208 protein-coding genes and 3 pseudogenes (1 of these 211 only partly in view) are annotated in these 222,423 nt (G+C 74.1%); 95 read left to right on the plus strand and 116 right to left on the minus strand.

Features of this window, described 5'->3' with window-relative positions; genetic code table 11:
- Positions 1-231: 231 nt before the first annotated feature.
- Positions 232-393: a hydrophobic protein gene (locus ACGFXC_RS05105; protein ID WP_393709629.1), complete on the minus strand. Its 162-nt coding sequence runs from the start codon at positions 391-393 to the stop codon at positions 232-234.
- A 603-nt stretch (positions 394-996) separates the two neighbouring features.
- Positions 997-2,043 carry a hypothetical protein gene (locus ACGFXC_RS05110; protein WP_393709631.1) on the minus strand — a complete coding sequence of 349 codons (1,047 nt, stop codon included), beginning with the start codon at positions 2,041-2,043 and terminating at the stop codon, positions 997-999.
- A gap of 2,039 nt (positions 2,044-4,082) precedes the next feature.
- On the opposite strand from ACGFXC_RS05110, the gene ACGFXC_RS05115 reads away from it, so the two are divergent.
- Positions 4,083-4,301, plus strand: coding sequence for a hypothetical protein (locus ACGFXC_RS05115; protein WP_393710885.1), 219 nt, complete (start codon positions 4,083-4,085; stop codon positions 4,299-4,301).
- A gap of 180 nt (positions 4,302-4,481) precedes the next feature.
- On the opposite strand, the gene ACGFXC_RS05120 is transcribed toward ACGFXC_RS05115, so the two are convergent.
- From ACGFXC_RS05120 to ACGFXC_RS05135, 4 genes are all read right to left on the minus strand, one after another.
- Positions 4,482-4,796: a hypothetical protein gene (locus tag ACGFXC_RS05120; protein ID WP_393709633.1), complete on the minus strand. Its 315-nt coding sequence runs from the start codon at positions 4,794-4,796 to the stop codon at positions 4,482-4,484.
- A complete protein-coding gene (locus ACGFXC_RS05125; RefSeq protein WP_393709635.1) occupies positions 4,759-5,388 on the minus strand; it encodes a hypothetical protein in 630 nt (209 codons plus the stop codon). Before ACGFXC_RS05125 ends, ACGFXC_RS05120 begins: the two co-directional genes overlap by 38 nt.
- A 142-nt stretch (positions 5,389-5,530) precedes the next feature.
- On the minus strand, positions 5,531-5,875 hold the full coding sequence (locus ACGFXC_RS05130; RefSeq protein ID WP_393709637.1) for a beta/gamma crystallin domain-containing protein: 345 nt from the start codon (positions 5,873-5,875) through the stop codon (positions 5,531-5,533).
- Between the two features lie 1,251 nt (positions 5,876-7,126).
- The gene (locus ACGFXC_RS05135; protein ID WP_393709639.1) at positions 7,127-8,323 is read right to left on the minus strand and encodes a protein kinase; all 1,197 of its coding nucleotides are present in this window, start codon (positions 8,321-8,323) and stop codon (positions 7,127-7,129) included.
- A gap of 791 nt (positions 8,324-9,114) precedes the next feature.
- On the opposite strand from ACGFXC_RS05135, the gene ACGFXC_RS05140 reads away from it, so the two are divergent.
- The gene (locus tag ACGFXC_RS05140; RefSeq protein ID WP_393709641.1) at positions 9,115-9,621 is read left to right on the plus strand and encodes a hypothetical protein; all 507 of its coding nucleotides are present in this window, start codon (positions 9,115-9,117) and stop codon (positions 9,619-9,621) included.
- Positions 9,622-9,756: 135 nt separating this feature from the next.
- Here the strand turns inward: ACGFXC_RS05140 and ACGFXC_RS05145 are convergent, their stop codons facing one another.
- Complete coding sequence (locus ACGFXC_RS05145; RefSeq protein WP_393709643.1) at positions 9,757-10,149, minus strand: hypothetical protein; 393 nt, start codon at positions 10,147-10,149, stop codon at positions 9,757-9,759.
- A gap of 290 nt (positions 10,150-10,439) precedes the next feature.
- Between ACGFXC_RS05145 and ACGFXC_RS05150 the strand changes: the two genes are divergently transcribed.
- The gene (locus ACGFXC_RS05150) at positions 10,440-10,613 is read left to right on the plus strand and encodes a hypothetical protein (protein ID WP_393709645.1); all 174 of its coding nucleotides are present in this window, start codon (positions 10,440-10,442) and stop codon (positions 10,611-10,613) included.
- Between the two features lie 1,133 nt (positions 10,614-11,746).
- Here the strand turns inward: ACGFXC_RS05150 and ACGFXC_RS05155 are convergent.
- From ACGFXC_RS05155 to ACGFXC_RS05205, 11 genes are all read right to left on the minus strand, one after another.
- Positions 11,747-12,106 (minus strand): hypothetical protein, encoded by a 360-nt coding sequence (locus ACGFXC_RS05155; protein ID WP_393710887.1) that lies wholly within the window; start codon positions 12,104-12,106, stop codon positions 11,747-11,749.
- 65 nt (positions 12,107-12,171) lie between these two features.
- Complete coding sequence (locus tag ACGFXC_RS05160) at positions 12,172-12,810, minus strand: hypothetical protein (protein WP_393709646.1); 639 nt, start codon at positions 12,808-12,810, stop codon at positions 12,172-12,174.
- A gap of 469 nt (positions 12,811-13,279) precedes the next feature.
- Positions 13,280-15,103, minus strand: coding sequence for an SMI1/KNR4 family protein (locus ACGFXC_RS05165; protein WP_393709648.1), 1,824 nt, complete (start codon positions 15,101-15,103; stop codon positions 13,280-13,282).
- 49 nt (positions 15,104-15,152) lie between these two features.
- On the minus strand, positions 15,153-17,474 hold the full coding sequence (locus ACGFXC_RS05170) for an ATP-binding protein (RefSeq protein ID WP_393709650.1): 2,322 nt from the start codon (positions 17,472-17,474) through the stop codon (positions 15,153-15,155).
- 608 nt (positions 17,475-18,082) lie between these two features.
- Positions 18,083-18,631, minus strand: coding sequence for a D-glycero-alpha-D-manno-heptose-1,7-bisphosphate 7-phosphatase (locus ACGFXC_RS05175; protein ID WP_393709652.1), 549 nt, complete (start codon positions 18,629-18,631; stop codon positions 18,083-18,085).
- Between the two features lie 49 nt (positions 18,632-18,680).
- A complete protein-coding gene (locus ACGFXC_RS05180) occupies positions 18,681-19,661 on the minus strand; it encodes an NAD-dependent epimerase/dehydratase family protein (RefSeq protein ID WP_393709654.1) in 981 nt (326 codons plus the stop codon).
- Positions 19,658-21,703 (minus strand): PfkB family carbohydrate kinase, encoded by a 2,046-nt coding sequence (locus ACGFXC_RS05185; RefSeq protein WP_393709656.1) that lies wholly within the window; start codon positions 21,701-21,703, stop codon positions 19,658-19,660. The genes ACGFXC_RS05180 and ACGFXC_RS05185 overlap by 4 nt, the downstream gene beginning before the upstream one ends.
- Before the next feature lie 66 nt (positions 21,704-21,769).
- Positions 21,770-22,561, minus strand: coding sequence for an ABC transporter permease (locus ACGFXC_RS05190; RefSeq protein WP_393709658.1), 792 nt, complete (start codon positions 22,559-22,561; stop codon positions 21,770-21,772).
- Entirely contained in the window at positions 22,548-23,342 is a 795-nt protein-coding gene (locus ACGFXC_RS05195; RefSeq protein WP_393709660.1) for an ABC transporter permease, read from the minus strand. The genes ACGFXC_RS05190 and ACGFXC_RS05195 overlap by 14 nt, the downstream gene beginning before the upstream one ends.
- The gene (locus ACGFXC_RS05200) at positions 23,335-24,306 is read right to left on the minus strand and encodes an ABC transporter ATP-binding protein (protein ID WP_393709662.1); all 972 of its coding nucleotides are present in this window, start codon (positions 24,304-24,306) and stop codon (positions 23,335-23,337) included. Before ACGFXC_RS05200 ends, ACGFXC_RS05195 begins: the two co-directional genes overlap by 8 nt.
- Before the next feature lie 183 nt (positions 24,307-24,489).
- The gene (locus ACGFXC_RS05205; protein WP_393709664.1) at positions 24,490-25,923 is read right to left on the minus strand and encodes a phenylacetate--CoA ligase family protein; all 1,434 of its coding nucleotides are present in this window, start codon (positions 25,921-25,923) and stop codon (positions 24,490-24,492) included.
- A 620-nt stretch (positions 25,924-26,543) separates the two neighbouring features.
- On the opposite strand from ACGFXC_RS05205, the gene ACGFXC_RS05210 reads away from it, so the two are divergent.
- Complete coding sequence (locus ACGFXC_RS05210; protein WP_393709666.1) at positions 26,544-26,954, plus strand: hypothetical protein; 411 nt, start codon at positions 26,544-26,546, stop codon at positions 26,952-26,954.
- A 143-nt stretch (positions 26,955-27,097) separates the two neighbouring features.
- Here ACGFXC_RS05210 and lysA read toward each other — a convergent pair whose 3' ends face one another.
- A complete protein-coding gene (gene lysA, locus ACGFXC_RS05215; RefSeq protein ID WP_393709668.1) occupies positions 27,098-28,384 on the minus strand; it encodes a diaminopimelate decarboxylase in 1,287 nt (428 codons plus the stop codon).
- A 138-nt stretch (positions 28,385-28,522) separates the two neighbouring features.
- Here lysA and ACGFXC_RS05220 point away from each other — a divergent pair, with 138 nt between their 5' ends.
- A complete protein-coding gene (locus ACGFXC_RS05220; protein WP_393709670.1) occupies positions 28,523-30,166 on the plus strand; it encodes a helix-turn-helix domain-containing protein in 1,644 nt (547 codons plus the stop codon).
- On the opposite strand, the gene ACGFXC_RS05225 is transcribed toward ACGFXC_RS05220, so the two are convergent.
- Both ACGFXC_RS05225 and ACGFXC_RS05230 read right to left on the minus strand, forming a co-directional pair.
- Positions 30,130-31,761, minus strand: coding sequence for a serine hydrolase domain-containing protein (locus tag ACGFXC_RS05225; RefSeq protein ID WP_393709671.1), 1,632 nt, complete (start codon positions 31,759-31,761; stop codon positions 30,130-30,132). The genes ACGFXC_RS05220 and ACGFXC_RS05225 overlap by 37 nt on opposite strands.
- A gap of 14 nt (positions 31,762-31,775) precedes the next feature.
- Positions 31,776-33,269: an APC family permease gene (locus ACGFXC_RS05230; protein WP_393709673.1), complete on the minus strand. Its 1,494-nt coding sequence runs from the start codon at positions 33,267-33,269 to the stop codon at positions 31,776-31,778.
- A gap of 221 nt (positions 33,270-33,490) precedes the next feature.
- Between ACGFXC_RS05230 and ACGFXC_RS05235 the strand changes: the two genes are divergently transcribed.
- The gene (locus ACGFXC_RS05235) at positions 33,491-34,036 is read left to right on the plus strand and encodes a dihydrofolate reductase family protein (RefSeq protein WP_393709675.1); all 546 of its coding nucleotides are present in this window, start codon (positions 33,491-33,493) and stop codon (positions 34,034-34,036) included.
- 89 nt (positions 34,037-34,125) lie between these two features.
- Here the strand turns inward: ACGFXC_RS05235 and ACGFXC_RS05240 are convergent, their stop codons facing one another.
- Both ACGFXC_RS05240 and ACGFXC_RS05245 read right to left on the minus strand, forming a co-directional pair.
- A complete protein-coding gene (locus ACGFXC_RS05240; RefSeq protein WP_393709677.1) occupies positions 34,126-36,000 on the minus strand; it encodes an MFS transporter in 1,875 nt (624 codons plus the stop codon).
- A 229-nt stretch (positions 36,001-36,229) separates the two neighbouring features.
- Positions 36,230-36,865 carry a TetR/AcrR family transcriptional regulator gene (locus ACGFXC_RS05245; RefSeq protein WP_393709679.1) on the minus strand — a complete coding sequence of 212 codons (636 nt, stop codon included), beginning with the start codon at positions 36,863-36,865 and terminating at the stop codon, positions 36,230-36,232.
- A 129-nt stretch (positions 36,866-36,994) separates the two neighbouring features.
- On the opposite strand from ACGFXC_RS05245, the gene ACGFXC_RS05250 reads away from it, so the two are divergent.
- The 6 genes from ACGFXC_RS05250 (at position 36,995) to ACGFXC_RS05275 (ending at position 42,072) form a co-directional block, all read left to right on the plus strand.
- Positions 36,995-37,384 carry a hypothetical protein gene (locus tag ACGFXC_RS05250; protein WP_393709681.1) on the plus strand — a complete coding sequence of 130 codons (390 nt, stop codon included), beginning with the start codon at positions 36,995-36,997 and terminating at the stop codon, positions 37,382-37,384.
- 66 nt (positions 37,385-37,450) lie between these two features.
- Positions 37,451-38,263: a hypothetical protein gene (locus tag ACGFXC_RS05255; protein WP_393709682.1), complete on the plus strand. Its 813-nt coding sequence runs from the start codon at positions 37,451-37,453 to the stop codon at positions 38,261-38,263.
- Between the two features lie 480 nt (positions 38,264-38,743).
- Complete coding sequence (locus ACGFXC_RS05260) at positions 38,744-40,096, plus strand: AMP-binding protein (RefSeq protein WP_393709684.1); 1,353 nt, start codon at positions 38,744-38,746, stop codon at positions 40,094-40,096.
- 268 nt (positions 40,097-40,364) lie between these two features.
- Positions 40,365-40,796, plus strand: a complete 432-nt coding sequence (locus tag ACGFXC_RS05265; protein ID WP_393709686.1) for a flavodoxin — start codon at positions 40,365-40,367, stop codon at positions 40,794-40,796.
- Positions 40,797-40,920: 124 nt separating this feature from the next.
- Positions 40,921-41,631: a M24 family metallopeptidase gene (locus ACGFXC_RS05270; protein WP_393709688.1), complete on the plus strand. Its 711-nt coding sequence runs from the start codon at positions 40,921-40,923 to the stop codon at positions 41,629-41,631.
- A gap of 57 nt (positions 41,632-41,688) precedes the next feature.
- Positions 41,689-42,072, plus strand: coding sequence for a hypothetical protein (locus ACGFXC_RS05275; RefSeq protein WP_393709690.1), 384 nt, complete (start codon positions 41,689-41,691; stop codon positions 42,070-42,072).
- Here ACGFXC_RS05275 and ACGFXC_RS05280 read toward each other — a convergent pair.
- Positions 42,045-43,298 (minus strand): glycosyltransferase, encoded by a 1,254-nt coding sequence (locus tag ACGFXC_RS05280; protein ID WP_393709692.1) that lies wholly within the window; start codon positions 43,296-43,298, stop codon positions 42,045-42,047. The two genes, ACGFXC_RS05275 and ACGFXC_RS05280, sit on opposite strands and share 28 nt — an antisense overlap.
- Positions 43,299-43,418: 120 nt before the next feature.
- Positions 43,419-44,504, minus strand: a complete 1,086-nt coding sequence (gene trpS / locus ACGFXC_RS05285; protein WP_393709694.1) for a tryptophan--tRNA ligase — start codon at positions 44,502-44,504, stop codon at positions 43,419-43,421.
- Between the two features lie 314 nt (positions 44,505-44,818).
- Here trpS and ACGFXC_RS05290 point away from each other — a divergent pair, with 314 nt between their 5' ends.
- The 6 genes from ACGFXC_RS05290 (at position 44,819) to ACGFXC_RS05315 (ending at position 51,491) form a co-directional block, all read left to right on the plus strand.
- Positions 44,819-46,078, plus strand: a complete 1,260-nt coding sequence (locus tag ACGFXC_RS05290) for a TerD family protein (RefSeq protein WP_393709696.1) — start codon at positions 44,819-44,821, stop codon at positions 46,076-46,078.
- Positions 46,079-46,199: 121 nt separating this feature from the next.
- Positions 46,200-47,747 (plus strand): alpha/beta fold hydrolase, encoded by a 1,548-nt coding sequence (locus tag ACGFXC_RS05295; protein ID WP_393709698.1) that lies wholly within the window; start codon positions 46,200-46,202, stop codon positions 47,745-47,747.
- Between the two features lie 14 nt (positions 47,748-47,761).
- Positions 47,762-49,360 (plus strand): alpha/beta fold hydrolase, encoded by a 1,599-nt coding sequence (locus ACGFXC_RS05300; protein ID WP_393709700.1) that lies wholly within the window; start codon positions 47,762-47,764, stop codon positions 49,358-49,360.
- A 54-nt stretch (positions 49,361-49,414) separates the two neighbouring features.
- Positions 49,415-49,642: a hypothetical protein gene (locus tag ACGFXC_RS05305; RefSeq protein WP_393709701.1), complete on the plus strand. Its 228-nt coding sequence runs from the start codon at positions 49,415-49,417 to the stop codon at positions 49,640-49,642.
- Positions 49,643-49,953: 311 nt separating this feature from the next.
- Positions 49,954-50,229: an isoamylase early set domain-containing protein gene (locus ACGFXC_RS05310; RefSeq protein ID WP_393709703.1), complete on the plus strand. Its 276-nt coding sequence runs from the start codon at positions 49,954-49,956 to the stop codon at positions 50,227-50,229.
- A gap of 128 nt (positions 50,230-50,357) precedes the next feature.
- The gene (locus ACGFXC_RS05315; protein ID WP_393709705.1) at positions 50,358-51,491 is read left to right on the plus strand and encodes a glutamate--cysteine ligase; all 1,134 of its coding nucleotides are present in this window, start codon (positions 50,358-50,360) and stop codon (positions 51,489-51,491) included.
- A 48-nt stretch (positions 51,492-51,539) separates the two neighbouring features.
- On the opposite strand, the gene ACGFXC_RS05320 is transcribed toward ACGFXC_RS05315, so the two are convergent.
- Positions 51,540-53,159, minus strand: a complete 1,620-nt coding sequence (locus ACGFXC_RS05320) for a hypothetical protein (protein WP_393709707.1) — start codon at positions 53,157-53,159, stop codon at positions 51,540-51,542.
- 210 nt (positions 53,160-53,369) lie between these two features.
- On the opposite strand from ACGFXC_RS05320, the gene ACGFXC_RS05325 reads away from it, so the two are divergent.
- Positions 53,370-53,882 carry a cupin domain-containing protein gene (locus tag ACGFXC_RS05325; RefSeq protein WP_393709709.1) on the plus strand — a complete coding sequence of 171 codons (513 nt, stop codon included), beginning with the start codon at positions 53,370-53,372 and terminating at the stop codon, positions 53,880-53,882.
- Positions 53,883-53,919: 37 nt separating this feature from the next.
- Here ACGFXC_RS05325 and ACGFXC_RS05330 read toward each other — a convergent pair whose 3' ends face one another.
- A complete protein-coding gene (locus ACGFXC_RS05330; protein WP_393709710.1) occupies positions 53,920-54,519 on the minus strand; it encodes a SixA phosphatase family protein in 600 nt (199 codons plus the stop codon).
- A gap of 95 nt (positions 54,520-54,614) precedes the next feature.
- On the opposite strand from ACGFXC_RS05330, the gene ACGFXC_RS05335 reads away from it, so the two are divergent.
- The gene (locus ACGFXC_RS05335; RefSeq protein ID WP_393709712.1) at positions 54,615-55,001 is read left to right on the plus strand and encodes a VOC family protein; all 387 of its coding nucleotides are present in this window, start codon (positions 54,615-54,617) and stop codon (positions 54,999-55,001) included.
- Positions 55,002-55,132: 131 nt separating this feature from the next.
- Positions 55,133-55,807, plus strand: a complete 675-nt coding sequence (locus tag ACGFXC_RS05340; protein ID WP_393709714.1) for a YoaK family protein — start codon at positions 55,133-55,135, stop codon at positions 55,805-55,807.
- A gap of 25 nt (positions 55,808-55,832) precedes the next feature.
- On the opposite strand, the gene ACGFXC_RS05345 is transcribed toward ACGFXC_RS05340, so the two are convergent.
- The 4 genes from ACGFXC_RS05345 to proP all read right to left on the minus strand — a co-directional run bounded on the left by ACGFXC_RS05345 (position 55,833) and on the right by proP (position 59,802).
- Positions 55,833-56,549, minus strand: coding sequence for a DUF4230 domain-containing protein (locus tag ACGFXC_RS05345; protein ID WP_393709716.1), 717 nt, complete (start codon positions 56,547-56,549; stop codon positions 55,833-55,835).
- 17 nt (positions 56,550-56,566) lie between these two features.
- Positions 56,567-57,634: a mechanosensitive ion channel family protein gene (locus ACGFXC_RS05350; RefSeq protein WP_393709718.1), complete on the minus strand. Its 1,068-nt coding sequence runs from the start codon at positions 57,632-57,634 to the stop codon at positions 56,567-56,569.
- Between the two features lie 148 nt (positions 57,635-57,782).
- Complete coding sequence (locus ACGFXC_RS05355; protein WP_393709720.1) at positions 57,783-58,205, minus strand: hypothetical protein; 423 nt, start codon at positions 58,203-58,205, stop codon at positions 57,783-57,785.
- A gap of 46 nt (positions 58,206-58,251) precedes the next feature.
- Positions 58,252-59,802 (minus strand): glycine betaine/L-proline transporter ProP, encoded by a 1,551-nt coding sequence (proP, locus tag ACGFXC_RS05360; protein WP_393710889.1) that lies wholly within the window; start codon positions 59,800-59,802, stop codon positions 58,252-58,254.
- A 262-nt stretch (positions 59,803-60,064) separates the two neighbouring features.
- On the opposite strand from proP, the gene ACGFXC_RS05365 reads away from it, so the two are divergent.
- The 4 genes from ACGFXC_RS05365 to ACGFXC_RS05380 all read left to right on the plus strand — a co-directional run bounded on the left by ACGFXC_RS05365 (position 60,065) and on the right by ACGFXC_RS05380 (position 63,390).
- The gene (locus tag ACGFXC_RS05365; protein WP_393709722.1) at positions 60,065-60,619 is read left to right on the plus strand and encodes a hypothetical protein; all 555 of its coding nucleotides are present in this window, start codon (positions 60,065-60,067) and stop codon (positions 60,617-60,619) included.
- A 59-nt stretch (positions 60,620-60,678) separates the two neighbouring features.
- Positions 60,679-61,413 carry an ArsR/SmtB family transcription factor gene (locus ACGFXC_RS05370; RefSeq protein WP_393709724.1) on the plus strand — a complete coding sequence of 245 codons (735 nt, stop codon included), beginning with the start codon at positions 60,679-60,681 and terminating at the stop codon, positions 61,411-61,413.
- Positions 61,414-61,486: 73 nt separating this feature from the next.
- Positions 61,487-62,467, plus strand: coding sequence for a DMT family transporter (locus ACGFXC_RS05375; RefSeq protein ID WP_393709726.1), 981 nt, complete (start codon positions 61,487-61,489; stop codon positions 62,465-62,467).
- Positions 62,464-63,390 (plus strand): 2-dehydropantoate 2-reductase, encoded by a 927-nt coding sequence (locus ACGFXC_RS05380; protein WP_393709728.1) that lies wholly within the window; start codon positions 62,464-62,466, stop codon positions 63,388-63,390. The genes ACGFXC_RS05375 and ACGFXC_RS05380 overlap by 4 nt, the downstream gene beginning before the upstream one ends.
- A 43-nt stretch (positions 63,391-63,433) precedes the next feature.
- Here the strand turns inward: ACGFXC_RS05380 and ACGFXC_RS05385 are convergent, their stop codons facing one another.
- The gene (locus ACGFXC_RS05385) at positions 63,434-63,751 is read right to left on the minus strand and encodes a hypothetical protein (RefSeq protein ID WP_393709730.1); all 318 of its coding nucleotides are present in this window, start codon (positions 63,749-63,751) and stop codon (positions 63,434-63,436) included.
- Between the two features lie 145 nt (positions 63,752-63,896).
- Between ACGFXC_RS05385 and ACGFXC_RS05390 the strand changes: the two genes are divergently transcribed.
- Entirely contained in the window at positions 63,897-64,340 is a 444-nt protein-coding gene (locus tag ACGFXC_RS05390; RefSeq protein ID WP_393709732.1) for a VOC family protein, read from the plus strand.
- A gap of 68 nt (positions 64,341-64,408) precedes the next feature.
- Complete coding sequence (locus tag ACGFXC_RS05395; RefSeq protein ID WP_393709734.1) at positions 64,409-64,531, plus strand: hypothetical protein; 123 nt, start codon at positions 64,409-64,411, stop codon at positions 64,529-64,531.
- A gap of 27 nt (positions 64,532-64,558) precedes the next feature.
- Here the strand turns inward: ACGFXC_RS05395 and ACGFXC_RS05400 are convergent, their stop codons facing one another.
- On the minus strand, positions 64,559-65,446 hold the full coding sequence (locus ACGFXC_RS05400; protein ID WP_393709736.1) for a TIGR03619 family F420-dependent LLM class oxidoreductase: 888 nt from the start codon (positions 65,444-65,446) through the stop codon (positions 64,559-64,561).
- A gap of 202 nt (positions 65,447-65,648) precedes the next feature.
- On the opposite strand from ACGFXC_RS05400, the gene ACGFXC_RS05405 reads away from it, so the two are divergent.
- Positions 65,649-65,885 (plus strand): chaplin, encoded by a 237-nt coding sequence (locus ACGFXC_RS05405; protein WP_393709738.1) that lies wholly within the window; start codon positions 65,649-65,651, stop codon positions 65,883-65,885.
- A gap of 109 nt (positions 65,886-65,994) precedes the next feature.
- On the opposite strand, the gene ACGFXC_RS05410 is transcribed toward ACGFXC_RS05405, so the two are convergent.
- From ACGFXC_RS05410 to ACGFXC_RS05435, 6 genes are all read right to left on the minus strand, one after another.
- Positions 65,995-66,348: a UBP-type zinc finger domain-containing protein gene (locus tag ACGFXC_RS05410; RefSeq protein ID WP_393709740.1), complete on the minus strand. Its 354-nt coding sequence runs from the start codon at positions 66,346-66,348 to the stop codon at positions 65,995-65,997.
- Between the two features lie 39 nt (positions 66,349-66,387).
- On the minus strand, positions 66,388-67,851 hold the full coding sequence (locus ACGFXC_RS05415; protein ID WP_393709742.1) for an ATP-binding protein: 1,464 nt from the start codon (positions 67,849-67,851) through the stop codon (positions 66,388-66,390).
- On the minus strand, positions 67,848-69,524 hold the full coding sequence (locus ACGFXC_RS05420; RefSeq protein ID WP_393709744.1) for an FAD-dependent oxidoreductase: 1,677 nt from the start codon (positions 69,522-69,524) through the stop codon (positions 67,848-67,850). The genes ACGFXC_RS05415 and ACGFXC_RS05420 overlap by 4 nt, the downstream gene beginning before the upstream one ends.
- Positions 69,525-69,734: 210 nt before the next feature.
- Positions 69,735-69,938 carry an antitoxin gene (locus tag ACGFXC_RS05425; protein WP_393709746.1) on the minus strand — a complete coding sequence of 68 codons (204 nt, stop codon included), beginning with the start codon at positions 69,936-69,938 and terminating at the stop codon, positions 69,735-69,737.
- A complete protein-coding gene (locus ACGFXC_RS05430; protein WP_393710890.1) occupies positions 69,929-70,903 on the minus strand; it encodes a virginiamycin B lyase in 975 nt (324 codons plus the stop codon). The genes ACGFXC_RS05425 and ACGFXC_RS05430 overlap by 10 nt, the downstream gene beginning before the upstream one ends.
- A 31-nt stretch (positions 70,904-70,934) precedes the next feature.
- Positions 70,935-72,590 (minus strand): ABC-F family ATP-binding cassette domain-containing protein, encoded by a 1,656-nt coding sequence (locus ACGFXC_RS05435; protein ID WP_393709748.1) that lies wholly within the window; start codon positions 72,588-72,590, stop codon positions 70,935-70,937.
- 110 nt (positions 72,591-72,700) lie between these two features.
- Between ACGFXC_RS05435 and ACGFXC_RS05440 the strand changes: the two genes are divergently transcribed.
- The 3 genes from ACGFXC_RS05440 (at position 72,701) to ACGFXC_RS05450 (ending at position 75,590) form a co-directional block, all read left to right on the plus strand.
- Entirely contained in the window at positions 72,701-73,342 is a 642-nt protein-coding gene (locus tag ACGFXC_RS05440) for a TetR/AcrR family transcriptional regulator (protein WP_393709750.1), read from the plus strand.
- Between the two features lie 104 nt (positions 73,343-73,446).
- Positions 73,447-74,991 (plus strand): MFS transporter, encoded by a 1,545-nt coding sequence (locus ACGFXC_RS05445; RefSeq protein WP_393709752.1) that lies wholly within the window; start codon positions 73,447-73,449, stop codon positions 74,989-74,991.
- Positions 74,988-75,590, plus strand: a complete 603-nt coding sequence (locus ACGFXC_RS05450; RefSeq protein WP_393709754.1) for a TetR family transcriptional regulator — start codon at positions 74,988-74,990, stop codon at positions 75,588-75,590. Before ACGFXC_RS05445 ends, ACGFXC_RS05450 begins: the two co-directional genes overlap by 4 nt.
- Before the next feature lie 27 nt (positions 75,591-75,617).
- Here the strand turns inward: ACGFXC_RS05450 and ACGFXC_RS05455 are convergent, their stop codons facing one another.
- Positions 75,618-77,192: a purple acid phosphatase family protein gene (locus ACGFXC_RS05455; RefSeq protein ID WP_393709756.1), complete on the minus strand. Its 1,575-nt coding sequence runs from the start codon at positions 77,190-77,192 to the stop codon at positions 75,618-75,620.
- 322 nt (positions 77,193-77,514) lie between these two features.
- Here ACGFXC_RS05455 and ACGFXC_RS05460 point away from each other — a divergent pair, with 322 nt between their 5' ends.
- The 3 genes from ACGFXC_RS05460 (at position 77,515) to ACGFXC_RS05470 (ending at position 78,800) form a co-directional block, all read left to right on the plus strand.
- Positions 77,515-77,889 carry a hypothetical protein gene (locus ACGFXC_RS05460; RefSeq protein ID WP_393709757.1) on the plus strand — a complete coding sequence of 125 codons (375 nt, stop codon included), beginning with the start codon at positions 77,515-77,517 and terminating at the stop codon, positions 77,887-77,889.
- A 186-nt stretch (positions 77,890-78,075) separates the two neighbouring features.
- Complete coding sequence (locus ACGFXC_RS05465) at positions 78,076-78,441, plus strand: ArsR/SmtB family transcription factor (RefSeq protein ID WP_393710892.1); 366 nt, start codon at positions 78,076-78,078, stop codon at positions 78,439-78,441.
- Between the two features lie 146 nt (positions 78,442-78,587).
- Positions 78,588-78,800 carry a hypothetical protein gene (locus ACGFXC_RS05470; RefSeq protein WP_393709759.1) on the plus strand — a complete coding sequence of 71 codons (213 nt, stop codon included), beginning with the start codon at positions 78,588-78,590 and terminating at the stop codon, positions 78,798-78,800.
- Positions 78,801-78,833: 33 nt separating this feature from the next.
- Here ACGFXC_RS05470 and ACGFXC_RS05475 read toward each other — a convergent pair whose 3' ends face one another.
- The 5 genes from ACGFXC_RS05475 to ACGFXC_RS05495 all read right to left on the minus strand — a co-directional run bounded on the left by ACGFXC_RS05475 (position 78,834) and on the right by ACGFXC_RS05495 (position 82,357).
- Positions 78,834-79,367: a DoxX family protein gene (locus tag ACGFXC_RS05475; protein WP_393709760.1), complete on the minus strand. Its 534-nt coding sequence runs from the start codon at positions 79,365-79,367 to the stop codon at positions 78,834-78,836.
- A gap of 35 nt (positions 79,368-79,402) precedes the next feature.
- Positions 79,403-79,666 (minus strand): hypothetical protein, encoded by a 264-nt coding sequence (locus ACGFXC_RS05480; RefSeq protein ID WP_393709762.1) that lies wholly within the window; start codon positions 79,664-79,666, stop codon positions 79,403-79,405.
- Between the two features lie 75 nt (positions 79,667-79,741).
- A complete protein-coding gene (locus ACGFXC_RS05485) occupies positions 79,742-80,428 on the minus strand; it encodes a M15 family metallopeptidase (RefSeq protein ID WP_393709764.1) in 687 nt (228 codons plus the stop codon).
- A 55-nt stretch (positions 80,429-80,483) separates the two neighbouring features.
- The gene (locus ACGFXC_RS05490) at positions 80,484-81,707 is read right to left on the minus strand and encodes a cytochrome P450 (protein ID WP_393709766.1); all 1,224 of its coding nucleotides are present in this window, start codon (positions 81,705-81,707) and stop codon (positions 80,484-80,486) included.
- 203 nt (positions 81,708-81,910) lie between these two features.
- Positions 81,911-82,357, minus strand: coding sequence for an ATP-binding protein (locus tag ACGFXC_RS05495; RefSeq protein WP_393709768.1), 447 nt, complete (start codon positions 82,355-82,357; stop codon positions 81,911-81,913).
- A 209-nt stretch (positions 82,358-82,566) separates the two neighbouring features.
- Here ACGFXC_RS05495 and ACGFXC_RS05500 point away from each other — a divergent pair, with 209 nt between their 5' ends.
- Together ACGFXC_RS05500 and ACGFXC_RS05505 are read left to right on the plus strand one after the other, a co-directional pair.
- Entirely contained in the window at positions 82,567-83,526 is a 960-nt protein-coding gene (locus tag ACGFXC_RS05500; protein WP_393709770.1) for an alpha/beta hydrolase fold domain-containing protein, read from the plus strand.
- 170 nt (positions 83,527-83,696) lie between these two features.
- Positions 83,697-84,065, plus strand: coding sequence for a hypothetical protein (locus tag ACGFXC_RS05505; RefSeq protein ID WP_393709772.1), 369 nt, complete (start codon positions 83,697-83,699; stop codon positions 84,063-84,065).
- A gap of 67 nt (positions 84,066-84,132) precedes the next feature.
- Here the strand turns inward: ACGFXC_RS05505 and ACGFXC_RS05510 are convergent, their stop codons facing one another.
- Both ACGFXC_RS05510 and ACGFXC_RS05515 read right to left on the minus strand, forming a co-directional pair.
- Positions 84,133-85,140 (minus strand): LacI family DNA-binding transcriptional regulator, encoded by a 1,008-nt coding sequence (locus ACGFXC_RS05510; RefSeq protein ID WP_393709774.1) that lies wholly within the window; start codon positions 85,138-85,140, stop codon positions 84,133-84,135.
- A gap of 131 nt (positions 85,141-85,271) precedes the next feature.
- The gene (locus ACGFXC_RS05515; RefSeq protein ID WP_393709776.1) at positions 85,272-86,825 is read right to left on the minus strand and encodes a carboxylesterase/lipase family protein; all 1,554 of its coding nucleotides are present in this window, start codon (positions 86,823-86,825) and stop codon (positions 85,272-85,274) included.
- 546 nt (positions 86,826-87,371) lie between these two features.
- Between ACGFXC_RS05515 and ACGFXC_RS05520 the strand changes: the two genes are divergently transcribed.
- The 4 genes and pseudogenes from ACGFXC_RS05520 to ACGFXC_RS05535 all read left to right on the plus strand — a co-directional run bounded on the left by ACGFXC_RS05520 (position 87,372) and on the right by ACGFXC_RS05535 (position 91,251).
- Positions 87,372-88,652, plus strand: coding sequence for an MFS transporter (locus tag ACGFXC_RS05520; RefSeq protein WP_393709778.1), 1,281 nt, complete (start codon positions 87,372-87,374; stop codon positions 88,650-88,652).
- 156 nt (positions 88,653-88,808) lie between these two features.
- Positions 88,809-89,738, plus strand: a complete 930-nt coding sequence (gene surE, locus ACGFXC_RS05525) for a 5'/3'-nucleotidase SurE (RefSeq protein WP_393709780.1) — start codon at positions 88,809-88,811, stop codon at positions 89,736-89,738.
- Positions 89,739-89,938: 200 nt separating this feature from the next.
- The gene (locus ACGFXC_RS05530; protein WP_393709782.1) at positions 89,939-90,361 is read left to right on the plus strand and encodes a TetR/AcrR family transcriptional regulator C-terminal domain-containing protein; all 423 of its coding nucleotides are present in this window, start codon (positions 89,939-89,941) and stop codon (positions 90,359-90,361) included.
- Between the two features lie 64 nt (positions 90,362-90,425).
- Positions 90,426-91,251: pseudogene (locus tag ACGFXC_RS05535) on the plus strand (FAD-dependent oxidoreductase).
- A 26-nt stretch (positions 91,252-91,277) separates the two neighbouring features.
- On the opposite strand, the gene ACGFXC_RS05540 reads toward ACGFXC_RS05535, so the two are convergent.
- The 3 genes from ACGFXC_RS05540 to ACGFXC_RS05550 form a co-directional block, all read right to left on the minus strand.
- Positions 91,278-91,886 carry a hypothetical protein gene (locus ACGFXC_RS05540; RefSeq protein WP_393709784.1) on the minus strand — a complete coding sequence of 203 codons (609 nt, stop codon included), beginning with the start codon at positions 91,884-91,886 and terminating at the stop codon, positions 91,278-91,280.
- Positions 91,887-92,010: 124 nt separating this feature from the next.
- Positions 92,011-93,009, minus strand: coding sequence for a type I glyceraldehyde-3-phosphate dehydrogenase (gene gap / locus ACGFXC_RS05545; protein WP_393709786.1), 999 nt, complete (start codon positions 93,007-93,009; stop codon positions 92,011-92,013).
- A 135-nt stretch (positions 93,010-93,144) separates the two neighbouring features.
- Positions 93,145-94,101 carry a GlxA family transcriptional regulator gene (locus ACGFXC_RS05550; protein WP_393709788.1) on the minus strand — a complete coding sequence of 319 codons (957 nt, stop codon included), beginning with the start codon at positions 94,099-94,101 and terminating at the stop codon, positions 93,145-93,147.
- 253 nt (positions 94,102-94,354) lie between these two features.
- On the opposite strand from ACGFXC_RS05550, the gene ACGFXC_RS05555 reads away from it, so the two are divergent.
- Positions 94,355-94,837: a lamin tail domain-containing protein gene (locus tag ACGFXC_RS05555; RefSeq protein ID WP_393709790.1), complete on the plus strand. Its 483-nt coding sequence runs from the start codon at positions 94,355-94,357 to the stop codon at positions 94,835-94,837.
- Positions 94,838-95,240: 403 nt separating this feature from the next.
- On the opposite strand, the gene ACGFXC_RS05560 is transcribed toward ACGFXC_RS05555, so the two are convergent.
- Complete coding sequence (locus ACGFXC_RS05560) at positions 95,241-96,518, minus strand: SLC13 family permease (RefSeq protein WP_393710894.1); 1,278 nt, start codon at positions 96,516-96,518, stop codon at positions 95,241-95,243.
- Between the two features lie 262 nt (positions 96,519-96,780).
- Here ACGFXC_RS05560 and ACGFXC_RS05565 point away from each other — a divergent pair, with 262 nt between their 5' ends.
- Positions 96,781-97,320 (plus strand): EF-hand domain-containing protein, encoded by a 540-nt coding sequence (locus ACGFXC_RS05565; protein ID WP_393709792.1) that lies wholly within the window; start codon positions 96,781-96,783, stop codon positions 97,318-97,320.
- Positions 97,321-97,394: 74 nt separating this feature from the next.
- Here ACGFXC_RS05565 and ACGFXC_RS05570 read toward each other — a convergent pair whose 3' ends face one another.
- The 4 genes from ACGFXC_RS05570 to cseB form a co-directional block, all read right to left on the minus strand.
- On the minus strand, positions 97,395-99,947 hold the full coding sequence (locus ACGFXC_RS05570; RefSeq protein ID WP_393709794.1) for an FtsX-like permease family protein: 2,553 nt from the start codon (positions 99,945-99,947) through the stop codon (positions 97,395-97,397).
- Positions 99,948-100,064: 117 nt separating this feature from the next.
- Entirely contained in the window at positions 100,065-100,859 is a 795-nt protein-coding gene (locus ACGFXC_RS05575) for an ABC transporter ATP-binding protein (protein WP_393709796.1), read from the minus strand.
- Positions 100,860-100,998: 139 nt separating this feature from the next.
- A complete protein-coding gene (locus ACGFXC_RS05580) occupies positions 100,999-102,270 on the minus strand; it encodes an ATP-binding protein (RefSeq protein ID WP_393709798.1) in 1,272 nt (423 codons plus the stop codon).
- 5 nt (positions 102,271-102,275) lie between these two features.
- Complete coding sequence (cseB, locus tag ACGFXC_RS05585; protein ID WP_393709800.1) at positions 102,276-103,004, minus strand: two-component system response regulator CseB; 729 nt, start codon at positions 103,002-103,004, stop codon at positions 102,276-102,278.
- Positions 103,005-103,330: 326 nt separating this feature from the next.
- On the opposite strand from cseB, the gene ACGFXC_RS05590 reads away from it, so the two are divergent.
- Positions 103,331-103,930 carry a molybdopterin-dependent oxidoreductase gene (locus ACGFXC_RS05590; protein WP_393709802.1) on the plus strand — a complete coding sequence of 200 codons (600 nt, stop codon included), beginning with the start codon at positions 103,331-103,333 and terminating at the stop codon, positions 103,928-103,930.
- Here the strand turns inward: ACGFXC_RS05590 and ACGFXC_RS05595 are convergent.
- From ACGFXC_RS05595 to ACGFXC_RS05610, 4 genes are all read right to left on the minus strand, one after another.
- A complete protein-coding gene (locus ACGFXC_RS05595; protein ID WP_393709804.1) occupies positions 103,894-104,508 on the minus strand; it encodes an HD domain-containing protein in 615 nt (204 codons plus the stop codon). The genes ACGFXC_RS05590 and ACGFXC_RS05595 overlap by 37 nt on opposite strands.
- A 28-nt stretch (positions 104,509-104,536) precedes the next feature.
- The gene (locus ACGFXC_RS05600; protein ID WP_393709806.1) at positions 104,537-106,465 is read right to left on the minus strand and encodes an ABC transporter permease; all 1,929 of its coding nucleotides are present in this window, start codon (positions 106,463-106,465) and stop codon (positions 104,537-104,539) included.
- 124 nt (positions 106,466-106,589) lie between these two features.
- Entirely contained in the window at positions 106,590-107,405 is an 816-nt protein-coding gene (gene modA, locus ACGFXC_RS05605) for a molybdate ABC transporter substrate-binding protein (protein ID WP_393709808.1), read from the minus strand.
- 201 nt (positions 107,406-107,606) lie between these two features.
- Entirely contained in the window at positions 107,607-108,020 is a 414-nt protein-coding gene (locus ACGFXC_RS05610) for a molybdopterin-binding protein (RefSeq protein ID WP_393709810.1), read from the minus strand.
- Between the two features lie 223 nt (positions 108,021-108,243).
- On the opposite strand from ACGFXC_RS05610, the pseudogene ACGFXC_RS05615 reads away from it, so the two are divergent.
- Positions 108,244-108,417: pseudogene (locus ACGFXC_RS05615) on the plus strand (TOBE domain-containing protein); the annotation flags it as partial.
- Between the two features lie 244 nt (positions 108,418-108,661).
- Positions 108,662-108,907, plus strand: a complete 246-nt coding sequence (locus ACGFXC_RS05620; protein ID WP_393709812.1) for a hypothetical protein — start codon at positions 108,662-108,664, stop codon at positions 108,905-108,907.
- Between the two features lie 66 nt (positions 108,908-108,973).
- On the opposite strand, the gene ACGFXC_RS05625 is transcribed toward ACGFXC_RS05620, so the two are convergent.
- Positions 108,974-110,386 carry an FAD-dependent oxidoreductase gene (locus tag ACGFXC_RS05625; protein WP_393709814.1) on the minus strand — a complete coding sequence of 471 codons (1,413 nt, stop codon included), beginning with the start codon at positions 110,384-110,386 and terminating at the stop codon, positions 108,974-108,976.
- A 69-nt stretch (positions 110,387-110,455) separates the two neighbouring features.
- On the opposite strand from ACGFXC_RS05625, the gene ACGFXC_RS05630 reads away from it, so the two are divergent.
- Positions 110,456-111,106: a TetR/AcrR family transcriptional regulator C-terminal domain-containing protein gene (locus ACGFXC_RS05630; protein ID WP_393709816.1), complete on the plus strand. Its 651-nt coding sequence runs from the start codon at positions 110,456-110,458 to the stop codon at positions 111,104-111,106.
- A gap of 13 nt (positions 111,107-111,119) precedes the next feature.
- Here ACGFXC_RS05630 and ACGFXC_RS05635 read toward each other — a convergent pair whose 3' ends face one another.
- From ACGFXC_RS05635 to ACGFXC_RS05655, 5 genes are all read right to left on the minus strand, one after another.
- The gene (locus tag ACGFXC_RS05635) at positions 111,120-111,986 is read right to left on the minus strand and encodes a DMT family transporter (RefSeq protein WP_393709817.1); all 867 of its coding nucleotides are present in this window, start codon (positions 111,984-111,986) and stop codon (positions 111,120-111,122) included.
- A gap of 112 nt (positions 111,987-112,098) precedes the next feature.
- Positions 112,099-114,171, minus strand: coding sequence for an NAD-dependent DNA ligase LigA (gene ligA, locus ACGFXC_RS05640; RefSeq protein WP_393710896.1), 2,073 nt, complete (start codon positions 114,169-114,171; stop codon positions 112,099-112,101).
- Positions 114,172-114,259: 88 nt separating this feature from the next.
- Complete coding sequence (locus ACGFXC_RS05645; protein WP_393709819.1) at positions 114,260-114,844, minus strand: hypothetical protein; 585 nt, start codon at positions 114,842-114,844, stop codon at positions 114,260-114,262.
- 172 nt (positions 114,845-115,016) lie between these two features.
- Entirely contained in the window at positions 115,017-115,274 is a 258-nt protein-coding gene (locus tag ACGFXC_RS05650) for a hypothetical protein (RefSeq protein ID WP_393709821.1), read from the minus strand.
- Positions 115,275-115,395: 121 nt separating this feature from the next.
- Positions 115,396-116,223 carry an alpha/beta fold hydrolase gene (locus tag ACGFXC_RS05655; protein WP_393710898.1) on the minus strand — a complete coding sequence of 276 codons (828 nt, stop codon included), beginning with the start codon at positions 116,221-116,223 and terminating at the stop codon, positions 115,396-115,398.
- A 77-nt stretch (positions 116,224-116,300) separates the two neighbouring features.
- On the opposite strand from ACGFXC_RS05655, the gene ACGFXC_RS05660 reads away from it, so the two are divergent.
- The gene (locus ACGFXC_RS05660) at positions 116,301-116,915 is read left to right on the plus strand and encodes a sigma-70 family RNA polymerase sigma factor (protein WP_393709823.1); all 615 of its coding nucleotides are present in this window, start codon (positions 116,301-116,303) and stop codon (positions 116,913-116,915) included.
- 3 nt (positions 116,916-116,918) lie between these two features.
- Here the strand turns inward: ACGFXC_RS05660 and ACGFXC_RS05665 are convergent, their stop codons facing one another.
- Genes ACGFXC_RS05665 through ACGFXC_RS05675 form a run of 3 tightly spaced genes read right to left on the minus strand, consistent with a single transcriptional unit; the run spans position 116,919 to position 118,793 of the window.
- The gene (locus ACGFXC_RS05665; protein ID WP_393709825.1) at positions 116,919-117,704 is read right to left on the minus strand and encodes an SDR family NAD(P)-dependent oxidoreductase; all 786 of its coding nucleotides are present in this window, start codon (positions 117,702-117,704) and stop codon (positions 116,919-116,921) included.
- A gap of 60 nt (positions 117,705-117,764) precedes the next feature.
- Entirely contained in the window at positions 117,765-118,352 is a 588-nt protein-coding gene (locus ACGFXC_RS05670) for a hypothetical protein (protein ID WP_393709827.1), read from the minus strand.
- A 9-nt stretch (positions 118,353-118,361) separates the two neighbouring features.
- Positions 118,362-118,793, minus strand: coding sequence for a winged helix-turn-helix transcriptional regulator (locus ACGFXC_RS05675; protein ID WP_393709829.1), 432 nt, complete (start codon positions 118,791-118,793; stop codon positions 118,362-118,364).
- Positions 118,794-118,870: 77 nt separating this feature from the next.
- Between ACGFXC_RS05675 and ACGFXC_RS05680 the strand changes: the two genes are divergently transcribed.
- Entirely contained in the window at positions 118,871-119,281 is a 411-nt protein-coding gene (locus ACGFXC_RS05680) for a RidA family protein (RefSeq protein ID WP_393709831.1), read from the plus strand.
- 260 nt (positions 119,282-119,541) lie between these two features.
- On the opposite strand, the gene ACGFXC_RS05685 is transcribed toward ACGFXC_RS05680, so the two are convergent.
- Complete coding sequence (locus ACGFXC_RS05685) at positions 119,542-120,153, minus strand: GPP34 family phosphoprotein (RefSeq protein WP_393709833.1); 612 nt, start codon at positions 120,151-120,153, stop codon at positions 119,542-119,544.
- A 408-nt stretch (positions 120,154-120,561) separates the two neighbouring features.
- Here ACGFXC_RS05685 and ACGFXC_RS05690 point away from each other — a divergent pair, with 408 nt between their 5' ends.
- Genes ACGFXC_RS05690 through ACGFXC_RS05705 form a run of 4 tightly spaced genes read left to right on the plus strand, consistent with a single transcriptional unit; the run spans position 120,562 to position 124,807 of the window.
- Positions 120,562-120,972 carry a hypothetical protein gene (locus tag ACGFXC_RS05690; RefSeq protein WP_393709835.1) on the plus strand — a complete coding sequence of 137 codons (411 nt, stop codon included), beginning with the start codon at positions 120,562-120,564 and terminating at the stop codon, positions 120,970-120,972.
- Positions 120,969-122,846 carry a GMC family oxidoreductase gene (locus ACGFXC_RS05695; protein ID WP_393709837.1) on the plus strand — a complete coding sequence of 626 codons (1,878 nt, stop codon included), beginning with the start codon at positions 120,969-120,971 and terminating at the stop codon, positions 122,844-122,846. The genes ACGFXC_RS05690 and ACGFXC_RS05695 overlap by 4 nt, the downstream gene beginning before the upstream one ends.
- Complete coding sequence (locus tag ACGFXC_RS05700) at positions 122,843-123,685, plus strand: hypothetical protein (RefSeq protein ID WP_393709839.1); 843 nt, start codon at positions 122,843-122,845, stop codon at positions 123,683-123,685. Before ACGFXC_RS05695 ends, ACGFXC_RS05700 begins: the two co-directional genes overlap by 4 nt.
- Positions 123,686-123,745: 60 nt before the next feature.
- Positions 123,746-124,807 carry a hypothetical protein gene (locus tag ACGFXC_RS05705; protein WP_393709841.1) on the plus strand — a complete coding sequence of 354 codons (1,062 nt, stop codon included), beginning with the start codon at positions 123,746-123,748 and terminating at the stop codon, positions 124,805-124,807.
- A 50-nt stretch (positions 124,808-124,857) separates the two neighbouring features.
- Here the strand turns inward: ACGFXC_RS05705 and ACGFXC_RS05710 are convergent, their stop codons facing one another.
- Together ACGFXC_RS05710 and ACGFXC_RS05715 are read right to left on the minus strand one after the other, a co-directional pair.
- The gene (locus tag ACGFXC_RS05710; protein WP_393709843.1) at positions 124,858-125,169 is read right to left on the minus strand and encodes a hypothetical protein; all 312 of its coding nucleotides are present in this window, start codon (positions 125,167-125,169) and stop codon (positions 124,858-124,860) included.
- A 105-nt stretch (positions 125,170-125,274) separates the two neighbouring features.
- Positions 125,275-126,657 carry an MFS transporter gene (locus ACGFXC_RS05715; protein ID WP_393709845.1) on the minus strand — a complete coding sequence of 461 codons (1,383 nt, stop codon included), beginning with the start codon at positions 126,655-126,657 and terminating at the stop codon, positions 125,275-125,277.
- Between the two features lie 468 nt (positions 126,658-127,125).
- Here ACGFXC_RS05715 and ACGFXC_RS05720 point away from each other — a divergent pair, with 468 nt between their 5' ends.
- Entirely contained in the window at positions 127,126-128,016 is an 891-nt protein-coding gene (locus tag ACGFXC_RS05720; protein ID WP_393710900.1) for a D-alanyl-D-alanine carboxypeptidase family protein, read from the plus strand.
- Positions 128,017-128,040: 24 nt separating this feature from the next.
- Here ACGFXC_RS05720 and ACGFXC_RS05725 read toward each other — a convergent pair whose 3' ends face one another.
- On the minus strand, positions 128,041-129,060 hold the full coding sequence (locus ACGFXC_RS05725; protein WP_393709847.1) for a helix-turn-helix transcriptional regulator: 1,020 nt from the start codon (positions 129,058-129,060) through the stop codon (positions 128,041-128,043).
- Positions 129,061-129,240: 180 nt separating this feature from the next.
- On the opposite strand from ACGFXC_RS05725, the gene ACGFXC_RS05730 reads away from it, so the two are divergent.
- The 4 genes from ACGFXC_RS05730 (at position 129,241) to ACGFXC_RS05745 (ending at position 133,421) form a co-directional block, all read left to right on the plus strand.
- Complete coding sequence (locus ACGFXC_RS05730; protein WP_393709849.1) at positions 129,241-130,332, plus strand: winged helix DNA-binding domain-containing protein; 1,092 nt, start codon at positions 129,241-129,243, stop codon at positions 130,330-130,332.
- 90 nt (positions 130,333-130,422) lie between these two features.
- A complete protein-coding gene (locus ACGFXC_RS05735; RefSeq protein ID WP_393709851.1) occupies positions 130,423-131,262 on the plus strand; it encodes a dienelactone hydrolase family protein in 840 nt (279 codons plus the stop codon).
- Positions 131,263-131,448: 186 nt separating this feature from the next.
- Positions 131,449-132,318: a methyltransferase domain-containing protein gene (locus ACGFXC_RS05740; RefSeq protein WP_393709853.1), complete on the plus strand. Its 870-nt coding sequence runs from the start codon at positions 131,449-131,451 to the stop codon at positions 132,316-132,318.
- Complete coding sequence (locus tag ACGFXC_RS05745; RefSeq protein WP_393709855.1) at positions 132,315-133,421, plus strand: hypothetical protein; 1,107 nt, start codon at positions 132,315-132,317, stop codon at positions 133,419-133,421. Before ACGFXC_RS05740 ends, ACGFXC_RS05745 begins: the two co-directional genes overlap by 4 nt.
- Positions 133,422-133,476: 55 nt before the next feature.
- Here the strand turns inward: ACGFXC_RS05745 and ACGFXC_RS05750 are convergent, their stop codons facing one another.
- Genes ACGFXC_RS05750 through ACGFXC_RS05770 form a run of 5 tightly spaced genes read right to left on the minus strand, consistent with a single transcriptional unit; the run spans position 133,477 to position 137,825 of the window.
- On the minus strand, positions 133,477-134,880 hold the full coding sequence (locus ACGFXC_RS05750) for a cytochrome P450 (protein ID WP_393709857.1): 1,404 nt from the start codon (positions 134,878-134,880) through the stop codon (positions 133,477-133,479).
- Positions 134,877-135,497, minus strand: coding sequence for an ATP/GTP-binding protein (locus tag ACGFXC_RS05755; protein ID WP_393709859.1), 621 nt, complete (start codon positions 135,495-135,497; stop codon positions 134,877-134,879). The genes ACGFXC_RS05750 and ACGFXC_RS05755 overlap by 4 nt, the downstream gene beginning before the upstream one ends.
- Positions 135,478-135,837, minus strand: coding sequence for a DUF742 domain-containing protein (locus ACGFXC_RS05760; RefSeq protein ID WP_362132235.1), 360 nt, complete (start codon positions 135,835-135,837; stop codon positions 135,478-135,480). The genes ACGFXC_RS05755 and ACGFXC_RS05760 overlap by 20 nt, the downstream gene beginning before the upstream one ends.
- On the minus strand, positions 135,834-136,238 hold the full coding sequence (locus tag ACGFXC_RS05765; RefSeq protein WP_351826283.1) for a roadblock/LC7 domain-containing protein: 405 nt from the start codon (positions 136,236-136,238) through the stop codon (positions 135,834-135,836). The genes ACGFXC_RS05760 and ACGFXC_RS05765 overlap by 4 nt, the downstream gene beginning before the upstream one ends.
- Positions 136,239-136,244: 6 nt before the next feature.
- Positions 136,245-137,825 (minus strand): sensor histidine kinase, encoded by a 1,581-nt coding sequence (locus ACGFXC_RS05770; protein ID WP_393709862.1) that lies wholly within the window; start codon positions 137,823-137,825, stop codon positions 136,245-136,247.
- Positions 137,826-138,431: 606 nt separating this feature from the next.
- Here ACGFXC_RS05770 and ACGFXC_RS05775 point away from each other — a divergent pair.
- On the plus strand, positions 138,432-138,755 hold the full coding sequence (locus tag ACGFXC_RS05775; protein WP_393709864.1) for a putative quinol monooxygenase: 324 nt from the start codon (positions 138,432-138,434) through the stop codon (positions 138,753-138,755).
- 237 nt (positions 138,756-138,992) lie between these two features.
- Here the strand turns inward: ACGFXC_RS05775 and ACGFXC_RS05780 are convergent, their stop codons facing one another.
- The 4 genes from ACGFXC_RS05780 to ACGFXC_RS05795 are packed head-to-tail and all read right to left on the minus strand — an operon-like array spanning position 138,993 to position 142,892.
- Positions 138,993-140,579 carry an amidase family protein gene (locus tag ACGFXC_RS05780; protein ID WP_393709866.1) on the minus strand — a complete coding sequence of 529 codons (1,587 nt, stop codon included), beginning with the start codon at positions 140,577-140,579 and terminating at the stop codon, positions 138,993-138,995.
- Entirely contained in the window at positions 140,576-141,799 is a 1,224-nt protein-coding gene (locus ACGFXC_RS05785) for an MAB_1171c family putative transporter (RefSeq protein ID WP_393709868.1), read from the minus strand. The genes ACGFXC_RS05780 and ACGFXC_RS05785 overlap by 4 nt, the downstream gene beginning before the upstream one ends.
- Before the next feature lie 13 nt (positions 141,800-141,812).
- Positions 141,813-142,370: a hypothetical protein gene (locus tag ACGFXC_RS05790; protein WP_393709870.1), complete on the minus strand. Its 558-nt coding sequence runs from the start codon at positions 142,368-142,370 to the stop codon at positions 141,813-141,815.
- Between the two features lie 36 nt (positions 142,371-142,406).
- Positions 142,407-142,892 (minus strand): hypothetical protein, encoded by a 486-nt coding sequence (locus tag ACGFXC_RS05795; RefSeq protein WP_393709872.1) that lies wholly within the window; start codon positions 142,890-142,892, stop codon positions 142,407-142,409.
- 242 nt (positions 142,893-143,134) lie between these two features.
- On the opposite strand from ACGFXC_RS05795, the gene ACGFXC_RS05800 reads away from it, so the two are divergent.
- The gene (locus ACGFXC_RS05800) at positions 143,135-144,154 is read left to right on the plus strand and encodes an alpha/beta hydrolase (RefSeq protein ID WP_393709874.1); all 1,020 of its coding nucleotides are present in this window, start codon (positions 143,135-143,137) and stop codon (positions 144,152-144,154) included.
- 1 nt (position 144,155) lies between these two features.
- Here ACGFXC_RS05800 and ACGFXC_RS05805 read toward each other — a convergent pair whose 3' ends face one another.
- Positions 144,156-144,971, minus strand: a complete 816-nt coding sequence (locus ACGFXC_RS05805) for a VanZ family protein (protein ID WP_393709876.1) — start codon at positions 144,969-144,971, stop codon at positions 144,156-144,158.
- 362 nt (positions 144,972-145,333) lie between these two features.
- Between ACGFXC_RS05805 and ACGFXC_RS05810 the strand changes: the two genes are divergently transcribed.
- The 6 genes from ACGFXC_RS05810 to ACGFXC_RS05835 all read left to right on the plus strand — a co-directional run bounded on the left by ACGFXC_RS05810 (position 145,334) and on the right by ACGFXC_RS05835 (position 155,326).
- The gene (locus ACGFXC_RS05810; protein ID WP_393709878.1) at positions 145,334-145,528 is read left to right on the plus strand and encodes a hypothetical protein; all 195 of its coding nucleotides are present in this window, start codon (positions 145,334-145,336) and stop codon (positions 145,526-145,528) included.
- Between the two features lie 144 nt (positions 145,529-145,672).
- A complete protein-coding gene (locus ACGFXC_RS05815; RefSeq protein WP_393709880.1) occupies positions 145,673-148,375 on the plus strand; it encodes a lantibiotic dehydratase in 2,703 nt (900 codons plus the stop codon).
- Entirely contained in the window at positions 148,372-150,195 is a 1,824-nt protein-coding gene (locus ACGFXC_RS05820) for a hypothetical protein (RefSeq protein WP_393709882.1), read from the plus strand. The genes ACGFXC_RS05815 and ACGFXC_RS05820 overlap by 4 nt, the downstream gene beginning before the upstream one ends.
- Positions 150,192-152,114 (plus strand): TOMM precursor leader peptide-binding protein, encoded by a 1,923-nt coding sequence (locus ACGFXC_RS05825; RefSeq protein ID WP_393709884.1) that lies wholly within the window; start codon positions 150,192-150,194, stop codon positions 152,112-152,114. The genes ACGFXC_RS05820 and ACGFXC_RS05825 overlap by 4 nt, the downstream gene beginning before the upstream one ends.
- An 11-nt stretch (positions 152,115-152,125) precedes the next feature.
- Positions 152,126-153,775 carry a lantibiotic dehydratase C-terminal domain-containing protein gene (locus ACGFXC_RS05830; protein WP_393709886.1) on the plus strand — a complete coding sequence of 550 codons (1,650 nt, stop codon included), beginning with the start codon at positions 152,126-152,128 and terminating at the stop codon, positions 153,773-153,775.
- 138 nt (positions 153,776-153,913) lie between these two features.
- A complete protein-coding gene (locus ACGFXC_RS05835; protein ID WP_393709888.1) occupies positions 153,914-155,326 on the plus strand; it encodes an amidohydrolase family protein in 1,413 nt (470 codons plus the stop codon).
- Between the two features lie 12 nt (positions 155,327-155,338).
- Here the strand turns inward: ACGFXC_RS05835 and ACGFXC_RS05840 are convergent.
- A pseudogene (locus tag ACGFXC_RS05840) lies at positions 155,339-156,136 on the minus strand (helix-turn-helix transcriptional regulator); the annotation flags it as partial.
- Positions 156,137-156,281: 145 nt separating this feature from the next.
- Between ACGFXC_RS05840 and ACGFXC_RS05845 the strand changes: the two are divergent.
- Positions 156,282-156,641 carry a DUF2809 domain-containing protein gene (locus tag ACGFXC_RS05845; protein WP_393710901.1) on the plus strand — a complete coding sequence of 120 codons (360 nt, stop codon included), beginning with the start codon at positions 156,282-156,284 and terminating at the stop codon, positions 156,639-156,641.
- A gap of 160 nt (positions 156,642-156,801) precedes the next feature.
- Positions 156,802-157,593 (plus strand): polysaccharide deacetylase family protein, encoded by a 792-nt coding sequence (locus ACGFXC_RS05850; protein WP_393709889.1) that lies wholly within the window; start codon positions 156,802-156,804, stop codon positions 157,591-157,593.
- A 113-nt stretch (positions 157,594-157,706) separates the two neighbouring features.
- Here the strand turns inward: ACGFXC_RS05850 and ACGFXC_RS05855 are convergent, their stop codons facing one another.
- Positions 157,707-158,102: a nuclear transport factor 2 family protein gene (locus ACGFXC_RS05855; protein WP_393709891.1), complete on the minus strand. Its 396-nt coding sequence runs from the start codon at positions 158,100-158,102 to the stop codon at positions 157,707-157,709.
- 103 nt (positions 158,103-158,205) lie between these two features.
- Here ACGFXC_RS05855 and ACGFXC_RS05860 point away from each other — a divergent pair, with 103 nt between their 5' ends.
- Entirely contained in the window at positions 158,206-158,652 is a 447-nt protein-coding gene (locus tag ACGFXC_RS05860) for a MarR family winged helix-turn-helix transcriptional regulator (protein ID WP_393709893.1), read from the plus strand.
- Positions 158,653-158,678: 26 nt separating this feature from the next.
- Here the strand turns inward: ACGFXC_RS05860 and ACGFXC_RS05865 are convergent, their stop codons facing one another.
- Positions 158,679-159,659, minus strand: a complete 981-nt coding sequence (locus ACGFXC_RS05865; RefSeq protein WP_393709895.1) for an ArsR family transcriptional regulator — start codon at positions 159,657-159,659, stop codon at positions 158,679-158,681.
- A gap of 56 nt (positions 159,660-159,715) precedes the next feature.
- Between ACGFXC_RS05865 and ACGFXC_RS05870 the strand changes: the two genes are divergently transcribed.
- Entirely contained in the window at positions 159,716-160,960 is a 1,245-nt protein-coding gene (locus ACGFXC_RS05870; protein ID WP_393709897.1) for an MFS transporter, read from the plus strand.
- Between the two features lie 119 nt (positions 160,961-161,079).
- Here the strand turns inward: ACGFXC_RS05870 and glpK are convergent, their stop codons facing one another.
- From glpK to ACGFXC_RS05885, 3 genes are all read right to left on the minus strand, one after another.
- Positions 161,080-162,597, minus strand: coding sequence for a glycerol kinase GlpK (glpK, locus tag ACGFXC_RS05875; protein ID WP_393709899.1), 1,518 nt, complete (start codon positions 162,595-162,597; stop codon positions 161,080-161,082).
- A gap of 121 nt (positions 162,598-162,718) precedes the next feature.
- A complete protein-coding gene (locus ACGFXC_RS05880; RefSeq protein WP_393709901.1) occupies positions 162,719-163,564 on the minus strand; it encodes an MIP/aquaporin family protein in 846 nt (281 codons plus the stop codon).
- A gap of 263 nt (positions 163,565-163,827) precedes the next feature.
- Complete coding sequence (locus ACGFXC_RS05885) at positions 163,828-164,826, minus strand: zinc-dependent alcohol dehydrogenase family protein (protein WP_393709903.1); 999 nt, start codon at positions 164,824-164,826, stop codon at positions 163,828-163,830.
- A 127-nt stretch (positions 164,827-164,953) separates the two neighbouring features.
- On the opposite strand from ACGFXC_RS05885, the gene ACGFXC_RS05890 reads away from it, so the two are divergent.
- Positions 164,954-165,334 (plus strand): ArsR/SmtB family transcription factor, encoded by a 381-nt coding sequence (locus ACGFXC_RS05890; protein WP_393709905.1) that lies wholly within the window; start codon positions 164,954-164,956, stop codon positions 165,332-165,334.
- Positions 165,335-165,521: 187 nt separating this feature from the next.
- Here ACGFXC_RS05890 and ACGFXC_RS05895 read toward each other — a convergent pair whose 3' ends face one another.
- The 5 genes from ACGFXC_RS05895 to ACGFXC_RS05915 form a co-directional block, all read right to left on the minus strand.
- Positions 165,522-166,343 (minus strand): amino acid ABC transporter ATP-binding protein, encoded by an 822-nt coding sequence (locus ACGFXC_RS05895; protein WP_393709907.1) that lies wholly within the window; start codon positions 166,341-166,343, stop codon positions 165,522-165,524.
- 7 nt (positions 166,344-166,350) lie between these two features.
- A complete protein-coding gene (locus tag ACGFXC_RS05900; protein WP_393709909.1) occupies positions 166,351-167,151 on the minus strand; it encodes an amino acid ABC transporter permease in 801 nt (266 codons plus the stop codon).
- Positions 167,148-167,954, minus strand: coding sequence for an ABC transporter substrate-binding protein (locus ACGFXC_RS05905; RefSeq protein ID WP_393710903.1), 807 nt, complete (start codon positions 167,952-167,954; stop codon positions 167,148-167,150). Before ACGFXC_RS05905 ends, ACGFXC_RS05900 begins: the two co-directional genes overlap by 4 nt.
- Positions 167,955-168,221: 267 nt before the next feature.
- Positions 168,222-168,917, minus strand: coding sequence for a DUF4232 domain-containing protein (locus ACGFXC_RS05910; protein WP_393709911.1), 696 nt, complete (start codon positions 168,915-168,917; stop codon positions 168,222-168,224).
- 168 nt (positions 168,918-169,085) lie between these two features.
- A complete protein-coding gene (locus ACGFXC_RS05915) occupies positions 169,086-170,009 on the minus strand; it encodes a zinc-binding alcohol dehydrogenase family protein (protein WP_393709913.1) in 924 nt (307 codons plus the stop codon).
- Positions 170,010-170,096: 87 nt separating this feature from the next.
- On the opposite strand from ACGFXC_RS05915, the gene ACGFXC_RS05920 reads away from it, so the two are divergent.
- From ACGFXC_RS05920 to ACGFXC_RS05930, 3 genes are all read left to right on the plus strand, one after another.
- Entirely contained in the window at positions 170,097-170,528 is a 432-nt protein-coding gene (locus tag ACGFXC_RS05920) for a MarR family winged helix-turn-helix transcriptional regulator (protein ID WP_393709915.1), read from the plus strand.
- Between the two features lie 141 nt (positions 170,529-170,669).
- Positions 170,670-171,101, plus strand: coding sequence for a GNAT family N-acetyltransferase (locus ACGFXC_RS05925; protein ID WP_393709917.1), 432 nt, complete (start codon positions 170,670-170,672; stop codon positions 171,099-171,101).
- A 118-nt stretch (positions 171,102-171,219) separates the two neighbouring features.
- Complete coding sequence (locus ACGFXC_RS05930) at positions 171,220-172,011, plus strand: maleylpyruvate isomerase family mycothiol-dependent enzyme (protein ID WP_393709919.1); 792 nt, start codon at positions 171,220-171,222, stop codon at positions 172,009-172,011.
- Between the two features lie 92 nt (positions 172,012-172,103).
- Here ACGFXC_RS05930 and lpdA read toward each other — a convergent pair whose 3' ends face one another.
- Complete coding sequence (gene lpdA, locus ACGFXC_RS05935; protein ID WP_393709921.1) at positions 172,104-173,507, minus strand: dihydrolipoyl dehydrogenase; 1,404 nt, start codon at positions 173,505-173,507, stop codon at positions 172,104-172,106.
- Positions 173,508-173,710: 203 nt separating this feature from the next.
- Between lpdA and ACGFXC_RS05940 the strand changes: the two genes are divergently transcribed.
- On the plus strand, positions 173,711-174,823 hold the full coding sequence (locus tag ACGFXC_RS05940) for an alpha/beta hydrolase (RefSeq protein WP_393709923.1): 1,113 nt from the start codon (positions 173,711-173,713) through the stop codon (positions 174,821-174,823).
- A 40-nt stretch (positions 174,824-174,863) separates the two neighbouring features.
- Here ACGFXC_RS05940 and ACGFXC_RS05945 read toward each other — a convergent pair whose 3' ends face one another.
- The gene (locus ACGFXC_RS05945) at positions 174,864-176,291 is read right to left on the minus strand and encodes an MFS transporter (RefSeq protein WP_393709925.1); all 1,428 of its coding nucleotides are present in this window, start codon (positions 176,289-176,291) and stop codon (positions 174,864-174,866) included.
- 140 nt (positions 176,292-176,431) lie between these two features.
- Between ACGFXC_RS05945 and ACGFXC_RS05950 the strand changes: the two genes are divergently transcribed.
- Both ACGFXC_RS05950 and ACGFXC_RS05955 read left to right on the plus strand, forming a co-directional pair.
- Positions 176,432-177,253, plus strand: a complete 822-nt coding sequence (locus tag ACGFXC_RS05950) for a helix-turn-helix transcriptional regulator (RefSeq protein ID WP_393710905.1) — start codon at positions 176,432-176,434, stop codon at positions 177,251-177,253.
- An 84-nt stretch (positions 177,254-177,337) separates the two neighbouring features.
- On the plus strand, positions 177,338-180,940 hold the full coding sequence (locus tag ACGFXC_RS05955; RefSeq protein ID WP_393709927.1) for an NACHT domain-containing protein: 3,603 nt from the start codon (positions 177,338-177,340) through the stop codon (positions 180,938-180,940).
- Here the strand turns inward: ACGFXC_RS05955 and ACGFXC_RS05960 are convergent.
- On the minus strand, positions 180,937-181,881 hold the full coding sequence (locus ACGFXC_RS05960; protein ID WP_393709929.1) for a nucleoside hydrolase: 945 nt from the start codon (positions 181,879-181,881) through the stop codon (positions 180,937-180,939). The genes ACGFXC_RS05955 and ACGFXC_RS05960 overlap by 4 nt on opposite strands.
- A gap of 184 nt (positions 181,882-182,065) precedes the next feature.
- Here ACGFXC_RS05960 and ACGFXC_RS05965 point away from each other — a divergent pair, with 184 nt between their 5' ends.
- A complete protein-coding gene (locus ACGFXC_RS05965) occupies positions 182,066-182,917 on the plus strand; it encodes a class I SAM-dependent methyltransferase (RefSeq protein ID WP_393709931.1) in 852 nt (283 codons plus the stop codon).
- Positions 182,918-182,938: 21 nt separating this feature from the next.
- Here the strand turns inward: ACGFXC_RS05965 and ACGFXC_RS05970 are convergent, their stop codons facing one another.
- From ACGFXC_RS05970 to ACGFXC_RS05980, 3 genes are all read right to left on the minus strand, one after another.
- Complete coding sequence (locus ACGFXC_RS05970) at positions 182,939-183,205, minus strand: hypothetical protein (RefSeq protein WP_393709933.1); 267 nt, start codon at positions 183,203-183,205, stop codon at positions 182,939-182,941.
- 119 nt (positions 183,206-183,324) lie between these two features.
- A complete protein-coding gene (locus ACGFXC_RS05975) occupies positions 183,325-183,675 on the minus strand; it encodes a hypothetical protein (RefSeq protein ID WP_393709935.1) in 351 nt (116 codons plus the stop codon).
- Positions 183,676-183,783: 108 nt separating this feature from the next.
- Positions 183,784-184,380, minus strand: a complete 597-nt coding sequence (locus tag ACGFXC_RS05980) for a hypothetical protein (RefSeq protein ID WP_393709937.1) — start codon at positions 184,378-184,380, stop codon at positions 183,784-183,786.
- Positions 184,381-184,484: 104 nt separating this feature from the next.
- On the opposite strand from ACGFXC_RS05980, the gene ACGFXC_RS05985 reads away from it, so the two are divergent.
- From ACGFXC_RS05985 to ACGFXC_RS05995, 3 genes are all read left to right on the plus strand, one after another.
- Positions 184,485-185,678, plus strand: coding sequence for an MFS transporter (locus ACGFXC_RS05985; RefSeq protein WP_393709939.1), 1,194 nt, complete (start codon positions 184,485-184,487; stop codon positions 185,676-185,678).
- Positions 185,679-185,781: 103 nt separating this feature from the next.
- Positions 185,782-186,912, plus strand: a complete 1,131-nt coding sequence (locus ACGFXC_RS05990; protein ID WP_393709941.1) for a M20 family metallopeptidase — start codon at positions 185,782-185,784, stop codon at positions 186,910-186,912.
- A gap of 92 nt (positions 186,913-187,004) precedes the next feature.
- The gene (locus ACGFXC_RS05995) at positions 187,005-187,559 is read left to right on the plus strand and encodes a YceI family protein (RefSeq protein ID WP_393709943.1); all 555 of its coding nucleotides are present in this window, start codon (positions 187,005-187,007) and stop codon (positions 187,557-187,559) included.
- 63 nt (positions 187,560-187,622) lie between these two features.
- On the opposite strand, the gene ACGFXC_RS06000 is transcribed toward ACGFXC_RS05995, so the two are convergent.
- The 4 genes from ACGFXC_RS06000 to ACGFXC_RS06015 form a co-directional block, all read right to left on the minus strand.
- On the minus strand, positions 187,623-188,828 hold the full coding sequence (locus ACGFXC_RS06000) for a cytochrome P450 (protein WP_393709945.1): 1,206 nt from the start codon (positions 188,826-188,828) through the stop codon (positions 187,623-187,625).
- A gap of 270 nt (positions 188,829-189,098) precedes the next feature.
- Positions 189,099-190,064 (minus strand): aldo/keto reductase family oxidoreductase, encoded by a 966-nt coding sequence (locus tag ACGFXC_RS06005; RefSeq protein WP_393709947.1) that lies wholly within the window; start codon positions 190,062-190,064, stop codon positions 189,099-189,101.
- Positions 190,061-191,038 carry an MASE1 domain-containing protein gene (locus tag ACGFXC_RS06010; protein WP_393709949.1) on the minus strand — a complete coding sequence of 326 codons (978 nt, stop codon included), beginning with the start codon at positions 191,036-191,038 and terminating at the stop codon, positions 190,061-190,063. The genes ACGFXC_RS06005 and ACGFXC_RS06010 overlap by 4 nt, the downstream gene beginning before the upstream one ends.
- A 4-nt stretch (positions 191,039-191,042) precedes the next feature.
- A complete protein-coding gene (locus ACGFXC_RS06015; RefSeq protein ID WP_393709951.1) occupies positions 191,043-191,936 on the minus strand; it encodes a PP2C family protein-serine/threonine phosphatase in 894 nt (297 codons plus the stop codon).
- Between the two features lie 571 nt (positions 191,937-192,507).
- Between ACGFXC_RS06015 and ACGFXC_RS06020 the strand changes: the two genes are divergently transcribed.
- The 3 genes from ACGFXC_RS06020 (at position 192,508) to rox (ending at position 196,139) form a co-directional block, all read left to right on the plus strand.
- Positions 192,508-193,761 carry a serine hydrolase domain-containing protein gene (locus ACGFXC_RS06020; RefSeq protein WP_393710907.1) on the plus strand — a complete coding sequence of 418 codons (1,254 nt, stop codon included), beginning with the start codon at positions 192,508-192,510 and terminating at the stop codon, positions 193,759-193,761.
- A 115-nt stretch (positions 193,762-193,876) separates the two neighbouring features.
- Complete coding sequence (locus tag ACGFXC_RS06025) at positions 193,877-194,539, plus strand: hypothetical protein (protein ID WP_393709953.1); 663 nt, start codon at positions 193,877-193,879, stop codon at positions 194,537-194,539.
- Between the two features lie 151 nt (positions 194,540-194,690).
- Complete coding sequence (rox, locus tag ACGFXC_RS06030; protein WP_393709955.1) at positions 194,691-196,139, plus strand: rifampin monooxygenase; 1,449 nt, start codon at positions 194,691-194,693, stop codon at positions 196,137-196,139.
- On the opposite strand, the gene ACGFXC_RS06035 is transcribed toward rox, so the two are convergent.
- Together ACGFXC_RS06035 and ACGFXC_RS06040 are read right to left on the minus strand one after the other, a co-directional pair.
- Positions 196,129-196,653 (minus strand): GNAT family N-acetyltransferase, encoded by a 525-nt coding sequence (locus ACGFXC_RS06035; RefSeq protein ID WP_393709956.1) that lies wholly within the window; start codon positions 196,651-196,653, stop codon positions 196,129-196,131. The genes rox and ACGFXC_RS06035 overlap by 11 nt on opposite strands.
- A gap of 75 nt (positions 196,654-196,728) precedes the next feature.
- Complete coding sequence (locus ACGFXC_RS06040) at positions 196,729-197,646, minus strand: MBL fold metallo-hydrolase (RefSeq protein ID WP_393709958.1); 918 nt, start codon at positions 197,644-197,646, stop codon at positions 196,729-196,731.
- A 101-nt stretch (positions 197,647-197,747) separates the two neighbouring features.
- Between ACGFXC_RS06040 and ACGFXC_RS06045 the strand changes: the two genes are divergently transcribed.
- Positions 197,748-198,767: an AraC family transcriptional regulator gene (locus ACGFXC_RS06045; protein ID WP_393709960.1), complete on the plus strand. Its 1,020-nt coding sequence runs from the start codon at positions 197,748-197,750 to the stop codon at positions 198,765-198,767.
- A gap of 10 nt (positions 198,768-198,777) precedes the next feature.
- The gene (locus tag ACGFXC_RS06050; RefSeq protein ID WP_393709962.1) at positions 198,778-199,554 is read left to right on the plus strand and encodes a 3-hydroxybutyrate dehydrogenase; all 777 of its coding nucleotides are present in this window, start codon (positions 198,778-198,780) and stop codon (positions 199,552-199,554) included.
- A gap of 22 nt (positions 199,555-199,576) precedes the next feature.
- On the opposite strand, the gene ACGFXC_RS06055 is transcribed toward ACGFXC_RS06050, so the two are convergent.
- Positions 199,577-200,431, minus strand: a complete 855-nt coding sequence (locus ACGFXC_RS06055; protein WP_393709964.1) for an SDR family NAD(P)-dependent oxidoreductase — start codon at positions 200,429-200,431, stop codon at positions 199,577-199,579.
- Between the two features lie 101 nt (positions 200,432-200,532).
- Between ACGFXC_RS06055 and ACGFXC_RS06060 the strand changes: the two genes are divergently transcribed.
- Complete coding sequence (locus ACGFXC_RS06060) at positions 200,533-201,003, plus strand: MarR family winged helix-turn-helix transcriptional regulator (RefSeq protein ID WP_393709966.1); 471 nt, start codon at positions 200,533-200,535, stop codon at positions 201,001-201,003.
- A 37-nt stretch (positions 201,004-201,040) separates the two neighbouring features.
- Here ACGFXC_RS06060 and ACGFXC_RS06065 read toward each other — a convergent pair whose 3' ends face one another.
- Both ACGFXC_RS06065 and ACGFXC_RS06070 read right to left on the minus strand, forming a co-directional pair.
- Entirely contained in the window at positions 201,041-201,667 is a 627-nt protein-coding gene (locus tag ACGFXC_RS06065; RefSeq protein ID WP_393709968.1) for a response regulator, read from the minus strand.
- The gene (locus ACGFXC_RS06070; protein WP_393709970.1) at positions 201,664-202,830 is read right to left on the minus strand and encodes an ATP-binding protein; all 1,167 of its coding nucleotides are present in this window, start codon (positions 202,828-202,830) and stop codon (positions 201,664-201,666) included. The genes ACGFXC_RS06065 and ACGFXC_RS06070 overlap by 4 nt, the downstream gene beginning before the upstream one ends.
- 367 nt (positions 202,831-203,197) lie before the next feature.
- Here ACGFXC_RS06070 and ACGFXC_RS06075 point away from each other — a divergent pair, with 367 nt between their 5' ends.
- From ACGFXC_RS06075 to ACGFXC_RS06085, 3 genes are all read left to right on the plus strand, one after another.
- Positions 203,198-204,094, plus strand: a complete 897-nt coding sequence (locus ACGFXC_RS06075) for a hypothetical protein (RefSeq protein ID WP_393709971.1) — start codon at positions 203,198-203,200, stop codon at positions 204,092-204,094.
- 117 nt (positions 204,095-204,211) lie between these two features.
- Entirely contained in the window at positions 204,212-204,445 is a 234-nt protein-coding gene (locus ACGFXC_RS06080; protein ID WP_393709972.1) for a hypothetical protein, read from the plus strand.
- 81 nt (positions 204,446-204,526) lie between these two features.
- The gene (locus ACGFXC_RS06085; RefSeq protein WP_393709973.1) at positions 204,527-205,402 is read left to right on the plus strand and encodes a D-hexose-6-phosphate mutarotase; all 876 of its coding nucleotides are present in this window, start codon (positions 204,527-204,529) and stop codon (positions 205,400-205,402) included.
- On the opposite strand, the gene ACGFXC_RS06090 is transcribed toward ACGFXC_RS06085, so the two are convergent.
- Positions 205,374-207,671: an FUSC family protein gene (locus ACGFXC_RS06090; protein WP_393709974.1), complete on the minus strand. Its 2,298-nt coding sequence runs from the start codon at positions 207,669-207,671 to the stop codon at positions 205,374-205,376. The genes ACGFXC_RS06085 and ACGFXC_RS06090 overlap by 29 nt on opposite strands.
- A 141-nt stretch (positions 207,672-207,812) precedes the next feature.
- Complete coding sequence (locus tag ACGFXC_RS06095; protein ID WP_393710909.1) at positions 207,813-211,292, minus strand: M28 family peptidase; 3,480 nt, start codon at positions 211,290-211,292, stop codon at positions 207,813-207,815.
- A gap of 173 nt (positions 211,293-211,465) precedes the next feature.
- On the opposite strand from ACGFXC_RS06095, the gene ACGFXC_RS06100 reads away from it, so the two are divergent.
- Positions 211,466-212,425: a LysR family transcriptional regulator gene (locus ACGFXC_RS06100; RefSeq protein ID WP_393709976.1), complete on the plus strand. Its 960-nt coding sequence runs from the start codon at positions 211,466-211,468 to the stop codon at positions 212,423-212,425.
- A gap of 10 nt (positions 212,426-212,435) precedes the next feature.
- On the opposite strand, the gene ACGFXC_RS06105 is transcribed toward ACGFXC_RS06100, so the two are convergent.
- Positions 212,436-212,819 (minus strand): PRC-barrel domain containing protein, encoded by a 384-nt coding sequence (locus tag ACGFXC_RS06105; protein WP_393709977.1) that lies wholly within the window; start codon positions 212,817-212,819, stop codon positions 212,436-212,438.
- Between the two features lie 421 nt (positions 212,820-213,240).
- Here ACGFXC_RS06105 and ACGFXC_RS06110 point away from each other — a divergent pair, with 421 nt between their 5' ends.
- The gene (locus ACGFXC_RS06110) at positions 213,241-213,747 is read left to right on the plus strand and encodes a C40 family peptidase (RefSeq protein ID WP_393709979.1); all 507 of its coding nucleotides are present in this window, start codon (positions 213,241-213,243) and stop codon (positions 213,745-213,747) included.
- Positions 213,748-213,791: 44 nt separating this feature from the next.
- On the opposite strand, the gene ACGFXC_RS06115 is transcribed toward ACGFXC_RS06110, so the two are convergent.
- Positions 213,792-214,757 carry an SMP-30/gluconolactonase/LRE family protein gene (locus tag ACGFXC_RS06115; protein WP_393709981.1) on the minus strand — a complete coding sequence of 322 codons (966 nt, stop codon included), beginning with the start codon at positions 214,755-214,757 and terminating at the stop codon, positions 213,792-213,794.
- Positions 214,758-214,982: 225 nt separating this feature from the next.
- Here ACGFXC_RS06115 and ACGFXC_RS06120 point away from each other — a divergent pair, with 225 nt between their 5' ends.
- Positions 214,983-216,245, plus strand: coding sequence for an aromatic acid exporter family protein (locus tag ACGFXC_RS06120; RefSeq protein ID WP_393709983.1), 1,263 nt, complete (start codon positions 214,983-214,985; stop codon positions 216,243-216,245).
- A 54-nt stretch (positions 216,246-216,299) separates the two neighbouring features.
- Here the strand turns inward: ACGFXC_RS06120 and ACGFXC_RS06125 are convergent, their stop codons facing one another.
- Entirely contained in the window at positions 216,300-216,617 is a 318-nt protein-coding gene (locus tag ACGFXC_RS06125; protein WP_393709985.1) for an SH3 domain-containing protein, read from the minus strand.
- A gap of 157 nt (positions 216,618-216,774) precedes the next feature.
- On the opposite strand from ACGFXC_RS06125, the gene ACGFXC_RS06130 reads away from it, so the two are divergent.
- From ACGFXC_RS06130 to ACGFXC_RS06140, 3 genes are all read left to right on the plus strand, one after another.
- Positions 216,775-218,130 (plus strand): DUF2252 domain-containing protein, encoded by a 1,356-nt coding sequence (locus ACGFXC_RS06130; RefSeq protein WP_393709987.1) that lies wholly within the window; start codon positions 216,775-216,777, stop codon positions 218,128-218,130.
- A gap of 69 nt (positions 218,131-218,199) precedes the next feature.
- Entirely contained in the window at positions 218,200-218,373 is a 174-nt protein-coding gene (locus ACGFXC_RS06135) for a CsbD family protein (protein ID WP_351825546.1), read from the plus strand.
- 195 nt (positions 218,374-218,568) lie between these two features.
- Positions 218,569-219,144 carry a hypothetical protein gene (locus ACGFXC_RS06140; RefSeq protein WP_393709989.1) on the plus strand — a complete coding sequence of 192 codons (576 nt, stop codon included), beginning with the start codon at positions 218,569-218,571 and terminating at the stop codon, positions 219,142-219,144.
- 10 nt (positions 219,145-219,154) lie between these two features.
- Here ACGFXC_RS06140 and ACGFXC_RS06145 read toward each other — a convergent pair whose 3' ends face one another.
- The 3 genes from ACGFXC_RS06145 to ACGFXC_RS06155 form a co-directional block, all read right to left on the minus strand.
- Positions 219,155-220,261 carry a SagB family peptide dehydrogenase gene (locus ACGFXC_RS06145; protein WP_393709991.1) on the minus strand — a complete coding sequence of 369 codons (1,107 nt, stop codon included), beginning with the start codon at positions 220,259-220,261 and terminating at the stop codon, positions 219,155-219,157.
- Between the two features lie 301 nt (positions 220,262-220,562).
- A complete protein-coding gene (locus ACGFXC_RS06150) occupies positions 220,563-221,813 on the minus strand; it encodes an ATP-grasp domain-containing protein (RefSeq protein WP_393709993.1) in 1,251 nt (416 codons plus the stop codon).
- Positions 221,807-222,423, minus strand: the 3' end of a protein-coding gene (locus tag ACGFXC_RS06155; protein WP_393709995.1) for a glycoside hydrolase family 13 protein. It continues 1,081 nt past the right edge of the window; 617 of the gene's 1,698 nt are visible here — the last part of the coding sequence; its start codon lies beyond the right edge, outside the window; the stop codon is at positions 221,807-221,809. The genes ACGFXC_RS06150 and ACGFXC_RS06155 overlap by 7 nt, the downstream gene beginning before the upstream one ends.

Genomic DNA, 222,423 nt, shown 5'->3' on the forward strand with positions numbered 1-222,423 from the left:
CGCCGGCAGGCCGTGGACTGGCCGCGCACGGGCGCGGTGCCGTCGTGACGGTGCGGACGAGTGCGGCCGCCGTGCTCGGAGGCGAGCAGTCCCTGCTACAACACGGCGACCGCCCCGACACCAGGCCGGATACCCCACATCAGCCGCCCCGCACACGCACACATGCCGGTGGCCCGCCCCCGTCAGGGGCGGGCCACCGGCATGCAGCGTTCGGGCTACCGGGCTACCGGGCTACCAGCGGTACCAGCGGCCACTGCTGTTCTTGGGACGGGCAACGAAGCCGATGAGCCACAGGACCAGCACCGCGATCGCGACCCACCAGAGGATCTTGACCGCGAAACCGGCACCGAAAAGGATCAGAGCGAGCAGAAGAACGAGAAGCAGGGGAACCATAGTTATCAACCTCCGAAGCACCGCATGCCCGGCCCTCGCCCACCCATGCACACGATCCTTACGTGTTTCTTATTGGCGCAGGCGGGCATACGTGCGCGCCCAGCTCCTCATGCAGTTGCCCTCACCTGGCTGCTCGGCCACCACCAGACCGGGCCCGACCACGCGCTGACCCCTCGTCATCGCAGCGCAGCCGCCTCCCGCCTCAGGAGGCCCGGCCGGAGTGCAACACCCGCTCCCGCCCGCTCGACTCCCGCCCGCTCCGCCCGGGCCGCCAGCTGGACGGAGCGGGGCCCAGCAGGACTGGGATATAGACCCCGTACCGGCAACAGCGGGCAGCGGACCTACCCCGGCCGGAAGGACGCCGAGCAGCTGCGGGCGGGGACGCAGCGGGAGCGGGCTCGGGGGCTTGGGCCCTCACCCCGCTCCCCCGGAGGCCGCCAGCACGGGCGCGGGCGCGGACCCGACCTCGCGCTGCCCCCTCTGTGATGGGGACGCTCTGGCCCGTCGTTTGGATCTCCGGTAGTTGGCCAGGCGGCCTACCGGAGAGTCGATCGCGGTGTCGGTTATCGCGGAGGCGGCGGCGCGGAGGACTTCCGCACGAGTTCACTGGAGCAGTTCGAAGTGGGGGTGGTAAGGGGAAGACGGGCAGACGTGGAGCTGCAGGTTGTTGCCGCCGGTGATGTCGATCAAGGTGAAGTTGCCGTCCCGGGCGCCCAGGGGCGGCGGGCCCGGGGTCGGACGGTCCTCCTCGGCGATCCAGGTCGCGCTGCCGCCGTCCCATTCGGATGAGGCGATGGTGAGGAGCGGGACCGCCTCGGTGCCGCACTCCGGGCAGGCGCGGTCGACGGGATCGGTGGGGCTCCAGCGGGTCCAGCCGCCGGTCTTCCAGCCGGGGGCGGTGCAGAGGTTGTTCAGGTAGAGCTCGCCCGGATCGTAGGCGTACGCGTTGTACTGCTCGGGGTCGATCGTCTCCCATCGGCTCCTGTCGTCCAGCTGGTCCCGAATCTCCTTGTCCAGCTCAAGGGGGTTGGGAAACTCGGTGACCTGCTCGGGTGAGAACAGGCACGGCTCCGGGAGGTACCAGCCGTCCTGGACGATCGGCGGCTCGGGCGGTGCGTCGAGGACGTCGAGGACGGTGGCGGAGGACCGCCAGAAGAGGGCGGTCTTCGGGTGCCCCATCTCGTGATCGAAGGGACACCACAGGACTTGGAGCAGGTCCGCGTCTGGCGGGCAGAAGAAGGGGATGTCGCGGGTGTGCAACTGGGCGACGGGCACGAGAGGGATCGGGCCGTCGAACCATGGGCTGCCCGCCCTGATCAGATCCAAGGTCTCCTGTTCCTCCGGGGTCGACTCGGGTGCCTCGGGGTCGAGGTGAAGGCGCTCGGCCGCTGCGGCAAGGACACGGCGCTGGAGCCGGACGTCGTCCGGGGTGTTGATCCTGAGCGCCGCCCCCCTGTCGTGCGGTTCTTCGCAGTAAGGCCACGGCTCGTCGGCCGGCCACAGGAGCGGCCCGCCGACGGAGCTGTCGTGCACGGTCGGCGACCCGGGACGCGGGTGCAGCCGGGTCGCTGTGCGCGCCAGCGGGGCCAATTGGGGGAAGAGCTCGGTGATGTCGAACGGCCGCGGCGGGGTGGTGAATATGGCGTTCATAGCGATGATGCTGCCAGCAGCCACTGACGGTCGGAGTTGCCGTCCGGGCTCTCCCGTATCCGGACGCGGCGACGGTGTGTCGTTGGTGAAGACGGGCATGCCGAGGTCGACCAGTTGCGGTCGCCCGTCGGTGGGGGGGCTCTTGGGGCTGTTGAGCTTGGCCATTGCGGCGTCAAGCTGACCTGGAGCCCTTCGACCTCGCCGAGCCAGCCGTTGGCGCGGGCCTCGCGGATGCGTTCGCGTAGGTTCTCGTCTGCACGTCCCGCAGTGCCGGGCTCTCGTCGCGTGCCGTGCGCAGGGCGGCCGTGAGCCGCAGGTCGTGCATCGACCAGTTCGCGTCCAGCAGGGCATTGACGCGGCGGAACACGGCCCGGAGCGCCTCGTAGTTCATGGCCTGGTGTGACAAGCCCCTCGCCGTGGTCACGGCGGCGCAGGGTCCACCGCAGCGGGGCCTGCGGGGCCAGCGGCGGCTCTTCAGCCAGGTAGAGGCGAATCCAGATGAACGCCTCCGCGCTGGCCGGCAGCCACTGCTCGGCGGGCTTGTCGTTGCGCACCACCCGCACGTGCTGGTCGCCCCAGCCGAGATCGACCCCACGCACGCCCAGCAGCTCCGAGGCGCGGGTGCGCCATTACTGACGGCCGAGGCCAGGATCGCCCGGTCCCGGTTCGAGCGCAGGGCCGCGAACAGCTCGTTCCACCGCTCGTCGGGCATCTGTCGCGGCCGGCGCTTGCGGACCCTGGGGTTGAGCGCAGCCGCCCCTCGCCCCGGTAGGGCTCCAGCGGATCGTGGTGGGCGTGCGGCCGGCGCCGGTCGGACCGCGCCCGCGGCACCGGGTTGACCAGCGGGCCACCGCCGGTCGCGATCCAGAAGTCGTAGAAGCGGCGCAGCACCGCGTTGCTGTGCCGAATCGTCCGCGGCTTGCAGAGGCAGCCAGCGCCAGCAGCGGAGCAGGTCGTAGGCGTAGCTGCGTACGCTGCCGGTCCGGTTGTCCCGGGCGGGGAAGTCGAGGAGGAACCTTCGTACCGGCAGTACGACCCTCCCTTCCTCAACGAGGACCAGCCAGGGCACCCGACACCCTCGTCCACGGCCACCCGCCCCGATCGGGGCAGCCGAGTAGCGCAAACATCACGGGATTGCCCGTTCAACTCCGTCGCGCTCCTTCGTCGTCGGGATGCGCAACGTTTTCCGACTAGGTCAAGCGAGGGGTATGCGCCCGTCGGGCGTGTCCGTCGGTGGTCCGATCAACGGTTCGGTGTCGGGCCCCGGTGCAGCCCCAGGCGATCGTGACGTCGGCGCCGGTGTCCTCGGCCAGACCTCGGGCGGTGGCAACGGCGTTGAAAGGACGTGCAGCAGCTCTCGGCCCGAGCTGCAGAACGTCGAACGCCACGCCCGCGGCGGTGCGGGTGAAGAGCAGGGCGTGGTGCCGCTGAAATTCTGCTCTTAGGCCACCGCGGGCGGCGAGAACGCGCGCGGGCGGGATGCTCTCGGCGGCCTGCCCGAGCATCGGCTCCACTGGGGGCCCGAGCAGCATCCCGTCCTGCCTCTGCTGCTGGTCTGCCTGTCGGCAGGGCCCGGCCAGGGTGGTGGCTATCCGGGCACCGGCCGGGCCCCGTCCGCGTGGAAGTACCGGCACCTCGCCGTATCGGCACCCCGCACGCACCGTCCCACGCCCCCGGGCATCGGTCCCGCACCGGCACCAGCCGGGTGACACCCTTCACCCCACCAGCCCCGCCGCCTCCCGCCCAGGCCGTCAACCCGCAGCGGGGCCGAGCGTGACCAACCGGGAGCCGCCGCGTTGACCCCCTGCCGCGCCGGGCGTCCATCCGCACCCGCGCGGCACTCCGAGGGTGGAGGCCCCGCCCGGACCGACACCCTCGGTCCCCCCACCCCGCTGGGTGACCGGCACCGCTCGGCCGGTCACCGCGCCGGGGCGTCCCGTACTCGCTACGAGAGTCGGTTCTGCTCGGGTCGGCCATACGCCAGACGCAGAGTTCGGCCGTGACCTCGACATAGAGCTGGGCCAAGGCCCTGTCCCCGTATTCCCCAATTGTGGTCGAAGCGGGAGGTCACCGTGAACGGGCGCGGCCGGAAGGTGCTGCGGCATCCGGTCGCAGGTGCGATCAACGTCGACTTCGAAATCCTGCTGCCGCTCCAGGACCCGGAACTGCGCCAGCTGGTCTACCGAGCCGCGGACGAGGAGAGCCGCGCGTCCCTGGACCTGATTTGTGCGACGGACGCGTCCAGGCTGATGGGCTGAGTCGCCTCGTGCCTCGCAGCTCAGGCGACCGGCGGACCGCCGTATCCCGAGACACCCGCTGTGCTTCGCGCGCTGCTGGTGACGCTTGTCCGTTGACGCCGGTATGGGGAGGGTGGGAGCCCGAGAACATGCGCGAGCCCCGCCCACCGTCAGGTCCACGGGGCCCGGTGATCGTGGGCCTCAACTGGTGGCCAATTGATCAGCCCAGACTTCGAACTCGGTGCGTCCTTCGAGTGATTCGAGTCCCCAGGGAGTGACGGAGATCTTGACCGTGTCCGAAGCGTCGGGGGTGCTGCCGGTGGGCGTGGTGTCGCAGAGGATGCCGACCTCGACCGGGTAGCGCGAGTTGGGGGCCAGGCCGTCACCGGAGAAGACCGACCACTTGTCGATGAAGGTCCACTGCTGTTGGTTGGCATCGGTGAAGCGGACCTCGACGAGGCCGGGCTGGGGTTCGTCGTCAACCCATCTGACCGCTTCGCAACGCAAAAGGACCATGGGCAGACTCTGCCATCAGAATCCTGTGGTCGGCAGCCGGATTTCCAGACTGCCGGCAGGGCATCGGCACCCGCCCGGGTCTCGGGCCGTCGTCGCGGCCGTCGACCGGGCCAGCACCGCGCGCACCTCGGAGGCCACGGGCACAGCCGAGGCAGGCAAACGCCGTTCCGCGCGGCCCGAACGGTTGTTTGAGTCGATGCCCGGCCGCGGCACCGGCCGGCCGAACCCAGCCCGGTGGTCCGAGGGCCGAGGTTTCCGCGTCGGTGAACTCCTCGGGTGTCGGGACGACGGGGCCGAGGGCGCGCTCCCGGTCGGCGCTGAGGGCGCGCCATTGCAGGACGGGGGTCAGGGCGGTGGTGGTGCGGGCGAGGAACCAGGCGAGCTGTCCGTGGGTGCGGGCGGTGCCGATGGCCCGAACGGCGAGGGCTTCGCGCAGCCGCTCCAGGCGTTCGATGCCCGGCAGTCCCTGCTGCACGATGGCGGGGCCGACCGCCTTCCCCAGCAGGGTGGCGGTGGCGCGGGCCAGGGCCGTATCGGAGGAGGGTGGTTCCCACCGGCCGGTGCGGGTCTGCCGCCCGGCCTGCGCCGCCATCGATCCGCCCGGTGCGGCGCCGCCGGGTGCGCAGGCGGCTCCCCCAACGCGCTGCGCGAGCAGAGCTGGGTCAGCCGTACGCAACCGCGGCGGCGTGATGGCGTGATGGCGTGATGGCGTGATGGCGTGATGGGTCAGGGTGTCAGAGGATCTCGATGGAGTCGACCTTGGGCGGGCGGTTGGGGAACGAGATCTCGGTCCAGCGGTTGATCCGCACGGAGTCGCCGTTGGCGTCGTAGTAGATCAGGTCGTTGTTGCCGGTGGAGATCTTGTCGACCCACCATCCGCCGAAGCCTGTGCGCCCCCTGTTCGCGTAGCAGTCCACGCTCTCCCGACCGCCGCTGTGGGACCAGATCTTCAGGTAGTTCTCCCCTCCACGGCACTCGACGTGGTCGATGGCATAGGCGTTGCCGGGGATGGTCATCGTCAGCGAAGCCGCCGCCGCGAACACAACGGCGGCCGAGCGAAGGAACTTCTTCGGATTCATCAGCGCAATCTCTCCGTCACGGATTTCCAGCCCCAGGGTCCTCCCTCGCGCACCAGGCACGCGGAACCCCGCACCGCGCCGGGCCGTCCAGTAGTTCGCGGTTGCACACCGAGGCTCCCGTTTCATAGGTGGGCTACGCAATCAGCTCGGCCACGTACGGCCGAAACCAGCGGCACAATGTCCCGTTTAGCCCGCTTGGGGTCATTGGGAGTATTAGCGGATATATGTAATGGTCATGCCTCCAGGCCAAGCGAATCCCGGGCCCCCGGGCATAGGACCTGGCCCGGAGGTCCTGGGCTTCCAGCGTGGTGAGGAGCACACACTCGGCCAGATTCACCGCTGCCGCCTCACCTGCGAGCAGGCCCAAGCCCGCCAGAGCAGGCCGGCAGCCCGGTGAACGGCCGGGAACGCACCCTTCACGCCGCAGGCGACGTCGTCCCCGTGGCGGACGGTGTGGCCGAACGGGCAAGCGGAAGAAACCGTTCATCGGGCGGCGACGTGACAGCGGCAGGACTCAGTTGCACCCCATGGGCCGCCGGACCGGCCTGGCAACGCTCACCCGGTCCCTGCCGGCCTGCGAAGGTGGAGCAGGAAAGCCATCCGCCGGAATGCCTCTCCATCACCGGTCCGACGCTCCGGCCGTGCTCCCCGGACACCAGCTCACCGGGGCCAGCCCACCGCAGGCCTGCCGCTCGCACCCGAGCCCCGCGCGGCGTACGAACGCCGTGGCACATCGCCCCACCCTCCGGCCTGGCCGGTGAGGCGTTGCCCCGCAGGCCGCTGGGTCGGGCCAGGGTCAATCGCCAACGGGCCCGCGGCCGGCGCGACCAGCGGGAGCACCGACTCCGCGGGGCCGCGTTGGTGGGCCAGCCCGACAACTCGTACTCCCCGGACCAGCCACGGGGGCATCGAGTCGGAGCCGTTGCACGGTCCCCCTGCGTCGGTGACCGTCGGGTCCTTGGGAATCCCGATGCTGCCGTGGGCCAGCAGCCGCGTGGCAATCCGGCCGCGGGCGAACAGCGGACGCGTGTCCGTACCGGCTACCGGGCCGGGGAAGTCCGGATGGCGGCGGCGCCAGTTCACCGCCGCGGTCATGCGTCCCGCCCGCCAGCGGGATCGTGGTCACTCCGCCCTGGTGCGTGTAATCGACGTCGACCGAGCCGACCGGGGAGTCCGGGTACCGAATCGAGAGCCAGCCCACGCGTTTTGGGTCCGGTGCGGTTGAGGGTGGGCCGCCCCGGCGGGGGTCCGTCAGCCGCTGAGCCGGGCCAGGAGGACGAGGAGGAGCACCACGCACGCCACGGCGATCACTATGCCTCCGCTACCCGTCTTCATCCCGGTGGAGGGATGCTTGACGTCCTGTATGCAGATGAGTCCGTGCTTGCCGCTTCCGGTGACTCCTGTCAGGTCGATGCCCTGCTGGGCGGCGAACTCCCGGGCAGCTGGGGTCGCGAAGGCGCCGTGTCTCGCCTTGACGGCGGCGATGACGTCGTGCACCCTGACGCGACCGTCCGCGCCCGTGCCCCTGACGGAGTTCACCTCCACATCGTGCTCGGCCGCGAGCCGGAGGACAGAAGCGTCGTGGGCTCCCTGTCGCCGCTCGCCGGTTGCCCGCGGGGTGGTCGGTGTCCCCGACCGCCTGACCTCCGTGGGGCGCGCGCCGGTCCTTCTGGCTCGGTCGAGCATGGCCAGCGCCTGGGGGACGGTGGGGCGATCGGCCGGGTCCCTCGCCAGCAGACCGATCAGCAGGGGCGTGAGCAGACCGGCCCGTTGCGGGGCGCGGGGCGTCTCCGTCAGGGCGGCGGCGAGGTTGTCCGGGGGGAACGGGGGCACGCCCTCCACTGCCTCGTACAGCGTCACGCCCAGAGAGAAGAGGTCGGACCTGCCGTCGTTCGGCGCGCCCTGCCAGCGCTCGGGTGCCATGTAGGCGGGCGATCCGATGACCATCGTGGTGCGGGTGAGCCGGGGATCGGAGTGGGCCACGGCGATACCGAAGTCCGTGAGGAGGACGTCACCGTTCTCGCCGAGCATCACGTTGGCCGGCTTGACGTCCCGGTGCATGATCCCCGCGTCGTGGGCCGCACCCAGCGCACTCAGAAGCGCCTCGGCGACGTCGACCGTGCGCCGCAGGGTCAGCGGGCCGTTCACCCTCAGCTCGTCCGCGAGCGACCCGCCGTCCACCAGCTGCATGACGATCCACGGAGCGTCGTCGACCTCGACCACGTCGTGGACGGTGATGATGTGCGGGTGGTCCCGTAAGCGCGCCGCATTGCGGGACTCCCTGGCCGCCCGGGCCAACAGCTCCGCGCGTGCCTCGTCGGGGACCGAGCTGAGGCGCACCATCTTCATCGCCACGTCCACAGCCAGCACCGGGTCGTGGGCCTCCCAGACCTCACCGAAACCACCGGCTCCCAGCGGGCGGGTCAGCCGGTATCGCCCCCCGATCACGGTCCCCGGATGCGCCCCCCATGCCATCGTTCCCCCGTTCGGACACGTGCCGCATGCCCCTTGGCCTTCCTGCCCGGAGTTCGGGCAGGAACAGGATAGGAATGCGGACGTCGTTGCGGTAGGTGCACGCCCGGGGCCGGCGGGTCTCGGACGCGGTGCGGGCCAGTGCGGTGCGGTGCAGGGCAGGGCGGGGCAGGGCACATCCGTCGCCCTGCGGCCCTCCCTCACCTCGTCGCAACCTACCCCCGGGCCAGTAGGGCAGCAGCCCCGGCCGCTGGCTGGCACGGGCCCTGCCGGTCCACCTGCATGCGGGCCCGAGCGGACCTCGGCAGAGTTCAGGACTGCCAGCCCGGCCGGGTCCGGGCCCCCTGAGCGACAGCTTTACGGCGAACGGCCATCGCCACGCGGGACCACCTCACCGGCACCAGCACCGTGGACGTGCCGAACCAGCAGCGGCGGTCTGTCCACAGACCTCAGCGAGAGGCTTCGCCACACAGTCGGTGATCAACGGGCTGTGCTTCACGGACCATGCGCAGACAGGTCTCCGCACATCGGTGTTCCCGCCCGAAAGTGGACCAGCAGGGAAACGGAGGGTTCAATTCCACGGGGGGACGGAACACCGACTGGCCGGGGAGGCCGTACGGGCCGCACCGCCCGGTGCGGGGTGCGCGGCGAGCTGGGGTGCCGCGGGCTTCCGGGCGTGTGGGACCCGTGGCGCCGACGCGCCGACAGTCGGTCTGCTTGAGATTCATCGCGCAGGAGCCTTCGGATTGGGCTCGCATACTGGTCTGATGCGTTCGATCCCCACACACCATCGGTTCCGGGACCCGCGCAGCACGAAGTACGACTTCCTCGCGTCGGTCCTCGTATGCTGTCCCGGCTGCGGGAAGATCGCTCATGTCGTGTCAGGACCGGAGCCGGCCGGGGCGAGTGATCGGGGCCTCTTTGCGCCAAGGCGTCTTGTCTGCCGGAACTGCGGGGCGGCGAAGGAATGGAGCCGTGGAGGTGTGGCCCTGCACCGGGACCGGGACGAGCCGGCCACGGACCCGTACTTCGGCGTCCGTCTGTGGCTACAGACCGAGACACGGCACGGGTGGATATGGGCCTACAACCTGGAGCACCTCGCCCTGATCAGGCGGTTCGTGCAGGCGCCACTGCGTGAAGGGATTCCCTGGCACGACCGCGGCCGGAAGATGACCGTGGTGGCCCGCCTGCCCGCATGGATGCAGCAGGCCAAGAACCGCGACGAGGTGCTGCGGGCCATTGCCCGAATCCACTCCTCACTGCTCCGCGCCTGACCCGGGAACACCGTCGCCGGCTCCCGATCACCCTCACGCACCCCGCGCGCGCCCGTTCCCACCCCGGGCACCGCAACCGGGTGGCGCCCGGCAGCTCTGGCGGTGAGGGCCAGGGCGGATGCAGGCGGCCTGCCATCAGCACGAGGGTGTGTTCAACCGCGCGGCTCCGTTCGCGTGGTCGAAGTTCGCCCACGCGAAGATGCCGACCAGCGCCACGAAACCCATGACCGGGTACTGCACCACCGGGTGGGTGTTCCGGGTGAGGAATCCGGCCAGGCCCGGCGCCAGGGCCCCGACCAGCATCACCATGCGGCTGGCAAATCGCTGGCCCGGATCTATGCCCTCCCGCTCGGAGAACAGCCCGTCCACCGCCGCCTTCGCTGTACGCGCGGCGCCCCTGCGCTTCTTCGAGCGGTATTCCAGCCCGTAACCGATCAGCAGGTAGAGCGCGAAAGCCACTGCGATCAAGGCCCAGTCAGACGGATCATCCGGGCCGCGTGCCAGTGACACCTTCAGCCCCGAGTTCATCCACAACTCCGCTCGTCACAAACGCGGATGCCCTGACCGTGCGTTCGCATGAGTGATCGTTCCGGCCACTGCTCGTGCGCGCGCTACGCCGGTCCGGCCTCCGCCGATGCCGCCCGGGCGCGCTGGTCGCCCCTCCCTGCCGGGCGCGAGCGGGCCGGGGGGAGGCGCGCATGACCGCGGCGGAATGTGACGACGGCCGGTGACGACGGGCGGTTCGTCGTCAACCACGCTTTACTGACGCCCGGATGGGCCGACCGGCTGCGCCAGGACCTGCCGCAGCTGGCGCACCTGTGACCCTGTACGAGAGGAACGAGGAGGCGGGCCGGGGGCACGAGGGAGCCCCGGCCGGCACACCCCTCGTGGGTGTCGGCACACCGGTGCCGCTGAGGCTGGGGCGGGCCCGCATGGGGGACGTGCTGCGGCGCAGGGCCGCGGAGCAGAAGGCGGCCGACGCCGCCGGGTGACCGGCTCTCGACGGGGAAACCGGAGCCGGGCCGGGAGCGTGCCGTTGCTCGCCGGCGCCGGTCTGCTGGTCAGCGTCCAGCAGGGCCGGGTCCACGCCCCCCCGGCCCGACGCCCACCTCGTGTTCACGGTCCTCGCGACTGTGCTCGTCGCCTGCGGTGCGGGGCTGGAGGAGCGGCACGAGAGCTCCCCTCCCCCGCAATGGATTCCCCGACGCAACAGAGCGATCCGCTTCCTGGGGGTGTAGTTCCCTGACCCTCGTCTTGTTTGGGCTGATGATCAGCGAAGGCTCGGACGCCGCGCCGTCCAAGGCCCTCCCCTCGCTGCCGCCGAGCCTCGGCCTGGTCGACGAAGGCACCGGCTGCGGTTCCGGCGGCTACTGGCGCATCGCGACGGTCACCAGCGGGGACGGCTTGTCCCGCCGGAGATCATCCGCACGCTGGGCATCCAGCAGGAGAGCTGCGGCACCTGCGGCTGGCTGCTCGACTGGCCTGACGTGTGCGTCGGAGCCGGGGACAACGGCAAGAACGTCGCTGTCATCGTTGGCTGGGGATACTGACAGGGCGATGCGGCGGTGCCGCCGCGGACGCAGCCAGCCGCTGGCATCCGGGGTGCTTCTGGACCCCGGCGGCGGAGACGTGGCAGCTACTTGGGCGGGCAGCGGTCGGGATCCTTCTCCAGGCAGTCGGATTTGTCCACGATCCTGCTACCCCCGTCCCGCAGCGCCATTACCTGCCCGGGTTTCAAAGAGGTGACTTGCTCGAAGGTGAAGGAGAGTTGTCCGTCCAGCCCGCGACCGTGTACGGATCCCATTTCCCGCACCGCGTACTCGCCCCCTTCCCTGGACGCACGCAAGGTCTCCGCGAAGACGCTCCATCCCGGCGGCGCCGAGAATATCTCTACGTCCGCCAAGGGGCCGCCCCACGGGTCGCTGATGAGAGACCAGCGCTGATCGCCGGCCCCTGTCACGAAAGCCGAAAACTGCATCGCGTCATAGCCGGGGCATGGGGCGATCAGCGCGTGGACCTCACCTGTATCGGTTTCTCCACGGCCAGCAGTGACTGAGGGGCGGGCGTGCACCCGGCCACTGCCGCAGCGCAGGACGGTGCTCCCGTCGGCAAGCCCTCCCCTGCCTCACTGGAACGCGTGGACCACCTGGATCTCGCCGACGATGTGGGCATTGAAGTCGTCCAGCTCCCCGGCCGGAACCCAGAGCTCGAGGATCGTCCGGCCACCCGCCTGCTGGACGGGATACCGGCTCAAGAACTCCGACTCGACCTCGAAGCGTGTGACGAAGCCGGCGCCGTCGTGCTTCACGTTCCAGTCCCGCGCGATCCTGACCGCGTAATCCTCGTTGAGGACCGGGTAGAAGATCGGCTGCTCGGGCAGCCGGGGCGGCCACGCGCGCCAGTTCAGCTCCCGCACCAGATCCAGCTCCTTGGGGCCGGTGGGGCGCCACAGGGTCGTCGTTGCTTGCCGGCGGGTCATGTTCATCGCTCTCTGCATGTGGGCCGCTGGTACGGCGCGTCGGGAGACCGGACCCTACCGGCACCGTGCACTCAGCAGCTACGCGGTTTCCGCCCCGCGTGCGGCGATCCGGAACCACGGGGTTGATGCAGGGCTGTGCCGTAACGGCTGGTCACGGGGCGGAGGAGGGCGGCGAGTTTGGTGTAGGCCCACCAGCCGACGGTGCGGGGTGCGCCGGTGGTGTCGCGGACGGCGAGGTCGATGCCGATGGTGCGGTCGTCGTGGTCGAGGTAGACGCGGACGGTGTCGGGGTGATGGTGGTCGAAGCCGGCCAGGATGTAGAGGGCGGGGGCGATGGAGGGCATTGCGTTCTGCCACAGCGGGTCGCCGGCCAGGTCGGCGATGAGGTAGTCGATGCCGTCGTCGGCGGTCGGGGGCAGGGTGGCCGGGGTGAGCCAGGCGGCGGTGTGGCGCAGGGCCCCGGCGTACCACCAGGTGCCCTGTTCGCGCCCGTACCGGGTGGGCAGGTCCACGGTGGCGGCCTGCCCGGACGGGTCGGCCAGGCGGATGCGGATCCGCTCCGGGTCCGTGCGCAGCGTCGCGCGGCTGCGCCGGCCGGTGGCGGGCAGGGGTGCGCCGATGTAGCGGCGCAGCGTCATCAGGGCGTAGGCGAATTGGTCGTCCGTGGGCGGACTCTTCCCCGTCGACGGGTTGCCGGTGCCGGTGGTCACAGGGTGTTGATCCAGTCGGGGCAGAGGGTCTGGCGGCGGTAGGAGGAGGTGGGGGTGCCGATCGGGCGGCCGTCGCGGGGGGGGGCGCCGACGGGTCTCGGTTGCCGCGTTCGGCGACGGAGACGGTGGTCCGTGCGGACCTGGCCGTTGTTGGTGACGAGGACCCCCAGTGCTCCGCGCGCCGGCCCGCGACTTCGTCGGCGTTGCCGTGGTGGGCGGCGGCGTTCCGGGGCGCTCGCACCAGAGACAACGCAGCGCCCGACTCGACGTCGGAGAGCTCGGAGCGCTCGCCCGGCTCGGGGTCTTCGCGATCGGCCCGCGCACACGCCTCAGGCAGCTCTGCGGTGAGATCGGCTCCGATTTCCTGGCGGACCCAGTCCGCGATGACGAGCGCATCCGCCACAGCGGTCGGATCGGCGGCATCATCGACCGTCGGCGAGCCGCGCCAGCGACGGTACTCAGCCCGCGCTCACCCGCGGACCCAGAAGGAGGTGCCCCCGCCCGGCGCGGGTTCCGCCGCCGGGCGCGGCCGGGTGAGGCGTACGAAGGGGAGCCGCTCCCGTCGGGCCACCGCGGGGCTCAGGAACAGCCCGAAGTGACGCGCGATGACCCCCACCAGCCCCGGATCCCGACCCGGCACCCCGCCGTCCGCGCGCAGCAGGCCCGCGGAGGTGAGCTCCGCGTCCAGCAGCCCCGGCTCCGCGCCGCCGCGCACGACGAGCCCCTCCGGGTCGTACGGGGCGTCCGGCGCCGTGGTCAGCGTCCAGACGAGCCGGCCGGCGTCGTCGACGTACCGGGCGTGCACCGGCTCGCCGCGGGCATGGCGCCACAGGCTCACCCCCGGGAGCGGGGGTTCGCTCGGGGCCACCCGTCCGGGATGGCTCTCGGCGGCGAACGACCACCCGTCAGCGGCCTTTCCCGGGTGCAGGATCCCCGGCCGGCCCCCTACACCGTCCCCGTGACGGGCGTGATGGGCGAAGCCCAGGGTTTCCGGCGACGGCATCAGGGTCTCGGGATCGCCGCCGAGGCGCACCGCGAGGTCCCGGGGCGAGATGTCCCGGACGAAGGTCACGCCCACCGCCTCCGCCCCCCACCCCGGCTCCAACAACCCGGACGGATCCTGCGACGCGCGGTCCGTGGGACCCACCGCGACCGGACGTCCCGGCCGGGGCGTCGCCAGGATCCGCTCGGCCCGCTCCGGCGTGACCAGCGGCGCCAGGAAGGGGTCCGCCGACAGCTCCACCGGCAGTACGTGGTCGTCGCTCACCGGCCGCCACGCGGGCAGCGCCTCCGTGGCCAACACCTCCCAGGCCGCTCCGGGATCCCCCCATCGCGCCAGGTCCCGGGCCCGCTCCAGGGCCGCCGGCTCCCCGGCGCGATGGGATTCGCCGCGGCAGCGGGAGCGGTACGCGTCGAGGGCCGGGTCCCGGTCCTGGCGGCCGTGCCCTCCCCGCTCGGCGGACCTCGCCACGAGCGGCAGCACGACGTGCCGCACGAGGGGGTCGTCCTGCGGCAGGACGGCCCGGGCATCGGCGAGGAGGTAGTGATGCCCGCGCATCCCGAGGAGCTGGAACAGCAGGACGAGCGCCGGCTCGTAGCCGAATCCCTTCGCGTCCGCCAGGGCCCGTTCGGCCGCCGCGACCCGGCCCGCCGACAGGTCCGCGCGCGCCCGTTCCACCTGGGCGGCCAGCCGCCGCCGGGTCTCGCCCGCGGGCTTGCGCAGGGCGTGGAAACTCCGGAACTCCTCGTACATCAGGTACATCAGGTCGGCGAAGGAAGCGAACCGCTGCGGGGCCAGGCCGCTCCAAGTCGAGTACGCGTACGCGGCCCACTCGCCGTCGACACCGACGTCGCCCGGGTCGAGCATCAGCCAGGTCGCGTCTCCCACCAGGGAGATCTGCACGGCCCGGTCCCAGGGCGGGCCGTTGCCCGGGCGCGGGCCGCCGTCGTCCCCGTCGTCGCCGTCCTCCTCCGCCTCGTCCCACGCCCACTCCATCAGGCTCTTGTGGACGTAGTCCGTCGTGTCGCGCAGCAGGCCCACCTCCCGGGCCGGGGCCAGCAGTTCCACGAACTCGCCGGCCCACCGCCATCCGTCGGTGACCTCCAGGAAGGACCGGTACGAGGGCGGCAGCGGGGCCCCGAGACGGGCCTCCAGGGCGCGGAGGTCCTCCGGAGAGGCGGGAGGGAATCCCAGCCACCCCAGGGGCGCCTCGCCCGGGGCCTCGGCGCGCCGGGAGGCCTCGTGCTCGGCGCTCCAAGTGCGCAGGAAGGGTTCCCAGTCGTGGATCTTCATGGCGCCATGGTGACCGGACCCACTGACAGCGGGCCCCGGCGCCGGACCCTCAGCCGCCGGTCGTGAGGCGGTCGAGCTCGCGCAGCTCCTCGGCGGCCTCCAGGGCCCGGGGGCTGTTCAGTCGGCCGAGGCCGTCGCGGGCGGCCCGGAGGGTCTGGCCGGCCTCGTCCCAGCGGGCCAGCCGGCGCAGCACCACCCCGAGGTCCAGGCGGGCCGGCTCGCTCCAGGCGGGCATCCGTACGGCCTCGAAGTGCGCAAGCGCCCGGCGCAGCGGTGCCTCGGCCTCGCCCCAGCGGCCCAGGGCGGCCAGGTCGTTGCCGGTCTGCTGGCGCGCCGCGGCCCCGTACACCGCGATCAGCTCCGGCTGCTGCCCCGGCATCCCGGCGTCACAGATCGCCTCGCAGCGCCGGTGCATGTCCAGGGCCTCTTCGGCCCGGCCCGCCTGGCGCAGGTGGGTGCCGAGGGTGTTGAGGACGGTCAGTTCGCCGAGGCGGGCCTGCGGAGAGTCCTGGGCACGCAGGCAGAGGGCCGCCTCGTGCAGCCGGTCGATGGATTCCTGCACCCGGCCGATCCGGTGCAGGGCCCCCGCGCCGTAGCCCAGCGCCCAGCCGGTCTGGAGGAGGTCGCCGACGTCGCGCGCCACGAGGAGGGCGGCGTCGGCGGCGGCGAGCGCCGCGCGGGGATCGTGGACGCAGAGGTTGTAGGACCAGGCCAGGTAGTTGAGGTGGACGGCCTCCTCCCGCCGGCTGCCGAGGGCGCGCGCCGACTCCACGGCCCTGCGGAACACCTCCACCCACACTTCCCAGTGCTGGTTCAGGTCGGAGAACCAGTGCATGGCCTCCGCGGCGTCGACGACCGTGCGGTGGTGCCCGGCCGCCTGGGCGCTGCGCAGCCCGGCCAGCCACTGGGCTCGTTCGGCCTCCAACCAGCGGCGGGCCTCCTCGCGGCCTGCGGGTGCCCGGGCGGGGTCGGGGTCGCCGGTGGGGTTGTCCCGGTGGTGGTCCACGTCGAAGCGGAGGGCGGCGGCCGTGGCCCGGCGCAGCATCCACAGGGCCGTCCGGTCCTCGGCCGCCGCGCGCTCCTGCGGGGAGTCCTCGTCGGCCGTCCGCTCGGCGGCGAAGAGCCGCAGCAGGTCGTGGAAGCGGTAGCGCTCGTACTCCGCGTCCGGGATCAGGAGCCCGGCGTCGACCAGGTCCTCCGCGATCCGGGCCGCCCGGGCGGGCTCCAGGCCGGCGAGCAGTGCGGCGGTCTCGGCGGAGAAGTCGGGCCCGGCGGCCAGGGAGGCACGCCGCAGCAGGGTCCGTGCGTCCGGTTCGAGCTGCCCGTAGGACAGCGAGAAGGCGGCCCTGACGCGCAGTCCGCCCGCCTCCAGGGCGTCCAAGCGCCGTCCCTCGTCGCCAAGTCGGGCCACCAGGCGGGCGAGGCGCTCGCGGGGCCGGCCGGCGAGCCGCTGACCGGCGATGCGCACGGCCAGCGGCAGGTGCCCGCACAGGTCGGCGAGGTCCCGGGCGGCCTGGGCCTCCTCCCGGACCCGTTCGGGCCCGACGATGCGGGTCAGGAGTTCGACGGCTTCCTCCCGGCGCAGCAGGGCCAGTTCGATCCGGTCGACGGATTCGAGGCCGGTCAGTGCCCGGCGGCTGGTGACGAGGGTGAGGGAGCGTCCGGGGCCCGGGAGCAGGGGCCGGACCTGGGCCTCGTCGGCGGCGTTGTCCAGCAGGAGCAGCGCGCGGCGCTCGCGCAGGACCGAGCGCAGCAGCCCCGAGCGGTCCCGCGCGGCGGCCGGCAGGCTCCGGGCGGGCAGGCCGAGGGCGCGCAGCAGTCGGCCGAGCGCCTCGCCGGGGTCGGTCGGCTCCGGGTCCGTGCCGTGCAGGTCGAGGGAGAACTGTCCGTCGGGGAAGCGGGCCGCGAGCCGGTGCGCGGCGTGCACGGCGAAGGAGGTCTTGCCGAGACCGGGCTGGCCCGGGATGACGACGACCGGCGCGCAGGCCGGGTCGGGGGCCGATCCGGCGCGTTCCACGAGTGCGGCGAGATGGTCCAGGGCCGGGCCGCGGGCGGTGAAGTCCCCGATGTCGCGGGGCAGGGCCAGGGGGTGGTGGGCGGCGGGCACGGCGTCCGCGCGGGGGCGGGGGCGGCCCGCGCGGGCGGCGGCCTCCAACTGGCCCGTCTGGTCCGGGTCCAGGCCCAGCGCCCGTGCGAGGGCCTCCACGGTGCGGCGCTGTGGACCCCGGCTGCGTCCGCGTTCCAGGTCGGCCAGTGCGCGCACGCTCACTCCGGAGGCGTGGGACAGCTCGTCCTGGCTGAGGGCGGCCCGGGTGCGCAGGGCGCGCAGCCGGCTTCCGAACTCCCCCTCGGCCCGCGTACCGCTGCCCATGGTCGACGCCCCCCGATCGGCGAGCCCCTGCCCGTGTGCGGGCCCCCGGCAGAAGTATGGCCGACGGTATTCCTGCCGGTGGAACCGCCTGGGGCTGCCGGTGGGGCCGTGGTCGACTGGGGGCGGGCAGCGCGTCCGCCTCCGGCCTCAGGCCCGGGTGCGCCGGGGGGCGCTTCGGTGCCGGACGCGGACGGGCTGCCCGCCCCTGCGGCGGGACCAGGAAGGGGTCCCGTCGCAGGTTCGACGACGACGGGCAGAGCTCCGGGCGGAGCGGCTCCGCAGGAGCCGAACGGCCTGTGGGCCAGCCGAGTTCGCGCGGCTCGCCGACCGCGGAGCGCGGGCGGGCGCAACTCCCGGTCACAGCGGCCCACCTCGCCGCGGCGGGTGTCGCGCGGGCGCCGGTGACCCAAGCCGTGCTCGCGGGCCGGCGAGCGACGGAGGGAGAGCAACCCTCGACCTCGTCCGGGCCGCCCCGTACGGCACCCGCACACTCCGCCCGGGCCGGCTGCGCGCCCTGCTGTGCTCGCTCGGGGCCCGCTCCCACGCAGCCATGGGCCCGGGCGACCGGGGCCGCCGAGCAGGCCTTCGCCGACGAGGGCCAGGGGGCCTCAGCGCGCGGGTCCGGTTGCCGGCGTGTCCGGAACGGCGTGCAGCACGTGGCGGAGGGCGCGGGCCGTCGTCACGGGGTGCTGCGCGTTTCCGGTCGAGCCGTGGCCGACGAGGACGGTGCGGGTGCCGGCCCGTCGCCCGGCGACGATGTCGCAGGCGGAGTCGCCGATCATCCATGACCGCGTGACGTCGAGACCGAGGTCGTGAGCGGCGCTGTGCAGCATTCCGGGGGACGGTTTTCGGCAGGGGCAGATCCGGCGGTACTGCCTCACGACTGCTCGGGGGTGGTGCGGACAGGCGTAGATGCCGTCGAGTCGGACCCCTTGCCGGTGGAGGAGGTACCGGAGCCGGCGGTGCATGGTGTCCAGGGCGGCAAGGTCGAACAGCCCGCGGGCCAGGCCGCTCTGGTTGGTGACGACGACGAGGGCGAAGCCCCGCTCCTGAAGGGCGCGCAGAGGGGTGCAGATGCCCGGCTGGAGGACGAGTTGGTCGGGGTGTGAGGGGTAGTGGCGCGGCTGGGTGAGGGTGCCGTCGCGGTCGAGGAACACTGCCGGACGGAGGCCGGCGGGGTGTGCCCGCGGTGCGCGGGGCGTCGGCTCAGCCTGTCGGACGGTCACGGAAGGTCCTGAAGAGCTCGGCGGCGCGGGCCTTGACGGAATCGGTGGAGGTGGTCGAGCGGTGGGGCAGGAGGGTGCCGAGTGCCGTCATGTCGGCGCAGGTGAAGTACTGGTAGGCGGCGGCGACCGGGTTGGGTGCGAGCTCGATCCGGAGGGGCCGGCCGGTGGCCTCCCGGTGGAGCCGGGAGCACCACTGTGTGACCTCGGCGAACGAGACGGCGCGGCCGGCGCCCAGGTTGTGGACGGCGCCCGGCAGCCGGGGCACGGTGGCGGCGAGTTGGACGAGGGTGGCGGAGACCTCTTCGACCGGGATGTAGTCCCGGGCGGCGGTGAGGGAGTCGTCGAAGAGCCGGATCGTCCCCGTGCCGGCGGCTTGGCGCAGGAGTTGGGTGAGGATGGATGCCATGGGTCCCTTGTCGGTCTCGTCGGGGCCGAAGACGTTGGTGTAGCGGAGCCCGATCCAGTCGAGGCCGGTGGCGTGGCGGGCCCTCATCTGCTGGTCGAGGACGAGCTTGGACCGGGCGTACGGGTTGAGGGGCCCCGAACAGCGGCGGGGGTCGGAGTCGGCGCCCTCGGCGATGGGCTCCCGGTGGTGGAGGGTGCCGTACACGGCGTGCGAGGAGGCGTAGATCAGGCGGGTGCCACCGGCGCGACAGGCGTCGGCCAGCCGGAGCGGACCGCTGGTGTTGACCTCGTCGAGTTCGGGTCCGGCAGGGGCCCGGGTGTCGCTGATGCCGGCCTGGTGCACGACCGCGGTGTAGTGCCCGGAGGATATCTGCGCGAGGAGGGCCGCAGTGGTGAAGTCGGCGCGCAGCCATCGGGCCGCGTCGGCGAGGTGTCCCGGGTTCGGGCGCACGTCGACGGCGGTGACGCGGTGGCCGGCGTGGTGGAGGGCCGCGACGGTGTGCCGGCCTATGAACCCCGCCGCGCCGGTGACCAGGACGTGGGGGGTGGCGGTCATCGGGTACCTCGCTGTCTGCCGAGGCGGGCAAGGCGGGTGGTGGTGGAGTGGCCGTCCAGGTAGGGGACGGTGACGACCTCGCCGCCCCAGCTCTCCACGAGGTCGGCTTCGGGCAGGCGCCGGCCCGCGTAGTCGCCGCCCTTGACCCAGACATCGGGGCGCAGTTCGGCCAGGACCCGCTCGGGGGTGGATTCGTCGAAGACGAGCACACCGTCGACGCAGTCCAGGCTGTCCAGCAGCAGGGCGCGTTCTCGTTCGTCGGTGACCGGCCGGCCCGCGCCCTTGAGCCGGCGTACCGAGTCGTCGCTGTTGATGCAGACGATCAGGGCGTCGCCGAGGCGGCGGGCCCGGGCCAGGACCGAGAGGTGCCCGGCGTGCAGGAGGTCGAAGCAGCCTCCTGCGCCGACCACCTTGCCTCCGGCAGCGCGCACGCGGGCCGCCAGTTCCAGCGGGTCGGAGCGGTCGGGGGGCGGCGGGTCGGTGGGTGCGGGCCCGGGCTGCGTTGCCGGGCCGCCCGCTTCGACGTAGCGCGTGGCCGCGTCGACGGCGTGGTCGAGGGCCTGGGAGGGCAGGCGTCCGCTGCCGAGTGCCACGGCGGCGGTGACCGCCAGTCGGTCGCCGGCCCCGCACGTGTCCCCAGCGGCGGGCCGGGTCGGGACGACCAGCGGGTGGCCCTGTGAGTCGGCCATCAGCACGGCGCCGTCGCGGCCGCGGGTGACCGCGACCTGCTTGACGGGCCAGGTGTCGAGCAGCCGGGCGGCCCGGGCGGCGTCCCCGGCGAGGTCACGGCTTCCGGCGCCGCCGCTGAGCAGGAAGGCCTCGTCCGCGTTCGGGACGGCCAGGGCGGTTCCCGGGACGGGGGCGGCCCCCTGGGGGTGCGGGTCCCAGACCAGCGGCCGGCCGTTGGCGGCTTCGGTGAGGGCCTCGCGGAGTCCGTGGTGGTGAGTGGTGCCGCGCCCGTAGTCGCAGACGAGTACGGCCGCGGCCTCGGCCAGACGGGTCCGGACCGCGCTGGGCAGGGGGCCCAGGGGCAGTTGGCCGGCGTCGGTGTCGAATCGGACCAGGGTGCGTTCGGCCGCCCGGACGCGGGTCTTGACCGGTGTGGAGCCGCCCGTCGAGAGGTCGATGACTTCGACGCCGGCCGACGTGAGGAGGGTGCGGACCCGGGCGCCGTCGGCATCCTGCCCGAGGCCGCTGACCAGGGTGACCTTCCAGCCCGCCGTGCGGGCGGCAAGGACTGCGGCCAGGCCGGCGCCGCCGGGCCGCTCGGCGGTCCGGGCACCGACCAGGACGGGGACCGGGGCTTCCGGGCTCAGCCGGTCGGCGGTGCCGGTGATGTCGCGGTCCAGGACGACGTCGCCCACCACGACCAGCCTGCGTGCGTGGGCGGGTTCCAGGGCCGGGCCGGGTGCGACGGACGGAACGGGCGGGGCGGGGAGGACGGCCGATGCGGGCGGGGCGGCGGGCTGGGCGGGCGGGGCGGGCGGGACCAGCCGGGAGTCGACTGCCGCGCACAGCAGGTGAACGGCGACCAGGTGGCATTCCTGGACGGTGGCGACTTCGGCAGCGGTCACGCACACGGACTGGTCGCTCGCGTCGGCGAGCGGGTTCGGTCCCTGCCCGGTCAGCGCCCACACCGTCATGCCGACCTTCCGGCCGGCCTCGGCCGCGGCCAGGATGTTGGGGCTGGTGCCGGAGCTGGAGAGCAGGAGCAGGACGTCACCGGGCCGGCCGTGGGCATGGACCTGCCGGGCGAAGACCTCCTGGGGCCCGTAGTCGTTGGCGATGGCGGTCACGGAGGAGGAGTCGGTGTGCAAGGCGATGGCGGACAGGGGGGCCCGGTCGGCGCGGAACCGGCCCACGAGCTCGGAGGTCAGGTGCTGTGCCTCCGCCGCCGAGCCGCCGTTGCCCGCCACCAGCAGCCGCCCGCCGGCGGGCAGTACGGTCGCGAGCGTCCGGCCCCACCCCTCCAAGCGGTCGGTGTCGAGGTGGTCGAGCGCCTGGGTGAGGGCGTGGAGGTGTTGTCGGCCCGGTGCGGTCATGGCAAGCCATCCAGAAGGTGCGAGGGGGATACGGTCGGTCGGGCGGTGCCGGCGGTCACACCGCGGTCACACCGGTTCCGGCGTCCTGCCGGTGCGAAGGCGCCGGGTGTGGAACCGCAGGAGCAGTCCGGCGGCCAGCAGCCACAGGAAGGCCACGCCCGCTTCGTGGAGGACCGCCGCGTGCACCTCGCCGCCGGGGGCCGAACGGAGGACCCGCAGACCGGCCCCGACAGGCAGCACAGCGCCCGCGAGGCGGAGAACCTCCGTGTCCACGGGTACGACGGCGCCGCTGCACAGGAGGGTGAGGTAGCCGGCGAGATTCACCGTCAGCCCCTCGTCCAGGCCGGTCAGCACGACACTGCAGCAGAACATCCCCAGGCAGAGGCAGCCGACTGTGGTGGGGACGAGGACGGGGAACGCCGCGGCGACGTCGAGGGTCTGCCGGTATCCGAGGACCACCGGGCCCAGCAGGAGAAGGGCGAGGCAGGCCGTGACGAGGCCTTCGGCGAGGTACACCCAGGAGCGCAGCAGCATCACGGCCAGCAGCGGTACCCGGCCCAGGCGCAGCCGGTACATGGTGCCCTGGGCGGTTTCGCCGGTCACGACCGCGGTTGCGCGGCTGACGACGGCGATGACCGGGGAAAATGCGACGGCGCCGATGAACGCGTGCTCCTTGCCACCGTCGCCGGCGGCGAGTTGCCCGAGGAGCGTGAAGAATCCGACCTGGAACACGGCGCGGATCAGGATGCTGCTCAGCGCGGCTGCGCCGACCGAGACGACGCGGTACTCCTTCCATGAGAGGGCGCCGATCCTCAGGGCCGTGGCGAGCGACGGGCGCACTGCGTCATACGAGTTCAAGGCTCCCCCTCACTCGGCCGCGTCGGAGCACGACGGACAGCGCCCACACCCCGCCGGTCAGGTACAGCGTGGTCAACAGCAGGACCGCCACGAGATGGGCGGGATGAGGGGCCTGCCCGTGTGCCGTGTCGCGGACCAGGTCCGACAGGTGACGCAGACTGACGGCCTGGGCCGGCCAGCGCAGCACGGACGGGAGCATCTCCGGTGGGACGACGAGGCCGCCGAGGACGAACACCGGGTAGCCGAGGGCCTCGATGATGCGCAGGTTCGCGCGGGAGAGGAAGACCACGCAGCCGAGCAGGAGACCCATGGCCGCCGCGGACAGTACGGCGGACGCGATGACGATCGCGGTCGTCGAAGCGCCGGGCAGCGCGGGGCGCAGCCCGAGCAGGGGGACGGCGGCCGCCGTCGCCACGGCCGTCCGGACCAGTCCGAGCGCTGCGATGCCGAGCGTCTTGCCCAGCAGCACGGACAGCAGTGACGTCGGGCGCACCAGGAGGGCGGCGAAGGTCCCCTGGGCCATTTCCCGGCGGAGCAGTGTCCCCGCGCCCCAGAGGGTGGCCGACCACAGTGCGATCATCATGCAGCCGAACACGGTCTCGGTGGTCCGCCGGGGGTCTGCGCGCAGGCCCCCTTCGGACACCAGCACGAGGAGGACGACGGGCTGGATGACGGAGACGACCAGCGCCGTCTTGACCTGGGCCGTCTCCCGGGCTTGCAGCACGGCCGCCCGCCACAGCGCCCACGCTTCGCACTTCGCGACGAGGAGCCGCTCACTCATGGCCGCGGGCCAGTCTGCGCAGCACTGCCTCGATGCCGGGTGAGGAGACGTCGATGTCCGCGACGGGGTGGTCCCGCACGACCCGGGCCAGGCGCGTGAACACGTCCGCGTCCCAGGATCCGACCTGGAAGGTGGTCGTCCAGCCGTGTTCGTCCTCCTGTGTCCGCAGGGACGGGTCCTGCAGGACCGGCGCGATGCCCGCGGGGGCGGCGCCCGGGCCGGCGAGCCGTACTTCGGCGGTGAAACCGGCCTGCCGCCGGAACCGGTCGATGGGGAGGTCGTGGGTCACGCGGCCGGATCCGAGCAGGATGACCCGGCTCGCCAGCCGTTCGATGTCGACGGGGTAGTGGCTGGTGAGGAGGACGGCGGTTCCTGTGCCGGCCAGTCCGGCGACCATCTCGCGGACGCGTTCGGCTTCCCCGAGGTCGAGTCCCACCGTCGGCTCGTCCAGCATGAGCAGGCACGGCTGGTGGAGGAGCCCGATCGCCAGATGGAGGCGTTGCCGCATCCCCTTGGAGAAGGTCTCCACGGGGCTGTCGGCGCGTTGCGCGAGACCCACGTCGTCCAGGGCCTTCAGTGCGCGAGCGCGCAAGTGGCGGCGCGGGCCGGACAGTCCGCCGAAGAACATGATGTTGTCCAGGGCCGACAAGCGGGGATACAGGCCGCGGTCTCCGCCGAAGATCACCCCGAGGTGCCGTCGTGCGCGGCTTCCGTGCGCCGCCACGTCGAAGCCGCAGACGACCGCCTCGCCGCCCGACGGCAGGAGCAGCGTCGAGAGGATCTTCAGGAGCGTGGTCTTGCCCGCTCCGTTCGCTCCGAGCAGTCCGACGATCTCTCCGGCCCGCACGGTGAAGCTGATTGCGCTGAGCGCTTCCGTGGGGGTGGTCCCGGGAAACGTCCTGGAGAGGTTCCGGAGGTGCAGGACATCGCCCTCCTGCCCGCAGCGTTTCACCTGGGTCCTCATTCCTTTCACCTCGCCCGTAAAGGGGCTCGGTCGATGGGTGCGCGTCCCGGCTCCCGGGGCCGGCGGGGTGCGTGCCGGCCCCGGGAGCCGCCCTGTGCGGGCGACGGACGCCGTCCTACATCACGCCGTCGGCGCGCAGGAACTGCTCGATCTGCGCCATGCGCTCTTCCTTGGTCATGGGGGTCACCCCCTTTCCGTGCGGGAGGGGCTCCCCCGGCGCAACGGGGCCTGCCGGCCCGTGGCCGTCCCTGCGGCCGCAGCGGCACCGGGGAGAAAACTGATGAAGTCCACGTCCTTGCGCAGCCCGCTGCGGTGGAATCCCCCGTCGTCGACGATCCGCACGCTGCACTCGGTACCGGCGCCGAGGAGGTCGTTGAGGTCCTGTGCCAGCGCGGCTTCCTCCGCCGGGCCGAAGGCGGGGGCCGGCAGGACGAGGACGCAGACGGAGAAGTCCGCCTGTTGCACGATCTGATAGCGCCGTACCGGGTGGCGGCGGGCCGCCCGTGCTGCCCAGAGGACGGGCAGGGCCGTTCCGTCGGGCCGCCGGATCTCCCCCGGGTTGCGGCCCTCGACGAGGTCCATCGCCTTGTGCGGGAGACCGCAGGGGCAGGCGCAGGACGCCAGCGAGCCGAAATCGCCGGTGCGGTAGCGGATCACGGGCATCGCCCGGTTGGTGAGGTCGGTGATGACGATCTCACCCGCGGACCCGTCCGGCAGCGGTGCGCCGTCGTCGTCCACGATCTCGACCCACAGTCGTTCCGACTCGATGTGGTAGGCGCCCTCGTCGCACTGGACGGCGATGGTGCCCACTTCCTTCATGGCGTACATGTCGCGCACCGGGACGCCGAAGAAGTCGGTCAGCGCGTCGCGGACCGGGCGGGCGAGCAGTTCGCCACAGGTGACGACGGCGCGCACGGACGGCAGCCGGCGGCCGTGCTCCTGCGCGAGGTCCATGAAGTCGACCAGGTTCCGGGGCGAACCGGCCAGTACGTCCGGGGCGAACTCGGCGGCGCGGACGGCGAATGCGGCACCGTCGCCGGCCGACGATCCGGTGCGGCCGAACTGCGCGACGCGGGTGAACCCCGTTGCGGGCGACAGGTACTCGAACCAGTGGTCCAAGCGGGTCAGGCACGGCATGAGCACCTTGCGCCCGTAGACCATTCCCTGCCGCCGGTGGCGGACGAGTGCGGTGGCCCATTCGTGGATGAACGCGTTGTTGTCGCGGATCATGCGGAGCGGGATGCCGCTCGTGCCAGAGGTCTCCAGGACCCTGCACCGGGCGGGGTCGATGTCGTCGTCGCAGTGATCGGCCAGGTTCTCGACCCACTGCCCCTTGGTGGTCAGCGGGAACCCGGCGAGCCGGACCCAGGGGTCCGGCGCGTCCACGGTGGCGGGGACGGTCCTGCGGTAGGCGGGGACGGCGCGGGCGGCATGCCGCAGTAGCTCGTCCAGGCGCCTGCCCTGCAGTTGCAGGAGGGACGCGGAGTCGGCGGGCCTGCCGTCGTAGCGTTCGAATTCCTGGTGGACCTGCGGGAAGAGCAGGCCCTCGTGGATCATCTGTGACTGCCAGTGCCGCTCGTCTTCACGCTGCCCCCGGGGTTCGAACTGCTGCCGCATGCTCCGGTCCTCCGCTTTCGTCATGACCGCCCGGGAGAACGACTTGGTACGTGGGCCCCGCGTGGACAAGTCGGAAGTCAACCCTTGAGCCACGGCGGTCGACCAGGAAGTTCGACCGGCAAAAGAGAGCCCGCGCTACTTCTGCCGGTCCTCATCTCCGGAGGCGCGGGCCGCCGGCGCGTCGAGGGCGGTCATCCGCACGAACGGGTGCGGGCATGAGCGCTCCCGAACCCGCGGCACGAGCGGCGGGAGCCGGGCGACCGCTGACGGTCCGAAAGCGGGTCGAACCCGGGCTCGAAAGCCACGCAAGTCCCCTGGTGGGCGTGGCGGGGACGCCTCGTGGGGCGCGGGTGACGGGGCCGCCCGTCAGGCCGATCGCGGACCCGGCGTCACGCTCGTCGGCCGGGAGGGCGGCGAGGAGGACGGGCATGTCGATCTGGCCGAGCCGTTCGGAGACGCGCGCCACTGCGGAGACGTCCAGGCCGGTGGGGGCGCGTGGGGGCTGCTCCTCTCCGTGGTGCGAGTTGAGGGGGTCGGGGTGTGGCGTGTTTTTTGAGCATGTTCAAATGATGCTGTGCGGGCTGAAGGGCCCACGTGTCGGATGTCGGGGGGAGAGGTCTGTGAGCATGCGTGCTGGGGCTGGTGTGAGGCGTGGATGGTCTCTGGCCATCGTGTTGGTGGTCTGTGCCGTGTTCAGCTCGGGGTGTTTGCGTTCTGTTGATCCCGCCGAGCTGCCTGGGGTGTATCGGAACCAGAAGGTGGGCGGCGAGATTGTGCTCCGGCCCGATGGGACGTTCTCCGCGACCGGGGTCTCGACCGGGTACACCTCCAGTGCCGCTGACTTCGGCGGCCGGTGGGAGTTCGTGAAGGGGGAGTGGGCGGACGACTTCGTCTACTTGTTGGTGGATGGGGATGGCCTCGGCCTGATCGGCGGAGTTCAGCTCTATGCGGAGGGCGGGGGTGAGGTGTACTTCCGCGCCGACCCGGACGGACCGCCGAATCTGGTGTTGAAGAAGGTGGCTGCACCGTAGTTGCTGCGTACGGGGCCCAGGTCCGCGCGGGAAGGCCGATGCCTTGCCCGCCCGGGCCTGCCGCGACCGGCTCGACCCGGCGCAGCCGAGCCGCGCGCACCTTCCTCCCAGGGGTGCGCGAGCCGGTGCGGCCGGGTGCCGGGCTAGGGGAGGTCGCGGCGGGTCAGGTCGGCGTAGGTTTCGCGGCGCACCACGGCGCGGTGGGCGCCGTCGCGGACGAGGACCACCGGCGGGCGGCGGGCGCCGTTGTAGTTGTTGCTCAGCGCATAGGTGTAGGCGCCGGTGGCCGGCACGGCGATCAGGTCCCCGACGCGGGGGGCCGCCAGCCGGACGCCGGCACTGAGGGTGTCGCCGGACTCGCAGTGCCGGCCCACCAGGCGGCACACCTCTCCCCCGCCGGTCGGGCGGTCGGCCACGGCGGCCTCGAAGCGCTGCTGGTACAGGGAGACTTCGAGGTTGTCGCCCATGCCGCCGTCGACGGCGACGAAGGTGTGGCCGCCGGCGCGTTTGACGGAGACGACCCGGTACAGCGAGAGGCCGGATTCGGCGACCATCGAGCGGCCCGGCTCGATGAGGATGCGGGCGTCGGCGGGCAGGAGGCGTCGGGCGGCGTCGGTGAGGGCGTCGAGGTAGGCCTCCACCGTGGGCGGCCGGTCGGCGTAGGTGTAGCGGGAGCCGAGGCCGCCGCCCAGGTCGTAGACGGCGAACTCGCCGAGTTCGGCGACGGCTTCGACGGCCTGCGCGAAGGGGGCGAGGTCCAGGATCTGTGATCCGACGTGCACGTGGACGCCGTCCAGCCGCAGCCGGTCACTGCCGCGCAGCCGCGCGATGGCCTCCCGGGCCTGGGGCAGGGGCAGACCGAACTTCGAGCCGTTCTGGCCGGTGGACACGGCCTCGTGGGTGTCGGGCCGGATGCCGGGGGTGACCCGGACCAGCACTCCCTGCTCCGTCGAGGTGCCGGCGAGGATCTTCTCCAGCCGGTCGATGTCGTCGAAGTTGTCGACGACGACCGTTCCGGCGCCGGCCTCGACGGCCAGGCGCAGTTCCTCCTCGGTCTTCGCGTTGCCGTGGACGACCAGGCCCGCGGGGTCCGCTCCCGCGGCGAGGGCGACGGTCAGCTCGCCGCCGCCGGCGACGTCGATGCCGAGGCCCTCCTCCGCGAGCAGCCGGATGACGGCGGTGCAGGGGAACGCCTTGGAGGCGAACGTGACGCGGGAGTTCGGCCAGCGGGCGGCCAGGCCGTCGGCGTACCGGCGGGCGCGGGCGCGGACCGACGTCTCGTCGAGGATCAGCGCCGGGGTGCCGTAGGTCTCCGCGAGCCGGGTCGCCGGCACGCCCCCGATCACCAGTCCCCCGCTCCCGTCCAGGGTGGTCCCGGGCGGGAACAGCTCCAGTAGTTCCCGGCCGGCCTGCGTCTTCGTCGTGGTCATGCGCGCTCCTCGTAGCACCGATGCGTCCCGCTCCTGTGCCATGCTCCCGCTCCGGCCCCTCCGGATCATCGTTGACATCGTCAATGCAGGCCCCCCAGACTTGACGCCTGCAACAATCCATCGAGCCGGAGGTACACCATGCGGGAGTCCAGCGCCCGGCGGCAGCTGCCCGTCCGCCAGCTCGTGGACAACATCGGCCCGGCACTGCTGCGCCTGGTGCAGGAGGGGGCCGACGACGGCGGGCCGCTCACCGACATCGCCATCCACGCCCCGGGTGCGCCGGCCCAGCTCGGGCCCGGGTGCGTGGTGCTGGGGGTCGGCGTGACCACGGAGGCCGAGCTGCGCGAGCTGACCGCGGCCATGCGGTCGGCCGGGGCGCGGGTGCTGGCGGTGAAGGCCCCGGTGCCGGTGTCGGTGCCGGCCGACGACGGGCCGGCGATCATCGAGGTCAACCGGGACGCCTCCTGGATGCACGTGGCGACGACCATCCGTGAGCAGCTGCTCGAGTACGCCCGGACGCGCGTGCGCCCGGCCGGCAGCGGCGCTGAGCTGTTCGCCCTGGCGAACGCGGTCTACGAGGCCGTCGGCGCCCCGGTCACCATCGAGGACCGCTACTCCGCGCTGGTCGCCTGGTCGGAGGGCCAGGACCGGACCGACTCCGAGCGGATCGAGACCATCCTGGGGCGGGCCGTGCACCGGCGGACGCTCGCCGAGCAGCGCGCCCGCCAGGAGTTCGAGCGGCTCCATGCCAGCAGCGAACCGGTGTACATGGCGGCGACCGGGGCGGACCAGCTCGCACGGGTGGCCATCGCGGTCCGGGCCGGTTCGGAGGTCCTCGGCTACGTCTGGGCCGCCGTCACCGGGCCGCTCGACGAGGCGGCGACGGCCCGGCTGCGCGAGTTCGCGCCCGTGGTCGCGCTGCAGCTGGTCGGGCTGCGCACGGAGACCAGCTACGCCCGCCGCCAGCGCGGCGAGCTGGCCGCCGCGGTGCTCGGCGGGGCGGCCGACCCGGTGGAGGCGAGCCGGCTGCAGCTGGGCTCCGGCCCCGTCTGCGTCCTGGCCGCGGCCCCGCGGCCGGCCGGGAGCACGGACTCCGACGCGCTGGACGCCGCCGGGCTGCGCCGGTTCGCGGACACGCTGGAGTACTTCCTGGCGGCCGTGCACCCCCGCTCGGCCGTGGTGACGGGCACCGGAGTGGTGTACGTACTGGCCGCCTGGCCCCCGGAACACGCCACGGCCGTGGAGTCGGCCGTCGCCCTGGCCCGCGACTTCCTCGCGCGGACCCCGCCGGCCGGCGGCTACGTGGTCGCCGTCGGCGGCCCGGCCGCCTCGTTGGGCCGGATCGCCGGCGTACGGGCGCAGGCGGACGCCGCGCTGCGGGCGTTGCGGCACCCGGCCGTCCACGGGCCGGCCGTACGCACCGTGGAAGACATGGCGCTGGCCGTGCTGCTGCTGCACCTCGCCGACGCGACCGAGTCGCTCGGCCTGCCGGACGCCGGCGGCGCGCTGCACCGGCTGCGTCTGGAGGAGGGCCCGGACGGTCCGCTGGCGGCGACCCTGGCCGCCTATCTCGCCGCCGCGGGCGCCACCGACACCGCGGCGCAGGCCCTGCACATCCACCCCAACACCATGCGATACCGGCTGCGCCGGATCCGCGAGGTCTCCGGGCTGGACTTCGCCGATGCCGACGCCATGCTGCTCGCGCACCTCCAGCTGCGCGTGCGCGAGCTGCGCACGGACGCCTCTCAGGACTCCGGCCGCTCCCGGAACGAGCGCGTGTAGCGGCAGCCGTCCACATCGACCCAGAGCACGGCGCCGTCCGGGGCGGGGCCGGCCGTCAGTCGCTCCGGCAGCCGGGGGTCGGCTCCGATGCGGAACGTGCCGTCGTCGAGGGGGACGAGTTCCGGTTCGTCGCAGGGCGCTTCCACGCCGGTCGCGGCGATCATGTGCAGCCGTCCCGCCCGCTGCACGACGGTGAAGCCGGGGTACCAGGGGGTGTAGCTCCGGTAGTGACCGGTGAGCGCGTGCCGGGGAGGGGTGGGCGCGCCCGGGGCGGGGTCTTGTGAGCGGCCCAGTGACTCCGGTCCGTAGAGCCAGTGCCCGTCGAGCGAGTGGTGGTAGGCGGACCATTGCGGGTGGTCGCACACCAGCCGCCCGTCTCCCGTGTCGTACAGGCTGCCGCTCACCCCGTCGGAGGTGAGCGAGAGGCGGTCCTCCCCCGTGGCCTCGACGCGGATCTGTCGCGGCGCCGTCCCGTGGATCCCCACGTAGCGCCGGGCGTCGGGGACCCGCTCCGGGTCGAACAGTGCCGGGTCCGCGGGGGCTCCCTGCACGACGGCGAGCACGTGGCGGGCGAAGCGGTCGATGATCTGGCACTCGCCGGGGGCGTTGGTCAGTACGGCGACGCCGTGCCCGCCGTCGGTGTCGCAGGCGAGGTAGGAGCGGTAGCCGACCATCCCGCCGGCGTGCGTCAGCCAGGTGTGCCCTTCGACCGTCTCCACGTCCACGCCGAGCGCGTAGCCGGGACCGGCCTCGTCGGCGGGCAGCGTGACGATCTGCCGGAACCGCTCCGGTCCGATGATCCTGGTGCCGTCCAGGGTGCCCCGGCCCAGCAGCATGCGGGCGAACCGGCCCAGGTCGGAGGCGGTCGCCAGGACGTTGCCGTCGGCCGACGAATACTCGAAGAAGCCGGCCGGCGCGAGCCGGGCCGACGGCAGCGGCGGCCGGTCGTGGCGCAGGAACCGGTACCCGGTGGCGAGTTCGGGCAGGTCCTCGTACGTGATCCGGGCGGCCGAGTCGTCCATGCCGAGGGGCCGCAGCAGCCGTCCGGCCATGGCGTCGGCCAGCGGCTCCCCCGTCACCTGCTCGACGATCAGCCCGAGCAGGTTGTAGCCCTCGTTGGAGTAGTGGAACAGCTCGCCCGGTTCGGCCCAGGTCCGCGCGCCGCGCAGCGCGTGGCCGCGGGCGGCGGCGTCGGGCAGTGCGTCGGCCCCGGCCACCAGGCCGGAGGTGTGCCGCAGGAGGTGCCGGACGGTGATCGCGCGGGAGCCGCCGTTCGGGGCGAACCAGGGCAGGTGGTCGGCGACCGCCGCGTCCAGGTCCACCTTCCCCTCGTCCGCCAGTACGCCGAGCAGGAAGGCCGTGAAGGTCTTGCTGACGGAACCGATCTCGAACCGCGTGCGACGGGAGACCGGGGTCCCGGACTCCTCGTTCGCGCATCCCGCGGTGACGAACGCGGACTCGCCGGCCCCGTCGACGACGCTGATCGCAAGGCCCGGCACCGGCCACCGGGCCCGCAACCGCTCCGCGAGTTCCGACAGCACCTCGTGCAACTCGTCTACCTCGCGCCCTTCGTGTACCTCGTGTACCTCGTGCACCTGCTCCTCCTCCATCAGACGCCCGCCTTCCGCGCACCGAATCCGGCGAACCGGTCCGGACCCAGTTCGACTCGGGAGGAGTCGATCTCCGCGTCCGGCCGGTCGCCCTTCACGTACCGCCGGCACAGCGGGTACAGCAGCACGGCGAGCAGCGCCACCGCGAGGCTCAAGCCGAACGTCGCGGCCTCGTCGACCGCCGAGCTCCACGCCAGGTACCCGATCATCGCCGTGGGCAGTGCGACGACCAGGACCGCGCCGGGCCAGCCTCCGGGGACCCGCACCGGCCGGACCATCTGCGGATACCTCCAGCGCAGGACCAGGAAGGCCGCGAACTCCAGCAGGATCGAGGCCAGCGTGAGCAGCACCGTGGCCTGCAGGATCGAGCTGAAGTCGACGGCGGCGAGCACGACGACGACGGTGGTGCTGGCCAGCAGCGCCCCCACCGGCGTGTGGAACCGCCGGCTGTCCCGGGCCATCCAGCGCGGCAGGTAGGCGTCCGCGGCGAGTGCCCGCGGGACCCGGGTGCTCGTCAGCAGGATCGCCATGAACAGCCCCACGAGGGAGAGCGCCGAGCCCAGGGAGATCAGCACCTTCAGCCAGATCCCGCCCAGGGCGTCGCCGGCCACGATGAAGTCGCCCCGGGCCCAGTCGGCGGGCGCGCCGTGGTGCAGCCCGCTGCCGATGGCGGCGATGGTGGGCAGCAGGTACGCGGCGATGATCAGCGGAACCGAGATGAGCAGGGCCCGGGTGTAGGTCCGGTGCGCGTCGGCGACGTCGCCCAGCACGGTGCTCGGCCCGTCGAAGCCGAGGTACAGCCACACGATCACGCTGAGCGCGCCGGCCACCGACGCGTGGGCGCTCTGGCCGGGCACCATGAAGGGCGTCAGGACGTTGATCCCGTTGGCGACCGCGTGCCAGATGCCGAGGACGGTCAGCACCGCGAAGGGTGCGAGGATCAGCAGCATCATCCCGACCGAGTACTCGCTCACCGCCTTCGAGCCGCGGTAGTTCAGGTACGCCATCGGGAGGATGAGGGCGACGGTGACGATCCAGTGCAGGTCGACGACGACACCGCCGTGGAACAGGTCCACGATCACCAGCCCCTTGCCGCGGGCGATGGCCGGGATCCAGGCGGCCAGGTAGTCGACGAGCAGGATCGGGTAGAGGGCGAGGTTCAACACCGACCCGATCGAGTTCCAGGCTCCGAACACGAAGGCCGCGCCCCTGCCGAGCGCGATCTTCGTCCAGTGGTAGTAGCCGCCGTCGACCGGTATCGCGGCACTCAGCTCCGCCGCGACCAGCGCGTTCGGCACGCCGAAGACCAGCGGCACCAGGACGATCATGAGCAGGGTCAGGCCCGGACCGGCGCTGGAGAGCGAGGCTTCCAGCCCGAAGGGGCCTCCGGACACCGTGAAGAAGAAGATTCCGACCAGGGACAGCACTCCGAGCGTGCGTCGTGCGGAGCCGGGCGCCGACCGCGCGCTCTCCGGCGGGATCAGTTCGGTCATCCTCGGCTCCACTCTCCCGCTCGTTCCTGGTCGGCACAACGTACGGGGGTGTCACCGGGGCCGTCGTGGTTGCGCGCACCAAAGCGACGACCCGCCGGTTGTCGCCGTCACCAACCTGCACGGGCGTCGCGGACCGGGCCGACCGCTGCGATCCGTACGGCGGTGCCGTCGCCCGCCGACCTATGATGCGATTCCGGCCCTTCACCGCTTGGAGAAGACGCATGACGGATGCGAGCACCGGAAAGGTGGTCGTGAACAGGGTGATGTCCCTCGACGGGTTCATCGCCGGTCCCGGCCACACCATGGACTGGGTCTTCGAGCACATGACCTCGGCGACGTTCCCCGAGGTCATGGCGGCCACGGGCGCGATGCTCATCGGCCGGGGCACGTACGAGGTCGGCAAGCGCATGTCCGACGAGAACCCCGAGAACCCCGACTACGACGGCGGGGCGCGGTTCGTCCTCACCCACCGCCCGCCCGACGAACCGGACCCCGGCGTCACCTTCCTCACCTGCGGCATCGAGGAGGCCGTGGCCACGGCGCGCGACGCCGCCGGCGACAAGAACCTGGAGGTCCTCGGCGCCGACCTGGCCGGGCAGTGCCTGCAGCGCGGCCTCGTCGACGAGATCCTGGTGTACGTGCTGCCGTTGCTGCTCGGGGACGGCGTCCGCTTCGCACCGCCGGGCCTCGGCCGGGTGGACCTGGAGCCGGTCGGCACCGTCCGCTCGGGCGGGGTCACCATGCTGCGGTTCCGCGTGCGTACGTAGCGGTCGGGCCCGGTACCGGTCCGGGGTCCTCGGCGTGCCCATGGGTCAGCGGGTGCGATGGGCACGGTGTGCGCGAGTGTCCGCTCGCGTCAGTAGTAACCCCCGGCCGCGAGCAGGCCGAAGGCGCCGAGGCCGGCCACGGCTGCCACCAGGAAGCTGCCGACGGGCACCCGCGACGGGGTGCCTGCCGGCGCGGCGAGTGCGCCGGCGCTCCTGGACTGCTGCCACACGAACGCCGCCAGCAGGACCAGGGCGACCGGCGGCAGGATGAGGAACTGGTTGGTGAAATGGGGGACGGCCCCGCTGATGGCGACGATCCCGGCGCATCCGAGGAGCACGCCGGGCACGTCGGAGCGGGCGCCGATGCGGCCGGGGCGGTCCTCCGTCAGTTTCGCCGCTCCGATGGCGGCGGCCGCGGCGAGGGGGACCAGCGCGATCAGGCACCAGCGCCAGGTCATGCCGACGGGGAGCCACCACGTCGCCAGCAGGCCGAGCGCCGGACCGCTGCCCGCGACGGCGACGTAGATCCCGAATGCCGTGCGCCGTTCCCGGGGGTCGGTGGCGGAGGGTGCCGCCACCAGGAGCGCCGCGGACGACGAGACCAGCGCGGCGAAGACGCCCTGCATGGCCCGGCCCACGGCCAGCGCCTCGGCGGTGGGCGCCAGGCCACCGACCGCGGCGGCCACGGCGAACCCCGCCAAGCCGGTGACCAGTGTCTTCTTGCGGCCCGTGCGGTCCGTGATGCGGGCGCCGAACGGCAGCAGGATGACGAAGGCCAGTGCGTAGAGGGCGGGCATGGGGTCCACGTAGACGGTGGACGTGAGCTGCACGGAGTCGAGGCCGAACTCCATGTGCCGGGAGTTTTCCGTGCCCCGTGTCAGGGGGCCGGTGAACGCCGCGTCGGCCAGCACGACCAGCTGGGCCAGCGCGACCGCCGCCAGTCCCCGACGGCGCCCGGTGAGCGAGACCGCCGGGCGCTCGGGGGCCGTGGGCGCGTAGGCGGGCGGCGGTGGCAGCGGCGGGGCGAGCGGGACGCGGGGGTCGACCCGGACGGCGGGGTGGGCGGCGGGTGCGTAGTCCAGCAGTTGGGCGGCCCGGCGGCCGAGCTGGGCCAGCACCGCCCCGGGCAGCCATTCGCCGGCCGGCTCGCCCGCCGTGCAGGTGGCCACCTCCTGGGGGGTGGGCCGTTGGGCGGGGTCCTTGTGCAGGCAGGCGCGGACGAGGCCGACGAGCGGGGCCGGCACGCCGGTCAGGTCGGCCTCTTCCTCCGCGATGCGGAAGAGGTGGGCGTTCAACCCGGTGTCCGTCGCGCCGAAGAGGAGGCGGCCGGTGGCGGCGTAGACGAGGAGCGCGCCCAGGCAGAACACGTCGGACGCCGGGGTGAGTTCGAGGCCGCGGACCTGTTCCGGTGACATGAATCCGGGAGAGCCGATGAGCATGCCGGTGCGGGTGTGCAGGCTGTCCCCGGTGAGGCTGTCCATGGCCCGCGCGATGCCGAAGTCGATGACGCGGGGGCCGTCCACGGTGACCAGGACGTTGGACGGTTTGAGGTCGCGGTGGATCAGGCCCGCCTCGTGTACGGCCTGCAGGGCGAGGGCGAGCCGGTTCGCGAGGGTCCGGACGGACCGCTCGGGCAGCGGCCCGTAGTCCCGGGCCACGACGGCGGTCAGGTCGGGACCCGGGATGTACTGCGTCGCCACCCACGGGACGGCGGCCTCCGTGTCGGCGTCCAGGACGTCGGCCGTCCACGTGCCGCCCACCCGCCGGGCCGCGGCGACTTCGCGGGCGAACCGCCTGCGGAACTCGGGGTGCTGGGCGTGCTCGGCCTGGACGACCTTGACCGCGACCGTACGCCCCAGGTCGGAGCGGCCCAGATAGACCAGGCCCATCCCACCCTCGCCGAGGCGCGCGATCAGGCGGTACGGGCCTATGTGCGTGGGGTCCTGCCCCGTCAGGTGTTCCACGGTGGCGACGTCAGCCCTTCAGCTCGGAGTGCGGGTGCCGACGCGGCACGGCACGGCACGTCCCCGGCCATGTGGCGATCCCCCCGGATGGACGGCCTAGATCCTAAGCGAGGGCGAAGGCCCGAGGTGGCCATACGGGTGATCCCACCACGGAGTCGCGATCCCGGCGGGGCCCGGCGAGGTCCGGCGAGGTCCGGGGCCCAGGAGGCTTCGCCGTATTCGCCCTGCCCTACTGCCTCTTGGCCGCCGGCAGGGGGTCCGTCTCGGGGGTCGCGATCCGATCCTCCGGGTGAACGGTGTCCAGCAGGCTGCGGACGAACTGGTCAAGGTCGTTCAGGCCTGCGGCAGCCAGGGTGTCCGGGCCGTCGGCCAAGAGGTGGAGGATCGCGCCGTGCAGGGCGAGGGTGACGATGGCGGCCTGCTGCCGAGTGGCGGGAAGTCCAGCGGCTCGCTGAGCCGGCTCGAAGCTGGCGAAGTCGGCGGCGGCGATCTGATCGAGGATCGCCGCCAGCCAGGATTTGCGGGACGCCTCGGCCTGGAGCTGCATGTAGGCGAGCATGCGGGGCCGGCCCGGGCCGGCGACGTCATGCAGCCGGCCGCGGAGCATGGCCGCCAGTTCCTCCCGGTCGGTGGGTTCCGGGCGGGCGTCCATCGTCTTGGCCGTGGCCTCTCGGTAGTGCTCCACGCACCGCTCGGCCACTCCGCGCAGCAGGGTGTCCCGGGCGGGGAAGTAGTTCTTCGTGGTGCCCTGCGGCACCCCCGCCGCCACGTCGACGGCACGGTGGGTCAGGCCGCGCCCCCCTTCTTCGGCCAGCACTGTGATGGCCGAGTCCCGCAGGAGGTCTTTGCGTGCCTGATTGACCATCAACTCGCCTTTCTCGACGGCATCTTGCTCACCATACCCCAGCCGTGGTACCACGGCTGTGGTAGGCATCTGATCCGGGTGATCGCGGGGGGACGAACTGTGGATGCGGAACTGAGTGCACTCGCCGGCGTGGCTGCCACGGCGATGGTCCAAGGGCTGACGACCAGCGCCTGGGAGCAGATCCGCAGCGCGGTCGGCGCACTGTGGCGGCGCCGTCACCCCGAGCGGGAGGAGACGGTGCTCGCCGAACTCGGCGAAGCCCGGGAAGAAGTGGCCGAAGGCCGCCGGCGCAACGATGAGCGGAGCGAGCGGGCCGTCCTCGACGAGTGGGAGAACCGCCTGCGGCGGCTTCTCACGGCCGACGCCGGAGCAGCGACCCCGTTGCGGGAGCTGGTGGAGTTGTTGACGGGGCCCGCCTCGACCGGCGGGCCGTCCCCGTCGGTCGTGATGAACGCGCGCGCCTCCGGGCATGGCCGTATCAACCAAGCCGCCGGGGACCAGCACATCACCGAGCGGTGAGCGATGAGCCCCCAACCGCCCAGCCGGATGCCGGACCGCCGGCAGGACAACACGATCAGCGTGCGGATGGACGGCAACGCGAGCGACCACGGACGTCTCAACCAAGCCGGCCGCGACCAGCACTTCCACATCACGCTCCCGCTGATCGGCGTGGCCGTGATCGTCGCCATTGTCATCGCGGTCTTCTACGAACCGCTGAGTCAGTGGGTGAGTGGTGTGGTCTCGTCCTCGTATTCGTCCTCGCAGACCGCTGCCGCGTCGTGGACTCCCTCCGCGCCTCCGGCACCGCCAGCACCTCAGGCACCTCCGGCGCCTCAGGCGCCGCCTCCACCCCCGACGCCGAGCCCGGCGCCGACGAAGTCGACTTCCTCTCCGTCGCCTGCTCCTGACCCGGCCGATCTGGCCTTCCGCGCCATCCGTACCGGTGACTGCCTCGACCTGTACCACACGGGATGGCAGTGGAGCAGGACGATGCCGGTGGCGGTCGACTGTCGTGGAGGCAGCGCCCTCAACAGGGTCACCGCAGTGATGCACTCCGACGGGGGCTGTCCGACGGACGCCGGCCAGTCGTCGTTCAGCCACATCAACGACGACCATTCCGCGACGGTTCTCTGCTTGGACCGGCAGTTCAAAGTCGGTCAGTGCTTCTTCGCCTCGACGTCCGACTACAACCGCTACACGGGGCGCCTGTCGACTGTGAGCGGTTGCGAGACCGGGACGAAGATCCCGTCGGACTCCAATCTCATCATGGCGATCACGGCGGTCATTCCCACGGGGAACCCCTGCCCGGCGCTGCCCGGCCGGCACGTCGCGATCTTCAAGGTGCTCGATCAGACCGCTTCGCTGTGCTCCGTTGTCTGGCTCGTGACCACCCCTTGATCAGGACTGACCGACGCCCTGGCACCGCAGGCCTCCGACCACGGCCGGCCTGGGCCCGTGGAGGGTCTGGTTGCTCCTCCAGCCAGTCGTCGTCGCAGCAGTCCGCGATGCGGAGGTGCAGCTCCGGCCGGACCGCACGGGCGGCTGCCAGCGCCTGTGCCGTGCCTACAGATTCGGGTACACCGTGCCGACCCGTGCAGCAGTGCGGCAGCTCGCCCCGGGGGGGCTGGCGCGTTGTCTCGTCGGTCACCGTCGCAGTGTTCCACCCGATACGGGCAGCGCCGGGACCCGCCCCCGCTCCGCGGATGCGTATGTGCTGGTCAGTGGGGGGCGTTGGGGGTTCCGATGATCGACTGGCGCATCTGTGGTGGGGACGGCGCATTGCGCGCGGGGGGTACGGCGGGTGGGATGGCCGGGGTCAAGAGGGCGGACTCGTGCCCCGGCGTCGCGTCGGGAGGGGGTCCGGACAAGAGGAAGCGGATGACATCCATGCTCGACGGCTGCACGCCCTGGCCCGAGGAATTCGCCGACCGCTACTGGGCGGCCGGACACTGGCGCGGCGACACCCTGGATGGTCTGCTGCGCGGCTGGGCCCTGCGGTTCGGGCCGCGCACCGCGCTCGTGCACGGCTCCACGCGGATCACGTACGCGCAGCTGAACCGGCGGGTGGACCGCATGGCCGCGGGCTTGCGGCTGCGCGGGCTGCGGCCGGGGCAGCGGGTCGTCGTCCAGCTGCCGAACGTGCCCGAGTTCGTCGTCACCGTGTTCGCGCTGATGCGTGCCGGGATGTTCCCCGTGCTCTGCCCGGTCTCGCACCGCGCGGAGCGGCTGTCGCCCCTCGTGCGGGTCACCCAGGCCGTCGGCTACGTCGGCCCGCGCACGCACCGGGGCTTCGACCACACGGCGATGGCCGCGGACATCGCCGCCGAAGGGCCCTTCCTGCGGCGGGTGTTCCCCCTGGACGCGCCGGGCACCGCGTCCCCGTACGGCGGCTTCACGACCGACCCGGCCGGCTGTCACTACTTCCCGCTCGGCTCCCTCGACTCCCCGCCCGACCGGCCGCTCCCGCAGAACTCCGGCCGGGTGGCGTTCTTCCTGCTCGGTGACGGCGACGCCGGGGCGCCCGTGATCGTCCCGCGCACCCACGACGACTACGTCCACCAGGCCCGGGCCGCCGCCGAGTCGGTGTCGCTGACGGAGGACGACGTCTACCTCGCCGCGCTGCCCGCCGCGTCGAACCTCGTCTTCGGCTGCCCCGGCATCATCGGCGCCCTCGGCGTCGGCGCCACCGTCGTCCTGGTCGAGGACGCGGACGCGGCCGGGTGCCTGGCGGCCGTCGAGCGGGAGCGGGTCACCGTCACATCGGTGCTGCCCGATGTCGCCCGGCTCTGGCTGGACGCCTCCGCCACGGTCCGGGCCGGCCTGAGCAGCCTGCGTCTCGTGCAGATCGGCGACGGGCCGCTGGACCGGGAGACCGTGGAACGGATCGGCTCCGCCTGGGGGTGCCGCCCGCAGCGGGTCCTCGTCGCGGACGCGGGCCTGATCACGCTCACCCCGGCCGCCGGTCCGGACGAGGACGTGGTCACCACGCGGGTCCGCCCGCTCTCCCCCGACGACGAGATCCGCGTCGTCGGCGCCGGCGGCGAGGACGTGCCCGACGGGGAGCCGGGCGAGCTGCTCGCCCGCGGCCCCTCGACCGTACGCGGCTACTACCGGTCCCCCGACCTCGACGCGAGCGCGTTCACCCCCGACGGCTACGCCCGCACCGGATACCTGGTACGGCGCGCCCCGGACGGGGGCCTGGTCGTCACCGGCCGCCTCGCGACCCCGTAGCGCCGGCGCCGCGGACCGGTTCACTGGGCGAGCCGGCGGGAGGGCGGTCGCCGTCATGCCGCCGTCCGGTCCCTCGATGGGCCGGGCCGCGGGGCGGTCTTGGACGGATCGGCGGTGGCGCCGGGCCGCGCGGGCGCTCCCTGTGTGGCCGGCGCCACACGAGGGGGGTGTCACGTCCGGTGCTGCCGCGCTGTCCCCTTTCCAGGAGCCGTCGGGAGGCTCCGGGAGCGAAGGGACCGATATGAGGGCCGTCATCGTGTGTGCCTCCGTGGCGCACGGCAATACGCGTCGTGTCGCCGACGCCATGGGCCTGGTGCTGGGTGCGCGGGTCGTCACCCCCGAGGACGCCGACCCGGCGGAGGTGGCCGGGGCGGACCTCGTGGGATTCGGCTCGGGCGTCTTCCACGGCAGGCTGCACCCCCGTCTGACCGGCTTCGCCGGTTCGCTCCCCGCCGGGGCCCGGGGCCGGGCGTTCGTGTTCGCCACGAGCGGCCTCCCGGAACTGCCGTTCGCGCCGTTCAGCCGCCCGCTGGTACGGCTGCTGGAGCGCAAGGGCTTCGCGGTGGGCGGGACCTTCTCGTGCCGGGCGCTGGACACCTGGGCGCCGTTCAGGCTCGTCGGCGGCCTCCACCGGCAGCGGCCCCACGCGGGCGACCTGGCTGCGGCGGCGGCGTTCGCCGCGCGGCTCGGCGGCTCATAGGTATCACCAGGTCACCGCCGTGCCGGGAGGACCGGAACTGGTGGGACGACCACTGCCGATCCGGTGGGCCGGGGTGTTGACTGCTGCTGGCTCAGCGAGGTCCGGCAGGAAGAGGAACGGCACGATGGCGGCACCCGACCGGATGGACGAGCGACTGCGGGCCCTGGGTCTGGTGGAGGCGCAGCGGATGGCCCGGGGCGTCTTCGCCGAGGTGGTGGCGTCCGGGCTGATCGTGCCGGGGCGCACCGAGCGCGAGGCGGATGCCCGGATACGGGACGTGGCGAGGGAGTTCCTGCGGGCCGCCGGGGACCGGCCGGGGCGGCTCGTGCGGTCGGGCCCGCACACGGTGCTGCCGTACGGGCAGGACACGCCGGACCGGGTGATCGGCGTGGACGAGATCGTCGTGGTGGACCTGGGTCCGCTGCTGGCCGGGTACGAGACGGACTTCGCCCGCACCCTCGTCCTCGGCGACGACCCGCGGATGCACCGGCTCGTCGCCGACCTGGCCGCGGTGGGCGCGGCCGGACGGGAGGCGTTCCTGCGGGAGGAGGCCATCACCGGCAGGCAGCTGCACTCCGAGGTCAGGGCGCTGGCCTCGAAGGCGGGGTGGTCGCTCGGCACGTGGCACGCCGGCCGCCTGACGGGGCCCGCGCCGGCCGCCGGGCCCGCGCCGGCCCGGGTCCGGGGCGAAGCCTTCGTGGGCCCCGACAACGACCGGCCGTTGCGCCGCACGGTCGGGGGCGGGCTGCGGGCGCACTGGATCCTGGAGGTCCGGCTGGTCGACGACCACCAGGGTTTCGGCGGCTCCTTCAAGCAGCTCCTCGACCTGGTCTGAGCACCCGCCCCGCGCCCGCCCTACCCTGGGCAGGGGGCGGAGCACCGGGAGGCTGCCGTGGCGGGCCGACATCGCTACCACCTCGATCAGGACGGACATTCCCTCACCGTCCTGTACGACGTACGGGGACATCGCGTGGAGGTCCTCGTCGACGGGAGGACCGTGTCCACCGACCGGACCTCCCCCGGCGCCCTCGTCCTGCGCGGGGAGATCGCCGCCGATCCGCCGGTCCCCTTCCTGATCCGCATCGGGCGTCCCTACGACCGCGACGACGTCCCGCCCTGCATGCTGGAGCGCGACGGCACGCAGTACCTCATGCCGAACGCCCCGCTCACCCCGCAGGAGGAGTGGCCCGCCGAGCACGACCCGTCCCCCCGCACCCCGGGCGAGCTCCTCGCCCGGTGGAAGGCCCGCTACCGCGGCCGTCGTACGGGCCGCTGACCGGGGGCGTCCGCCCCGGCGGCGGCGTCGAGGAGCAGTCGTGCCGCCACCGCCGCCCCGTCCGTACGGACCGCGGCCGCGACGGCCGCCGCCCGTACGCCGGTGCCGGGGGCCAGGGCCGCGCCGAGGGCGGCCGACAGGGAGCCGACGGTCGGCTCCGTGGCGTCGTGCGCCGCACCGATGCCCAGCTCGCCGACCCGGCCCGCCCAGTACGGCTGGTCCGCGATCCTCGGCACCACCACCTGGGGCGCCCCGGCCCGGGCGGCGGCCGTGGTGGTGCCGGCGCCGCCGTGGTGCACGACGGCGGCCACCCGGCGGAACAGGGCCTGCTGGTTGACCTCGCCGACGACGTGGCAGCCGTCGGCGTCGTCCACGGGGGCCAGGCCGGCCCAGCCGCGGGCGAGCAGGACGCGCCGGCCGTGCGCGCGGCACGCTTCGGTGGCCACCCGGGCGATGTCCCGCGGGGCGTGCGCCGCCATGCTGCCGAAGCCCACGTACACGGGTGGCGGGCCCGCTTCGAGGAAGGCCCGCAGGCCGGGCGGGAGCGGGCGGTCGTCGGGCAGCAGCCACGCCCCCGTCTGCACCAGGTCGAGGTCGGTCATGCCGGTCCCGGGACACAGCGTCGCGTCCGCCGCCAGCCACGGCCGGCCGGTGAAGACGTGGTCGCGCACGCCGGTCACCGGCGGCAGGCCGGCCGCCGCGCGGTGCCGGGCGAGGGCCTCGCCGTAGAGCGCGTCGACCCGGTCGGCGTCCTGGCGCCACAGCACCCGGTGGTCGGTCTCGTCGGGCGCGGACGCCGGGCCCGGCCGCGCGCCGGGCCGCAGGTGCCGTGACGGCAGCCCGGCGAGGTGGAAGCAGGCGTACACGTAGGGGACGCCCAGTGCCTCTGCCACGTCCCGTGCTCCGGCCGGCATCAGGCCGGTGGCCAGCACCACGTCACATCCCTCGGCCGCGGCGGCGGTGAGGGTCTCGAACCGGGCGGCGACGAGTGCGGGAGCGAGCCGCAGCGCGTCCGCCGCCGTCGGCTTGGCCGCGGCGACCACCGAATGCACCGTCGGCCCGAGCGGCACCAGCGGCACGCCGACGCGCGCCAGGAGCGCCGCGAACTCCTCGTCCGGCGGTGCGCACACCCGTGCCTGCGCGCCCAGTTCCCGCAGTTCCACCGCCAGGGCGGCCAGCGGTTCGACGTCCCCGCGTGATCCCCACGTCGTCAACAACACACGCACTTCGCGACTCCCGTTTCCGCAGGTTGAGGCTTTCGGCCGCCGATTGTGCGGTACGGGACGGGTCTTGCCGCAAGCCCCCCGGTGCGCTATAGGTTGTGAGGGGCGGGGAGCAGGGACCGCTCAGTACATGGTGCCCATGGCGGTCCGGACCTCGTCCAGGGTGGTTTCGGCGACCGCCCGCGCGCGTTCGTTGCCGGCGCGCAGCACGTCGCGTACGTGGGCCCGGTCGCGGGCGTACGCGGCGCGGCGGGCCCGCAGCGGCGCCAAGTGCTCGTTCACGGCCTCGGTGACGGTGCGCTTCAGGGCGGCCGCGCCGCCGTCGCCGATCTCGTCGGCGACCGCGTGCGGGTCGCGGCCCTGGCAGAGGGCGGCGAGCAGGAGCAGGCTGGAGACCTCCGGCCGGGCGGCGGGGTCGTAGGTGATGCGGCGCTCGGCGTCCGTCCTGGCGCCCTTGACGAGGCGGGCGGTGTCGTCGGCGGAGTCGGCGAGGGCGATGGCGTTGCCGCGGGACTTGCTCATCTTGGTGCCGTCGGTGCCCAGGAGCAGCGGGGCCCGGGACAGCAGGGCGTCGGGTCGCGGGAAGACGGGGCCGTAGCGGTCGTCGAAGCGGCGGGCGATCGTGCGGGTGACTTCGAGGTGCGGGAGCTGGTCCTGGCCGACGGGGACGAGGTTCGCCTTGCAGAAGAGGATGTCGGCGGCCTGGTGGACCGGGTAGGTGAACATGAGCCCGCTCACCGAGGCCTGCCGCGAGTGGGTGATCTCGTCCTTGACGGTCGGGTTGCGGCGCAGTTCGGCGACCGACACCAGGGAGAGGAAGGGCAGCATCAGCTGGCCCAGCTCGGGCAGGGCGCTGTGCGTGAAGACGGTGGACCGTCCGGGGTCGATCCCGGCGGCCAGGTGGTCCAGTACGAGGTCCTCGACGTGCTCGGTGAGGCGGTCGGCGACGTCCCGGTCGGTGAGGACCTGGTAGTCGGCGATGACGACGAACGTGTCCACGCCCTGGTCCTGTAGCCGGATCCGGTTCTGGAGGGTGCCGAAGTAGTGCCCCAGGTGCAGTCGTCCGGTCGGCCGGTCTCCGGTCAGGACGCGGAACCGCCCGGGGTCGGTCGCGATCCGCCGCTCCAGCTCGGCGCTGCGCCGCCCGGCGGCGGCGAGGACGGGGTCGGGGTCGGGGCAGGGGGTGGGCGCGTGGTCGTTCGCGGTCATGGTTCCTCCTCGTTTCGGGGGCGCCCGGGACCGCGGAACCCGTGTCGTCCCCGCGGGGCGGGAGGAGGGGGCCGTCGGTCAGGACGGCCCGGTGCACATCTCGTCAGCGGCCGCTCTGTGGGGAGCGCCACCAGCACGGACGGGATGAATGCGACATGCCTCCCAGGCTAGCCGCCGGCGCACGCCCCGGCACGGAGCCCGTCGGCCCCCTTCCCGCCCCCGAAGGGCCCGGCGGTGCCGGGACTTCGGTCACCCGGACGGGCGCGGGCACGCGTACGCTGCGGGGGTTCGCGACGTCGTGGAAGGGGAGCGGGATGTCCTTGCGCAAGGGGGCCAACGTACCGGTGGCGAGCGCCCGGGTGCGGGTGGAGCTGGGCTGGCGGGGCGGGCCCGGAGCGCCCGAAGTGGACGTGTCGGCGCTGTTGTTGACGGCGGCGGGCAAGGTGCGGTCGGACGACGACTTCGTGTTCTACAACCACCTCGTGCACCACAGCGGCGCGGTGCGCCACGAGGGCAGGCGCCAGGACGGCGCGGGCGTGCTCGACACGATCTCGGTGACGCTGTCGGCGGTGGAGCAGGAGATCGGGACCGTGGTGCTCGCGGCGTCCACCGATGCCACGTTCGGCCAGGTGTCGGGGCTGTTCGTGCGGGTGCTGGACGCGGAGAGCGGGGCGGAGACGGCGAGGTTCGACCCGCCGGACGCCTCCTCGGAGACGGCGTTCGTCCTCGGGGAGCTGTACCGGCGCGGCGGCGCGTGGAAGTTCCGGGCGGTGGGGCAGGGTTACGCCTCCGGGCTGGCGGGGCTCGCCACCGATTTCGGCATCACGGTCGACGAGCCGGCGGCGGCGCCGGCTCCCGTCCCCCCGCCCGCCCCGGTCCCGGCTGCGGCCCCGGCCCCCGTCGCCGCCGCTCGGGTCCGGCCCGCCCCGCAGCCGGTGCGGCTGTCGAAGATCACGTTGACGAAGGCCGCGCCCACGGTGTCGCTGACCAAGCAGGGGGCCACGTCGGGCGCCATGCGGGTCAACCTCTCGTGGAGCGCCGCCCGGCCGCCGCGCGGCTGGATGAACAAGGGCGGGGGCGCGGTCCGGCTGGAGGACGTCGACCTCGACCTGTCCTGCCTGTGGGAACTGCACAACGGCACGACGGGGATCGTCCACCCGATCGAGGACCAGTTCGGCTCCTTCGACCAGCCGCCGTACGTGCTGCTGGACCAGGACGACCGGACCGGGGCGAGCGAGACCGGCGAGAACCTCCTGATCAACCTCGATCACGCGGCCGCCATCAAACGCCTCCTGGTCTTCGTCGTCATCTACGACGGGGCCACCAGCTTCGCGGGGCTCCACGGGGTCGCCACCCTCTTCCCGCCCGCCGGACCGCCCATCGAAGTGCTCCTGGACGAGTGCACCGTCGCTTCGCCCGTCGCCGCCATCGCCCTGATCGAGAACGTCGGCGGAGAACTCATCGTCCGGCGCGAGGCGAAGTACATCCAGCCCGCGCCCGGTGTCTTCAAGCAGCAGGCGGCGGACCTGGAGTACGGCTGGGGGATGTCCTGGCACGCGGCCGGCAAGGACTGAGCAGGGCCCGGGCAAGGACCGACGGGAACCGCCCGGGCGGACGGACGCCCCCACCAGGCCTTCCGTCCGCCCGTGTGCGCCCCGTGTGCGCCCGTTCGGGGGGCCCGGTATCGTCCCTTACGTGCGATCCGCCCGATCCACGGCCCTGCCGGCGACGGCGGCCGCCGCGGCCGCCCTGGTCCTGCTGACGGGGACGGGCCCCGGGCCCGCCGCGGCGGCGGCCGTGCCACACGAAGTCCGGGCACCCGCCGCACGGTTCGTGCCGGGTGCCTGTCCGCGGACCTCCGAGCCGGTGGCCGCGCTCGACCACGCGCGGTGCGGCTTCCTGGAGGTCCCGGAGAACCGCTCGCGCCCCGGGCGCACCATCCGCCTCGCCGTCGCGGTGATTCCCGCCGCGTCGGGGAAGCCCGCGCCGGACCCGTTGGTGTACATGGCGGGCGGTCCCGGGGGCGACGCCTTCGACGACATCCCCTTCCTCGTCGGCGCGGGCCTGAACCGCGACCGCGACCTGATCGTCATGGCCCAGCGCGGGAACCTCCATTCGGAGCCGAACCTCGCCTGCCCCGAGATCGACGAGTCCTCGGCGCGGGCCGTCGGCCTGCGCTACGACGACCCGTCCGCCCGCCGGCTCCTGGTGGACGCGGCGCAGCGGTGCCGCGCCCGCCTCGCGGCGGCGGGCACCGACCTGAGCGCCTACAACACCGGGGAGAACGCGGCGGACTTCGCCGCTCTGCGCACCGCGCTCGGCATCCGCGAGTGGAACGTGTACGCGTACTCCTACGGCACGAACCTCGCCCTCACCTACCTGCGCGAGCACCCCGCGGGCATCCGGGCGATGGCGCTCGACTCGGTCGCCCCTCCGCAGACGGTGACCCTGCCCTGGACGTGGAGCAGCGCCCGGGAGGGGATCGACACGATCCTGCGGGCGTGCGCGGCGCAGCCCGCCTGCCGCAGCCGCTACCCGGACGTGGCGCGCACCCTGACCGAGCAGGTGCGCAGGCTGGAGGCGCGTCCCCTGACGCTGGACGCGGCGGCGCCGGGCGGCGGCAAGCCCGTGAAGGTGGTCCTGGACGGCGGGACGCTGGTGAACCTGCTGGTATCCAACTCCGTCCCGGCCGCCGACGTCCCGGCGGCGCTCGACGAGCTGGCCCGCGGGCATCCGGAGCGGTTCGCGCGGGCGCGGGCGGCCGACGCCCGTCCCGCCGTCGGACGGACCGCCCACGGTCTGACGGAGTCGGTGGCGTGCGGCGAATGGGTGCCGGGGCACGGGCCGTCCGAAGTGCTGGGCGCGGGGCGCGAGGCCTTTCCCGGCTGGCCGGACACCGTCCTGGCCCAGGCTCCGCAACTCCCGTTCCAGTACGACGTGTGCCGGGTCTGGGACGTTCCCGACCGCTCCGCCGCCCAGCGCGTGGCGGCCTCCGGGCCGGTGCCGACGCTGCTCGTCTCGGGGACGTTCGACGCGAAGACCGGCGCGAGCTGGGGGGCCCGCACGGCGGACGGGCTGTCCCGGTCGACCGTCGTACGGATCCCCGGCATCGGGCACTTCGTCGTCCCGCAGTCGCCGTGCGCGCAGCGCGTGCTGGCCTCGTTCCTCGCCCGCCCCACCGCGCCCGACACCGGCTGCGTGGCGGACCTGAAGCCGAAACCGTTCACGATCGTCCCGAAGTGACCGGGAGGTCCCCGATGGCATCCACCGTCCTGCCCCGTCACCGTCGCCGCGCCGGCGGGCGGCTCCGCGCCGGGCCGGCCGCGGTGGCGGCCGGGCTCCTGGTCACGGGGCTCGTCGCGGCACCCGCCCATGGCACGGACGGCGGGCCGGCGACGGGCAGCGCCGCGGGGACGGCGGGCGACGCCCGCTACGCGCCCGGCCCCTGTCCCAGGACTCCGGAGCCGATCGCGGCCCTGAAGGGGGCCCGCTGCGGCACGCTCACGGTGCCCGAGAAGCGGGGCGCGCCCGGCGGGCGGACGATCGCCCTCGGTGTCGCGGTCGTCCCGGCGGCCTCGGGCCGGGCGAAGCCGGATCCGGTGGTGTGGTTCGCGGGCGGCCCCGGTGACGACGCGGTCGGGGAGGCGCAGATGGCGATCGACGGGGGCCTGAACCGCGACCGGGACGTCATCTTCATGTCGCAGCGCGGAACCTATTCGGCCGATCCGGCGCTGACCTGTCCCGTGGTCGACGAGTTCAACGCCCGCGCGGTGGGCCTGGCCTACGACGCCCCGTCCACCGGACGCCTGCACGTCGACGCCACGCGCACCTGCCGGGACCGGCTGGCCGCCGGCGGGGCCGCGCTCGCCTCGTACGACAGCACCGAGAGCGCCGCCGACTACGCGGACCTGCGCCGCGCGCTCGGCCTGGAGCAGTGGAACGTGTTCGGCATCTCCTACGGCACCGACCTGGCGCTGATCTACCTGCGCGACCATCCGGAGGGGATCCGGTCCGTCGGCCTCGACGGCGTGCTGCCGCCGTCCACGGCGGGGGCCGCGCTCACCTGGGCCGGCGCGCGCGAGGGCTTCGACGGCCTGTTCCGGGCGTGCGCCGCGCAGCCCGCGTGCGCCCGCCGCTACCCGGACCTGCCGGCCACCTTCGACCGGCTCGTGCGGCAGCTGTCGGCCCGGCCGGTCACCACCACCGTCAAGGTCCCGGGGCGCGCGGCGCCGGTCAAGGTCGTGCTGGACGGCGGGACGCTGGTGAACTGGCTGACCTCGGCCACCCATCTGGCCGAAGGCGTGCCCCGTTCCCTCGACGAGCTGGCCCACGGCCGGCCGCAGCGGATCGCCGAGCAGTGGGCGGGCGGCAAGGTCGGCCCGCAGGCGGCGGGACGGATCGCCCACGGGCTCGCGTACGGCGTGTTCTGCCGCGAGTGGGTGCCCTTCGAGAGCCGGGACGAGGCGGTCCGGGCGGGCCGGGAGGCGTTCCCCTCGTTCCCCGCCGCGGTCCTGGAGCAGGCTCCGCAGCTGCCGTTCCTCTCCGGGGACTGCGACGCCTGGCGGGTGCCCGCCGCGCCGCGCTCCGTCCGTGACGTCACGCGCAGTGACGTTCCCACCCTCGTGATGTCGGCCGGGTTCGACGCCCAGACCGGGGCGGCCAACGGGCCGTACGTGGCCCGTACGCTCAGCCGGGCCACGGTGGTGACCATTCCCTACGTCGCCCACGTGGCGTTCGCCGCGTCGCCCTGTGCGCAGGAGATCACCCGCTCGTTCCTCGACGCGCCGACGGCCCCGCGGACGGGATGCGTCGCCGGCCTGCGGCCGCCGGAGTTCGACACGGGGCCGACGGCCTGACCCGCGTCCGGCGCTCGGCGTGCCGGACGGGCCTGCTCCCGGCAGGCTGGAGACATGGCGGACCAGACGGAGATCGTGGTGCATCCCGTGTCGCCGAAGGGCGGACGTAAGGTCACCGTGCACGCGCTGGGGGTGGACGCCGACCTCGGCCGCGCCCACTCGCCGGCCGACGTGTCGGAGTTCCTGCGGCGGGCGGGCCTGGAGGACGTGGACCTGTCGCAGGACGGGCCCATCCGCTGGGAGGGCGGCGGCCCCGAGGTGTGGCGGCGCCCGGCCTCGTGAGGTGCCCGGCCGCGTGAGGCGCGCGGACACCTCGGGCGCGCGGCTGCGCAGGGCGCGCGGCGACCCTCCCGTGGGGAGGCCGGGAGGGTCGCCGGGCCCGGTGGGGTCCGGCGAGGGCCACGGTAGACCCGCCGGGCCGGGCAGCGATAGGCATATGACAGCGACATCCGGCGGCCGTCGGGCCGGGCGGGCGGGGCTCCCGGTCCGGCGACCGGCCGGGTGACCTCGCGGCCGCGTACGGCGGCGTCGGACCGGCCCCCGGGCGAGGATGCACGGGTCCGTTCCCGATTCCCCGCGGTTTGGAGTCCTCCGTGCTCGAACGCAAGCGCCTCAAGGGCCGTACCCAGGTCACCTTCATCCTTCCCGAGCACACCCCGGACGGACCGGTCAGCGTCGTCGGCGACTTCAACCACTGGAACCCCGCGGCCCACCCCCTGGAGTCGCGCGGCGACGGCACCCGCGCCGCCACCGTGGCCCTGCCCGTCCACAGCGCGCACTCCTTCCGTTACCTGGCGGCCGGCGACTACTGGTTCAACGACGAGCACGCCGACAGCCACGACGGCAGCAACAGCCGACTGCACACCTGACCGGCCCGGCCGGGGCCCGGCCGCCCGGCGGGCGGTTCCGCATGGCGGCGGCGGGCCCGGGCAGACGGTGACGAACGGTCCCGGGTCTGCGCGCGGGACGGCACGACGAGACAGCGATGGGTGGCCGCATGCGAAGCGTGGGCGTGGAGGAAGAACTGCTGCTGGCGGACGCGGACAGCGGGGAGCCCCTGGCCGTGTCGGGAGCCGTGCTCGCCGCGGCCGACCGGGCCGACGCCGCCGGCGAGGGGCCCGGTACCGGCGGTGAGGGCCACACGTTCGAGGCGGAGCTCCAGGAGGAGCAGGTCGAGTTCGCCACGAAGCCGGTGTCGGACATGGGCGAGCTCCAGGACGAGATCGTCCGCTGGCGGGCCGAGGCCGCCCGGCACGCCGCGGCGGCGGGCGCGGTGGTGGCGGCGCTCGGCACCTCCCCGCTGCCGGTCCGGCCCTCCATGTCCCCGGGCCACCGCTACGACTGGGTGACGCGCCAGTTCGGCATGACCGCCCAGGAGCAGCTGACCTGCGGGTGTCACGTCCACGTGTCGGTCGACTCCGACGAGGAGGGCGTCGCCGTCCTGGACCGGATCCGGCCGTGGCTGCCGGTGCTGACCGCGCTGAGCGCGAATTCGCCGTTCTGGCAGGGCGAGGACACCCGGTACGGCAGCTACCGCAGCCGGGTGTGGAACCGGCTGCCCGCGGCCGGGCCCGTGGACGTCTTCGGCTCCGCGGCCCGCTACCACGCCGAGGTCGGGGCCATGGTGGATTCGGGGGTGCTGCGCGACAAGGGCATGGTCTGGTTCGACGCCCGGCTGTCGGCCACCTACCCGACGGTGGAGGTCCGCGTCGCGGACGTGTGCCTGGACGCCACGACGCCCGTCCTGCTGGCCGCGCTGGTACGGGGCCTGGTGGAGACCTCCGCCCGGGCCTGGAAGGCCGGGGAGGCCGCGCCGCGGGTCAGCACCGGCATGCTGCGGCTCGCGTCGTGGCAGGCGGGCCGGTCGGGACTGGACGGTCCGCTGCTGCACCCCGGGACCCTGCGCGCGACCTCGCCGGAGACCGCCGTCGAAGCGCTGCTGCGGCACGTGGGCGACGCCCTGGCCGACTCCGGCGACGAGCAGCTCGCCCGGAGCGGCTGCGCCCGGCTGCTGGAACTGGGCAACGGCGCGCGCGTGCAGCGGGAGCTGCTGCGGTCGGAGGGGGACCTGGCCTCGGTCGTCCGCCACTGTGCGCGCAGGACCACGGACGGCGCGGACCGGGTCGGCTGATCCGCCGGGCCGTCCGCCCCCGCCCGCCGTCCGCGCGGCCGGCTGCGGCTACCGGCCCCTGACGTCCCACGGGGGCGCGGTGGCGGTGGGACCGTACAGCTCGTAGTAGTCCTGGAGCAGCCCGGACTCCTCCAGGACGGCATCGGCCCACGCGGGGTCGAGGCCGGGCGGGGCCTGTCCGGCGGCGACGGCGCAGGCGCCGGTGAGCATGCCCGCGTAGACGAGGTCGGAGTGCAGGTTGCTGATGCTGTCCGTCTCGTGGAAGTTGACGGGGCGGCCGCCCGCGAGCACGGTGACGTCGACGCCGCCGGGCAGCGTGTGGGTGCGGGACGAGGGGCGGGCCTGCGGGCCCGAGGTGCGGTCCCGGGCGGCGAGGGCTTCGAGGGCGGGGAGGTCGAACTCGATGTCGCGGCTGCTGACGCTCGCGAGGTAGGCGGGGCGCCGGAGGGCTTCGAACTCCCGGGTCGACATGCTGGTGCGTCCGGTGGCTCCGAAGACGAGCAGCGGTTCGTGGCGGGTCAGCAGGGTGCTCAGGTCGCGGGAGGTGACGTAGCCGCTCTCGTGGGCGTTGATGAGCTGGAGGATGTCGGCGTCGTGGACGGCGACCCGCATGCGGCGCTGGGTGAGGAGCGCGGCGATGTGGGCGCCCACGTTGCCGTGGCCGATCACGAGGGCGGGCTGCCCTTCCGTCTTGAGGGCGGGGAGCAGTTCCAGGGCGGTGGCGACGGCCTTCTCGGCTATCCAGTACGACTCGATGCGCCCCTTGAGGCGGGACTGGGCCACCGAGAACACCGGGAAGGGCAGCTCGGCCTCACGGCCCCGGAGCTTGTAGATCCCGGACATGGTCTGTTCCACGACCCCGGTCCACTCCCCCGCGTCGGCGCCCGCGCAGGGCCGCGTACGGGCCTGGTCCAGCAGCGCGGGGGCGACGTAGCCGCCGTCGTCCAGGGCCAGGCAGCGCAGCCCCCGGCGGCGGGCGCGTGCGGTGTGCTCGGCGACGGCCCGGGGGTCGGTGGCGTCCACCACGCGGACGCCCTGCTCCTCCAGGTGGCCGTGGACGCGGTGGCGCCACTGGTACGCGTAGTCCTTGCGCAGGACCGTCATCGCGTCGAGCGGCGCCCCCAGCTCGGCGAGGCAGCGTACGAGGTGGACGAGGTCGGTCAGGAAGTGGCCGGTGACCAGCACCGCGGAGCCGGCGAGCGGCTTCGCGCGGCGCAGCCGCGCCACGGCGGCGTTCATGAGCGGCAGCTCGCCCGCGACCCGGTCCGTCTCCGGCGCGGAGAGGGCCTGGCGGTGCCAGATGTCGGCCCAGCGGTCCAGAGAGGCGGCCGGGGGCTCTGTCGTGCCGCGTCCCGACAGGCGCAGGTTCAGCCGCAGCAGGGACGGTCCCGCGGTGTCGTGGCGCATGTCGGTGGAGACGAACATCGACGCGTGCAGGCCCGGTTCGAGCCGTGCCGTGAGCTCGCCGCCGGCGTGGCCCAGCACGGCGTCCGGTCCGGCGGCGGCGCACAGCCGGCGGGCGGCGGCGCGCAGCAGCCGGGGGCCGTCGGCGGCGTCGGCGGTGACCTCGACGGCCGTCGCCGTGAAGGAGACCAGGCCGTCGGCCGGCCACGGCGCGTGCGGGACCGGAGGTCTGACGGTGGTGACGGTATTGAATTCCCGGTCCATTTCGAAATTCCTATCCGTTTTCCCTGACAGCGATTATCGGCTTGTCCGAGAATACGGTCGGCCCGGAAAATGCTGCGGCATTATCGCTGGAATCCTCCTGGAATTCCTCTGGAACCCGGGGCGCGAGCCCATTCCGGCGGGTGCCCGATGGACGACCATGGCCCGTGCACCGCGCGAACCGCGCGGACCCACCGTCCGCAGGAGGACTCCGTGCCCACGGCGCAGCAATGGATCGACGCACTCGGCCTGGAACCGCACGTGGAGGGCGGGTACTTCAGGCGGACCTTCCAGTCCGACCACCGCCCCACGATCGCGACGCCCCACGGGGACCGCTACACCCTCACTTCCATTCACTACCTGCTCACCAAGGGCTCTCCGGTCGGGCACTGGCACCTCAACCGGTCCGACATCCTGCACTTCCACCACCACGGCGATCCGGTCACCTACCACCTGATCCATCCCGACGGCCGGCACACCACCGCCGTCCTCGGCCAGGATCCGGGGCGGGGGGAGCTGCTCACGCTGGCCGTCCCCGGGGGCGTGTGGAAGGCCTCCCACCTGGCCGCGGGGGACCACGGGCTGATCAGCGAGGCGGTGGCCCCCGGTTTCGACTTCGCGGACATGACCCTGGGCCGGGTCGACGACCTGACGGCGCGCTTCCCCGAGCACGCCGCGCTGTTCCGCCGCTTCTGCGGTCCGGCGCGGCCGTCCGCCGGGAGCTGATCCGGGCGGGACCCGGGGCCCGCCCGGGCGCGGCGGGTCAGCGCGGCGGCGACCAGAAATCCGTCAGGCGGCCCGCGCCGGGGGTCAGGGCGTCCCAGCCGTCCGGCAGGTCCACCACCACGACCCCGGAGGTCGGGAAGCCCTCGGCGAGCCGCTCCCGCAGCTTGCGCGGGCCCGACCCGCACAGCGCCGAGGCCAGCTCGTGGATGCCGGGGTTGTGCCCGACCAGGGCCACGCACCCGAGGCCCGCCGCCCGCTCCGCCAGTACGCGGACCAGCGCTTGGGGCGTCGCCGCGTAGAGCCGCCCGTCGTGCACGGCGGAGGGCGGCCCGGCCAGTTCCGGGACCAGCAGCTGCCAGGTCTGCCGCGTGCGGCGCGCCGGGGAGCAGAGCGCCAGCGCGGGTGCGTGGCCGGACTGCGCCAGCCAACGGCCCGTCCGGTGCGCGTCGGCGCGGCCGCGCTCGCTCAGCGGGCGTTCGGCGTCCTCGGCGGGGTCCCCCTTGGGCACCGCCTTGGCGTGCCGCACCAGCAGCAGCCGGCACCCGCCCTCCCCTCCGGTGGCCGGGGAGTCCGGGTGTGACGCGGGGCCCGGGGTCATCGCCGTCTCCTTCGCCGCGGGGTACGGGTACACGGCCATGGTGCGGCGCTCCGGGACGGTGTGCACCCCCACCCGGGGCGGGGGGCGTGTGCCAACCTGTCGGGACGGCCCGTGAGCGAAGGGAAGTCCCGACCGTGGTGCACGTACTGGGCAGCAGGATCCTCTTGACCCCGACCGATCCGGAGCGCTCGCGCGCGTTCTACGGCGACACCCTCGGGCTCGCCGTCCACCGCGAGTTCGGGACCGGTCCGGAGCGCGGCACGGTGTACTTCCTGGGCGGCGGCTTCCTGGAGGTGTCGGGGCGCGCCGAGGAACCGTCGGCGCCGGGGCTGCGGCTGTGGGTCCAGGTGGCCGACGTGCGGGCGGCGCACGAGGAGCTGAGCGGCCGGGGCGCCCGGGTGCTGCGGCCGCCGGTGCGCGAGCCCTGGGGGCTGATCGAGATGTGGGTCGCCGACCCGGACGGCGTACGGATCGCCGTCGTGGAGGTACCGGCGGACCATCCCCTGCGCTACCGGCCCTGAGCCGCGCCGGGGTACGGCGCCCCCGCGCCCGCGCCCGCCGCCGGCGGGCGTCCGGGGTCGCGGCGGCCGGGTGCGGGTGATCCACTGGTCGGCATGGACGCGGACGCGGCGCACTCCCGGGCGGGAGCCGGGTGAGCGGGCGGCGGTGCGGTCCGCGGGCGTGGCTGTTCCCCGAGGGGCATCCCCAGGCGCGCCTGGGGCCGCTCCTGCTGGCGCTCACGTTCGCCAGCGGCCTGGTCGACGCGGTGAGCTTCCTGGGGCTCGGGCAGGTCTTCGTGGCGAACATGACCGGCAACGTGGTCTTCCTCGGCTTCGCGCTGGCCGGTGCGGGCGGGCTGTCCGCCGCCGGTTCCGCGACGGCGCTGGCGTCGTTCCTGGGCGGGGCCGTGGCGGGCGGGCGGTGGCGCTCCGCCCGCCCGGTCCGGCTGTTCGCGCCGCTGGTGGCCGGTCAGGCGGCTCTGGTCGGGGTGGCGCTGGCGGCCCTGACCGCAGGCCTGGGGCGGTACGCCGTCCTGGTGCCGCTGGCGGCCGGAATGGGGCTGCAGAACGCGGTGGTGCACCGGCTCGCCCTGCCGGACCTGACCACCACCGTGGTCACCCGGACGCTGACGGGGCTGGCCGCCGACCCCTGGCGGCCGGCCGGGGCGCGGCGCGGGCTGTCGGTGGCGGTGCTCGCCTGCGGGGCGCTCGCCGGTGCTCTGCTGCACTCGGGTGCGGGGCCCTCATGGGTACTGGGGCTCGTCCTGGTGCTGCTGGCGGCGGTCGCCGCGGTGGCGGGGAGATCGGGGTGGCGGAGCGCCGGGTGACGGGCTGTCAGCGCTGCGGGCCCGGTCATCGGTAGGTGACCGACACGCGCTCGAAGCCCAGTGACCTCAGCAGGCCCTCCAGCATCAGCGTGGTGTTCTTCTCGGCGCGCTGCGTCAGTCCGCTGTCCCGGGCCGCCGTCCCGATGCGTTCCACCGCGACCTTCTGGACGGCCTGTTCGCCCGCCGGGTTGCCCGAGAAGAGGTCGCCGAGCCGGTCCAGCAGTCCGCGCTGCTTGGAAACGGCGTACGAGCGCGCCGGATCGAGGGCGGGAGCGCCCAGGGCGGCGTGCGGCAGGCGCAGGACCGCCTCGGAGCGGTCCTCGTCGACCGATACGGCCCGCTCGTCGAGGCCGCCCAGCTCCACGTACGCGGAGACGGAACCGGCGCCGACGTACAGGGTCCGCGTACCGCGCACGGCGTCGGGCAGGAAGGGGGCGTCGTGCTCCAGGTCCACCACGACCTGGTAGTCGCCCGCCGCGCCCTCGAAACGGCTCATGTCGCGCAGGGACTTCAGCACGGCCGGTCCGGTCCGGTCGTGGGTGCGCGTGCCGAAGAGGTCGCCCAGGGCGGGCAGGGCGAGGAAGCGGCCGGCGAGGACCAGCAGGGCGGCCAGGACCACGAGCACGGCGAGGGCCCGGACCGCCCGCCGCCGGATCCGGCGCGGCCGGCCGGTCCGCCCGGCGCCGCCGGATCCGGGGCCGGATCCGGCGGCCGGTGCGGTGTCGTGCGCTTGGATGTCCATGCAGAGCGGATGCCCCGTCAGTTCATGGTCACCCCTTGCCTTTCGGAGGTGGTGAGGGCCAGCCGGGGCAGGGCGTCGGGGTGCTCCTCCGTCAGCCAGGTGACCAGCCCCTCGCGCACGGCGCACCGCACGGTCCACAGGTCGGAGGCGTCCTTCGCGGTCACGACGGCCCGGATCACGATGGTGGAGGGGGTGGTCTCGGTGACGGCGAGGTCCCAGTCCCGGCCGTCCCATTCGGGGCAGCCCAGCAGGATCTCGTGGAGCCGGTCGCGCATCCGGCCGACGGGGGCGCTGTGGTCGCAGTGCAGGAAGACGGAGCCGGTCATCTGGGCGCCGCCCCGCGACCAGTTCTCGAAGGGGCGGTTGGTGAAGTAGGAGACGGGCATGGTGATGCGGCGCTCGTCCCAGGTGCGCACGGCGAGGAAGGTGAGGGTGATCTCCTCCACCACCCCCCACTCCCCCGCCACCACGACGGTGTCGCCGATGCGCACCATGTCGCCGAAGGCGATCTGGAAGCCCGCGAAGATGTTGCCGAGGGTGGACTGGGCCGCGATGCCGGCGACGATGCCGATGAGTCCGGCGGAGGCCAGTACGGAGGTGCCCAGGGCCCGGAATCCGGGGAAGGTCAGCAGCATCCCGGCCAGGGCGAGGACGGCCACGGCGGCGGTCACCACGCGCATGATCAGGCTGGCCTGCGTACGGACCCGGCGCACCCGGGCCGGGTCGCGGGTGCCCGTCGCGTAGCGGGCGTAGGCGGTCTCGACGATGGCGGAGGAGGTGTGCACCACGAGCCAGGCTCCGGCCCCGATGAGGGCGAGGGACAGGACGTGGGCGATCCCGGCGCGGTGCTCGGTCAGCGGCCGCCAGTCGATGCCGCCGTGCGCGGCCCGGAGCAGCCCGGAGAGCAGGGCGGCGAGCAGGACGATCTGCAGGGAACGGCGGCAGCGCCGCAGCAGTTGCCACAGCGGGGTTTCGGGGTGACGCGCGTCGGCCCTGCGCAGGAGGAGGTCGACGGCCCATCCGGCGGCGAGGGCGAGCAGGACGGAACCGGTCAGGGCGATCAGCAGTCGGACGACGGTGTTCATGTCTCCTCGGGGGGTGTCGTGGGCACGGACCGTGCGCGTCTGCCTCCCGGGCAGCGCGCGGCGCGCCCCCGCGGCGGCCCTGCCGGCGGGGCCACGGGCCCCGGCGGGCGCCGCGGGGCGCGCGTCGTGCTTGCCGGACGGTGGGCCGTTACGGGCGGGGCGGGGCGGGGTCGGCCGCGGTGCGCTCCTCGTCGCGCAGCACCGGGGTGATCTTGGCGGCGTGCACGGTGAGCCGCTGGATGCGCGTCTCGTGGTTCGAGGCGGTGGTGCTGGCGCCCTGCAGCCCGGCCGGGACGGCGTCGGTCAGTTCCCAGGTGGTGACGACCGCCCGGCCGGTGGCGTCCGGCTCGTCCAGGGTCACGGACCGGGGCCGGACCGGATCTTCGCCGAGGGCCCAGGCGGCAGCGCGCGGGGTGTCGGTCAGTACGCAGCCGGTGAAGGTCAGCGTGAGTTCCTGACCGGGCAGGCCGCCGTCCCCCTGGGGGCCGAGGCCCTGCACTTCCTCGCAGGTGAAGCGTTCTGCGTCGACGGTGATTCCGAACGGGGCGGGATGCTGGGTGAAGTGGTCCATGGGCCCGCGCCTGCCCGGGCCCCGCCGCCGTATGCGGGGCGTCCGGTCAGTCGTGGCGGCCGCGGCCGTCGTCCCGGTGCCGGTGCGCCCAGGGGTGGCGCAGCCGGATCCAGATGTCCCTCGCCTGCCGGCCGGCCGCGGTGCGGCTGTGGGCGACCAGGCGGTCGGCCTCGTCCGCGGTCTCCACCATGGGTCCGGATCCGCGCAGCGGCTTGCCCGCCGTCTCGTGCAGGAACAGCGTGGACACGAAGCCGATGACCCCGGCCGCCATCAGGTAGTACGCCGGGACCATGTCGTTGCCCGTCAGCTCCACGAGCGCGGAGGTGAACAGCGGTGTCGTGCCGCCGAACAGGGAGACGGAGATGTTGAAGGCGATGGAGAGCGCGGCGTAGCGCAGCCGGGTGGGGAACAGGGCGGGCAGCGTGGAGGCGGCCGTGCCCGCGAAGCAGACGAGCAGCAGTCCGAGGACGGCGCAGCCCAGGGCGGGCAGCAGGATGCCGCCCGCCCTGATGAGCAGGAACGCCGGCACCGCCAGCACGATGAGGGCGACGCTGCCGGCCAGGAAGACCGGCCTGCGGCCCCAGCGGTCGGAGGTGTGGCCGACGGTCGTGATGGTCAGGACGACGAGCAGCATGGTGCCCAGCACGAGCAGTTGGGCCGTGGTGTCGTTCTGGCCGAGGGTGACGGTCATGTACGTCGGCAGGTAGGAGGTCACCATGTAGTTGGTGACGTTGTACAGCAGGACGAGGCCCATGCAGATGAGCACCGCGTGCCAGTGCCGGGTGAAGATCTCCTTGAGGTTCCCGCGGGCCGTGGGCGGTGCTTCCGCGGCGGTGTTCCCGGCCGCGCCGGCCTCGGCCCCGTCCTCGGCGGCGCCCTCGGCGGCGGCGTAGGCGGCCTCCTTCTTGAAGGCGGGGGTCTCCTCCAGTTTCAGCCGCATGTAGAGGCCGATGAGGCCGAGCGGGCCCGCGATGAAGAAGGGAATGCGCCAGCCCCAGTCCTGGAGGCCCTGGTCGCCGAGGGTGAGCGTGAGGATCGTGACGAGGCCCGAGCCGAGGGCGTAGCCGACGAAGGTGCCGAAGTCGAGCCAGCTGCCGAGGAATCCGCGCCGCCGGTCGGGGGCGTACTCGGCGATGTAGGTGGTGGCTCCGGCGTACTCGCCGCCGGTGGAGAAGCCCTGGACGAGCCGGCACACGAGGAGCAGCAGCGGCGCCAGGAAGCCGACCGACGCGTAGGTGGGCAGGAAGCCGACCGCGAAGGTGCTCGCCGCCATCATGATCATCGTCGCGGCGAGCACCTTCTGGCGGCCGATCCGGTCGCCGAGGGGGCCGAACACCAGGCCGCCGAGCGGGCGGACCAGGAAGGCCGCGGCGAAGGTGGCGAAGGTGGAGACGACCTGGGCGCCCGGGGAGCTGGACGGGAAGAAGACCTTGCCCATGGTCCCGGCGAGATAGGCGTAGACGCCGAAGTCGAACCATTCCATGGTGTTGCCGAGTGCCGCGGCGGTCACCGCGCGGCGCACCTGGGGCTGATCGGCGACGGTCACGTCCTCGCTGCTCAGCGCCCGCTTGCGACGGCGCAGCAGCGTACGCAGCATCCGGTCGGTGCTGGCGTGCCCGCTGCGCGGCCCGGGCGGGCGGCGAGTGGGTCCTGGCATGGTGACGGCCTCTCTGCCGGGGTGCTCCGCTGCGCCGGTGAGCTCCCATGTTCCGGCCCCGTACGGGGTTCGGCACGTCGGCTCGTCCGTCCGGGTGGGCGTACGGTCGCGGCCCGGCGGACGGGGCGCGGCGGACGGGGCCGGGCGGCGCGGGGCGGGCCGGGCCGGGCGGGATCAGCGGCGGACGGCCTAGGCTCGCGGCATGGATCATGAGGACACCGGGCCGGCCGGGGCCGGGACCGGGCGGGCCGACGACGACACCGCCGCCGCCGAGCGGGCCGCCGCGGGCGCCGCGCGGCTCAAGGAGCGGCTGTACGCGACCATCACGATGATCTCCGTGGTGATCGGTCTGGCCGTGTCGGAGCACGCCGACGCCGTCGGCACCACCGCCACGGTGCTGACCGCCGCCGTCGGCCTGTGGCTGGCGAGCCTCGTCGCCGATCAGCAGGCCCACCGGGTGGTCCACGGGCGGCTCGCCACGGGGGCGGAACTGCGGCGGATGCTGTGGGTCGGCGGTCCCCTGCTGCTGTCCGCCGTCGGGCCGCTGATCCTGATCGGCGCCTCCGCGCTCGGCGTGATGGAGCTGCGCACCGCCCTGTACGCCGCGGCCGGGGTGAACGTCGCCAGCCTGTTCGCCTGGGGGTGGTACGGCGGCGTCCGCATGGGCAGCGGCCCGACGATCGCGGTGCTGGCCGGCGCCCTCGACGCGGCGATCGGCCTGGCCGTGGCCCTGGTCAAGGCCGCCGCCGGGCACTGAGCGCCAACGCGTTCCAGGATCATTCGCCGATCACCGAAACAATCGGGCATCCTGGATGCATGAATGACGTGCATTGCGGAACCCCCGCCGACGGGCCCGCCCCCGCGGCCCGGCTGGCCGCCTTCGCCGCCGCCCTGGCCGATGAGACCCGGGCCGCGATCTGCATGACCCTGCTGGAGGGCCGCGCGTGGACGGCGGGCGAGCTGGCCCGCATCACCGCCGTGGCGCCCTCCACCGTCAGCGGCCATCTGACCCGGCTGCTCGACGCGGGGATCTGCGTGACCGAGCGGCAGGGCCGGCACAGCTACGTGCGCATCGCCGACGCGGCCACGGCCCGTCTGGTCGACGAACTCGCCTCGCACGCGATCCCGGACCGGGACGGAGCGCACTCCGTACCCGTCGTCGCCGCGCCGGACCCGCTCGCCCGCGCCCGGACCTGCTACGACCACTTCGCCGGCCGGCTCGGCATGGCGGTGACCGACGCGATGGGGCGGCGCGGGCTGCTCCGCACCGAGGGCGTGTTCGAGCTGACGGAGGACGGCCGGGCCTGGTGCGCCGCCGCCGGGGTCGGCCTCGCCGAGGCGGGGCGCAGGCCGCTGGTGAGTTCCTGCCTGGACTGGACGGAGCGGCGCCGCCACCTGGGCGGCCTCACCGGGGCGCGGCTGTGCGCGCGGGCGCTGGAGGGGAAGTGGGTGGTGCGCCCGGCGGGCGGCGGCCGGGGGCTGGAGGTGACGGCGGCCGGGGAGCGGGCCTTCGGCGACCTGCTGGGACTCACTCCCGGGGCGTGGCGCTGAGCACGGCGACCGCGATGCACATCCGCTCAATATTTCGGTCGACACCGAAATGTTTCGGTTCTAGGGTGAGGGCATGACGTTCCGCCCGAGTCTCCTTCCGCCCGGTGTGCTCACGGTCGGCGCCGTTTCCTTCACGGTGCTCGCCTGGGCCTCCGCCTTCGTCTCCATCCGCAGCGCCGGCGCCGCCTACTCCCCCGGCGCCCTGGCCCTCGGCCGGCTGCTGGCCGCCTCCCTGGTGCTGGCCGTCCTGCTCCTCGTACGCCGCCAGGGCCTGCCGCCGCGCGGGGCCTGGCGCGGCATCCTGGTCTCCGGCGTGGTGTGGTTCGGCGGCTACACGGTCGCGCTGAACTGGGGCGAGCGCCTCGTCGACGCGGGCACGGCCGCCCTGCTCGTGAACACCGGTCCCCTGCTCATGGCGCTCCTCGCCGCCCGCCTCCTCGGCGAGGCGCTGCCGCCGCGACTCCTCGCGGGCATGGGGGTCTCCTTCGCCGGGGCGGTGGTCGTGGGGCTGTCCATGTCCTCCGCCGACAGCGGATCGACCTCGGTGCTCGGCGTCGTGCTCTGCCTGCTGGCGGCCGTGGCCTACGCGAGCGGGGTCATCGCCCAGAAGCCCGCGCTCTCCCACGGCAGCCCCTTGCAGATCACCGCGTACAGCTGTCTGATCGGCACCGTGGCCTGCCTGCCCTTCGCGGGACGGCTGTTCCACGAACTGCCCGCGGCGCCGCTGTCCGCGACCTTGAACATGGTCTATCTGGGCGTGGTCCCGACCGCCCTCGCCTTCACCACGTGGACGTACGCGCTGGCGCGCATGCCGGCGGGCAGGCTCGGCGCGACCACGTACGCGGTTCCGGCCCTCGTCGTCCTGCTGAGCTGGGGCCTGCTCGGCGAGGTGCCCGCCTGGCTGACGCTGCTCGGCGGGATGCTCTGCCTGACCGGAGTGGCGGTGTCGCGGTACGCGCCGCGCTCCGCCCGCGAGGGCTCGGCGGCCCCCGACGACAGCGCGCCCCGCGACCTCCCGGCGCACGCCCCCTCCCACGAAAGGCTCACCTCATGAGGATCCTCACGGTCGGCGCGGGCGCCGTCGGCGGCTTCTTCGGCGCCCGGCTCGCCGCCACGGGCCAGGACGTCTCGTTCCTGGTCCGGCCGGCCCGTGCGGAGGCGCTGCGGGCCCGCGGCCTGCGCGTCGAGGGGCAGGGGGAGACGCTCCGCCTCGCGCCGCGCCTGGTGACGGCCGACGCCCCGGGCGGCCCGTACGACCTGGTCCTGCTGTCGGTGAAGGCGACCGCGCTCGACGCCGCCCTGGCGGACATCGGCCCGGCCGTCGGCCCCGGCACCGCCGTGGTGCCGCTGCTCAACGGGATCGCCCACCTCGACGCGCTCGTCACGCGCCTGGGGGGCGCGGCGGTCCTCGGCGGAGTGGCGAAGGTGGTCACCACCCTGAACTCCGAGGGCGACATCCTGCGCATGGCTCCGCCCGCGGTCGTGCTGACCGGTGAGACCGACGCCCGCCCCTCCGCCCGCGTGGACGCGATCCGCGCGGTGCTGACCGGGGCGGGCATCGACTCGCCGGAGACCGGGGACATCGTCGCGGCCATGTGGCACAAGTGGGTGTTCATCTCCACCCTGGTCTCCCTGACCTGCCTGATGCGCGGCACTGTCGGGGAGGTGAACGCCGTTCCGGGCGGCGCGGAACTCGGGGCGGCCCTGCTCGCCGAGGCAGCGGCGGTGTCGGAGGCCGCCGGGCACCCGGTCCCGGAGGCCGAGCGGGCCTTCACCGAGGCGACCGTCACGACCCCCGGATCCCCCCTGACACCGTCCCTCTACCGGGACCTCGTCGCAGGGGCGCCCACGGAGGGTGACCACATCCTGACCGACCTCACCGTCCGCGCCCGCGCGTGGGGGGTGGCCACCCCGCTGCTGGACCTCGCGGCGCTGCACCTGCGCGTCCACGAGGGACGGCTGGCGGCGGACCGCTGACGGGCCGGGCAGCGCGGGGGCGGCCCGGCCCCGCGGTACCGATTCAGCCGGCGGTGTCGATGCCCGTGACGATCGCGGGCCCCAGCGGGGCGTCCTTCTCGGCGAGGCCCGACTCGGCGAGCGCGGAGGCCGCCATGCGCAGGGCGGCCCCTTCCGCCCGGCTGCGGTCCGCCGCCTCGATTTCCAGGCGCAGGCAGAAGGTGCCGTCCTCGTTGACGGTGAGCAGGCCCAGCTCCTCGACCTCCCTCAGGTCCGAACGGGCGGGGTCCTGCCCGCGCAGCCGCCGCGCCAGCTCGTCCCGTACGGCGTCCGGCACGTCGGTCAGGAACGTTCCGGGCACGGTGATCACGTAGGCGGTCACGAAGGCCTCCTCGAAGGTCGCTCGGCCGGGCACCGCGCCGCGGCCGTACCGAGCGCCTGCCCGCAATCCCGGCTTCGACACGGAGGGGCACCGTCCGGAAGCCGGCCGTGAGGTGTCCGGCGGCCCCGGCCGTTACGGTGGCGGGATGGAACAGCGGATCAGCCTGGTCACCCTGGGCGTGAGCGACCTCGCCCGTGCCAAGGCCTTCTACGCGGCGCTGGGCTGGCGGGGCACCGAGGTCGAGGAGACCGTCTTCCACCAGGCGGGCGGCCTGGCCCTGGTGCTGTGGGACCGGGGGAAACTGGCGGCGGACTGTGGTCTGCCCGAGGCCCCGGCACCGGCACCGGCCGGCTTCGGCGGGATCGCCCTCGCCCAGAACGTCCGTACGGACGCCGAGGTGGACGCCGTCCTCGACGCGGCCGCGCGGGCAGGCGGCCGCGTCACCCGGACGGCCGCCGTCAACGCGATCGGCTTCTACTCCGGGGTCTTCACGGACCCCGACGGCCACGCGTGGGAGATCGCGCACAACCCCGGTTTCACCCTGGCCGACGACGGCTCCCTGATCCTGCCCGACCTCGAGACCGGGTGAGGTGACGGCCCGTCGGGGCGGCCCCGCCCCGGGGGCGTCAACCCGGCGGGCGGGGGCAGACGCGCCGTATGACTCCGTATCCGTTCACCTTCCAGGCCCTGACCGCAGTGCCCGGCCCCGCCTGGATCCACCTGGTCGTCATGGCCTTCGCGCTCCTGGTCCTCGTACGTTCGCTGGCCCGGCACCGGTAGGACCCCTCCCGTCCCGCCACCCGGGGGCTATCCGGCGCGCACGGCCTCCAGGACCCGGACACCGAGTTCCAGCGCCTCGTCCGGTTCGCGGACGCAGCGCTGGAGGTCGACGAAGCAGCCGTCCGCGCCGGTGTCCCGGATCCCCTCCAGGACCCTCGCGATCCGCTCGCAGGACGTGCCCGGTTCGGCGTTGAAGCGGATGCTGCGGCGCAGCGCTCCGGGATCGCGGCCGGCCTCCTCGGCGGCCCGGACGGCGGTCCCCCAGAGCCCGCCGAGCACCTCGGGCGCCACGACGGTGCCGACCCAGCCGTCCGCCCGGCGCCCGACGCGGCGCATCGCGGCCGGTGAGAAGCCGCCCAAGTAGACGGGCGGGTGCGGGCGCTGGAGGGGGCGCAGGCCCACGCGGGCGCGCGGGATGCGCCAGTGCGGCCCCGCGTGCTCGAACTCCTCCCGGGTCCACAGGCCCAGGAGGATGTCGAGGAACTCGTCGAGCAGCTCGCCGCGCCGGGCGAACTCGGCGTTGACGGCGGTGTATTCGTCGCGCATCCAGCCGATGCCGAAGCCCGCGTCCAGTCTGCCGCCGCTCACCCGGTCCAGCGAGGTGAGGCTGCGGGCCAGCAACAGGGGTGGGTACCAAGGGGCGTTGAGGGTGCTCGTGCCGAGCCGGACCCGGGTGGTCGCGGCGGCGGCGACAGTCAGGACGGTGAGCGGGTCGAGGAAGGTCCGGTACTCGGGCGGGTACGGGTCCTGCCCGGTGTGGCCGGGGTAGCGGTCGCCGGGCTCCACGGGGGCCAGCGAACGGTCCCCCACCCAGAGCGAATCGAACCCGGCGCCCTCCGCGTCGCGCGCGAAGCCCGCGACGCGGTCCGCTCGCGCATGGGTGCCGTACTGGGGCAGTGCGATGCCGATGTCCATGCCCCCCATCGTGGGCACGGGGCGGCCCGGGACCCCAGAGGCCACATCCGTGACACGTGTCACACGCCGACCGGGCCGGGGCGGCCGGGGGCCGGGCCGGACGCCCCGGAACACGCCGTAGGTCAGGTGAATGCCCGTCGGGAGGGGCGCGCAGGCGGTGTGATGCCGGGGTTCGACTTTCCGTCATCGACCTTGGAGTGACATGCGCATTCGAACCGCGATCGCCGCCACCGTCCTCGCCGCGGCCGGCATCCTGGGCGCCTCCGGTGCCGCCGTCGCCGATGCCCACGCCGAGGGCGCCGCCATCGGCTCCCCCGGCATCCTCTCCGGCAACGTCATCCAGGTGCCGATCCACATCCCGATCAACGTGTGCGGCAACAGCGTCAACGTGATCGGCCTGCTCAACCCGGCCGTCGGCAACACCTGCGTCAACGCCTGATCCCCGCGCGGCCGTACCGGCCCGCGTGCCCCGCCCGCCCGGGAAGGACGGCCCCGTGCCGCCCCGGGCGGGCGCCGCGGGCGCGGACCGGGGCGGCCGGACGGGGCGGTCAGCGGTGCAGCTGCCGCGTCCAGTCCTGTGGGACCCGGTCGCCAGGGCCCGGCACGGACTGGCCGGCCGGGTGGGCGGCCGGGGGCGCCAGGGCCGGGCCGGACTCGTACATCTCGTCGGTGCCGTAGTTCCAGAACCACTCCTCGCCCGGTTCGAAGCTCTGCACCAGGGGGTGGCCGCTGGACTTCCAGTGCGCGGTGGCGTGCTGCCCCGGGGAGGAGTCGCAGCAGCCGATGTGGCCGCACTGAGCGCAGCGCCGCAGGTGGAACCACCAGCCGCCCGCCGCGTCGCAGTCACCGCAGCCGGGTCCGTCGGGCGCTGCGCCGGGGTCGATTCCGCTGATCTCGCTCATACGGGCTCCTCGGGGTGGTGGGTCGCGGTGCGCGCGGCGTCAGGCACGGTCGGGGTCGGCTTCGGGGTCGGGGTCGGGGTCGGTCAGCGGCAGCAGGACCTGGAAGCGCGTGTCGCCCGGTGCGGACTCGACCTGGAGGCTGCCGTGGTGTTTGTTGACGACGATCCGCCAGGAGATGTCCAGGCCGAGGCCGGTGCCCTCGCCGACGGGTTTGGTGGTGAAGAACGGGTCGAAGATGCGGCTGCGGATGTCCGCCGGGACGCCGGGTCCGGTATCGCGGAACTCCACCAGCAGCCGGTCCCCTTCGCGGGCCGTGCGGACGGTCAGGGTGCCCTCGCCGCCGGTGCTCTCGATGGCGAAGACGGCGTTGTCGACGAGGTTGGTCCACACCTGGTTGAGTTCGGCCGGGTACGCGGGCACGTCGGGCAGGGTGCGGTCGTAGTCCTTGACCAGCCGGATCCGGGGGCCGATCTTGCCGGACAGCATCAGCAGGGTGCTGTCGAGGAGTTCGTGGACGTCGACGGAGCGGTGCGGTGCGCGGTCGAGCTGTGAGTACTGCTTGGCGGCGTCCACGAGGTGGGAGATCCGGGTGGTGGAGTCGTCGATCTCGTCCATCAAGAGCTCGGTCTCGACCGTGTAGTTGAGCCAGCCGATCGCGCCGGGGAGGATGTCCTCGGCCACGGTCGCGGCGACCTGTTCCAGCCAGTCCGTGTCCAGTCCGGCCTGGACGAAGGTCGGCGCGATGCGCCAGCCCTCGGCGATGCCGTGGTCATCGAGCCAGTCGGTGAGCTGGTCCTCCCGGTCGGAGGCTTCCAGGGGGCTCAGGACCGGTGCCTTGGCGACGCGTTCGGCCGTGCGCTCCTGGATCTCGATCAGTTCGGCGAGCGCCTCGCGGGAGTAGGGGCCCTGGGCGATGACGGCCAGCTTGTGGCGCATCTTGCCCACCCGTTCCCGCAGGGTCGCGGTGGCGCGGACGGCCGCCGCGGCCGGGTTGTTGAGCTCGTGGGTGAGCCCGGCGGACAACGAGCCGAGGGCCAGGAGCCGTTCGCGCTGCCCGATGGCCCGCTGGGTGTTCTTCGAGCCGAAGAAGAGCCCTTCCAGCAGGTGCGCGGCCATCGGGAACCACTCCCGCATGACGTCGGCGAACGACTGCGCGGGCAGGACGAAGAACCGGGTGGGCTCGGTCACCCGCATGGAGTTGGTGTACACCTGCGGCACCCGGTCGCCGAGGTAGGCCTGCATGGCCCCGGAGTACACCCCGCGCTGCGAGGTGCGGCCGACCTCCACGTCGTCGGCGCCGACCCGGCGGGACATCACGACGGTGCCCTCGATCATCACGTAGAAGCAGGTGGCCGGGTCCCCCTCGGTGTACACCGGTCCGGCGTCGAACCGCTCCACGCGCCCCTCGGCGCAGAGCCGTCCCAGCTGCTCCGGGGAGAGCTTCTCGAACAGGAACAGCGTGGCGATCTCCTGTGGGCTGCACGGCATGACCCGGCCGCTCATGACTGCTCCAGGTACCGGTGGACGAGCATGACTGCCATGGCTCCCTCTCCGACGGCCGACGCGACGCGCTTGGCGGACTGGGCCCGTGCGTCGCCCGCCACGAACACTCCGGGAACGTTGGTCTCCAGGTGGTAGGGCGCCCGGTCCAGTTCCCAGGCGGCGGGCGGCCTTCCGTCCGGGGTGAGGTCCGGTCCGGCCAGGATGAAGCCGTGCGCGTCGCGCAGCACGGTGCCGTCCAGCCAGTCGGTCAGGGGGGCCGCGCCGATGAAGACGAACATCCACTGGGCGTCGACGAGTTCGGTCGTGCCGCTGTCCACGTCGCGCAGCGTCAGCTGCTCCAGGTGCCCGTCGCCGTGCGCGGAGTCGATCACCGTCCTGGTCCGGACGGTGATGTTCGGGGCTTCCTCGATCTGCTGGACGAGGTAGTACGACATGGACGCCCTCAGGGACTCCCCGCGTACGAGCAGCGTCACCGATTTCGCGCCGCGCGCCAGGTACATCGCGGCCTGTCCGGCGGAGTTGGCGCCGCCGACGATGTACACGTCCTGGCCCTGGCAGGAGGCGGCCTCGGTGAGCGAGGAGCCGTAGTAGACCCCGCAGCCGGTGAGGTCGTCGCAGCCCGGGGCGTGGAGCTGACGGTACGAGACGCCGGTCGCCAGGATGACGCTGTGGGCGGCGATGGCCGTGCCGTCGGAGAAGCGCACGACGCGGGCGGCCCCGTTGACCTCCAGTCCGGTGACCTCGCGGGCGGTGAGGATCTCGGCCCCGAAGCGGCCGGCCTGGCGGCGGGCGCGGTCGGTGAGCTGGGCGCCGGACACGCCGTCGGGGAAGCCCAGGTAGTTCTCGATGCGGGAGCTCGCTCCGGCCTGCCCGCCGGTGGCCGACCGCTCGACCAGTACGGTGCGCAGCCCTTCGGAGGCCCCGTAGACGGCCGAGCCGAGTCCGGCGGGGCCGCCGCCGATCACGACGAGGTCGTAGAAGTCGGCGGCCGGCGTCGTGGCGAGACCGACGTGGGCGGCCAGCTCGGGCGCCTCCGGTTCGACCAGGACGGAGCCCTCGGGGGTGATCACCAGGGGCAGCCGCCGGCCGTCGGCCCCGGCCGCCTCCAGCAGCCGTAGCCCCTCGGGCTCGTCGGAGGAGTACCAGCGGTAGGGGACCTGGTTGCGGGCGAGGAACTCCCGGACCGCGGAGGAACGCGCCGACCAGCGGTGTCCGACCACCTTGGTGGCGGGGACGGGCCGGTAGTCGCTGGAGCGCCAGGCCGTGAGCAGGTCGTCCACGACCGGGTAGAGCTTCTCCTCCGGCGGGTCCCAGGGCTTGAGGAGGTAGTGGTCGAGGTCGACGACGTTGATGGCGTCGATCGCGGCGTTGGTGTCGGCGTAGGCGGTCAGCAGGACGCGCCGCGCGCCCGGGTACACGTTCAGGGCCTGTTCGAGAAACTCGATGCCGTTCATCTGCGGCATCCGGTAGTCGGCCAGGATGACGGCGACGAGGTCGCCGCGGAGTTTGAGCTCGCGCAGCGCCTCCAGCGCGGACTCGCCGGATTCGGCGCGCACGATCCGGTACGAGGCGCCGTAGCGGCGGCGCAGGTCCCGGGCGACGGCGCGGGAGACCCCCGGGTCGTCGTCCACGGTCAGAATGACGGTCCGCGCTGTGTCGGCGACCTCTGCCATACCTCTCCCACCCGAGCGGCGGCGCCCCCGAAGTGGTGGCACGGCGAGCCGCCCGGCGCCGGTTCCCGCCCATCGTATGTTCCATCCCCCCGACCCGCTCCGGGACCGGGGCCCCGCCGGACCGTACGCGCCGCCGGGACCGCCGACTGCGGGGCCCCGGCGGCGGGTGACGGGCCGGTGGTCGGGCCGGAGGAGGGCCCGCGTACCGGGCTACTGCGGCGGGGGCGGAGGCGGGGTGCCGCCCTGACCGTCGTTGCGCAGCTGCTCCTTGAGCCTCTCCTGGGCCATGTCGACCTGGCCGCTGTACTTGCCCTGGGTCTTCCCGTCCACGAAGTCGCCGGCCTTGTCGATGCCCTGTCCGGCCTGGTCCTCGTGGCCCTTCAGCATCTGCTTGAGCTTGTCCATCATCGACATGAGGATTCCTTCCGCCGTGATCCGACACCTCCAGCATCGCGGGCCGTTCCGGAAACCGCATCCGCGCGCCGCAGGCGCAGGATCCCGCCGGATTCCAGGGCCGTGCAGAGCGAGCCGTCCGCTGCGAACACGAGGCCGTGCGGTTCGCTGCCGGGGTCGGGCAGGGGGTGTTCCGTCAGGTGGCCGTCCGGCGTGAGGGAGCCGATGCGGCCGCTCGCCCACAGCGTGAACCACAGCGAACCGTCGGCGGCGGCGGTGATCGCGTGCGGGCGGCAGGCGGGGGCGGGGAGCGGGAATTCGCTGATCCGCCCGGCCGTGGTGATGCGCCCGATCCGGCCCGCTCCGATCTCGGTGAACCACAGGTCCCCGTCGGGGGCGGCCGTGATGCCCACCGGGGCGGCGCCGGGCGTGGGCAGGGGGTGGAGCGACACCTGCCCGTCGGGGGTGATCCGGCCGATGGCGTCCGCCCGGTTGAGGGTGAACCAGAGGGCGCCGTCACCCCCCGCCGCGATCATGGAGGGGAACGCCCCGTCGAGGCCGGGGAGCGGGTGTTCCGCGACGTTCCCGCCGGTGTCGATGCGGCCGATCCGGCCGGTGCTCGACTGGGTGAACCAGAGCGCGCCGTCCGGACCGGCCGCGATGCCGTACGGGCCCGCTCCGGACGTGGGCAGGGCGTACGACCGGGCCCGCCCGTCCACCTCGATCCGGCCGATGCGGTCGTCGCGCATGCGGGTGAACCAGAGCGCGCCGTCGGGGCCGGCGGCGATGAGGGCGGGGCCGCAGGAGTCCGCGTCGAGCGGGAACTCGTCGAGCCGCCCCCCGGGGGTCAGGCGGGCGATGCGGCCGGCGTGCACGAGGGTGCACCACACGGAGCCGTCGGCCCCGGCGGCGAGGGCGTACGGGCCCGAGGCCGGGTCGGCGACGGGGAAGAGGCGGTCGACGGTGAGGGTGTGGGGCACGGGGATCCCTTCGGGTCGGGCGGCCGGACCGGGCCGGTCAGGCCACGGTGGCGGGGGCGGATTCGGCGGGTTCGGTTCGCGCGGCGGGCACGAGGTCGAGCCGCGCGCCCCGCCAGCGGGAGCGGAGCATGCGGTCGTGGCTGACGACGACCACGGCGCCGGGGAAACCGGCGAGGGCCGCCTCCAGCTCCTCGACCAGGCCCAGCGAGAGGTGGTTCGTCGGCTCGTCGAGGAGCAGTACGTCCAGGGGCCCGGTCACCAGCCGCGCCAGCGCGAGCCGCTGGCGCTGGCCCGCCGACAGGCTCCCGACGGGCAGGCCGAACCGGTCCGGGCGCAGCAGCCCCAGGTCCAGCAGCGCTGCGGCGTGCTCCTCGGGGTGCCCCGGGCGCCCGTGTGCGAAGGCGGCGAGCACGGTCCGGGCGTCCGGGCCGGGATCGGGCAGCTGGGGCAGCAGTCCGGTCCGGCCCCGGCGTACGAGGTGCCCGCGCACGGGCTCGTACGTTCCGGCGAGCAGGTGCAGCAGGGTGCTCTTGCCCGCGCCGTTCGGCCCGCCGACCAGCAGGCGGTCCCCGGGGGCGAGGGTCAGGCTCGTGGGCGCCAGCCGTCCCGGCACGGCGAGGGACCGGGCCTCCAGGAGCGTCCCGGACGTCCCGGCGCACTGCGGGGCGGCGGTGAAGCGCAGCGGCTCGGGCGGGGGCGCGACCGGGTCGCGGAGCAGCCGGTCGAGCCGCTCCCGCGTCTGGCGCACCCGGCTCGCCAGGGACTGCTGGACCCGTCCGGCGGCCCGGTCGTACGCCATCTTGTTGCCGTCCGTGCGGGCCCGGCCGGGAGCCACCCGCCGGGCGCTGCCCGATGCGGCGTCGCGCAGGCCCGCGACCTCCGCGCTCCAGTCCGCGTGGGCCCGTGTCCGGCGCTCGCGGGCGGCGGCGCGTTCGGCGAGGTAGCCCGGGTAGCCGTTGCCGTGGCGGGTGGCGCCGTGGGTGTCGGCGTCGACCTCCAGCAGGCCGGTGGCGACGCGGTCGAGGAAGACCCGGTCGTGCGAGACCACCGCCGTGGGGCCGCGACGGCCGCGCAGGTGGTCCTCCAGCCAGCTCAGGCCCGCGTCGTCGAGGTGGTTGGTCGGCTCGTCGAGCAGCAGTACCCCGGGCTCGGCCGCCAGCAGGGCGGCGAGGCGCAGCCGGAGCCGCTCGCCGCCGGAGAGCCCGCCGACCGGGCGGTCGCGGCGCAGCCGCAGCAGTCCCAGGCCGTGCAGGGCGCGTTCGACGCGCGCGTCGGCCTCGTAGCCGCCGCGGAGTTCGTAGACGGTCAGCAGTTCGGCGTAGGCGGGGAACACGGCGGTGTCCCCGTCCGTCATGCGTCGTTCCAGCCCGCGCAAGTCCGCCTCCATGGCGTGCAGTTCGCCGAGGGCGCGGTCGACGACCTGCTGGACGGTCAGGTGCGGGGGCAGCCGTTCCTCCTGGGCGAGGTGGGCGACGCGGCCGTGCGAGCGGAGGAAGACCCGGCCCTGGTCGGGCCGTTCGGCTCCGGCCAGCAGACGCAGCAGGGTGGACTTGCCGGATCCGTTCTCCCCGACGATCCCGAGGCGGTCGCCCTCCCTGACAGAGCAGGAGACGGAGTCGAGGACGAGGCGGCCGTCGTAGGCCTTGGTGACGTCAAGCGCGGTGAGCCGGGCGGTGGTGCCGGTGGCGTTCACGGGCGGTCTCCGGAAGGTGGGCGGGGGCGGTGTGGTGAGCGGCGGGCCGGACTCGGCGGATGACCATCGGAGACTCCTTAACGCGACGACTGTTGCTTTAGGATGGTGGCATGACATCACCGAGAGCCGCAACCGATCTTTCCGGGGCGGAGACCGCCCGGCGCCGGACCGGCGGGCGCAGCGCGCGCGTCCGCGTCCAGGTCCTCGAAGCCGTCGGCGAGGTCCTCGTGGAGCGCGGGTACGACGCGCTGACGGTGGACGCCGTCGCCGACCGGGCCGGTGTGCACCGCACGACCGTCTACCGGCGCTGGCGCGACGTCGGCGGACTGCTGGCCGACGTCCTCGACGCGGCGGCCGACGACGGCTGGCGCCCGGCCGACACCGGCTCCCTGGAGGACGATCTCGCCGCCCTCAACGAGGAGGTGTACGAGGCCCTGCGGCCCGGCTCCGGCACCGGCTCCGGCGGGAACATCACCACCGCCCTGATCGCCGCGTCCTTCCGCTCGGCGGAGGCCGCCGGCGCCCTGTCGCGCTTCTGGGAGGACCGCTACGCCCGGAGCGCCGGGGCCGTCGACCGGGCCGTCGCGCGCGGCGAGCTCCCGCCCGGCCCCGACGCGCGCGCACTGCTCGTCACGGCGACGGCGCCGCTCTACCAGGAACTCCTGCTCCTGCGGAGCGCACCCGATCCGCGCCTGCCCCGCCGTGCGGCCCGGGCGGCCTCGGCGGCGGCCCGGGCGGGCGCCTTCCACTGACCCCGTCGGCGGCAGGCCCCCACGGGGGTGCACAGTCGTTTACCCTGGGGGTGAACAGTTGTGCACCCCCGTGTGTCCCGCTCTCCTCCCGCGTCTGGAGCAGCATGCCCCCCGCGATACCCGCACCCGGTCCGGCCCCCGACTCCGCACCCGCACCCGCACCCGCACCCGCACCGGGTTCCCGCTCCCCCCACCCGCGGCTCGTCATGCCCGTCCTCGCCTTCTGCGGCATGATCGTCGCCGTCATGCAGACCCTCGTGGTCCCGCTGCTGCCGCACGTCCCCGACCTGACGGGGGCGAGCGCCGGGGCCGCCGGCTGGCTGGTCACCATCACCCTCCTGACCGGCGCGGTCTTCACGCCGGTGCTCGGCCGCGTCGGTGACATGTACGGCAAGCGGCGGGTGCTGGTCGCCTCGCTGGGCGTGCTCACCGTGGGTTCCGTGCTGTGCGGGATGAGCTCCGACATCGGCGTGCTGATCACCGGGCGGGCCCTCCAGGGCGCGGCGCTCGCGGTGATCCCCCTGGGCATCAGCATCATCCGCGACGAGCTGCCCACCGACCGGGTGCTGTCGGCGATCGCGCTGATGAGCTCGACGCTCGGCATCGGGGCGGCGATCGGCCTGCCGGTGGCGGCGGTGGTCATCGAGAACTTCGACTGGCACACCATGTTCTGGGCGTCGGCCGCCCTCGGGCTGCTCGACCTGCTGCTGGTGCTGTGGATCGTGCCCGAGTCCCCGGTCCGCGCGCGGGGGCGCTTCGACCTCCCGGGCACGCTGGGGCTGGCCGGCACGCTCGTCGGGCTGCTGCTCGCCATCACCCAGGGGTCGGACTGGGGCTGGACCTCCGCGCGCACCCTCGGCCTGCTGGGCGCCTCCCTGGCCGTGGGCCTGCTCTGGGGCTGGTTCGAACTGCGCACCCCCTCCCCCATGGTCGACCTGCGGGTCTCCGCCCGGCCCGCCGTCCTGCTGACCAACGTGGCGGCCCTGCTGATCGGCTTCGCCTTCTACGCGAACTCCCTGGTCACCGGCCAGATGGTGCAGGAGCCCACCAGTACGGGGTACGGGCTCGGCGCGTCCATCGTGGTGAGCGGGCTGTGCCTGCTGCCCGGCGGTCTGGCCATGGTGGCCCTCTCCCCCGTCTCGGCACGGATCTCCGCCGCCTACGGGCCGCGCACCGCCCTCGCGCTGGCGGCCGTCGTCATGGCCGTCGGCTACGTGGTCCGCTTCTTCACCAGCCACAGCCTCTGGCTGATCGTGGCCGGAGCCACCGTGGTGGCCTCCGGCACCGCCATCGCGTACTCGGCGCTGCCCGCGCTGGTCATGCGGGCCGTACCGGTGAGCGAGACGGCGGCGGCCAACGGGCTCAACACCCTGATGCGTTCGGTCGGCCAGGCCTGCTGCAGCGCCGTGGTCGCCGCCGTGCTGGCCCACGTGACCTTCGTCGCCGGGGGCCGCAGCGCCCCGACCCTGCACGCCTACCTGCTGATCTTCCTGATCGCCGCGGGGACGGCGCTGGCCGCCCTCGTCGCCACCCTGTTCCTGCCGTCGGACCGGACCGGACCCGGCCGCGGCCCCCTGCGCGGCCGCGCCCGCGCGGGCGGTACGGTCACCGTGTCAGCATCCGCGACCGCCGCCCGGGAGAGCGCATGAGCACCAGCGGGGACCCCGTCGCCACCCCTGCCCTACCGGCCGCCGACGGGCAGCCGGGAGCCGGGTCCGGACGCGAGGCCATCGTGCGCGCCGCCCGCCGGGCCTTCGCGCTGCGGCCGTACGCCGAGGTCACGATGCGCGGCATCGCGGCATCGGCCGGGGTGAGCCCTTCGCTGATCGTCAAGCGCTTCGGCAGCAAGGAGGACCTGTTCAACACGGTCGCCGACTTCCGGGCGGCCGCCGACGAACTGTTCGCCGCGCCGCTTCCGGAGCTCGGCCGGCACCTGGTGCTGACGATGGTCGAGCTGCGCGACCGGTTCCGCGGGGACCCGCTGCTGCGGGTCGTGTTCTCCCTGGGCATCGACGACGAGCGCACCCTGCTGCGGGACCGGTTCCGCGAGCAGGTCACCGACCGGCTCGCCGCCGCCCTGAGCGGCCCGGACGCCCTGCTGCGGGCGGAGCTGATCGCCGGTCAGCTGCTGGGCCTCGGCGCCACCCTGAGCCTGCACCGCCCCGACGGAGCCGGGGCCCGCACCGGCCCCGACCGCCTCGCGGACCTGTACGCACCCGGTCTCCAACGGCTGATCGACGGCCCCTGAACCACCCCGGCCCCGCCGGGACCGCCGCTAGCGGCCGCGCTGGATCTCGAAGTGGTCGATGCGCGCGCCCGTCTCGGCGAGGGCGCTGACCTTCAGCTTCGGCGAGCGCCCGGTCTCCACCTCCACCGCGAGGAAGGAGTAGTTGGTGTACCGGACCCGGGACCACTCGACGGTCTCGGTCGCCTTCGTGCCGCCCTTGACCCAGTGGTAGCTGTCGACGCTGTCGCGGTCCGCGACGTGGCCCTCGTACGAGTCGGGCACGGGGAAGCTGTACAGCGAGCGGCCCGCCGCGCCGGCGGTGACGTAGACGATGCCGTCGCGGGTGGGGTCGGTGCGCTCGCCGATCGGGACCTTGCGGCCGACCTTGTTGCCCTTGATGGCGTCGGTGCGCTCGTACACGTGGTTGTGGCCGTTGATGACCAGGTCCACCGTGTGCTTCTCGAACAGCGGGACCCACGCCTCGCGGACGCCGCCCTCGGAGGCGTGCGAGCTGGTGGTGGAGAACGCGCAGTGGTGGAAGAAGACGACGATGAAGTCGACGTCGCGGTGGTGGCGCAGCTCGCCGAGGCGCCGGTCCAGCCAGGCGGTCTGCTTGCCGCCGCTGATGCCGAAGTTGGCGGGGATCTCGTACGAGACGTCGTTCGCGTCGAGCGCGACGACGCCGACGTTGCCGTGCACGAAGGAGTAGACGCCGGGCTGGTTGACCGGGTCCGGGCCGTTGTCGGGCAGGGACCAGCGGGCGTTCTGGCCGCCGTAGCCCTGGGGCGAGTACCAGGCCTCCATGTCGTGGTTGCCCGTCGTCACCATCCACGGGACGGTCTTGGCGACCGACTCGGTCTGGGCGAGGAACTGGTCCCAGGTGCGGGCGTCGTAGGTGTCGCCGCTCCCGCCCGAGCCGGAGGAGTCGGCGTAGCAGATGTCGCCCGCGTGCAGGTGGAAGGCCGGGTTCTGGGCCATCAGCACCGCGTCGTTGCCCAGCGCGTGGTAGCTCACGCCCTGGTCGCCGAAGGCGGTGAAGGTGAAGTTCTCGGCGCGGGCGGGGGCCGTGGTGAAGGTGCCGAGCGTGCCCAGGTTGCGGTGGTCGGCGGGGTCGAACCCGTCGTGGCCGACGCCGTAGTAGTACGTCTGGCCGGGCCGCAGCCGGTCCAGGCCCACGTGCAGGTAGAACTGCTCGGCAGCCGCGATCTTGCCGCCGTTCAGGACGGGGGTGGTGAGGTGGCGCACCTCGGCGTCGATCTTCCGGCTCAGCGCCCAGGGGCTCGTGCCGATGCGCAGGTAGGGCTTCTTGACCGCGAAGGGGACCTGCCAGGAGACCCGCATCTGAATCTTGGGGTCGGCGCCGTACTGCAGGTGACGGGCGAACGGGGCGGTAAGGGAGCCGTCTACGCCGCGGCGCTCGGCGGAGGTCTGCACCACGGCCGGGGCCGCGTAGGCGGGCGAGGCCGCCCCCGCGCCGAGGCCGGCCCCGGCGACGGCGGCGGTCACCGCGCCGGCCCGCAGGGCGCCGCGCCGGGTGAACCGGGCGCGCAGGTAGTCGTGCTGCTCCGCCATGCTCATGCGGGAGGCGAGCTTCTGGGGGATACCGAAATCGGGAAGGTCCATGACGCGAAACATCCTCTGCTCGGGCGAAGCGGATCCCACCGCCGGGTGAACGAGGGGGATACGGACCCCCATGTGACTCCCAGAATCTTCGCGAGCGGCCCGCAGATCGCCGAGGTGACAGGCCGAGGTGACGGTTCGAGGTGACGGGTCGTGGGACGGCGCGGGGACCCCGCCCGGCCGCGCAGGGGGGCGTTTTCCGCCAGATCCTCCGTTCCGCGCCGGGCGGCGGACGTGATCAGTAGCGTGGGCCGGGCTAGAGGCCGCGGCGCCGGGCGGGTACCGGAGCCGGGCACGGACGTGTGACGTGAGGGAGCGGGCGCCGATGGCGAATGTGGAAGTGTCCCTGAAGGAGATCATGACCTCGATCGAGGGCGCGCTGGGAGCCGCTCTCGTCGACTACACCAGCGGGATGGCGCTGGGGACGCTCGGCGGGGGCAAGGACCTCGACCTGGGGGTCGCCGCCGCGGCCAACACCGACGTGATCCGGGCGAAGGTCCGCACCATGGAGATGCTGGGGCTGCAGGACGGGATCGAGGACCTGCTGATCACGCTCGGCACCCAGTACCACCTCATCCGCCTGCTGGGGGGCAACGGCATGCACAGCCTGTTCCTGTACCTCGTCCTGGACAGGAAGAACTCCAACCTGGCCATGGCCCGCCATCAGCTCAAGCGCATCGAGGCGGCACTGGAGCTGTAGCCGGGCTCCTCCGGGCCCACGCATGCCCACGAGTTGCAGACTTCTTCAACTGGGCACATCCGAAACTGACCGAACCCGGGCGGGCGTGGGCCCCGCGGACGCGATGATGGGCAGGGCGGCCCCGGACCGGAACTCCGGGGCCGGGCAGCGGGGTCGAGGGCGACGGCGGGAGCGTGCGGCGTGGGAATGCAGGTACCCCTGTACCAGGCGAAGGCCGAGTTCTTCCGCATGCTCGGGCACCCCGTCCGCATCCGGGTCCTGGAGCTGCTGCAGAACGGTCCGCGGCCCGTGCGCGAACTCCTCGCCGAGATCGACGTCGAGCCGTCCAACCTCTCCCAGCAGCTGGCCGTGCTGCGCCGGTCGGGCATCGTCGTGTCCGTCCGCGAGGGGTCGACGGTGAGCTACGCGCTGGCCGGCGGCGACGTCGCCGATCTGCTGCGGGCGGCCCGCCGCATCCTGACCGAACTCCTGGCCGGGCAGAGCGAGCTCCTCGCCGAACTCCGCCAGGGCGAACCGCGCGGGGCGCACCGCGAGGCCGCGCCGTCCCCGTGACGGTGGCGGCGGACCGCCGGGGGTGCCCGCATTCGGGGGGTGGCGCGCCGTGTCGGGCGGCCGCGGGGGCCCGGGTTCGCGATCCTGGGCCGGGCGCGGCAGCTCGGCGGCCGGCGCCCCTCCCCCACGGCGACAAGGAGTACGGCATGGCGATGGACGTGGTCGGACGTTTCCTCGCGGCTCTGGACCCGGAGCGCCGGGACGACGTCACCGGCCGGCCGCGCGAGGAACGGGAGCGGCTCGCGGCCGCCTGGGAGCGCGAGCTGGCGTCGGACGACGAGCTCGACACCCTCGACGAGCTGTCACCGCCCGCGGCGGAGGCGGAGGCGGCCCGTCGCGTCATGGAGCGCGAAGCCTGACGGACGGGCCCGGGGTCCCCCGCCTCGCCCGCGTCAGTCCCGCAGCAGCAGCACCACCGCGCCCAGGACGACCGCCAGGAGCAGCGCGAGGACCCCGTGCACGGGCCGGTGCTCGCGCAGCACCGGCAGGGCGCGGTCCAGTGCGAAGCGGCCCGGGCCGGTGAGGGCGAGGGTGACGGCCGCGGCGATGATCAGGGCCTCGAATTCGACGCCCGTGAGTCCGAACACGGCGCCGGTCCACTTCACGGCGACGGCGTTGATCATGACGCCGACGACGGCCGCGGCGGCCAGCGGCGTGAGCAGCCCGAGGATCAGCCCCAGACCGCCCAGCGCTTCGGTCAGGCCCGCCAGCGTCGCCATGGTCTCGCCCGCCGGATAGCCCGCCCTGGCGAAGAACACCCCGGTGCCCCCGATGCCGGGGCCGTCGAACCACCCGAACAGCTTCTGGGTGCCGTGGACGGCCATGATCGCGCCGAGTACGAGGCGCAGCACGGGCAGGCCCACGTCGTAGGAGGTGGTGCTCTCGGTGGTGAAGCGTGGTCCAGCGGGGTACCGGGTCGGGGCCATCGGAGCACTTCCTGTCGGGGCGCGGGGCGGGGCGGTCAGGGTGACGCGGTGTGCGGGGGCTGCGGCGGGGGCGGGGGCTGCGGTGCGGGCGGTGGTCGCCTCGCCTGCGCGGTGCGGTGCCCCGCGCGGGCCTGCGGGGCCGGGTCGTCGTCGGGGTGCAGGCCGAGCATGTCGATCAGCAGCAGGAGCCCGGCGGGGTCGGGGGCGTGGGCGGCGACCGTGCGGCGCGCGGCCTCACGGTCCCCCGCTCCGGCCGGTGCCAGGAGGGACGGGTCGTCACAGCCGAAAGGGTCCTTCATGACCCCGATGCGATCAGCTGCGCGGCCGGGGCGCAGCCCGGCCTGCTCCACCCGGCCCCGGAGCCGGGTGCCGCGTCAGTCTCCGTTGGCGGAGAAGTGCTGGTAGTCGGGCTCGGACCAGCGGGCGCCCCAGGACCAGCCTGCGTCCTCGAAAGCGCTGGTCAGGACGGATCCCGGGGTGATCATGCCGGGGCCGGGGCGGTCTCGGTCGAGGTGGATCCGCCCGTTCGGCGGGTGGGCCGTGCCGTGGCGGTCGACGTACGGGTTCTCGACGGGGTTGATGTCGACGGCGTCGCCCCAGGCGTGCCGGGACCTGCGCCCGGGGTCGCCGGTGACCTGCCGGCAGTTGAAGGCTGAGGTGTTGTCGTCGGCCATGGCCCGTTCGTCACTGCCGTCGTACTCGGCCGTCACCCGCATCCGGCGGATCGGGAAGCGGGCCTCGAAGGCCTTCGCGAAGACGCGGAGCAGGGGGTCCACCGCGTCGCGGTGGACGATCAGCTCGCCCTGGTGGACCTCGCCGTCGAAGCCCCAGTGCTTCATCCGGACGAGTCGGAGCCGCTCCGGGGGCACGGGGCAGCCGGGCCGGTAGCTGGCGCCCAGTTTCGCCGCCGGGACGGCCGAGACCTCGGCGGCCAGCTCCGCCACCGGGTTCCCCGGCGGGAGCGCCCGGAACCCGGGTGCGGCTGCCTCCGGTACGCCGCAGGACGACGTGGACGCGCAGATCGCGGCGGTGAGGGCCACGGCTGCGAGGCGGTAGCGCACCGGTCAACCGTAGGCCTCCCGGGCGCGACCGGCACGGCGGAGCGGCGGGAGCCGGTCAGCTCCGGTCGGGGGCGAACGTCACCGGCAGGCTCAGCGGGCCGCGGAGGCCGCCGGGACGCCAGCGGATCTTCTCCGGCGGGACGGCGAGGGCGAGCCCGGGGAGCCGCCGCAGGGCGCTGCCGATGGCGATCTGCCCCTCCAGCCGGGCCAGTGGCGCGCCCAGGCAGTAGTGGATGCCGTGGCCGAAGGCCAGGTGCGTGTTGTCCCGCCGGGTGATGTCCAGGTGGTCGGCGTCGGGGAAGCGGGCCGGGTCGCGGTCGGCGATGGCCGAGGCGATCAGGACGGTCGCGCCGTGCGGGATGCGCACGCCCGCGATGTCGAGGTCCTCGCGGGCGAACCGGGCGATGCCCGGGCTGACGGGGCCGTCGTAGCGCAGGAACTCCTCGATCGCGCCGGGCAGCAGCCCAGGGTCCGAGCGCAGCCGCTCCAGCTGGCCGGGGTGGGCCAGGAGCATGGCGATGCCGCCGGCGATGAGGTTGACGGTGGTGATGTAGCCGGCGGCCAGCAGCAGGAAGACCATGGCGATCAGCTCGTCCTCGGTCAGCCGCTGCTCTTGGTCCCGGGCGGTGATCAGGCCGCTGAGCAGGTCGTCGCCGGGATCGGCCCGCTTGGCCCGGATGAGGCCGCCCACGTACGCGCGCATGTGCTGCCACGCCTCGTTGACGACGGCGGGGTCCGGGGGCTGTGCGCCGCGCATGATCATGCGGTCGGTCCAGCGCTGGAAGTCGTGGCGGTCGTCGACGGGGACCCCGAGCAGTTCGCTGATCACCGTGACCGGCAGCGGCAGCGCGAAGTCCGCGACGAGGTCGGCGCTGCCGGCGGCGGCGATCCCGTCGAGGAGCCCGTCGGTGACGGCCTGGATCCGGGGCCGCAGGCCGGCGACCCGGTGGGCGGTGAACGCCTTGGAGACCAGGCGGCGCAGCCGGGTGTGGTCGGGCGGGTCGCTGCGCAGCATGTTGCCGAGCATCGACTCGCGTTCCGTGTCGGGCAGCGCCCGCAGCAGCCGGGTGTCGGAGGCGTCGCGCACGTCGCTGCTGAGCCGGGAGTCGGAGAGGGCCGCGAGCCCGTCCTCGTAGCGGGTGACGATCCAGGCCTCCAGTCCGCCCGCGATGACCGCCCGGCGCACGGGGCCGTCCTCGCGCAGTTGCCGGTACAGGGGGAAGGGGTCCGCGACGAAGGCCGGATCGGCGTAGGGCAGAAGGACCGGCCGCTCAGTCATGGCGCCTCCAGGCGTACGTCTGCGTCGCCCCGCCGGGAACGACGGGACCCATGTCCAATTCTTACCGAATGCCGGTTCCCGTTCCCGTCCGCCGCGTCCACGTCCGGATTCCGGAGCGAAGCCCCGGCCGGCTCCGGCGGTGCGCACGGCTGCCGGGACGAGCGGCTCGCCCGGGAGCGCCGCGATGTCCCCGCGCCCGGCGCTCAGGCGACGGGGACGCGCACGCGGACGCACTTGCCGGACCCGTCGGCCAGCAAGGCGAGTTCACCACCCGCCTGGGCGGTCAGCAGCTGGACCAGGAGCAGGCCCCGCCCGCCCTCGGCCTCCGTGTCGGCCTCGGCCTCGGCGCCGGGCCCGGGCAGCCGGGGCAGCGCGGCCGCCGCCCCGTCGAGGACCTCCAGGTGCAGCCACCCCCCGCCGCACGAGACCCCGACGCGCAACCGGCCGGCCGCGCCGGCGGCGTGCCGGACGACGTTACCGACGAGTTCGCTGACGGCCAGCAGCACGGTATCGGCCAGGTCGGCGGCGATCCGCCAGTCGTCGAGCACCGCGCGCACGCGCCCCCGGACCAGCGGAACGCTGGCGGCGGTGGGCGCGGCGACCCAGTGGACACAGGCGCGGGACGCGGAGCGGGGGGTGGCGGTGAGCATGACGTGCTCCCAGAGGGGGTGAGCGACGGCACCGCTGGTGGTGGCTCGTGTAACAAGAAGGAGAATCACCCGGCCGACGGACTTGTTGTCAGCGGATTCGCGTCGCTAGAGTTGTGATTACACGTGTAACAGGTTACGTTTCCCCGGGCGCCGCGCGCAAGCATTTCGGACAAAGCGTTACGAAGCCCGGGTCCGGCAGAAGGGCCGCAATGACGCAATCCCACCCGGCCGAGCTCGACCTGGCCGACATGACCTGGCCTCCCCCGCCCTATCAGCCGCCGGTGACACCCGTGACGGACGCGCACGGCGTGCGCCACTTCGACGGGGTCACCTACGCCACCACGCCCGGCTACCGGCCGCGCCTGCTCGACGTCCGCCTCCCGGCCGGCGAGGGCCCGTTCCCGGCGGTCGTGTGGATCCACGGCGGCGGCTGGCTGGACGGCGACCGCCGCTACCCGCCGCCGACCGTGCCCGCCGCCCTGCTGCACGGTTCGGTGCTGGGCGCCGGGCTCGCCCTCGTCTCCATCGACTACCGGCACAGCCTGGAAGCCCCCTTCCCGGCCCAGCTGCACGACGTGAAGGCCGCGATCCGCTACGTCCGCCACTTCGCCGGCCCCCTCGGCATCGACCCGGACCGGCTGGCCGTGTGGGGCGAGTCCGCGGGCGGCCACCTGGCGGCGCTGGCCGGGCTCGTCGGCCCGGCCAGCCCGGACGCCGGGGCCCTGGAGGGCGCGCACGGAGTGGGCGCCGGGGACACCGACGTACGGGCCGTCGTCGACTGGTACGGGGTCTCCGACCTGCCCGCCCTCGCCGCACATCCCCTGCCCGCCACCCTGCCCGTCGGCGCCGGCTTCCCCGACCCGTACGAGGCCCTGCTCGGCGGCACGCAGGCGCAGCGCCCGGAACTGGCGCGGGTGGCGAGCCCGGTGACGTACGCGGGTGACGCGACGCCGCCGCCGTTCCTGCTGGTCCACGGCACGCACGACGGGCTGGTCCCGTTCAGCCAGAGCGAGGCCCTCGCCGAGGCCCTGACCGGGGCGGGCGGCGAGGTCACCCTGCGACCCGTCGAGGGCGCCGACCACATCTTCCTGGGGTCCCCCGACATCGCGGAGATCGTCGCTGAGAGCGTCGCGTTCCTGGCCCGCCACCTGGGGACGGCCGGCGCCTGACCGGGGCGGGCGTCGCGGCCCCGCCCCGCCGCCGTCGTCCCGTTCCGCCGCGGGGCCCGGTCCGCCCGGCCCCGCGGGCACGTCGAGCACCCAAGGCCGCGCCGGTTCCCGCCGCGGCCACGAGAGGCACCGATGTCCGGGAACCTGCTCCCCCCGCCCCTTCCGGCACCGTGGTACCGCTCGCCCTGCTGCTGTTCCTGCTCCTGCGCGGGCGCTGGGTGTCGGCCGGGTTCCTGCTCGGCGCCCACCTCGCGGGCGACCTGCTCGTCGTCCAGGGCCTCAAGCCGCTGGCCGGCCGGCCGCGCCCGGCGGACCCGCTGGTCCGGGTCGACGATTGCTCCTTCCCGTCCGGCCACGCGGCCGGGGCGGCCCTGGCTGCACGCCCACTGGCTCACCGACACGGTGGCCGGTGCGGGCGCCGGTGCGGGCGCGGAGCCGGTGGCGTGGTGGCTCAGCGCCCCGCCCCGGCCCGGGAAGCCGTCCGCGGCCGCCGGGGGGCGGTCGCGGACACCCCCGCCGTCGCGGCGGCGGCGCCGTAGGCCACCGCGGTCACGGGCCGGGAGCCGTCCCCGCGCGATCGGGCGGGTGGCGGCAGTGTGGAGCGGGTCAGGACGTCCCGCGGTGGATGAGGACCGGCTCCACTGCGGGCAGCGGAGCCGTCGCACCCGTCCGGACCAGCTCGTGCAGCGCGTCCGCGATCCGCGCGGGCGAGGCCAGGTCCAGCCGGATCGTGGTGAGCGCGGGCTCCTGGAGCTCGGAGAGCACGAGGTTGTCGGAGCCCACGATCGCCACGTCGTCCGGGACCACCACGCCCTCGGCCCGCAGCGCGTGCAGGAGCAGGGCGGCGTACTCGTCGTTGTAGGCGAAGACGGAGTCCAGCCCAAGCTCCGCCCAGCGGCGGGCCAGCGACGTCGCCGACTCCCGCGTGTGGGCCAGCTCGACCGGGGTGACGGTCGCCATGGCGCGGGCCGCCACCGACTCCGCTCCCGCCAGGCGCGGCCGGGCCAGCGCGGCGAGACCCCTCTCCTGCGGCATGACGACCCCGATCCGGGTCCGGCCGCGGGCGATCAGGTGCTCGGCGGCGGTGGCGCCGATGCGGGCGTGGTCGAGGCCGATGGTGTGGACGCCGGGCACGGGGCGGGCAGCGAAGGCGAGCAGCCCGCGCACCCCGGCACGGCGCAGCAGTTCGGCGGCCTGTGCGGTGAGGCGGTCGCCGTCGAGGGCGATCACCGCGGCCGGGCGCAGTTCCGCCCAGGCGCGGGCGGCGTCGAGCGGGTCGTCGAAGCGGCCGGCGTGCAGGACGGCCGTGTAGCCGTGGCGGTCGAGCTCGCTGTGCAGGTCGTCGACCCAGTCGCTGACGAGGCGGCCGACCGCGGAGAGGGAAGCGGGCATCAGGACGAGGTTGCTGCGGCCGGCGCGCAGGGACCGGGCGGCGGCGTGCGGGACGTAGCCCAGCCGGCGGGCCGCGTCGAGGACGCGGGCCCGGGTGCTCTCGCTGACGCGGTGGCCCTGGGTGTCGTTGAGGACGAAGGACACGGTGGCGCGCGAGACCCCCGCGAGCCGGGCCACGTCGGCGCTGGTGATCGAGGCGGGGACGGGGGTTCTTTCGGCCATGACGTCCCTCGACGCTCCTCACGGTGGGTTCGTGCCTGTTCTCGTACCGGTTCGCTCCCTTGAGGTTACACGAGTAAGAGCACGTCAGCGGGGGCCCACGGCATCGTGCGGCCACCGCGGCGGCGCCGTGCCTACGGGCGGCCGCCGGGCGCCGCCGCGCCGTGTAGGCGGCGCGCGTCACCGGCGAGGTCCGGGAGGGCGGCGACGACCGAGTCGAAACGCATCGTGGTGCGGGCCGCGGAGTCGTACGGGTCCCAGGCGGGCAGCGCCGGATGGTTGGGATCGCCGGTGCGGGCGAAGGCGATCCAGGCCCGGTGCATGGCGTCCGCCAGGCCGTCGCGGACGGCCGGGTCGAACCCGGCGGTGAGCGGGGCGTGCGCCCACCGGTCGAAGTTGGCGAAGACGAAGGGGAGTTCGAGGCAGTGGGCGGCGCCGAGGCGGCCCCCGTGCGCGGGCGCGGGAAGGTCGAACTGGTAGGCCCGGACGGGCCGGCCCGCCCGCGCCCTGGCCTCGGCCAGCCGTAGCGCCGGAACGCGGAACAGCTCGTCCGTGATGAGGTCCATGAGCACGTCGACGGGGCGGGCGCCGGGCCGGCTCCGTTCGTACGCGGCGTACACCCCGGGCGCGGCCCCGGCTCCGAAGGTCTCGGCGATCCGAGCGGTCACCCGCTCCCGGCCGGCGGCGGCGTACCCGGGATCGAGGGCGAACCCGAAGTTGGCTTCCTCCCGGGTCCAGCCGATCAGCACGTCGACGTCGGCCGCGGTGCCGTGGAGCAGGGCTTCGACGGGGTGGCGCGTGAGGGTGACGCCGTCGATGACGGGCAGGAACGGGGTCGGCCAGTGGCCCCAGCGCGCCGTCCGGGCGAACATGGCGCCGGCCGCGCCGATCAGCGCGGGCCACGGCAGGCCGCGCAGTTCGGCGACGGTCTTGACGCCGGTCAGCTCCAGGAAGGCCGCGGTCCGCTCCAGGTACGCGTCGGGGCCGGGCAGGTCGAGCCCGAAGGGCGGGCTCTGCAGGATCACGCGCCTGATCAACCCCTGGGTCTCGGGGAGTCCGGCGAGGGCGGCGACGGACAGGGCGCCGCCCGACTGTCCGGCGACCGTGATGTTGCCCGGGTCGCCGCCGAAGGAGGCGACGTGCTCCACGATCCAGCGCAGGGCGGCCAGCTGGTCGCCGAGCCAGAGGTTCCCGGCGCCTTCGGGATTGCCCTCCTCGGCGCCGGTGTAGAGGTAACCCAGCGGGCCGATGCGGTAGTTGATGCAAACCACCACGAGGTCGCCGTCCCGGGCGAAGGTGTCGCCGGAGTAGATCGGCATCGATCCGGAGCCGGAGACGAAGCCCCCTCCGTGGATCCAGACGAGCACGGGGCGGCGGCCCCCGTCGACCGCCGGGGTCCAGAGGGTGAGGGTCAGGCTGTCCTCACCGAAGGGCGGGGCTCCGTGACCGCCGAGGACCGGGTCGCCGCCCGGCAGGTACGGCTGCGGGACGCCGGGGCCGTCGGCGGTGGCGTCCCGGGTGCCGCTCCAGCCGGGGTGCGGTGCGGCGGGGCGCAGGCGCAGCCCGCCGACCGGGGGCGCGGCGTAGGGCACCGCCCGGAACACGCAGAGCCCGCCTTCCGTCGCGCCGCGCAGCCGGCCCGGGGGCAGGTCCACCCGCGGGTGATCGGGGTCTGGAGCGAGAGCCATGTGCCGGTCCTTCCTGGGCCGTTCACCGGATGCGCACCGGCCCCGTCGAGCCGGTCGAGGGCGGTGGCGGGCCCGGGGCCACCGGTGCCCGTCGCGGTGCGGCACGGAGTATTGCGGATCGGCGACCGGCGCCACAAGAGCAAGAGGGATTCGAGACACGATCACCCTGGTCAGTACCGCCAACCGGCTGGTTACACGTGCTCCACGTGCACTTCTCCTCCCGGTCACGATCTGTGCACCGACCCGTCCCAGGGCCTGGCGGGGCCCGCGAATGGGTGCTACACAGTGTCCAAGCACTTCAGGTGACACGTGTAACAACATCAGGTTAACCGTCGCCGCGCCGGCCGTGACCGCCCCCTGCGGCGCCCCCTGCTCACCCGCGCTCCACCTCTCGGGCCACCCGCCCGACCTCCCCGCCGGCCTACCGGATCCGGCGCACCACCGCCCCCGCACGCCGCCGCTCCTCCGCAGCGCCGCCGCTCCGCACGCACGCCGTCACTCCACCGCACGCCGCCACCTCCCCGCTCCGTCCCCCGAGGAGTCGTCATGGCCACGACCGATCCGCCCCCCACGCCCGCCCCCACCGCCGCACCCGCACCCACACCCACCCCCGCCGCAGAGCCCGAAGCCCCGCGCCAGCGCGGGCTCATGCTCCTCCTCCTGATCGCGAACTCCGCCATGATGGCGGTCTACATGGGCGTCGGCTCCGTCCTGCTGCCCACCCAGATCGCGGCCATCGCCCCTGACGACAAGGTCGCCGTCCTGGGTCTGATCGGCGGCATCAGCGCGATCTTCGCGACCGCCTTCAACCCCATCGCCGGCGCCCTCTCCGACCGCAGCGGCCGCCGCAACCCCTGGATCCTCGGCGGCGCCCTCGGCGCCCTGTTCGCGCTGGCCCTGCTCGGCAGCGTCTCGACCGCGCTGCTGGTCGGCATCGGCTGGTGCCTGGTGCAGGCGACCATGAACACCTATCAGGCGGCGGTCACCGCGATCGTGCCCGACCGCATCCCCGCCGCCCGCCGCGGTACGGCGTCCGCGCTGGTGGGGCTGGGCCTGCCGATCGGAGGCACCGTCGGCGTCCTCGTCGCCTCGCAGACCGCGACGCACGTGCGCACCGGGTACCTGGTCTTCGGAGCCGTCGTCGCCGCGGCCGCCATGCTGCTCTCCGCCTTCTGCCGCGACACCCCGGCCACCGGACCCGCCGCCCCGAAGCCGCCGGAAGGCGGGCAACTCGCCGCCTTCCTCTCCTCGTTGGCCCACCACGACTTCCGTTGGGCCTTCATCGGGCGCGCCCTGATGGTGCTGGGCTACTTCTCCGTCGTCGGCTACCAGCTCTACATCCTGGACGACCACATCGCCCTGCCCGACGGACTGACCCCGGCCGGGGCGATGGCGGTCCTGACCCCGGTCTCGATGGCCGCCGTGGCGCTGTCCACCGTCGTCGGCGGCCTGCTCTCCGACCGCTGGGACCGCCGCAAGGTGTTCGTCGGGGTGTCGGCGGCCCTCGCCGGGCTGGTCATGGTGGTCCCGGTCATCAGCCCGACCTGGACCGGGATGCTCGTCTTCAGCGCGCTCAACGGGTTCGCGTTCGGCTGCTTCATGGCCGTCGACACCGCGCTCGTCACCCTGGTGCTCCCCCGTGCCGAGGACGCGGCCCGGGACATGGGCGTCCTCAACGTCGCGAACGCCGGTCCGCAGATCATCGCCCCGTTCGTCGCCTCCGCCATCGTGACCGGCCTGGGCGGCTACACCCCGCTGTTCCTCGCGGGCGGCGCCCTGTCGCTGATCGGCGCGCTCGCCATCCTGCCGATCCGCAGCGTGCGCTGACCTCCGCCGGGCCGCCCCGCGCCCCGGCGCTGCCCGGCCCCCGTACTCCGGCGGGTGCGCGCCGAGGGTCGCGCGCCCGCCGGTCCTGCACCACCTGCCCCACCCTGCACCCGCACCCTCTTCCGTCCCCTTACCCCGTACTTCAAGGAGCCCCCTGTGCGTCGCAAGCGCGTCCTGCCGCCCGCCCTGCTGATCCTGTGCACCACCGCCCTCGCGGGTACGGCGCCCGCCGTCGCCTCACCGGTCGCCGCACCGGCCCCGGCGCCGGGCCGCGCCGCCCCGCTGCGGATCCTGCTCACCAACGACGACGGCTACCAGGCGCCCGGCATCCGCAAGGCGTTCGACCGGCTGACCGCAGCCGGATACGACGTCACCATCGTCGCCCCGCTCACCAATCAGAGCGGCACCGGTACAAAGGTGACCAGCGCCGCCGCCATCGCGGTACGGCACCCCGAGCCGAAGGTGTGGGCCGTCGACGGCACCCCCGGCGACTCGGTGGCCTTCGGCCTCTCCGAGGTCTTCGACGGGCACGCCCCCGACCTCGTGGTGTCCGGCACCAACTTCGGGCCGAACCTCGCCGCGCTCGCCACCCACTCCGGGACGGTCGGCGGCGCCGTGGCGGCCCTCGAATCCGGAGTGCCGGCCATCGCGCTGAGCACGGGCGGCGTCACGGTCCCCGATCCGGTCACCACCGTCAACGCGATGGACCCGACGCTCGATTTCGCCGTCAAGCTCATCGAGCGGCTGCGGTCGCGGGCGAGATCCGGGCCGCTGCTGCCCGAGGGCGTCGGCCTGAACGTGAACCACCCCGTCGTCGGCTCCGACGGCAAGGGCACCGCCGCCGGCGTCTCCGCCACCTTCCAGGACCCCCAGCAGGTGCTGGCGACGGACTTCACCGACTCCGGCGACGGCACCGGGACCTGGAAGGTCGACGTGAAGGTGGACCTGCGCCCGGCGGCGCGGGGCGGCGACATCGAGGCCGTCGCGGCGGGCCGGATCTCCGTCAGCCCGATGAACGCCGACTGGAACACCGCGGCCCTCGACCGGGTCAGGGCCGCGGCACTGATCGCCGGTCTGCGCCCGTGACGCGCACCGCGGACCGGGCGCACCGGCCCGTTCGCCAGGGCGGATGAGCGGGCGGACGGGCCGGTAGACGGCCCGTGGAGCGGCGGGTGCACGAACCGGCCCGCCGCTCCCCGCTCCCGTCTCCCCGCTCGCGGAAGCGCTTCCCACGCCGGCGAACATGTTCGTTACGCTCGGCCGTCCTCGAGGAACTGCTCGGCGCCGTGGACCTGGACCTGGATCCGGTGGCCGGCGCCGGCGCCTGGCGGGACCGGCTCGCCGCCGTCCTCGGTTCGTACACGAACGTCCTGTTCGCCCACCCCAGCCTGGGGCTCGCCGCGCTGACGGCCCGCCCCTCGGGCCCGAACCACCTGGCCCTGGTCGAGGGGCTCCTGACCCTGCTCCAGGTGGCCGCCGCCACCGCCGCCGAGCAGTCCGGCCGCGACCGCGACCCCGGCGCCGGAGAAGACCACAACGCCCTCGCCGCCACGCTGCTGGGGGCCGACGCCGCCACCCACCCGCGCATCGCGGCGGTCGGCGCCGACCTGGTGTCCGGCAGTCCCGGGGAGCGCCTGGACTGGATCTTCCGCGCCGTCGCCAACGGCGCGCGCGACACATCGCGCGGCGAGGTGCCCGCCGCACCGTGACCCGCGGCGAGCCCCCGCCGCCCCCGGCACCCCAGCCCGTCCCCCGAACCGAAGCGAGGACCCCGTGCACCGCACCCACCACCCCATCGCCGTCATCGGGGCCGGTCTCGGCGGCCTGACCCTGGCCCGCGTCCTGCACGTGCACGGCATCGGGGCCGCCGTCTTCGATCTGGACGCCTCCGCCCGATGCCCGCACCCAGGGCGGCATGCTCGGCATCCACGAGGAGTCCGGTCAGGCGGCCCTGCGCGCGGCCCGGCTCTCCGACGGGTTCCGGGCCCGGGGACCGGGGACCGTCCCGAGATCGACCGGGGGCAGCTGCGCGACCTGCTCCTCGGACCGCTCCCCGGCGGGACGGTGCGCTGGGGCGCGAAGGCGGTCGGGGCACGGCCGCTGGGAGCGGGCCGGCACGAGGTGACCCTCGCCGACGGCGATGCCGACGCGCGCCATCCCGAGGGCGCCGAACTGATCGGCGGCGGCTCGTTCTTCGCCCTCGGCGACCACAAGGGTCTCCTCGCGCACCGCGAGGCGGACGGGCGGCCTGCACGTCTACACGGCTCTGCGCACCCCCGAAACCACCCTGTCCGCATACGACTTCACGGACGCGCGGGCGGTGAAGGCCGCGGTCCTGGAGCATTTCGCGGACTGGGCGCCCGCGTTGCGGCGGCTGGTCGCCGAGGCGGACGGGCCGCTGGTGCCGCGCCCGGTCCACGCGCTCCCCGAAGGCCACCGCTGGGAGCCGGACGGCACCGGGGCGGCCCTGGCTGCCTACGAGGCCCGCCTGTTCCCGCGCGCGCGGCAGAAGGCGCGGGAGTCGGCGCGGGGGCTGGACGCGCTCTTCCACGACGATGCGCCGCAGCCGCTGCTGGACCTCTCCGCTCCGGCCGGCTGACGGCCCGCGCGCGCCGGCTCCCGCGTTCAGCCCACGGTCTGGTCCCCGTCGGGGACGTCCTCGACCGTCACGAGGGCGCGGGGACGTCCGAGTCCCGCCGCCACCGCCGCGGCGAGACCGTCGAAGTCACGGCCTTCGGGGACGGGCACCGGTTCGTTCTCGCCGTACGCCTCGATCGCCTTGGTGAAGTAGCTCGGATCCCAGGCGCCGACGGCCCCCCTGACCTCGATGGCCGTCACGGGGCGGTCGCCGACGCGGTCCCTCAGGGCGGCGAGGATCGCGTCGGAGCGCAGTTCCCCGGGCACCTGGAACAGGCTCGCGTGCGCTCCGGCCAGGCCGCCGTCCCGCAGCCGCACGGTCACCGTGAGGCAGCTGGTCACGCTGGGATAGGTGAGCACGCCGCCGGGCCCGGCCTCGCCGATCCGGCCTTCGGTGACCGTCACCGACCCGGCCGCCAGGGCCGCGGCGCCCGTACGCGGTGACGTGCCGGAGGCTTCGGCGGCCCGGGCCCCGGTGGCGGGGCCGAGCGGGAGCGCGAGCAGCGCCGCCACCAGCAGGGCCCCGGCCGCGAAGGCCCCTCTTCCGGACGGCCGTTCGGCCCGGTGCGTACGGGGGTGCGGCTGGCGCGCTGACACGGTGTTCCCTCTCCTGCGGTCGGTGCCGGGCCGGCCGCCCGTCACCGGGGCCACCGTAGCCGCCGGCCCGCGGACGCCGGCCCCCGGGCCCGCGCCGTGCCGTGCCGTGCCGTGCCGTGCCGCGTCAGCGGGTGGCGAGCAGCTGGAGCGTGTCGATCACGCGGTTCGAGAAGCCCCACTCGTTGTCGTACCAGGCGACCACCTTGATGTGGCGGCCCTCGACGCGGGTCAGGGCCGAATCGAAGATCGAGGAGGCCGGGTTGCCCGTGATGTCGGAGGAGACGAGCGGGTCGTCGGAGTACTCCAGCACCCCGGCGAGCGGCCCCTGCGCCGCGGCGCGGTAGGCCTCCAGCACGTCCTCGCGGGTCACGTCGCGGGCGACGGTCGTGTTGAGCTCGACGATCGAGCCCACCGGAACGGGCACGCGGATCGAGTCGCCGGACAGCTTGCCCGCGAGGTTCGGCAGTACGAGCCCGATCGCCTTGGCGGCGCCCGTCGAGGTCGGCACGATGTTCACGGCGGCGGCGCGGGCGCGGCGGGGGTCGCGGTGCGGGCCGTCCTGGAGGTTCTGCTCCTGGGTGTAGGCGTGCACGGTCGTCATGAAGCCGTGCTCGATGCCCGCCAGGTCGTCGAGGACCGCGGCCAGCGGGGCGAGCGCGTTGGTGGTGCAGGAGGCGTTCGAGACGATCGTGTGCAGGGCCGGGTCGTAGGCGTCGGTGTTGACCCCGTAGGCGAGGGTGACGTCCGCGCCGTCCGCCGGCGCGCTGACCAATACCTTCTTGGCACCCGCGTCGATGTGGGCGCGGGCGGCCTTGGCCGAGGTGAAGCGGCCCGTCGCCTCCAGCACGATGTCGACGCCGAGCTCCGCCCACGGCAGCCGCTCCGGCTCGCGCTCGGCGAGGACCTTGATGCGGTGGCCGTCCACGACGAGGACGTCCGCCTCGACGCTGACCGGGCGGCCGAGCCGGCCCGAGGTCGTGTCGTACGCGAGCAGCCGCGCGAGGGTGGCGGGCTCGGTGAGGTCGTTGACGGCGACGACCTCCAGGCCGCTGTCGCGCTCCAGCAGTGCGCGCAGCACGTTGCGTCCGATGCGGCCGAATCCGTTGATGGCGATGCGGGTCATGAGGATGGTCCTTTCGCGTGCGGTCGCCTTCAGGTTCGCCTGCCGCGGCCGCCGGTGACAGCGGCGGGATCGCCACGGTCCGCAAGGATCCCGCCATCCCTGCCGGGGCGGCCGGGCCTGCCCGGCGGGCGGGGCCTACTCGCCGCGGGTGAAGGTGCGCCGGTACTCGGTCGGCGTCGTCCCGAGGATGTGCTGGAAGTGCAGCCGCAGGTTCGATCCGGTCCCCAGGCCGACATCGGCGGCGATCTGCTCGACCCCGCGCCCGGAGCGTTCGAGCAGCTCGCGGGCCATGTCCACGCGGGCCCGCATGACCCACTGCATCGGCGTGTATCCCGTGTCCTCGGCGAAGCGGCGCGAGAAGGTGCGCGGCGACACGGCCGCGTGCCGGGCGAGCAGCTCCAGGGTGAGGGGCTCGCCGAGCCGGCGCAGCGCCCATTCGCGGGTGGCGGCGAACCGCTCGCCGAGCGCCTCGGGGACGCTGCGCGGTACGTACTGCGCCTGGCCGCCGCTGCGGTAGGGGGCGGCGACCAGCCGCCGGGCCGTGTGGTTCGAGGCGGCCACGCCGAGGTCGCCGCGCAGGATGTGCAGGCACAGGTCGATGCCCGAGGCGGCGCCGGCGGAGGTCAGTACGCTGCCCTCGTCCACGAACAGGACGTTCTCGTCGACGCGTACGAGCGGGCGTTTCGCCGCGAGGGCCCGCGCGTAGTGCCAGTGCGTCGTGGCGCGCTTGCCGTCGAGCAGACCGGTGGCGGCGAGCGCGAAGGCGCCGGTGGAGATGGCGGCGAGCCGTGCGCCCCGTGCGTGGGCGGCGATCAGCGCGTCGACGACGGCCCGCGGCGGCTCCTCGCGGTCGGGGAACCGGTAGCCGGGCACGAAGACGATGTCGGCCCACTCCAGCGCCTCCAGGCCGTGTCCGACGTGGTAGGACAGTCCGTCGCCGCCGGTCACGAGGCCGGGCGCCGCGCCGCACACCCGTACCTCGTAGGGCACGCTCGCGCGGGTGGTGAACACCTGCGCGGGAATGCCGACGTCGAGGGGTTTGGCGCCTTCGAGGACGAGGACGGCGACATGACGCAGGCGGGGGGCTGGCACGGGAGAGAGCGTACGCGGCGCGGGGACGCGGCCCGCGCCGGGCGGCCCGGCGTGCGCCGGGCGCGGCCGTCCGCGCACTTACAAGGAAGAGTTACGGACATATCCCTATTTGGTAAAAGGCGACGCGTGCAGCCGCCGACGGGCGCGTCCGGGGCGCCAGAGTGTGGCTGCCCGGCAGGACGCCGGGCACCGTTCGGAGCCCGTCCGGCTTTCACGAGACCGGCCGGTGCTGTCTGTTGAAGGGGTCATCCTCATGTCTGCTTCCCTCGCCACCCGCCGGACCGTCACCGCGTTCCTGGCCGCCGGCGTCCTGCTCGGCTCGGCGGCCCTGCCGGCCGCCGCCGCCGACCACGGCCACAACCACGGGCGCGCGCACTCCGCGGTCACCATCGGCGCCGTCCAGTACGACAGCCCCGGCCGCGACGCCCGCTCCAACAACGCCCTCAACGGCGAGTGGGTCGAGGTGAAGAACACCGGGAAGCACGCCGTCAACCTGCGCGGCTACACGCTGACCGACCGTGACGGCAACCGCTACCGCTTCGGCGACTTCCGCCTGGCGGGCCACGCGGCCGTCAAGGTCCACACCGGCCAGGGCCGCAACACCAACCGCGACGTCTACCAGGGCCGCCGCATGCAGATCTGGGACAAGCAGGACACCGCCACCCTGCGCGACGACCGCAACAAGGTCATCTCCACCGACTCCTGGGGCCGTGGCGGGCACCACACCCGCGGCTGACCACGGACCGGTGGTCCCGCCGACGACGACGGTGGGGCCGCCCCCGCCCGCGGCGCGTCACGGCCATCCGGCCGGGGCGCGCCGCCGGCGCGTGCGGGCCCGGCGGCGGCCGGCAGGTCCGGGAAACGGGTGTCTGTGATCTCGATGGTGCCGGATCCGGAGTCCGCGCCCGTCAGCCGGTCGCGCAGCGCGGTGGAGGGCCAGCCGTTCCAGCCGACCAACGGCGGGTGGCGCCAGTCGTGGTAGTGGTTCTCCGGGGGTTCGTCACGGTCTCCGGGCAGGAGGCCCTGCGAACGCGGTGCGACGCAGCGGGGGGCGCGGCGGTGGCACCCCGGTCGTGCCCGCGCCCGCGTCCGGCCACACCCCGCGTGCGCGTCCCGACGCGCCTCTGCCGGAACGGGGTTCAGGTGCCGAGGAGCCGCAGGGAGGCCCAGAGGGCGGTGACTGCGACGGCGAGGGCCGCCGGGGTGGTGAGCAGGCCGAGGCGGGTGAACTCGCCGAGGGAGACCCGGTCCTCGTGTTCGTGCACGATGCGCCGCCACAGCAGGGTGGCCAGCGAGCCGACGTAGGTCAGGTTCGGGCCGATGTTCACGCCGATCAGTACGGCGAGGACGGGTCCGGGGCCGGCCGGCGCGACGACCGGGAGCAGGGCCAGGACGGCGGGCAGGTTGTTGATCAGGTTCGCCAGGAGCGCGGCGACCCCGGCGACGGCCAGCAGGGCCGGCAGCGAGCCGCCCTGGGGCAGCACGTGCGCCAGGCCGTCGCCGAGCCCGTGGTCGACGACGGCCCGCACGACGATGCCCAGCGCCAGGACGAACAGGCAGAACCCGGGCGCGGCGGACAGGACGAGCCGTCGGGGTGTCGTCTCGCGCCGGTACAGCGCCCGGCAGGCGAGGACGAGGGTGCCGGCGAGCGCCGCCCAGGCCGGGCTGGCCCCGGCGAAGGAGGCCACCGCGAACCCGGCGAGGGTCAGCCCGAGCACCACCAGCGGGAAGCGGGGCACGGGCGCAGAGGGCGCCGAGGAGGTGTCCCCGTCCCCGGCCCGCTGCGGGTGGCCGGGGACGGCCAGGTCGCTGCGGAAGAACCGGCGGAAGACCGCGTACTCGACCCCGATCGCGGCCAGCCAGGGCAGCGTCATCAGAGCCGCGAAGCGGGTGAAGGACAGGCCGCTGGCGGTGAAGGCGAGCAGGTTGGTCAGGTTGGAGACCGGCAGCAGCAGGGAGGCCGTGTTCGCCAGGTGTGCGGTGGCGTACACGTGCGGCCGCGGCCGGGCGCGGAGGCGGGCAGCGGTGGCGAAGACGACCGGGGTCAGCAGTACCACCGTCGCGTCCAGGCTCAGCGCGGCGGTGACCACGGCGGCGACCGCGAACACCCCGCCCAGCAGGGTGCCGGGACTGCGCCCGCACCGGCGGGCCACCGCGTCACCGGCCGCCCGGAACAGTCCTTCGTCGGCGCACAGCAGGGCCAGCGCCAGGATCACCGCGAGGAATCCGACGACGGGCAGCAGTTCCCGGGTCTGCTCCCAGGCGGCCTGCGGGGACACCGCCCCGAGCGCGACCAGCAGCCCGGCGGCCGGTACGGCGGCCACCGCCTCCGGCAGCCCGCGCGGCCGTACGACGGCGAAGGCCAGCACCCCGAGCAGCACGGCGAGGGACGACGACTCGGCTATGACGGTACTCAGCGCGCACTCCCGGCAACGGAACCCACCCGGCCGGACGGCGGCCGTGAACCTCCCCAGGATGACATCCGCGGCGCCCGGTCCCCGCCTTCGACTCCGGCCGCCGGGCCGCGGGCCCGGGCCCGCGGCCCGCGGGTGACCGCTCGGGCAGATGTGCCCGTGGGGCCGGGAGCGCGTACCGGGCTATGGTGACGCGCCGTCCGTCACCCGGCAGGCCCGGTCGGCGGCGGTTCACGGTTCGGTCCGGCGTCGGAGGAGGCCGCACATGGCCAGTGCGTTTCAGGAGCGGAAGCTCAAGGGGATGTTCGCCGCGTTCGACGCGGACGGGGACGGCTACCTGCGCGAGGAGGACTTCACGGCGCTGGTGGCCCGCTGGAGCCGGCTGCCCGGCGTGGATCCCGGTACACCGCTGCGCGACCGGGTGGAATCGCTGCTGATGGGCTGGTGGGCGGCGCTGCTGGCGGTCGGGGACGCGAACGGCGACGGGGCGGTCGACATGGCCGAGCTGCTCGCGCTCGTCGACCGGCTGCCCGCCATGATGGCGGAGGTCACCGCCACCGCCGACACCGTCTTCGACGCGGTGGACGCGAACGGGGACGGCCGCATCTCCCCCGAGGAGCACCACAGGCTCGTCGAGACCTGGAACGGGCGCCGCGTCGACATGACGGGCATCTTCGAACTCCTCGACCTGAACGGCGACGGCCATCTCGGCCGCGAGGAGTTCGCGGCCCTGTGGCGCCAGTTCTGGACCAGCGACGACCCGGCGGATCCCGGCAACTGGCTCTGCGGCCGCTTCGAGGGCTGACGTCCGTACGGGTGCTCCCGCGTCCGCCCGGTAGCGGACGCGGGAGCACCCCGGGGCCCGGCGGGGCCGGGCCGTTACGCCGCCGCCGTGGCGGAGGTGATGTCGGCGCGGGCGGCGCGGCGGGCCGGCCAGAGCGAGGCGAGCAGGGCCCCGGCCACGGCGACGAGCGCGCCCAGCGCCAGCCGTCCCCAGGGCAGGACCAGCGTGTAGCCCGCGACGCTCTCCTGGAGGGTCCGGCCGAGGGCCCAGCCCAGGAAGACGCCCAGGACCGTGCCCAGGGCCGCGCCGAGCGCGCCGAGCAGGAGGGCCTCCAGGCGGATCATCCGGGCCACGCCCGCCCGGTCCATCCCGAGGGCGCGCAGCGTGCCGATCTCCTTGCGGCGTTCCAGGACGGACATCGCGAGGGTGTTGGCGATGCCCAGCGCGGCGATGACCAGGGCCAGGCTCAGCAGTGCGTAGAAGACGTTCAGCTGCTCGCCGATGCTCCCGCCGTCCTCCGCCCGGATCCCGGCCCCGTCCAGGACGGCCAGGGCGGGGTCGTCCCCCAGGGCGCGGGTGATCCCGGCGAGGGCGGCCCGCCCCGGCCCGCCGTCCGTGGCGACGAGGACGGCGGCGGTGTTCGGCGCCTCGTCGTAGCGGGCCACGAGGGAGTCGGGGGCGGTGATGCTGGGCAGCAGGTTGCTCTGCTCGTCCGCCCGGTAGACGGCACCGATCGTGACGCTCCCGCGCCCGCCGTCCCGCCGCTCCAGGAGCAGGGTCTGTCCGAGGTGCCAGCCTGCGGAGGCCGCCTTGAAGTCGGCCACGGCGATCCGGCCCTGGGCGAGGGAATCCAGCGACCCCTCGGTCACGTCGTAGCGCAGCAGCCGGCCGATGGTGGCGGGGTCGACGCCGGTCAGCACGGACGGTACGCCGCCCAGCCGGTAGTCGGTGGACTGGTTGAGCGGGCTGGAGGCCGCGCCGGGCAGCTTCTTCAGGAGCGCCGCGGTGGCGGGCGTCATCCGCATGGCGCCGTCGGCGGGCTTGACCAGGTAGTCGGCGGCGAAGTCGTGGGTGGTCGCACGGTCGAGGTACTGCGACGCGGAGGCCCCGAGGACGGACAGCCCCGACGCGAGGGTGAGGGCGATGGCCAGCGCCGCCGCGGTGGCGCCCGTACGGCGGGGGTCACGGACGGTGTTGCGCGCGGCGAGGGTGCCGGGCACCGGGTGAAGGCGGGTGAGGAGCGGCCGGACCAGGGCGACGAAGGGCCGGGCCAGCAGCGGGATGAGGACGATCGTGCCGGTCAGGGTGAGGGCCGCGCCGGCCCCGATGACACTGCGGGCGTCCTTCCCCGTGGTGAGGGCCCCGTACACCGCGGCGGCGAGGCCGGTGAGGAGCAGCGCGGCGCCGAGGCCGGTGCGCAGGGAGCCGGTGCGGGCGGGCGGTGCGGGTTCGGCGGCGCTGAGGGCGGCGACGGGCGGGATGCCCATGGCCCGGCGGACGGGCAGCCACGCGGCGATCACGGGCAGGGCGGTGCCGACGAGCAGGGACGTGCACACGGTGCCCGGGGTGAGGAGCAGCGGGGCGGCCGGGGTGTCGGCGGGGGCGAAGAGCGTGCCCAGCAGGGCGGCCACCCCGGTGCCGGCGGCGAGTCCGGCCGCGGAGGCGAGGGCGCCGACCAGCAGGGACTCGGTCAGCAGGATCCGGCGCACCTGTCGGCGGGAGGCACCGACGGCCCGCATCAGGGCGAGCTCCCTGGTGCGCCGGGCGACGAGCATGGTGAAGGTGTTGGAGATGAGGAAGGTGGCGGTGAACAGGGCGACGGCGGCGAAGCCCACCAGGATCTGGCTCATGGTGTCGCTGTCGTGGGTGGCGAGGTTGGCCTGGATCCGGGCGAGCTGGGCGCCGGTGGCCGCGCCGGTGCCCGCGGGCAGGACCTTCTCGACGCGGCCGAGGAGCTCCTGCGCGTCGGTGCCGGGGGCGGCGGTGAGTTCGAGGTTCTCGTAGTGGCCGGGCCGCAGGAACAGCCGCTGGGCGGTGGCGTCGCTGAACAGCGTCAGGCTGCCGCCGGCGGGCAGACCGGTGCCGTCGGCGCGGAAGATCCCGCTGAGGGTGTACGACGCCGCGCCGCGGTTCGTTCCGATGCGTACGGTGTCGCCGACGCGGTACCCGCCGTGGGCGGCGGTGCTCTCGTCGAGGGCCACGGCGTCGTCGCGGGCCGGGCCGGCGCCCCGGACGAAGCGGTAGGCGGGGTCCGCGCCGTCGGCGCCGGGGGCGAAGTTGCCGCCGCGGTGGGTGGGGCCGTTGCCGATCAGGCGGCCGTCGCGGCCGGCGACGGCCGCGAAGCCGCTGGTGCGGCCGGTGGCGGCGGCGACGCCGGGGACCGCGGCCAGGGCGGGCACGGCGGCGGCGTCGACCGCGGGCGGCCCGGCGGCTCGGCCGCCGGCGGGGCCGGCGCGGGAGTCGTCGGGGAAGACGCTGACGGCGATGCGCTCGTAGCCGCCGGTCGCCCGGGCGGTGGCGGCGCGGCTGGCGCTGTCGCCGTAGACGAGGCTGCCGCTGATGAAGGTGACCCCGAGCATGACCGCGAAGGCGGTCATCAGCAGGCGGGCCTTGTGCGCGGACACGTTGCGCAGGGCGGTACGGAACATGGGGATGCGGGTCCTGGGGGGAGGCGGGCCCGGCGGTCCGGGCGGACGGCTGGGACGGGTCGGGGCCGTGGCCGGGGTGGCCGGCTGTGGCCCGGGGGGGGCGGCTGCGGGAGCCGGTCAGGTGGTGCGGGCGCGGGCGTCGAGCGCCTTCATCCGGTCCAGGACCCGGTCCGGCGTGGGGCGGGCCATCTCGTCGACCAGGTGCCCGTCGGAGAGGAACACCACGCGGTCGGCGTACCCGGCGGCGACGGGGTCGTGTGTGACCATGACCACGGTCTGGCCGAGTTCGCGCACCGAGTCGCGCAGGAAGCCGAGGACCTCGGCGCCGGAGCGGGAGTCGAGGTTTCCGGTGGGCTCGTCGCCGAAGACGATCGCGGGACGGGAGACCAGCGCGCGGGCCACCGCGACGCGCTGCTGCTGGCCGCCGGACAGCTGTCCGGGCCGGTGGCCGAGGCGCTCCGCGAGGCCGACCCGGGCGATCACGTGGTCCAGCCACTGCCGGTCGGGTCGGCGTCCGGCGATGTCCATCGGCAGGGTGATGTTCTCCAGCGCGGTCAGCGTCGGCAGCAGGTTGAACGCCTGGAAGACGAAGCCGATCCGGTCCCGGCGCAGGGCGGTGAGCTGCCGGTCGTCGAGGGCGCCCAGTTCGGTGGTGCCGATGCGCACGGAGCCGGAGCCGAAGGAGTCGAGCCCGGCGGCGCAGTGCATCAGGGTGGACTTGCCGCAGCCGGAGGGACCCATGATCGCGGTGAACTCGCCCTCCCGGAAGTCGACGCTGACCCGGTCCAGGGCGACGACGCGGGTGTCGCCGCCGCCGTAGACCTTCGTCAGCTCGGTGGTGGCGGCGGCCACGGCCGCGGCGCTGCCCGTCGTCGGGTACGTCGGGCGGGGGGCCAGGGGTTCGGCGGTCACGGGGGCTCCTCTTCGGGTGCGGGGCGGTGCACTTCGAAGGGTGTCCGGCGAAGGTATCGGCGCCTGGTCGGCCGTGTATCGGTGACCGCGCCGGTGTGCGGCGGTCGTGTAGGGGGCCGGGCGCCGGGCCGTGGTGCGCTCAGCCGGGCAGGCGCAGGGTGGCGACGGCCCCGCCGTCGGGGGCGTTGGCCAGGAGCAGTTCGGCGCCCAGTACCCGTGCCTGGCCCAGGGCGATGGTCAGGCCCAGCCCGTGGCCGGAGCCGCGTTCCGCCGCGCCGGTGTGGAACCGGCGCGGGCCGCCGCGCAGCAGGTCGCCGGGGAAGCCGGGGCCGTGGTCGCGGACCACGACGGTACGGCCCTCGACGGTGACCCGGACCGGGGCGCCGCCGTGCCGGTGGGCGTTGACGACGAGGTTGCCGACGATCCGTTCCAGGCGCCTCGGGTCGGTCTCCACGGTCGCCGGCTCCGGCCCGTCCGGTGGGCCGGTGGTGATCCGGGTGGGCAGTCCGGTGCGCATGACGGCCTCGCGGACGACGGCGCCGAGCGGCACCCGGTCGCGTACGGGGCGTTCGGCCCCGGCGTCCAGGCGGGAGATCTCCAGCAGGTCCTCGACCAGACCGCGCAGGTCGCGCACGCGGGCCCGCAGCAGGTCCTCCGTTTCGCCGGGCGGCAGCAGGTCGACGGCGGCGAGGAGTCCGCCGACGGGGGTGCGCAGTTCGTGGGCCACGTCCGCGGTGAACCGGCGCTCGGTGCGCAGCCGTCGGCCGAGGCTGTCGGCCATGTGGTCGACGGTGGCGGCGATGTCGGCCACCTCGTCGCCGCCCTTGGTGGGGCCGGTGCGGGCGTCGAGGTCTCCGGCGGAGATCCGCCGGGCCGTCTCGGAGACCCGCCGCAGTCGGCGGGCGAGCAGGCCCGCTCCGTAGACGGCGGCCGGGGTGGCCGCCGCGAGGGCGACGAGGGAGGCCACGGCCATGGTCACGTCGAGCTGGTAGAGGTCGTGCAGGCGCGGGCCCATGGTGACGTAGTAGGCAAGGGTCGGGCTGCCGGGACCGTCGGTGCGCTGGGCGGCCCAGATCCCCGGGCTCCCCCCGGTGCTGTCGGCCGGCCCCGCGTACGCGGTGTGCCGGTCGCCGTCGGCCGGGCGGCGCAGGCGGGCGGGCAGGTCCGCCGGATCGAGCCGGGCGCCGTCGGTGAGGGCTCCGGTGCGCCGGTAGACGCCCATGGCGGCGTACAGGCTGTTGGCGGCTTCCGCTTCGGCGCGGGAGCGGATGTCGCGGGCGGTCCATACGTGGACGAGTACGCCGACCGAGGCCGCCACCAGGCAGGCGGTGGCCGCGGCCAGCGCGGCGATCTTCCAGCGCAGCGGGACGCGGACGGGAGCGGCCCGTCCGGGGCGGGGCGACGGGGGCACCGCGCTCAGCGCCTGAACTTGTAGCCGAAGCCGCGGACCGTCTCGATCCGGTCGCGGCCGAGCTTGCCGCGCAGCCGCTGCACGCACAGGTCCACGACGCGGCTGTCGCCGTCCCAGCCGTAGTCCCAGACCTCGCGGAGCAGGGTGTGCCGGTCCAGCACGGTGCCGGGGTGGGCGGCGAACTCCAGCAGCAGTTTCAGTTCGGTCGGGGTCAGGGCCACCGGGCTTCCGGCGAGGGAGACGTCCAGGCCGGCGGTGTCGATGCTCAGGTCCCCGAAGACCAGGCGCTCGCCGTCGGACGGCGCGGGCCCGTCCTGCGCGGGCCGGGTGGGCCCGTAGGTCGCCCGGCGCAGCAGCGAGCGGATGCGCGCGACGAGGACGTACGTGTCGACGGGCTTGACCACGTAGTCGTCCGCGCCCGCTTCCAGCCCGGCGACGACGTCGAGCCCGTCGCCGCGGGCGGACATCATCAGCACGGGCACGAGGCTGCTCTCGCGGACCCGGCGGCACAGGCCGATCCCGTCGAGGCCGGGCAGCATCACGTCCAGGACGAGCAGGTCGAAGGGCTCGTCACGGAAGAGCTCCAGGCCGGACAGCCCGTCGGACGCGGTCCGCATCGCGTAGCCGTAACGTTCGAGGGCGACGGCGAAGGACCGGCGCATCAGGTCGTCGTCCTCGACCAGCAGCACGCGCACGGGGCGCGGCGCGGTCGGATCGGGGGCGGTCGGGGGCACGGGCCGGCGGTTCCTGTTCTTCGGTGGTGCGCGGGGCACGCGGTCGGCGGCCCCCGGGGAACGATAGGCCAGAGCGCCCCCGTCCCGCCGGACCCGCAGCCCGCTCGCGACGCCGCTCGCCCCGTCCCGCCCCAGGTCAGCCCGTAGGCGACCGGCGCGGGCCCGGCCCGATCCGATGCCCGACCGAGCGCCCCCCGATACCCGCCCGATACGAACGCCGCCCGCGGCCGGGGGCGGGGCGGCGCAGGGGGTGGGGCGGCGGCTGACAGAATCGGCGGGGGTGCCGGCCGTCGGCCGGTGGCCGTCGCGAGAGGACGAGGAACAGCATGACTACGGGAGATCTTCCGCCGGGGCAGCGTCTTGCCCAGGGCTGGCCCGTGTCGCACTACGGGCCGGTGCCGAAGTTCCGCCCCGAGCGGTGGAACCTCCAGGTGTTCGGCGCCACCGCGTCGGGCGAGAAGTACAGCTGGACCTTCGACGAGGTCGCCGCGCTCCCCCGGGTCACGATCGTCACCGACATGCACTGCGCGTCCGGACCCTCGACGACCGGCCACGAGTTCGACGGGGTCCCGGCCGCCACCCTGCTGGAACTGGCGCCACCGGCTCCCGGCGTCACGCACGTGATGGCGTGGGCCGAGTACGGGTACAGCGCCAACCTGCGGCTCGGCGACTTCACCTCGGAGCGGACCCTGCTGGCGATGCACCACAACGGCGAACCCCTGACCGTGGAGCACGGTTTCCCGCTCCGGCTGGTCGTACCGCACCTGTACGGGTACAAGGGCCCGAAGTGGCTGCGCGCGATCGAGTACATGACTGCCGACCGGCGCGGCTTCTGGGAGGAACGCGGCTACCACAACATCGCCGACCCCTGGAAGGAACAGCGTCACTCCTACCAGGAGGACGCGCCCTGGCCCGTCGTCGGGTAGGCGGACTGGAAGGCGAGGCGGGCGGGGGCCCGGTCGGCGAGTGCGGTGAGGGCGTCGTCGAGTGCCAGGAACGCGCTCCACGGCTCCGTTCCCGAGGCCGCCGCGAGGCGGACCGTCAGGAGGTCTTCCAGGTCGGGGACGCGCTTGCCCTTCCAGATCTTGTCGGCCGTGCTCACCAACAGGTCCTCCACGGTCACGGCCGGGTCCGTCCAGGAGGCGTGGGTGCCCGCGAAGCGGGCGAGCCGGGGCGGGAAGCCGTGCGTCAGCAGCAGTTCGCGGCCGGCCTCTTCGTGGGCCGAGCCGGGTCCGGTGAGTTCGGCGGGGTGCAGGACCTTGCCGATGTCGTGCGTGGCCGCACCGAACAGCACCGCCTCGCGGTCGAACCCCAGGGCCGGGCAGTGGGCCGCGGCCCAGTCCGCCAGCCGGTGGGCCACGTCGTGGACGGCGCGCAGGTGCGCGGCCAGCCGGGGCGGGGCGGCGAGGGTGCGCAGCAGGTGCGGGACGGGCTCCGGCAGGGGGCGCAGCCCGGCATCGGTGACGGCGGTCAGGGCATGGCTGAGCAAGCTGGTGGCGGGCATCGCGCCATCCTAGGCGGGGAGTTGCGGTTCAGAGTTCGACGAGGGTGACCTCGGTGGCCTTGAGGCTGGCCCAGAGCTCGGTGCCGTCGGCGAGGGCGAGGTCGGCGGCGGCCTGGGGGGTGATCTCGGCGATGAGGTCGGGGACCTGGTCGGAGGTGATCAGGATCCGCAGTCGGCTGCCGACCACGGTGATCTCCCGTACGGTGCCCGCCCAGACGTTGCGGGGGCTGCCGCCCGGCCGTTCGCGGTGCAGGGACACCGCCTCGGGGGCGATGATCGCCAGCGCTCGGGCACCTTCGGGCAGTGGATCGGCGGCGATGAGCCGGCCGCCGGTTGTGAGGGCGAGGCCGTTGCGGGTGGCGGTGCAGGGCCAGGCGTTGCGGCCGAGCATGCGGGCGACCCAGGGGGAGCGGGGGTGGCGGGTGACTTCGGCGGGTGGGGCGTCCTGGAGGGTGCGGCCGTCGGCCAGTACGAGGACGCGGTCGGCGAGGGAGACGGCTTCGACGGGGTCGTGGGTGACGATGAGGCAGACGCCGCCGAAGCCGGCGAGGTGGCGGCGCAGGGTGTGGCGGACGTGGGCGCGGGTGGTCTGGTCGAGGGCGGCGAGGGGTTCGTCGAGGAGCAGGAGGCGGGGCCGGGCGGCCAGTGCCCGGGCGAGGGCCACTCGCTGTGCCTGTCCGCCGGACAGCTGGGCGGGCTTGCGGTGGGCGAGGTGACCGACACCGAGCCGCTCCAGCCAGTGGCGGGCTTCGGTGCGGGCCTCGGCCTTCGCCATGCCGTGGGCGCGCAGTCCGTACGCGGTGTTGGCGAGCGCGGTGAGGTGGGGGAAGAGCGCGCCGTCCTGCGGGACCCAGGCGACGTGCCGTTTGTGCGGGGGCAGCTTCGTGACGTCGGTGTCGCCGAGGCGCAGCTGTGCGTGGGCGCGGGGGGTCAGGCCGAGCAGGGCCCGCAGCAGGGTGGTCTTGCCCGCCCCGTTCTCGCCGACGACGGCGATGGTGGTGCCGGGCCCGGCGTCGAGGGTGAGCTCGTTGAAGCCGGTCACCTCCGCATGCAGGGGCCACGGCTCGGTGGGGCGCGCGGACACCGGGGGCTCGGTGGTGGCCAGGACCGCGGCGGCGGGCTCCGGCTTGGCGGAGGCGGCTCCCCGGGGGCGGCCCAGGGAGCCGGTCCAGCGGCCGCGGAGGCCGATGAGGACGCCCATGGCGATGACCAGGAGGAGCAGGGAGACGGAGGTGGCCGCCTCGGGGTCGTCCTGGAGCAGCAGGTAGACCTGGAGCGGGAGGGTCTGGGTGGTGCCGGGGAGGTTGCCCGCGAAGGTGATCGTGGCGCCGAACTCGCCGAGCGCGCGGGCCCAGGACAGTGCCGCTCCGGCGGCCAGCCCCGGGGCGACCATGGGGAGCGTGACGGTGAAGAACACCCGCGCCGGGGAGGCGCCGAGGGAGGAGGCGGTCTCCTCGTAGGTCGGCTTGAGGCCGGCGAGAGTGCCTTCCAGGCTGATCACGAGGAAGGGCATCGCGACGAAGGTGGCGGCGAGGACGGCGCCGGAGGTGTGGAAGGGGAAGACGATCCCGAAGGTGTCCTCCAGCCACGGGCCGAGCAGTCCGCGCCGCCCGAAGCCGAGCAGCAGGGCCACGCCGCCGACGGTCGGCGGCAGCACCATCGGCAGCAGTACGAGCGAGCGGACGAAGGTCTTGCCGGGGAAGTCGACTCGGGCGAGCAGCCAGGCCAGCGGGACGCCGAGGAGCAGGGACAGTCCGAGCGCCGCGAAGGAGACGAGCAGCGAGAGCCTGAGCGCCTCGACCACCGGCGGGCTGGTCAGGTGGGCGCCGAGCTCGCTCCACTGGGTCCTGGCCAGGATGCCGACGAGGGGCAGCAGCAGGAAGAGGACCGCGATCAGCGCGGGCAGCGCCAGCACGAGGGAGGGACGGGGGCCGGCGATCCGGCGGCCACGGAGCATGAAGGGCGGTCCTCGGCGGGAGTCGGGTCGGGCGGGGCCGACCGGCCGGAGGGCCCGCCCCGCACGGGGGGAGGGTCGCCTCCGCAGGGTCCGGCGACCGGTCGGTCAGTCGGGCGGGCGCCGGTTACGGCTGCTGGAATCCGGCGTCCTGGAGGAACTTCTGCGCCTCGGGGGTGGAGAGCCAGGTGACGAACGCGGCGGCGGCCTCGGGATTCTTGGAGCCCTTGAGGCTCGCGGCCGGATAGGAGGCCACGGCGTTCTGGTCGTCGGGGATGTCGACGGCGACGACCTTGTCCTTCGCGGTGGCCGCGTCCGTCTTGTAGACGAGTCCGGCGTCGGCCTCGCCCAGTTCCACCTTGGACAGCACCGCACGGACGTTCGACTCCTGCGAGACCGGCTTCACGTCGATCTTCTGGGCGTCGAGGATCTGCTTGCTGTAGCGGCCGACCGGGACCTCCGGAGCGGCGAGCACGACCTTGACCTTGGGGTCGGCGAGGTCCTTCAGATCGTCGATCTTGAACGGGTTGCCCTTGCCGGTCGCGATGACGAGACGATTCTTCGCGATGACCTTCGGGTCGTTCACGTCGGCCCCCAGGCCGTCCATGGTCTTGGTGTCGGCGGTGACGAGGACGTCGGCCGGTGCCCCCTGCTTGACCTGCGCCGCGAGCTCCTGCGAACCGGCGAAGGAGAAGGTGACCTTCGTGCCGGGATGGGTCTTCTCGTACTCGGCGCCCGCGGCCTTGAACACGTCGGTCAGCGAAGCGGCCGCGAGCACCGTCAGGTTCGCCTTCGACGCGGACGCGGACGCAGAGCCGCTCGGGCTCGCCGGGGTGGCACTGTCCTTTCCGTCGCCGCTGGAACAGGCGGCCAGTACGGGGATCAGCAGAGCTCCGGCGAGGATTCCGGCGGCGGCGCGGCGCGGGACGGGGGTTCGGGACATGGCGGCTGGGTCTCCCGGGGCTGAAGGGACCGGCCGCCATCGGGCGGACCGGGTGCTGCGGGGACGTGTGCGAAGACGCGGAATCGCGGTGCCGCGCACACGAGGCGCTGCGGCAGAAATGCGGCGACGCGGCAATGCGGCAATCGGGTCGCGCGTCCACCGGGTGTCGTCCGGGAAATCCGGTGCGGCCGGTGGGGCCGGTCAGGTGAGGTCGATGTGGACGCTGGTGGATTTCACTCGGGCGGTGGCTCGCATTCCCACCTCCAGACCCATTTCCTCGACCGCTTCGCGGGTCAGCAGGGACACCAGGCGATGGGGTCCCGCCTGGACTTCGACCTGCGCCGCGACATCGCCGAGTTTGACGGCGGTGATGATGCCGGGAAAGGAGTTCCGGACGGAACTGTGGACCAGTCCTTCCTCGTCCTGGGGCCGGTGGGCCAATTCGGCGGCGAAGGCCGCGAGGTCGCGGCCGTCGATGAGCCGGCGCCCGGATCCCTCGCCGCCCTCCCGGTAGGTGGGGACCTTGCCGGCGTCGGCCCACCGGCGGGCTGTGTCGGGGCTGACGCCCAGCAGACGTGCTGCCTGGCCCACGGTGTAGTGCTGCATGTGCGACACGTTAGGGAGAAAAGCCGCGCATCTGCAATTTGACCATGCCTTCGCATACCAGAAGCGGATGGGATCAGGCGATTCGAACGCCCCCGAATGGGTGGGGCCCAAAGTCCCGACTTTTCCGCGCCCTTCGTCCGGACCGGAAGTGCGACGGCTTCCGCACCTGTCGGCTCGCTGATGAGAAGGGGCTCGCACGGCACCGGACGAGTGCGGCTGGCGTGACGGATGTGGCGGCCGCACGGACGTGTCGACCGGCGGCGCCCTGGGCTCCGTCAGGGTGTCCGTCGAGGGCGGCGAGCTGACCGCCGCGATCACCGAGGACGCCGTCGAGGCCCTCGCCCTCGCCGCCGGCTCGCCCGTCGTCGCGCTGATCAAGTCGACCGAGATCTCCCTCTCCGCCTGATCCCCGCCGCACGGGCCGGCCCGGCCGGCGTTCCGGGGCACAACCAGCCCGGCTCGAAGGGCTGTTGGGCCGTGTGGGTGTGCGCCGATACGTACGGGGGCGCCGTATGGGCGCCGTATTGCGGTCGTTGGGCGCCGCTTGTCCGGCATTGGAGTGAATCGCCGTTTCCCGTGACCTCCGCGTGACGTTTAACCGGCCGACGCGCGCCTTTCCCGGTGCGCAATCCGGATCTTTAGGAGTAGTCATGCGTATGCGCTCTGCCCTCACCGCTTCCGTCCTGGCCGCGGGCATCCTGCTGGGCGGCGCCGGCGCCGCCCTCGCCAACGACGGCGTCGAGCTGGGCTCCGCCAGCCTCGGCCACGCGGGCTTCGCGTCCACCAACGCGTCGGTCGCCGCCATCCCGGCCGCCTTCGGCCCCGTCTACACCTCCAACGCCACCAAGGAAGGCGAGAAGGAGTGGGCGGACTTCGCTCACCTCGGCGCCAACTGATCTACCGAGCAAACCGGTTCGGGGGCGGTCGACTCCATGTCGACTGCCCCCGCAGCCCGTTCGGGGCTACCGGGCGCCGACCCGGGCCGCGTACCGCTCGACGCCTTCGGGCGTCCTGCCCGCCCAGCCGACGTAGCCGTCGGGGCGGATGAGGAACAGCCCGTCCCCGTAGGCCTCGTGCGACGGGAACCGCAGCACGTGGACGCCGGCCGGGGACGGGAGGACGGCGTCCGCGGCCGCGCCGGCCGCGAGCAGCGTCCAGTGCGGGCCCCGGAACGCGTCGAAGAGCCGCAGTGCGCCGTGGGCCGCGTCGGGTGCCCGGTCGCCGGCCCGCAGCGCGTCGGGGGGCACATCCGTACGGGTCTCGACCGCGAGGGAGGAGCCCCGGTAGTTCAGGCCCAGTTGGCGCGTGGCCGCACCGCGCCGGGCCTCACCCCGGTGGATCCGGGTGGACAGGCCGAGCATTGCGGCGGCGACGGGCCTGCGCTCCTCCTCGTAGGTGTCCAGGAGGGATGCGGGGGCCCGCCCGTCGAGCACGGCGTCGAGCTTCCAGCCCAGGTTGTAGGCGTCCTGGACGCTGGTGTTGAGGCCCTGGCCGCCCGCGGGCGAGTGCACGTGCGCGGCGTCTCCGGCGAGGAAGACGCGCCCCTGACGGAACCGGTCGGCGAGGGCGGCGCGCGGCCGGAAGTCCGAGGCCCAGCCCACCCGTGTGACGTCCTCGGGGGCCAGGTGCGTGCGGGAGGCGACGACCGAGCGGATCCCGTCGAGGGACAGGTCGACCCGCGTACCCTCCGGGAACTGGGCGACGAGCTGGAAGTCCTGCGTCCCGGCCAGGGGGCAGACGGCGAGGAAGCCGGCGCCTTCGGCGGGCGGGAAGACGTGCCAGTTCTCGCGGTCGAGACCCCTGATGCGGACGTCGGCCACCAGCAGCGGGTGCGGGTCGACGCTCTCGCCCGTCATGGCGGTGCCCAGGGCCCGCCGCACGGCGGAACGGCCGCCGTCGGCGGCTACGGCGTAGCGCGCACGCACCGGCGGGCCCGATGCGAAGGCGGCCGTCACGCCCTCGGCGTCCTGGGCGAGGCCCACCAGCTCCCGGCCGAAGGAGACCGCGCCGCCCAGCTCCGCGAGGCGCGCGTGGAGGATCTCCTGTGTCCGCCACTGGGGGACCATCCAGGGTTCGCGGTACGCGCTGTCCGGGCCGGGGTCGCCCTCCTCGAACATGCGGTGCTCGCCCTGGCGGCGGCCGTCCCGCCAGATCATCCCGACCGGGTAGGGGCCGCCGGCGGCCCGTATCGCGTCGCCGACGCCGAGGTCGTCGAAGACCTCCCGGGTGCGGGGCTGGACGCCCTTGCCGCGGGATCCGGGGAAGAGGTGTCCGGCCCGTTCCACGACGAGGGCGCGCACCCCGCGCCGGGCCAGGTCGACGCCGAGGGCGAGGCCGGTGGGGCCCGCGCCGGCGATCAGTACGTCCGTGTCCACGCCATTCTCCTTAACATCGTTAAGTGCCGCCCTCCCGAGGATCGCCTTAACGCTGTTAAGCTGTCAAGCGTGACGACGCGCAAGAGCCCCGGACTGGACAAGTCGCAGATCGTGGAGACCGCCCTGCGGCTCCTCAACGAGGTCGGCCTCGACGGACTCACCCTCCGGGCCATCGCCATGGAGCTGGACGTCAAGGCACCCGCCCTGTACTGGCACTTCAAGGGCAAGCGGGAACTCCTCGACGAGATGGCGACCGAGATGAACCGGCGGGCCGCCGCACGGCCCGGGCCCGCACCGGACGCCCCCTGGCGAGAACGGATCCTGGCCGGCAACCGGGCGCTGCGCGCGGCGCTGCTCGGCTACCGCGACGGCGCGAAGGTCTTCAGCGGCTCCCGCTTCACGGGCACCGAGCACGCGGTCGAGATGGAGGAGACCCTCGGCGCCCTCGTCGAGGCGGGGTTCACCCTCCCCCAGGCGGTCCGCGCCGCCTCCACGGCCCACTTGTTCACCCTCGGCTTCGTGACCGAGGAACAGGGCGTCGAGCCCCTGCCGGGCGAACGCCGGGAGGGGTTCGACGTCGAGGAGCGAGCGGCCCGACTGGCCGCCTTCCCGCTCTCCGCGACCGCGGGGGCCGACCTCTTCCGGGACTACGACGAGGGCTTCGAGGAAGGTCTGCTGGTGGTCCTCGCGGGCATCTCGGCGCGCTACGGCGTCGACTGAGCCCGCCGGGGCCTCACGTCGCGTCCGCCCCGGCTCCGGCACCGGCCCGGGCCAGGGCGAACACCCCGGCGCAGATCAGGGCCAGACCGAGCAACTGCGGGACCAGCCACCAGTGGGCGCGCAGGTGTTCCTCGTACAGCAGCACCCCGAGGGCGACGCTGACGCCCGCGTCGCCGAGCGTCAGCGCGGGCTGCGAGGCGACCAGCGGGCCGCCCTGCATGGCGTGTTCGAGGAGCAGCAGGGCGCAGATGCCGCTCGCGCCGAAGGCGTACGTCTCCCAGCTGGTGAGGAAGGCGACGGCCCCGCGCTCCTGGAGCACGTGGACGGCCGCTTTCATCAGGGCCGCGGTGAGCGCGTAGCAGACGGCGGTGGCCGCGCCCAGGCAGCCGGCCCGCATCCGCCCCGGCGGCCGGCGCAGTCCGGCGGCGGCCAGGACGGCGACCGCGCCCGCGCAGGCCGCCAGGGCCAGGGCCCACCGGTCGAGCGGCACGTGCGTCCGGTTCCCCGCGGGGGAGGCGGCCACGAGCAGGATCCCGAGCCCGGCCACCACCCCCGCCACCGCCGCCCACATCGTCCCCGGCAGCCGGTTGCGCGTGACCAGCGAGGCGATCAGCAGCGCGAGGGGCAGCTCCAGTACGAACAGGGGCTGTACGAGGGCCAGCGCGCCGGTCGCCAGCGCCGCGGCCTGCCCCACACCGGCGGCGATCACCGCGAGGATCCCGCCGACCCACAGCGGCCGCCGCAGCAGGTCCAGGACAAGGCCGAAGCGGAACCGGTCGGTCTGCGGCACGGTGAGCGAGGCCCGCCGCTGCAGGACGGTCGCGAGGGCGTTGCTGAGCGCCGCGAACAGCGCGAAGAGGACCGGCAGTACGAAGCCCATGCCCCGATCCTCACCGCACCCGCCGCCGCGCCCGGCCGTGACACCGCCCGCAGGCCCCCGGGGGGCGGCCTTTCCCCCGTCCGGGTCCATCGCCGGGCGCGCGGCCGCCGGCTCAGGCCAGGTGCGCGGCGACGAGTCCGGCGAAGTCCTCCGGGGTGAGGACGGCGACGCCCAGCTCCTGCGCCTTGACGGCCTTCGAGCTCGGCTTCCCGCCCGCCGACGGGGCGCAGACCAGGTAGCCGGTCCTGCTGGTGACGCCGCTGCCCGCCTTGCCGCCGGCCCGTTCGATGAGGGCGTTCATCTCCGAGCGCCCCAGCGCGGCCAGCGGGCCGCTCATCTTCCCGGTGACGACCACGGTCAGGCCGGCGAGCGGTCCCTGCGCACCGGCCGGCGCCCGCTGCTCCCGCGGCTCCGTCATGTTCACTCCGGCGGCGGCTAGCTTGTCGATGACCGGGGCGAGCAGGGCGACCTGCTCGACGATGACGGGGGCCTTCTCCGGGCCGATGCCCTCGACTTCCTGGAGCGCGGCGGCGTCTGCGGCCCGGACGGCGTCCATGGTGACGAAGTGCGCGGCGATCCGGCGCGACATGCTGCGCCCGGTGCCGAGCACGCCCAGGGCGCAGAACACGCGGCTGAGGGGCCGGGACCTGGCGGCCTCGATCTGCTCGGCGAGCTTGGCCGCACGCTTGGCGCTGCCGGAGGCGGCGGTGAGCCGCTCCTCGGTGAGGGTGAACAGGTCGGCGACATCGCACACGTCGCCGGAGTCGATCAGGGCCTTCACGTAGGTTCTGCCCAGGCCGTCGATGTCGAGCATGTCGCGCCCGGCGGCGTACTCGATCAGGGCGGGCAGCGCACAGGCCGTTCCCCTGGCGCACCGCCACCGCTCCTGGCCCTTGTCTATCTCGCCCTCGCAGCGCGGGCACGTCGTGGGCAGCGGCACCGGGGCCGCTCCGGCCGGGCGGTGGGCGACGACGGCGGCCTGGACGCGGGGAATGATGTCGCCGGCCTTGTGGACGGTGACGGTGTCCCCGAGGTGGAGGTCGCGGCGGCGGATGTCGGCGGGGTTGTGCAGGGTGGCCCGGGTGACCGTGGACCCGTCGATCTCCACCGGTTCGAGGAGGGCCGTCGGGGCGAGCACGCCGGTGCGGCCCACGTCCCACACCACGCCCTTCAGGACGGTCTGCCGCTCCACGGCGGGGAGCTTGAAGGCGACGGCCCAGTGCGGGAAGCGGCTGCCGGCCCCGGCCGCGGCCCGTTCGGCGGCGTCGTTGGCCTTGACGACGACCCCGTCGATGCCGAAGGGCAGGACGGGACGCAGTGCGGCGATCTCGTCGACCTTGCGCTGCGCCTCGGCGAGGCTCGCGACGACGTGCAGGCCGGCGGGCGTGTCGGCGGTGGTGCGGACCCCGGCCGCGGCGACGGCGGCCAGGGTCTCGACGTGCGTGGCCCCGGCGGGCAGGAAGTCCGCCCCGTCGAGGGCGGTCGCGCCGTAGGCCCAGAAGGTCATGGCGAGCCGGTAGGGGCGGTCCTTCGCGCGCAGGGTGCCGGCGGTGCCGTTGCGCGGATTCGCGAAGACCTGGGCGCCGTGGGCGGCGCGGACCTCGTTGGCGGTCTCGAACTGCCGCTGCGTGAAAAGGACTTCGCCCCTGACCTCGAAGGTGGCGGGTACGGGGAGCTGGTCGGGCAGGCCCTCGACGGTCCCGATGACGTGGCTGACGTCCTCGCCGTGGGTGCCGTCGCCGCGGGTGACGATCTGCTCCAGCCGCCCGGCGCGGTACCGGGCCGCGACGGCGGCGCCGTCCATCTTGGGCTCCACGGTGAACCCGCCGGCGCTCTCGCGGCCCAGGCGGCGCCGGAAGGAGGCGCCCCACGCCGTGAGGCCGGCCGGGTCGAAGACGTTGTCCAGGCCGAGCAGCCGCGTGGTGTGCGCGACGTCCCCGGAGGGGGCGGCGCCGTCCCCGACGAGCCCGGTCGGGGAGTCCGGCGCCGCCTCCCCGGGGTGGGCCCGCTCCCAGTCCAGCACCGCGAGCCGGAGCCGGTCGTAGGTGGCGTCGTCCACGGGGCTGTCGCCGTCGCCGTAGTACGCCCGCGAGGTCTCGCGCAGGCGGGTGAGGGCCGCCCGGTAGGCCTCGGGACCGGTCACGCCGGGCCCGGTCACGGCGGGCCCGGCGGGCAGGTCGGGCATGGCGGACAGCGCCTCTTCGGCGGAAAGGATCGTCATGGCACCGATCCTTCCCCACGGGTCTGACAACGGCCCCGCCCACGGCGGCCGGTCAGTTCTTGACCGGCCACTCCAGCGGTTCCTTGTAGAAGCCGCGCATCAGCTCGACCGCCGCGGCCTTCTGGTTCGCGGGGATGAGGAACGCGGTGCAGATCTGCTCCGACTGGCCGGGCGTCAGCTTCTTCGAGCTGTCGCCGCCCGGGCAGTCGGGCCACTTCGCGGAACCCATGAGCACGATGAGGGCCTTGGTGCGCTGGCCGGTGTCCGTCCGCAGCGCCAGGTTGTCGTCCATGTCGCCGAGTTCCATGGCCGGACCGCTCTTGTGGGCGAGCGTGGACCAGACGAAGACCGGTATCTGCGGGCCGTCCTTGTCGTCCTTCTTCAGCCCCGAGTTGTCCATGTCGGTCTGGGTTCCGGTCACCACGCGGGTGGGGGTGACGGTGAACCTGCCGCCCTCGGAGGTCGTCCTGTTGCTCTCCTGGAGCGGGCTGCTCTCGCCCAGGGCGTACGTCTTCCTGTCCGCCGTCGGCGACGGGCTCTTCCCCTTCGCCGCCGCCGACACCGCGGCGCCGGGGTTGCAGCCCGTCAGAGCCGCGACCAGCGCCGCCGTACCCAGCGCCGCCGCAGCGGCATTCATTGACCCACGCACGTTCTTGTCCACGTCCCCGTTGCCTTCGTGTCGTCCACTGCACACCCGGCCCGCCCGGTTACCGTCCGGCGGGCCGGTCCCGCTCCCCCGCCCGGCGGGGGAACGATCAGGAAGGATACGTCGTCGCGGACCCTTCCCGGTCCACCCGCGAGGCCGCGGTTCAGTCCTCGTCGTCGACGAGACCGAACCCCTCCGCGAACCCTTCGAGGAACTCGCTCCGTGCCGGGTCGGCCTCGGCCCGCGCCATCTCTTCGAGCAGGTCGGTCAGTTCGGCGCGCTGGTCCTCGGACAGCAGGCCCAGCAGCCGGGCCGCGTTCTCCAGGACCTTCACGGCGTCGTCCGGATGCATCTGTTCGTCTTCGGTGCCCTCGATGAACCACAGGGCGTCGGCGAGGGCCTCGGCGAGGGCTCGGGTCAAAGACGGGTAGGCGGGTGTCAACGGGTCCCCCAGCAGGTCGATTGCGTACTCCGGTCATCCCACCACGGGGCGCTGACAGCGCCTTCGGCGGGCCCCCGTCCGTCCGCTCGGGCGCGCCCGCTCAGGCGAGGAAGGCGGCCGTCGTCCGCACGAAGCGGGCCGGGTCGTCGATCCAGGGGTAGTGGCCCGCGCCGGACTGCACGACGAGGGCGGCGTCCGTGAGGAGTTCCGCGAACGCGGCCACCATGTCCGGCGGGCTGTTCAGGTCGAACTCCCCGGCGAGCAGCAGTACGGGCACCGGCAGGGCGGCGAGGGCGCGCCGGGTGGCATCGGGGTCGAAGGCGCCCTCCGCGCCGAACCGGGCGACGATCTCCCTGTCGGCGGGCTGCCCGGCGGCGTGGTGCTCGCGGGCCGCCGCGTCCCAACGGCCGCAGAAGAAGGGGGCGATGGCGTCCCGGTCACCGCCCGTTCCGGCGGTGATCGCCTCCAGGGCGGCGAAGGCCCGCGGGAACCAGGGCTCGCCCGCCCGGCGCAGGGCGAGTTCGCGCCGCGTGCGCCCCGGGACGTCGATGCCGACGGCCCGGGTGCCGGGGCCGATCAGGGCGAGCCTGCCGATGCGCTCCGGGTACCGGGCGGCGTAGCGTGCGGCGAGGTTCGCGCCCGCGGAGTGGGCCAGTACGTCGGCCCGGGCGAGGCCGAGGTGAGCGCGCAGGGCCTCGACGTCATCGGTCTGCCGGTCGCAGCGGTAGCTCTCGGGGTCTTCGGGAACGGCGGAGCGGCCGGTGCCGCGCAGGTCCAGGACGACGAGCCGGCGGTGGGCCGAGAGACCGCCGAGGTCGCCGAGGTAGCGGGAGTCGGCGGGGCCTCCGGGGAGGCAGATCAGCGGATCGCCGTGGCCGGTCTCACGGTAGGCGAGGCGGGTTCCGTCAGGTGCGGTGAAGGTGGGCATGCCGCGGATCATGACAGCCATAACCTGGTTGTACAACCCGGTTATAACTGGCCCCGGATCCGGTGTATAACCAGGGCATGACAGGCGACGACCAGGCCCGGCAGGACTCCGGCACGCTGACGGAGGAACAGGCGCGGCGCATGCTCGCGGACATGAACGAGGTCATCCGGGCGGGCGAGGAGATGCGCGGGCTGCGCACGGAGATGATCAGGGTGCTGGGCGGCCTGGGCTGGACCCAGGACCGGATCGCCCGGCTCACCGAGATGAGCCAGCCCGCCGTGTCCAAGCAGCTCACCAGGTACCGGGCGGGCGAGGCGGCGCCGCCCGTGGAGCTCGCCCTCGACCAGTACGACGTCCCGTGGCTCGAGGGCCGGCTGTGGGGCCTCGCCGAGGAACTCGCGGAGGCCTTCCCCGGCACCGCCCGCTGCGCCGGTCACGCGGACGCCCTTGCCCGGGGCCGGAAGCGGTTCACGCCCCGCGCCGTCGACGAGCTGCGCCGCCTCGTGGAGGAGGACCTGGCACGGCACCGGGCGGAGTTGCCCGGCGGCTGCCGCGAGGCCTACGACCGGATCAGCCGGGGGCTCGACGTGCCGCCGAAGGCCGCGACCGCCGAAGGCCCCGCCGGCTCGGCGTCCGTACGGCGCGCCCTGGCGCGCCGGATCCAGCGCGACCGGCTCGGGGAGGGCGCCTGAGGCTCACTCCCCGCCCAGCGCACGCGCCCAGCCGGGCCGGCTGACCAGGATGCCGCCGTCCACGGGCAGGGTCACGCCCGTGATCCAGGCGGCGTCCCGGGAGGCCAGGAAGGCCACCGCGGCCGCGATGTCATCGGGCAGCCCGACCCGCCCGAGCGGGTACTGGGTCGCGGCGGCGGCCAGGAGCTCCTCCCGCCCCGCCCAGGCGTCGGTCCGGACCGTGCCGGGTGCGATCAGGTTGACCCGGACTCCGCGCGGCGCCGCGTGCCCGGCGAGGGTGCGGGTCAGGGAGGCCAGGCCCGCCTTGGCCGCGCTGTAGGCGTGGTTCCCGAAGTCCTGCTCGCCGTTGACGGAGCCGATGCCGACGATGGCGCCCCGGCGGCCGGGGGCGGCCGCGAGGTGCGGGAGGGCGGCCCGGGCGCAGCGGTAGGCGCCGGTGAGGGTGATGTCGAGGTCCCGCTGCCAGGCCTCGTCGGATTCGTCCTCGAAGAGGGCGGCGTCCGGGTGGCAGGCGTAGGCGTTGTTCACCAGTACGTCGAGGGTGCCGAACTGCCGGACGGCGTGGGCCACGGCCGCCTCGACGGAGGCCCGGTCGCCGACGTCGCAGGCCAGGGCCTCCGCCGCGCCGCCCGACTCCCGGATGCCGGCCGCCGCCTTCTGCGCCCGGTCCCCGTCGGCATCGGTGACGAGGACCCGCGCACCCTCCCCCGCCAGCCGTCGGGCGGTGGCCTCGCCGATGCCGCGGCCCGCGCCGGTGACCAGTACGCCGTACCCCTCGAAGCGCCTCATGCGCGGCTCCCTACCCGGTCGCGGGGCGGTCCGAACCGGCCCCGGGGCCGCCCGGGAGCCTCAGACGTAGACGAGGGGGCAGCCTCGGCGCAGCGCGTGCCGGGCGGCGGACAGGAAGAACGCGACGTGGAAGGCGGTGTCGAGATCCTCGCCCCAGGGCCCCGGCAGGGCTTCGGCCCGCCGCGCCGCCGCGCCGTTCAGGAACCAGTTGGTCAGGCCGAGCTCCTCACGTACCGTCAGTGCCTCCTGCGGGAGGCCGATGGCCGCGGCGAGCCGTTCCGCGAGGGCCAGTACCCGCGGAGCCCCCGCGATGACGGTCTCGTCCGCGTGGTTCGACCCGATGGGCAGCCGCACCTCCTCGTCGAGGGCGAGCGGCACCAGTACGGACCAGCCGCAGAGGGTCTCCTCCTCCCGGGGTGTCAGGTGGGTCCGGCACAGGGCGGCGAACCCGTCCATGGAGACGGCCGACTTCTCCTCGAAGCGGCTGCCCGGCCCGGCGCCGGGATCCGGCTCCGGGGGTACGGGAGCGCAGGGCGGCAGGCCCCGCCGCGCCAGTTCCCCGTCCAGGGCCGAGGCGACCTCGCCGAGGTCCCCCTCGTCCGCTCCGTACCACTCCCGCGCACCGACGCTCACCAGATACACACCCATGGCGGCAGGTTAGGACCCGCCACCGACACCGAGCGGACCGGGCCCGCGATCCGGCCCGGGAGGAGCCGCCTCCCGTACGCGCTCCTCCTGCGCGTCGAAGGCCTCGCGGGCCCGGGTGATGGCGGGCATCTGCTCCGCGGCCCAGGCGAGCAGCACCTCGACGGGCGGCCGCAGCGTCTTGCCGAGGGGCGTGATCCGGTACCTGACCGCCACCGGGCGGGTGGAGACGACCTCGCGCGCGACCACGCCGTTGCGTTCGAGCCGCCGGAGCGTGGCGGTCAGCGACTTCTGGGTGACCTGCGGGACGGCCCGGCGCAGTTCGTTGAAGCGGCAGGGCCGCTCGCAGAGTTCGTTGAGGACGCTGAGCGACCACTTGTCGAGGATCTGGTCGAGGAGTTCGCGGTGCGGGGCGTCGATGCGGAATTCGTCGTCGGTATCCATGGCGAAACCTGGTCTCGTTGAAGTGTCCTTCTGCCACTAGGTAGCTTATGGATACCTCGTTCGAAGGAGAAACAGCCGTGGCCGTTCAGCACTTCAGCCCTGCGGGCATGCTCCAGCCCGTCCCGTACCACCACGTGGCCGTGGGCACCGGGACGAAGCACGTCCACGTCAGCGGTCAGATAGCCCGGCGGCCCGACGGGACTCCGGTCGCGCCCGGCGATCTGGCCGGGCAGACCGCCCAGGCGCTGCGCAACACCGCCGTCGGGCTGGCCGGCGCGGGCGCGTCGTTCGCGGACGTACTGCGCCTGACGTTCTACGTCACCCGGTGGAGTCCGGAGAAGATCGGCGACCTCATGGCGGGCCTGGAGGCGGTCGCCGACGAGACCGGACTCGGGCTCCCCCTGCCGCCGGCCTCCCTCATCGGCGTCGACCACCTCTTCGAGCCGGACGTGCTCGTCGAGGTCGAAGCGACCGCGCTGCTGGACTGATCCCGGCAGGACGGCCGCGTGACTGGCCGAACGACGGGCCGCGTGACAGCCCGCACAACAGAAGGCCCCGGCCTCCACGAGGAGGCCGGGGCCTTGATCGAGCGCTGGGCAGGCCTTGCACCTGCATCCCCCCACGGGAAGTGGGGTGTCTTTCCTTGGACCACCAACGCCGGTCCCACTGCCGTGTCGCACGGCCGCGAGAACAAGATCAATCTAACACGTCGCGCCAGCCTTTGTCACACGCGCCACCGGCCGCCCCGTCAGCCGCCCCCGCCCCGCCAGATGTTGTCGAAGGCGGCGTCCTCGATGGCACGGCGCTGCCGTACGGACCCCAGCTCCACCACCGCGTCGTTGACGGCGGCGAGCACGGTCGCCACGGAGTCGTCGCTCACGTCCGGAGCGTCCCCGGTCCCTTCGCCGCGCACCCCCAGCGCCTCCGCGAGCAGGGCGAGGACCGGCTCGTCCGAGGCCCGCCGGTCCGCGGAGCGGCGGCGGGCGGCCGAATCGGCCGGTGCCAGCCGCCCGGCCCGGAACGAGATGCCGCGGGAGCGTTCCCGGACCAGCTCGCCGTCCGCCTCCATCGCCGTCCGGTACGCCTCCGACAGGCCGCGGCCCCGGCGCCACAGCCAGTCGGAGACCGGTTCGCGCGGCTCCTTGCGCTCCAGCGCGGCGGCCGCCTCCGCGAGGAGCCGGTCGGCCGGAGCCGTCGGGTCTCCCGGCACGATCCGGTCCCCGTCCAGTGCGGCGGCGCCCGCCCCGAGGAGGTCGATCAGCTCGGCGCCCGCGAGCGCCAGCGACAGGTCGCCCTGTTCGACAGGGCGGTCCGACGCCGTGTCCATGGTGACGATCAGCAAGTCCCGCGGTGTCGTCATGAAGGCTCCACGTCCTGTCCGTTCACATTCCGAGCGTCCCTGAGCGCCCGAGCTTACGGAGCGGGGCGGGCCCCTGCACCCGCTTTCGGCCCCGGGCCGGGCCGGTGTCGCCGCCCGCACCGCCGCGCCGGACCCCTACGTTTCGCCGGGTGCGGGCGGATGCGTACGGGTGCGGGCCGGTGCGTACGGGTGCGGGCGGGTGCATGCGGGTGCGGCCCGGTGCGTCACGGATCCGGCCGGTCAACGGAGGCTTCAAGCCGACGCCGGGCCGGGCCGCATGGCGCGCCCCGCACGGGGGCAGGGCTGATCGCCGTGCGGGTGCCGACGGTCCCGCCACCGGGGGAACACCGCGATGCCACGGCCGCGCGTACGGGACGCCGGTGACCACGGGCGAGGACGTGAGGCGGCATGCGCGCATTCGACGACACCGAGATCGAGGAGTTCCTCGGGCTCTCCGGCCGCCTGACCGGCTTCGGCCCCGACGAGCTGCGTACGGGCGGGGCGCCGCCGGCCGAGCTGCTGGCCGCCCTGCTGGAGCGGGTCGGCGCGGGTGCCTACCGGCGGCTGGCCGCGGAGCCCGACGCGCCCGGTCCCGAACCCCGGGCGACGGCCGAGGCCCTGATCCGGCTCTGGTACACGGGCAGCCTCCCGGAGCTCCCCGGGCGTGGCGGGACGGGCCCGGTGTCGGCCCGCGCCCACGCCGGGGGGCTGGTGTGGCGGGCCGTCGGGGTGCCCGCCCCCGGCACCTCCGCGCCGGGGTTCGGGAGCTGGTCCGGGCCGGTGGGCGCCGACGCCCCGGGACGGCGGGCGCGGCGGTGACCGGCCACGAGCGCTACGACGTGATCGTGGTCGGGGCCGGGATCGCGGGGTCCCTCGTCGCCCGGCACCTGGGCGAGCGCGGCCGCCGCGTCCTGGTGCTGGAGGCGGGGGTGCGCGCGGACGGCCCCGGGTCGGGGACCGACGGCGCGCCGCACACCGCGCAGCACGCCGCGCCCTGGCCGGAGGTCTCCGACGTGACGGGCACCGGGGACGGTTACCGGGCCGACGGCTACTTCGTCCAGCGCGGGGAGCTCCCGTACGCCAGCGGGTACGTCCGGGCGAACGGCGGCACCGGGAACGTGTGGACCGGGCTCACGCCGCGCATGCTGCCCGAGGACTTCGACACCGAGCCGTTCGGCTACGGCCGGAGCTGGCCGATGGGCTACGCGGAACTGGAGCCGCACTACCGGGCGGCCGAGCACGCGATCGGGGTGTCGGCCGATGTCGACGAGCAGCGCTCCGCGGTGGGCCTGCCCTTCCCCGAGGACTACGTCTTCCCCATGCGGGCCCTGCCCCGCAGCCGGGTCGACGAGGTGCTCGCCGAGCGGCTGGACGGGCGCCGGATCACCGAGCCGGGCGTCGCGGAGCCGGTGGAGCTGCGGGTGGTGGGCACCCCGCAGGGCCGCAACGGGGTCCCGGACCCCCGGTACGGGGGCGGCGCGGGCTACGTACCGCTCGGCGCGGGCGGCCGGCCCGCGCCGGACAGCCGCTGCGTGGGCAGCGCGACCTGCATCCCCCACTGCCCCTCGCACGCCAAGTACACCCCGCTGAAGACGCAGGCGGGCTGGGGTCCGGCGGTCGGGCTCCGGGACCGGGCCGTGGTCAGCCGGGTCCTGGCCGGTCCGGGGGGACGGGCCACCGGCGTCGAGTACCTGGCGTACGCGGGGGACGGCAGCGGCCCGGGGGCCGTGACGGGCCACACGGTGCACGCCGACGTGGTGGTACTGGCCGCGCACGCGATCGAGAACGCGAAGCTGCTGCTGATGTCCGGGCTCGCGAACCGCAGCGGGCAGGTGGGGCGCAACCTGATGGACCATCCGGTGCTGCTGACCTGGGGGCTGCTGCCCGAGCACGTGGGTCCGTACCGGGGGCCCGGTTCCACCTCCGGCCTCGAGGGGTTCCGGGCAGGCCCGGCGCGCCGGGTGCGGGCGCCGTTCCGGATCGAGATCGGCAACTGGGGCTGGGTGTGGGCGAAGGGGCCGGTCGACACGGACGTGGCCGAGCTGGTCCGGGGGGCCGGACCGGGGCGGCCCGGGCTGCGCGGAGCGGCGCTGCGCGCGGCGCTGGCCGACCGGATCGGCCGGCAGTTCACCCTGCAGTTCGAGATGGAGCAGGGCGCCGACCCGGCCAACCGGGTCACGATCGACCCGCGTCTGCGGGACCGGATCGGCCTGCCGCGCCCGGTGCTGACCTACGGCCTGTCCGAGCACGTCAAGGACGGGATCGCGGCGGCCAGGGCGGTGTCCGACCGGATCTTCGCGCTGCTGGGCGCGCAGGACCACACCTCCTTCGGGGCCACGGACTGGCCCGGCCGTTTCGAGCACCACGGCCGGATCCACGGCTACCGCGGCGCCGGTCACGCCGCAGGCACCCACGTGATGGGCTCAGGCCCCGACACCTCCGTGGTCGACAGCTGGCAGCGCTGCTGGGACCACCCCGGTCTGTACGCGGTGGGCTGCGGCAGCATGCCGTCGGTGGCGACCTCCAACCCGACGCTGACCATGGCCGCGCTCGCGCTGCGCAGCGCCGGGCGGATCGAGGCCGAACTGGCCGCGCGCGACCGGCCGGTGACCTTGAGCTCCACCCGCGATCCGCTGCACTCCGGCGAGCGCGGGCCCGTCCGAACCGTCCGATCCCCCGGAGCATCCTCATGAGCCCCCTGCCCCTGCCCCCCGTCGCGGCCCCGTACCAGCTCCCCTTCCACTACGGGGCGCTGCACCACATCGGCCTGGACTACCTCGTCGATCCCGCCCCGGTGCGGGAGGTGCTGGCGAAGGAGCATCCGGCCCTGAGTGCGGCGGAGTTCGACGGCCGGTGCCTGGTCTCGCTGAACTACCAGCTGTACTTCGCCCAGTACGCGACCGGCGGCGGGATCACCCAGGAGATCGAGGTCAGCATCGTCGCGTACCCGACGGCGGCCGCGGACCGGCTGCCGGACGTGGACTACCCCCAGTACGCGCAGGGGTTCGACCAGACCAAGCTGCTGGGCATCGCCCGCCTCCACGTGCTGTGCGACAACGCGCTGGCCATCGACGCGGGACGCAGGCTGTACGCGGAGCCCAAGTATCCGGGGTGGTTCGAGGCGGAGATGCCCTCGCCCAACGGCCCGGCCGGCGAGACCTGGACGGTGCGGTGCCGCGCGGCCGGGACGGCGCCGGACGGCGGCATCGTCCGTCGTGACGCCGCGCTGTTCTCCTTCACCGCCCGGCTGGACGGACTCGCCCCGGTCCCGGTGAACAGCACCCCGGTCACCGGCTACGGAACGGACTCCGCCGGGCGCGCGCTCGCCGGACCCATGCACGTCCACCAGCCCTACCGGTGGTACGACCTCACCGGTCCGGCGGCCGGGCGCTCGCTGCTGACGGTGCACGATCCGGCGACGGACGTCGGCGGGCACCTGCGCGCTCTGGTCTCGGACGTGCCCGCGGCCGGGGCGTGGTCCTTCCAGTCGCCGCCCGTCGCGGCGCACCACCGGCCGTACTACCTCGCCTGAGGGGCCGTGCGGGGCGTAGTGCAAGATCAGGGGCCTGCACATCACTCCCTGGGGGATTCCATGAGACGTTCCGTACCCGCGGCCCTGGCCGTGCTGCTCACGCTCGCGGCGACGGCGGGCTGCGCCGGGCAGAGCGCGCAGCCGCACCCGCGCCCGGCGACACCCGGGCCCGTGAACGGCAGCGCGGCGCCCCCCGTCAAGGCCCCGGCCCTGACCGAGGACGAGGCGCGGGGCGTCGTCAGGGACCTCGCCGCGAAGGTCGAGGCCGACAGCTTCGACGCCGGGTACTGGAAGGGGATCGCCGAAGGGCCGCTGCTGGAGCAGCAGCTGGCCGTCGTGGCGACCGGGGAGAAGTACGGGACCGAACGGGAGCCGGGTCCCACCAACTCCCCGGCGACCGATCCGGCCGTCCACACGTGGACCACCGGCAAGGACGACGGGAGCGACCGCTGGATCCTCGGCGCGCACGAGGTTCCCGGCCACACGGTCGGCGGCGAGAAGAAGGAGACCGTCCTGCGCTGGTCCCTCTTCCACCAGGAACGGACGGGCGCACCCTGGCACGCGACCTTCCTGGCCCGCGCCCCCGAGCCGACGGCGCTGCCCCGCGTCGCGGTGGGTCCGGACGGCCGGGCCGTCACCGGCGGCGACACCCGGGGCCTCGCGGCCGACCCGGCGACCGTCTGCGGGCGCTACGGCGACTACCTGCACACCGATGTCGGTGCGGGCGGGGTGAAGTGGAGCCAGGACGTCACCGAGCTGCGGGAGTCCTACGCGCAGGGACTGGCGGCCCAGCGCAAGGCGCTCGGCAAGCCGGGCACGCTCGAATCCGGCGTCGACATCGCCCGCACCCCGCACGGACCGGTGTGGCGCACCGCCGACGGCGGGGCGCTCGTGGCCTGCACCGCCGTCAGCAAGCTGCACACGGACCTGGGCCCGGGGCGCTCGGAGACCTTCAGCGCGAGCGGCTGGGCCGGTACGACGGGGGTTCCCTGGGCCTCGTACACCCAGCGGATCATGGGGCTGACCGTGCTGGCGGTTCCGGCGGGGGGCTCGGGCGAGGTGTCCGTCGCGGCGCAGTCCAACCTGCCGTACTCCTTCGAGGGGACGAAGTACACGGGCTGAGCGGAAGGAACCGCCGGGCCCGGGGCCGTCGCCCCGGGCCCGGCGGGGCTCTAGGGGACGCCCGGGGGCTGGGCGGCGTCCCTCAGGGCGACGATGGCGTGGAGGGTTCCGCCGGTGCGGCCGGCGAGCTGTCCCCGGGGCGTGTGGACGCTCCAGAGGCTGCCCGTGTCCGGCTCGGCCTTGCCGAGGGGGAAGGGGCGGGTGATGTCGGTGATGTCCTGGATGACGACCGCGTCGTCGCACCGTCTGGCGCTGTACCTGCGGCCCATGCACTTGAAGATCCAGGGGTTGGCGGTGATCTCGCCGAGTCCCAGGGCGCGTGTGTCCTGATCGGGCTTGGCGCCGGGAAGAAGACCCAGCATTACGCCTCCATTACACTGTGTGTCTGACTTGAATCCCATAGTAGCCACACCGCCGGCTCCGGCACCTCACCGGGCCCCCGGGCTCCCTCGGGCCTCCAGTGGATCTCACACGGGCTCACCGAGCTTCGGCCGTGTCCCGGTGGCGGGCTCCGCCTCCTCGGCGGGGCTGAGCGCGGCGTGACGGGTGTCGGGCATCAGGACGTAGGTGACGAGGGAGACCAGCGCGCAGCCGGAGACGTACCAGAAGAACATCTCCTCGTGGCCGCCGTCCTTGAACCACAGGGCCACGTACTCGGCCGTGCCGCCGAAGAGCGCGTTGGCGACGGCGTACGGCAGCGCCACGCCCAGGGCGCGCACGCGGGTCGGGAACAGCTCGGCCTTCACCGCCGCGTTGATCGAGGTGTAGCCGGTGACGATGACCAGGGCGAGCAGGGAGAGCCCGAGGGCGGACCAGTACGAGGTCGCCGAGCCGAGGGCGGTCATGATCGGGTAGGTGCCCACCGTGCAGCCGACGGCGAAGGTGATCAGCAGCGGGCGGCGGCCGATCCGGTCGGACAGCATCCCGGCGAAGGGCTGGAGCGCGGCGAAGAGGATCAGCGCGGTGAAACTCACCAGGGTGGCGGTCGTCTTGGGCATGCCCGCGCTGCCGACCAGGTACTTGGTGAGGTAGGTGGTGTAGGTGTAGTAGGCGACGGTGCCTCCGAGGGTGAGCGCCATGACCAGTGCGGCCTGCCGCCGGTGCTGCCACAGGGCCTTGAGCGTGCCGCGCGCGCTGTCGTCGCGGGCGCCCCCGGCGGCGGCCGCGGACTGCTCCTGGGTGAACGCGTCGGTCTCCTGGAGCCGGCGCCGCAGCCAGAACACGACGCCCGCGAACAGCGCTCCGAAGACGAACGGGATGCGCCAGCCCCAGCTTTCCAGCTGGGCGGTGGTCAGCGTGTGCTGGAGGGTGATGAGGATGCCCAGGCCGAGCAGCTGACCGCAGGTCATCGACACGTACTGGAAGGAGGAGCCGAGGCCGCGCCGGCCGGGGGCCGAGGCTTCGGTGAGGTAGGTGGCGCTGGCCGCGTACTCGCCGCCGATGCTCAGTCCCTGGAGCAGGCGGGCGAGCAGCAGGACCAGGGCGCCGAAGTAGCCGGCCTGGCCGTAGGTGGGGGCGACGGCGATCAGCAGGGCGGCGGCCGACATCATGGTGACGGTGAGCGTCAGGGCGCTCTTGCGTCCGTGCCGGTCCGCGGCGCGGCCGAGGATCCAGCCGCCGACGGGGCGCATCAGGAAGCCGACGGCGAAGATGCCGGCGGTGTTCATGAGCTGCGTGGTCGGGTTGTCGCCGGGGAAGAAGGAATCGGCGAAGTAGAGGGCGAAGCTGGCGTAGACGAACCAGTCGTACCACTCCACGAGGTTGCCGAGCGATCCGCCGATGAGGGCGGTGCGGCGCTTCCCGCGTTCCTCGCGGGACGGGGAGGCGGGCGCGGTGGCTGGCGCGGACATGGCGGCTCCAGTGGGAAGTCCCTGGTGGGAGGGGGTAGATGCCCGGAGAGGGGGTCTCCAGAGCATGCTGCGGCGGTCCCGGCCGGACAAGGTCCGCCCCGCAGATCTGACGTTCCGCTGAGGAAACCGCGACGGGAGGCGGCCTCGACCTGACGTCCGGGGCGTGCGGGGCGGGGGCGAGCGGGGCGGGGGCGTTCACCACGCCCGTTCCGGTGATCATCGCGTGGGCCGCCTTGACGCCCCGGCGGCCCCGCGGCGCGGTCCCGCACGCCTGCCGGCGCGATCCGCCGCACGAGCGGCCGTCCCGACCGGATACGGAGGGCCGCCGACGGCTGCATAATCTCCGGCACGGGCGGAGAGAGCCGGGGCGCAGAGGCTTCCCCGCCCGCATCGGACCCTCCAGCGAACCCGGGGACTGACTTGATAACTCACCTCTTGCGGCGCGCCCGTGCGGCATGCGCCGTGACCATCGCGGCCGGAGCCCTGCTCACGGTGTCCGTGCCCGCCCAGGCAGCCGCCTCACCGCCCGTCACCGCCGCCGGCGCGTTCTTGCTGGACGCCGCCGACGGAGCCGTGCTCACCTCCAAGAACCCCGACACCAAACGCCAGATGGCGAGCACCACGAAGATCATGACGGCCACGGTGGTGACCACGCTGCCCGGCCTGAACCTCGACCGGAAGGTCACCGTCAAGCAGGAGTACCTGGACTACGTCTACCGGGAGGGTGCCAGTTCGGCGCAGCTGAAGGCGGGCGCCACCCCGACGGTCCGTCAGCTGCTGTACGCGATGATGCTGCCCTCGGGGTGCGACGCCGCGTACGCGCTCGCGGACACCTTCGGTTCGGGCACGACCATCGCGGCCCGCAAGGCGGACTTCATCGCGAAGATGAACGCCAAGGCGAAGTCGCTGGGCATGACCAACACCGTGTACGACACCTTCGACGGCATCTCGCCGGGCGGCAAGAACCTGACCACCCCGCGCGACCTCGCGAAGCTCACCCGGGCCGCGATGACCAACTCCCTGTTCCAGTCGGTCGTCAAGACCACCTCCTACAGCTCCGGAGGCACCTCGGCCCTCGCCACCTGGAGCAACAGCAACCTGCTCATCCAGCCGCGTCCCACCGGTTACGCCTTTCCGGGCGCGATCGGCGTCAAGACCGGCACCGGCACGGCGGCGGGCAAGTGCCTCGTCTTCTCCGTGACCCGGGGTGGCAAGACGGTCATCGGCGTCCTCCTCGGCGACGAGGAGCGGTACGCGGACTCCATGGCGCTCTCCGACTGGGCCCTCGGCCCGGCCTCGGGCTCCAAGACGGCCCTCCAGCGCAGCAGCAAGGACCCGATCCCGGACGTCCGGGACTGATCCGGGGCGGGGCGGGCCCGGACGTCAACCGTCCTGGTCCGCCCCGTGCCCGCCGGTCGCCGCGCGGGCGTAGCGGCGGGCCAAGTGCGCGAAGGCCTCCTTCAGTTCGGGCGGCCCGATGACCTCGATCTCGGCGTCGTACGCGCCGAAGGCGGCGGCCAGGCCGGGCCACGACCACGAGCCGAGGGTCAGCCGGCAGCGGTCCGCGCCGAGTTCCTCGACGGTCCCGTCCCGGGTGTGGCGGGCGACCGTGGCGGCGGGAAGGTGCAGGACGACATCGCCGCGGCAGGGCCAGGTGCCGGAGCCGTCGGGACCGCCGGAGCCGCGGAACCGGTCGGCCACGAAGGCGGCCACGTCCTGTCCGGGCAGCTCGCGCGGGGCGAAGCGGGGGCCGCCCGGGGTGCGCGGGGTGATCCGGTCCGCGCGGAAGATGCGCCAGTCGTCGCGGTCGAGGTCCCAGGCGACGAGGTACCAGCGCCCGGTCCGGGTGACGAGGTGGTGCGGCTGTACCCGGCGCGGCGGACGCCCCGCGCGGTCGGCGTCCGTTCCGCCCGGGGAGGCGTAGTCGAAGCGCAGCTCCTCGCGGGCGTGGATCGCGGCGCTCAGCGCGACGAGCACGCCGCTGTCGACCTGGGGGTCCGGGCCGGGCGCGGGCCGCTCCATGGCGGTGACCCGGAAGGTGTCGATCCGGCGGCGCAGGCGGCCCGGCATGACCTGGCGGACGGTGTTCAGCGCGCGTGCCGCCGCCTCCTCGATGCCGGCGCCGCTGGTGGTGGCGGCCGTCTGGAGCGCGACGGCGAGGGCGACGGCCTGCTCGTCGTCGAACAGGAGCGGGGGCAGTTCCGTACCCGCGTCGAGCCGGTAGCCGCCTTCGGGGCCGCGCATGGCGGCGATGGGGTAACCGAGCTCGCGCAGCCGGTCGACGTCGCGGCGCACCGTGCGCGGGCTGACGTCGAGCCGTTCGGCGAGGAGGGCGCCCGGCCAGTCGCGGCGCGCCTGGAGGAGGGAGAGCAGCGACAGCAGCCGCGCTGAGGTCTTCGGCACGCCGACCATGGTGCCTCGGATTGCGGACACCTACTGACCTCTTCTGCTGCGAGTGTCGTCCCGTGACGACCCCGCGTCACGCCGTGCATCCGCGAGCGAGAGGAACCGCACCACCGTGAGCGTGCCAGGACACACCGGACACATCGAGGAACACCGCCTCCCCGCGGCGGGCGGGGCGCGATGACCGTTCTCGACGACCGGACGCTGGGCCGGGCCACACTGGCCCGCCAGCTGCTGCTGGAGCGTGCCGGGCTGCCCGCGCTCGACGCCGTCGCGCACCTGGCCGGTCTCCAGGCGCAGGAGCCGCAGGAGCCGTTCACGGGCCTGTGGTCCCGGCTGCGCGGATTCGACCCGGCGGAGCTCTCGGGGCTGCTGACCGGCCGCAAGGCCGTACGGACCCACCTGATGCGGCGCACCGTCCACCTGGTCACCGCCGAGGACGCGCTGGCCTGGCGTTCGCGCCACGACGCCATGCTGCGCCGGCGGGTGCTCGGGGTCTACCGCCGCGAGCTGGACGGCGTGGACCCGGAGGAGCTCGCGGCGGCGGGCCGGGAGGTGCTGGCCGACGGGGAGCCGCGCTCGATGGGCGAGCTCGCCCGGGCGCTCGCGGGCCGGTGGCCGGACCCGGGGCCCAGGGCCCTCGGCGAGATGCTCGTCGCCGCCCTCGTACCGGTGGCGCAGTTGCCGCCGCGCGGCCTGTGGCGGACGAAGGCGGGGGTGCGCAACCTGCCGCTCGCCGCCTGGCTGGGCCGTGAGGTCGACCCGCCCGCTCCGGGCGGCGGCGATCCGGTGGGCGAGTCCCTGGTACGCCGCTACCTGGCGGCCTACGGGCCCGCCACGACGGCCGACCTGCGCGCCTGGTGCGGCCTGGCCGGGCTGCCGGCCGCGGTGGGGGCGGTGCGCGGCGAGCTGGTCTCCTTCCGCGACGTGCGGGGCCGGGAGCTGCTGGACCTGCCCGGCGCGCCGCGTCCGGACCCGCAGACCCCGGCGCCGGTGCGGTTCCTGCCCGCCTTCGACAACGCGATCCTCGGCTACCGCGACCGGACCCGGATCGTCGACGACGCCCACCGCGGGCTGTCGGTCGCGGGCGAACGCGCGGTGCTGGTCGACGGCCGGGTCGGCGCGATCTGGGACGTGCGGGACGGCGTGGTGGACGTCGTCCCGCTGCGGCCGCTGTCCCGGGCCGAGCGCACGGCGGTGGCGGACGAGGGCCGCGAGCTGGCCGCGTTCCTCTCCGACGGGGAGACCGACCGCGTGCGGGTGGCTCCTTAGCGGCCGGGCGCCGCCCCGGAGGTTGACCAACCGCCCTTACCTCTCGGTAACTTGATCGCGCACGGGGGCCTCGACGACGGGAGTACGACGGTGGCGGACCATTCGATGGACGGCTTCACGCGGGGCACCTTCACCCATGACGGCGTACGACGGCGGGTGCTGCGGCGCGGCACCGGGCCGGCGGTGATCATCATGGCGGAGATCCCGGGCATCACCCCCAAGGTGCTCCGCTTCGCCGAACGCGTGGCCGGGACCGGCTGTACGGCCGTGCTCCCGGTGCTGTTCGGCACGCCCGGCCGGGACCCGGATCCCGCCGCCCACGGCTGGACGGGCGCCGCCCGGACCATGGCCTCGGCGCTCTGGGAGGTCTGCGTGAGCCGGGAGTTCACCCTGCTGGCCACCGGGCGCAGCTCGCGCGTGGTGGGGTGGCTGCGCGCGCTGGCCGCCGCCGAGCACGAACGCTGCGGCGGCCCCGGCGTCGGCGCCGTCGGCATGTGCCTGACCGGTGGCTTCGCCCTCGCCATGGCCACCGACGAGCGCCTCCTGGCCCCCGTCCTGTCCCAGCCCTCGCTGCCCCTGGCCTGTACGGCGGGCCGCGCGGGCGGGATCGACATCGGCGCCGACGAGCTCGCGGTCGTGCGCCGGCGCTGCGAGCGCGACGGGCTGCGGGTCATGGGGCTGCGCTTCCGCGGTGACCGGCTGGTCCCCGCGGACCGGTTCGCCTTCCTGCGGCGCGAACTCGGTGAGGCGTTCGTCGCCGTGGAGCTGGACGACGACGCGGCGAACCCGGAGAGCGCCATGCCCCCGCACTCCGTCCTGACCGAACACCTGGTCGACGAAACCGGCCAGCCCACCCGCGAAGCGCTCGACTCGGTGCTCGACTTGTTCCGCACCCGGCTCCTCACGCAACAGCCGGGCGCAACCTCTTGATTCGGCCACTGCGCGGGGGCTGACGCGGCGGCGGCGAAGTGCCACGATGATCGGTGCTTCGACAGAGTGCCGGTGCGTGCGCCCCGGAGCAGTGACGGCGCACCCGCCGGCAGCCCTACGCCGTGAAAGGGCCGACCCCACATGAGCGTCACACCCCACGTAGCTTCCTTAGGCAGTGGTCAGGGCATGAGCGACGACGCGGAAGTGAGCCTCTATTACCACCGCAAGACGCAGGAGATCCTGCACAAGTACGGCCCCGGACCCCGCGTCCACTTCCACGTGGGTCTGTTCCCCGACGGGATCCTGCCAACGGCCACCGTCTCGCAGGGCACCCTCGCGCGGCGCGTCGTCGCCTCGCAGGAGCTGATAGTCGAGCACGCGGCCCGGTCGTGGGGCGCGTACGAGAAGCCACCCCGCCGGGTCCTGGACATCGGCTGCGGCCTGGGCGGCACCTCCCTGTACTGGGCGCAGGCCCACGGCGCCTCGGTCACCGGCCTGACCGTCGCCGCCGAACACGTCACGCTCATCGCCCGCTTCGCCCGGCAGGCCGGCGTCGGCCGCCGGGTCAGCCCGGTCCTCGGCGACGTGCACGAACTGGCCGCCACCCACGTCTACGACGCCGCCTACGCGAACGAGAGCAGCGGCTACACCGACCGCGCCCGGCTGTTCGAGGTGGTCGCCAAGGCGCTGCGGCCGGGTGGCTGGTTCGGGATCCAGGAGCACTTCGTGCGCCGTCCCGAATGGCTCGGCTTCATCGACGGCTACTACAAGACGCGGCTGGGCACCCGCGAGGAGTACCTGGCGGCGGCCGGAGCGGCCGGTTTCGAGCTGGAGGCGGAAGAGGACGTCACCGACGCGGTGGCCGAATTCTGGATGCAGTCCATGGCCTGGAACACCGCCGAACTCGACCGGCTGCGCGCGGGCGGCGCACCCGTGGCCTGGAGCCCCCGGCGGCTCGGGGAGTCGACGGTCGCGCACGGCAAGTTCTTCCGCCTCTGGCGCGACCACGCCGTGGAGACGCGGCTGCTGCTCTTCCGCGCGGGCGGTGCCGGATGAACACGGCCGCACCGGCGCCCCGCCCCTCCCGCCTCGGGGAGCGGCTGCCCGCCTTCTACTGCCCCCTGCCGCGCGACCTCGTCCACCCCGAGGCGAAGGCGGTGGAGGCCCGGGCCGTCGCGTGGCTGGACTCCTTCGGCCTGTACCCCGACCCCGTCGAGCGGGCCTGGGGGCTCGCCACGCACAGCGCCGACTTCTCCTGCCGCATCGTCCCCGAGGGGGACGCGGAGGCGGTCCTGCTCTTCGCCCAGTGGAACTACTGGGCCAACGCCATCGACGACTGGCAGGACTCGGGCGCGAGCGAGGTCCGTACCGCCGCCGTAGCGGAGCACGGCGTACGGCTGCTGCGGACCATCGAGAACCCGGCCGCGGCCGTCCTGCCCGACGGTCCCGTGACCCGGGCGCTGATCGATCTGGTGGACCGTACGCACGCCCTGCTGACCCCCTTCGAGCTGCGCAGGTTCATCGAGGGGACCCGGGACTGGCTGCTCGGCGCGGCCTGGCAGGCGGCCCGGGCGGAGGCCGGGGGCATGCCCGGGCCCAACGACTTCGCCGCCATGGGCGGACTGGCCAACGGCACCCGCTTCTCGCTGACCTGGTCGGACGTGGCGCGGGACGTACGTTTGCCCGCGGACGTCCTCTACTCCCCCGCCCTCCAGGCGCTGACCGATGCGGCGGGCTTCGTCGTCAGCGCGGACAACGACCTGTTCTCCTACGACAAGGACGACCACCTGGAGCCCCTGGAGGTGAACCTGGTCAACGTCATCGCCCGCGCGGAGGGCTGCCCGCCCGCTGCGGCCGTCCCCATGGCGGTGGCCCTGCGGGACCGGGTGATGAGCCTGTTCCTGCGCCTGCGGGAGCGCCTCCGGGAGCGGGCCGACCCGGAACTGGCCCGCCATCTGGAGGGGTTGGGGCAGTACGTCGCGGGTTCCATCGCCTGGCAGAGCCGGGCTCCCCGGTACGCGAGCCCGCGCAACCGGCACGCCCTGCCCGACCCGGAGGCGCGGTTCGAGATCCGCTACGCCGACGCCCCGAGCGATCCTTCGACGCGGCCGCCGGCCCTGCCCGCGCTCGCCCGGTGGTGGCAGCAGGCCGGCGCCTGAACGCCGCGCGGGGCCCCGGACGGCGGTCCCGGGCCCCGCGCGCGCGGTACCCGTATCAGAGCCGGCCGAGCAGGCGGCGCCACCAGCCGGTCCGGCGCCGCTCCCCCGCCGGGGCGGGCCGCACCGACGGCCGCGGCGGCGGGACCTGCGCGTGCCCCGGGTGGCCCGCGGGCTGCTCGGGGTGCGGGTAGGCCGTGGGTTCGGTGCCCTGGACCGGGCGCGGGGTGAACCGTACGGGCAGGGACAGCAGGTGGCGCGACATCAAGGTGCCGCGCCAGCGCAGCTCGCTCGCGTCGACGGCCAGCTGGAGGTCGGGCAGCCGGTCCAGCAGCACCTCGATGCCGGTGTCCGCGATGGCCCGCCCGATGTCCTGGCCGGGGCACTCGTGCGGTCCGCTGCTGAACGCGAGGTGCGAGCGGTTGCCGCGGACGGAGGTGTCGGGATCGGGCCGGATCTGCGGGTCGACGTTGCCCGCGGCCAGGCCGAGCAGCAGCATGTCGCCGGCCTTCACCTGCTTGCCGCCGAGCAGGGCGTCCCCGGTGGCCCACCGTCCGATGATCGTGTTGATCGGCGGGTCGTCCCACAGCACCTGTTCGAGGGCGTCCGGCAGGGTCATGTGTCCCCCGGACAGGCTGGCGCGGAAGCGCTGGTCGGTCAGCACGGTGCGCAGGGTGTTGGCGATGAGGTTCGCGGTGGTCTCGTAGGCGGCGATCAGCACGACGCGCAGGTGCATGAGCACCTCCGTGTCCGTCAGGGCCGCCGGGTGTTCCAGCAGCCAGGAGGCGAGGTCCCGGGCGGGGTGCGTCTTGCGGTCCCGGACCAGCTGTTCGAGGGTGGCGGTGACGTAGCGGTCGCTCTGCAGGGCGGTCTCGGTGCCCTGGAGCATGTCGCGCGCCGCCTTGACCAGCCGGGGTCCGTGTTCGTCCGGGGCGCCGACGAGCTGGGTCATCACCAGCATGGGGAGCTGGTCGGAGAACGCGGACACGAGGTCGGCGTGGCCGTCGCCCGTGACGCGGTCGACGAGCTGGTTCGCGAAGCGGGTGACGTAGCGGCGGATGCCCCGCTTGTCGAAGCGCTCCAGGGACTCCACGACGGCCCCGCGCAGCCGTTCGTGGACGGGGCCGTCGGTGAAGTTGCACACCGGGCCCCAGGAGACCATGGGGCCGAGGGGGGTGTCGGCGGGGACCCGGCCCTCCTTCAGGTCGCGCCAGCCGCGCGGGTCGCGGGCGAACCGCGACGGGGTGCGCGCCACGTCCAGGTTCTCCCGGTGGCCGAGGACCAGCCAGGCCGGGAGGTCGCCGCTGACGAGGACGGGGGCCACCGGCCCGTGCTCGGCCCGCAGCTTCTCGTACAGCCCCATCGGGTCGGCTTCCGCCTCCGGGCCGTGGAGCCGGTACAGGCCGCCCGCGCCGGCCGTGTGGGCCGGGCACTGGGGCGGCGGGGTCGGGTCGGTGTTCACATTGCCTCCGGGGTGGCTGCCTGGGAGTGCAGGTAGCGCATGAGGGTCAGCAGGACATCGCGGGAGGAGTCCCGCCTGCGGGCGTCGCAGACGAGGATCGGTACGGAGGGCGGCAGGTCGAGGGCCTGGCGCAGCTCTTCCAGCGGGTGGTCGGGCGCGCCGGGAAAGGAGTTGACGGCGACGACGAAGGGCACGCCCCGTTCCTCCAGCCGCCCGATGACGTCGAAACTGATTTCCAGCCGACGGGTGTCGAGGAGCACGACGGCCCCGAGCGCGCCCTCGAAGAGGCCGCGCCACAGGAACCAGAAGCGCTCCTGGCCGGGCGTTCCGAACAGGTAGAGCACGAGTTCTTCGTTGATGCTGATGCGGCCGAAGTCCATGGCCACGGTCGTGGTGGTCTTGCGCGCCACGCCGCGCGTGTCGTCGACCCCGATGCCCGCCCGGGTCATGGTCTCCTCGGTCGTCAGCGGTTTGATCTCGCTGACGGCCCCGACCATCGTCGTCTTGCCCACGCCGAAGCCGCCGACGATGACGACCTTGACGGCGGCGGTCGCCGACTGCGGGAGTATGTCCGCGCTCCGGGGCCCGGCGAGCGGGTCAGAGCTTTTGAAGTCCATCGATCACTGCCTCGATCAGAGCAAGGTCGGGTAGGTGGGCGGCGGGTACGGGCGGGCGGACGTGCACGCGCTTCGCCGCGAGCAGGTCTCCGACGAGGACGGTGACGGCGCTGACGGGCAGGTGGGCGTACGCGGCGATCTCGGCCACCGACAGCGGCGCCTGGCACATCCGCAGGATCGCCGCCTGCTCGGGCTGCATCTCGGGCCTGGCCGCCACCTTGGCCACGACCAGGGTCACCAGGTCGAGGTGGGTGGCGGTGGACGGCTCGCTGCGCCCGCCGGTGATGACGTAGAGCCGTTCGGGGCTGCTGTCCTCCCAGCTGGCGGGGGGCTCACTCACGCGGGCTGTCCGTCGTGCCGGGGCGGGCTGCTGAGGTGGTCCCCCATCCGGGTCACCAGGCCCCGCATCTGTGCGCCCATGAGCCCCGCGTCGACTCCCTCGTCGGCCAGGACGGCCAGGTAGGAGCCGTCGCCCGCGGCCATGAGGTAGAAGAACCCGCCGTCCATCTCGATGACGACCAGGCGCATCCGGCCCTTGGAGTGCGGCAGTTCCGAGGCCACGGCCCCGGCGAGGCTCTGCAGTCCCGCGCAGGCCGCCGCGAGGCGGTCGGCGGTGTCGGTCTCGGCTCCGTACTGGGCCACGCACAGGCCGTCGGCGGACAGCACGATCACGTGCCGCGTCTGTGGCACTCCGGCAGCCAGGTCCTTGAGCATCCAGTCCATGCTGCTTCGCTGTGTCATCACTGCTTACATCCCCTTGGTCACTGGGTCGGACGCGTCCTCGCCGTCGGGGCCGCCCTGGCCCGACGTGCCGGACAAGCCGCTGTGGAAGGCCTCCAGCCACATGCCGGGCCCCTCGTCCGGCGCGGGCCGCGGCGCCACGACGGGCGGGACGTCGGAGCTGGTGGCGCGGTCCTTGCGGCGTCGCTGCGGAAGGCCGGTGGCGGTCCGGTCCGTGACCGGGGTGTCCTCGTAGGAGGTGGTGCGGGCGGGCCTGGCCACCGGGGCCGGCGGCCGGACGGCGGCTGCCTGGGCCGGCTTCGGCCGGGGCGGGGGCGGGGGTGTGCCGGCGCCGGCCGAGAGGTGGTCGACGGGGTGCTCGCGCGGTGCGGGGGCCACGGCCCGCGGGCCCGAGGAGGATCCGATGCCGTGGGCGAGGCCGGTCGCGGCGGCCGCGGTGGTGATCAGGTGCTGGGGGACGATGACCACCGCGCGCACGCCGCCGTAGGCGGAGGAGCGCAGGGAGACCTGCAGCCCGTAGGACTGGGCGAGCCGGCCGACGACCGCGAGGCCCAGGCGCGGGGTCTCCCCGAGGTCGTTGAGGTCGATCCCGGTCTGGGCCTGGGCGAGCATCTTCTCGGCCCGCTTGCGGGCCTCCTCGCTCATGCTGAGGCCGCCGTCCTCGATCTCGACGGCGATGCCCGACTGGACCTCGACGGCGGTCAGATGGACCCGGGTGTGCGGCGGCGAATAGCGGGTGGCGTTGTCCAGCAGTTCGGCGAGGATGTGGATGAGCGGCTCCACGACCGGGCCGAGGACCGCGACCTCGGAGACCGAGTGGAGTTCCACGCGCTGGTAGTCGATGATCCGCGACATCGCCCCGCGCAGGACGCTGTACAGCGTGACGGCCCTGCTCCACTGGCGGCCGGGGCGGGCCCCGCCGAGGACGGAGATGGAGTCGGCGAGGCGGCCGATGAGGGCGGTGCCGTGGTCCAGCCGCAGCAGGTCGCCGAAGACGTCCGGGTTGCGGCCGTGCCGGTCCTCCATCTCCCGCATTTCGTGGGCCTGTTGGTGGACAATGGCCTGGACGCGGCGGGCGATGTTGACGAAGGCCCGCTGGGCGGAGTCGCGGAGGTTCTCCTCGTTGTCGACCGCGTCGATCGCGCGGGCCAGCACGGTCTGGAGGGCGGATCTGAACCGCGGGGTCAGGGCGGCGTCGTTGCCCCACCGGTTGCCGTGGCCGCCGCGGCCGCCCAGGGAGGTCAGGACCTCCTCGGGCAGTTCGCCCTTGCGCAGGCGTTCGATGGCCTCGGCGAGCACCACCTCGGCGAGGCGGACGGCTTCGGCCTCCTGGCGGGACAGGGCGTGCCGCAGGGCGGCGATCTCGGTCTGCCGCGCTTCGAGCGCGCGGCCGCGCCGCAGGGCCTCCACGACGGCCACGGCGGTACACGCGGCTCCGACGGCGACCCAGGCGATGCGGGCCGGATCCCAGGGGGAGGCGAGGGCTCCGACCACGCACACGGCGGCCACGACCGCGATGGCGGGCAGCGGCCACCTTATTCCCGGCTCCGTGCGAGAGGCTTCGGGTGGAAAATTCTGTTGCGCCATCAAGTTCCTCGAACCATCGAAAGAGGGGATCTTATGACCGGTGGGCGGGAGCATAACGTCGCCCAACTCCCCGTTTCGGAACTTTCGTTGGAGTTCATCGGACCGGAGGATCCACTACGCGCCATTGACGGCGGCGCAGTTCCGCCGCCAAGTGCCGCGTCGGGCGCGAACTTCCGTGAAAAGGGTGGTCCCGGGCGCGACGGATCGTACATACGTCATGGAATTCGAACGCATTCCCATACGATTTCGGCCTCGGGTCGAAAACCGGGCAGTGGCATCCGGGAACGGGCCGTGCTAAAGGGACTCCGGGCCCCGGCGCGGGCGTGGTCAGGCCCGCCCGAACCGGTCGTGCTCGGACCCGCGATGGCGGCCCGCCGGGGCCTGACGGGTGGGCACGGCACGCCCCGCGCGCGCCCACTCCCGTACGAGGCGGTCGTAGATCGGTGTGCCGGACTGCGCCTGGGGCTCCCCCGCCGGCCGCGGTACCCCTGTTGTCGCCGGAGCGGCGAACCTCGTCTCCTTCATGCGGGCACAACGATTCTGCGGGGGCCCGCGTGGCGCACGGTGTCCGAATCGTCATCATCCACCTGTGCATACAATGGCTGAATGATCTTCATTGTGGTGAAATTCGCCGTCAAGCCCGAATGCGTCGACCAATGGCCCGCGAAGGTCGCGGAGTTCACCCGCGCCACCCGGGCCGAGCCCGGGAACCTGTGGTTCGAATGGTCGCGCAGCCTGGAGGAGGCCGACACCTACGTGCTCGTCGAGGCCTTCCAGGACGACGCGGCGGAGGCGCACGTGACCTCCGCTCACTTCCGCGCCGCCCTGGAGACCATGCGCCCGCTGGTCACACGTACGCCCGAGATCGTCAGCACCACCATCCAGGGCGCCACGGGCTGGAGCCGGATGGGCGAGCTCCAGGTCGACTGACCCGAAGCGATAGTCCCGTATCGGTCCCCCCGGCCACGCCGGCCGTCCGTATGGCTAAGATGACCGCAGGGCCCGGGTACCGCATCCCCCGTCGGTATCCGGGCCCTTCATGCTTCCTGCGCGCGGCTTCGCGCGGTGGGCGGAGGGGCCCCGGGATCACCCGGGGCCCCTCCGTCGTACGGGCCCGCCCCGCCCCACCCCCGTGGAGGCAGAACGGGCCCGGTCAGGGGCGCCCGGTCACGCGGTGAACGCGGGCGGTCGCACGGGCCGGGGAAGCTCCCGCGCGAGGTGCTTGGCCACGTCGATGACCGTGCGGTCGGCCAGGTGGGGGCCGATGATCTGGACGGCCAGCGGCAGCCCCGCGGCGGTCCGGCCGGCCGGCATGACGAGCGCCGGGAGCCGGGCGGGGCCGGCCAGGTTGAGCCACGCCGTCTGGTCGAAGTACGAGCGCTTCTCCCCGTCGACGGTGATGAACCGGCTGGGTAGCGGTACGCCGGTCTGGTCGGGGACGGCCGCCGTCGGGGTCGCCGGGGTGATCAGGACGTCGTGGGTGGCGAAGTAGTCGGCCCACCGGCCGCGGAGCTGCTCGCGGTCCTCGTTCGCGCGCAGCCAGTCCCGGTGCCGCATGGTGCGCGCGTGCAGGAAGAGTCCGCCGGGGGCGTCGGCCGGGGTCTTGTCGGCGGCCGCGATGTCGTCGGCGAACCCGGCGTCGGTCGCGGTGGCGCCGGCCGTCGCGTACATCAGGCGCTGGAAGAGCACGTCGCTCTCGGCGAGGCGCACGGGCCGGGTGGCACCGTCGACGGTGGCGCCGGCCGACCGCAGGACTCCGGCCACCTTGTCCAGGAGCCGGCGGGTGTCCTCGTCGACGTGGCAGTACGGGTCGTCCTGCCACAGGCCGACGCGGTAGTCGGCGAGGCGCCGGCGCCCGGGCGCCGGGAGGTCGATCCGCCAGGCGGGGGCGTCGGCGGGGGCGGGCGCGGCGAGCACCTCCAGGAGGAGGTCGAGGTCCTCCGCGTCGCGGGCGATCGGGCCGATGCTGAGCATGTCGGAGCTGGTGAGCCAGCCGGGCGGGCGGGGAACGTGGCCGCGGGTGGGGACGATCCCGCCACTGGTGCGCAGGGCGTACACCCCGCAGTAGGCGGCCGGGAGGCGCAGCGAGCCGGCGAGGTCGGAGCCGACTTCGAGGGCGCTGAGGCCCGCGGCGACGGCGGCGGCCGGTCCGCCGGAGGAGCCGCCCGCGGTCCTGGTGTCGTCGTACGGGTTCTTCGTGCGGCCGAAGAGCGGGTTCGAGGTCTGGATGTCCTGGCACATGACGGGGACGTTGGTCTTGCCGACGACGACGGCGCCGGCCGCGCGCAGGAGCGCCACGCTGTCCGCGTCTCGGCCGGGGACGTGTCCGGCGAGGTCCGGGGAGCCGCAGGTGGTGAGCAGGCCCTCGGTTTCGAGGGCGTCCTTGAGGGTGAGGGGCAGGCCGTGCAGGGCGCCGAGCGGTGTGCCGGTGGCGGCGAGGTGGCGGTCGGCGGCGTCGGCGGCCGCGCGGGCGCCGGCGGCGTCGAGGGTGACGACGGCGCCGAGGGCCGGGTTGGCCCGCTCGATGTGGCGGAGGTACTGCTCCAGCAGGGCGCGGCTGGTGATGGTGCGCCGGCGCAGCGCGGCGAGCTGTTCGCGGGCCGGCGCCAGGTGCAGGCCCTCGCCCGGGGGCTTCGCCGTGCCGCCGGCCGGGCCGGAGCCCGAGCCTGAACGGGCGGCCGCGGGCGTGGTGGCCATGGCGAAGGCCGCGGCGACGGCCGTGCAGGCGACGATCAGGGTGCGTCGGAGGATCACGAACGGGCTCCTGAGGTGGTGCCGCGGGGGGCGGGTGCGTCGCGGCGCTCGGGGGTGGGCGGGGTGAAGTAGGAGGCGACGCGCTGGAGGTGGAGCAGCTCGTCCTCGGTGGTGGCCAGTTCCAGTTCCGCGTCGGCGTACTCGGCGGGGACGGCGACGGGTTCGTCCGCCCGGTGCCGCACGAGGGCGGCGGCGATCTGGTCGGCGGTGACGGCGGCGACGAGCGCGGCGCCGGTGAGGCCCTCGGCCCGGCGCAGCTCCTCGGCGCGGTCCCGGGCCGCGGGGTCGAGGTAGCGGCGCATCAGCTTCTGGCCCTGGCGGATCTCGACGCGGCGGCGCAGCAGCGGGAAGTGGGCACTGCGGCCCCGCAGCAGGTCGCGGCCCTGGCGGGCGGGGCGGCGCAGGGTGATGCCGGGGTCGGCCCGGTCGAGTGCGGACCACAGCGGGGCGAGGCGGCGGTGGCGCAGGTGCGCGGTGCTCCAGTCGAGGGCGCCGGCGGTGCGCCGGGCGAGGGTGGGGATGAGGTAGCCGATCTGGGTGAGGGTGGCTCCGATGTCCCCGCACGCCCAGGCGAAGCCGCCCAGGCCGTCGACGCCGAAGCCGGTCTCGGCGCCGACGACGGCGGCGATGCGGATGCCGCTGTAGCCGAGGGTGATGACGGCTCCGATGGTGACCAGGCGCAGGCTGAAGGCGATGGAGCGGTTGGTGGCGCTGCGGGCGTACGTCCAGCAGGACCGGGCGAGGTAGACCTCGGCGGCGCTGTAGGTGCCGAAGTAGAGCAGGACGTAGGCCTGGAAGAAGGGGTCGTGCGCGTAGTAGAGGGAGAAGTCGGTGGGCCGGGTGGTGGCCGGGGTGAGCAGGACGAACAGCAGCGCCATGGCGGCGATGACCCCGGCGGCCGCGACGAGCAGCAGGCGGCTGCGGCGGCGGGCCTCGGCGGGCGGTTTCGCCCAGTGCGCGAGGACGGTGGCCTGGAGGGCGAAGACGACGATCACACAGCCCTGGGCTATCGGCACGACGATGTTGGGGACGCCGAGGGCGCCGTCGACGTGCACCCAGACGGGGGTGAGGGAGACGGCGTAGCTGATCGCGGAGAAGCCGTAGGTGAACGCCAGGGCGACCAGGGCCGGGTCGCGGCGGCCCTTGAGCAGGTCGCGCAGCAGGATGAGGAAGCCGGTGCCGGCGATGGCCAGGCACAGGGGGTGAAGGATGTCTTTCACGGTTCCCGTCCGGTCAGCGCAGCAGGGTGCGGGTGATGGGGTCGGCTTCCCGGTGGTCCGTGGCGCGGGAGGTGCCGAGACGTTCTTGCAGGAGGGATCCGAGGAGTTCGGCCTCGAACTCCTCGGGCTCGTTGTAGCGGGTGCGGCCGAGGACGAGCTGGACGGTGGCGGGGTCGATGTCGGTGATCAGGCCGCCGAGGTCGCCGTTCGCGAGGGGGGTGCCGCCGCGGTGGTGCCTGAGCATGTGGCCGAACTCGTGGCCGACGATGATCTCGGCGTGGGCCCGGCTGATGGCGGTGTCGTAGAAGACGTAGTCCGTGTCGCCCGTGGCGAGCCACAGCCCGCAGGGCGAGGCGGCGTCCAGGGAATCGGGATCGGCCGGGTCCGAGGCGAAGGGCATGAGCCGGATCGAGCGGTCCAGGCGCTCCTCCATGAAGGGGACGAGGTCCAGGACGCTGTCGACGGCGGGCAGGTCGAGGCCGTCCACGAACTCCCGGCTGCGCCGTTCGGCTTCGTCGGCCGCGCGGTCGGCGCCCCGGCGGGCGCCGCGGTCACGACGGCTGAACCACATGGAGCCTCCTCCTCTCGGCGTGGGGCCGGACACCGCTCACGGCAGGTCCCGTTCGGGATCGGCGGGCAGGCCTTCCTCCTTGCGCACGGCTTCGAGGGCGGCCAGGACCTTGCGCTGGCCCGCGGCGGAGACGCCCATGGCGCGCAGCGCGATCTGCTCGACCCCGTTCTCCTTGAGCCTGCGCAGGATCTCGAACTGGGTCGCGATCTTCCGCGTGACCTCGTCCTCGACGAAGTAGGCGGCCTCCACACCGAAGAACCGGGCGAGGAGGGGCACCATGGTGATGGTCGGCGTCCGCTTGCCCGCGCGCAGGTAGCTGATGTGGGAGCGGGTGTAACTGTCGTCGCCGTAGGAGGAGATGGTGCGGGCCACGTGTGCGTTGGTGTATTCCTCCGCTCCCGGCGGGCGCACCCGGTCGAACAGGAAGTTGAGGCGGTCGCTGAAGGCGGCACCCGGTCCCGGGACCGGGACGGGACCCGGTCGTGGTGCGTCCGGTCCGTCGGGGTTGCCTTCCGATTCCATCACTGCGCGCTGCTCCCTGTCCGCAGGCGTAACTATAGTTGACGCCATGCCGCGTAACTATAGTTGACGGTCCGGCATCCGGAAGCCCGGTGGGGTGCCGGGAGGCGGGGGACGCTCGGCGGGGACGGCGTGGTGTTGATCACCCCGGGCCGTCGCCGCCGCGGGGAACCGCCCGGCGGCGAATCGCCTCTTCCCTGTCGCACGACGGTTTTGGCGACATTGTTGGGGTTTGGAGTCATCGAGTGAAGTCCCGTTCCAAGGTTCTGGTGCCCGCCGCCTTCCTGCTGGCCGCGTCCCTGGCGGTGTCCGGGTGCTCCGGCGGCCCGACGGAGGCGTCGTTCGACGGCAAGGCTCCCGCGAAGCCGTCGAAGGGCGGAGCGGGTGGAGCGAGCGCGACGCCGTCCGCCCCGGGCAACGTCCAGATGCCCACGAACGTCCGCAAGTGGAACCTGCAGCGCGAGCTGAGCGACGGCACGCAGGTCATGTGGACCACGCTCAAGGGCCCGAAGTCGGGCTTTGAGGGCCGGGTGTGGGCCTGGGTGCCCAAGCAGTACAAGGAGAAGAAGTACCAGAACAGCGCGTTCCCGGTGCTGACGGCGCTGCCGGGCGCCTCGGGCTACCCGACGAACTACTGGTTCGGCTCCGACTTCAAGCTCCAGGAGCGGATCGCCCAGCAGGTCGAAGAGGGCAAGTCGCTGCCGTTCATCGTGATGATGCCGGTGCTGAACGCCAAGCTGGACCAGTACTGGGACGGCAGTGACATCCCCAACCAGCCGAAGATGGGCACGTGGATGTCAGACGACGTGCCGGACCTGGCGCGCGAGAACTTCCGCACCTACAAGGACCCGAAGGGGTGGGGGTTCTTCGGGTCCTCGGCGGGCGGCTACGTCGGCATGAAGATGGTGCTCCAGTACCCCGAGCGGTTCAGCACGGCGGTCGCGGGCGGCCCCGACACCGCCCCCGACTCGCCGTTCTGGAAGGGCTTCGAGGAGCAGCGGCTCGCCAACGACCCGGCCCGGCTGGCGGAGGCGCTCGTCAAGCGGGGCGGCCCGAAGGTCCACCTGTCGTTCCTGCTCGGCGACAAGGAGGAGGGGGCGAAGGTGAAGGCCTTCAAGGAGAAGATCGGCAAGGGCCCGATCGAGACCGATCTGCACATCATCCCCAATGCCGGGCACGACGGCTACAAGTACGCCGACGGGCTGTTCCAGGGCCCCCTGGAGTGGATCAGCAAGCGGATGACCGGGCCCGTGCCCGCCCCGTGAGTCACGGTGCCGGTTCGCCGGCCGCCGCGGACGGCAGGGCGGGGGCCGGGCGGGGCCGGCGCTGCCACCAGTGGTGGCGGCGCGGGTGGACGGCGCGGCTCGCACGGCGGCCGAGGAAGAGGTAGCCGAGGAGCGCGCCGGACGTGTTGAGGATGACGTCGTCCACATCGAAGGCCCGCCCCGTGACGAGCGCCCCCTGGACCAGCTCCACCAGGGTCATCACGACGGCGGTGGTCAGCGCAACCCGCAGCAGGCCCCGGGTCTGCGGCACGAGGACGGGCAGCAGGATCCCGAAGGGGACACCGAGCAGCAGGTTGCCGCCGAGCTGTTTGACGGCGTCCTTCACGGACGCGCCGTCGAGGTAGGCGTTGATCGACGCCCCGGGGTGGACGTTGCTGTGCACGAGCGCGGCGGAGGCCGCGGACGGCTCCAGGGTGACGCGGGCCAGGGCGATGCTGAACAGGACCGTGCCGGCGAACGCGGCGAGCATCGCGAGGGCCCGGACGACCGGATGGGCGGGCCGGGCCGGCCGTACGGGCTCGGCGGCCGGGGCCGGCGCCGTCCGCCGGCGCCACCACACGGGGCGGGACGGGGACGCCGCGGGCGACGCGGGGAGCGGGGTGTGCGGCGGGACCGGGGGCCGGGGCGGCGCCGGGTCCGGGCGCCGCGCCGCGGTCCCGGGGGACGGCGGCGCGGACCGCCGCTGCGCGCGCGGCGCCGTCGGGTCCTTCCGTAGCCCGCCCAGCTCCTTCCGTAGCCCGCTCAGCCAGGCGGGACGCCTGGTCACGGCGGGGGCGGAGGTCTTTCGCTCGTCCACGGGTCACTCCCTCGGCGGCGTTCCGGTTCCGGCGGGGCGTGCGCCCCGGGGCTGCACGTGTACCCCGGGACGGGGCCTCCACACGGTCCGCGCGGGGGCGTCACGGCCCGGGCAACCAGGGCCGGTTCGGCGCCAGGGTGGCCGGAAAGCGCCGGAGCCGTGCCGGAGTGCCGGTGGACTCCCCTCCTCCGCGGTGCCGTTGTGCTGCGTTTCGGTCAAGTTCCTCGATTCCAAATGGAGCGACGTCGGAATGTCGAAAAGCGTCCGCTGCGCCCCGATCGCCCCGGGAGCTACCGTTGCGCTCGCTTGTCCGTCACACAGATCCGGCCATCACAAGTCGTCCCACATCCTGGGGAGTTCTCATGGCAGATTTCGACGCGGCCACGTCCTTCGAGGCCCACGACCTGGACCTCGGTGGCATCACCGTCACCTCGATGCGCGACACCGCGGGTGTTTCGGCCCTCGCGGCCGCATCCTCCACCTCCACCTGTGGCATCCCCACCGCCACCGCCTGTCAGTGCAGCCACCAGCAGCCCCACCTTCCGGGCGTCGTCTGAGCCCGGCGCGTTGAGAAGCCCGGCCCGCTGAAGGGCCCGGCCCGCTGAGAAGCCCGTTCCGGCACCCCGTGCGGGACGCCGGAACGGGCGCTCCGCCTCCTGCCCCCACTCCCGCACAGGCCGAGCCGGAAGGACCGGGACGCCATGACACCCCCTGCTCCCGCCGCGCGCACCGCCCCGTACGCGCTGGTGCGCGCGACGACGCTGAGCCTGCCCGCGCAGTCGCCCGACGCGGCCGCCTTCCGGCACGGGCTGGCCGAACTGACGCTGCTGGAGGGGGCGTCGGCCCGTCTCCTGCCGCGCCTCACCGACGCCCTGTACGAGAGCCGGGGCGGCCACCACGACTCCTTCCACCGAGACGTGGTGCTCCCGCTGCGCCGGGCCCTGCACAACGGGCGCGAGCCCCGGCCCGCACTGCTCGACGCCCTCGGCGACCTGCCCGGGCGGGTACCGGCGCTGCGGGAGTGGCTGGAGCTGCGCGGGCGGCTGGCCGCCGGACGGGCCGTGGTCGCCGGATCGGCGCCTCGGGCGCTGGCCGCCGAACGCGAGGCCCTGTACGCCCTGTGCCGCGAGCCCGCCCTCGCCCTCGCCGCTTCCGCGACCAGCGCCGACCTGCTGGCCGCCGTCGAGCGGGCGGGGGCCGGGGCGACGGGCCGGCGCGCCCGCAAGGAGGAGCCCGGGGTCCTGCGGCACGCCGTCCGCGCCGCCACCCGCAGCACTCCGGTGTCCTGGTTCACGGCGGTCGGCTGGGTGCCGCTCCCCGCCGGGCCCGCCGCCGCGCCCGAGGACGCCGGGCGGCCCGGGTGGGGGGACGGGGACCTGCTGGGCCCGACCGGCAACACCGTGCGCACCAGCCGGAGTCTGGTCGCCGCGCTGTGCGAGGCGCTGCTCGCCGACCCGCGCAGGCGGGCGCGGCTGCCGCACCGGATGACGAGTGCGGCCCGTACCGCCGGGGGCCGGGCCACCTTCGTCCGCACCCGGGGCATCTCCGCCGTCGGCCGCTTCGTGCTCACCGACGAGGACGAGGTCGAGGTCGTGGCGAGCGCACCGCTGGAACGGGTGGCGCAGCTGTGCCGGACGCCCGCGACACCGGGGGAACTCGCCGCCGCGCTCGCCGCCCCGCAGGACCGTCCGGCCGCGCTCGCGTACGTGGAGCAGCTGGTGGACGCCGGTCTGCTGGTCCCCGTACCGCCCGTCGGAGCACAGGACGACGATCCGCTGGGCCGGCTCGCCGGCTGGCTGCGCGAGGGCGCGGACGCGGACGCGACGCACGGGGATGCCGCCCTGGCGGCCCGGCTCGACGAGATCGCCGACGCCACGCGGAAGTTCGGCGCGGCCGACCCGCGCGAGCGCACCGTACTGCTGGCCGGCCTGCGCGAGCGGTGGGCGGCCCTGCTGGCCGCGGCCGGGCGTCCGCTGCCCGGCGGGCGGAGCGGGGTGCCGCCGGTGCTCACGGAGGACGTGGTGGCCCGCCGCCCGGTGGCCGCCGACGGGCTGCTGGACCCCGCCGACCACGAGGCGCTGCGCGAAGTCGGCGCCCTGGCCGAACTGTTCGACCTCGGACACCTCGTACGCCGGGCCCTGCGCGACCGGTTCGTGGCGCGCTACGGCCCGGGCGGCGTCTGCCGTCCGGTCTGGGACTTCGGCAGGGAGACGGTCGCGGCGTGGGAGGACACCGTCCGGGACGCGTTCCGCCCGCTGGACGACCCCGGTACGGCGCCGCTGCCCACGCGTGCGGCCGAACTCGTGGGCCTGCGGAGCGAGTTCGAGGAGCAGGTGCGGGAGCTGGCGCGGTCCCGGGCGGACGCGGACGCCGATGTGGTGCTCCCGCCGGAACTGGTGGGCGAGTTCACGGCGCGGCTGCCCGGCTGGGCCGCGGCGCGGCCGCTGTCCTACGCCCACTTCCTGCAACGCGACGCGCAGCAGGACCTGTTGGTCCTCAACCACGTATACGGCGGCTGGGGGCGGGTCGGGAGCCGGTTCCTCGGACTGCTCGACGCCCGGGCCGCCGGATCGCTCGCGCGGGAGGTCGGCCGGGCTGCGGGACCGGCGGGCCGGCCGGTGCAGTTCCGTCCGGTCCAGGGCTTCAACGCCAACCTGCAACCGCGCTTCATGCCGGACGAGGTGGTCGCGGAGGAATCCGGCCCGGCGGCCGGGTCCCCGCCGGGCCGGGAACCGGTCGGCGACGGCGATCTGGAGCTCTTCCACGACGAGGCCACCGACCAGGTGCGCCTGCGGCCGTGCGGCACGGGCGGGGCACTGGACGTCTTCTACCCCGGCCTGCTGGTGAGCGGGGTGCTGACCACGCGGGGCGCTCCCCTGGTGCACGACCATCCGGAGGGGGTCGTCTCCTTCGCCTCGCTCGTGCCCCGGCTGGTCACGCAGGTGCCCGGCGGCCCGCTGGTGCGCACCCCCCGGCTGCGGTACCGGCACGTCGTACTGCGCCGGCGCCGCTGGAAGCTGGCCGCCGCCACGGTGGCCGCCCTGCGCGCGGAGCTGGCGGCCGACGCCGAGGTGCCGTACGGGACCGCGGCGCGCTGGCGGGCCCTGCTGGGCGTACCCGACCAGGTGTTCCTGCACGCGCCGCTCGGCGCCGCGACGGAGTCCGGCGGGGCGCGGGAGCGGGAACGGGAGCGGGAGCCGGAGCCGGACCGGTCCGCGCCCCCGAAGCCGCAGCTCGTCGACCTCGGCAACGCCCTGCACCTGCGCTGCCTCGACAAGTGGCTCTCCCGCCACCCGGACGGCGTGGTGCTGGAGGAGGCCCTGCCCGCCCCCGGTGGACGGGAGCGGCCGACGCGCGCCGTCGAAGCCGTGGTGGAGACCTACCGGGCGGGGAGCGCCCCGTGACCGGCACCCCGCCGCCCGGCGCGCCCGGGGAGCCCGACGCCCTGGAGTCGCTGCGGCACTGGCGGCTGCGGCCCTCCGTGACCGCGAGCCCGCTCGGCGCGGGCCTGCACCTGCGGGGGTGGAGCACGAGCGTCACCCTGGAGGGCAGCCCGGCGCTGCCGGCGCTCTGGCGGATGGTGGAGGAGGCCCTGCGCACGGGCGGCGCGGCGGACCTCGCCGCCCGTACGGGGACGGGTACGCCGCTGCGGGGCGCGCTGTGCACGCTCATCGGGCAGTTGCACGCGCACGGGATGCTGGTCGAGGACCGGGCTCCGGCCATGGGCACGCCGGCGGCCGACTGGCTCCTCTCGGTCGCGGAGCACCCCGCCGGGGCGGCCGCGGCGCTCGCCGCCACCCGGGTGGAGGTGCGGGCGGCCGGCCGGGAGGGCGCCCTGGCCCCGGCGGTCGTACGGGCCCTGGTGCGCGCCGGGGTCACCGCCGTCGCCGTCCGCGCCGACGGGGGCCCCGGGGAGCGGGTGTTGCTGCGGGCCGCCGGGGCCGACGGCACCGAGCGGGCGGTCGGCGCGGCCGTCCGGCCCGGCGGCGCGTTCGTCACCCCGGTCGGCAGCCCGGCGCGGGCCGAGGCGGACACGGCCGCGCTCGCCGACCGGCTCGGCCGGGACGGGGCCGCCGGGCCGGGGGCGGAGCCGGACCCGGCGCTGGCCGCCCTGGTGGCGGGCGCGGCGGCGCAGCGGCTGCTGTGCGCGCTGGCGGGACTTCCCGATCCGGGCCTCGATCCGGGGCGGGATCCGGGGCAGGACGGCGCGGGCGATGCGAGCGATGCGGGCGATCCGGGGGCGCTGCCGGTGTTTCCCACGGTGCTGGTCGCCGGGGACCGGCCGTTGACCGCGGCCTACCACCCCTGGCCGCGGGGGGCCGCCGCGCCGGCGGCCGCGCCCGGCACGCTCGCGGAGGCCCTGGCCGGAGTGGCCGCGCTGGGCGACGAACGGCTCGGGGTGCTGACGCCGCCGCTGACCGGGAGCCTGCCCCAGCTGCCGGTGGCACTGGCGGGCTGTGCGGCGCCGGGCGGCGGCCTGCTGACGGCGGGCGCCGTCCGGGCCGACCTGGCCCGGCTCGACGCGCTGTGCCGGGCGGCCGAACTGAGCTGCGGGGCGGAGGGGGCGGCGCGGCGGGCCGGGCCCGTCGTGGTCGGGGCGGGTCCCGGCCACGCCCTGGGGCGGGCGCTGCGGCGGGCCGCGCTGCGGCTTCCCCCGCCGTCGGCGGGGCCCGCGCCGCGGTCCGGGTACATGGGCGGGCATCCGCAGGCCCGGCACTGGTGGGGGGTGCTGACCCGGCGCCTCGGGGTCCGCGCGGAGCTCGGCGTGACCCCGCTGGACGCGGCGGGTACGGCCTACCGGGCCGAGGTGCGCGGGGGCGCCGTGCCCGGGCGGCTGCTCGGGCGGGCGGTGGAGGCCACCGCGGGGGACGCGGCCGCCTTCGCGGCGCTGGCCGCGCTGGTCCGCGTACGGGCTCGGCAGCTCGATCCGACGGTCCGTCACATCACGTCACCCGGAGGGGAGTCGGCTCCGCTGGCCGCGGCGGGAACGGTCCCGGCGCCCTGGGAGGACGAGAGCTGGACGGCCGGCTGGTGGGCGGCGCTCGCCACACGCGAAGCGGCCCTGCACGCCACCCTGCTGGAGCTGACCGGCCTGCGCACCGCCCCCTGGGAGCCCCCGGACCCCGGGGCCCGTGGCGTGTTCGCCGCGCTCCGCGGATGCGGTTTCACGGTCCTCACGGACCTCACGCCACACGATCGCGACACGGAAGGGGGGCCGCGGTGACCCCGTCGGCGCCACCCGGCACCCGTACGCCCCTCGGTGCGGCCCTGGCCGCGCTCGGCCAGACCGTCCTCGACGCCCCCGGCGCCCTCGGGACCACGACGGGCCGGGCCGTGGTGGTCCTGGACGACTGGGACCTGGAGACCGCCGCCGAGCTGTCGCGGCACGCCCTGCGGCACCCGGTGACCCTGGTCCCGGTGCGCGGGGACGGCGCGCTGACGGTGGTCGGCCCGGTGCTGCGGCCGGGCGCCGTGGGCTGCCTGTCCTGCTCGGAGTACCGCAGGCTCGCCACCATCGGCGGCCGCGTCCCGTGGCACAGCCCCGGACTGCGGCTGGCGGGGCGCCCCTCCCCCGCGCTGGCGGACGCCGTCGCGGCGCTGGCCGCCGGGCTGGCCGCCGCGCCCGCCCCGGCGGCGGACGCCGGGGCGGCGGTGCGCGTGGTGCACAACGGCCGCGCCACCTGGTCGGACCACGTCCTGCGGCCGGTCGGCGGCTGCGCCGTGTGCCTGCCCCTGCCCGACGACGACCCCGGCGCGGCCCGCCCCCGGTGGGCGGGGCGGCCGCTGCCGGACCCGCTGGTGCTGCGCGGCCCGGGCGGCCGTACGGACCGGGCCGCCCTGCGCGCCGAGCTGTACGACGAGCGGTTCGGCCCGGTGGGCCGGGTGGTGCGGACCGAGGACTCCGTGCACAGCCTCACCAGCGCGTACGTCACCCTCGGCCGGAGCCTGCCGGACGGCGGGTACGGCCGCTCGGGCGACTACGACAGCAGCGAACGGGTGGCCCTCTTCGAGGGCGTCGAGCGGCTCACCGGGATGAGCCCGCACGGGCGGCGCACCGTACTGCGCTCCTCCTACGCCGCGTTGGGGCCGGAGCGGGCGGTGGACCCGGAGCGGCTGGGGCTGCCCGATCCCGCCCACCACGGCCATCCGGCCTCCCCGACCGTGCCCTACGCGCCGGAGCTGGAGCTCGACTGGGTGTACGGCTGGTCGCTGACCGGCGCCCGCAGCGTCGCCGTGCCCGAGCACGTCGCCTACTGGGATCCGAGCCCGGGGCGGCCGCGCGTGGTCTACGAGTGCTCCAGCGGCTGCGGGCTCGGCAACAGCCCCGAAGAGGCGGCCCTGTACGGGCTGTTCGAGGTCGCCGAGCGGGACGCGTTCCTGATGGCCTGGTACGCGCGGACCCCGTTGCGCCGGGTCGCGCTGCCCGAGGACGACCTCGAAGTGATGCACCTGGCCGACCGGGCGGAGCTGGCGGGCTACGAACTGACCCTGCTGGACGCCACGAACGACTTCGGCGTCCCGGCGGTCGTCGTGGTCGTCCGCCACGGTGATCCGCGGTCGGCGGCGCCGCAGGTGTTCGTGGCGGCCGGGGCCCACCACGACCCGCGCGTCGCGATCCGCTCGGCGGTGGTGGAAGCGGTGACGAACGTGTTCAACGCCGCCCAGCGGCTGCGGGCGGAGCCCGGGGTCTGCGACCCCCGCCGGCTGCGGCCCATGCTGGAGCAGCCCGAACTGGTCCGCACGCTCGGCGACCACACCGCGCTGTACGGCCTTCCGCAGGCCCGGCCGCGGCTGGACTTCCTGTTCGGCGACGACCGGCCGACGCCCTGGCGGGAGGTCTGGCCGGGGGCGCCGGAGCCGGTGGCGGACCTGGCCGGGCTGCTCGGCACGACGGTGCGGCGGCTGGCGGGCGCCGGCCTGGAGGTGATCGTGGTCGGCCAGGACGATCCGGGCGTGCGCCGGAGGCTCGGTCTGCACACGGCCAAGGCCGTGGTGCCGGGGGCGCTGCCGATGACGTTCGGACACGTCAACCGCCGGACCCGGGGGCTGGCCAGGCTCCTGGAGGTCCCGCACCGGCTGGGCCGGGCCCCGGGGCCGCTGCGGCACGACGAACTCGCGCTCCATCCGCACCCCTTCCCCTGAGGAGCCGCTCCGTGATCACCGCCCCCCGAGGCCCGGACACGGTCCTGCGCTGCGCCCTGCCCGCAGCGCCGCCCGAGGCCGTCGACACCTTCCTGGTGGAGGACCTGGCGCCGCTGCTGGACGGGCTCGTCGCCGGGGGCTGGGCGGCCGCCTGGTCCTTCGTACGGGACGGGACGGGCGGACCGCAGCTGCTCGTCCGGGTTTACGGGCCACGGCCCGGGGCGGCCGGACCGCTGGACTCCGTCGTACGGCAGCTGGCCGGGGCGGCGCGGGTGCAGGGGGAGACCGGCGCGCCGGACGGCGCGGGCGCGGGCGCGGGCGCGGCGGCGGAGGCCGCGGCGCTGTCCACGCGGATCGCGGTGGAGTGCGTCGCCGGGACCGCGCGCGGGAGCCGGCGCCTGGCCGTGGCGGCGGACCTGGCGCACGCCACCGCCTGGGCCCTCGGCCGGGACCGGTTCGGGGCGGCGCGCTGGCTGCGCGGGCTGGCGGCCGGACGGCTCGGGTCCGGGGAGGCGCCGCTGCCGCCGCGCCGGGTCCACGCCCAGGTGAACGCGGTGTACGCGGCGCAGCGCGAGAGCCTCTCCGGCCGGGCGGCGGCCCTGCGCGAGGGGTTGGCGCGGGGCACGGTGACGGGACCGGTCGCACGCTGGGCGGACCACCTGCGCGGGGCGGCGGCGGGCGGAACCGTGGACGCAACCGGAGCCGGTCGCTGGGGCGGACCCGAGGGCGCAACCGAAGGCTGGGTCGGGGACGCAACCGGAGCCGGTGACGGGGTGGTCTGGGGGCGTGAGCTGCACCTGCTCTGCAACCGGCTCGGGGTGGCCCCGGACGAGGAGCGGGCCGTGTACCGGCTGGCCGCGCACGCGCTGCTGGACTCGGGCGAGCCGGCCGCGTACTTCCCCGAGGGGCACCTGGCCCCCGACTGGCAGTACCTGGAGCGGAGCAAGGTGCGGGCGGGCTGGGACGCCGAGGGGGCGCTGCGCCCGGCGCCCGCGGAGGTGGTGCCCGCCGGGACGGAGGTGCCGCTGCCCGGGGGTCCGCTGCCGGACGTCTCGCTGCGGGCCGCCGTCGCCGGGCGGAGCAGCGTCCGCCGTGGTCTGGCCGGTCCGCTGCCCGCCGGACTGCTCGGCACCCTGCTGTGGGGCGCCCATGCCACCAGCCACACCACGGGCTGCGACGACCCGTTCCCGCACCGCCCGTATCCGAGCCCGGGCGGCCTCTACGCGGCGGGGGTGCGGCTGTTCGCCTTCGGGGTGACCGGTCTGGCGCCCGGCACCTACCAGTGCGTGCCCGGCCGGCGTGCGCTGCTGCGGGTGGGCGGCGCGCCCCCGCTCGACGAACTCAAGGCGCTGTCCGCGTCCATGACGGCCCCGCCCGGGGATCCGTCGGCGGTGGTCGTGGACGAGGTCCCGGTGGTGCTCGGCCTGTACGTGGACCTCGGCAGGCTGCGGCGGCGCTACGGTCTGCGAGCGCTGCGGCTGGGCCTGCTGGAGGCCGGCCACCTGGCACAGTCCCTGCTGCTGACGGCATCGGCGCTGGGGCTGGCGGCAATGCCGCTGGGCGGGTTCCAGGACGACCTGGCGCACGAGCTGTTCGGCCTGGACGACCTGGACCGGCCCCTGCAGTACCTGCTCCCCCTGGGCCGCGCCGGCGCCGGGTGAGCGGCCGCCGCGGGGTGGGTGCGCCGTACCCCGGGACGGCGCGGCCTGGCCCGCGCCGGGGCGGGCGTCGAGGGTGGGGAGGACACCGCGACCGCCCCGCGCGGGCCGCCCGGCCCGGCAGCACGGACAGGAACCCGCATGCACGACGACACCGACGACACCGACGACACCGCCGACCCCGCCGTCCTCGAACGGATCCGGCGCCGGCGCGCCGACCCCGCGCGCCGCATCCTGTTCACGGGGGCGACCCTCGTCACCATGGATCCCGCCCTCGGCGTCCTGCGCGACTGCGATCTGCTCGTCGAGGGGGACACGATCGCGGCCGTCGGGCCCGGCCTGGACCCGGCGGGCGGCGTGCGCGTCGACGTCACCGGCACGGTCCTGTGTCCCGGGTTCGTCGACACCCACCGGCACGCGTGGCAGGCGCAGTTGCGCCGGATCATGCCGGACGTCGACGACCTGGGCGGATACGTACGGACCACCCTGGCCGGGTACGCGCCGGTCTACCGGCCCGAGGACATGTACAGCGGCACCCGGCTGGCCGCGCTCACCGCCATCGACAGCGGCATCACCTGCATGCTCGACTTCTCGCACAACTCCCGTACGCCCGAGCACTCCGACGCCGCCGTCGAGGCGCTCCTCGACTCGGGCATCCGGGGCGTCCACGCCTCCATGGGACCGCACTTCGGGGGCTGGGACCGGCAGTGGCCCGGCGACCTGACCCGGCTGCGGGAGCGCTACTTCAGCGGTGACGACCAGCTGCTGACGCTGCGTCTGGCCGCCCTCGCCACCGATGAGATCGCCGGTCCGGACCTGGCCTACGGTCCCGCGCTGGCCCGCTGCGCCCGGGAGCTGGGCATCGGCGTGAGCGTGGACGCCGTCTTCGGCGCCCCCTCCTCGCGGGCGGTCCTGGAGTGGGCGGCGCAGGGCCTGCTCGGCCCGGACCTGACGCTGATCCACGCGACCGGCCTGACGCCGCGGGCGTGGCGGGCCATCGGGGAGAGCGGCGCCACGGTGTCCCTGGCTCCCTCCTCGGAGGCGCAGATCGGCCTGGAGACGGCCGTTCCCGCCGTGGACGAGGCCCTGGCCGCCGGAGTCCGCCCGGGGCTCGGCATCGACGTGGAGGTCGCCCTGGCCGGGGACATGTTCACGCAGATGCGGCTGCTGCTCGGCATCCAGCGGATGCGGGCGGTCAACTCGGCGTACGGCACGGGGCGCTCACCCCGGCGGATCACCGCGCACGACGTCCTGGACTTCGCCACGCTCCAGGGGGCCCGGACCAACGGCCTGGAGCGGCGAACCGGTTCGCTCACCCCGGGCAAGAAGGCGGACCTGCTCGTCATCCGGGCCGAGGACCTCAACACGATGCCGCTCAACGACCCGGTCGGCACGGTCGTGCTGGGATCCGACGCGCGCAACATCAGTGCCGTCCTCGTCGACGGCGAACCCCGCAAATGGGACGGCAGGGTCCTCGACGTGGACCTGTCCGCCCTGCGCGAGCGGGTCCACGCCTCGCGCGCGTACGTCCTGGGGGCCGCGGCCGTCGGCTGACGGGGGCGGGACGAGGCGGGACAGCGCCCGGGCGGCGGGGCCGCCGGGTGCGGCCTGGTAGACCACGAGCTGCTGGCCGGCCGCGCCGCGGACGTCGAAGGACTGGTAGGTGAGCGAGAGCGGTCCGGCGTCGGGGTGCGTGAACTCCTTGGCCGCGCGGGTCTTTCCGTAGACGGTGTGCGCGGCCCAGAGCGCGGCGAACTCCCGGCTGTCGGCGGTGAGCGAGGCCAGCAGGGCGAGCAGGCGCGGGTAGCGCGGGTGGAGTCCGGTGGCTTCCCGCAGGGCCGCCACCACGGCTTCGGCCGCGCTGTTCCAGTGCGTGAAGAAGGTGCGGGCCGCCGGGTCCAGGAAGGTCATGCGGGCGAGGTTGTCCGGCCGCTCGAACGGGGAGAACAGCGCCCCGGCCAGGGCGTTGGCGGCGAGCAGGTCGGTCGCCGGGTTCAGTACGAAGGCCGGGGTGGCGGCGCATCCGTCGAGCAGCAGACGCAGTTCGGGCGCGACGGACTCCTGCGGCCGTGCGGCCCGGTCGCCCTCCGGCGGGGTGCCGGCGAGCCGGTGGAGGTGGTCGCGCGCGGGTCCGTCCATGCGCAGGGCGGCGCCGATCGCGTCGAGGACCTGCGCCGAGGGGCCGCGCTCGCGGCCCTGTTCCAGCCGGGCGTAGTAGTCGCCGTTCATGCCGGCCAGGACGGCGACCTCCTCCCGCCGCAGTCCCGTCACGCGGCGGCGGCCGTACGAGGCGAGGCCGACGTCCTCGGGCCGCAGCCGGGAGCGGTGGGCGCGCAGGAAGTCTCCGAGAGCGTTGCTGGTCACCCGAGCAGGGTAGGACGGCCCCGCCCGCCGGACCCGGGCGGGAGGGGCGGGCCGGGGCCCAGGGGCCGTCCGGCAGGATGGGGGCGTGGACCCGATCACCGCGCGCTCCGGACGCGCCGCGCCGCGCGCCCCCGTACGGACCCGGATGGCGGCGGCCGGGGCCGCGGCGCTGACCGTCGGCGCGGGGCTGGGGCTGCGGGCGGTGGCGACGGGGGACGTGGCCAAGTACGGCGGCGACGCGCTGTACGCCGTCCTGGTCCTCGCCCTGGTCGTCCTGGCCGCGCCCCGCCTCTCTCCCCCTCGGGCCGCGGCGACGGCGCTGGCCCTCAGCTGGGCCGTCGAGTTCTTCCAGCTCACCCCCGTACCGGCCGCGCTCGGCGCGCACAGCACCGCCGCCCGGCTGGTCCTCGGTTCCACCTTCAACGCCCCCGATCTGTTCTGGTACGCGGTCGGCGCGGCGGCGGGCGCCCTGCTGCTCACCGCCCTGCGCCGCCCTCCCCTGTGACCAACGCCACGGGTGGCCGCGGGCGCCCGTGCGGGAGCGCGCGGGCGGGCCCCGGCGGCCCCGGATGGGCCGTTCGGCCGAGGGAGCGGTCCCTACGCATGACCTAGCCTGGAGCGGCAACGTGAGATCCGGGGGCCGAGCGCAAAGGAAGAGCGCGTCCATGGGCATCACCAGCAGTTCCGCACGTCGCCGACGGGCGGGATCCACCGTCGCGGCCGCCGTCCTCGGCCTCCTGGCGGCAGCCGGCACCCCCGCCCTCGCCGCCTCCGACGTCACCGGCGGCCCGGCCGGCCGGCCCGCGGCCGCGGAGCTCTCCGGCTCCGCCCAGGGCTCCCCCGGCATCCCGCAGAGCATCTCCCGGCTGGCCCAGGGCCCGGGGCACGACGTCGCCATCACCATCGACGACGGGCCCGACCCCCGCTGGACCCCGCAGGTCCTGGAGGTGCTCCGGCAGAACCACGTCAAGGCCACCTTCTGCATGATCGGAACGAACGCGCAGAAGTACCCGGCCCTGGTGCGCGCGGTCGCCGCCGACGGGCACCAGCTGTGCGACCACTCCGTCGACCACGACGTGACCATGGACCACAAGCCCGTCGACTACCAGCGCCGGCAGATACTCGACGGCCAGGCCATGATCGAGAAGGCCGTTCCGGGCGTCGCCGTGAACTACTACCGCGCGCCGGGCGGTGCCTTCACCCCCGACAGCCGGGCCATCGCCACCGCGAGCGGGATGCGGCCCCTGGGCTGGAGCGTGGACCCCAAGGACTGGAGCAGGCCCGGCCTGCCGGCCATCGTCGCCGCCGTGGAGGGCAAGCTGCCCGCGCAGCCGACCGTCCTGTTCCACGACGGGGGCGGCGACCGCAGCGAGACCGTCGCGGCGCTCAAGGAGTACCTGCCCTGGCTGACGAAGCAGGGCTACTCCTTCACCTTCCCGGCCCGCACCGCACCCTGAGCGGTCCCGGAGACGATCATCTCGGCGCCGCAGTCGTGGAGACGGTCCCGTGGCTCGGTCTCCGGCCGGAGGGCCGAGCCGCAGCGCCGGGCCGCAGCGCCGGGCCGCGCCGGTCAGCGGGCGCTGCCGAGGTCGCGGTCTTCGGCGGAGCCCGCGAGCATGAGGGTCGTCTCCTCTATGCGGCGGAAGCGGCCGTCGGGTGCGAACTCCCCGAACAGGTAGACCTCCATGCTCACCGAGGAGCCGTCCCGCTTCGTGACGTGGACCGTGTGGCGGTCGGCGTAGCGCAGGCCGTCGTACAGCTCGTCGTGGACCTCCACCGTGCCCGACGCGACGACGTCGCGGAGGTGGCCGATGTGCGCGAGGAACTCGTCGCGGTCGTCCCAACGGCCGTCGGTGCGCTGGCGGTAGTCCGGGGCGAAGTGGCGGTCGGCGGCCTCGTGGAGGTCGAGTCCGGGGCTGAAGAGCAGGTCGGTGAGGGCTGCGGCGATTCCGGTGCGGCGGTTCATGGCGTGGTCCTTTCGACTGACCAGTGAAGAAGTGCGTGCGCTGCGCACGCTCTTGCCAGACCGTACCGCACATCCGTGCGCAGCGCACGCTAATCTTTGGGGTGTGGAGAAAAAGGACGTGGGGCACGAGATCGCCGACGCGCTGGGCCTGCTGCTCAGGCGCGGGACCCGCCAGGAGCTCTACCGGACCCTGACGGAAGGCGTCGGGGAGGCCGTGGACGAGGTGACGTACCCGATCATCAGCGGACTGGCCAGAACCGGCCCGCGCAGCGCCGCCGAGCTGGCCTCCGAGGTGGGGCTCGACCGCTCCGGCGTCACCCGGCGCGCCACCCGGCTGGAGACGGCGGGGCTCGTGCGGCGCACGCCCGACCCCGGGGACCGGCGCGCGACGCTGCTCACCCTCACCCCGGAGGGCGCGGCCACGGTCGAGCTGCTGCGCCGCCGTCTGGCCGCCCACATCGAGGCCTCCCTCTCCTCGTGGCCCCCCGGCGAGGCCGAGGCCTTCGCCCGCCACCTCCGGCGCTTCGTCACGGACGGCCCCTTCACCTGACCTGGCGGCGGCGACCGGCGGCGCGCCTACCGGTGGCCCGTCAGCCCGTCGCCCAACGGGCTGCGCCGGTACAGGACGTGACGGCCGTCGCGGGCCCTGGTCACCAGGCCCGTCGCGTGCAGGACGCGCAGGTGCTGCGAGACGGCGCTGGGCGTGACCCGCAGGCGGCGGGCCAGTTCGACGGTGGGCAGCGGGGTGTCGAGGAGGCCGAGCAGCCGGGCCCTGGAGGCGCCGAGCAGGGAAACCAGGGCCGACGGGTCCGCGGCGGGCTCCGGGGTCCACAGCGTCGCCACCCCGCGGCACGGGTACGCGAGCGCCGGGGCCTCTTCGGCGCTGAGCGGCGGCGCGGGCTTGTGCGCGAACACGGACGGGACGAGCAACAGCCCCCGGCCGGCCGCTTCGACGTGGTGGCGGCTGATCATCTGGCCGATGCGCAGGACCCCTGCGTGCCAGCGCAGGTTCGGATGCATGTCGGCGAACAGCAGACGGGCCCCGCCGACGGCGAGTTGCCGGGCCCGGTAGGTCATGTCGGCTTCGAGCAGCAGCCTCATGCGCGGCCACACCGGCTCGACGGCCACCTCCCAGTACTGCCGCAGGAGCGCGCAGACCGCGTCGCGCAGGGCGAGGACCGGCCCGTCGTCCGCGGTGGCCGCGGCGCGCAGCGGCCCCGGCAGCGGGTCGGGCGCGTGCGTGGCGAGCAGGTCGCGGCGGACGTGGGCGGCGGGCGTCCGCGCCACGGCGGCGAGTTCGTCGTCGAAGGCGGGCTCGAAGACCGAGGGGTGCGGGGTCAGGAAGTCGGGCAGGGTGCGCCGGACCGCGACCAGCGACATCAGCAGGGCGGTGTCGAGCCCGCCGAGCCCGCCGAGGACCGCCCGGCGCCACGGCAGGTGCAGGGCGGACAGTCCCGGATCGCGCAGCACCCGGAGGCTGAGCACGGTTTCCTGCAGCGGAGACACCGCGAACCGGGTGTCCGCCAGGTCCTCCACGCCGAGCCCGAAGCTGATCATTGAGCCATACGCTACATCCGTTGGCCCCGGGGCAGCGGTGGCGTCAACTTCCGGGCATGACAGCGACGAACGACACGGCGCCCGCCGTGCCCCCCGCGCCCGCCCCGCGCCCGGCGTCCACCGGAGCCCCGGGGCCGCGCATGCTGCTGCTCCTGTCCTTCACCGGCGCCGTCGCCGTGGGCAACATCTACTTCCCGCAGGCGATCAGCCCGCTCATCGCCGCCGCCCTGCACGAGCCGCCCGGTTCCGCCGCCCTCGTGGTGACCGCCACCCAGATCGGCTACACCGCCGGGATGCTCCTGCTGGTGCCGCTCGCCGACCGGGTCCCGTACCGGCCGCTCCTGGTCACCCTGCTCGTCCTCACCGGCCTCGGCCTCCTCGGCGCGGGCTGCGCCCCCGGCCTGGGGGCGCTGGTGGCGGCCAGTGCGCTGGTCGGCCTCGCGACCGTGGCGGCGCAGGTCATCGCACCGTTCGCGGCCGCCATGGTGGCCGCCGACCGCCGCGGGGCGGTGACGGGCACCCTGCTCAGCGGCTCGATCGGCGGCATGCTGCTGGCCCGTACGTTCAGCGGCACGCTCGGCGAGCGGTTCGGCTGGCGCGCGCCCTATCTGGTGGCGGCCGTCGTGGTCCTGCTGCTCGCCGCCGTCCTGGCCCGCGCCCTGCCGGTCACCGTCCCGCCCTCGCGCCGGTCCTACCCGGCGCTGCTGGCCGGTTCCCTGCGGCTGCTGCGCACCGAGCCGGAGCTGCGGCGCTCCTGCCTCTACCAGGGATGCGTCTTCGCCGGGTTCTCGGCCGTCTGGACCTCCGTGGCCCTCCTCCTCACCGGCCCCGCGTACGGGTTCGGCGCCCAGGCGGTCGGGACGCTCGCGCTGGTGGGGGCGGTCACCATGTTCTGCACCCCGTACGCCGGGCGCCTGGTCGACCGCCGGGGGCCGGACGCCGTCGGGCTCCTCTGCGTGCTCGGCGCCCTCGTCTCGGCCGGGGTGCTCGCCTTCGGCGCCGGGGGCGGCGCCCCGGGCACGGCGGCCCTGGTGGCCGGCACGCTGCTGCTGGACGTGGCGATGCAGTCCGGCATGGTCGCGCACAAGGCCCGCGTCTTCGCACTGCGGCCCGATGCCCTCGGCCGGCTCAACACCGCGTACATGACCTGCGTGTACCTGTGCGGCAGCGCGGGCTCGTGGGCCGGGGTGCGGATCTACGGCCGGGCCGGGTGGCCGGGGGTCTGCGCCCTGGTCGGCTGCCTGGCCCTGGTGGCGCTGGTCCGGCAGCTGACGGCGGCGTCCGCGCCGCGCCGGGGGTGAACCGGGCGCCCGGCGGGAGGGGTGTCCCGCCGGGCGCCCGGGCCGGAGCCGCTCCCCCGTTCGGCTCCCCCGTTCGGCTCCGCTCCTTCCGGCACGGCCGGCCGTGGGGCCGGTCCGGCCTATTCGACGGTCGTCCAGTCCAGGGTCCGTTCGACCGCCTTCTTCCAGCCGGCGTAGCCCTCCGCCCGCCGTTCCTCGGACCACTGCGGCTCCCAGCGCTTGGACTCCTGCCAGTGGGTGCGCAGTTCGGTCGTGTCCCGCCAGAAGCCGGTGGCCAGCCCGGCGGCGTACGCGGCGCCGAGCGCGGTGGTCTCGGCGACCACCGGACGGCTGACGGGGACGCCGAGGACATCGGCCTGGATCTGCATGCACAGGTCGTTGGCCGTCACTCCGCCGTCGACCTTGAGCACGTCGAGGTGGACCCCGGAGTCCTGTTCCATGGCCTCCACGACGTCCCGGCTCTGGTAGCAGATGGCTTCCAGGGTGGCGCGCGCCAGGTGCCCGTTGTCGTGGAAGCGGGCGAGGCCGACGATGGCGCCGCGGGCGTCGGACCGCCAGTACGGCGCGAACAGGCCCGAGAACGCGGGCACGAAGTACATGCCGCCGCTGTCCTCGACGGTGCGGGCCAGGCGTTCGGTCTCCGCCGCATCGGTGATGATCTTCAGCTGGTCGCGCAGCCACTGGACGGCCGAGCCGGTGACCGCGATGGATCCCTCCAGGGCGTAGACCGCCGGTTCGTCCCCGAACTGGTAGGCCACCGTGGTCAGCAGCCCGTGCTGGGAGCGGACCAGTTCGGTGCCGGTGTTGAGCACCAGGAAGTTGCCGGTGCCGTAGGTGTTCTTCGCCTCGCCGGGCTCGTAGCAGACCTGTCCGACGGTGGCGGCCTGCTGGTCACCGAGGACGCCCGCGATGGGGATCGCGGCCCGCAGCGGGCGCGAGGTACGGGTGACGCCGTAGGCGCTCGCGTGCGAGGAGGGGTGGATGGCGGGGAGCATCGAGCGCGGGATCCCGAAGAAGCCGAGCAGCTCGTCGTCCCAGTCGAGGGTCTCCAGGTCCATCAGCATGGTGCGGCTGGCATTGGTGACGTCGGTGGCGTGGATGCCGCCGTCGGGCCCTCCGGTGAGGTTCCACAGCACCCAGCAGTCGGTGTTGCCGAAGACGGCGTGGCCCTGCTCGGCGGCCTCGCGGGCCCCGTCCACGTTCTCCAGGATCCACTGGATCTTGCCGCCGGAGAAGTAGGTGGCCGGTGGCAGCCCGGCCTTGCGGCGGATGACGTCGCCCCGGCCCGAGCGTTCGAGCGCGGCGGCGATCGAGTCGGTGCGGGTGTCCTGCCAGACGATGGCGTTGTAGTACGGGCGACCGTTGCGCCGGTCCCAGACGACGGTCGTCTCGCGCTGGTTGGTGATGCCGATGGCCGCCAGGTCGGCCGGGGAGAGGTTGCCGTGCCGGAGCGCGTTCTGGATCACCGAGTTGGTGCGCTCCCATATCTCCACCGGGTCGTGCTCGACCCAGCCCGGCTTGGGCAGGATCTGCGCGTGTTCCAGCTGGTGCTTCGCGACCTCGTTGCCCGCATGATCGAAGATCATGAACCGGGTGCTCGTGGTGCCTTGGTCCACTGCGCCGACGAAGTCCGCCATGATGGTGCCGCCTCTCGTGTGGAGGGCCCCCGCTGTGGGAGACCCCCGCCCGTGCCCGGGGCGGCGGGTCACCGCCGCGGGCACGGGAGGGGTCCTGGATCGCGCGATCGAGGGCGCGGGATCAGGTCTCGGGGGCCGGGATGCGTCCCGGCGGCTCGGGCTCGGCGGTCGGCAGGAACCGGCCGATGAAGAACTTGTACATCCCCGCGCCGAGCAGGCCGCCGATCAGCGGGCCGATGATCGGCACCCAGAAGTAGAAGTTCCCGTACTGATCCCGCCAGGCTCCTCCGTAGCCGGTGAGGAAGCTGGCGAGCCGCGGACCGAAGTCACGGGCCGGGTTGATCGCGTAACCCGCGTTGGTTCCCCAGGCCATGCCGATCGCGACGACGATGAGGCCGACGATGAACGGGGCCAGGTTGGCACCGGGCGGGGTGTTGAGCAGGTCCGTGACGGCGAGGATCAGCAACAGCAGGATGGCCGTGCCGATGATCTGGTCGCGCAGCGCGCCCCACTCGGTGACCGGCAGGTTCGGATTGCCGTTGGCGGGCAGCGTCGAGAAGACGCCCTGCGTCTTGATGGTGTGGGTGGGGTCGACCTTGGCGAGGGCCTCGGTGTAGTTCCAGCGCACGATGAGGGCGGCGACGAAGGCGCCGGCGACCTGCGCCAGCGCGTACGGGGCGACCTTCTTCCAGGGGAAGCCCTTGAAGGCCGCCAGGGCGAGGGTCACCGCCGGGTTGAGGTGGGCGCCGCTGAGCCGTGCGGCGACGTAGACGCCCAGGGTGACGCCCAGCCCCCATGCCCAGGCGATGCTGTCGTGGTTGCCGAGGCCGCCGGGCGGATCGGTGAGTCCGCCGCCCGCGACCACTTGGGCCACCACGCCACAGCCGAAGAGGATCAGGATCATCGTGCCGGCGAATTCGGCGGATAGCTCGCCCACCAGCCCCGATGCCTTGAGACGATCAGCCATGAAGAGCCTGCTTCCTGCCGGCGAGACCGGCTGTCATCGGCCCGTCGGTGCCGCCGCCTGCCGCGGGGCCCGGCGATCGGTCGTTCACGCGGAACGGCACTGCCCGCCGTGCTCGGTGCGCCGGGCGCACCGAAGAGAATATGGCGGACAAATCTCCGCATACGCGGCATACATACCCTTTTATTGCGATCTTATACACCCGCGCGCCGACGCCGTACGGTCACCCCGGGCGACCGCGAGTGACCGCAGGCGGCGGCGGGCGCTCAGCCGCCGACCGTGACGACGATCTTGCCCACCTGGTTCCCGGCCTCCATGTAGCGGTGCGCCTCGGCGATGTCCTCCAGGGCGAAGACCCGGTCGACCGCCGGCCGGAAGGCACCCGATTCCAGTCCGGACCGGACGAACGCCTCGGCGCGGCGCAGGCGTTCGGGATCGGTGGTGATCTCGTGGACCGTGTACGTGCGCATGTTCAGGGCGGGCATCCCCAGCTCGAACCCGGGGTACGGGGTCGGCTCGCCGCTGACCGCCCCGTACAGGAAGAGCGTCCCTCCCGGGGCCACCACCCGGGCCAGGTCGACCACGCCGGGACCGGCGACCGCGTCGAAGACCAGGGCCGCGCCGCGTCCGGCGGTCAGGGCGCGGACGCGGTCGACGACGTCCTCCTCGCCGGTGACGATCACCGCGGCCGCACCCGCCGCCAGCAGGGCCTCCCGCTTGGCCGCCGTCCGGGTCGTGGCGATGGGCACCGCCCCCACCCGCCGGGCGACCCGGATGGCGGCCAGGCCGACGCTGCTGGACGCGGCGGTCAGCACGACCGCGTCCCCCGCGCGCAGGCCGCCGAGCTCCACCAGCGCCCCGTACGCCGTCAGGTAGGGCATCCACACCGCGGCCCCCTCGACCGGGCCGAGCCCCTCGGGGCGGTGCAGCACGGCGCGGGCGGGGACCAGGGCGTGCTCGGCGTAGACGCCGTAGCCGTTCATCGAGAACGCGGGCACCACGCTGACCGGGTCCCCCGCGGCGAATCCGGTCACCCCGGGGCCGACCGCCTCGACCACGCCCGCGGCCTCGGCCCCGAGCCGGGCGGGGAACCCCTCGACCGGCTCGATGTAGTGGCCGGCACGGAAGAGCACCTCCGCACGGTTGACACCGATCGCCTCGACCCCGATCAGCAGTTCCCCGGGGCCGGGCTCCCCGGCCTCCACCTCCTCCAGGCGCAGCACTTCAGGACCGCCGTACTCGTGGAACCGAACCGTCTTGCCCATCACACGTCCCCCGTCCGATCACCGGCGCGGCGCGCGCACGGCGCCGCCGGCCCCCACTCCACCTCAAGGTACGATGAATGTCAAACTTTGATGACCGTCGTACGATGCATCCAGGAGGTCACCCGACATGACGGCAACACGCGGCGGCGGACCGGAACGCGTCCCGCCACATCCCGACATCGCGACGATCGGCGTCCAGCAGGTCCTGGAGGCCCTCGTGGACCCGGTGCGCCGGCGCATCGTGAGCGCGCTGCACGCCGCTCCCGGTGACCTCGCCTGCGGCGCCATCGACCTGCCGGTCAGCAAGTCCACCGCCACCCACCACTTCCACGTCCTGCGGGAAGCGGGCCTGATCCGCCAGCACTACGCGGGGACGTCGAGGATGAACGGGCTGCGCCGCGCGGAAGTGGACGCGGCCTTCCCCGGACTGCTGGACGCGATCGTGGGGGCCCCGGACGGCGGAGCGGGCTCGTCGTCCTCCAGTCCGGCCAGGCCGGGGAACCGGTAGGGGTCGAGCGCCCAGCGCGGCGTGCGGGACGACAGTGCGTACGAGGGCTGCGTGCTCATCGTGCCTCCCCGAGGGGTCGGATCACTACCGGACGTGGTGACTGCCCGCCCCGCACCTGCGGTTGCACCTGAGGTCCGGTCCCACCCGAACGCACCCGGGGGCAGCTCGTCACACCGGGCGAGGACCCTCATTCCGCAGGGCCTGCCGACGGGGGGTCGGCGGCCGCCGGATCGAGGACGCGGTCGAGGAAGTTCCGGGTCCGCGCGTGCGACGGGCGGGTGATCACCTGCGCGGCGGGCCCCTGCTCGACGATCACTCCGCCGTCCATGAACACCACCCGGTCCGCGACCTCGCGGGCGAAGCTCATCTCGTGGGTGACGACCATCATGGTCATGCCCTCGTGCGCCAGCAGCCGCATCACCGACAACACCTCGCCCACGAGTTCCGGGTCGAGCGCCGAGGTCGGCTCGTCGAACAGCATCACCTCCGGCCCCATGGACAGGGCCCTGGCGATGGCCACGCGCTGCTGCTGACCGCCGGAGAGCTGGGCGGGGAAGGCATCCGCCTTGTCGGCGAGACCGACCCGTTCCAGGTTCTCCCGGGCCACCGCGGCGGCCCGCTCCTTGTCCCGGCCCAGCACCCGCCGCTGCGGCAGCGTGAGGTTCCCGGTGACGCTGACGTGCGGGAACAGGTTGAACTGCTGGAAGACCATGCCGATGCGACGGCGGACGGCGTCGATGTCGACGTCGGGGTCGGTGAGCTCCGTACCGCCGACGAAGACCTGGCCGCCGCTCGGCTCCTCCAGCAGGTTCACGCAGCGCAGCAGCGTCGACTTGCCGGAGCCGGAGGGGCCGATGACGCAGACCACCTCGCCGGGCGCCACCTCCAGGTCGATGCCGCGCAGGACGTGGTTGTCGCCGAAGGACTTGTGCAGTGCGCGGATCTCGATCTCGGGGCGGTCCCCGTCCGTGGTGGCCGCCGTGTGCGCGCTTCCCGCCTGCTGTGACATGTGGTCCTCACGTGGCCTTGTCCGCGCGGGCTTCCAGCCGGCGCACCACGAAGCTCAGCGGCACGGTCACCAGGAGGTAGCACAGGCCCGCGACGAGGATCGGGGTGGAGTTGGCGGTCTCGCTGGCGAGGTCCCGGCCGAATTTCGTCAGTTCCCGCTCCTCCAGCGTGACGCCGAGGAAGAGCACGAGCGAGGAGTCCTTGAAGAGCAGGACCAGTTCGTTGGTGAGCGGGGGGATCACGATGCGGAACGCCTGCGGAATGATCACCGAGGCCATGGCGCGACCGTGCGAGAAGCCCAGCGAGCGGGCCGCTTCCATCTGCCCCTTGGGGACCGCCTGGATGCCGGCCCGGATCGTCTCCGCCATGTACGCGGCCGCCACCAGGCCGAGGCCCAGCGCGACCTTGCCGTAGATCCCGCCGGGGATCTCGGTGCCGGGGAACGCGAGCGGTACCGCGACGCCGACGAAGATGAAGATCAGCAGGGCGGGCAGGCCCCGGAACAGCTCGATGTAGACGCTCGCGACCCAGCGGTAGGGGGCCACCGAGGACAGCCTCATCATGGCGACGACCAGTCCGAGGACGAGGCCGAAGAGGAATCCGGAGAAGGTGTACACCACCGTGTTGCGCAGGGCGGTGGTGATGATCTGCGGGAAGAGCCGGACGGCCAGGTGGGTCTGGGCGAACTGGTTCTGCAGCCTGCCCCAGTCGGCGAGCACGCCGACCAGGACCAGCACGGCCACGAAGACCGCGTACTGGACGCCCTGCCAGACGCGGCGCCGCTGACGCCGGGTCAGCCGTGAGGTCACGACGTGGCCTGGGGCAGCGGGCCGATCCACTGCTCGTACAGCTTCTTGTAGGTACCGTCGGCCTTCGCCGTGGTGATGGCCTTGTCGATCGCGGCGAGCAGGGCGGTGTTGCCCTTCTTGACGGAGAAGCCGTACTTCTCGCCGGTGTCGATGTTCTGTCCGACGGCGAACTCCGTCGCGTTCGTCTTGTCCTTGAGCCAGCCCTGGACGACGGGGTAGTCGATGACGACCGCGTCGACCTGGCCGGTGCGCAGCCCGTTCAGCACCGCGTCGGAGCTCTCGAAGGCGACCGGGTTGAACCCCTGGGCCTTGGCGTAGCTCTCTCCGGTGGTCTCGGCCTGCGCGCCGAGCTTCTTGCCCTTGGCCTTGAGGTCGGCGAGCGAGGTGATCCCGCTCTTCTTGGTGGCGAGGAGGGCCTGGGTCGCGTCGAAGTAGGGGACGGAGAAGTCCACGTTCTTCTTGCGCTCGTCGGTGATGGTCATGCCGGCGGCGGCGAGGTCGCACTGGCCGGAGTTCAGGAAGGCGCCGGTCTTGAAGTTCTCGAACGGCGTGTCGAGGATCTTCTGTTCGACTTTGAGGTTCCGGGCGACGAGGTCGATCAGCGCCACGTCGAACCCGACGACCTTGCCGTTCTGTTCGAACTGGAACGGCGGGTAGGGCAGATGGGTGCAGGTGGTCAGCTTGCCCTTCTCCACGACGGGGACGCCGCCCGCGGCCTCCCCCGGGCCGCTGCCGCCGGAGGAGCAGCCCGCGGCGAGGAACACGCCCGCTGTGGCGGCGGCGAGGCCGGCCGTGGCACGGATACGGGAGCTGCTGCGCTGGCTGCGGTGTCCTGCGGCCGTCCGGAACACGGTTGACCTCCACGGATGCGGGGTGGGAGGCGGTCGTGGGCGCGACCGTCCGTCGGGATCGTAAGCCCCCGGCGGCCCGTGGCGGCGGAGCGTGCGGGACGCGGCGCAGACGTGGCCGGACATCGCCCTTCCGCGGCCGGACCGGACCTGTTGCGCCCGGTCACCCGATCGGCCCCGGCCCCTTCCCGTGGCGGCGGGCCGGGGGCGGGGCGGTCGCCGTCAGGTGGCCAGCAGGTACTTCTCGACCACACGGAGGTCGGTGTTCCAGTAGGTGACCCCGGGGGTCGGGCCGATGTTCAGGAAATCGGGCCGGGTCAGCGGGACGCGGACCGGCTTGCCCGCGTCGGAGCCGTTGTCGCGGTCGCGGAAGCCGACGGACAGCGAGGTGACGACGTCGAGCTGTTCGCCGACCCGGTACAGGCGCAGGCCCGCGTACGCCTTCCCGTGCGGGGCGAGGGTGGCGACGGCGTGCCGGTCGGATTCCAGCGGACCGACCGGATCGCGGGCGTCGCCGCCGAGTCGCACCGTCGGGTAGAGGTAGAGGGTGCAGGGTTCGTCGCCGGTGTTGGTGGCGGTGAGCAGCAGGTGCTTGTCGGAGTCCTGCCGGTAGGAGGTCGTGGTGATCGCGATGTTCGCGGCGGTGCAGGACGCGGCCGCTCCCGGGGTGCCGGGCTGCAGGGCGGGGGCGGAGGGGGTCCGGGCGGGGGCCGTCGGGGCGGGGGTTCCGGTGCCGGAGGGGGCCGTCGGGCCGGGCGTGGCGGGCGAGGTCGCGGACGGTGAGGCCGGCGGGGAGGAGGGGCCCTTCGCGCCGTCCCCGTCCCCGGAGCCCGGGCCGCAGGCCGTGGACGAGAGGAGCGCGGCGGCGGCCGCGGCCCCGAGTACGTAGTTCTGCCAGCCTCTGCGGGTGGTGCGCATGTGGTCCCCCGAATGGCGTCACGTGCGTGGAGTGGCGGTCAGAGCGACCACCTCGGTTATCGCTCCGTCCGGCCCTCCGTACGCCTTCTCGAACGGATCGTTACGGATCGCGCATATGGCGGTCGGAGCTCCGTTTCGCCTGCTCAGCGGTGGCGCGGGGGCGGGCGGTCAGGGGACCAGGACCACCTTGCCGAGGTTGCGGCGGTCTTCGATCGCGGCGTGCGCGCGGGCCGCGTCCGCCAGGGGGATCCGAGCGTGGACGGCGGGGCGCAGGGTGCCCGCGGCGTGCAGCCGCCAGAGCTCGCGCCGCCAGCGCGCGTACAGCTGCGGCCGGCCGGTGGCGACGGCCCGCATCTGGAAGCCGATCAGCGACGCGCCGCGCACGAGGAGTTCGTACGCCTCCACCGTGCCGCCGCCCGAGCTGAAGGCCACGATGCGGCCACCGGTGGCGAGGGCGCGGACGGCAGGGGCGAGCAGATCGCCGCCGACGCCGTCGAGGACGACGTCATGGGGGGCTCCCCAGTCGGCGTCCTCGTACAGGACGACCCGGTCGGCGCCGAGGGCGCGGACGAAACCGGCCTTCGCCGCGCTGCTGACGGCGGCGACGACGCGGCCGGCTCCCGCCGCCCTGGCGTACTGGACGGCCAGGCTGCCGACCGCGCCGGCCGCGGCGGTGACGAGGACGGACTCGCCGGGCTCGACGCGGGCGGCCGCGTGGGCGCCGCGGGCCACCAGTCCGCTGCGGACCAGCGCGACCGCGTCGACCGCGCTCGCACCGGCCGGGACGTGCGAGGCCATCGCGGTGTCCAGGACCGCGAACTCGGCGTAGGCGTCGGTGAAGCACAGTCCGGTGACGCGGTCGCCCACGGCGAAGCCGGTCACTCCCGGGCCCACAGCGACGACCGCTCCCGCGACCTCGCCGCCGAGGGAGACGGGCCCGCCGCCCTCCCGCACCTTGCGCACGGTGGGCAGGGTCACGCCGATCGCCTCGCTGCGGACCAGTACCTCGCCGGGACCGGCGACGGGCGGGCCGACCTGTTCGGCGACCAGCAGGGCGGTGCCTCCGTCTGGTTGGTGGCGCATGCGCAGCACAGGACCTCCCGGATCCACATATCATTGGGGGTCCCAACGATAAGGGAATCCATGGGGATGTCCAACGACTTTCGCTAGGGTGACCGCATGACCTCACCGCTCGCGCACATCCAGTCCCTGCCCACCTGGCTCGTCGGCCGGGTCGCCGCGCGCGGCAGGGGCCTGGTCGCCGACGCCCTCGCCGCCGAGGGGCTGCGCCTCGCGCACCACGCGGTACTGGCAGCGACCGCCGAGTACGGGCCCGTCGCGCAGGCCGACCTGGGCCGCCGGCTCGCGGTCGACCCGAAGGACATGGTGGGCATCCTCAACCACCTCCAGCGGGCGGGGCTCCTCCTGCGCACCCCCGATCCGGCCGACCGCCGCAAGAACGCCGTCACCGTCACCCCGGAGGGTTCGGCGGTGCTGGCCCGCTGCGCGGCCCTCGCCGAGACGGCGAACGCCGCGCTGCTGGCCCCGCTCGACGCCGCCGAGCAGGAACGGCTGATCGCCCTGCTGACCCGGCTCCACGAGGCGCCGTAACGGCCCCGGGTCGCCCCAACCCGCTTGTCGGACGGCATGGTTGGCGCGGGCGCCGCCCCGGCCGTACGCTGGCCGCATGATCGGGATTCGTCGCGCGGGACCGGCCGACGGGGACGCCCTCGGTGAGATCCACGCCGCCGCGTGGGAGGCCGCCTACGCCCCCTTCTTCGCACCGGAGTTCGCCGCACGGGCGGTGGCGGACCGGCGCCGCCGCTGGCACACGCGGGCCGGCCCGAGACCGTCCTGCTCGCCGCGGTCGACGGCCGCCCGCTCGGCCTGACCTTCTTCGGCCCCTCCCCCGGTCCGGGAGGGCCCGGGCGCGGCGAGGTCTTCTCCGTCTACGCCCACCCCGACGGCTGGGGCAGTGGTGTCGCGGCCGCGCTGATGGACGCCACGCTGGAGCACCTGCGCGCGGACGGCTTCGCCCGCGCGCACCTGTGGACCCTGCGCGACACCCCGCGCTCCCGCCGCTTCTACGCCAAGTGCGGCTTCCACGAGACCGGCGCCCGCCGCCCGTACGACTTCGGCGACGGAAATCCGCTCGAACAGGTCGAGTACGAACGGCCCTGCTGAGCCGCTGGGCCACCGCGACGCCGCCCGCGCGGGACCCGCCGTCCCCGCACGGGCTCCCCCGGCCGCTGTGAAAGAGTGCCGGGAGAGACGAACCGACAGGTCAGGAAGGCACCACCCGATGAGCACAGCCGAGCAGCGGCCCGACCACGCGGCGGCCGTCGCGGCGCAGACCGCCCGCTTCGTGGACCTGGTCCGGGGCGCCGACCTGACGCTGCCCGTACCGACCTGCCCGGGCTGGACCCTCGGCGACCTGGTCCGGCACTGCGGCGGCGTCCACCGCTGGTTCTCGGCGCTGCTGCTCCAGCGGGTCCAGGAGCGCCCGGCCGGCCGTGACCTCGACCTGCGCCTGCCCGAGCGGGACGAGGACTACCCGGACTGGCTGGCCGCCGGAGCCGCGGCCGCCGCCGAGGTGTTCGCGGGCCTGGACCCGGACGCGCCGATGTGGGTCTGGGGGGCCGACGCGCATGCCCGCTTCTGGATCCGCCGGATGCTGTTCGAGACGCTCGTGCACCGGGTCGACGCGGAACGGACCCTCGGGCTGCCCTCCGCGATCGAGCCCGCGCTCGCCCGGGACGGCGTCGACGAGTTCCTGACGAACCTCCCCTTCGCCACCCCCTTCGCGCCCGGCGTGGCACGGCTGCGCGGTACCGACCGGACGATCCGCTTCCGGTGCACCGACACGGACGGCTCGTGGCTGGTCCGGCTGCGCCCCGACGGCTTCGGCCTCGTCGCGGACGGACCCGGTGCCGGGTCCGGGTCCGGGTCCGGGTCCGCCGACGCGACCGTCCTGGCCCCGGCCGCCGGTCTGCTGCTCGCCCTCTACGGCCGCACCACCCGCACCGCCCCGGGCATCGAGACCACCGGGGACGCGGAGCTGCTGGACCTCTGGTTCGCGAACTCGGCGTTCTGACCGGCCCACGACCCACCCCGGCCCGCCCCGGCCCGCGCCCGGGCGCCGCGGAACGGCGGGACCGGGGGCGGGCCGGATGCGGAGACGGGACCTCAGAAGTTGATCATGTGGCCGGCCAGGCCGTGGACGGCCTCCTTGACCGCCTCGCCCAGCGTCGGGTGCGCGTGCACGTTGCGGGCCACCTCGTGGACCGTCAGGTCCCACTGCTGGGCCAGCGTCAGTTCCGGCAGGAGCTCGGTGACATCGGGCCCGATCAGGTGGGCGCCGATGATCTCGCCGTGGGTGGCGTCGCTGATCAGCTTCACGAAGCCCGCGGTGTCGCCCAGGCCGTGCGCCTTGCCGTTGGCGGTGAAGGGGAACTTCGCGACGCGGACGTCGAAGCCCTTCTCCTTCGCCTGCGCCTCGGTCCAGCCGAAGCTGGCGATCTGCGGCTGGCAGTAGGTCGCGCGCGGGATCATCGGGTAGTCGAGCTCCATCGTCTCGGCGTCCGCGATGGTCTCGGCGGCGACGACGCCCATGGCCTCGGCGGTGTGCGCGAGCATCAGCTTGGCGGTGACGTCGCCGATGGCGTAGATGTGCGGCACCGAGGTGCGGCAGCGGCCGTCGACCTCGATGGCGCCGCGCTCGGTGACGCGCACGCCGGTGGCCTCCAGGCCGAAGCCGGTGACGTTCGGCGCGAAGCCGATCGCCTGGAGCACCTTGTCGGCCTCCAGGACCTTCGTCGCCCCGTCCGGGCCGGTGACGCTCACCCGTACCAGGGGGCCCGATTCGTCGATCGACTCGACGCGGGTCGAGGTCAGCACGTCGATGCCCAGCTTGCGGTACTGCTTGGCCAGCTCCGCGGAGACGTCCGCGTCCTCCAGCGGGGCGATCCGGTCCAGGAACTCGACGATCGTGACCTTCACACCGTAGTTGTGCAGGACGTACGCGAACTCGATGCCGATGGCACCGGCTCCCGCGATCACGATCGACTGCGGCACGTCCTCGGCGAGGATCTGCTCCTCGTACGTCACCACGCGCTCGCTGCGCCGCGTGCCGGGCAGCAGCCGGGGGGTGGCGCCGGTGGCGATGATGCAGTCGCCGAAGGAGATCTCACGGGTGGCCCCGTCGGACTGGGCGATCCGCAGGGTCCGCTCGTCGACGAAGGTGCCCCGGCCGTCGAACTCGGTGATCGCGTTCTTCTTCATCAGGTAGTGGACGCCCTTGACCCGGCCGTCCGCGACCCGGCGGCTGCGCCGGTGGGCCTCGCCGTAGTCGAAGGAGACCTGTCCGTCCACCTTGATGCCGAAGGTCTTGGCCTCGTGCGTGAAGATGTGCGCGAGTTCGGCGTTGCGCAGGAGCGCCTTGGTGGGGATGCAGCCGACGTTGAGACAGACTCCACCCCAGTACTTCTCCTCCACGACCGCCACGCTGCGGCCCAGCTGAGCGGCACGAATGGCGGCAACGTAGCCGCCGGGGCCTGCCCCGAGGACGACGACGTCGAAATGCTCCTGCATGGACGGATTCCTTCCCATCACAAGTGGTGCGCAGTTACGTTCTCCGCCCACCGTACGCCCGGTCACCGGGTGCGCGTGTTCGAAGATCACCTCTGCGCCCGCAACCTTTTGCCCCGTCCGCCCCTCTCCCTCGTTGGCATGCCGACGCGTGCCGGCGGGCCCGCGGGCCCGGACCGATAGCCGACAGAAGGTCTCACCGATCCATGAAGCTGACGAGTGGCGCTCCCCTCGTGCTCGCCCTGCTGTGCACGCTCCTGCTGTTCGCCCTGACGGTCTGGCTGTGGCCACGGCTGGCAGGGGGCGGTCCGCGCCGGGTGGCCGGCCGGATCGGGCTGGTCGTGCTGGTCCAGCTGCTGCTCGTGGCCTCGATCGGACTGGCGGCCAACCGGAGCTTCCTGATCTACGGCTCGTGGGCCGAGCTGGCCGGGCACGCGCAGGCGCCGCCCGCTCTGGACAAGGGGCAGGGCGACGCGTCGGGCGTCAAGGTGCTGGGCCGCCAGCCCGTGGACGTGCCCGGCGGCGCCACGCCGCGCGTGGGCGGTGCGATCGAGAAGGTGACGATCCAGGGGCAGCGGTCCAAGACCGCCACCTCCGCCTACGTCTACCTGCCGCCCGAGTACTTCCAGAAGGGCAACGAGCACCGGACGTTCCCCGCCGCCGTGGTCCTCACCGGCTTCCCCGGCACCTCGGAGAACCTCATCAAGGGACTTGACTACCCGAAGACGGCCTGGAAGCTCGCCAAGCACAAGAAGACGCAGCCGATGGTCCTGGTGATGATGCGGCCCTCGGTCATCGCGACCCGCAACACGCAGTGCGTGGACGTCCCCGGCGGGCCCCAGAGCGAGACCTACTTCGGCACCGATCTCCCCACGGCCGTGGCGGGCACGTACCGGGTGAAGAACGCGCCGTCGAGCTGGGCCATCATGGGCGACTCCACCGGCGGCTACTGCGCCCTCAAGATCGCCCTGGAACATCCGGAGCGCTACTCCGCGGGCGTCGGCCTGTCGGCGGACTACAAGCCGGAGATCGACGCGGACTCCGGCGACCTCTTCCGCGGCGACAAGGAGCAGGAGAAGCGGGCCGACCTGCTGTGGAGCCTGGACCACCTCCCCCAGGGGAAGTCGTCCTTCCTGGTCACCACCTCGCTCCAGGGCGAGAGCAACCTCAAGCCGACGCGGCAGTTCATCGAGAAGGTGAAGGCTCCCGCCCGGGTCTCCTCGATCACGCTCGACCACGGCGGCCACAACTTCAACACCTGGCGGCGGGAGATCCCGCCGTCCCTGGAATGGGTCAGCGCCCGCCTCACCGCCGGCTGACGGGAGACGGGCGCGGCCCGGGCGGCGAGTGCCCCCGGCGTCACGCCCTGCGCCGGGCGGTGCCGGCCGCCACGAGCAGCGCGGCCAGGACGAGGAGCGCCGCGTCGACGGCGAGGACGGTGCGCACCCCGTCGAACAGCGAGGTGCCGGTGGTCGCCAGGACGCCGAGCAGCGGGATGCCGATGGTCAGGCCGACCTGCTGGGTGGTGGTGACCAGGCCGGTGGCCAGCCCCTGCTCCGCGTCCGGTACGCCGCTCGTCACGAGGATCCCGTACGAGATGATCGCGCCGAGGTGGAACATGCTGGCCACCGAGACGGCCGCGGTCGCGACCAGGGCGCCGGAGCCCGTTCCGACGGCGAGCAGCGCGGCGGTGAAGAGGCCCTGGCCCAGCAGCGAGCCGACGAGGGTGCGGCGGGGGCCGAAGAGGCCGATGACCCGGGGCGCGAAGGAGCCCGCGAGGATGGAGGCGACGCCCTGGACGCCGAAGACGAGGCCGGTCGTGAAGGACGACAGGTGCAGCGTCTCCTGGAGGTAGAGGGTCAGCACGAAGATGACCGTCGACATCATCGAGAAGGTCAGCAGTCCCCCGATGTTGCCCCAGGCGACCGTACGCCGCTTCAGCATCGGCAGGGAGACCAGCGGTGCGGCGGCCTTCGACTCGACCACCACGAACGCGGCGAGCAGCACGATCCCGGCCGCCAGCGTGATCCGGACGTCGGCCCCGCCGAAGCCGTGCTCGGCGGCCGTCGAGAGGGCGTAGATCAGCGCCAGCAGACCGCCGGTGACGGTGACGGCGCCGGGTACGTCCAGACGCGGCCGGTCGGGGGTGCGGGACTCGGGCAGCAGCCGCGGGGCGAGGCACAGCACGATCACGGCGGCGAGGGCGAGCAGGGCCATCGTGGAACGCCAGCCGAGGGTGTCGGTCATGACCCCGCCGAGCACCATGCCGACGGTGAAGCCGAGGGAGAGCAGGGTTCCGGAGATGCCGAGCGCCTTGTCGCGCAGCGGGCCCTCGGGGAAGGTCGTGGTCAGCAGGGACATGCCGGTCGGGACGATGACCGCCGCGCCCAGGCCCTGGAGGGCGCGCCCGGTCAGGAAGGAGGCGGGGTCCCAGGCGAGGGTCACGAGGAGGGAGGCCGCGCCGAAGAGCACGAGGCCGGTAAGGAAGAGCTTCTTGCGTCCGAACAGGTCGGCGATCCGGCCGAAGAGGAGCAGGAAGCCGCCGGAGGGCAGCGCGAAGGCGGTGACCGCCCACTGGAGGGCGGAGGTGCTCAGGCCCAGGTCCCTGCCGAGCGCGGGCAGCGCCACGTTGAGGACGGAGAAGTCGAGCGCCACCATGAACTGGGCGGCGCAGAGGACGAAGAGGACCAGCCGGGCGCGTCCGGTGAGCCGGCCGTCGCCGGGGGCGGTGGTGTCGTGGAGGCGGGCGGCTTCGGGTCCGGTCCGTGTCCGTGTGTCGATCGTCATGTCCACACCTTCGCGGGCCGGGAATGCCCGTGAAGAGCGGGAACTTATCCTGTTGTTGCCACCACCAGGCGGCATTCGAGGGGGATTTCGTGGCCACGCCGATCGACGAGCACCGCCGGAGCGAACTGCGCGCGTTCCTGATGAGCAGACGCGCACGGATCTCGCCCGCCGAGGCCGGGCTGCCGGACGGCGGGGCCCGCCGTCGCACGCCCGGCCTGCGCCGGGAGGAGGTCGCGGTGCTCGCCGGGGTCGGGGTGTCCTGGTACCAGTGGCTGGAGCAGGGGCGGGACATCACGGTCTCGGCGCAGGTGCTGGACGCGGTGAGCCGGGTGCTGAAGCTGACCAGCGCCGAGCGCCGGCACCTGTACGTCCTCGCCGGGCTCAACCCGCCGGTGCTGGAGGTGTCCCCGCTCGACCGGGACATGTGCCACGGGCTGAAGCGGCTGATCGACGCCTGGATGCCCTTCCCGGCGCACATCATGGACGTGTACTGGAACACGGTGCTCTACAACGACTCCGCGGCCCTGGTCTTCGGAATGCGCCCGGAGATCGTCCAGAACTGCCTGATCGCCTTCTTCACCGATCCGATCTACCGGGCGCGCAGCCCGCAGTGGGAGGAGATCGCCTGCGATGTGGTGGCGCAGTTCCGCGCCGCCTGCTCCGAACGCCCGCAGGACGAGGGCTTCCGGGAGGTCGTGGAGCAGGCGCGGGAACTGAGCCCGCGGTTCGCGGAGTTGTGGAAGCAGCGGGACGTCCGGCCGGGCGGTCTGATCCGCAAGCAGATGGACCACCCCGTCGTCGGCGCGCTGCACGTGGAGTCGACGCAGCTGCGCATCCCGGCGCGGCCCGACCTCGCGATCGTGCTCCACACCCCGCTGCCGCACACCGACACGGCGCGCAAGCTGGAATGGCTCACCTCCCCGGAAGGCGGCCGCGGCCTCCTCTACCCCCTGGCGGGCTGACCCGTTCGCCTGCCGGGCCCCGGCCGCCGTCGCTAGGGTTCCACGAGGGCGTGGGTGTACAGGGGGAGTTCGGGGGCGGTGCCGATGGAGATCGTGACGACGGCTGCGGGGATCGTGGGCAAGTTGGCGGCCAAACCGCTGACGGACTCGGCGCTGCGCAGGGAAGCGGTGGTCCGGGCGCTGAAGGCGGTGCGGCTCAGTCCACAGGTGCCTCCGCAGGACTTCGGCAGTCTCTACGCCCACACGCTCATCGAGTACTGCGTCGGCCGCTCGCCGTCCGTGCTCGCGTTCTTCCGGAACGCGTACCTCGTGGAGGCCTTCCACCGCTCCTTCTGCGACGGTGACTGGAGCCGTCTGCGCGGTGAGGCGGCGGAGGCCATGGCCCGCAACCGGGAGACGGCCGAGTTCGGGCACCTCGACCACGGGTTCGAGGAGCACATCGAGGGGTTCGTCGCCGCGTTCCAGGCACTCGTGGACCGCAGCCGGGCGCCGCACGAGACGCGGCTGGAGCAGAAGGTCGATGCGCTCCTGGAGCGGGTGAGCCAGACGCGGGTCGAGGAGGAGAGCCATCGCACCCGTACCGAACCGGGCCGCTCAGCGCTGTCCCCCGCCCAGCGTCTGATGGACGATGTGCGCGAATGGTTCACGGCGGTCAAGTACGAGGTCCGGCGCACCTGGGAGGCCTCCGACGGGAACGTGGCGATGCTGGTGGACGTTCCCCAGCGCAGGCGGGGGCGTTTCGACCGCACGGTCATGCTCTGCGTCGAGGGGGAGCTCCTGCCCCACCACATGCGGCTGCTCGGCGAACTGGTGGCCTCCGAGGAGGCCGTGGAGGGCTGGGGACTGGCCCGGCTCAGGGTCAGCGAGGCCGCGCGCCGCAAGGCCGCCGACAGCGACGACGTGCTGTTCTGCCACTCCTTCGATGAACTCGTAGATCTCGAAGCGGATTTCGAGCCGTACATCGCCTGGGTGGAGGAGGAGGTGCGGCGCCGGAGCATCGATGCCCGGTACGTGCCCATCTCGTGCAGCAAGGAGGAGATCGATCCGGCGACCCAGCGCCCCCTGGACACGAGTCTCTACCGTTGGCAGGACGGCGGGCTCGACGACTACGTGGCGGGCTGGCTCGAGGAGCCCGCGAAGCGGCACCTGTCCGTCCTCGGCGAATTCGGCATGGGCAAGTCCTGGTTCGCCCTGCACCTGGCCGGAGAAATGGCCCGCGGCTGGCGCGATGCGAAGCGCCGCGGGGTTCCCCGGCCCCGGATCCCCCTGCTGATCCCGCTGCGCGACTATGCGAAGCAGACGACGGTGCAGGGGCTGCTCTCGGAGTTCTTCTTCAACAAGCACAAGATCGACCTGCGGAGTTACGACGTCTTCCGCGTCCTGAACCGCATGGGCCGGCTACTGCTCGTCTTCGATGGCTTCGACGAAATGGCGGCGCGGGCCGACCGCAACACCGTCGTCGCCAACTTCTGGGAACTGGCCAATGCCGTCGAACCGGGCGCGAAGGTCCTGCTCAGCAGCCGCAAGGAGCATTTCCAGAACGCCCAGGAGGCACGCAACCTGTTCGGCGCGAAGGTCAGCGTGACGGCGATCGGCTCCAAGGCACCGCAGGACGGTCCCACCTTCGACATCGTCGAGCTGGTGCGTTTCGACGACGAGCAGATCGAGCGGATGCTCCGCCACGACCTGTCCGCGGAAAAGGTGCGCATGGTCATGGCCCATGACGAGGTGCGCGAGCTGATGGGGCGCCCCCTCATGTCCGAGCTGGTGATCGACGCCCTACCGGAGATCGAACAGGGGGCCGAGATCAACCTGGCCCGGATCTACCTCTACGCCGTGCAACGCAAGATGGACCGCGACGTCAGCGACGAGCGCACCTTCACCTCTCGGGGGGACAAGCTCCTCTTCCTGTGCGAGGTCGCCTGGGAAATGCTGTCCACCGAACGCCTGACCCTCAACTACCGCGACTTCCCCGACCGCCTGCGCTCCTGTTTCGGCTCGGCGGTGCAGAGCAGCAAGGACCTCGACTACTGGGAACAGGACATGCGCAACCAGGGCATGCTGGTACGCAACGCCGAGGGCGACTACGGGCCCTCCCACAAGTCGTTGCTGGAATTCCTGGTGGCCTTGAAGTTCGCAGCCGAACTCGGACTGCTGAGCGGCGATTTCATGAGGGTGATCCCCACGGCCGGAGTTCCGGACTCCGCGTCCTCCCCGGGGTGGACTTGGTCGGGCTACTTCGCGGCCCGGGGCCAGGACGGGACACTGCCACCTCTGGGCGAGTTCACGGCGGAACCGGTGGAGGTGCTCGGCGCAACGTTCGGGGCGTTCCAGAAGAACGACGCGGTCTACCAGTTCCTGTCGACGATGGTCCGCGAACGGGCAGATCACGCGGAGCGGCTCCTCGACCTCGCCCGTGCGACCGCGACGGCGAGCACGGAGACCGGGCGGCTCGCGGCCAACTGCCTCACCCTCGTCGCCACCTGTGGCAGCAGCCTGGAGGGTGCCCGGTTGGCAGGGCTCGACCTCTCCGGGTTCACGCCCTGGACGCCCGGGAAGGACGTCTCCCTCGCGGGCGCCGACCTCCGCGGAACCGATCTGGTGCTGGCGGACCTGGGCGGCGTGAACCTGTCGGGAGCGGATCTCACCGGAGCCCGGCTGGGACACGCGCAACTGCTGGAAGACCGGCGGCGGCGAAGTGGTCTGGTCCACTCCAGCGGAGCGGTGGTGGTCGCCACGGAGACGGGCGTGCTGCACTGGCCCCACGGCCGGTTGGACGAGCCCCCCTTGCTGCTGACCTCCGATGGGGAACCCGACGGCGAGTACGTGGAGCAGTGGGACTCGACGACCTGGTGGTGCGGCGGCTCGGCGAGCGGCCGGCTGGTGGACGCGGCCGGCGGGCGTGTGACCGGCACGACGACGGCCTCCGAGGGTGCCATTCCCGTGGTGTGGCGGGGACGGCACGCCCTCCTCCAGTACGACTTCGCCGAGCATCTGATGCGCTTCACGGACCCCGAGTCCGGGAGGGTGATCGATGAGGCCCCCACCCTGCGCAAGACGCCCCGGATGATGTCCTTGCACATCGGCAGGTCCGGCATCGCCGCTCTGGCGTACGACGAGGGCTCCTTGTTCTTCGCCACTGCCGGCCAGGGCGACGACGGCTCCTGGCGGACGCTCGCCGAGGCGGAGGGTCCCGCGCACGCAGCCAGGGCGGGCATGGTGACGGGCGCCCACGCCACCATGATCTACCTCGGTGACCGGCCCGTCGCCGTCGCGGACAGCATCACGCTGGAGGCCAGGATCAATGCCGCCGGGCTGCCCTTCCCGGCAGACAGGGAACTCGACCACCCGGACGCCTTTGTCTTCCGGGCCGCCTCGGGCCTGGCTGCCCTCGCGAGCAAGCAGGAGCTGTTCGCGTGGCGGATGGACGCCGCCGTCCCGGACGTCCTCTGGACGATGACCGTACCCGGCGGAACCAGCACGCTCTGGGCATCCGATCAGGGCGACCGGATCGTCGTGCTGACGGGCATGGGCGAGCTGTGGGCGTGCGACTTCCACACCGGCGCGGTCCGATCCCGAACGGTGCTCGGAAGCCGCCTCGAAGGAACCCGGTTCTCGCGCGACTGCGGTCTGGACGCCGCGACGCTGGAAGCCGTCGTCCGCGCCGGGGGCGTGGTGGTGGACTAGGGCGTGCGGGTGCCCAGGGTGGTTGTGGCGGTGATCATGCGGTCCCAGAAGCGGTCGGCGTCCAGGGTCGTGGCGACCCGGGCGTTGACCGGGCGGCCGGTGTACTGGTGGAGGTCCACGACCGTGGCTCCGCGCGTGTAGCGGCCGTGGAGTTCGACGGTGACGTTCGCGTCGACGACGCCGACCAGCGTCGGGTCGATGACCCGGGCCACCGCGACGGGGTCGTGCAGCGGCGGGTGCGGCATGCCCCACAGGCGCTGGTAGGTGGAGGCGAAGTAGGCCAGCAGCTCGGCGCAGACCAGGCCGAGTTCGGTGCCGAGGCCTTCGAAGCGGGCCCGGATCTCGGGCGTGGCCAGGGCCTGGTGGGTGACGTCGAGCCCGCACATGGTCAGCGGCACCCCGCTGCGGAAGACGATGTCGGCGGCTTCCGGGTCGGTACAGATGTTGAACTCCGCGGCCGGGGTGCGGTTGCCCCGGCCGGCGGAGCCGCCCATCAGCACGATCTCCCGGATGCGGGAGGCGCTGTCCGGGTAGCGGGTCAGCAGCAGGGCGATGTTGGTCAGCGGCGCGGTCGGCACCAGGGTGACCGGCTCGGGGTGGGCGAGGAGGATGCGGTGGATGAGGTCCACCGCGTGCTCGTCCACGGCCTCGACGGTGGGCTCCGCGAACCGCGGCCCGTCCAGCCCCGAGGCTCCGTGCACGTCGTCCGCGACGGCCAGCGGCTGGACCAGCGGCCGGTCGCACCCGGCGGCGATGGGTACGTCGGTGATCCCGGCGAGGGTGCAGACGCGGCGGGCGTTGAGGGTGGTCTTGTCGAGGGTCTGGTTCCCGGCGACCGTGGTGATGGCCAGCAGGCCGACGGCGGGGTCGGCGGCCGCCAGCATGATCGCCAGGGCGTCGTCGTGCCCGGGGTCGCAGTCGATGATCATCGGGACGGGCACGGGCGGTCCTCCTCGCGCGGAGCTGCTGACCTGCTCAGTCTGCCGTCGCCGGGCCGTCGCGGCCGCCTGTTCCGCGCCAGATCGCGCGCGGTTCGCGCCGCCGCGGGCGGGCGGCCGGGGCGGGCACCGGCCGTACGGCCCCGGTCCGGGGGACGCGCGGCCGCCGGGCGCCGATACTGAGGGCATGGGCGTACGCACACCGGACGGCCCGGCGCCGGAACCCGCCCCGCGCGCCCCGGCCGGGCGGTACGGGGCCACCGTCTTCCGGCCCGATCAGGCCGGTGAGGACGCGCGCATCGACCTGGGCGCGCTCGCCTACGACGACGTCACCCTCGCCCGGCTGCTGGCCCTGGGGGCCGGGCCCGGCCTGCGGTGCCTCGACCTCGGCGCGGGCACCGGCAGCGTGGCCCGCGGGCTGCTGACGCGGGCCGGTGTGGCGAGCGTGCTGGCGGTCGACCGCGACGTGCGCTTCCTGGCCTCCCGCCCCCAGCCGGGCCTGGTCGCCCTGGAGGCGGACCTCACGGACCCCGCCTTCGAACCCGGCCGGTTCGACCTGGTCCACGCCCGCTTCGTGCTGATGCACCTGCCCGGGCGGGAGCACCTGATCTCCCGCTTCGCCGGGATGCTCGCGCCCGGCGGGGTACTGGTCCTCGGCGACGCCGTCGACCTGACCACCGCGGCCGCGCCCTCGACCCCGTACACCCGGGCGGTGCGCGCGATGTGGCGGGGGCTGCGGGACACCATCGGCACCGACGTCAGCTGGACCCCGCGCTATCCGGAGCTGCTGCGCGCCGCCGGGCTGGAGTCGGTGGCCGCCGAGATCCACGTACCGCCCCTCGTGCCCGGCAGCCCCATCAGCCGCTTCTGGGCCGGCACCTGGGAGCGGGCCCGGGCCGCGATGACCGCGACCGGGCTGGTGGACGACGCGGAGCTCGACGCGGCGATCGCCTTCCTCGATTCGCCCGGCTGCGCCGCCCTGTCCCCGGGTCTGATCACGGCCTGGGGCCGCCGGGCGGGCGCGGCCCGCGCCGCCTGAGGTCCGCTCCGGCGGCGGGGCTCAGCGCTCCGGGGTGCCCAGCCGGGCGCTGATCAGCTGTGCGGCCTCCTGGAGCCGGGCCCGCTGCCCCGGTTCCTCGGCGCGTGCCAGTTCCGTACGCAGGGCCAGCTCCGTACGCAGCACGGTCGCGCGCGGGACGGGCACCCGCTGTCCGGGCTGTTCCGTGAACGGCCGCAGCTCGGCGGCGACGGCCTGGGCGTCGTTCAGGGCGCTGCGGCGCAGGGAGAGGAACACGCGGGCGAGCCAGTCGGCGGGAATCTTCACCATCAAGTCGGTCATATCAGTGCAACGACGGCCGGTCGGCTCCGTGACACCGGCTACCCCGGGCGGCCCAGCGCGGCCGCTCACCGACGGCGCCGGGCCGCCGTGTCCGGCGGCCGCCGGGGTCAGTGGATGACGCTGAAGCTGCGCCAGGGCAGCGCCGCCGGGGCCGTCACGTTCGAGAGGGTGGTGGCGACGTAGGTGCCGTCCTCCCGATCGCCCTTCAAGCAGTTCTCCGTCCGGTACAGGACGACGTCGACCAGGGTGTTGTTCTCGACGTGGGTGGCGCCCCGGGGGAAGTTGATCCGGTGGCAGCCCCTGACCAGGGTGTTGCTGTAGGACAGCTCGACCGGGGAGTCGTGGCTGCGGAAGGTGAGCATGCCGACGGTGCTCCGGCCCAGGCCCGAGCAGGCGGTGGCGGTGAGCAGCAGGGCTGCGGCCCCGGTGATGACGCCGATGCGCCGGTGGTGGGACATGGCGGGGTCCTCGTCTGTGCGGTGGTGGCTCTCCTGCCCGCAGCCTGCCCCGCCGGGGCTCCGGCGGCATCCGCTGCGCGGCCGGCCGGATGAACCGCGCACGCGCGGTCAGTCGTGGTTCCGTCCGGACGGGCCCCGCTTCAGCCAGGCGATCGTCGCGCTGAGGGCGAGGAGGGCCAGGGCCCACAGGCCGGCCGTCCACGGCGTGGTGCGCCCCGCCACCTCCGGGGAGATCCGGCGCCGGGGGTCGAAGGCGACCCGGACCGTGTCGCCCTTGCCCGCCACGGCCCTGCCCTCTTTCAGCTCGGCCGGGTAGCCGTCCGGGCAGTCCAGCAGCAGCCGGTACACCGTCCGGGTGGGCGGGGAGCCCTCCCCGGCGGAGTGCTCGGCCTTCGTCTCGACCTCGCGCACCGCGCAGTCGGCGACGGCCGGCCGGGACGCCGCCTGGTCGGCGGCGGTCACGGTCAGCAGCAGCCCCAGGGACAGCAGCAGGGCCCCGAAGAAGCCGCCGCTCCCGCCGACGAGCGCGAAGTAGCCCGAGCAGGCGCCGAGGAGGAGCACCGCCCCGCCCACGACGGCCACGGCGTCCGGGGGCGCGGCCGGGCTCCCGAAGCACCAGGCCGTCCACGCGTACAGGGCCGCGGCGGCGAACGCGGGCAGCGCCGCCACGGCGAGCCCCCCTGTCACCCGGTCCGTTGCCGGCATGAGCACCACCCCCGTCGGGGGACGCACCTCGCCCCTCCCCCGGTTGCCGCGCCGGGCCCCGGTACGGCGGGCAGGGGGCGGTGCGCGGGGTTACGGTCGGCCGCATGGACGGTGATCGCCGAGGGTGGCGCCAGTGCTCGCTCGCGGGTGCGGTGTTCGCCGTGTGCATGGCGGGCACCACGCTGCCGACCCCCCTCTACGGGCGCTACCAGGAGAAGTTCGGTTTCTCCGAGCTGACGGTCACGGTCGTGTACGCCGTGTACGCCTTCGCCGTCATCGGCGTCCTGCTCCTGGCGGGCAACGCCTCGGACTCGGTGGGCAGACGGCCGGTGCTCGGGGTGGGTCTGGCCTGCTCGGCGGCGAGCGCCGGCTGCTTCCTCTGCGCCTCCGGGCTCGGCTGGCTGTACGCGGGACGGCTGCTGTCGGGGGTGTCCGCGGGGCTGTTCACCGGCGCGGCGACGGTGTTCGTGATGGAGCTCGCCCCGGAGGGCGGGCGGGCCCGGGCCACGTTCGTGGCGACGGCCGCCAACATGGGCGGGCTCGGCTGCGGTCCGCTGCTGGCCGGAGTGCTCGCGCGGTTCGCGCCCTGGCCGCTGTACCTGCCCTTCGCCGTGCACCTCGCCCTGGTGACGTGCTCCGTCGCCGTCCTGCTGCGGCTGCCGGAGACCGTACGGGAACTGCGGCCGCTGAGCGGCGTACGTCCGCAGCGGCCGGGGCTGCCCGCGCAGGTGCGGGCGGTGTTCGGGCCGGCGGCGACCGCCGCGTTCGTGGGGTTCGCCCTGTTCGGGGTGTTCACGGCGGTCAGCCCGGCGTTCCTCGCGCAGTCCCTCGGCGTGCACGACCCGGCCGTGAGCGGGCTCGTCGTCGCGCTGGCCTTCTTCTCCTCGACCGCCGGGCAGCTGGCGGCGGGCCGGGCGGGGGTGCGGCGGTCGCTGCCGCTGGGGTGCGGGGTGCTCCTGGCGGGGCTGGCGCTGCTCGCGGGCGCGCTGTACTGGGACCTGCTGGTGCTGGTGGTGCTGAGCGCACTGGTGGGCGGGGTGGGGCAGGGGCTGGCCTTCCGCGGGGCGCTGTCGGGGGTGGCCGCGGCTTCTCCCGCCCACGAGCGGGCGGCCGTGATCTCGACGCTGTTCGTGGTCGCGTACACGGGCATCTCCCTGCCGGTGATCGGCGTGGGGGTGCTGTCGGGGCCGGTCGGTCTGGAGGGGGCGGGGCTGGTGTTCATCGCCTGCATGGCCGCCCTCGTCTCCGGCGCGGCCCTCTACCTGCTGCGCCGGCCGGCCCCCGAGCCGGCCTCGTGACGGGCCGTCGGCCCGGTCCGCGACGGCGGCGCCCGCGCGGCGCCTCCGGGGCGGGGAGGCGGTCGCCGGGTCCCCTCACGGGCCGCCAGCTACCCTGAACCGCATGACGATGCACAAGCCCGTCGGGGTGAGCGTGGACGCGATGCTCGACGACCTCAGGATCCTCGTCGAGACGGAGTCCCCCTCGCGCGATCTCGACGCGCTGGCGGCATCGGCCAAGGCGGTCGCCTCGGTCATCGAGGGACGGCTCGGCGGAACCGCCGTCATCCTGGAGAGCGAGGCCGGGCCGCACGTCCACTGGCGGGCCGGCGGCGAGCCCAAGGTGCTGATCCTCGGTCACCACGACACGGTGTTCCCGCTCGGCACCCTCGCGCGCCGTCCGTTCCGCGTCGCGGACGGCCACGTCACCGGCCCCGGGGTCTTCGACATGCTCGGCGGTCTGGTGCAGGCCGTCCACGGGCTGGCGGCGCTGGACGACCTGTCCGGCGTGGAGATCCTGGTGACCGCGGACGAGGAGGTCGGCTCCCACTCCTCGCGCGCCCTGATCGAGGAACGCGCCCTCGCCTGCGGGGCGGTGCTCGTCTTCGAGGGGGCGGCCGAGGGCGGCGGGCTGAAGACCGGCCGCAAGGGCTGCGGCACCTTCCGGATCTCCGTCGCGGGCCGGGCCTCCCACGCCGGCCTGGAGCCCGCGGCCGGGATCAACGCGCTGATCGAGGCCTCGCACCAGGTCCTGGACGTCGCCGCGCTCGGCCGTCCCGAGGCCGGTACGACCGTCACCCCGACGGTGGCGGCCGCCGGGACCCTGGACAACGTCGTACCGGCGGAGGCGACCGTCATCGTCGACGTCCGGGTGGAATCGGCCGTCGAGCGGGAGCGGATCGAGTCCGCCTTCGCGGCCCTGACTCCGCACCTCGACGGGGCGCGCATCACCGTGGAGGGGTCCGTCGGGCGGCCCCCGATGCCCGAGTCGGCGTCGGCCGAGCTCTTCGCGATGGCGCGGCGGCTGCTGCCCGGTCTGGAGGGCAAGGCGGTCGGCGGCGGCAGCGACGGCAACTTCACGGCCGCGCTGGGGGTGGCGACCCTGGACGGTCTCGGGGCGGTCGGCGGCGGGGCCCACGCCGACCACGAGTACGTGGTGATCGCGTCGATGACCGAGCGGGCGAACCTCGTGACCGGCCTGGTGCGCGCGATCCAGGGCTCCGGGCCGCAGGGCTCGCGGCTGGCAACCGGGTGACGCGGTGGGCGTGGCCGGGCGGCCCCCGCGGTGGCGCTGGCTAGCGTGGACGCGCCTCACGTCCCAATCCCCCAGCCCCGCGGAGCAGGTCCATGACCACCACCCCCCTCACCTCGCTCACAGGGAACTACTCCCTCGACCCCGCCCACACGCAGATCGGGTTCGTGGCCCGGCACGCGATGGTCACCAAGGTCCGGGGCGCCTTCAACGAGTTCGAGGGCACCGCCCACCTCGACGGCGGCGACCCCGCCAAGTCCTCGGCGTCCGTCACCATCAAGACCGCGAGCATCGACACCCGCAACGAACAGCGCGACGGGCACCTGCGTACCAACGACTTCCTCGACGCGCCGAACTTCCCGGACATCACGTTCGTCTCGACCGGGGTCGAGCCGCTCGACGACACGCGCTACAACGTGACCGGTGACCTCACCATCAAGGACGTCACCCGGCCGATCAGCATCGAGTTCGAGTACCAGGGCAGCGCCACGGACCCGTTCGGGAACCTGCGCGTGGGCTTCGAGGGCTCGGTGCCGATCAGCCGCAAGGAGTACGGGATCACCTGGAACGCGGCCCTGGAGGGCGGCGGCGTGCTGGTGGGCGACAAGGTCGTGCTGGAATTCGAGATCTCCGCGATCCGGCAGGCCTGAGGCCTGCCGGGCGTGTGACGCCCGGGTCCCGCCGAGGAGTTCGGCGGGACCCTTCGGCTCGGGTCACCAGCGCACGGGCAGTTCCCGTACGCCTCGGATGAGCATGCCGGGCACCCAGGGCAGCTTCGCCTCGTCGGCCTCGCCGCGCAGGCCGGGGAAGCGCTCCAGCAGCGAGCGCAGGGCGATGCGGCCCTCCAGCCGGGCGAGCGGCGCGCCCAGGCAGTAGTGCAGGCCGTGCCCGAAGGCGATGTGGCCGCGGGCGTCCCGGCGGATGTCGAAACGGTCCGGGTCCTCGAAGCGCGCCGGGTCGCGGTCGGCGTCGGCCATGGTGATCAGCACGGTGGAGCGGGCCGGGATCACCACGCCGCCCATCTCCACGTCCTCCAGGGCGAGTCGCTGGGTACAGGTCTCCACCGGTCCGTCGTAGCGGAGCATCTCCTCGATGGCTCCGTCCAGGAGGCCGAGGTCGGCGCGCAGGTCGGCGAACTGCCCGGGGTGGGCGAACAGCGCGCGCATCCCGTTGCCGATCATGTTGACGGTGGTCTCGTGCCCGGCGATGAGCAGCAGGACGCACATGCCGATCAGCTCGGCGGGCGAGAGCCGGTCGCCGTCGTCGACGGCGTGGATCATCGCGCTGAGCAGGTCGTCGCCGGGGGCGGCGCGCTTGGCGTCGATGAGCTGCGACAGGTAGCGGGGCATCGCCTCGTACGCGGCGGCCTCCGCTTCGGGGCTGGTGCGGGCCACCATCTCGTTGGACCAGTCGCGGAAGGCCTCGCGGTCCAGGGCGGGCACGCCGAGGAGCTCGCAGATGACGGTCATGGGCAGCGGGAAGGCGAAGGCGTCCACCAGGTCGGTGCGGCGCTCCGGCATCGCCTCCATGGCGTCCAGCAGTTCGTCGGTGATCTCCTGGATGCGCGGGGCCAGCGCCTCGATGCGGCGCGGGGTGAAGGCGCGCGCCACCAGACGGCGCAGCCGGGTGTGGTCCGGCGGGTCGGACATCAGCATGTGCGCGAGGGCCGGGTGGTCCTGGTCGGCGTTGATGATCTGGCCCATGTCGCCGTGGTTGCGCCAGTCGCGGCTCAGGCGCGGGTCGGTGAAGGCGGTCCGGCAGGCCTCGTGCCCGACGACCAGCCACGTCTCCTCGCCGTCCGGGGTGCGCACGTGGTGGACGGGCCCGCGGGAGCGCAGGAGCGCGTAGACGGGATAGGGGTCGCGGACGAAGTCCGGACTGAGCTCCAAAAGATCGATCATGGCAGGCTGAGTCGCCATTCCATTCCCCCTGAATCGAATGCCTTGCGGAATATTACGCCGGTGCGTGTATCCACCACAGTAGTCGCGCCGTCACCGGTGGGAAGGGGCACCCCCAATGCGGGCGGTTCCGGCCGGGGTGCCGAACGCCCTTGCCCGGTACGGAGTCTGACCCTCCGTATGGTTCGGGCGCGAGGGTGCCCCGCCGCACGGGGTGCCGATGCGGCGTTCCGGCAGGGCGCCGGCCTGCCGCGCCCGTGACCGCCCGCGGGCCCGGTGCCCGGGGGATCCTCAGGGCAGCGGGAGGCCCCGGGCCGTGACCCACAGGGCGTACCACTCCTCGTGCGTGAGGTCGGGGGCGTGCAGCGAGGCGTCGCGGCAGGCCCTGATGCGCTCGGGCCGGGTCGTGCCGACGACCGGGGCGATGCCCGCGGGATGGCGCGTCAGCCACCACAGCAGGACCGATTCCGCGGTGGTTCCCTTGCGGCGGGCGAGGTCGGCCAGGAGTTGTGCCGTCGCGTGCTCGGCGGGGGTCTGCTGGAGGCCCGTGTAGCGGCCCTGCGCAAGGGCGCCCCAGGCCTGGAGCCGGATGCCGTGGTCCTGGCAGTGCTCCAGGGTTCCGTACGGGAAGCCGTGGGCCGCTCCTTCGGCGGTGTTGAGCAGGACCCCGGCCTCGACCCAGGCCCGGCTGTGCAGGCTCATCTCCAGCTGGTTGGCGACGAGGGGGATGTCGAGGCGGGCCTGGAGGCGGGCGATCTGGGCGGCGCCGGTGTTGGAGACCCCGAAGGCGCGCACGAGGCCCTGGCGGTGCAGGGAGGTCAGCGCGGAGGCGGTCTCGTCCGGGTCGGCCAGCGGGTCCGGGCGGTGCAGCAGCAGGACGTCGAGGGAGTCGGTGCGCAGCCGGGTCAGGCTCTCCTCCACCCGGCGCGTGATGCCGCCGGCGCGCAGGTCGTACCTCCCGGGGCCGTCCCCGTCGGCGAGGCGGATGCCGCACTTGCTCTGCAGGACGATGCGTTCGCGCAGGCCGGGCGTGCGGGCGAGGACCTCGCCGAAGACGGCCTCCGCCTTTCCGTGCCGGTAGATGTCGGCGTGGTCGAAGACGGTGATCCCGATGTCCAGGGCCTCCGCGACCGCACGTTCCGCGGCATCGATGTCCGCGGGTCCGTACGGGTCGGGGCCCCAGCTGCCGCCCAGCCCCATACACCCGTACAGCAGCCGGCCCGCGCGGCCGGGTTCCTCAGCGCTCACGTTGGTCACGGGCCCAGGGTAGGGCCGCGCTCTTCGGGGGTCTTCCCGGGGGCGAGGTGGGCCACCACCTCCGCCAGCTCGGCGCAGACCTCTTCGATCCCCCGCCGGATGTTGTTCTGCTCGGTGACGAGGGCCGCGAGCAGCAGCCCGGTCAGGGCCGCCGCCCCGTTGAGGGCCTGGAGGTTCACCATGACCTCCAGCAGGGAGCGGCGGGCGAAGGGGCCGGTGTGGTCGGTGGCCGCCGAGATCGCCAGTACCGAGACGAGCAGCGCGCAGGGGGCGCTGCCGGCCAGCTGGAAGCGCACGGCCGCCCAGATCAGCAGCGGGAAGACCAGGAAGAGCAGCGACTGCGAGCTGCGGGTGGCGAAGAGCGTGACGGCGGTGGCCGTGAGCATCAGGAACGCCGCCTCCGCCATCCGGTACGGGTCGCGCGGCAGCCGGGGGCGGGTCAGGACCAGCAGCAGCGGGGTCACCAGCAGCACGCCCATGGTGTCCCCCGCCCACCAGGCCGACCACACCGCCCAGAAGTTCCCGTACGGCAGGTTGCCGGTGAGCACGAGCGTCCAGCATCCGGCGGTGGCGCTGATCGTCATCGGGATCAGGCCGCCCAGGAAGACCAGGGCGGTGCCGTCCCGCAGCCGGTCGAGCTCGGGGCGGAAACCCACCCGGCGCAGCAGCGCGTACGCACACAGGGGGGCGAGGGTGTTCCCGGCGACGATCCCGAGGTCGGAGAGGTCGAAGGTGCTCAGGCGTTCGATGGCCAGGTACGTACCGAGCCCGATCCCCGGCCAGATCCGGGGGCCGAACCAGAGCAGGCAGGCGAGGGCGATGCCGGTGGGCGGCCACAGAGGCGTGACGACCGCGCCCTCCACGACCACCTGCCGCAGCAGACCGAGCCGGCCGGACAGGTAGTAGGCCGCGGCGACCGCGAGGATCCGCAGCAGCGCCAGGACCGGACGTCTCCATTCCGCGGTGCGCACCACAGCATCAGACAACAGCCGGGCCTTCCGGGCCGGGCGTGACACGCACGTCGGGCCCGCCGCTGCCGCCGTCCCCCTCGTGGGCTCCGTGGCCCTCGTGGCTGAGGACGAGCACGGCGGCGTCGTCGGCGTGGCCCGTGGAGTCGGCGACCTTCATCACCTCGGCGGCGAGTTCGTCGGGATCCCCTCCGGCCGCCTCCCGCACGAGGTGGAGCACGCGGTCCAGCCCCTCCTCGATCGGGAACGACGGCCCCTCGACCACCCCGTCCGTGAGCAGCACGATGGACCCCGCCTCCACCAGGCTGCGCCGGGTCACGGCGTACCGCACGTCGGACACCGTGCCCAGGGGCGGACCGCCGTCGTACTCGGCGATGCCGTACCGGCCGCCGACCGTGGCCCAGACGGAGGGCACGTGCCCGGCCCGGGCGCTGGCGAGCTCGCCCGTGTGGGGGTCGAAGCGCAGCAGGGTGCAGGTGGCGAAGAGCTCGCTGTCCATCGCGAGCAGGACCTCGTTGGCCTTGCCCAGCACCTCTCCGGGGTCGGTGACGACGGCGCCCACGGCGCGCAGGCAGACCCGCACCTGTCCCATGAAGGCGGTGGCGGCGACGTCGTGGCCCTGGACGTCGCCGATGGAGAACGCGAGGGCGCCCCCGGGCACCCGGAAGCCGTCGTACCAGTCGCCCCCGATGTCGAGGCCGCGCCGGGCGGGCGCGTAGCGGGCCGCGGCGCGCAGTCCGGGCAGGGCGGGCAGGGAGGCGGGCAGCAGCTCGCGCTGGAGGGCCTCGGCCAGCTGTACGCGGGCCTGCTGGAGCTCCGCCCCCTCGCGCGCCCGGGCGGTGAGCTGGCCCAGCTTGGTCAGCAGGTCGGCACTGTCGGGCCGGTGCGGGCGGCGCCAGGTCACGGACCGCTCCGGGGTACGTCCATGTCCGCCGCCTCCGCCGCTGCCAAGACCGAGCCCATCATATTTCGGCTCGCCGGGGTCCGCCCGGGCGAGCCCCGGCGGCCGGGGCCGGCCGGGCTCCCCCCGCCCGGCGGCGCCGCGGCCGGCGCTCGGGCCGCAGCCACCCCGGGGGCCGGACCACGGGGGGGGCTCGGACGGGAGCCGGACGGGAACCCGGAGCATCAGGGCCCGGGCCACCGGGCCGGCCGGACCCGGACGCACGGGAGCCCGGGCGGCGGTCCGGACCGCCGCCCGGGCTCCCGTGCGTCCGCGGTCCCCCACCGCCCGATCGCCCCACCGCCCGATCGCCCGATCGCCCGATCGCCCGACAGAAATGGCCTGCTGACCCTCCATAGGGTGGCTGAAAAGAGTTGGTGCGGCCCCTTTTGGGTACCGGATGCCAAGCTTCCGCCTGGCGTCCGTAAGCTCTTGATCAACCCGGTCGTCAACTGCGCCGCTCCGGCGCCCAGTCGACGGCCGTGGGGTACCCCGACCAGTACCCGAAGACTTGAGGATCAACGTGCTCGTGCCCATGAACCGCCGTCTGGCCATCAGTGCCGCCCTTCTGGCCGTAGTGGCCGGCGTGGCGCCCGCCACCGCGGCCCAGGCCGCCCCGGCCCCCACCGCCGAGGGGGCGCGGGGAACCGCGACCGCCCTGCCCGCACCCGACATGGAGGCCCTGGACGCGGCGCTGCGCAACACGCTCGCCGCCGGTGCGCCCGGCGCGATGGCCCGCATCAGCGGCGTCGGCGGGGTCCAGACGAAGACGGAGGGCGTCCGCGACAAGGTGACCGGCGCCGCCATGGACACCGACGCCCGCTTCCGGATCGGCAGCGTCACCAAGACGTTCTCCTCGGTCGTGCTGCTCCAGCTGGTGGCCGAGAAGAAGATCGAGCTGGACCAGCCGGTCAACCACTACCTGCCGGGCCTGCTGCCGGACGACCGCATCACGGTCCGTCACCTGATGACGCACCGCAGCGGGCTGTCGGACTACACCAACGCCATGTTCAACGACACGGTCCCCGGCTTCGAGGCCGTACGGAACAAGGTGTTCGGCTACCAGGAGCTGGTGCAGCTCTCGCTGAACGAGCCCCGCACCTCGGAGCCCGGCGCCGCGTACAACTACTCGAACACCAACTTCGTGGTCGTCGGCATGCTCATCGAGAAGGCCACCGGCAACCCGGTCGTCAAGGAGTACGAGCGCCGCATCATCAAGCCGCTGAAGCTCCGCAACACCTCGTACGTGCACCCCGACGCGAAGATCAAGGGGCTGCACGCCAACGGCTACCTGCACCCCGACCTGGCGGGCGAGCCGCTGGTCGACTCCACCGAACAGACGGTGTCCTGGGCCCAGTCCGCCGGAGCGATGATCTCCAGCGCGGCCGACCTCAACACCTTCACCTCGGCGCTGGTCACCGGCAAGCTGCTGCCGGCGAAGATGCTGGACCAGATGCTCACCATGACCCCGACCGACGCGACCAACACGCGGTTCTACGGGCTGGGCCTGCGCCGCTACGACCTGTCGTGCGGCACCTCCGTGTACGGGCACACCGGCACCGTGCAGGGCTTCTACACGTACGCGTTCTCCACCCGCGACGGCAAGCGCAGCCTGGCCGCGATGGCGAACACCTCGAACAAGGGCGCGGCGAACACCGCCCTCGGCGGCACCCTCGAAGCGGCCTTCTGCGGCAAGAAGCCGGTGACGGCGGCCGCGGCCCCGGCCGCGCGCGGCTTCTCGGCGACCCTGCCGGCCGACGTGGACCTGCCGGAGCGCAACTCCCGCTGACGCCCGGCCGGGGCCGCCCTACGCGGCGGCCCCGGCCCCGTCACGACCCGACCACAGCAACCGGATCCCCGGTGGCCGGCACGACGGCCACCGGCCCCGCCCGGAGGAACCGCACATGACCATCCACCGCCCGGGCCTGCCCGGGGACCTGCCGCCCGCCGAACTGCTCTGGGCGCGCTGGGCCCTGGTCGCCGTACTGGAGGCCGACACCGCGGCCGAGGGCCGGGGCGTCCACCGCACCGGCCACTGGATCACCCCGGACGCGCTGCACCTCGACGACGGCGGCTGCACCTGGTGGACCCTCGCCCGCCGGGGCGAGGGCCGGTACGTGCTCTACGGCGAGGACGAGTCGAGCGGCGTCAAGTGGCACGAACCGCGCATCGACATGCTGGCGGGCGGACCCGACTGGCTGCCGTACGAGACCCTGCGCGGGCTCCTGGAGGGCTGGGAGCTGGGCTGCGTCTACTGGTACGAGAACGGCGCATGGGCGCGCGCCCCTTACCCGCAGACCCTGGCGGACGACGGTCTGGACTGCGGCCTGAGCCGCTTCACGGAGCGCGACCGGGTGCGGGAACTGCTCGACGGAGCCGGCGAGGACTGTGCCTGCGCCGCCGCCCCGGAGCCCGGACCCGCCGTGGCGGACCTCCTGGACGCCGCATCCGGGCACGGGCCCTGCCCGCAGACCCTGGCCTCCCTGGCCGACGCGTGCACCTGCGGCACGTGGGACCTCCCGGCGATGCTCCGCGCCCTGGACCTCGCGGGCCCGGCCGCGGCGTAGCCCTCCGAAGGGGACCCACAAAGAGAAAGGCGAAGAGTTTCGCACTCCTCGCCACTCTCAACTTATAACGCACGGGGGGCCTTGCGGCAAGGCCCCCCGGGTACCGCAGAATCAACGGCCTCAGCCAAGAACCTGCGGAAATGGGACATGCGTGATTGACGTGATCATCGCCGGTGGTGGACCGACCGGCCTGATGCTGGCCAGTGAGCTGCGGCTGCACGGCGTGCGGGTCGTCGTGCTGGAGAGGCTCGCCGCGCCGACCGAGGAGTCCCGCGGGCAGGGCCTGCACGCCCGCAGCGTCGAGATCATGGACCAGCGGGGCCTGCTGGAGCGGTTCCTGGAGGCCGGCGAGAAGTTCCGGGTCGGCGGCCTGTTCGGCGGCGTCACGAAGCCCTGGCCCGAGCTGCTGGACACGGCGCACCCGTACGGGCTCGCCGTACCGCAGCCGGTCACGGAGCGGCTGCTGGGCGAACGCGCGCTGGAACTGGGCGCCGAGGTCCGGCGCGGCCACGAGGTCGTCGCGCTGGACCAGGACGAGGACGGGGTGGACGTCGGCCTCGCGGACGGCAGCCGGCTGCGCGCCCGCTACCTCGTCGGGTGCGACGGCGGCCGCAGTACGGTGCGCAAGCTGCTCGGCGTCGGCTTCCCCGGCGAGCCCGCGACGGTCGAGACGCTGCTCGGCCAGATGGAGCTGACCGAGGACCCGCAGAGGGTCGCCGAGGTCGTCGCGGAGGTCGCCCGGCGGCAGATGCGGTTCGGCGCCGCTCCCCTGGGCGAGGGGATGTACCGCGTCATCGTGCCGGCCGACGGCGTGTCCGAGGACCGTGCGGCGCCGACGCTCGACGAGTTCAAGGAGCGGCTGCGGGCCTTCGCGGGCACCGACTTCGGCGTGCACTCGCCGCGCTGGCTGTCCCGGTTCGGCGACGCCACCCGGCAGGCCGAGCGGTACCGGGTGGGCCGGGTCCTGCTGGCCGGGGACGCGGCGCACATCCATCCGCCGACCGGCGGCCAGGGCCTCAACCTGGGCGTGCAGGACGCCTTCAACCTTGGCTGGAAGCTGGCGGCGACGGTGGACGGCCGGGCACCTCAGGGGCTGCTGGACTCGTACCACGCCGAGCGGCACCCGGTGGGCGCCGCCGTGCTGGACAACACCCGCGCGCAGATCGCGCTGATGGGCAACGGGGCCGGCCCGACCGCGCTGCGCGCGCTGTTCTCACGGCTGATGGACTTCGAGGAGGTCAACCGGTACGTCACCGGCATGATCACCGCGGTCGAGGTCCGCTACGACCTCGGCGACGGCGACCCGCTGGTGGGCGGGCGGATGCGGGACCTGGAGCTGGAGCGGGGGCGGCTGTACGGGCGGATGCACGGCGGCCGCGGCCTGCTGCTCGACGGGACCGGCCGGCTGTCGGTGGCGGGCTGGGAGGACCGCGTCGACCACGTGACCGACGTGGCCGGGGACCCGGGCGCCCCGGCGGTGCTGCTGCGGCCGGACGGGCACGTGGCGTGGGCCGGCGAGGATCAGGAGAAGCTGCTCGCTCCGCTGGAGCGGTGGTTCGGCGCCGGGGCCCCGGCGCCGGCCCCGGCCGTCAGAGCGTGATCCAGTAGCGGCGCTTGGGGCCGACGAGGGTGTCGCGGACGTCCTCCAGGACCCCGCCGGACCGCTCGATGGTGCGTACGGAGGCTTCGTTGTCGGGGTCGCAGGTCAGCAGGACCCGGTCCATGCCCAGGATCCGGGCCTCGTGCAGGACCTCGCCCAGTGCCCAGGTGGCCACGCCCCGGCCACGGGCGGAGGGGCGGACGCTGTAGCCGACGTGCCCGGCGGCGTCGAGGAGGAAGCCGTTGAGGTAGTGCCGCAGGTCGATGGCGCCGAGGTAGGTGTCGCCCTCGGCGATCCACCAGTGGCTCGCGTGGACGCGGCCCTGTTCCACCGGCAGCGTCCGGTCCGCGTAGCCGTGCAGCCGCCGGGTCCAGGCGGCGAACCCCTCGGCGGTGTCCACGTCGTCCTCGCGGCCGAGCCCGGCGCCGTCCATGTGGGCCTCGGGGCCCCATTCCCGCTGCGCGGCGAGCCAGGAGGCGTGGAGGCGGGGGGTGGGGGCGATGAGCTCGGGCATGCCCCGGACGGTAACAGTCGGATGATCCGACGGCGCAATCCGTCCGGGGCGCCTCCCCAGGTCCGGGGCGTCCGGTCAGCGGCCCGGTCCGTACGCCGCCCAGCGGCTCAGGGCGAAGCCGTCGCCCGCCGCGCGGACCTCGACGGCGCCCGGGCCGGCGAAGTGGGCGGGCACGACGAGCTCGCGTTCGTCCGCGGCGCGGGCGAGGATCCGGCGGCGGGTGGCCGCGGCGCCGGCCGGGTCCGCGCAGAAGCAGCTGTTGTGGGCCGGGTCGAGGATCTGCACCGGGCTGTGCAGGATGTCGCCGACGAAGACGGCCCGCTCGCCGCCCGAGGACAGCCGCAGCACGGAGGAACCGGGGGTGTGGCCGGGGGCGGATTCGAGGGTGAGGTTCTCGTCGATGCGGTGCGTCCCGTCCCACAGGACGGCCTGTCCGGCCCGGTGGACGGGCGCGACGCTGTCCTCGTACATCAGCCGGTCGTCGACGCGGGCGTTGCCGCCGTAGTCCCCCCGGGGGCCGTAGTGGAAGTCGTCGGCGGCGGGCAGCAGGTACGTGGCCCGGGGGAAGGTCGTCGCCCACTCCCCCGCCTCGTCGCGGGTGTTCCAGCCGACGTGGTCGACGTGCAGGTGGGTGTTGACGACGACGTCGACGTCCTCGGGGCGGACGCCCGCCCGGGCGAGGGCGCCGAGGAAGTCGCCCTGCCAGTGGTGGAAGCGCGGCGAGCCGGGCCGTTCGCGCCCGTTGCCCACCCCGGTGTCGACGAGCACGGTCCGGCCCGCGCTGCGCAGCACCCAGGTCTGCAGGGCCATCCGCGCGTGCCCGTCCGACGGCTGCCAGTGGTCCGGGGCCAGCCAGTCCTCGTTGTCCCGCCACACCCGCTCCTGCGCGCCGGGGACGAGCCCCTGCGCGGGCCCCAGCGGCCCCTGCCATTCCACGACCCGGATGACCTCGACGTCTCCGAACACCATGCTGGACTTGCTCTCGTTCTCCATGATCCGACTTTAGGCAGGTCCGGATGAGCCGCTCAATGCGTGATCTGCTCACTGCGATACGTATGCCGCTCACCGCTGACGGCTGTGGGTAGCCTGGGCGAATGGACGTGGTGAGCGACGCGATCTCGGCCGTACGCATCGGACGGCCCTCCTCCGACCGGGTGCGGGTGTCCGGCGCGTGGTGCGCGCGCTTCGCGCCGTACGAGGGCGCGGGGTTCCACGTGGTGCTGGAGGGGAACTGCCGGCTGCTGCCCGACGGCGGCGAGCCGGTCGCGCTGGGCGCGGGTGACGCCGTACTGCTGCCGCACGGGGCGGGGCACGTGATCGCGGACGGTCCCGTCGGGGCGGAGGCCCTGGCGCGGGCGGTGCCCTTCGAGGAGCTCGTCGCGCGCCGGCGCGGGCGCGAGCTCGGCACGGATGCGGGGCCGGATGCGGGGCCGGATGCGGGCACGGCCGGTGCGGTGGAGATGCTGTGCGGCAAGTACCGGCTCGACCGCAGCCGCTCCCATCCGCTGATGGCCGAACTGCCCCAGGTCGTCCATCTCCCCCACCGGATCGGCAGCCATCCGGAGCTGCGGGCGGCCATCGACCTGCTGGGGCGCGAGCTGGACGAACGGCGGCCCGGCGCCTGCGTGGCGGTCCCCAGCCTGCTCGACCTGCTGCTCGTCTACATGATCCGCTCCTGGGTGCTGGCCGAGGGCACTCCGGGGACCTGGCCGGCCGTCCTGGGGGACCCGGTGACGGCCGCCGCGCTGCGGGCGCTGCACTCGGACCCGGCCGCGGCGTGGACGATCGAGCGGCTGGCCGCCGAGGCGGGGGTGTCCCGGCCCACGCTGGCCCGGCGCTTCACCTCCCTGGTGGGCCGGCCGCCGATGGCGTACCTCACCTGGTGGCGGCTGAACCTCGCCGCGAAGCTGCTGCGGGACACCGGGGATCCGCTGGCGGCCGTCGCGCGCCGGGTCGGGTACGGCACCCCGTACGCCCTCTCGCACGCCTTCAGCCGCGAGTTCGGCACGACGCCGGGCCGCTACCGCGCCCGGGGGGCGGTGGCGGTGGCCGCCACGTCCGCCGCGCGGACTGTGGCGACGGCCCACATCGGCACCGGAGCCGCGGGACTCTAGCGTTCCGGCCATGACAAGTGGAACGGCGGCCGGAGCCGCGGGAGTCGACCTCTCGGGGCGGGTGGCCCTGGTGACCGGGGGCGGTGGCGGCATCGGGCGGGCCTGCGCGGTGGCCCTGGCCGCCGCGGGGGCCCTCGTACACGTCGTGGACGTCGACGCGCGCTCCGCCGCCGAGGTGGCGGAGCTGGTCGGGGGGCGGGCGCACGTCGTCGACCTCGCCTCCCCCGACGCCGTCGGGGGACTGCCGGACGCCGTGGACGTGCTGGTCAACAACGCGGGGATGCAGCACGTGGCCGCCCTGGAGGAGTTCCCGCCGGAGCGGTTCGAGGCCATGCTGCGGCTGATGGTCAGCGCCCCGTTCCTGCTGCTGCGCCGGACGCTGCCGCACATGTACGGGCGCGGCTGGGGCCGGGTCGTGAACATCTCCAGCGTGCACGGACTGCGGGCGAGCCCCTTCAAGTCCGGTTACGTCGCGGCCAAGCACGCGCTGGAGGGGCTCAGCAAGGTGACCGCGCTGGAAGCGGCGGAGCGGGGCGTGACCAGCAACTGCGTGAACCCCGGCTACGTGCGCACCCCGCTGGTGGAACGGCAGATCGCGGACCAGGCGCGGGCCCACGGGATCCCGCCGGAGCGGGTCGTCGCCGAGGTGCTGCTGCGCGGGTCCGCGATCAAGCGGCTGATCGAGCCGGAGGAGGTGGCCGCGGTGGTGCTGTGGCTGTGCGGGCCGCACACCGCGCACGTCACCGGGGCCTCGCTGCCGATGGACGGCGGCTGGACCGCGGCCTGAGGCGGGCCGCCGGGACGGCCGGTCAGCGGACCCAGTCGGCGGTGAGGTTCCCGACGGCGGATCCGTCGAGGTCGGAGAGCTTCGTGGAGACGAAGTCCCGGGCCCAGTCGGAGGTCTGCACCCGCAGCGGGGGCCGGTCGGCGCTGAGCGCGTCGATGATGGGCCGGGCCGCCTCGGCGGCGGTCTGCGCCTGCGCGAAGGACTTCGTCGTGCGCTCGATGTAGGTCCGCAGCGCCGGGGCGTAGGGTCCCGCCGCCGCCAGCATCGCCGGGACGTCCACGCCGATGCTGTTGACGAACTCGCTGGCGACCGCTCCCGGTTCGACGACGGTGACGCCGACGCCGACGGTCGCGGCGACCGGGGCGAGGGACTCCATGAAGCCCTCGACGGCGAACTTGGCCGCGCAGTAGGCCTCGTTGAAGGGCTGGCCGACGATGCCGCCGACGCTGGTGACCGTGATGACGCGGCCCCGGGAGGCGCGCAGGTGCGGCAGGGCTGCGCGGGTGACCTGGACGACGCCGAAGAAGTTGACCTCCATGGTGTCGCGGACGTCCTCGACGGTGCCCTGTTCGATGGTGCCGACCCGGCCCGCGCCCGCGTTGTTGACGACCGCGTCGAGGCGGCCGTACCGGGCGAGCAGCTCCGTCAGGCAGGTGTCGACGGAGGCGGCGTCGGTGACGTCCAGGCGCTCGACGGCGATCAGGTCCCCGACCCCCGCCTCGGCGGCGGCCGCGCGCAGCGGTCCGGCCTTGCCGGTGTCGCGCATGGTGGCGATCACCTGCCAGCCGGCGGTCGCGGCGGCCACGGCGGCGGCGAGACCGATGCCGGAGGAGGTACCGGTGACGAGGACCGTCCGGGGGGTGTGCGTGGTGCTCATGAGGGTCTCCAGGGGTGGGGAACGCGCACGCCGTGATTTATGTGCGTGCACACACACCATAGAGATATGTGCGCGCACACGCAAACGGGTAGGCTCGCCCCATGGCTCGTACCGACCTCACCCTGGGTGAACTGACCCCTCGCGATCATGCCTTCTACGGCCTGATCTGGGCGGGCACCACGCTCTCCGCCCGCATCGACCAGGCCCTGACCCGGGCGCACGGGCTGCCGCTCTCCTGGTTCGAGGTGATGCTGTGGCTCAGCGTCCAGCGCGAACCGGTCGCCGCCTCCGATCTGGGGGCCAAGACGCTGCTCAGCCGCAGCCAGGTCTCCCGGGTGATCGACCAGCTCCAGGCCAGGGGTCTGGTGGAACGCCTCCCCTCCCCCACGGACGCGCGGTCCGTGTGCGTGGCCCTCACCCCGGCGGGCCGTACGGCCTTCGCGCGGGCCGACGCCACCCGCCGGGAGGCCCTGCGGGAGGCCTTCGACGAGCGGCTCGACGACGAGGACATCAGGGCGCTGGAGACGGTCTGGGCCAAGCTCAAGCACAAGGGCGGGAACGGACCCCGGTAACGGGCGCCCCGGTAAGGGGCCCCGGGGCGGGGCCCGCTCAGCGGTCCAGGCCGTCCTCGCGCACCCGGCGGGCCAGGTCGCTCTTGGTGTAGGAGGGCCGGCCCGCCCGCCGGTACTTCTCCTTCACCTGGTCGAGGTAGTACTTCGCGGTGTGGGGGCTGATGCGGGCCCGCCGCGCGACCGCCTTGAGCGTCAGCCCGGAGGCGTAGTCGAGGAGCACCTGCCGCTCCCGGGGCGCCAGCCGCGGCCGGTCCCGGGCGGTGTCGCACGCCCAGGCGAAGGCCAGTTCCGGCGAGTGCGCCGTGCCGCCCGCGGCCACCGTCGCGATGGCGGCGACGAGGGTGTCCAGGTCCTGGTCCTTGGTCAGGTAGCCGTCCGCGCCGGCCGCCACGGCCGCCACGATCCGGTCGCGGTCGGCCACCGTACTGATCACCAGCACCCGGCTGCCCGCAGCCCGCAGCCGGCGCACGTTCTCCTCCGGTTCGGAGGCGTCGCGCAGCAGCAGGTCGAGGAGCACCACGTCGGGCGGGCCGGCGGGGAGGGCGAGCAGCGCGTCCACCGTGGCCACCGCCGCGACCAGCCGCAGCCGCTCGACCCCGGCCAGCCAGGAGCGCATCCCGTCCAGCAGCATCCGGTCGTCGTCGACCGCCGCCACGGTGATCACGCCGGCCAGCGCAGTGCGACGCGGGTGCCCTCGCCGGGGACGCTCTCCACCTCGGCCGCCGCGCCGATCCCGGCCGTCCGGGCGCGGACCGAGCGGCGCAGCCCCGTCCCGGCGGTCCCCGCCGCCCGGGCGGGGTCGAACCCGGCGCCCCGGTCCACCACCGTGACCACCAGGCCCCCGCCGCCGGTGCCGACGGCGGTCAGGAAGGCGGCTCCCGTCCCGGCGTGGGCGCGTACGTTGTTCAGCGCCTCCCCGACGGCGGCCGCCAGGGCGTCGGCCACGTCCCGGGGCACCGCGGGCAGGGCGTGGTACTGGGCGGTGACCCTCAGGCCCAGGCTCTCGGCGGAGCGCACGGCCCCCTCCAGAACGGTCCCCATGGCCGTCGCGCCGGGCGCCGCCGCGCCGGGGCGGCGCGCCGCGGCGTCCTCCTGCTCCTGGCGGACGAGCCCGCGCAGGTAGGCGGCCTCACGGGCACAGCGCTCGCGCACCGCGGCCGCGTTGGCGTCGACCCGTCCGGCGGCGATGGTGGTCAGGGTCGCCAGGACGGTGTCGTGCAGGGCCGCGTGATGGGCCGCCCGCTCGGCCTGGCGGGCCCGTTCGGCCTCGGCGGTGACCGCCCGGCGCTGGGCGGCGTCCAGCAGGGCGCCCTGGCGGCGCAGGTACCACCAGAACGTCCAGGCCATCACGGCCGAGGAGAGCACCGCGTTGAGGTGGCCGGCCAGTTCGGCCGACCCGGAGTCCGCCACCGGCAGGTGCAGCGCGACGGAGGTGGCGAGCAGCAGGGTCACCGACGCGGCGGCCCCGCGCGGACCCAGCCCCACCGCGGCGGCGGCGCTCGCCGAGCCGCCGAGCAGCATCAGCCAGCCGCCCTGGGAGACCGCCGGGCCGCCGAGGACCCACAGGGCGGAGCCGGGCAGGAGGCAGCCCGTCACGAGGACGTCGCACCAGACCCACCGGCGGCTGAACCAACCGCGCGCGCGGGCCGTGCCGTAGAGGGTGAGACTGACCGCGAAGGCCGTCGCGAGGATCCCCCAGGCGGCGGGGCTGCCCGGCGAGTGCCGGGCCACGGCGAACGTCCCGGCGCTCAGGTGGCTGGCCCGGTAGAGGCCGGTGGCCAGGACCATGAACCGCTGGGCGCGCTGACGTCCCGAGCCCGCACTCACCCACAGCCTCCGCAGTGAACACCCGCCAGAACGGGCGGGTACCGGGTATTCAGTGGATCTCGCTAGGTTCATCCCGTCAAGGCGGTCGTGAGCCAGGAGGAATCGTGGCTCGAACCGGCCCGGACCCGACGGGGGTCCTGCGAAGAGGCCGGCGCCGCCCGTGGCACACGGCACCCGGCACGGCGGACTTCAGGACCCGCCGTGCCGGCCGCCGTACCGCACCCGCCTGGCCGGCACCCGCCCCGGCCGCACGGGGACGGGCCGGTCACGCGGTCACGAAGTCCCGTGCCCGGGGGACCTTGGGCCCGGCCGCCCGACGGCCAACGGCACGGGCCGCGGCACGGGGGCCGTGCCTAGCCTGGGGCGCATGACACAGCAGCGCATCCTCGATCTCGACCGCGACCGGCTCGCCGCCCTCAGCGGCCGTTCCCTCACCCGGGCCGTGGCTGCCGCCGAAGGGCGGACCATGGTCGCCGAAGTCTTCGCGGAACGCGCCGCGCTGTCGCCCGCCCCCGGCTCCGGGGTGCACAACGCCGAGCTGGTGGCCGCCTTCGGCGCGGACATCGTGATCCTCAACCTGATCGAACGGGCCTGGGACGGCGAACGCCTGCGGCTGCCGGAGCTGGGCGAGTTCGCCTCCTTCACCGAGCTGGCCCGGGTCATCGGCCGCCCGGTCGGGGTCAACCTCGAACCCGGTGACGTGCCGGAGATCCGGCGGGCCCGCCCCGACACCGCCAAGCGGCTGGTGGACCTGGGCGCGGCCCTGCTGTGCGTGACGGCCAACCCCGGTACCGGCGGGTCGTACGCCGCCATGGCGCGGGTCACCGAGGAACTGCGCGCCGGGCTCGGGGACGACGCCGCGATCTGGTCGGGCAAGATGCACCACGCCGGGCACCCCGAACGCGTCACGACCGGCCGGCTCACGGCCCTGGTCGAGGCGGGCGCCGACGGCGTGGTCATGCCGCTGCCCGGCACCCTGCCCGGGGTGACCCGCGAGCTCGCCGCCGAGGCGGTGGCCGCCGTACAGGACGCCGGCGCGGTCGTGATGGGCGCGATCGGCACCAGCCAGGAGGGCTCGCACGCCGACGTCGTGCCCCAGTTGGCGCTGAACGCCAAGGAGGCCGGCTTCGACGCGCACCACTTCGGGGACTCCTACATCCCGGGCATGTGCGATCCCGAGCTGCTGTACGCGTACTCGGTGGCGATCCGGGGACGGCGCCACACCTGGAACCGCATGGCGCTGGGCGGCCGTCAGTCCCGCTGAAGGGGGCGCGGACGGCAAGAGCGGGGCGGGAAACCGGGCACGGAAAACCGGTGGCGGAGGCGGTGCGGTTCCGGTGTACTTCCGGTGCACCCGATCCCCGAGCCGAGAGGCACCACCATGGACACGGACGCCCTTCCCCCGCACCCGGACAGCACCCGCATGTCCGTCACGCTGGCGCCGCCGTGCGTCACCGCCGTCGCCGAACTGACGGCGGCCTCCGGCGTCAGCAAGTCCGACGTCATCAACCGGGCGATCCTGCTGCTCGGGCTCGTGGAGAGCGAGCGCGCCAAGGGACACGACCTGATGATCCGTGACACCGAGGGCAACCTGGAGCGCGTGTACATCCTCTGAGCGCGGCGCGCGAAGCCGGGCCGGCCTCCCGCCCGGGGGCCCGGCTTGACTCTCTTGTACGGATTGAGAAGAGTCGGGCCCATGAACGACACCCTCTTCGCCCTGCCCGTCATCGACCGGCTGTCGCCGTCCCTCACCCGGCGTCTGATCGGCGAGGTCCCGGTCCTGGTCGTCGACCACCCGCGGGTCCGCGGCGCGGTCAGCCTCCAGGGCGGACAGCTGCTGGCCTGGCAGCCGGCGGACGGTGCGCCCGGGCTGTGGCTGGGCGAGCGGAACGCGTGGACCGCGGGCACGGCCATTCGCGGTGGTGTGCCCTTGTGCTGGCCGTGGTTCGGCACGGTCGCCAAGCCCTCGCACGGTTTCGCCCGCGTCCTCGACTGGGACCTGGTCTCGCACGAGACGACCGGGGCCGGCGTCGTCCTGGTGCTGCGGCTGGAGGCCTCCGACGTCACGCGCGCGCTGTGGCCGCACGAGTTCACCCTGACCACCCGGATCTCGCTCGGCGCGACCTGCTCGATCGACATCGAGACGACGGGTGAGCACGACAGCACGGCCGCCCTGCACACCTATCTGGCGGTCGGCTCCCTGGGCGGGGCGACGGTCTCCGGGCTCGGCGGGCACTACCGCGACAACCTCCTCGCGGTGAACGTCGACGACGCCGGGGGCGAGGTGACGCCGACGGGCCACATCGAGCGCGTGTACACGGCGCCCGAGGGGGTCAGCGCGGTCCGCGACGAGACCCTCGGCCGGATCGTGCGGCTCGCGCACCGGGAGGCGAGCGACGTCGTGGTGTGGAACCCCGGGGCCGAACTGGCCGCGGGCATGGCCGACCTGGCGGACGAGGACCACCTGCGCTTCGTGTGCGTGGAGACCGGCCGCGTCGGCACCCCGCTGGAGAGCGCCCCGGGCCGGCCGGCCCGCCTCGGCGTCACCCTGAGCGTCTCCCCAATGGGTTAGAGCGGTCCTCGACGGCGTGGGCGGCGGCCATCCGGCCGAGGTCGGTGGTGAGCGAGTCGAGCCAGGCCGTGGCCGTGAAGAACAGCGGGGGCGCGTCCCGGGCGGCGTCCGAGGGCTGCGGGCCGCCGCCGGAGCGCCCGCCACCGCCCGCGGCCGCCGGGGCGCCGCGGTGGCCGCCCTTCGGTACGTCGAAGCGGGCGGCCGCCCGCGCGAAGCCCTCCGCCACCCAGGCACCGTACGCCCGGACGCGGTGGCCGGCGGCCTCGTCGGGCTGCGGGCCCGCGGCGGCGTCCAGGACCCGGCGGGCGCCCCAGAGCACGTGGTGGCCGGCCATGAGCGCGCTCTGCCAGTCGGGGCTGGGGCCGGGCGGGCGCTGGGCCTCGCCCTGGAACTGGGCGTACGCCGTCTCGGCCAGCAGCAGCGCGTGCTGGACGTCCTTGCCCGCCTCGGCGGCGGGCGGGGGCGCGCCGGCGGCCGTCACGGCGCGCGTGACGGCGGCGACCTCCTCGGCGGCGGACCTCAGCATCCGGGCGACCGAGCGGCCGAGTTCGTCGTGGGCGCCCTTCGGCCAGGCCAGCAGCCCGCAGGTGATGCCGATGACGCTGCCGATGAGCACGTCCAGGAAGCGGACCTCGGCGAGCTGCCACGTCGCGGGGGCCAGCTGGGCGAAGGCCGCGGCGACGACCAGGGTGAACAGCGCCTGGGTCCAGCCCACGCCCCGCACCGGGCCGATGCAGAACGCGGCCAGCATCAGCGGCGGCATCAGGATCGCGCACGGGAGCGTCGCCCCGGCCGCGAGGGCGAGGACGATCCCGGCGGCCACGGCGCCCACCAGGGTCCCGATCAGGGCGGTGCGGACGGTGGCCCGGGTCTGGACGGCGGTGGTGCGGGTCAGCGACAGGACGGCGAGCATCGCCCAGAAGCCGTGGGGCAGGGTGTCCAGTCCGGCCACGGTGCGGGCCACGGCCAGCGCCAGGCTGATCCGTACCGCGTTCTGGAAGTGGACGGACCGCGGGCCCGCGTGTCCGGCGAGGCGGATCCACCACAGCCGCGGGGAGCTCGTGGTGGCGTACCAGAACCGGCCCTCGTCGGAGTCGGGCACGGCCCCCCGTCCCCGTACGGCGATCCGGGCCGCCCGGCCCAGGACCAGGGCGGCGTCGGCGATCTCGATCAGGGCGGCGTGGCGCATGCGGTCGGCGGGGGCGGGGGGCTGCACGGCCGCGGCCCGGGCACGGGCCGTGCCCAGTGCCACGGCGGCCGCGTCCTCGGGGGCGGGGGCGGGACCGTCGGGCGGGACGAGGAGGGCGGCGGTCTCCCGGGCGGAGTCCTCCACGGCGCCGAGCAGCGCCGGTCCGCCGGGACCGGGCGGGCTGCCGGGGCCCGGGGCGGGCAGGGCCCGCAGGCGGGCCAGCAGGGTGCGGACGGCCAGCCCGGTGTGCGCCAGCGCGCGCTCGCGCAGCTCGGGCCCGGCCGGGCGCTCGGCCTCGGGGACGCGGGAGGGGCGTACGGCCTCCCCCGCGGCGAGCGCCTGCCGGACGACGTCCGGGGGCAGGACGTGCGGCGCCGCGCGCAGGGCGCCGGCGCAGCGGGCCGCGGTGCGGACGGCGGCCGCGGCCCGCTCCCGGTAGCCGGGCACGGCCGGGTCGGGCAGTACGTACGCCTCGGCCAGCACGACCAGCACCACGCCCACGACGGTGCCGGTCAGCCGTTCACCGAGGGTGTCGGGGGCGTACGGGGGGAAGCAGGGCAGGATGTAGAGCAGCTGGAGTCCGGGGGACGCGCCGGCGGGGCGTGGTCCGGCGGCGGCGATGAAGGCCAGGCAGAAGCCGATGACCAGGGTTCCGGCGACGGCGCTCCAGGTGCGGACGGCGAGGAAGGTGCCGATGGTGACCAGGGCGCAGGCCATGGGCAGCAGCCGGGCCATCACGGCGGCCCGCTGCCGGCCGGTGCCGGGGATGTGGGCCAGGGCGGCCACGGACACCGCGGAGAACAGGGCGTACGTGGCGCCGACCGGGCGGTCCAGGGCGTAGCGGAACACGTAGAAGCCGACGCAGACGGCGAGGGTGACGCGGACGGCCCGGCGGGCCGCGCCGGCCAGCGGATCGGTGCCGTGGCGCAGCCGGTCCAGGACCCGCGCCGGGGCGGTGGCGCCCTCCGGCGCCGGCTGCCCGGTGGCCCCGGCCGTGCGGTCGCTGCCCTGACCGTCGTCGCCCTGGCCGTGGCCGTCACCGTGTCCGGCGTCCCGGCCGTCGTGCGTCCGTGTTCCCATCGCGACTCCGCCCGACGCGCTCCTGGCTCCCCGCGGTCTCGGTAACAGGGTCCCACCGCGGGCCCCGGACGGCAGCCCCGGACGCTGGCCCGCCCGGCCTCCCCGTGGGGGGGCCGGGCGGGCCGGTGGCCGGGCGGGGGCTCAGCTCACCTGGAGGGTCACGTCGTCCACGACGTAGGAGGTCTGCAGCGACTGGTCCTCCGTACCGAGGAACTGCAGGGTGACGGTCTGCCCGGCGAACCGGGAGAGGTCGTAGGACTTCTGCACGTATCCGGCGTTGGCGTCGACGTTGGAGAGGGTCTCCAGGGTCTGGCCGCCGACCGACACGGTGAAGCGGTCGTAGACCACGTTCTCCGTCTCGTCGGTGTCGATGTGCAGGAAGAACGAGAGCCGGTACGAGGAGCAGCCGGCCGGAACCGCCAGGGACTGCGCGGCGCTGTCGGTGTGGGAGGATCCCCAGCCGTTGAGCCAGGCCATGTAGGAGCCGGAGTGCGCGACCTCACCGGCCTGGTTGGTGATGACGCCCGCGGTCGCGTTCCACGGGCTGCTGCCGTTCTCGAAGCCGCCGTTGGCGACGACCTGGCGCGGGGTGCAGGTGCCGCCCCCGCCGGTGACGGTCAGGGTGTAGGTGGTGGTGTGGCTGACGGTGCCGGAGCCGGTGACCGTCAGGGTGTAGGTGCCGGGCGCGGTGCTCGCGCCGACCTGGACGGACAGGGTGGCGGAGCCGCCGGACTGCACGGAGGACGGGCTGAGCGAGGCGCTCACCCCGGCCGGGGCGCCGGAGACGGACAGGGCGACGGTCTGGGCGGCGCCGCTGACGGTGGCGGTGCTGACGGTGGCGGTGGTGGAGCCGCCGGGGGCGGCGCTGCCCGCGGCGGGGCTGGTGGCGAGGGAGAAGTCCTGGGCGGGAGCCTCCCCGCCGACGGCCTGCTTCCACACCGTGTACGCGACGCCGTCGGCGCTGCGGTCGAGGACGGTGGCGCTGATGTTGTTCGTGGTGTCGCAGGCGCTGTGGTAGCAGGAGTCGTAGGCGGCGTTCGCGGTGCCGCCCCACTTGGTGGCCTGCTGTGCGGTCTTGCGGGCGCTGGCGCCGGCCGCGTAGCCGGAGGTGGCGATGCCGGCCTGCTGGAAGGAGTAGTCGTCGCTGCGGCCCTGGCCCTCGGTGTTCTCCTCGGGGGCGAGGTTCAGGGAGGTCCAGTAGGCCTTCAGGGGGGCGGCGGCCGCGGAGTTGACGTTGTTGATGAAGTAGCCGCCGTTGGTCGAGCCGACCATGTCGAAGTTGTAGTAGGCCTTGATGGCGCTGCGCTGGGCGCTGCTGAGCTGGTTGACGTAGAACTTGGAGCCGTTGAGGCCCTGTTCCTCGTCCGTCCACCAGGCGAAGCGGACGTGCTTGGTCATCGCCGGGTTCTTCTGGGCGAGGACGAGGGCGTTCTCCAGCAGCGTCGCGGAGCCGGAGCCGTTGTCGTTGATGCCGGGGCCGGCCGAGACGCTGTCGAGGTGGGCGCCGAACATGACCGTCTGGTCCGCGGGTCCGCCGGGCCAGTCCGCGATGAGGTTGTTGGACGGGTAGGTGCAGGAGGAGCAGTTCTGCTCGGTGACGGTGTAGCCGGCGGCCGTCAGCTTGCCCTTGATGTAGGCCAGCGACTGGGTGTGGCCGCCGCTGCCCGCGCGCCGGTTGCCGCCGTTCTGGGAGGCGATGGTGTTCAGCTGCGTCAGGTGCGCCCGTACGGCGGCGACGTCGATGTCCGGCGGGTCGGTGCCGGGTGTGGTCCCGCCGACGTTGAGCGCGTAGTCGACGGTGTGGGAGAGGGTGGCGCCCTGTCCCTTGACGACGACGGTGGAGGCGCCGGGCGCCGCGTTGGCGGTGGCGGTCAGGGTCAGCACGGAGGACTGGCCGGACTGCACGGTCGCCGGGTTGAAGGAGGCGCTCACCCCGGCCGGCAGGCCGCTGGCGCTGAGGGTGACCTGCTGGGCGTTGCCGGTGGAGGTGGCGGTGGCCACCGTGGTGGTGACGGAGGCGCCCTGCTGGACGGTGCCGCCGGACGGGTTCAGGGCGAGGGTGAAGTCGCCGTTCTGGCCGCTGGGGGTGCAGGTGGGGTCGCCGCTCTGGGCGGGGACGCTGATGGCGTCCCAGGCGGCCTTGGTCCTGGTGAACAGGTCGCAGGTGGTGTCCAGGGACTTGGCGGAGCTCAGGGTGGCGGTGCGGTACTTCTTGTAGGACATGCTGCTGGTCTTGAGCAGCATGCCGCCGTAGAAGATCTTTCCGGCGTTCTGGATGCCGACGCCGGTCAGGGTGCTCTGGTTGCAGGTGCTGCTGGAGGGCTTGCCGCCGCCGGGGTTGGTGCCTTCGGCGAGCAGGTAGAACCAGTGGTTGAGCGGGCCCGCGGCGGCGTGCACCTCGGTGCCGGGTATGGCGGAGCTGTAGCAGGCCGGGTCGTTGTTGACGGCCGGCGGGTTGTACATGTTGCGGATCGGGCCCCGGCCCTGGAGGTTGATGACCTCGCCGACGGTGTAGTCGGGGGTGTCGTACGGGGACGGCTCGTTGACGTACGCCTCCGTCAGGGCGCCGAAGATGTCGCCGGTGCCCTCGCCGAGGCCGGCTTCCTGGCCGCTGGTGCCGCCGGGGGTGTTGGAGTCGATGGCGTGCCCGTACTCGTGGGCCACGACGTCGATGCCGGCGATCCACTCGTTGGCGCTGTTGTGCCCGATGGTGACCGAACTGCCGTCCCAGTAGGCGTTGAGGTCGCTGAGGCCGACCTTGCCGGGGAAGCTGCGTCCGTTGCCGCTGACGCCGTTGCGGCCCAGCCACTGGCCCAGCATGTCCCACTGCTTCTGGGCGGCGAACATCAGGTCGACGCAGCCGGTCTCCTTGCTCGTGGGGTTGCCGGTGCCCCAGGCGTCGGAGGATTTCGAGAAGACGCTGCCCGAGCTGTAGTCGGCGCAGCTCAGGCCGGTGCGGTTCGGGTCGCGCAGGGTGTAGGTGGACCCGGACGCGGTGGTGTCGATGGTGACCGGGCCGGGGCCGTTCCACTTGCTGTTGCCGGTGCCGGCGACCACGTCGTCGTAGGTGTCGACGACGGCTCCGGTGCGGGCGTCCACGAAGACGTGCAGCCTGCTGGGCGCCTTGTCGGTCCGTCCGGTCAGGACGGTCTCCCAGGCCAGGACCGGCTTGTCGTCCTTGAGGCGGACCACGAGGCGGCCGCCCTGCGCCCCGTCGACCTTGGCGAGCCGGGTCCGGGCGGTGGACTCGGCGTCCTTGGCGCTGACCGTGGGGCGGGTCGCGACGTCGATGCGGACGGAGGAGGCGGACTGCACGGCGCGGACCTTGCCGGCGCCGTCGGCGAGGACGACGGCGTCCGCGCCGACGACGGGGATGCCGCGGTAGCTGCGCTCGTAGGCGACCGAGTAGAGGTCATTGATCCACGGGGTGACGAGTCGGCGTTCGTACTGCTCCTGCGAGGAGTTGACCAGGGAGTCGAGGCCGCTGGCGACGGCCCGGTCGGCCGCGGCGACGGCGCGCGCGGCGGGGGTGTCCTGCGCGGCCGCTCCGGGCGGGCGCTGCGGCTGGGCGGCCGAGGCCGTCCCGGTCAGGGCGCCGGCGAGGCTCGCGGTCAGCGCCATGGCCGCCACGCTCGCCGTCCATCTGGTGGGGGGCAACGTCCACTCCGTTCGTGGGGGGGGTGTGGGCTCGTTCGCCGCCGAGTATGGGCGTGGACATGACGGGATAGGGACATCCCGGCAGGCATAAGGTCCGGGTTATGGTGCGGTGGCGGGAGGCTGCGTACGCTGCCCGGATGCAGCTGGAGTTGAGGCACCTGCAAGCCCTCTGCCGGATCGCGGAGGCGGGCAGTCTGGGGGGCGCGGCGCGTCGGCTCGGGGTGTCCCAGCCCGCCCTGTCGGCGCAGTTGCGCCGCATCGAGGCGGTCACCGGCGGCGAACTCTTCGTACGCGGCCGGGCCGGCGTGCAGCCCACGGCGCTCGGGCAGTTCGTCCTGGCCAAGGCGCGCCGGGTGCTCAGCGAGATGGACGCGCTCGGCGCCGAGGCCCGCGCCCTCGCCCCGGGGGCCCCGCTGCGGCTCGGCTGCATCCTGCTCGTGCTGCTCGACGGGCTGCTGGCCGAGACGGACCTGGCCATGTCGGGGCGGGAGATCACCGTGGACCTGGAGGACTCGGTGACCGCGCTGTCGCGGATGCTGGGCGCCGGCCGCTACGACGCCATCGTCTTCGGGGAGGTCAACGACCACGAGGTGCCGCTCCCGCAGGGGGTCCTGGCGCGGACCCTGATTCCGAAGGAACCGTTCTGCATCCGGCTCTCGGCGCGGCACCCGCTGGCCGCGCTGGACCGGATCGACCTCACCGATCTCGCGGGCGAGCCGTGGATGACGTTGGTGGAGGACGACGACGGGGGGCCGGAGGCCCTGGTGGCCGCCTGCGCGAAGGCCGGGTTCAGCCCGCTGCTGCGCTACCGGATCACCGACCGGAAGCTGCACTACGACCTCATCGCCGCGGGCCGGGCCGTCTCCCTGAGCCAGCCCACCGCCCCGGCCGTCGCGGGTACGGTGATGCGTCCGCTGGCCGGGTCACCGGTCACCGGCCGGATCCGGCTCGCCTGGAACCGGGCGGCGCTCTCGGGCCGCCAGGCGGAACTCCTCTACCGCGCGGCGGCCCGTGCGTACGTGGCCAACGTGGGCAACCACCCCTTCCACGAGGCCTGGTGGAACGACCACCCGGAGCTCCACCCGGCCCTCGACTGACCCGGCGGCGTCAGATCACGCGGCCGCCGGTGGGGCCGCCCGTGCCGTGGACGCCGTAGCCGTAGTAGGCGCCCAGCTGTTCGCGGTAGCGGGGGTCGGTGAGGTGGTTCTCGCGGATGAAGAGGGGGGCCGCCTTGATCTGGGCCCGGGTGCGGTCGACGAAGACCGTGCGGGCTTCGGCATCGACGCTCACGACGGTGCTCGCGGGAAGGAGGACCTCCTTGCCGAAGATCCACACCCCGGTGTCGACGACGAGGTAGGCGTCGCCCGCCTCGTCGTTGTGCGCGTCGACCTTGCCGACGCTCCCGTCGGTGGCCTCCACCTTGAATCCGGTCAGGTCGAGGCCGTCCCTGCGGCCCGCCGGCGACTTGTAGCTCCACACATGTCCGGTCACGTGAACGCAGCTCCTCCGGTCGGTGGCGGGCGGCGGCGCGGGCCGCCGCCGTCCGCCCGTCTGCGTCGTCGTGTGCCCCGCCCCCACGCGGTTCACACGTGCCGCCCGCCGGGCCCGTCGGGGCCGTCGCGCGGGGTGGGGCCGCAGACGGGGCCGGGACGATACCAGGAATGTGCGCCCGCGCATCGTGCCCCCGCCGCCGCGCCGCGAGGTGCACGCCGATGCGCGGGGATTTTCCCATTGCTTCGCGGACATTTTGCAGAACCGATACGGCACGGGCCGTGCCCCAAGGGTGAAACGCGTGGGGCATCGGAGAAAACTGGTCGGCCGTCAGACCCAGGATCCTCCGTCACCGAAAGCAGGACGACCTCACCAGGTACGAGACCGACCGCTGCCCGAACCCGAACGCGGAGGTACCCCGATGCCCGCATCCAGGACCGACTCCCGTAGTTTTCGCACGACGCACCGGCCCGTCAGCCGCCCTCCCGGCTCCCGCCTTCCCCGCGCCCTCCTGCTCCTCCTCCTGCTGACCGGCGCGAGCGTCGCCGGACCGGCCGCCCCCGCCGAAGCCGCCTCGTCCTACGGCGCCCGGGCCGTGGCCGTGGCGGCGTCCAAGGAGGGCGCCCCGTACGCGCACGGTGCGAGCGGCCCCGCGCGCTTCGACTGCTCCGGCCTGACGCTCTACTCCTTCCGTCAGGCCGGCCGCGACCTGCCCCGCACCGCCGAGCAGCAGTACGAGGACACCGACCACATCCCACGGGACAAACGGGCCCCGGGCGACCTGGTCTTCTTCCCCGACGGTTCGACCATGGGGCACGTCGGCATCTACGCCGGTGACGACAAGATCTGGCACGCCCCCCGGCCCGGCACCCGTGTCCGGCTCGAACGGATCTGGAGCGGCAACGTCCGTTACGGCCGCGCCTCGTGATCCCACCGCCGGGCGGCGGCCCCGGTCCGCCGCCCGGCGCCCCGCTACCTCCCCGCGGGGTCGAAGCCCGCGGGGACCTCGTAGATCCTGCCGTCGACGCCCGCCCGGTAGAGCCGGCCCGCCGAGAAGCCCCGGTCACCGTGTCCGTAGGTGACCTGGGTGGACAGGTGCAGCCCCGTTTCCACGGCGCACAGGCTCCCCGACTCGGCCCGCCAGACCTGCCCCGAGGCGTGGGTGGCGATCAGCGGGCGTCCGAGCCCGTCGAGCGTGAGCCCGTCGGGCAGGGCCAGGGCGTCCCGGGGCGCGGCCGGGATCCACCGCACCGGGTGCGCCGGATCCGCGACCGGGATCCGGTACAGGCCGGGAGCCACCGTGGTCTGCACGACGTAGACCTCGGAGCCGTCCGGCGACACGGCGATCCCGTTGGGCTCCCCCAGCCGGGCCCAGGCGGGGTCGACCCGCCCGTCCGGGGTGACGCGGCCGATGGTCCGCCCGCCCAGGGTGGTCGTGTAGACCGTGCCGTCGGGGGCGAGCGCGACGCCGTCGATGCCGCCGAGCCCGGAGGCGTACGTACGGACCCGGCCGGAATCGGGGTCGACCAGCAGCAGCTCCGACACCGGGAACAGGCCGCCGGTCAGGGAGTGCGCGAGGTCGTTCCCGGTGCCGGCCAGGAGCGTGCCGTCCCCGCGCACGACGATCCCGCCGTTGGCGCCCACGCCGCCGGTGAGGGCGACGGGGTCGGCGCCGGGGGCGTCGATCCGGTAGATCCGGCCGGTGTAGTACGCCGTCACGAACATCCGGCCCCGCCGGTCGACGGCGATCGACTCGGCCCAGTCCGGGATCCGGGCCACCTCCACGGGCGCGCCCGCGGCGGTGTCCGCGCAGGCCGGAGCCGCCTGAGCGGCGCCCGGCGCGCACACCGTCGCCACCACCGCCGCCAGGACGGCGGCCACCACCACGGCCCCGCGCGGCCCGCGCGGGGCGCTGCGGAACTTCCGGGTCTGCTTCATCGGTCCCCCTCCGTGATCGGGCCCTGTGCCCGGCGCAGTATCGGCCTGCCGGCCCGGCCCGGGCCACCCCCGCGGCCCGCCGTGCGCGGACCGGCCACGGATACGGCCGGAAGCGGCCCCGCGAGCCCCTGCCGCAGGCCACCGCCACCGTGGCGGGGGAGCCGGAAGGCGGCTCCCGGGCCCCCGGGGGTGATGAATCCGCGCCCGCCGGGGCAGGCGCCGGGCATGACACCAGCACATGCCGCCGCACTGAAACTCGTACGCCGCCACCGGGAGCCGGCCGTCGTCCAGGCACTGCGCTCGACCGCCGCGGCCGTCGTCTCCTACGTGGTGGCGCTCCGGCTCAGCAGCGAGCCGGCGCCGCTCACCGCGCCGCTGACCGCGCTGCTCGTCGTCCAGGTGACGCTGTACTCCACGCTCACGACCGGTGTCCGGCGCGTGAACGCCGTCGTCGCCGGGGTGCTGATCGCGATCGGATTCAGCGCCCTGGTCGGGCTGACCTGGTGGAGCCTGGGCCTGATCATCCTGGCCTCCCTCGTGGTGGGGCGGCTGGTGCGGGCGGGCGAGTTCGTTCCCGAGGTGGCGATCAGCGCCATGCTCGTCCTCGGCGTGACCCAGGTGGCGGACACCGCCTGGGACCGGGTCCTCGAAACGCTGATCGGCGCGGCCGTCGGCCTCGCCTTCAACCTGCTGCTGGCCCCGCCGGTCTGGATCGGGCCCGCCGGCGACTCCCTCACCGACCTCGCCTCCCGCATGAGCACCCTGCTGCTGCACATCGGCGGCGAGGCCGGCGGGCCGACCACCGTCGAGCAGGCCGCGGCCCGGCTGCACGAGGCGCGGCGGCTCGACAACGACATCGCGGACGTCGACGCCGCACTGCGGCAGGCCGAGGACAGCCTGCGGCTGAACCCCAGGGTCCGCGAGGGCCTGCTCTTCCGGCTCGTGCTGCGCACCGGTCTGGACACCCTGGAGATCTGCGCGGTGGTGCTGCGCGTCTCCTGCCGCACGCTCACCGACCTGGCCAAGACCCGGCGCGGCGACGAGCAGCCCTTTCCGCCCCCGGTCGCCGACGCCCTGCGCGAGCTGTACGGACACACCGCCGCGGCCGTGGAGGCCTTCGCCCGTCTGATCACGGCGCAGGTCAGCTCGAACGCGGAGGAGGCCGAGGCCCTGCTGATCCGGGAGCTCGACACCGCCCGGCAGAGCCGCGACCGGCTGGCGGCGCTGCTGCCCGGCGAGATCACCCGTCATCCCGGGAAGTGGCAGCTGTACGGGGCGTTGCTGGCGGAGGCCGACCGGGTGCTGGACGAGCTCAGCGTCGACAAGCGTTCGGAGCGGCTGCTGGAGGAGCTGGACCGGCACGCGCGCGCCCGGCGCGAGCGCCATCCGTGGCTGCGCCGCGCGGCCCGGCTGCGGCGCCGCGCCCCCCGCGGCCGGTCCGGCGGGGACGCGGAGCGCGCAGCGCGGCGGGAGCGGGAGAGCGTCTGACGAAGCCCCCCGGCCCGGGCCGGGCCGCTGTGTCAGCCGGGAATCAGGCGGGGATCAGCACCAGCGGACGACGGTGTAGTTGTGTACGTAGCGCGCCGACACCCAGCCGGGACGGCCGGACAGCCGGTACCAGATGTCGTTGCCCTCCACCCACACGGACTCGGTCTGGCAGGCCAGCTTGACCTTCTGCCACGGGTCGAGCGTCCCGACCACCTTGGCGCCGGTGTTGGCGTGCGCGCGGACCTTGAGCCCCGTGTGGCTCACGACCAGGCCGTCGGCGGGCGTGGACGTCGCCAGCGCGGTCCCCGCGAAGAGCGCGACCGCGGCGACGGCCGCCGATCCCGACCACGCGATCCTCCTGAGCATGCGCATCTGCCTCTCCCCATCTCCGCGGCCACCGCGGCGCGTGTTCCGGGCGCCGGACACGGCGCCGACAACGACCCTGCGCCGCCCGCGCCCGTTCGGCCGTTCGGCACACCGCACGGTCGCCCGATCGGCGGACGTCCGGAGCCGGTGATATGAGTGGAGGATGGACGCGCCCGCCTCCCCCGACGAGCGGTCCCGGCACGGCCGGGCGCAGCGCAAGCGGCTGCCCCGTTCGGCCCACGCCCGTACGCCGGCGCCGGACGCGCGGGCCGACCCGCTCGCGGTCCTGGCGGCGCAGGGCGCGGGCAGGGTGGCGGAGCTGCTGCCCCTGCGGTACGCCCGGATGGCCGCGGGACCCTTTCCGTTCCTGCGCGGTGCGGCTGCCGTGATGGCCGCCGACCTGGGGGCGGACGAGCACACCGGACTGGAGGTACAGCTGTGCGGGGACGCCCACCTGCTGAACTTCGGGCTGTTCGCCTCGCCGGAACGCTCCCTGCTGTTCGATCTGAACGACTTCGACGAGACGCTGCCCGGCCCCTTCGAGTGGGACGTCAAACGGCTGGCGGCGAGCGTGGCCGTCGCCGCCCGGGCCAACGGCCACGGTGACGCGGACGCCCTGCGGGCCGCGGAGGCGGCCGCGGCCGCCTACCGGCGGACGCTGCGCAGGCTGGCCGGACTGGGCGAACTCGCCGTCTGGTACGAGCGGGTGGACAGCGCGGAGGTGCTGCCGCTGGTGCGGCGCCGCAACCGCGAGCGGGTCGCGGCCGCCCTGGAGCGGGCCCGGCGGCGGACCAGTCTGCAGGCGCTGGGGAAGCTGGCGGAGGTGGTGGACGGCCGGCTGCGGATCCGCCGCGATCCGCCGCTGCTGGAGCCGGTCGGGGAGCTGGACGCCACGACGGTGCGGCAGGTGTTCGCCGACTACCGGGACTCCCTCCCGGAGGAGCGGCGCCGGCTGATGGACCGGTTCCAGGTGGTGGACGTGGCCCGCAAGGTGGTGGGCGTCGGCAGTGTGGGAACGCGTTGCTTCGTGGTGCTGCTGACCGGGCGGGACGCGGGCGACCCGCTGTTCCTCCAGATCAAGGAGGCCGGAGCGGCGGTGCTGGAGCCGTACGCGGGGGCGTCCCGGCACCGGCACGCCGGGCACCGGGTGGTGGCCGGGCAGCGGCTGCTCCAGGCGACGGGCGACATCTTCCTCGGCTGGGCCACCGGCCCGGGAGGCCGGCAGTTCTACTGGCGGCAGCTGCGCGACATGAAGGGCTCCGCCGATGTCACCGGCATGGATCCGGGGCTGCTGGAGGAGTACGCGCGCCTGTGCGGCCGGACCCTGGCCCGCGCGCACGCCCGGACCGGCGACCGGATCGCCATCGCCGGCTACCTGGGTGCCGGGGACTCCTTCGACCGGGCCGTGGGCCGGTTCGCGCTGGGCTACGCGGACCTCACCCTCGCCGACCACGCCGCGCTGACGGCGGCCCTGACCGACAGCCCGGTGCCCGCGCACGGAGCCCGGCGGTCCCGCTGACGTTTGCGCGGGCGGATCCCGGTCAGACGAGGGGCATACGTTGTCCCCGTCCGCAGGGAGTGATCAGCCGTGGCGAAGAACGAGAAGGGCAAGGCCAAGGCCGAGCAGGCCAAGGGCAAGCTCAAGGAGACGGCCGGCCGCGCCGTGGGCAACGAGCGCCTGACGGCCGAGGGCCGCGCCGAGCAGGCCAAGGGCGACGCCCGCCAGGCCAAGGAGAAGATGAAGGACATCTTCAAGCACTGATGCCGATGTCCCGGCCCTGGTCCGGGCACCGCGCCGTGGTCCCGCCGCCGCAGGGTGGCGGGGCCACGGCGCGCGTGCGAGCGGGCGCCTCTCCCCCGGTCGACACGCCGTGACGGCCGGGGGAGAGTGGAAGGGGCGGGCACCGCGGATGCGGCCCGCTCTTCCTCCCCCTCGACATCCGACGGGAGCACCCTCATGTACCGACGCACCCGACGCGCCGTGGTCACGTCCCTGCTCGTCTCCTCGGTCGCCTGCGGTGGCACCGTCGTCCTCGCGCCCGCCGCCGGCGCGGCGGTGCCGGCCGCCAGCTGTACGGTCACGCCCGGACCGAACGACACGTACGTGACGATCACCGGTGAGGGTTTCACGGCACCCCGCAAGCTCAACGACGGCGAATCCACCGTGGACCTGGCGATCGGCCCGGACGGGACCTTCCGGGTCCAGCGCTTCCAGAAGAACGTCGACTACACGGTCCTCGCGGCCAACGAGGACCAGAACTTCATCTTCGTGAACTGCAAGAAGGTCGGCACGGCGGCCACGCCGAAGCCGCAGAACCCGCAGAACACCACTCCGGTCCAGCCCGGATCGCGGCGCGACGTCGCCCAGGGCCGTGCGGCCGGCACCCAGGCGGGCGCCGCCGCGGCGGCCAACAGCTGCACGACGAAGCCGGTCGCGGACAAGAGCGGCCAGCAGCACAGTGACGCCTACTGGCGGGCCTGGAGCCAGGCGGCCAACCGCTCCTTCAACCGGGTCTGCCACACCGGCGACTGAGCCGCGCCGGTCACGTCCGCGAGGGGTGGAGCACCGCGCGCCGGAAGGCGTCCAGACCGGCGGTGTCCGCCCCTTGCGCCCGCTCCGCGGGGACCCCCGCGGCCAGGACGTACAGGGCCGTCTCGGCGATGCCGTCCACGCCGAGGGCGGCTTCGAGTTCGCTGTCGCGGAAGGCCAGCGTCTGGAAGGGGCCCAGGCCCAGCGCGGTGGCGGTGAGGGCGAAGGTCTGACCGAGGTGTCCGGCGTTCATCAGCATCACCCGGTAGGCGCGCGGCGCCCGGTACTTGCTGCTCATCCGCTCCACCACGGCCGTCACGAACACGGTGACCGCGGCCTCGGCGACGGCCTCCTGGCCGAAGCTGAGGTGCGCCGCCCGCTCCCGGGTGAAGCCGGGGTCCAGCAGCTCCAGCGAGTGTTCGAGGACGTTGTAGTGGTAGAGGCCCGGGGTGATGCCGTCGACCGCGAAGACGCCGATGTACGCCTCCATTTCCTGGCGCGAGCCGCCGGCGGCGCTGGTGCGCTTCATGAGGGCGCCGAAGTCCTGCCCGTCGAGGAACTCGCTGGGGCCGAACACCATCGCGAGCAGTCCCGACAGCACCGGGAGCGGCAGGTCGACCTGCTGGAAGCTGCGGTGCGTGCGGCGCTGGTAGAGGGTGCGGACGAAGCCGGCGTCCACGTCCAGGGGCGCCCGGGGCAGCAGGATCCGGTCGGCGGAGGGGTAGTTCTTGAACAGCGCGGGCCGCTTTCCGGCCCGGAAGTCGTCGTTGACCTCCGAGGATTCGGTGTAGTCGGCGTCCTTGCTGGAGAAGTGCAGGGCGCCCGCCTCCGGCGACCAGGTTTCCCACTGCTCGGCCAGCCGGACGTCGCGTTCGCTCTCCGCTGCGGGGAGCAGGAATCCGAGGGAGTGCAGTTCGGCCACGGCGGCGCGGAAGGATTCCGGGTCGTGGTCCGGGAATTCCCCGACGGCGTCGTCCGCGGTCGTCCAGTCGGTGAAGGCGGCGAGGATGTCGGCCGCCATGGGCGCGAGCGAGACCTCCGTACCGGCGAGGTAGTTCTGGATGACGAACGAGCCGTCACGCCAGTAGCAGAGGAGGTTGTGCGCGCGGCGCAGCAGCATGGGGGCTCCTTGGTGACCGGTGGCCGGTGACCGGGGGCCGGGTGCACCGGCCCCCGCCCGGTCTTCTCGACGTGTCAGCGCTGGTAGTGGATCTTGATGGTGCGGGCCGGGACGGTCTGGGCGGAGAGCTCGATCTTCTTCATGGAATGCTCCTTCTTCTCTTTCGGATTCCGCTCGGGCTTCGGCTCGGGGTTTTCGGGGTTTTCCCTTTCCCTCCGCCGTTCTTGATGACCATGCTGCCGTTGTTGCGGCGGCCGGCCAAGTCACGTGATTCCGGGACCGGTTGCCGGATGAGCCGGGCTCAGACGACGTCGTAGAAATCCCGCCCGTCGAGATAGCGGACGGTGGCGAGGTCGCGCAGCACGCTTTCCAGTACCTCGTGGCGCAGTTCCACGAGCAGCGGGTAGGTGAGGTCGTTGACGGTGGGTACGATCCGGTCGCCGCCGCGCACGAATTCCCGTACGCCGACGAAGCTCTCCAGCTTCTTCAGCTCCTCCAGACGCGGGTAGGACCTGAGGGTGCCTTCGACGGGCGAGATCATCGGCGCTCCGGCGACGAACTGCCCCACCTGGTAGCGCTCCCGGTGGCGGGCCAGGAACCGTTCGGGGCGGACGTACGCGTCGGCCGTCCAGTTCAGCTGGGACTCGCCGGTCGCCGTCCGCGCGTAGTGCGCGGTGCTGCCGCCGCCCATGCGGGCCGCGACCTCGATGACGCACGGTCCGGAAGGGGTCAGCTTGATCTGGACGTGGGCGGGCCCGTGCCGGATGTCCAGGGCGTCCAGTACGCGTTCGCAGTACGCGACGATCAGGTCGGCCCGTTCGCCCTCGTACGGGAGCAGGACCATGCCGTCACAGAGGTCGAGGACGCCGTTGGCGGTGATGTGCGTCGAGGTCCAGATGTCGCACACGTGGTGCTTGCCGTCCCGGCTGACCATGTTGACCGCGAACTCCTGGCCGGCCAGGTACTCCTGGGCGAGGACCCGGTCGTTGGGTTCCGAGAAGAGGTTGTCGGTGCCGACCAGTGACTCGTAGGCGCGCACCGCCTGTTCGGGGGTGTCGCAGTAGTGGATCCCGTCGCTGCCCGCGCTGCTCAGGGGTTTGACCACGACCCTGCCGCCCAGTTCGCGGTGCCAGGCGTCCAGCTGGTCGGAGTCCTCGATCAGGAGCTGGCGGGCTCCGCGCAGACCGGCGGCCTTGATCTTCTCGACCATCACGTACTTGTCGCGGCGGGCGAGGCTGCCCGCGGTGCCGTTCGTCGCCAGCCCCAGCCGTTCGCTCAGCAGGTCCGCGAAGGCGACCCCGTACTCGCTGTCGGGGACGACCGCGACCGGGGCGTAGGGGGCGAGCGCGCGCAGGGTCTCCTCCACGTCGCCGTGGTGGACCACTTCGGCCGCGAAGCCGGTGGGCACGACCGAGGCGTAGAACTCCGGCCGTACGGGAGTGCTCTGTACGTGGACGGACGCGTATCCGCACGCTTCGAAGGCGCCGACCAGACCGCCGGAGCGGCAGGTGGGGCTCGCGTCGACGAGGACGACGTAACCGTTTGTCACCATGGGTTCCCATCTGTGCTGGTGTGGCCGCGCGGCCGGCCGGGACCGGCGGGCGGGGAGGGGACGAGCCAGGCGGCCGCGTGCGCCGCGAGGGTGCCGTCGCCCGCGGGTTCGCTGGAGATCAGGACGGTGTGCCCGGCGGGCAGGGGCTGTGGCCGGGCGGAGAAGTTCACCGCGCAGACGAGCTCGTCGCCGCGCCGGAAGGCGAGCACGTCCTCGGCGGCCTCGATCCAGCGGAAGGCCCCGTCGCGCAGGGAGGCGAGGGAGCGGCGCAGGCCCACGGCCCGGCGGTAGAGCCACAGCGGGGAGCCGGGGTCCGCCTCCTGCGCCTCGACGGTGTACGGGGCCCAGTTCCCGGGCTGCGGGAGCCAGGGCCGCGTGTCCGCGGGGCCGAACCCGTAGGGCGGTTCCTGCCCGGACCAGGGCAGCGGGACGCGGCAGCCGTCCCGGCCGGGGTTCTCGCCGTGCGAGCGGAAGTGGACCGGGTCGCGGCGGGCGTGCGGGGGCAGGTCCTCCACCTCGGGGAGCCCGAGCTCCTCGCCCTGGTAGAGGTAGACGGAGCCGGGCAGGGCCAGGGTGAGCAGGGCCGCCGCGCGGGCGCGCCGGGTCCCGA

Origin of the sequence: Streptomyces sp. NPDC048507 (assembly GCF_043199995.1) — a bacterium.
Taxonomy (GTDB): Bacteria; Actinomycetota; Actinomycetes; order Streptomycetales; family Streptomycetaceae; genus Streptomyces.

Bases quoted from the DNA above. Each gene is read 5' to 3' on its own strand.
- ACGFXC_RS05105 (WP_393709629.1), bottom strand. From the start codon at position 393: ATGGTTCCCCTGCTTCTCGTTCTTCTGCTCGCTCTGATCCTTTTCGGT.
- ACGFXC_RS05110 (WP_393709631.1), bottom strand. From the start codon at position 2,043: ATGAACGCCATATTCACCACCCCGCCGCGGCCGTTCGACATCACCGAG.
- ACGFXC_RS05120 (WP_393709633.1), bottom strand. From the start codon at position 4,796: ATGGTCCTTTTGCGTTGCGAAGCGGTCAGATGGGTTGACGACGAACCC.
- ACGFXC_RS05125 (WP_393709635.1), bottom strand. From the start codon at position 5,388: ATGGCGGCGCAGGCCGGGCGGCAGACCCGCACCGGCCGGTGGGAACCA.
- ACGFXC_RS05130 (WP_393709637.1), bottom strand. From the start codon at position 5,875: ATGAATCCGAAGAAGTTCCTTCGCTCGGCCGCCGTTGTGTTCGCGGCG.
- ACGFXC_RS05140 (WP_393709641.1), top strand. From the start codon at position 9,115: ATGCGTTCGATCCCCACACACCATCGGTTCCGGGACCCGCGCAGCACG.
- ACGFXC_RS05145 (WP_393709643.1), bottom strand. From the start codon at position 10,149: ATGAACTCGGGGCTGAAGGTGTCACTGGCACGCGGCCCGGATGATCCG.
- ACGFXC_RS05155 (WP_393710887.1), bottom strand. From the start codon at position 12,106: ATGAACATGACCCGCCGGCAAGCAACGACGACCCTGTGGCGCCCCACC.
- ACGFXC_RS05165 (WP_393709648.1), bottom strand. From the start codon at position 15,103: ATGAAGATCCACGACTGGGAACCCTTCCTGCGCACTTGGAGCGCCGAG.
- ACGFXC_RS05170 (WP_393709650.1), bottom strand. From the start codon at position 17,474: ATGGGCAGCGGTACGCGGGCCGAGGGGGAGTTCGGAAGCCGGCTGCGC.
- ACGFXC_RS05180 (WP_393709654.1), bottom strand. From the start codon at position 19,661: ATGACCGCCACCCCCCACGTCCTGGTCACCGGCGCGGCGGGGTTCATA.
- ACGFXC_RS05185 (WP_393709656.1), bottom strand. From the start codon at position 21,703: ATGACCGCACCGGGCCGACAACACCTCCACGCCCTCACCCAGGCGCTC.
- ACGFXC_RS05195 (WP_393709660.1), bottom strand. From the start codon at position 23,342: ATGAGTGAGCGGCTCCTCGTCGCGAAGTGCGAAGCGTGGGCGCTGTGG.
- ACGFXC_RS05200 (WP_393709662.1), bottom strand. From the start codon at position 24,306: ATGAGGACCCAGGTGAAACGCTGCGGGCAGGAGGGCGATGTCCTGCAC.
- ACGFXC_RS05205 (WP_393709664.1), bottom strand. From the start codon at position 25,923: ATGCGGCAGCAGTTCGAACCCCGGGGGCAGCGTGAAGACGAGCGGCAC.
- lysA (WP_393709668.1), bottom strand. From the start codon at position 28,384: ATGACCACGACGAAGACGCAGGCCGGCCGGGAACTACTGGAGCTGTTC.
- ACGFXC_RS05220 (WP_393709670.1), top strand. From the start codon at position 28,523: ATGCGGGAGTCCAGCGCCCGGCGGCAGCTGCCCGTCCGCCAGCTCGTG.
- ACGFXC_RS05230 (WP_393709673.1), bottom strand. From the start codon at position 33,269: ATGACCGAACTGATCCCGCCGGAGAGCGCGCGGTCGGCGCCCGGCTCC.
- ACGFXC_RS05235 (WP_393709675.1), top strand. From the start codon at position 33,491: ATGACGGATGCGAGCACCGGAAAGGTGGTCGTGAACAGGGTGATGTCC.
- ACGFXC_RS05245 (WP_393709679.1), bottom strand. From the start codon at position 36,865: ATGGTCAATCAGGCACGCAAAGACCTCCTGCGGGACTCGGCCATCACA.
- ACGFXC_RS05255 (WP_393709682.1), top strand. From the start codon at position 37,451: ATGGACGGCAACGCGAGCGACCACGGACGTCTCAACCAAGCCGGCCGC.
- ACGFXC_RS05260 (WP_393709684.1), top strand. From the start codon at position 38,744: ATGACATCCATGCTCGACGGCTGCACGCCCTGGCCCGAGGAATTCGCC.
- ACGFXC_RS05270 (WP_393709688.1), top strand. From the start codon at position 40,921: ATGGCGGCACCCGACCGGATGGACGAGCGACTGCGGGCCCTGGGTCTG.
- trpS (WP_393709694.1), bottom strand. From the start codon at position 44,504: ATGACCGCGAACGACCACGCGCCCACCCCCTGCCCCGACCCCGACCCC.
- ACGFXC_RS05290 (WP_393709696.1), top strand. From the start codon at position 44,819: ATGTCCTTGCGCAAGGGGGCCAACGTACCGGTGGCGAGCGCCCGGGTG.
- ACGFXC_RS05300 (WP_393709700.1), top strand. From the start codon at position 47,762: ATGGCATCCACCGTCCTGCCCCGTCACCGTCGCCGCGCCGGCGGGCGG.
- ACGFXC_RS05305 (WP_393709701.1), top strand. From the start codon at position 49,415: ATGGCGGACCAGACGGAGATCGTGGTGCATCCCGTGTCGCCGAAGGGC.
- ACGFXC_RS05315 (WP_393709705.1), top strand. From the start codon at position 50,358: ATGCGAAGCGTGGGCGTGGAGGAAGAACTGCTGCTGGCGGACGCGGAC.
- ACGFXC_RS05320 (WP_393709707.1), bottom strand. From the start codon at position 53,159: ATGGACCGGGAATTCAATACCGTCACCACCGTCAGACCTCCGGTCCCG.
- ACGFXC_RS05330 (WP_393709710.1), bottom strand. From the start codon at position 54,519: ATGGCCGTGTACCCGTACCCCGCGGCGAAGGAGACGGCGATGACCCCG.
- ACGFXC_RS05345 (WP_393709716.1), bottom strand. From the start codon at position 56,549: ATGGACATCCAAGCGCACGACACCGCACCGGCCGCCGGATCCGGCCCC.
- ACGFXC_RS05350 (WP_393709718.1), bottom strand. From the start codon at position 57,634: ATGAACACCGTCGTCCGACTGCTGATCGCCCTGACCGGTTCCGTCCTG.
- ACGFXC_RS05355 (WP_393709720.1), bottom strand. From the start codon at position 58,205: ATGGACCACTTCACCCAGCATCCCGCCCCGTTCGGAATCACCGTCGAC.
- proP (WP_393710889.1), bottom strand. From the start codon at position 59,802: ATGCTGCGTACGCTGCTGCGCCGTCGCAAGCGGGCGCTGAGCAGCGAG.
- ACGFXC_RS05365 (WP_393709722.1), top strand. From the start codon at position 60,065: ATGGATCATGAGGACACCGGGCCGGCCGGGGCCGGGACCGGGCGGGCC.
- ACGFXC_RS05370 (WP_393709724.1), top strand. From the start codon at position 60,679: ATGAATGACGTGCATTGCGGAACCCCCGCCGACGGGCCCGCCCCCGCG.
- ACGFXC_RS05375 (WP_393709726.1), top strand. From the start codon at position 61,487: ATGACGTTCCGCCCGAGTCTCCTTCCGCCCGGTGTGCTCACGGTCGGC.
- ACGFXC_RS05380 (WP_393709728.1), top strand. From the start codon at position 62,464: ATGAGGATCCTCACGGTCGGCGCGGGCGCCGTCGGCGGCTTCTTCGGC.
- ACGFXC_RS05390 (WP_393709732.1), top strand. From the start codon at position 63,897: ATGGAACAGCGGATCAGCCTGGTCACCCTGGGCGTGAGCGACCTCGCC.
- ACGFXC_RS05395 (WP_393709734.1), top strand. From the start codon at position 64,409: ATGACTCCGTATCCGTTCACCTTCCAGGCCCTGACCGCAGTGCCCGGC.
- ACGFXC_RS05400 (WP_393709736.1), bottom strand. From the start codon at position 65,446: ATGGACATCGGCATCGCACTGCCCCAGTACGGCACCCATGCGCGAGCG.
- ACGFXC_RS05405 (WP_393709738.1), top strand. From the start codon at position 65,649: ATGCGCATTCGAACCGCGATCGCCGCCACCGTCCTCGCCGCGGCCGGC.
- ACGFXC_RS05410 (WP_393709740.1), bottom strand. From the start codon at position 66,348: ATGAGCGAGATCAGCGGAATCGACCCCGGCGCAGCGCCCGACGGACCC.
- ACGFXC_RS05415 (WP_393709742.1), bottom strand. From the start codon at position 67,851: ATGAGCGGCCGGGTCATGCCGTGCAGCCCACAGGAGATCGCCACGCTG.
- ACGFXC_RS05420 (WP_393709744.1), bottom strand. From the start codon at position 69,524: ATGGCAGAGGTCGCCGACACAGCGCGGACCGTCATTCTGACCGTGGAC.
- ACGFXC_RS05425 (WP_393709746.1), bottom strand. From the start codon at position 69,938: ATGTCGATGATGGACAAGCTCAAGCAGATGCTGAAGGGCCACGAGGAC.
- ACGFXC_RS05440 (WP_393709750.1), top strand. From the start codon at position 72,701: ATGACATCACCGAGAGCCGCAACCGATCTTTCCGGGGCGGAGACCGCC.
- ACGFXC_RS05445 (WP_393709752.1), top strand. From the start codon at position 73,447: ATGCCCCCCGCGATACCCGCACCCGGTCCGGCCCCCGACTCCGCACCC.
- ACGFXC_RS05450 (WP_393709754.1), top strand. From the start codon at position 74,988: ATGAGCACCAGCGGGGACCCCGTCGCCACCCCTGCCCTACCGGCCGCC.
- ACGFXC_RS05455 (WP_393709756.1), bottom strand. From the start codon at position 77,192: ATGGACCTTCCCGATTTCGGTATCCCCCAGAAGCTCGCCTCCCGCATG.
- ACGFXC_RS05460 (WP_393709757.1), top strand. From the start codon at position 77,515: ATGGCGAATGTGGAAGTGTCCCTGAAGGAGATCATGACCTCGATCGAG.
- ACGFXC_RS05465 (WP_393710892.1), top strand. From the start codon at position 78,076: ATGCAGGTACCCCTGTACCAGGCGAAGGCCGAGTTCTTCCGCATGCTC.
- ACGFXC_RS05470 (WP_393709759.1), top strand. From the start codon at position 78,588: ATGGCGATGGACGTGGTCGGACGTTTCCTCGCGGCTCTGGACCCGGAG.
- ACGFXC_RS05475 (WP_393709760.1), bottom strand. From the start codon at position 79,367: ATGGCCCCGACCCGGTACCCCGCTGGACCACGCTTCACCACCGAGAGC.
- ACGFXC_RS05480 (WP_393709762.1), bottom strand. From the start codon at position 79,666: ATGAAGGACCCTTTCGGCTGTGACGACCCGTCCCTCCTGGCACCGGCC.
- ACGFXC_RS05490 (WP_393709766.1), bottom strand. From the start codon at position 81,707: ATGACTGAGCGGCCGGTCCTTCTGCCCTACGCCGATCCGGCCTTCGTC.
- ACGFXC_RS05495 (WP_393709768.1), bottom strand. From the start codon at position 82,357: ATGCTCACCGCCACCCCCCGCTCCGCGTCCCGCGCCTGTGTCCACTGG.
- ACGFXC_RS05500 (WP_393709770.1), top strand. From the start codon at position 82,567: ATGACGCAATCCCACCCGGCCGAGCTCGACCTGGCCGACATGACCTGG.
- ACGFXC_RS05510 (WP_393709774.1), bottom strand. From the start codon at position 85,140: ATGGCCGAAAGAACCCCCGTCCCCGCCTCGATCACCAGCGCCGACGTG.
- ACGFXC_RS05515 (WP_393709776.1), bottom strand. From the start codon at position 86,825: ATGGCTCTCGCTCCAGACCCCGATCACCCGCGGGTGGACCTGCCCCCG.
- ACGFXC_RS05520 (WP_393709778.1), top strand. From the start codon at position 87,372: ATGGCCACGACCGATCCGCCCCCCACGCCCGCCCCCACCGCCGCACCC.
- gap (WP_393709786.1), bottom strand. From the start codon at position 93,009: ATGACCCGCATCGCCATCAACGGATTCGGCCGCATCGGACGCAACGTG.
- ACGFXC_RS05555 (WP_393709790.1), top strand. From the start codon at position 94,355: ATGTCTGCTTCCCTCGCCACCCGCCGGACCGTCACCGCGTTCCTGGCC.
- ACGFXC_RS05565 (WP_393709792.1), top strand. From the start codon at position 96,781: ATGGCCAGTGCGTTTCAGGAGCGGAAGCTCAAGGGGATGTTCGCCGCG.
- ACGFXC_RS05570 (WP_393709794.1), bottom strand. From the start codon at position 99,947: ATGTTCCGTACCGCCCTGCGCAACGTGTCCGCGCACAAGGCCCGCCTG.
- ACGFXC_RS05590 (WP_393709802.1), top strand. From the start codon at position 103,331: ATGACTACGGGAGATCTTCCGCCGGGGCAGCGTCTTGCCCAGGGCTGG.
- ACGFXC_RS05595 (WP_393709804.1), bottom strand. From the start codon at position 104,508: ATGCCCGCCACCAGCTTGCTCAGCCATGCCCTGACCGCCGTCACCGAT.
- ACGFXC_RS05600 (WP_393709806.1), bottom strand. From the start codon at position 106,465: ATGCTCCGTGGCCGCCGGATCGCCGGCCCCCGTCCCTCCCTCGTGCTG.
- modA (WP_393709808.1), bottom strand. From the start codon at position 107,405: ATGTCCCGAACCCCCGTCCCGCGCCGCGCCGCCGCCGGAATCCTCGCC.
- ACGFXC_RS05620 (WP_393709812.1), top strand. From the start codon at position 108,662: ATGCGTATGCGCTCTGCCCTCACCGCTTCCGTCCTGGCCGCGGGCATC.
- ACGFXC_RS05635 (WP_393709817.1), bottom strand. From the start codon at position 111,986: ATGGGCTTCGTACTGCCGGTCCTCTTCGCGCTGTTCGCGGCGCTCAGC.
- ligA (WP_393710896.1), bottom strand. From the start codon at position 114,171: ATGCCCGACCTGCCCGCCGGGCCCGCCGTGACCGGGCCCGGCGTGACC.
- ACGFXC_RS05645 (WP_393709819.1), bottom strand. From the start codon at position 114,844: ATGAATGCCGCTGCGGCGGCGCTGGGTACGGCGGCGCTGGTCGCGGCT.
- ACGFXC_RS05655 (WP_393710898.1), bottom strand. From the start codon at position 116,223: ATGCCCACCTTCACCGCACCTGACGGAACCCGCCTCGCCTACCGTGAG.
- ACGFXC_RS05660 (WP_393709823.1), top strand. From the start codon at position 116,301: ATGACAGGCGACGACCAGGCCCGGCAGGACTCCGGCACGCTGACGGAG.
- ACGFXC_RS05665 (WP_393709825.1), bottom strand. From the start codon at position 117,704: ATGAGGCGCTTCGAGGGGTACGGCGTACTGGTCACCGGCGCGGGCCGC.
- ACGFXC_RS05670 (WP_393709827.1), bottom strand. From the start codon at position 118,352: ATGGGTGTGTATCTGGTGAGCGTCGGTGCGCGGGAGTGGTACGGAGCG.
- ACGFXC_RS05675 (WP_393709829.1), bottom strand. From the start codon at position 118,793: ATGGATACCGACGACGAATTCCGCATCGACGCCCCGCACCGCGAACTC.
- ACGFXC_RS05685 (WP_393709833.1), bottom strand. From the start codon at position 120,153: ATGACGACACCGCGGGACTTGCTGATCGTCACCATGGACACGGCGTCG.
- ACGFXC_RS05690 (WP_393709835.1), top strand. From the start codon at position 120,562: ATGCGCGCATTCGACGACACCGAGATCGAGGAGTTCCTCGGGCTCTCC.
- ACGFXC_RS05700 (WP_393709839.1), top strand. From the start codon at position 122,843: ATGAGCCCCCTGCCCCTGCCCCCCGTCGCGGCCCCGTACCAGCTCCCC.
- ACGFXC_RS05705 (WP_393709841.1), top strand. From the start codon at position 123,746: ATGAGACGTTCCGTACCCGCGGCCCTGGCCGTGCTGCTCACGCTCGCG.
- ACGFXC_RS05710 (WP_393709843.1), bottom strand. From the start codon at position 125,169: ATGCTGGGTCTTCTTCCCGGCGCCAAGCCCGATCAGGACACACGCGCC.
- ACGFXC_RS05715 (WP_393709845.1), bottom strand. From the start codon at position 126,657: ATGTCCGCGCCAGCCACCGCGCCCGCCTCCCCGTCCCGCGAGGAACGC.
- ACGFXC_RS05730 (WP_393709849.1), top strand. From the start codon at position 129,241: ATGACCGTTCTCGACGACCGGACGCTGGGCCGGGCCACACTGGCCCGC.
- ACGFXC_RS05740 (WP_393709853.1), top strand. From the start codon at position 131,449: ATGAGCGACGACGCGGAAGTGAGCCTCTATTACCACCGCAAGACGCAG.
- ACGFXC_RS05745 (WP_393709855.1), top strand. From the start codon at position 132,315: ATGAACACGGCCGCACCGGCGCCCCGCCCCTCCCGCCTCGGGGAGCGG.
- ACGFXC_RS05755 (WP_393709859.1), bottom strand. From the start codon at position 135,497: ATGGACTTCAAAAGCTCTGACCCGCTCGCCGGGCCCCGGAGCGCGGAC.
- ACGFXC_RS05765 (WP_351826283.1), bottom strand. From the start codon at position 136,238: ATGACACAGCGAAGCAGCATGGACTGGATGCTCAAGGACCTGGCTGCC.
- ACGFXC_RS05770 (WP_393709862.1), bottom strand. From the start codon at position 137,825: ATGGCGCAACAGAATTTTCCACCCGAAGCCTCTCGCACGGAGCCGGGA.
- ACGFXC_RS05775 (WP_393709864.1), top strand. From the start codon at position 138,432: ATGATCTTCATTGTGGTGAAATTCGCCGTCAAGCCCGAATGCGTCGAC.
- ACGFXC_RS05790 (WP_393709870.1), bottom strand. From the start codon at position 142,370: ATGTGGTTCAGCCGTCGTGACCGCGGCGCCCGCCGGGGCGCCGACCGC.
- ACGFXC_RS05795 (WP_393709872.1), bottom strand. From the start codon at position 142,892: ATGGAATCGGAAGGCAACCCCGACGGACCGGACGCACCACGACCGGGT.
- ACGFXC_RS05810 (WP_393709878.1), top strand. From the start codon at position 145,334: ATGGCAGATTTCGACGCGGCCACGTCCTTCGAGGCCCACGACCTGGAC.
- ACGFXC_RS05815 (WP_393709880.1), top strand. From the start codon at position 145,673: ATGACACCCCCTGCTCCCGCCGCGCGCACCGCCCCGTACGCGCTGGTG.
- ACGFXC_RS05835 (WP_393709888.1), top strand. From the start codon at position 153,914: ATGCACGACGACACCGACGACACCGACGACACCGCCGACCCCGCCGTC.
- ACGFXC_RS05845 (WP_393710901.1), top strand. From the start codon at position 156,282: ATGGCGGCGGCCGGGGCCGCGGCGCTGACCGTCGGCGCGGGGCTGGGG.
- ACGFXC_RS05850 (WP_393709889.1), top strand. From the start codon at position 156,802: ATGGGCATCACCAGCAGTTCCGCACGTCGCCGACGGGCGGGATCCACC.
- ACGFXC_RS05855 (WP_393709891.1), bottom strand. From the start codon at position 158,102: ATGAACCGCCGCACCGGAATCGCCGCAGCCCTCACCGACCTGCTCTTC.
- ACGFXC_RS05865 (WP_393709895.1), bottom strand. From the start codon at position 159,659: ATGATCAGCTTCGGGCTCGGCGTGGAGGACCTGGCGGACACCCGGTTC.
- ACGFXC_RS05870 (WP_393709897.1), top strand. From the start codon at position 159,716: ATGACAGCGACGAACGACACGGCGCCCGCCGTGCCCCCCGCGCCCGCC.
- glpK (WP_393709899.1), bottom strand. From the start codon at position 162,597: ATGGCGGACTTCGTCGGCGCAGTGGACCAAGGCACCACGAGCACCCGG.
- ACGFXC_RS05880 (WP_393709901.1), bottom strand. From the start codon at position 163,564: ATGGCTGATCGTCTCAAGGCATCGGGGCTGGTGGGCGAGCTATCCGCC.
- ACGFXC_RS05885 (WP_393709903.1), bottom strand. From the start codon at position 164,826: ATGGGCAAGACGGTTCGGTTCCACGAGTACGGCGGTCCTGAAGTGCTG.
- ACGFXC_RS05890 (WP_393709905.1), top strand. From the start codon at position 164,954: ATGACGGCAACACGCGGCGGCGGACCGGAACGCGTCCCGCCACATCCC.
- ACGFXC_RS05895 (WP_393709907.1), bottom strand. From the start codon at position 166,343: ATGTCACAGCAGGCGGGAAGCGCGCACACGGCGGCCACCACGGACGGG.
- ACGFXC_RS05910 (WP_393709911.1), bottom strand. From the start codon at position 168,917: ATGCGCACCACCCGCAGAGGCTGGCAGAACTACGTACTCGGGGCCGCG.
- ACGFXC_RS05920 (WP_393709915.1), top strand. From the start codon at position 170,097: ATGACCTCACCGCTCGCGCACATCCAGTCCCTGCCCACCTGGCTCGTC.
- ACGFXC_RS05930 (WP_393709919.1), top strand. From the start codon at position 171,220: ATGAGCACAGCCGAGCAGCGGCCCGACCACGCGGCGGCCGTCGCGGCG.
- lpdA (WP_393709921.1), bottom strand. From the start codon at position 173,507: ATGCAGGAGCATTTCGACGTCGTCGTCCTCGGGGCAGGCCCCGGCGGC.
- ACGFXC_RS05940 (WP_393709923.1), top strand. From the start codon at position 173,711: ATGAAGCTGACGAGTGGCGCTCCCCTCGTGCTCGCCCTGCTGTGCACG.
- ACGFXC_RS05945 (WP_393709925.1), bottom strand. From the start codon at position 176,291: ATGACGATCGACACACGGACACGGACCGGACCCGAAGCCGCCCGCCTC.
- ACGFXC_RS05950 (WP_393710905.1), top strand. From the start codon at position 176,432: ATGAGCAGACGCGCACGGATCTCGCCCGCCGAGGCCGGGCTGCCGGAC.
- ACGFXC_RS05955 (WP_393709927.1), top strand. From the start codon at position 177,338: ATGGAGATCGTGACGACGGCTGCGGGGATCGTGGGCAAGTTGGCGGCC.
- ACGFXC_RS05965 (WP_393709931.1), top strand. From the start codon at position 182,066: ATGGGCGTACGCACACCGGACGGCCCGGCGCCGGAACCCGCCCCGCGC.
- ACGFXC_RS05970 (WP_393709933.1), bottom strand. From the start codon at position 183,205: ATGGTGAAGATTCCCGCCGACTGGCTCGCCCGCGTGTTCCTCTCCCTG.
- ACGFXC_RS05975 (WP_393709935.1), bottom strand. From the start codon at position 183,675: ATGTCCCACCACCGGCGCATCGGCGTCATCACCGGGGCCGCAGCCCTG.
- ACGFXC_RS05980 (WP_393709937.1), bottom strand. From the start codon at position 184,380: ATGCCGGCAACGGACCGGGTGACAGGGGGGCTCGCCGTGGCGGCGCTG.
- ACGFXC_RS05985 (WP_393709939.1), top strand. From the start codon at position 184,485: ATGGACGGTGATCGCCGAGGGTGGCGCCAGTGCTCGCTCGCGGGTGCG.
- ACGFXC_RS05990 (WP_393709941.1), top strand. From the start codon at position 185,782: ATGACGATGCACAAGCCCGTCGGGGTGAGCGTGGACGCGATGCTCGAC.
- ACGFXC_RS05995 (WP_393709943.1), top strand. From the start codon at position 187,005: ATGACCACCACCCCCCTCACCTCGCTCACAGGGAACTACTCCCTCGAC.
- ACGFXC_RS06000 (WP_393709945.1), bottom strand. From the start codon at position 188,828: ATGGCGACTCAGCCTGCCATGATCGATCTTTTGGAGCTCAGTCCGGAC.
- ACGFXC_RS06020 (WP_393710907.1), top strand. From the start codon at position 192,508: ATGAACCGCCGTCTGGCCATCAGTGCCGCCCTTCTGGCCGTAGTGGCC.
- ACGFXC_RS06025 (WP_393709953.1), top strand. From the start codon at position 193,877: ATGACCATCCACCGCCCGGGCCTGCCCGGGGACCTGCCGCCCGCCGAA.
- ACGFXC_RS06035 (WP_393709956.1), bottom strand. From the start codon at position 196,653: ATGCCCGAGCTCATCGCCCCCACCCCCCGCCTCCACGCCTCCTGGCTC.
- ACGFXC_RS06040 (WP_393709958.1), bottom strand. From the start codon at position 197,646: ATGGAGAACGAGAGCAAGTCCAGCATGGTGTTCGGAGACGTCGAGGTC.
- ACGFXC_RS06045 (WP_393709960.1), top strand. From the start codon at position 197,748: ATGGACGTGGTGAGCGACGCGATCTCGGCCGTACGCATCGGACGGCCC.
- ACGFXC_RS06050 (WP_393709962.1), top strand. From the start codon at position 198,778: ATGACAAGTGGAACGGCGGCCGGAGCCGCGGGAGTCGACCTCTCGGGG.
- ACGFXC_RS06055 (WP_393709964.1), bottom strand. From the start codon at position 200,431: ATGAGCACCACGCACACCCCCCGGACGGTCCTCGTCACCGGTACCTCC.
- ACGFXC_RS06060 (WP_393709966.1), top strand. From the start codon at position 200,533: ATGGCTCGTACCGACCTCACCCTGGGTGAACTGACCCCTCGCGATCAT.
- ACGFXC_RS06075 (WP_393709971.1), top strand. From the start codon at position 203,198: ATGACACAGCAGCGCATCCTCGATCTCGACCGCGACCGGCTCGCCGCC.
- ACGFXC_RS06080 (WP_393709972.1), top strand. From the start codon at position 204,212: ATGGACACGGACGCCCTTCCCCCGCACCCGGACAGCACCCGCATGTCC.
- ACGFXC_RS06085 (WP_393709973.1), top strand. From the start codon at position 204,527: ATGAACGACACCCTCTTCGCCCTGCCCGTCATCGACCGGCTGTCGCCG.
- ACGFXC_RS06090 (WP_393709974.1), bottom strand. From the start codon at position 207,671: ATGGGAACACGGACGCACGACGGCCGGGACGCCGGACACGGTGACGGC.
- ACGFXC_RS06095 (WP_393710909.1), bottom strand. From the start codon at position 211,292: ATGGCGCTGACCGCGAGCCTCGCCGGCGCCCTGACCGGGACGGCCTCG.
- ACGFXC_RS06100 (WP_393709976.1), top strand. From the start codon at position 211,466: ATGCAGCTGGAGTTGAGGCACCTGCAAGCCCTCTGCCGGATCGCGGAG.
- ACGFXC_RS06110 (WP_393709979.1), top strand. From the start codon at position 213,241: ATGCCCGCATCCAGGACCGACTCCCGTAGTTTTCGCACGACGCACCGG.
- ACGFXC_RS06115 (WP_393709981.1), bottom strand. From the start codon at position 214,757: ATGAAGCAGACCCGGAAGTTCCGCAGCGCCCCGCGCGGGCCGCGCGGG.
- ACGFXC_RS06120 (WP_393709983.1), top strand. From the start codon at position 214,983: ATGACACCAGCACATGCCGCCGCACTGAAACTCGTACGCCGCCACCGG.
- ACGFXC_RS06125 (WP_393709985.1), bottom strand. From the start codon at position 216,617: ATGCGCATGCTCAGGAGGATCGCGTGGTCGGGATCGGCGGCCGTCGCC.
- ACGFXC_RS06130 (WP_393709987.1), top strand. From the start codon at position 216,775: ATGGACGCGCCCGCCTCCCCCGACGAGCGGTCCCGGCACGGCCGGGCG.
- ACGFXC_RS06140 (WP_393709989.1), top strand. From the start codon at position 218,569: ATGTACCGACGCACCCGACGCGCCGTGGTCACGTCCCTGCTCGTCTCC.
- ACGFXC_RS06145 (WP_393709991.1), bottom strand. From the start codon at position 220,261: ATGCTGCTGCGCCGCGCGCACAACCTCCTCTGCTACTGGCGTGACGGC.
- ACGFXC_RS06150 (WP_393709993.1), bottom strand. From the start codon at position 221,813: ATGGTGACAAACGGTTACGTCGTCCTCGTCGACGCGAGCCCCACCTGC.